The sequence below is a fragment of the Ruegeria sp. CDSB117 genome, assembly GCF_059611005.1.
Window position 1 is genome coordinate 1 of record NZ_JBXWOS010000002.1, and the last position, 226,206, is coordinate 226,206.

General features: G+C 57.8%; 220 protein-coding genes, 3 tRNA genes and 1 pseudogene (1 of these 224 only partly in view). 116 read left to right on the forward strand and 108 right to left on the reverse strand.

Translation table 11 applies throughout. The annotated features are described in order from the left end of the window. The first annotated feature begins 302 nt into the window (after positions 1-302). The 10 genes from AC2FJC_RS02820 (at position 303) to AC2FJC_RS02865 (ending at position 7,766) form a co-directional block, all read left to right on the forward strand. On the forward strand, positions 303-638 hold the full coding sequence (locus AC2FJC_RS02820) for a hypothetical protein (RefSeq protein WP_496738334.1): 336 nt from the start codon (positions 303-305) through the stop codon (positions 636-638). A gap of 58 nt (positions 639-696) precedes the next feature. Beyond that, positions 697-1,164: a DUF411 domain-containing protein gene (locus tag AC2FJC_RS02825; protein ID WP_496738335.1), complete on the forward strand. Its 468-nt coding sequence runs from the start codon at positions 697-699 to the stop codon at positions 1,162-1,164. Then, complete coding sequence (locus AC2FJC_RS02830) at positions 1,164-1,628, forward strand: c-type cytochrome (RefSeq protein WP_496738336.1); 465 nt, start codon at positions 1,164-1,166, stop codon at positions 1,626-1,628. Before AC2FJC_RS02825 ends, AC2FJC_RS02830 begins: the two co-directional genes overlap by 1 nt. 12 nt (positions 1,629-1,640) lie before the next feature. Continuing rightward, the gene (locus AC2FJC_RS02835; protein WP_496738337.1) at positions 1,641-1,985 is read left to right on the forward strand and encodes a copper resistance CopC family protein; all 345 of its coding nucleotides are present in this window, start codon (positions 1,641-1,643) and stop codon (positions 1,983-1,985) included. After that, positions 1,982-2,860: a CopD family protein gene (locus AC2FJC_RS02840; protein ID WP_496738338.1), complete on the forward strand. Its 879-nt coding sequence runs from the start codon at positions 1,982-1,984 to the stop codon at positions 2,858-2,860. The genes AC2FJC_RS02835 and AC2FJC_RS02840 overlap by 4 nt, the downstream gene beginning before the upstream one ends. 659 nt (positions 2,861-3,519) lie before the next feature. Beyond that, entirely contained in the window at positions 3,520-3,873 is a 354-nt protein-coding gene (locus AC2FJC_RS02845) for a hypothetical protein (RefSeq protein WP_085822381.1), read from the forward strand. A 912-nt stretch (positions 3,874-4,785) separates the two neighbouring features. Next, positions 4,786-5,985, forward strand: a complete 1,200-nt coding sequence (locus AC2FJC_RS02850) for an N-acetyltransferase DgcN family protein (protein WP_496738339.1) — start codon at positions 4,786-4,788, stop codon at positions 5,983-5,985. Then, on the forward strand, positions 5,982-7,103 hold the full coding sequence (locus AC2FJC_RS02855) for an alanine/ornithine racemase family PLP-dependent enzyme (protein ID WP_496738340.1): 1,122 nt from the start codon (positions 5,982-5,984) through the stop codon (positions 7,101-7,103). The genes AC2FJC_RS02850 and AC2FJC_RS02855 overlap by 4 nt, the downstream gene beginning before the upstream one ends. 49 nt (positions 7,104-7,152) lie before the next feature. Beyond that, positions 7,153-7,365, forward strand: a complete 213-nt coding sequence (locus tag AC2FJC_RS02860) for a hypothetical protein (RefSeq protein WP_496738341.1) — start codon at positions 7,153-7,155, stop codon at positions 7,363-7,365. Between the two features lie 119 nt (positions 7,366-7,484). Further along, complete coding sequence (locus AC2FJC_RS02865; protein ID WP_176865828.1) at positions 7,485-7,766, forward strand: hypothetical protein; 282 nt, start codon at positions 7,485-7,487, stop codon at positions 7,764-7,766. 80 nt (positions 7,767-7,846) lie between these two features. On the opposite strand, the gene AC2FJC_RS02870 is transcribed toward AC2FJC_RS02865, so the two are convergent. Together AC2FJC_RS02870 and AC2FJC_RS02875 are read right to left on the reverse strand one after the other, a co-directional pair. Then, entirely contained in the window at positions 7,847-8,113 is a 267-nt protein-coding gene (locus AC2FJC_RS02870) for a hypothetical protein (protein ID WP_496738342.1), read from the reverse strand. Next, complete coding sequence (locus tag AC2FJC_RS02875; RefSeq protein ID WP_496738343.1) at positions 8,110-9,561, reverse strand: tyrosine-type recombinase/integrase; 1,452 nt, start codon at positions 9,559-9,561, stop codon at positions 8,110-8,112. The genes AC2FJC_RS02870 and AC2FJC_RS02875 overlap by 4 nt, the downstream gene beginning before the upstream one ends. A 443-nt stretch (positions 9,562-10,004) precedes the next feature. Between AC2FJC_RS02875 and AC2FJC_RS02880 the strand changes: the two are divergent. Next, positions 10,005-10,118 (forward strand): annotated as a pseudogene (locus AC2FJC_RS02880) (ATP-binding protein); the annotation flags it as partial. A 455-nt stretch (positions 10,119-10,573) separates the two neighbouring features. On the opposite strand, the gene AC2FJC_RS02885 reads toward AC2FJC_RS02880, so the two are convergent. Next, positions 10,574-11,254 (reverse strand): ferritin-like domain-containing protein, encoded by a 681-nt coding sequence (locus tag AC2FJC_RS02885; RefSeq protein ID WP_496738592.1) that lies wholly within the window; start codon positions 11,252-11,254, stop codon positions 10,574-10,576. A gap of 85 nt (positions 11,255-11,339) precedes the next feature. Continuing rightward, a complete protein-coding gene (locus AC2FJC_RS02890) occupies positions 11,340-11,801 on the reverse strand; it encodes a peroxiredoxin (protein WP_496738344.1) in 462 nt (153 codons plus the stop codon). A gap of 80 nt (positions 11,802-11,881) precedes the next feature. Here AC2FJC_RS02890 and AC2FJC_RS02895 point away from each other — a divergent pair, with 80 nt between their 5' ends. The 4 genes from AC2FJC_RS02895 to AC2FJC_RS02910 all read left to right on the forward strand — a co-directional run bounded on the left by AC2FJC_RS02895 (position 11,882) and on the right by AC2FJC_RS02910 (position 18,420). Continuing rightward, a complete protein-coding gene (locus AC2FJC_RS02895) occupies positions 11,882-15,253 on the forward strand; it encodes a YhdP family protein (RefSeq protein WP_496738345.1) in 3,372 nt (1,123 codons plus the stop codon). A gap of 48 nt (positions 15,254-15,301) precedes the next feature. Continuing rightward, positions 15,302-16,348, forward strand: coding sequence for a tRNA preQ1(34) S-adenosylmethionine ribosyltransferase-isomerase QueA (gene queA, locus AC2FJC_RS02900; protein ID WP_496738346.1), 1,047 nt, complete (start codon positions 15,302-15,304; stop codon positions 16,346-16,348). Between the two features lie 112 nt (positions 16,349-16,460). Beyond that, positions 16,461-17,732, forward strand: coding sequence for an MFS transporter (locus AC2FJC_RS02905; protein ID WP_496738347.1), 1,272 nt, complete (start codon positions 16,461-16,463; stop codon positions 17,730-17,732). 109 nt (positions 17,733-17,841) lie between these two features. Further along, entirely contained in the window at positions 17,842-18,420 is a 579-nt protein-coding gene (locus AC2FJC_RS02910) for a DUF924 family protein (RefSeq protein WP_108860380.1), read from the forward strand. Here AC2FJC_RS02910 and AC2FJC_RS02915 read toward each other — a convergent pair. Then, the gene (locus tag AC2FJC_RS02915) at positions 18,417-18,851 is read right to left on the reverse strand and encodes a hypothetical protein (RefSeq protein ID WP_496738348.1); all 435 of its coding nucleotides are present in this window, start codon (positions 18,849-18,851) and stop codon (positions 18,417-18,419) included. The two genes, AC2FJC_RS02910 and AC2FJC_RS02915, sit on opposite strands and share 4 nt — an antisense overlap. 216 nt (positions 18,852-19,067) lie before the next feature. Here AC2FJC_RS02915 and lpdA point away from each other — a divergent pair, with 216 nt between their 5' ends. Beyond that, the gene (gene lpdA, locus AC2FJC_RS02920; RefSeq protein WP_496738349.1) at positions 19,068-20,462 is read left to right on the forward strand and encodes a dihydrolipoyl dehydrogenase; all 1,395 of its coding nucleotides are present in this window, start codon (positions 19,068-19,070) and stop codon (positions 20,460-20,462) included. Positions 20,463-20,594: 132 nt separating this feature from the next. Here the strand turns inward: lpdA and AC2FJC_RS02925 are convergent, their stop codons facing one another. Then, entirely contained in the window at positions 20,595-21,980 is a 1,386-nt protein-coding gene (locus AC2FJC_RS02925; protein ID WP_496738350.1) for a dipeptidase, read from the reverse strand. Positions 21,981-22,313: 333 nt separating this feature from the next. Between AC2FJC_RS02925 and hemA the strand changes: the two genes are divergently transcribed. The 3 genes from hemA (at position 22,314) to ispG (ending at position 26,074) form a co-directional block, all read left to right on the forward strand. Beyond that, complete coding sequence (hemA, locus tag AC2FJC_RS02930) at positions 22,314-23,537, forward strand: 5-aminolevulinate synthase (protein ID WP_496738351.1); 1,224 nt, start codon at positions 22,314-22,316, stop codon at positions 23,535-23,537. A 129-nt stretch (positions 23,538-23,666) separates the two neighbouring features. Continuing rightward, complete coding sequence (locus AC2FJC_RS02935) at positions 23,667-24,881, forward strand: helix-turn-helix domain-containing protein (protein WP_496738352.1); 1,215 nt, start codon at positions 23,667-23,669, stop codon at positions 24,879-24,881. Positions 24,882-24,952: 71 nt separating this feature from the next. Then, positions 24,953-26,074, forward strand: coding sequence for a flavodoxin-dependent (E)-4-hydroxy-3-methylbut-2-enyl-diphosphate synthase (gene ispG / locus AC2FJC_RS02940; protein ID WP_496738353.1), 1,122 nt, complete (start codon positions 24,953-24,955; stop codon positions 26,072-26,074). 26 nt (positions 26,075-26,100) lie between these two features. On the opposite strand, the gene AC2FJC_RS02945 is transcribed toward ispG, so the two are convergent. From AC2FJC_RS02945 to AC2FJC_RS02955, 3 genes are all read right to left on the reverse strand, one after another. After that, the gene (locus tag AC2FJC_RS02945) at positions 26,101-27,171 is read right to left on the reverse strand and encodes an agmatine deiminase family protein (protein WP_496738354.1); all 1,071 of its coding nucleotides are present in this window, start codon (positions 27,169-27,171) and stop codon (positions 26,101-26,103) included. A 61-nt stretch (positions 27,172-27,232) separates the two neighbouring features. Further along, positions 27,233-27,991, reverse strand: coding sequence for a DsbA family protein (locus AC2FJC_RS02950; RefSeq protein ID WP_496738355.1), 759 nt, complete (start codon positions 27,989-27,991; stop codon positions 27,233-27,235). Next, entirely contained in the window at positions 27,988-29,370 is a 1,383-nt protein-coding gene (locus tag AC2FJC_RS02955; RefSeq protein ID WP_496738356.1) for a M48 family metalloprotease, read from the reverse strand. The genes AC2FJC_RS02950 and AC2FJC_RS02955 overlap by 4 nt, the downstream gene beginning before the upstream one ends. Between AC2FJC_RS02955 and AC2FJC_RS02960 the strand changes: the two genes are divergently transcribed. The 3 genes from AC2FJC_RS02960 to AC2FJC_RS02970 all read left to right on the forward strand — a co-directional run bounded on the left by AC2FJC_RS02960 (position 29,369) and on the right by AC2FJC_RS02970 (position 34,401). Beyond that, a complete protein-coding gene (locus AC2FJC_RS02960) occupies positions 29,369-30,532 on the forward strand; it encodes a pyridoxal phosphate-dependent aminotransferase (protein ID WP_496738357.1) in 1,164 nt (387 codons plus the stop codon). The two genes, AC2FJC_RS02955 and AC2FJC_RS02960, sit on opposite strands and share 2 nt — an antisense overlap. A gap of 66 nt (positions 30,533-30,598) precedes the next feature. Then, complete coding sequence (locus AC2FJC_RS02965; RefSeq protein ID WP_496738358.1) at positions 30,599-31,819, forward strand: N-acetylmuramoyl-L-alanine amidase; 1,221 nt, start codon at positions 30,599-30,601, stop codon at positions 31,817-31,819. Positions 31,820-31,914: 95 nt separating this feature from the next. Further along, complete coding sequence (locus tag AC2FJC_RS02970; RefSeq protein ID WP_496738359.1) at positions 31,915-34,401, forward strand: penicillin-binding protein 1A; 2,487 nt, start codon at positions 31,915-31,917, stop codon at positions 34,399-34,401. Here AC2FJC_RS02970 and AC2FJC_RS02975 read toward each other — a convergent pair. Further along, complete coding sequence (locus tag AC2FJC_RS02975; RefSeq protein ID WP_496738360.1) at positions 34,395-35,228, reverse strand: aminoglycoside phosphotransferase family protein; 834 nt, start codon at positions 35,226-35,228, stop codon at positions 34,395-34,397. The genes AC2FJC_RS02970 and AC2FJC_RS02975 overlap by 7 nt on opposite strands. 76 nt (positions 35,229-35,304) lie before the next feature. On the opposite strand from AC2FJC_RS02975, the gene prfB reads away from it, so the two are divergent. The 3 genes from prfB to AC2FJC_RS02990 all read left to right on the forward strand — a co-directional run bounded on the left by prfB (position 35,305) and on the right by AC2FJC_RS02990 (position 38,832). Beyond that, positions 35,305-36,432, forward strand: a complete 1,128-nt coding sequence (prfB, locus tag AC2FJC_RS02980; RefSeq protein WP_282120492.1) for a peptide chain release factor 2 — start codon at positions 35,305-35,307, stop codon at positions 36,430-36,432. A 189-nt stretch (positions 36,433-36,621) separates the two neighbouring features. Then, entirely contained in the window at positions 36,622-38,016 is a 1,395-nt protein-coding gene (locus AC2FJC_RS02985) for an amidase (protein WP_496738361.1), read from the forward strand. A gap of 33 nt (positions 38,017-38,049) precedes the next feature. Next, positions 38,050-38,832 carry a DUF2189 domain-containing protein gene (locus AC2FJC_RS02990; RefSeq protein WP_496738362.1) on the forward strand — a complete coding sequence of 261 codons (783 nt, stop codon included), beginning with the start codon at positions 38,050-38,052 and terminating at the stop codon, positions 38,830-38,832. A gap of 5 nt (positions 38,833-38,837) precedes the next feature. On the opposite strand, the gene AC2FJC_RS02995 is transcribed toward AC2FJC_RS02990, so the two are convergent. From AC2FJC_RS02995 to AC2FJC_RS03005, 3 genes are all read right to left on the reverse strand, one after another. Next, positions 38,838-39,572: a helix-turn-helix domain-containing protein gene (locus AC2FJC_RS02995; protein WP_496738363.1), complete on the reverse strand. Its 735-nt coding sequence runs from the start codon at positions 39,570-39,572 to the stop codon at positions 38,838-38,840. Between the two features lie 289 nt (positions 39,573-39,861). Beyond that, the gene (gene ilvN, locus AC2FJC_RS03000; protein WP_108860398.1) at positions 39,862-40,422 is read right to left on the reverse strand and encodes an acetolactate synthase small subunit; all 561 of its coding nucleotides are present in this window, start codon (positions 40,420-40,422) and stop codon (positions 39,862-39,864) included. A gap of 67 nt (positions 40,423-40,489) precedes the next feature. After that, positions 40,490-42,241, reverse strand: a complete 1,752-nt coding sequence (locus AC2FJC_RS03005; RefSeq protein WP_496738364.1) for an acetolactate synthase 3 large subunit — start codon at positions 42,239-42,241, stop codon at positions 40,490-40,492. A gap of 422 nt (positions 42,242-42,663) precedes the next feature. Between AC2FJC_RS03005 and AC2FJC_RS03010 the strand changes: the two genes are divergently transcribed. Next, the gene (locus AC2FJC_RS03010; protein WP_496738365.1) at positions 42,664-43,509 is read left to right on the forward strand and encodes a HalD/BesD family halogenase; all 846 of its coding nucleotides are present in this window, start codon (positions 42,664-42,666) and stop codon (positions 43,507-43,509) included. A gap of 48 nt (positions 43,510-43,557) precedes the next feature. Continuing rightward, the gene (locus tag AC2FJC_RS03015; protein ID WP_282151453.1) at positions 43,558-43,941 is read left to right on the forward strand and encodes a bleomycin resistance protein; all 384 of its coding nucleotides are present in this window, start codon (positions 43,558-43,560) and stop codon (positions 43,939-43,941) included. A gap of 83 nt (positions 43,942-44,024) precedes the next feature. Here AC2FJC_RS03015 and AC2FJC_RS03020 read toward each other — a convergent pair whose 3' ends face one another. After that, on the reverse strand, positions 44,025-44,672 hold the full coding sequence (locus tag AC2FJC_RS03020) for a response regulator transcription factor (protein WP_058277545.1): 648 nt from the start codon (positions 44,670-44,672) through the stop codon (positions 44,025-44,027). Further along, the gene (locus AC2FJC_RS03025) at positions 44,669-46,102 is read right to left on the reverse strand and encodes a cache domain-containing protein (RefSeq protein ID WP_496738366.1); all 1,434 of its coding nucleotides are present in this window, start codon (positions 46,100-46,102) and stop codon (positions 44,669-44,671) included. Before AC2FJC_RS03025 ends, AC2FJC_RS03020 begins: the two co-directional genes overlap by 4 nt. 248 nt (positions 46,103-46,350) lie before the next feature. Here AC2FJC_RS03025 and AC2FJC_RS03030 point away from each other — a divergent pair, with 248 nt between their 5' ends. The 3 genes from AC2FJC_RS03030 (at position 46,351) to AC2FJC_RS03040 (ending at position 50,853) form a co-directional block, all read left to right on the forward strand. Further along, complete coding sequence (locus AC2FJC_RS03030) at positions 46,351-47,433, forward strand: TRAP transporter substrate-binding protein (protein WP_058273960.1); 1,083 nt, start codon at positions 46,351-46,353, stop codon at positions 47,431-47,433. Between the two features lie 121 nt (positions 47,434-47,554). Next, on the forward strand, positions 47,555-48,481 hold the full coding sequence (locus AC2FJC_RS03035; RefSeq protein ID WP_496738367.1) for a TRAP transporter small permease subunit: 927 nt from the start codon (positions 47,555-47,557) through the stop codon (positions 48,479-48,481). A gap of 17 nt (positions 48,482-48,498) precedes the next feature. Continuing rightward, the gene (locus tag AC2FJC_RS03040) at positions 48,499-50,853 is read left to right on the forward strand and encodes a TRAP transporter large permease subunit (protein WP_109311367.1); all 2,355 of its coding nucleotides are present in this window, start codon (positions 48,499-48,501) and stop codon (positions 50,851-50,853) included. A 135-nt stretch (positions 50,854-50,988) separates the two neighbouring features. On the opposite strand, the gene AC2FJC_RS03045 is transcribed toward AC2FJC_RS03040, so the two are convergent. The 4 genes from AC2FJC_RS03045 to AC2FJC_RS03060 form a co-directional block, all read right to left on the reverse strand. Further along, positions 50,989-51,378 (reverse strand): VOC family protein, encoded by a 390-nt coding sequence (locus AC2FJC_RS03045; protein ID WP_109311357.1) that lies wholly within the window; start codon positions 51,376-51,378, stop codon positions 50,989-50,991. A gap of 6 nt (positions 51,379-51,384) precedes the next feature. Further along, a complete protein-coding gene (locus tag AC2FJC_RS03050; protein WP_496738368.1) occupies positions 51,385-52,209 on the reverse strand; it encodes an arginyltransferase in 825 nt (274 codons plus the stop codon). A gap of 77 nt (positions 52,210-52,286) precedes the next feature. Continuing rightward, on the reverse strand, positions 52,287-52,718 hold the full coding sequence (locus tag AC2FJC_RS03055; protein ID WP_496738369.1) for an RDD family protein: 432 nt from the start codon (positions 52,716-52,718) through the stop codon (positions 52,287-52,289). A gap of 65 nt (positions 52,719-52,783) precedes the next feature. After that, entirely contained in the window at positions 52,784-53,206 is a 423-nt protein-coding gene (locus tag AC2FJC_RS03060; protein ID WP_496738370.1) for a DUF2852 domain-containing protein, read from the reverse strand. Between the two features lie 147 nt (positions 53,207-53,353). Between AC2FJC_RS03060 and AC2FJC_RS03065 the strand changes: the two genes are divergently transcribed. From AC2FJC_RS03065 to AC2FJC_RS03085, 5 genes are read left to right on the forward strand one after another with little or no spacing between them, the layout of a single operon-like run. Further along, on the forward strand, positions 53,354-53,743 hold the full coding sequence (locus tag AC2FJC_RS03065; protein WP_496738371.1) for a DUF4440 domain-containing protein: 390 nt from the start codon (positions 53,354-53,356) through the stop codon (positions 53,741-53,743). Then, positions 53,740-56,529, forward strand: coding sequence for a [protein-PII] uridylyltransferase family protein (locus AC2FJC_RS03070; RefSeq protein ID WP_496738372.1), 2,790 nt, complete (start codon positions 53,740-53,742; stop codon positions 56,527-56,529). The genes AC2FJC_RS03065 and AC2FJC_RS03070 overlap by 4 nt, the downstream gene beginning before the upstream one ends. After that, positions 56,516-56,788: a hypothetical protein gene (locus tag AC2FJC_RS03075; RefSeq protein ID WP_496738373.1), complete on the forward strand. Its 273-nt coding sequence runs from the start codon at positions 56,516-56,518 to the stop codon at positions 56,786-56,788. Before AC2FJC_RS03070 ends, AC2FJC_RS03075 begins: the two co-directional genes overlap by 14 nt. Positions 56,789-56,826: 38 nt before the next feature. After that, positions 56,827-58,029 carry an RSP_2647 family RNA methyltransferase gene (locus AC2FJC_RS03080; protein ID WP_496738374.1) on the forward strand — a complete coding sequence of 401 codons (1,203 nt, stop codon included), beginning with the start codon at positions 56,827-56,829 and terminating at the stop codon, positions 58,027-58,029. Next, the gene (locus tag AC2FJC_RS03085) at positions 58,026-58,568 is read left to right on the forward strand and encodes an RSP_2648 family PIN domain-containing protein (protein ID WP_496738375.1); all 543 of its coding nucleotides are present in this window, start codon (positions 58,026-58,028) and stop codon (positions 58,566-58,568) included. The genes AC2FJC_RS03080 and AC2FJC_RS03085 overlap by 4 nt, the downstream gene beginning before the upstream one ends. A 71-nt stretch (positions 58,569-58,639) precedes the next feature. Here the strand turns inward: AC2FJC_RS03085 and AC2FJC_RS03090 are convergent, their stop codons facing one another. Next, a complete protein-coding gene (locus AC2FJC_RS03090) occupies positions 58,640-59,326 on the reverse strand; it encodes a M48 family metallopeptidase (RefSeq protein WP_058274516.1) in 687 nt (228 codons plus the stop codon). Positions 59,327-59,545: 219 nt separating this feature from the next. Between AC2FJC_RS03090 and trhA the strand changes: the two genes are divergently transcribed. Continuing rightward, positions 59,546-60,214, forward strand: coding sequence for a PAQR family membrane homeostasis protein TrhA (gene trhA / locus AC2FJC_RS03095; protein ID WP_496735975.1), 669 nt, complete (start codon positions 59,546-59,548; stop codon positions 60,212-60,214). A 3-nt stretch (positions 60,215-60,217) separates the two neighbouring features. Here the strand turns inward: trhA and AC2FJC_RS03100 are convergent, their stop codons facing one another. The 5 genes from AC2FJC_RS03100 to AC2FJC_RS03120 all read right to left on the reverse strand — a co-directional run bounded on the left by AC2FJC_RS03100 (position 60,218) and on the right by AC2FJC_RS03120 (position 64,355). After that, positions 60,218-61,402, reverse strand: coding sequence for a vWA domain-containing protein (locus AC2FJC_RS03100; protein ID WP_058274514.1), 1,185 nt, complete (start codon positions 61,400-61,402; stop codon positions 60,218-60,220). A 3-nt stretch (positions 61,403-61,405) separates the two neighbouring features. After that, the gene (locus tag AC2FJC_RS03105; RefSeq protein WP_186437468.1) at positions 61,406-61,576 is read right to left on the reverse strand and encodes a hypothetical protein; all 171 of its coding nucleotides are present in this window, start codon (positions 61,574-61,576) and stop codon (positions 61,406-61,408) included. A gap of 3 nt (positions 61,577-61,579) precedes the next feature. Beyond that, positions 61,580-62,947, reverse strand: a complete 1,368-nt coding sequence (locus AC2FJC_RS03110; RefSeq protein WP_496738376.1) for a DUF2927 domain-containing protein — start codon at positions 62,945-62,947, stop codon at positions 61,580-61,582. After that, positions 62,944-63,393, reverse strand: a complete 450-nt coding sequence (locus AC2FJC_RS03115) for a GNAT family N-acetyltransferase (RefSeq protein ID WP_496735772.1) — start codon at positions 63,391-63,393, stop codon at positions 62,944-62,946. Before AC2FJC_RS03115 ends, AC2FJC_RS03110 begins: the two co-directional genes overlap by 4 nt. Positions 63,394-63,509: 116 nt before the next feature. Next, positions 63,510-64,355 (reverse strand): AAA family ATPase, encoded by an 846-nt coding sequence (locus tag AC2FJC_RS03120; RefSeq protein WP_109311345.1) that lies wholly within the window; start codon positions 64,353-64,355, stop codon positions 63,510-63,512. 372 nt (positions 64,356-64,727) lie between these two features. Here AC2FJC_RS03120 and dksA point away from each other — a divergent pair, with 372 nt between their 5' ends. Together dksA and AC2FJC_RS03130 are read left to right on the forward strand one after the other, a co-directional pair. Continuing rightward, positions 64,728-65,150, forward strand: a complete 423-nt coding sequence (gene dksA, locus AC2FJC_RS03125) for an RNA polymerase-binding protein DksA (protein WP_058274529.1) — start codon at positions 64,728-64,730, stop codon at positions 65,148-65,150. A 71-nt stretch (positions 65,151-65,221) separates the two neighbouring features. Then, positions 65,222-66,373 carry an FAD-dependent monooxygenase gene (locus tag AC2FJC_RS03130; protein ID WP_496738377.1) on the forward strand — a complete coding sequence of 384 codons (1,152 nt, stop codon included), beginning with the start codon at positions 65,222-65,224 and terminating at the stop codon, positions 66,371-66,373. Between the two features lie 4 nt (positions 66,374-66,377). Here AC2FJC_RS03130 and xth read toward each other — a convergent pair whose 3' ends face one another. Together xth and AC2FJC_RS03140 are read right to left on the reverse strand one after the other, a co-directional pair. Further along, positions 66,378-67,157, reverse strand: coding sequence for an exodeoxyribonuclease III (gene xth, locus AC2FJC_RS03135; RefSeq protein WP_496738378.1), 780 nt, complete (start codon positions 67,155-67,157; stop codon positions 66,378-66,380). A gap of 60 nt (positions 67,158-67,217) precedes the next feature. Then, complete coding sequence (locus AC2FJC_RS03140) at positions 67,218-67,541, reverse strand: HesB/IscA family protein (RefSeq protein WP_058277565.1); 324 nt, start codon at positions 67,539-67,541, stop codon at positions 67,218-67,220. 76 nt (positions 67,542-67,617) lie between these two features. Between AC2FJC_RS03140 and AC2FJC_RS03145 the strand changes: the two genes are divergently transcribed. Then, entirely contained in the window at positions 67,618-68,760 is a 1,143-nt protein-coding gene (locus AC2FJC_RS03145) for a deoxyguanosinetriphosphate triphosphohydrolase (RefSeq protein ID WP_496738379.1), read from the forward strand. Here the strand turns inward: AC2FJC_RS03145 and AC2FJC_RS03150 are convergent, their stop codons facing one another. Then, positions 68,761-69,312 carry a putative pterin-binding protein gene (locus tag AC2FJC_RS03150; protein ID WP_496738380.1) on the reverse strand — a complete coding sequence of 184 codons (552 nt, stop codon included), beginning with the start codon at positions 69,310-69,312 and terminating at the stop codon, positions 68,761-68,763. A 131-nt stretch (positions 69,313-69,443) separates the two neighbouring features. On the opposite strand from AC2FJC_RS03150, the gene argS reads away from it, so the two are divergent. The 6 genes from argS to AC2FJC_RS03180 all read left to right on the forward strand — a co-directional run bounded on the left by argS (position 69,444) and on the right by AC2FJC_RS03180 (position 75,012). Further along, the gene (argS, locus tag AC2FJC_RS03155) at positions 69,444-71,189 is read left to right on the forward strand and encodes an arginine--tRNA ligase (RefSeq protein ID WP_496738381.1); all 1,746 of its coding nucleotides are present in this window, start codon (positions 69,444-69,446) and stop codon (positions 71,187-71,189) included. A 39-nt stretch (positions 71,190-71,228) separates the two neighbouring features. Further along, positions 71,229-72,341, forward strand: coding sequence for an SPOR domain-containing protein (locus tag AC2FJC_RS03160; protein ID WP_496738382.1), 1,113 nt, complete (start codon positions 71,229-71,231; stop codon positions 72,339-72,341). After that, on the forward strand, positions 72,338-73,345 hold the full coding sequence (gene nagZ, locus AC2FJC_RS03165; protein WP_496738383.1) for a beta-N-acetylhexosaminidase: 1,008 nt from the start codon (positions 72,338-72,340) through the stop codon (positions 73,343-73,345). Before AC2FJC_RS03160 ends, nagZ begins: the two co-directional genes overlap by 4 nt. Next, positions 73,335-74,129 (forward strand): segregation and condensation protein A, encoded by a 795-nt coding sequence (locus AC2FJC_RS03170; protein WP_058274503.1) that lies wholly within the window; start codon positions 73,335-73,337, stop codon positions 74,127-74,129. The genes nagZ and AC2FJC_RS03170 overlap by 11 nt, the downstream gene beginning before the upstream one ends. Next, a complete protein-coding gene (gene scpB / locus AC2FJC_RS03175; protein ID WP_496723244.1) occupies positions 74,122-74,778 on the forward strand; it encodes an SMC-Scp complex subunit ScpB in 657 nt (218 codons plus the stop codon). Before AC2FJC_RS03170 ends, scpB begins: the two co-directional genes overlap by 8 nt. Before the next feature lie 63 nt (positions 74,779-74,841). After that, entirely contained in the window at positions 74,842-75,012 is a 171-nt protein-coding gene (locus AC2FJC_RS03180) for a hypothetical protein (RefSeq protein WP_159089934.1), read from the forward strand. A 52-nt stretch (positions 75,013-75,064) separates the two neighbouring features. Here AC2FJC_RS03180 and AC2FJC_RS03185 read toward each other — a convergent pair whose 3' ends face one another. From AC2FJC_RS03185 to AC2FJC_RS03220, 8 genes are all read right to left on the reverse strand, one after another. Further along, positions 75,065-76,141, reverse strand: a complete 1,077-nt coding sequence (locus tag AC2FJC_RS03185) for a 2'-deoxycytidine 5'-triphosphate deaminase (protein WP_496738384.1) — start codon at positions 76,139-76,141, stop codon at positions 75,065-75,067. A gap of 61 nt (positions 76,142-76,202) precedes the next feature. Then, positions 76,203-76,279, reverse strand: a tRNA-Pro gene (locus AC2FJC_RS03190). Between the two features lie 61 nt (positions 76,280-76,340). Further along, positions 76,341-76,982, reverse strand: coding sequence for a MerR family transcriptional regulator (locus AC2FJC_RS03195; protein ID WP_496738385.1), 642 nt, complete (start codon positions 76,980-76,982; stop codon positions 76,341-76,343). Positions 76,983-77,000: 18 nt separating this feature from the next. Next, entirely contained in the window at positions 77,001-77,303 is a 303-nt protein-coding gene (gene ihfA, locus AC2FJC_RS03200) for an integration host factor subunit alpha (protein ID WP_496723238.1), read from the reverse strand. A 96-nt stretch (positions 77,304-77,399) separates the two neighbouring features. Continuing rightward, a complete protein-coding gene (locus AC2FJC_RS03205; RefSeq protein ID WP_496738386.1) occupies positions 77,400-78,371 on the reverse strand; it encodes a beta-ketoacyl-ACP synthase III in 972 nt (323 codons plus the stop codon). 21 nt (positions 78,372-78,392) lie between these two features. Next, complete coding sequence (plsX, locus tag AC2FJC_RS03210) at positions 78,393-79,481, reverse strand: phosphate acyltransferase PlsX (protein WP_058277573.1); 1,089 nt, start codon at positions 79,479-79,481, stop codon at positions 78,393-78,395. Between the two features lie 24 nt (positions 79,482-79,505). Then, positions 79,506-79,712, reverse strand: a complete 207-nt coding sequence (rpmF, locus tag AC2FJC_RS03215) for a 50S ribosomal protein L32 (protein ID WP_037316137.1) — start codon at positions 79,710-79,712, stop codon at positions 79,506-79,508. A 206-nt stretch (positions 79,713-79,918) separates the two neighbouring features. After that, the gene (locus AC2FJC_RS03220) at positions 79,919-80,455 is read right to left on the reverse strand and encodes a YceD family protein (protein WP_058274498.1); all 537 of its coding nucleotides are present in this window, start codon (positions 80,453-80,455) and stop codon (positions 79,919-79,921) included. An 84-nt stretch (positions 80,456-80,539) separates the two neighbouring features. Between AC2FJC_RS03220 and AC2FJC_RS03225 the strand changes: the two genes are divergently transcribed. The 3 genes from AC2FJC_RS03225 to AC2FJC_RS03235 all read left to right on the forward strand — a co-directional run bounded on the left by AC2FJC_RS03225 (position 80,540) and on the right by AC2FJC_RS03235 (position 83,722). Continuing rightward, positions 80,540-81,013, forward strand: a complete 474-nt coding sequence (locus AC2FJC_RS03225) for an outer membrane protein assembly factor BamE (protein ID WP_496723232.1) — start codon at positions 80,540-80,542, stop codon at positions 81,011-81,013. Between the two features lie 98 nt (positions 81,014-81,111). Continuing rightward, complete coding sequence (locus tag AC2FJC_RS03230) at positions 81,112-81,846, forward strand: GNAT family N-acetyltransferase (protein WP_496738387.1); 735 nt, start codon at positions 81,112-81,114, stop codon at positions 81,844-81,846. 67 nt (positions 81,847-81,913) lie between these two features. Further along, a complete protein-coding gene (locus tag AC2FJC_RS03235) occupies positions 81,914-83,722 on the forward strand; it encodes an ABC-F family ATP-binding cassette domain-containing protein (protein ID WP_496738388.1) in 1,809 nt (602 codons plus the stop codon). Here AC2FJC_RS03235 and AC2FJC_RS03240 read toward each other — a convergent pair. Both AC2FJC_RS03240 and AC2FJC_RS03245 read right to left on the reverse strand, forming a co-directional pair. Then, positions 83,719-84,270 (reverse strand): sugar O-acetyltransferase, encoded by a 552-nt coding sequence (locus AC2FJC_RS03240; RefSeq protein WP_496738389.1) that lies wholly within the window; start codon positions 84,268-84,270, stop codon positions 83,719-83,721. The two genes, AC2FJC_RS03235 and AC2FJC_RS03240, sit on opposite strands and share 4 nt — an antisense overlap. A gap of 9 nt (positions 84,271-84,279) precedes the next feature. Then, on the reverse strand, positions 84,280-85,035 hold the full coding sequence (locus tag AC2FJC_RS03245) for a 3-hydroxyacyl-CoA dehydrogenase (protein ID WP_496738390.1): 756 nt from the start codon (positions 85,033-85,035) through the stop codon (positions 84,280-84,282). Positions 85,036-85,239: 204 nt separating this feature from the next. Between AC2FJC_RS03245 and AC2FJC_RS03250 the strand changes: the two genes are divergently transcribed. Continuing rightward, entirely contained in the window at positions 85,240-86,148 is a 909-nt protein-coding gene (locus AC2FJC_RS03250; protein WP_496738391.1) for a hypothetical protein, read from the forward strand. 84 nt (positions 86,149-86,232) lie between these two features. Here AC2FJC_RS03250 and tyrS read toward each other — a convergent pair whose 3' ends face one another. Then, entirely contained in the window at positions 86,233-87,486 is a 1,254-nt protein-coding gene (gene tyrS / locus AC2FJC_RS03255) for a tyrosine--tRNA ligase (protein ID WP_113790252.1), read from the reverse strand. A gap of 91 nt (positions 87,487-87,577) precedes the next feature. Beyond that, positions 87,578-88,846, reverse strand: coding sequence for an MFS transporter (locus AC2FJC_RS03260; RefSeq protein ID WP_496738392.1), 1,269 nt, complete (start codon positions 88,844-88,846; stop codon positions 87,578-87,580). A gap of 209 nt (positions 88,847-89,055) precedes the next feature. Here AC2FJC_RS03260 and AC2FJC_RS03265 point away from each other — a divergent pair, with 209 nt between their 5' ends. From AC2FJC_RS03265 to AC2FJC_RS03275, 3 genes are all read left to right on the forward strand, one after another. After that, a complete protein-coding gene (locus tag AC2FJC_RS03265) occupies positions 89,056-90,114 on the forward strand; it encodes an anhydro-N-acetylmuramic acid kinase (RefSeq protein WP_496738593.1) in 1,059 nt (352 codons plus the stop codon). Positions 90,115-90,311: 197 nt separating this feature from the next. Further along, a complete protein-coding gene (locus tag AC2FJC_RS03270) occupies positions 90,312-91,838 on the forward strand; it encodes a DUF1214 domain-containing protein (protein WP_496738393.1) in 1,527 nt (508 codons plus the stop codon). Between the two features lie 225 nt (positions 91,839-92,063). Further along, positions 92,064-93,095, forward strand: a complete 1,032-nt coding sequence (locus tag AC2FJC_RS03275; protein WP_496738394.1) for a GlxA family transcriptional regulator — start codon at positions 92,064-92,066, stop codon at positions 93,093-93,095. On the opposite strand, the gene AC2FJC_RS03280 is transcribed toward AC2FJC_RS03275, so the two are convergent. From AC2FJC_RS03280 to AC2FJC_RS03320, 9 genes are all read right to left on the reverse strand, one after another. Then, entirely contained in the window at positions 93,073-94,005 is a 933-nt protein-coding gene (locus tag AC2FJC_RS03280; RefSeq protein ID WP_496738395.1) for a 3-hydroxyacyl-CoA dehydrogenase NAD-binding domain-containing protein, read from the reverse strand. The genes AC2FJC_RS03275 and AC2FJC_RS03280 overlap by 23 nt on opposite strands. Next, the gene (locus tag AC2FJC_RS03285) at positions 94,005-94,745 is read right to left on the reverse strand and encodes an SDR family NAD(P)-dependent oxidoreductase (RefSeq protein ID WP_496738396.1); all 741 of its coding nucleotides are present in this window, start codon (positions 94,743-94,745) and stop codon (positions 94,005-94,007) included. The genes AC2FJC_RS03280 and AC2FJC_RS03285 overlap by 1 nt, the downstream gene beginning before the upstream one ends. Continuing rightward, positions 94,745-96,163 (reverse strand): gamma-aminobutyraldehyde dehydrogenase, encoded by a 1,419-nt coding sequence (locus AC2FJC_RS03290; RefSeq protein WP_496738397.1) that lies wholly within the window; start codon positions 96,161-96,163, stop codon positions 94,745-94,747. The genes AC2FJC_RS03285 and AC2FJC_RS03290 overlap by 1 nt, the downstream gene beginning before the upstream one ends. Before the next feature lie 10 nt (positions 96,164-96,173). After that, positions 96,174-97,106 (reverse strand): 3,5-dioxohexanoate:acetyl-CoA acetone transferase, encoded by a 933-nt coding sequence (gene kce, locus AC2FJC_RS03295; RefSeq protein ID WP_496723195.1) that lies wholly within the window; start codon positions 97,104-97,106, stop codon positions 96,174-96,176. Continuing rightward, on the reverse strand, positions 97,106-97,900 hold the full coding sequence (locus AC2FJC_RS03300; RefSeq protein ID WP_496738398.1) for an SDR family NAD(P)-dependent oxidoreductase: 795 nt from the start codon (positions 97,898-97,900) through the stop codon (positions 97,106-97,108). The genes kce and AC2FJC_RS03300 overlap by 1 nt, the downstream gene beginning before the upstream one ends. Positions 97,901-97,905: 5 nt before the next feature. Further along, positions 97,906-99,432 carry a choline-sulfatase gene (gene betC / locus AC2FJC_RS03305; protein WP_496738399.1) on the reverse strand — a complete coding sequence of 509 codons (1,527 nt, stop codon included), beginning with the start codon at positions 99,430-99,432 and terminating at the stop codon, positions 97,906-97,908. Beyond that, the gene (locus AC2FJC_RS03310) at positions 99,429-100,550 is read right to left on the reverse strand and encodes an aromatic ring-hydroxylating oxygenase subunit alpha (protein WP_496738400.1); all 1,122 of its coding nucleotides are present in this window, start codon (positions 100,548-100,550) and stop codon (positions 99,429-99,431) included. Before AC2FJC_RS03310 ends, betC begins: the two co-directional genes overlap by 4 nt. A gap of 241 nt (positions 100,551-100,791) precedes the next feature. Further along, a complete protein-coding gene (locus AC2FJC_RS03315) occupies positions 100,792-101,694 on the reverse strand; it encodes a fatty acid desaturase (protein ID WP_496738401.1) in 903 nt (300 codons plus the stop codon). A 3-nt stretch (positions 101,695-101,697) separates the two neighbouring features. Beyond that, positions 101,698-102,117 (reverse strand): cupin domain-containing protein, encoded by a 420-nt coding sequence (locus AC2FJC_RS03320; protein WP_496738402.1) that lies wholly within the window; start codon positions 102,115-102,117, stop codon positions 101,698-101,700. 85 nt (positions 102,118-102,202) lie between these two features. On the opposite strand from AC2FJC_RS03320, the gene AC2FJC_RS03325 reads away from it, so the two are divergent. Then, positions 102,203-103,621, forward strand: coding sequence for a protein adenylyltransferase SelO (locus AC2FJC_RS03325; RefSeq protein WP_496738594.1), 1,419 nt, complete (start codon positions 102,203-102,205; stop codon positions 103,619-103,621). An 11-nt stretch (positions 103,622-103,632) separates the two neighbouring features. Here the strand turns inward: AC2FJC_RS03325 and AC2FJC_RS03330 are convergent, their stop codons facing one another. Continuing rightward, positions 103,633-104,604 carry a cation efflux transmembrane domain-containing protein gene (locus AC2FJC_RS03330; RefSeq protein ID WP_496738403.1) on the reverse strand — a complete coding sequence of 324 codons (972 nt, stop codon included), beginning with the start codon at positions 104,602-104,604 and terminating at the stop codon, positions 103,633-103,635. Positions 104,605-104,689: 85 nt separating this feature from the next. Next, positions 104,690-105,577, reverse strand: coding sequence for a DMT family transporter (locus AC2FJC_RS03335; protein WP_496738404.1), 888 nt, complete (start codon positions 105,575-105,577; stop codon positions 104,690-104,692). A gap of 205 nt (positions 105,578-105,782) precedes the next feature. Between AC2FJC_RS03335 and AC2FJC_RS03340 the strand changes: the two genes are divergently transcribed. The 6 genes from AC2FJC_RS03340 (at position 105,783) to AC2FJC_RS03365 (ending at position 110,319) form a co-directional block, all read left to right on the forward strand. Next, complete coding sequence (locus tag AC2FJC_RS03340) at positions 105,783-106,487, forward strand: endonuclease/exonuclease/phosphatase family protein (RefSeq protein ID WP_496738405.1); 705 nt, start codon at positions 105,783-105,785, stop codon at positions 106,485-106,487. Positions 106,488-106,558: 71 nt separating this feature from the next. After that, a complete protein-coding gene (locus AC2FJC_RS03345) occupies positions 106,559-106,972 on the forward strand; it encodes a Fur family transcriptional regulator (protein ID WP_496738406.1) in 414 nt (137 codons plus the stop codon). A 136-nt stretch (positions 106,973-107,108) separates the two neighbouring features. Then, positions 107,109-107,990 carry a DMT family transporter gene (locus AC2FJC_RS03350; RefSeq protein WP_496738407.1) on the forward strand — a complete coding sequence of 294 codons (882 nt, stop codon included), beginning with the start codon at positions 107,109-107,111 and terminating at the stop codon, positions 107,988-107,990. Between the two features lie 145 nt (positions 107,991-108,135). Continuing rightward, the gene (gene eno / locus AC2FJC_RS03355; RefSeq protein ID WP_496738408.1) at positions 108,136-109,413 is read left to right on the forward strand and encodes a phosphopyruvate hydratase; all 1,278 of its coding nucleotides are present in this window, start codon (positions 108,136-108,138) and stop codon (positions 109,411-109,413) included. 46 nt (positions 109,414-109,459) lie between these two features. Beyond that, entirely contained in the window at positions 109,460-109,999 is a 540-nt protein-coding gene (locus AC2FJC_RS03360) for a GNAT family N-acetyltransferase (protein ID WP_496738409.1), read from the forward strand. Positions 110,000-110,151: 152 nt separating this feature from the next. Beyond that, positions 110,152-110,319 carry a hypothetical protein gene (locus AC2FJC_RS03365; RefSeq protein WP_496738410.1) on the forward strand — a complete coding sequence of 56 codons (168 nt, stop codon included), beginning with the start codon at positions 110,152-110,154 and terminating at the stop codon, positions 110,317-110,319. A gap of 48 nt (positions 110,320-110,367) precedes the next feature. On the opposite strand, the gene AC2FJC_RS03370 is transcribed toward AC2FJC_RS03365, so the two are convergent. The 3 genes from AC2FJC_RS03370 to mazG form a co-directional block, all read right to left on the reverse strand. Then, the gene (locus AC2FJC_RS03370; RefSeq protein WP_496738411.1) at positions 110,368-110,817 is read right to left on the reverse strand and encodes a GNAT family N-acetyltransferase; all 450 of its coding nucleotides are present in this window, start codon (positions 110,815-110,817) and stop codon (positions 110,368-110,370) included. Next, a complete protein-coding gene (locus AC2FJC_RS03375) occupies positions 110,814-111,755 on the reverse strand; it encodes a nucleoside hydrolase (protein WP_496738412.1) in 942 nt (313 codons plus the stop codon). Before AC2FJC_RS03375 ends, AC2FJC_RS03370 begins: the two co-directional genes overlap by 4 nt. 63 nt (positions 111,756-111,818) lie before the next feature. Further along, positions 111,819-112,676, reverse strand: a complete 858-nt coding sequence (mazG, locus tag AC2FJC_RS03380; protein WP_496738595.1) for a nucleoside triphosphate pyrophosphohydrolase — start codon at positions 112,674-112,676, stop codon at positions 111,819-111,821. A 66-nt stretch (positions 112,677-112,742) separates the two neighbouring features. Between mazG and AC2FJC_RS03385 the strand changes: the two genes are divergently transcribed. From AC2FJC_RS03385 to AC2FJC_RS03400, 4 genes are all read left to right on the forward strand, one after another. Then, positions 112,743-113,906 (forward strand): M20 aminoacylase family protein, encoded by a 1,164-nt coding sequence (locus tag AC2FJC_RS03385; protein WP_496738413.1) that lies wholly within the window; start codon positions 112,743-112,745, stop codon positions 113,904-113,906. Between the two features lie 12 nt (positions 113,907-113,918). After that, positions 113,919-114,887, forward strand: a complete 969-nt coding sequence (speB, locus tag AC2FJC_RS03390; protein WP_282118253.1) for an agmatinase — start codon at positions 113,919-113,921, stop codon at positions 114,885-114,887. 62 nt (positions 114,888-114,949) lie between these two features. Next, positions 114,950-115,897 carry an agmatinase gene (gene speB, locus AC2FJC_RS03395; protein WP_496738414.1) on the forward strand — a complete coding sequence of 316 codons (948 nt, stop codon included), beginning with the start codon at positions 114,950-114,952 and terminating at the stop codon, positions 115,895-115,897. 63 nt (positions 115,898-115,960) lie between these two features. Next, complete coding sequence (locus AC2FJC_RS03400) at positions 115,961-116,368, forward strand: DUF1499 domain-containing protein (RefSeq protein ID WP_058278155.1); 408 nt, start codon at positions 115,961-115,963, stop codon at positions 116,366-116,368. Here the strand turns inward: AC2FJC_RS03400 and AC2FJC_RS03405 are convergent. Next, positions 116,309-116,596 carry a hypothetical protein gene (locus AC2FJC_RS03405; protein ID WP_282168161.1) on the reverse strand — a complete coding sequence of 96 codons (288 nt, stop codon included), beginning with the start codon at positions 116,594-116,596 and terminating at the stop codon, positions 116,309-116,311. The genes AC2FJC_RS03400 and AC2FJC_RS03405 overlap by 60 nt on opposite strands. Before the next feature lie 63 nt (positions 116,597-116,659). On the opposite strand from AC2FJC_RS03405, the gene prfA reads away from it, so the two are divergent. The 3 genes from prfA to AC2FJC_RS03420 all read left to right on the forward strand — a co-directional run bounded on the left by prfA (position 116,660) and on the right by AC2FJC_RS03420 (position 119,385). Beyond that, a complete protein-coding gene (gene prfA, locus AC2FJC_RS03410) occupies positions 116,660-117,715 on the forward strand; it encodes a peptide chain release factor 1 (RefSeq protein ID WP_496733591.1) in 1,056 nt (351 codons plus the stop codon). Continuing rightward, positions 117,712-118,557, forward strand: coding sequence for a peptide chain release factor N(5)-glutamine methyltransferase (gene prmC / locus AC2FJC_RS03415; protein WP_496738415.1), 846 nt, complete (start codon positions 117,712-117,714; stop codon positions 118,555-118,557). The genes prfA and prmC overlap by 4 nt, the downstream gene beginning before the upstream one ends. Positions 118,558-118,794: 237 nt before the next feature. After that, positions 118,795-119,385, forward strand: a complete 591-nt coding sequence (locus tag AC2FJC_RS03420; RefSeq protein WP_496738416.1) for a DUF4167 domain-containing protein — start codon at positions 118,795-118,797, stop codon at positions 119,383-119,385. 58 nt (positions 119,386-119,443) lie between these two features. Here AC2FJC_RS03420 and rsmA read toward each other — a convergent pair whose 3' ends face one another. The 5 genes from rsmA to lptG all read right to left on the reverse strand — a co-directional run bounded on the left by rsmA (position 119,444) and on the right by lptG (position 125,839). After that, positions 119,444-120,286 carry a 16S rRNA (adenine(1518)-N(6)/adenine(1519)-N(6))-dimethyltransferase RsmA gene (gene rsmA, locus AC2FJC_RS03425; RefSeq protein ID WP_113790091.1) on the reverse strand — a complete coding sequence of 281 codons (843 nt, stop codon included), beginning with the start codon at positions 120,284-120,286 and terminating at the stop codon, positions 119,444-119,446. A gap of 84 nt (positions 120,287-120,370) precedes the next feature. Further along, positions 120,371-121,336: a 4-hydroxythreonine-4-phosphate dehydrogenase PdxA gene (pdxA, locus tag AC2FJC_RS03430; protein ID WP_496738418.1), complete on the reverse strand. Its 966-nt coding sequence runs from the start codon at positions 121,334-121,336 to the stop codon at positions 120,371-120,373. Next, positions 121,333-122,586: a peptidylprolyl isomerase gene (locus AC2FJC_RS03435; protein WP_496738419.1), complete on the reverse strand. Its 1,254-nt coding sequence runs from the start codon at positions 122,584-122,586 to the stop codon at positions 121,333-121,335. The genes pdxA and AC2FJC_RS03435 overlap by 4 nt, the downstream gene beginning before the upstream one ends. Beyond that, a complete protein-coding gene (locus AC2FJC_RS03440) occupies positions 122,577-124,739 on the reverse strand; it encodes an LPS-assembly protein LptD (RefSeq protein WP_496738420.1) in 2,163 nt (720 codons plus the stop codon). Before AC2FJC_RS03440 ends, AC2FJC_RS03435 begins: the two co-directional genes overlap by 10 nt. Beyond that, positions 124,739-125,839, reverse strand: coding sequence for an LPS export ABC transporter permease LptG (gene lptG / locus AC2FJC_RS03445; RefSeq protein WP_496738421.1), 1,101 nt, complete (start codon positions 125,837-125,839; stop codon positions 124,739-124,741). Before lptG ends, AC2FJC_RS03440 begins: the two co-directional genes overlap by 1 nt. Positions 125,840-126,079: 240 nt before the next feature. On the opposite strand from lptG, the gene AC2FJC_RS03450 reads away from it, so the two are divergent. The 3 genes from AC2FJC_RS03450 to AC2FJC_RS03460 all read left to right on the forward strand — a co-directional run bounded on the left by AC2FJC_RS03450 (position 126,080) and on the right by AC2FJC_RS03460 (position 129,357). Then, complete coding sequence (locus tag AC2FJC_RS03450; RefSeq protein WP_496738422.1) at positions 126,080-127,546, forward strand: leucyl aminopeptidase; 1,467 nt, start codon at positions 126,080-126,082, stop codon at positions 127,544-127,546. Positions 127,547-127,550: 4 nt separating this feature from the next. Then, positions 127,551-128,009 (forward strand): DNA polymerase III subunit chi, encoded by a 459-nt coding sequence (locus AC2FJC_RS03455; RefSeq protein ID WP_282118261.1) that lies wholly within the window; start codon positions 127,551-127,553, stop codon positions 128,007-128,009. 154 nt (positions 128,010-128,163) lie between these two features. Then, on the forward strand, positions 128,164-129,357 hold the full coding sequence (locus AC2FJC_RS03460) for an NADH:flavin oxidoreductase/NADH oxidase family protein (RefSeq protein ID WP_496738423.1): 1,194 nt from the start codon (positions 128,164-128,166) through the stop codon (positions 129,355-129,357). A gap of 15 nt (positions 129,358-129,372) precedes the next feature. Here the strand turns inward: AC2FJC_RS03460 and AC2FJC_RS03465 are convergent, their stop codons facing one another. Continuing rightward, the gene (locus AC2FJC_RS03465) at positions 129,373-129,546 is read right to left on the reverse strand and encodes a hypothetical protein (RefSeq protein WP_496733520.1); all 174 of its coding nucleotides are present in this window, start codon (positions 129,544-129,546) and stop codon (positions 129,373-129,375) included. 100 nt (positions 129,547-129,646) lie between these two features. On the opposite strand from AC2FJC_RS03465, the gene AC2FJC_RS03470 reads away from it, so the two are divergent. Further along, positions 129,647-130,693, forward strand: coding sequence for an aldo/keto reductase (locus tag AC2FJC_RS03470; RefSeq protein ID WP_496738424.1), 1,047 nt, complete (start codon positions 129,647-129,649; stop codon positions 130,691-130,693). Positions 130,694-130,763: 70 nt separating this feature from the next. Here AC2FJC_RS03470 and AC2FJC_RS03475 read toward each other — a convergent pair whose 3' ends face one another. Next, positions 130,764-131,750, reverse strand: coding sequence for a GlxA family transcriptional regulator (locus AC2FJC_RS03475; protein WP_496738425.1), 987 nt, complete (start codon positions 131,748-131,750; stop codon positions 130,764-130,766). 133 nt (positions 131,751-131,883) lie between these two features. Between AC2FJC_RS03475 and bcoG the strand changes: the two genes are divergently transcribed. Genes bcoG through AC2FJC_RS03495 form a run of 4 tightly spaced genes read left to right on the forward strand, consistent with a single transcriptional unit; the run spans position 131,884 to position 135,255 of the window. Continuing rightward, a complete protein-coding gene (gene bcoG / locus AC2FJC_RS03480) occupies positions 131,884-132,795 on the forward strand; it encodes a 3-dehydrocarnitine:acetyl-CoA trimethylamine transferase BcoG (RefSeq protein ID WP_496738426.1) in 912 nt (303 codons plus the stop codon). After that, positions 132,792-133,025 carry a hypothetical protein gene (locus AC2FJC_RS03485; protein ID WP_496738427.1) on the forward strand — a complete coding sequence of 78 codons (234 nt, stop codon included), beginning with the start codon at positions 132,792-132,794 and terminating at the stop codon, positions 133,023-133,025. The genes bcoG and AC2FJC_RS03485 overlap by 4 nt, the downstream gene beginning before the upstream one ends. 5 nt (positions 133,026-133,030) lie before the next feature. After that, complete coding sequence (locus tag AC2FJC_RS03490; protein WP_496738428.1) at positions 133,031-134,497, forward strand: carnitine 3-dehydrogenase; 1,467 nt, start codon at positions 133,031-133,033, stop codon at positions 134,495-134,497. After that, the gene (locus tag AC2FJC_RS03495) at positions 134,494-135,255 is read left to right on the forward strand and encodes an SDR family oxidoreductase (protein WP_496738429.1); all 762 of its coding nucleotides are present in this window, start codon (positions 134,494-134,496) and stop codon (positions 135,253-135,255) included. The genes AC2FJC_RS03490 and AC2FJC_RS03495 overlap by 4 nt, the downstream gene beginning before the upstream one ends. On the opposite strand, the gene AC2FJC_RS03500 is transcribed toward AC2FJC_RS03495, so the two are convergent. Next, complete coding sequence (locus AC2FJC_RS03500) at positions 135,252-135,434, reverse strand: hypothetical protein (protein WP_496738430.1); 183 nt, start codon at positions 135,432-135,434, stop codon at positions 135,252-135,254. The two genes, AC2FJC_RS03495 and AC2FJC_RS03500, sit on opposite strands and share 4 nt — an antisense overlap. Positions 135,435-135,528: 94 nt before the next feature. After that, a complete protein-coding gene (locus tag AC2FJC_RS03505) occupies positions 135,529-136,392 on the reverse strand; it encodes a helix-turn-helix domain-containing protein (RefSeq protein WP_496738431.1) in 864 nt (287 codons plus the stop codon). A 107-nt stretch (positions 136,393-136,499) separates the two neighbouring features. On the opposite strand from AC2FJC_RS03505, the gene AC2FJC_RS03510 reads away from it, so the two are divergent. Genes AC2FJC_RS03510 through AC2FJC_RS03520 form a run of 3 tightly spaced genes read left to right on the forward strand, consistent with a single transcriptional unit; the run spans position 136,500 to position 138,504 of the window. Continuing rightward, positions 136,500-136,703, forward strand: coding sequence for a DUF2061 domain-containing protein (locus AC2FJC_RS03510; protein WP_058278218.1), 204 nt, complete (start codon positions 136,500-136,502; stop codon positions 136,701-136,703). Then, positions 136,696-137,580 carry a fatty acid desaturase gene (locus tag AC2FJC_RS03515; RefSeq protein ID WP_496738432.1) on the forward strand — a complete coding sequence of 295 codons (885 nt, stop codon included), beginning with the start codon at positions 136,696-136,698 and terminating at the stop codon, positions 137,578-137,580. The genes AC2FJC_RS03510 and AC2FJC_RS03515 overlap by 8 nt, the downstream gene beginning before the upstream one ends. A 21-nt stretch (positions 137,581-137,601) precedes the next feature. Further along, positions 137,602-138,504 (forward strand): EamA family transporter, encoded by a 903-nt coding sequence (locus AC2FJC_RS03520; RefSeq protein ID WP_496738433.1) that lies wholly within the window; start codon positions 137,602-137,604, stop codon positions 138,502-138,504. Here the strand turns inward: AC2FJC_RS03520 and AC2FJC_RS03525 are convergent. The 3 genes from AC2FJC_RS03525 to AC2FJC_RS03535 form a co-directional block, all read right to left on the reverse strand. Further along, positions 138,501-139,868 carry a DEAD/DEAH box helicase gene (locus AC2FJC_RS03525; RefSeq protein WP_496738434.1) on the reverse strand — a complete coding sequence of 456 codons (1,368 nt, stop codon included), beginning with the start codon at positions 139,866-139,868 and terminating at the stop codon, positions 138,501-138,503. The two genes, AC2FJC_RS03520 and AC2FJC_RS03525, sit on opposite strands and share 4 nt — an antisense overlap. Before the next feature lie 184 nt (positions 139,869-140,052). Then, positions 140,053-140,982 (reverse strand): glycosyltransferase family 2 protein, encoded by a 930-nt coding sequence (locus AC2FJC_RS03530; protein ID WP_496738435.1) that lies wholly within the window; start codon positions 140,980-140,982, stop codon positions 140,053-140,055. Positions 140,983-141,171: 189 nt separating this feature from the next. Continuing rightward, positions 141,172-142,779 carry a peptide chain release factor 3 gene (locus AC2FJC_RS03535; protein ID WP_496738436.1) on the reverse strand — a complete coding sequence of 536 codons (1,608 nt, stop codon included), beginning with the start codon at positions 142,777-142,779 and terminating at the stop codon, positions 141,172-141,174. Positions 142,780-142,888: 109 nt separating this feature from the next. Here AC2FJC_RS03535 and AC2FJC_RS03540 point away from each other — a divergent pair, with 109 nt between their 5' ends. The 8 genes from AC2FJC_RS03540 (at position 142,889) to AC2FJC_RS03575 (ending at position 150,315) form a co-directional block, all read left to right on the forward strand. Beyond that, a complete protein-coding gene (locus AC2FJC_RS03540; RefSeq protein WP_496723112.1) occupies positions 142,889-143,251 on the forward strand; it encodes a SnoaL-like domain-containing protein in 363 nt (120 codons plus the stop codon). 68 nt (positions 143,252-143,319) lie between these two features. Further along, on the forward strand, positions 143,320-144,099 hold the full coding sequence (locus AC2FJC_RS03545) for an SDR family oxidoreductase (protein ID WP_496738437.1): 780 nt from the start codon (positions 143,320-143,322) through the stop codon (positions 144,097-144,099). A gap of 2 nt (positions 144,100-144,101) precedes the next feature. Beyond that, on the forward strand, positions 144,102-145,214 hold the full coding sequence (locus AC2FJC_RS03550; protein ID WP_496738438.1) for a YhaZ family DNA alkylation repair protein: 1,113 nt from the start codon (positions 144,102-144,104) through the stop codon (positions 145,212-145,214). Positions 145,215-145,319: 105 nt separating this feature from the next. After that, positions 145,320-146,366, forward strand: a complete 1,047-nt coding sequence (locus tag AC2FJC_RS03555; protein WP_496738439.1) for a methyltransferase domain-containing protein — start codon at positions 145,320-145,322, stop codon at positions 146,364-146,366. A gap of 80 nt (positions 146,367-146,446) precedes the next feature. Further along, positions 146,447-147,532, forward strand: a complete 1,086-nt coding sequence (locus AC2FJC_RS03560) for an ABC transporter ATP-binding protein (protein ID WP_496721671.1) — start codon at positions 146,447-146,449, stop codon at positions 147,530-147,532. Between the two features lie 120 nt (positions 147,533-147,652). Further along, positions 147,653-148,435, forward strand: coding sequence for a 5'/3'-nucleotidase SurE (gene surE / locus AC2FJC_RS03565; RefSeq protein WP_496738440.1), 783 nt, complete (start codon positions 147,653-147,655; stop codon positions 148,433-148,435). Continuing rightward, positions 148,432-149,082, forward strand: coding sequence for a protein-L-isoaspartate(D-aspartate) O-methyltransferase (locus tag AC2FJC_RS03570; protein WP_058271826.1), 651 nt, complete (start codon positions 148,432-148,434; stop codon positions 149,080-149,082). The genes surE and AC2FJC_RS03570 overlap by 4 nt, the downstream gene beginning before the upstream one ends. Positions 149,083-149,145: 63 nt before the next feature. Continuing rightward, positions 149,146-150,315 (forward strand): peptidoglycan DD-metalloendopeptidase family protein, encoded by a 1,170-nt coding sequence (locus AC2FJC_RS03575; RefSeq protein ID WP_496738441.1) that lies wholly within the window; start codon positions 149,146-149,148, stop codon positions 150,313-150,315. Positions 150,316-150,376: 61 nt separating this feature from the next. Here the strand turns inward: AC2FJC_RS03575 and AC2FJC_RS03580 are convergent, their stop codons facing one another. After that, a complete protein-coding gene (locus AC2FJC_RS03580; RefSeq protein ID WP_496738442.1) occupies positions 150,377-151,048 on the reverse strand; it encodes a helix-turn-helix transcriptional regulator in 672 nt (223 codons plus the stop codon). A gap of 15 nt (positions 151,049-151,063) precedes the next feature. Continuing rightward, positions 151,064-151,372, reverse strand: coding sequence for a hypothetical protein (locus AC2FJC_RS03585; RefSeq protein ID WP_058278112.1), 309 nt, complete (start codon positions 151,370-151,372; stop codon positions 151,064-151,066). A gap of 217 nt (positions 151,373-151,589) precedes the next feature. On the opposite strand from AC2FJC_RS03585, the gene AC2FJC_RS03590 reads away from it, so the two are divergent. The 4 genes from AC2FJC_RS03590 (at position 151,590) to AC2FJC_RS03605 (ending at position 154,102) form a co-directional block, all read left to right on the forward strand. Further along, positions 151,590-151,805 (forward strand): twin-arginine translocase TatA/TatE family subunit, encoded by a 216-nt coding sequence (locus AC2FJC_RS03590; protein ID WP_058271822.1) that lies wholly within the window; start codon positions 151,590-151,592, stop codon positions 151,803-151,805. 6 nt (positions 151,806-151,811) lie between these two features. Continuing rightward, the gene (tatB, locus tag AC2FJC_RS03595; protein WP_058271821.1) at positions 151,812-152,270 is read left to right on the forward strand and encodes a Sec-independent protein translocase protein TatB; all 459 of its coding nucleotides are present in this window, start codon (positions 151,812-151,814) and stop codon (positions 152,268-152,270) included. Continuing rightward, complete coding sequence (gene tatC / locus AC2FJC_RS03600; RefSeq protein ID WP_496738443.1) at positions 152,267-153,142, forward strand: twin-arginine translocase subunit TatC; 876 nt, start codon at positions 152,267-152,269, stop codon at positions 153,140-153,142. Before tatB ends, tatC begins: the two co-directional genes overlap by 4 nt. A gap of 117 nt (positions 153,143-153,259) precedes the next feature. Beyond that, positions 153,260-154,102: an ATP-binding protein gene (locus AC2FJC_RS03605; RefSeq protein WP_496738444.1), complete on the forward strand. Its 843-nt coding sequence runs from the start codon at positions 153,260-153,262 to the stop codon at positions 154,100-154,102. Positions 154,103-154,161: 59 nt separating this feature from the next. On the opposite strand, the gene AC2FJC_RS03610 is transcribed toward AC2FJC_RS03605, so the two are convergent. The 12 genes from AC2FJC_RS03610 to alr form a co-directional block, all read right to left on the reverse strand. Further along, positions 154,162-154,806 (reverse strand): SDR family NAD(P)-dependent oxidoreductase, encoded by a 645-nt coding sequence (locus AC2FJC_RS03610; protein WP_496738445.1) that lies wholly within the window; start codon positions 154,804-154,806, stop codon positions 154,162-154,164. 41 nt (positions 154,807-154,847) lie between these two features. Beyond that, positions 154,848-155,096: a hypothetical protein gene (locus AC2FJC_RS03615; protein ID WP_282118283.1), complete on the reverse strand. Its 249-nt coding sequence runs from the start codon at positions 155,094-155,096 to the stop codon at positions 154,848-154,850. A 269-nt stretch (positions 155,097-155,365) separates the two neighbouring features. After that, the gene (gene purF / locus AC2FJC_RS03620) at positions 155,366-156,889 is read right to left on the reverse strand and encodes an amidophosphoribosyltransferase (protein ID WP_496738446.1); all 1,524 of its coding nucleotides are present in this window, start codon (positions 156,887-156,889) and stop codon (positions 155,366-155,368) included. Positions 156,890-156,925: 36 nt separating this feature from the next. Further along, on the reverse strand, positions 156,926-157,066 hold the full coding sequence (locus AC2FJC_RS03625) for a hypothetical protein (protein ID WP_496738447.1): 141 nt from the start codon (positions 157,064-157,066) through the stop codon (positions 156,926-156,928). Positions 157,067-157,661: 595 nt separating this feature from the next. Continuing rightward, positions 157,662-158,207: an AAA family ATPase gene (locus tag AC2FJC_RS03630; protein ID WP_496738448.1), complete on the reverse strand. Its 546-nt coding sequence runs from the start codon at positions 158,205-158,207 to the stop codon at positions 157,662-157,664. A 250-nt stretch (positions 158,208-158,457) separates the two neighbouring features. Continuing rightward, the gene (locus AC2FJC_RS03635) at positions 158,458-159,057 is read right to left on the reverse strand and encodes a CvpA family protein (protein WP_496738449.1); all 600 of its coding nucleotides are present in this window, start codon (positions 159,055-159,057) and stop codon (positions 158,458-158,460) included. Between the two features lie 40 nt (positions 159,058-159,097). Continuing rightward, complete coding sequence (gene radA, locus AC2FJC_RS03640; RefSeq protein WP_496738450.1) at positions 159,098-160,459, reverse strand: DNA repair protein RadA; 1,362 nt, start codon at positions 160,457-160,459, stop codon at positions 159,098-159,100. Between the two features lie 120 nt (positions 160,460-160,579). Continuing rightward, positions 160,580-161,362 (reverse strand): DNA repair protein, encoded by a 783-nt coding sequence (locus tag AC2FJC_RS03645; RefSeq protein WP_496738451.1) that lies wholly within the window; start codon positions 161,360-161,362, stop codon positions 160,580-160,582. Between the two features lie 146 nt (positions 161,363-161,508). After that, positions 161,509-161,961, reverse strand: a complete 453-nt coding sequence (locus tag AC2FJC_RS03650; RefSeq protein WP_496738452.1) for a paraquat-inducible protein A — start codon at positions 161,959-161,961, stop codon at positions 161,509-161,511. A gap of 435 nt (positions 161,962-162,396) precedes the next feature. Beyond that, positions 162,397-163,143 carry an ABC transporter ATP-binding protein gene (locus AC2FJC_RS03655; protein ID WP_496723073.1) on the reverse strand — a complete coding sequence of 249 codons (747 nt, stop codon included), beginning with the start codon at positions 163,141-163,143 and terminating at the stop codon, positions 162,397-162,399. Then, the gene (locus tag AC2FJC_RS03660; RefSeq protein ID WP_496721682.1) at positions 163,140-163,922 is read right to left on the reverse strand and encodes an MlaE family ABC transporter permease; all 783 of its coding nucleotides are present in this window, start codon (positions 163,920-163,922) and stop codon (positions 163,140-163,142) included. Before AC2FJC_RS03660 ends, AC2FJC_RS03655 begins: the two co-directional genes overlap by 4 nt. Then, a complete protein-coding gene (gene alr, locus AC2FJC_RS03665; protein WP_496738453.1) occupies positions 163,919-164,953 on the reverse strand; it encodes an alanine racemase in 1,035 nt (344 codons plus the stop codon). Before alr ends, AC2FJC_RS03660 begins: the two co-directional genes overlap by 4 nt. A 229-nt stretch (positions 164,954-165,182) precedes the next feature. Between alr and AC2FJC_RS03670 the strand changes: the two genes are divergently transcribed. Then, entirely contained in the window at positions 165,183-165,725 is a 543-nt protein-coding gene (locus AC2FJC_RS03670; protein ID WP_496738454.1) for a GNAT family N-acetyltransferase, read from the forward strand. A gap of 3 nt (positions 165,726-165,728) precedes the next feature. Here the strand turns inward: AC2FJC_RS03670 and AC2FJC_RS03675 are convergent, their stop codons facing one another. The 6 genes from AC2FJC_RS03675 to AC2FJC_RS03700 all read right to left on the reverse strand — a co-directional run bounded on the left by AC2FJC_RS03675 (position 165,729) and on the right by AC2FJC_RS03700 (position 171,707). Further along, positions 165,729-167,219, reverse strand: a complete 1,491-nt coding sequence (locus AC2FJC_RS03675) for a replicative DNA helicase (protein ID WP_496723064.1) — start codon at positions 167,217-167,219, stop codon at positions 165,729-165,731. Between the two features lie 225 nt (positions 167,220-167,444). Then, the gene (locus tag AC2FJC_RS03680) at positions 167,445-168,125 is read right to left on the reverse strand and encodes an orotate phosphoribosyltransferase (protein ID WP_480508506.1); all 681 of its coding nucleotides are present in this window, start codon (positions 168,123-168,125) and stop codon (positions 167,445-167,447) included. Between the two features lie 142 nt (positions 168,126-168,267). Then, on the reverse strand, positions 168,268-169,449 hold the full coding sequence (locus AC2FJC_RS03685) for an ammonium transporter (protein ID WP_496738455.1): 1,182 nt from the start codon (positions 169,447-169,449) through the stop codon (positions 168,268-168,270). A gap of 160 nt (positions 169,450-169,609) precedes the next feature. Then, positions 169,610-170,086: a CinA family protein gene (locus tag AC2FJC_RS03690; protein WP_496738456.1), complete on the reverse strand. Its 477-nt coding sequence runs from the start codon at positions 170,084-170,086 to the stop codon at positions 169,610-169,612. Continuing rightward, positions 170,083-170,580: a phosphatidylglycerophosphatase A family protein gene (locus tag AC2FJC_RS03695; RefSeq protein ID WP_496738457.1), complete on the reverse strand. Its 498-nt coding sequence runs from the start codon at positions 170,578-170,580 to the stop codon at positions 170,083-170,085. Before AC2FJC_RS03695 ends, AC2FJC_RS03690 begins: the two co-directional genes overlap by 4 nt. After that, positions 170,577-171,707 (reverse strand): bifunctional 2-C-methyl-D-erythritol 4-phosphate cytidylyltransferase/2-C-methyl-D-erythritol 2,4-cyclodiphosphate synthase, encoded by a 1,131-nt coding sequence (locus AC2FJC_RS03700; RefSeq protein ID WP_496738458.1) that lies wholly within the window; start codon positions 171,705-171,707, stop codon positions 170,577-170,579. Before AC2FJC_RS03700 ends, AC2FJC_RS03695 begins: the two co-directional genes overlap by 4 nt. 184 nt (positions 171,708-171,891) lie before the next feature. On the opposite strand from AC2FJC_RS03700, the gene dusB reads away from it, so the two are divergent. From dusB to ntrX, 5 genes are all read left to right on the forward strand, one after another. Then, positions 171,892-172,875 carry a tRNA dihydrouridine synthase DusB gene (dusB, locus tag AC2FJC_RS03705; protein WP_496738459.1) on the forward strand — a complete coding sequence of 328 codons (984 nt, stop codon included), beginning with the start codon at positions 171,892-171,894 and terminating at the stop codon, positions 172,873-172,875. Next, complete coding sequence (locus AC2FJC_RS03710; RefSeq protein WP_496738460.1) at positions 172,872-173,936, forward strand: two-component system sensor histidine kinase NtrB; 1,065 nt, start codon at positions 172,872-172,874, stop codon at positions 173,934-173,936. Before dusB ends, AC2FJC_RS03710 begins: the two co-directional genes overlap by 4 nt. Positions 173,937-173,974: 38 nt before the next feature. After that, positions 173,975-175,342, forward strand: coding sequence for a response regulator (locus AC2FJC_RS03715; RefSeq protein ID WP_496723053.1), 1,368 nt, complete (start codon positions 173,975-173,977; stop codon positions 175,340-175,342). A gap of 99 nt (positions 175,343-175,441) precedes the next feature. After that, positions 175,442-177,730, forward strand: a complete 2,289-nt coding sequence (locus tag AC2FJC_RS03720; protein WP_496738461.1) for a sensor histidine kinase NtrY-like — start codon at positions 175,442-175,444, stop codon at positions 177,728-177,730. Further along, the gene (gene ntrX / locus AC2FJC_RS03725) at positions 177,727-179,136 is read left to right on the forward strand and encodes a nitrogen assimilation response regulator NtrX (protein WP_496738462.1); all 1,410 of its coding nucleotides are present in this window, start codon (positions 177,727-177,729) and stop codon (positions 179,134-179,136) included. The genes AC2FJC_RS03720 and ntrX overlap by 4 nt, the downstream gene beginning before the upstream one ends. 12 nt (positions 179,137-179,148) lie before the next feature. On the opposite strand, the gene AC2FJC_RS03730 is transcribed toward ntrX, so the two are convergent. Continuing rightward, positions 179,149-179,631, reverse strand: a complete 483-nt coding sequence (locus AC2FJC_RS03730; RefSeq protein WP_496721695.1) for a hypothetical protein — start codon at positions 179,629-179,631, stop codon at positions 179,149-179,151. A 96-nt stretch (positions 179,632-179,727) separates the two neighbouring features. Here AC2FJC_RS03730 and trkA point away from each other — a divergent pair, with 96 nt between their 5' ends. The 5 genes from trkA to AC2FJC_RS03755 all read left to right on the forward strand — a co-directional run bounded on the left by trkA (position 179,728) and on the right by AC2FJC_RS03755 (position 184,582). Next, positions 179,728-181,104: a Trk system potassium transporter TrkA gene (gene trkA, locus AC2FJC_RS03735; protein ID WP_108858467.1), complete on the forward strand. Its 1,377-nt coding sequence runs from the start codon at positions 179,728-179,730 to the stop codon at positions 181,102-181,104. Then, the gene (locus tag AC2FJC_RS03740; RefSeq protein ID WP_496738463.1) at positions 181,104-182,642 is read left to right on the forward strand and encodes a TrkH family potassium uptake protein; all 1,539 of its coding nucleotides are present in this window, start codon (positions 181,104-181,106) and stop codon (positions 182,640-182,642) included. The genes trkA and AC2FJC_RS03740 overlap by 1 nt, the downstream gene beginning before the upstream one ends. Positions 182,643-182,768: 126 nt before the next feature. Beyond that, positions 182,769-183,008, forward strand: coding sequence for an RNA chaperone Hfq (hfq, locus tag AC2FJC_RS03745; RefSeq protein ID WP_005982826.1), 240 nt, complete (start codon positions 182,769-182,771; stop codon positions 183,006-183,008). Next, positions 183,008-184,279, forward strand: a complete 1,272-nt coding sequence (gene hflX, locus AC2FJC_RS03750; protein ID WP_496738464.1) for a GTPase HflX — start codon at positions 183,008-183,010, stop codon at positions 184,277-184,279. The genes hfq and hflX overlap by 1 nt, the downstream gene beginning before the upstream one ends. 18 nt (positions 184,280-184,297) lie before the next feature. Continuing rightward, entirely contained in the window at positions 184,298-184,582 is a 285-nt protein-coding gene (locus tag AC2FJC_RS03755; protein WP_496705367.1) for a putative quinol monooxygenase, read from the forward strand. 12 nt (positions 184,583-184,594) lie between these two features. Here AC2FJC_RS03755 and AC2FJC_RS03760 read toward each other — a convergent pair whose 3' ends face one another. From AC2FJC_RS03760 to hemB, 4 genes are all read right to left on the reverse strand, one after another. After that, positions 184,595-184,990, reverse strand: a complete 396-nt coding sequence (locus AC2FJC_RS03760) for an SgcJ/EcaC family oxidoreductase (RefSeq protein WP_496738465.1) — start codon at positions 184,988-184,990, stop codon at positions 184,595-184,597. A gap of 108 nt (positions 184,991-185,098) precedes the next feature. Further along, a complete protein-coding gene (locus AC2FJC_RS03765) occupies positions 185,099-187,561 on the reverse strand; it encodes a penicillin acylase family protein (RefSeq protein ID WP_496738466.1) in 2,463 nt (820 codons plus the stop codon). Positions 187,562-187,734: 173 nt separating this feature from the next. Continuing rightward, positions 187,735-188,307, reverse strand: a complete 573-nt coding sequence (locus AC2FJC_RS03770; RefSeq protein ID WP_058271789.1) for a lipid-binding SYLF domain-containing protein — start codon at positions 188,305-188,307, stop codon at positions 187,735-187,737. Between the two features lie 142 nt (positions 188,308-188,449). Beyond that, positions 188,450-189,448 carry a porphobilinogen synthase gene (hemB, locus tag AC2FJC_RS03775; RefSeq protein WP_496738467.1) on the reverse strand — a complete coding sequence of 333 codons (999 nt, stop codon included), beginning with the start codon at positions 189,446-189,448 and terminating at the stop codon, positions 188,450-188,452. Between the two features lie 119 nt (positions 189,449-189,567). Between hemB and AC2FJC_RS03780 the strand changes: the two genes are divergently transcribed. Both AC2FJC_RS03780 and mfd read left to right on the forward strand, forming a co-directional pair. Further along, positions 189,568-190,095, forward strand: coding sequence for a component of SufBCD complex (locus tag AC2FJC_RS03780; RefSeq protein WP_109311775.1), 528 nt, complete (start codon positions 189,568-189,570; stop codon positions 190,093-190,095). 19 nt (positions 190,096-190,114) lie between these two features. Continuing rightward, the gene (mfd, locus tag AC2FJC_RS03785; RefSeq protein WP_496738468.1) at positions 190,115-193,573 is read left to right on the forward strand and encodes a transcription-repair coupling factor; all 3,459 of its coding nucleotides are present in this window, start codon (positions 190,115-190,117) and stop codon (positions 193,571-193,573) included. Here the strand turns inward: mfd and AC2FJC_RS03790 are convergent. The 5 genes from AC2FJC_RS03790 to AC2FJC_RS03810 all read right to left on the reverse strand — a co-directional run bounded on the left by AC2FJC_RS03790 (position 193,570) and on the right by AC2FJC_RS03810 (position 199,399). Next, positions 193,570-194,223: an SH3 domain-containing protein gene (locus AC2FJC_RS03790; protein WP_496738469.1), complete on the reverse strand. Its 654-nt coding sequence runs from the start codon at positions 194,221-194,223 to the stop codon at positions 193,570-193,572. The genes mfd and AC2FJC_RS03790 overlap by 4 nt on opposite strands. Beyond that, complete coding sequence (locus tag AC2FJC_RS03795; protein WP_496738470.1) at positions 194,220-195,884, reverse strand: tetratricopeptide repeat protein; 1,665 nt, start codon at positions 195,882-195,884, stop codon at positions 194,220-194,222. The genes AC2FJC_RS03790 and AC2FJC_RS03795 overlap by 4 nt, the downstream gene beginning before the upstream one ends. 57 nt (positions 195,885-195,941) lie before the next feature. Further along, positions 195,942-197,150, reverse strand: coding sequence for a multidrug effflux MFS transporter (locus tag AC2FJC_RS03800; protein ID WP_109311779.1), 1,209 nt, complete (start codon positions 197,148-197,150; stop codon positions 195,942-195,944). A gap of 75 nt (positions 197,151-197,225) precedes the next feature. Beyond that, positions 197,226-197,885: a DsbA family oxidoreductase gene (locus tag AC2FJC_RS03805; RefSeq protein WP_496738471.1), complete on the reverse strand. Its 660-nt coding sequence runs from the start codon at positions 197,883-197,885 to the stop codon at positions 197,226-197,228. Then, complete coding sequence (locus tag AC2FJC_RS03810) at positions 197,882-199,399, reverse strand: class I adenylate-forming enzyme family protein (protein ID WP_496738472.1); 1,518 nt, start codon at positions 199,397-199,399, stop codon at positions 197,882-197,884. The genes AC2FJC_RS03805 and AC2FJC_RS03810 overlap by 4 nt, the downstream gene beginning before the upstream one ends. A 65-nt stretch (positions 199,400-199,464) precedes the next feature. Here AC2FJC_RS03810 and AC2FJC_RS03815 point away from each other — a divergent pair, with 65 nt between their 5' ends. Then, positions 199,465-200,088 carry a helix-turn-helix domain-containing protein gene (locus tag AC2FJC_RS03815; protein WP_108858481.1) on the forward strand — a complete coding sequence of 208 codons (624 nt, stop codon included), beginning with the start codon at positions 199,465-199,467 and terminating at the stop codon, positions 200,086-200,088. Here the strand turns inward: AC2FJC_RS03815 and AC2FJC_RS03820 are convergent. Then, positions 200,077-200,313: a hypothetical protein gene (locus AC2FJC_RS03820; protein ID WP_496723024.1), complete on the reverse strand. Its 237-nt coding sequence runs from the start codon at positions 200,311-200,313 to the stop codon at positions 200,077-200,079. The genes AC2FJC_RS03815 and AC2FJC_RS03820 overlap by 12 nt on opposite strands. Positions 200,314-200,781: 468 nt before the next feature. Continuing rightward, positions 200,782-202,596, reverse strand: coding sequence for an extracellular solute-binding protein (locus tag AC2FJC_RS03825; RefSeq protein WP_496738473.1), 1,815 nt, complete (start codon positions 202,594-202,596; stop codon positions 200,782-200,784). Between the two features lie 293 nt (positions 202,597-202,889). Here AC2FJC_RS03825 and AC2FJC_RS03830 point away from each other — a divergent pair, with 293 nt between their 5' ends. Both AC2FJC_RS03830 and AC2FJC_RS03835 read left to right on the forward strand, forming a co-directional pair. Further along, positions 202,890-203,663, forward strand: a complete 774-nt coding sequence (locus AC2FJC_RS03830; RefSeq protein WP_496738474.1) for a 3-hydroxybutyrate dehydrogenase — start codon at positions 202,890-202,892, stop codon at positions 203,661-203,663. Positions 203,664-203,727: 64 nt separating this feature from the next. Next, entirely contained in the window at positions 203,728-204,753 is a 1,026-nt protein-coding gene (locus tag AC2FJC_RS03835; RefSeq protein ID WP_496738475.1) for a patatin-like phospholipase family protein, read from the forward strand. Here the strand turns inward: AC2FJC_RS03835 and AC2FJC_RS03840 are convergent, their stop codons facing one another. The 4 genes from AC2FJC_RS03840 to AC2FJC_RS03855 all read right to left on the reverse strand — a co-directional run bounded on the left by AC2FJC_RS03840 (position 204,754) and on the right by AC2FJC_RS03855 (position 207,978). Beyond that, positions 204,754-205,431 (reverse strand): DUF502 domain-containing protein, encoded by a 678-nt coding sequence (locus AC2FJC_RS03840; protein ID WP_058278068.1) that lies wholly within the window; start codon positions 205,429-205,431, stop codon positions 204,754-204,756. A gap of 67 nt (positions 205,432-205,498) precedes the next feature. Beyond that, positions 205,499-206,413 (reverse strand): pseudouridine-5'-phosphate glycosidase, encoded by a 915-nt coding sequence (locus AC2FJC_RS03845; RefSeq protein WP_496738476.1) that lies wholly within the window; start codon positions 206,411-206,413, stop codon positions 205,499-205,501. Continuing rightward, positions 206,410-207,303 (reverse strand): PfkB family carbohydrate kinase, encoded by an 894-nt coding sequence (locus AC2FJC_RS03850; protein WP_496738477.1) that lies wholly within the window; start codon positions 207,301-207,303, stop codon positions 206,410-206,412. The genes AC2FJC_RS03845 and AC2FJC_RS03850 overlap by 4 nt, the downstream gene beginning before the upstream one ends. 54 nt (positions 207,304-207,357) lie before the next feature. Further along, the gene (locus AC2FJC_RS03855) at positions 207,358-207,978 is read right to left on the reverse strand and encodes a thiamine phosphate synthase (protein ID WP_496738478.1); all 621 of its coding nucleotides are present in this window, start codon (positions 207,976-207,978) and stop codon (positions 207,358-207,360) included. 153 nt (positions 207,979-208,131) lie between these two features. On the opposite strand from AC2FJC_RS03855, the gene AC2FJC_RS03860 reads away from it, so the two are divergent. From AC2FJC_RS03860 to AC2FJC_RS03875, 4 genes are all read left to right on the forward strand, one after another. Continuing rightward, the gene (locus AC2FJC_RS03860) at positions 208,132-208,875 is read left to right on the forward strand and encodes an RNA methyltransferase (RefSeq protein ID WP_496738479.1); all 744 of its coding nucleotides are present in this window, start codon (positions 208,132-208,134) and stop codon (positions 208,873-208,875) included. A gap of 62 nt (positions 208,876-208,937) precedes the next feature. Next, positions 208,938-210,083: a heme A synthase gene (gene ctaA, locus AC2FJC_RS03865; protein ID WP_496738480.1), complete on the forward strand. Its 1,146-nt coding sequence runs from the start codon at positions 208,938-208,940 to the stop codon at positions 210,081-210,083. Between the two features lie 5 nt (positions 210,084-210,088). Then, entirely contained in the window at positions 210,089-211,558 is a 1,470-nt protein-coding gene (locus AC2FJC_RS03870; protein WP_496738481.1) for a carboxypeptidase M32, read from the forward strand. A gap of 159 nt (positions 211,559-211,717) precedes the next feature. Further along, entirely contained in the window at positions 211,718-212,905 is a 1,188-nt protein-coding gene (locus AC2FJC_RS03875) for a DsbA family protein (protein WP_496738482.1), read from the forward strand. A gap of 54 nt (positions 212,906-212,959) precedes the next feature. Here the strand turns inward: AC2FJC_RS03875 and gyrA are convergent, their stop codons facing one another. Beyond that, a complete protein-coding gene (gene gyrA, locus AC2FJC_RS03880) occupies positions 212,960-215,689 on the reverse strand; it encodes a DNA gyrase subunit A (RefSeq protein ID WP_496705394.1) in 2,730 nt (909 codons plus the stop codon). A gap of 193 nt (positions 215,690-215,882) precedes the next feature. Between gyrA and AC2FJC_RS03885 the strand changes: the two genes are divergently transcribed. Both AC2FJC_RS03885 and AC2FJC_RS03890 read left to right on the forward strand, forming a co-directional pair. Further along, positions 215,883-216,152 carry an usg protein gene (locus tag AC2FJC_RS03885; RefSeq protein ID WP_058271768.1) on the forward strand — a complete coding sequence of 90 codons (270 nt, stop codon included), beginning with the start codon at positions 215,883-215,885 and terminating at the stop codon, positions 216,150-216,152. 91 nt (positions 216,153-216,243) lie between these two features. Further along, a complete protein-coding gene (locus tag AC2FJC_RS03890) occupies positions 216,244-216,939 on the forward strand; it encodes a lipid-binding SYLF domain-containing protein (protein WP_496738483.1) in 696 nt (231 codons plus the stop codon). On the opposite strand, the gene AC2FJC_RS03895 is transcribed toward AC2FJC_RS03890, so the two are convergent. After that, the gene (locus tag AC2FJC_RS03895; RefSeq protein WP_496738484.1) at positions 216,940-217,893 is read right to left on the reverse strand and encodes a radical SAM protein; all 954 of its coding nucleotides are present in this window, start codon (positions 217,891-217,893) and stop codon (positions 216,940-216,942) included. It lies immediately after the preceding gene. A 161-nt stretch (positions 217,894-218,054) separates the two neighbouring features. Here AC2FJC_RS03895 and zwf point away from each other — a divergent pair, with 161 nt between their 5' ends. From zwf to AC2FJC_RS03915, 4 genes are all read left to right on the forward strand, one after another. Further along, positions 218,055-219,509: a glucose-6-phosphate dehydrogenase gene (gene zwf / locus AC2FJC_RS03900; RefSeq protein WP_496738485.1), complete on the forward strand. Its 1,455-nt coding sequence runs from the start codon at positions 218,055-218,057 to the stop codon at positions 219,507-219,509. Next, on the forward strand, positions 219,506-220,177 hold the full coding sequence (gene pgl, locus AC2FJC_RS03905; protein ID WP_496738486.1) for a 6-phosphogluconolactonase: 672 nt from the start codon (positions 219,506-219,508) through the stop codon (positions 220,175-220,177). Before zwf ends, pgl begins: the two co-directional genes overlap by 4 nt. A gap of 5 nt (positions 220,178-220,182) precedes the next feature. After that, positions 220,183-221,796 carry a glucose-6-phosphate isomerase gene (pgi, locus tag AC2FJC_RS03910; RefSeq protein ID WP_496738487.1) on the forward strand — a complete coding sequence of 538 codons (1,614 nt, stop codon included), beginning with the start codon at positions 220,183-220,185 and terminating at the stop codon, positions 221,794-221,796. A 184-nt stretch (positions 221,797-221,980) separates the two neighbouring features. Beyond that, positions 221,981-223,600 (forward strand): long-chain-fatty-acid--CoA ligase, encoded by a 1,620-nt coding sequence (locus AC2FJC_RS03915; RefSeq protein ID WP_496738488.1) that lies wholly within the window; start codon positions 221,981-221,983, stop codon positions 223,598-223,600. Between the two features lie 20 nt (positions 223,601-223,620). Here the strand turns inward: AC2FJC_RS03915 and AC2FJC_RS03920 are convergent. The 3 genes from AC2FJC_RS03920 to AC2FJC_RS03930 form a co-directional block, all read right to left on the reverse strand. After that, positions 223,621-223,695, reverse strand: a tRNA-Asn gene (locus AC2FJC_RS03920). 130 nt (positions 223,696-223,825) lie between these two features. Continuing rightward, positions 223,826-223,900: transfer RNA gene (locus AC2FJC_RS03925), tRNA-Asn, on the reverse strand. A 76-nt stretch (positions 223,901-223,976) separates the two neighbouring features. After that, a complete protein-coding gene (locus AC2FJC_RS03930; protein ID WP_496738489.1) occupies positions 223,977-224,891 on the reverse strand; it encodes an MBL fold metallo-hydrolase in 915 nt (304 codons plus the stop codon). Between the two features lie 44 nt (positions 224,892-224,935). On the opposite strand from AC2FJC_RS03930, the gene AC2FJC_RS03935 reads away from it, so the two are divergent. After that, on the forward strand, positions 224,936-226,206 hold the 5' portion of the coding sequence (locus AC2FJC_RS03935; protein WP_496738490.1) for an ATP-binding protein. Its footprint extends 49 nt past the window's final position; only the first 1,271 of its 1,320 coding nucleotides appear in the window; the start codon lies at positions 224,936-224,938; its stop codon lies off the right edge, out of view.

Here is a 226,206-nt window from a genome sequence, read left to right on the forward strand (position 1 = left end):
ATCTATACTCCAACCACACCCGAAGAGCTGGATGTCGTCATCGATCTGGTTGAAAGCTCGTACACCTTCATCACCGGCATCACTCTGGGCTAAACGCCCACCTGCTGACCTTGCCGTTGCTGACTAATACGCAGGTCAGTCAAAATTCAGTTTTACCGGAATTTCAGGTGATTCACGTACCACCGCTCTAGACGGGCCTGATCCAGAGATGTGGCGCAACTTCAATGGAGGCAACCAGGATCGTTTGCTTCGACACGTCCTCGTAACTTGTCAAAACTACATACCCCCAGTAGATATTTGGTATGTTTCGCTTGATCCTGTCGATACTTCTTGTTGTTGCATTGTCTGGTGCATCCGCAGCGTCCGTGAAGCATGGCTTGACCCATGGATCGGATCATTCTGGTCATCATGCTCAAATGGCGGACGACGATCCGTTGGCTAATGCCGAGAAAGCTGCTGCGGATTGTTGCGACACTACTAGCGGCATGGGTTCAGCATCCTGTTTCGGTGATCTTGTCGCCACGGCAGCGATTTCGCCGATTGCTCCATTGGCGATCTCAGAGGGTGGTGTGACGCATGCTGATTCCGATTTTTCGGGCCTCGCACTGGGTGTCCCCACCGGTCCTCCGAAAGCCTGAACGGCAACGCGCGCCCGCCCGCAATCCGTTCAAATTTCACATCAAAGGACCGACAGACATGATCACACGTCGTCACTTCACCAAACTGTCTGCAACTGCTCTCATCGCGACCGCTCTTCCCGTCCGTGCAGGCACCCCAATGCACGTGCTCAGTTCACCAGGTTGCGGATGTTGTCACGCATGGGCCGACTTGGCTCGCGCACGCGGCTACGCCGTCACCGTTGAGGAACTGACGGACCCCGAGGCACAGAAGTCAGTGCGGAGCATCCCGATGAACCTCGCGTCCTGTCACACTGTAGAAGCCGATGGTTATGTCTTTGAAGGCCATGTGCCGTTCGAAGCACTGGAGGCCGTATTGAAGGATCGGCCTGACATCACAGGGCTTGCTGTTCCTGGCATGCCAATGGGCTCCCCTGGTATGGGCGACGATCCGTCCGCCCGTTACGACGTCATTGCATTTGGGGGAGAGGCTGGGGCCGGTACGGTATACTACCGCGCGGGCACCGCGCAGCCGTTCGACACCTGATGCTAGGGCGCACAACACTCTTGGTCACCGGTGGGCTTGCGCTCGCCGGTTTTTCCGTAGCGTTCGTTTTGGCCCAAGCCTCTGAAGCGGTCGGTCTTTTAACACCTGATGACGCGGAAGTTGTCGCCATTGGCCAAGAAATATACGCGGACCAATGTGCTACCTGCCACGGTGAGAACCTTGAAGGACAGCCAAACTGGCGGATACGCGGCGAGGATGGTTTGCTACCAGCACCGCCGCATGACGCCACAGGGCATACGTGGCACCACGATGATGAAACGCTTTTCACCCTGACCAAATTTGGCCTGGCCGGACTGATGGAAAATGCGCCCCCAACCGGTATGCCGGCCTATGAAGGTGTGCTCAGCGATGACGAAATCATAGCGGTCCTATCTTTTATCAAGTCAACCTGGCCCAATGACCTTCGTGAGTACCACGACGAGTTGAATGCCCAATCCGAATAGAGGAAAACTCAGATGATCAAACAAACTCTTATCGGCTTGGTCGTAGCAATGGCTCCAATGCTTGCGGCCGCGCATTCAAAGCCCGAAGCAACGACACCGACAGACGGCGCGACTGTCACGGAAGTGTCGGAGCTTTCCATGCAGTTCGATGATCCGATGCGCGTCATCTCGGTCACGCTGAGCTCACCCGATGGCGACGTCGAAATTGAACGCGAAACGGGTATGGACCACGCCAAAGAATTCCGGGCCATGCCGTTGGAAAAGCTCACACCGGGAAGCTACCGCTTCGACTGGCGTGGTATGGCTTCCGACGGTCACCCGATGCAGGGAAGCTTCTCTTTCACAGTCGCTAAATGACCGGACTGGCCCCCATTGACGGTGTTGTCGTCTTGGCCATTTTGGCGAAAGCACTTGGCTACGGTGCGGCGCTGCTAGCGATGGGTGGCGTCCTGTTCACGGTCCTCTTTGCCAAGCGCGCTGAAGAGTCTGTTTTGCGCCTTGCAAGGCACCTCGCGGTCGGTGCAGTTATTGTCGGTCTTGCCGTGCTGGCTCTACGTTTCGGGATTAGAGCGGCGCGGATATCCGGGATGGGCTTTGAGGGCGCGACGGACCCAATGATGCTTGGCTTTGTTTGGGGCAGTCCGCTTGGCACCGCCGCGATTTGGCGAGGAGTGGGTGAACTCGCGATATTGGCAATCCTGCTTCCCCGCGTCGGGCAATGGATCGCTTTGGCGGGTAGCCTCGCCATTGCGATTTCATTTGCCCAGGTGGGACACTCGCTCGGAGAGCCTAGAGCGGCTCTCGCTGTCTTGCTGGTTCTTCATCTGCTGGCTGCCGCGTTTTGGGTCGGTGCTCTCCTGCCTTTGCGCAAAGCGGCGCTCACTCCCAATGGGGCCGATCTACTGCACCACTTTGGCAGTGTCGCTGCTTATGGAGTTGCCGTCCTGATTGTTGCAGGCGCAGCGCTCGCGTGGCTGCTTTCGGGCACTGTGGCCGCCTTGTTCGGAACGGCCTATGGATTGGGGCTTTTGGTCAAAGTCGTGATCGTTTCTGCCCTGCTTTGTATAGCGGCGCTGAACAAGCTGAGATTTGTTCCGGCTCTCAGGGCTGAGAAGCGTGGCGCTACACTTGCTCTACGACGGTCGATTTCAATAGAGATGTTGGCTGTTGTCCTGATCCTGCTTGCAACGGCGACCCTAACCAGTCTGACGACACCTCCCATCAATCTCTGACGGCTTATGGTCCGAAGCAGGAGCTGCAAGGCTTTGTTACGAATGTGCGCTTTGGGCTGCGACTAGCCAATTATGCAAACCGCAGAGTACGGCGGCACAGAGCCCAAACTACATGTTTTCTGTGATGCAGCGAATGTCGGCTTCAGAGTGGCATGCTAATGAAGCTCCATAAGTGGTCACGGATTTGCCGATACACAAGGCGAATACCGGGTTGAGCCTAGTGCTTTCATCAGTATCGGGTCTTGAAATAAGCGTTAGGCCCATGAACGTTGTAATACCGTCGCCAAGTGGCTATATAAGACCCACTAAAGTTCTGGTTTTCTGCGGCCTAGGCGTATCGCCTGCTAGAGTGAACTAAGTTCTTCCATCATGAAAATTCAGCTGTCACGTCCTCTACTTGGATCTGATGTTTGGGAAGGTTGCCGATGTTTTCGCGCACAACCACATCGCTTGTGACGGTTGTTGATCCGTTGTGGTGATCAGACGCACCGGTGGTTTGCCAAAGAACCACAACGCAACCGTTGATCAAACAAGCTTCCGGTAGGCCCGAACTGGACCTATCGGTCATCGCGACTTGGGAAGGACCCTAGCGCGAGAATAAGAATGCGCAAAAAGAAACAAAACAGCGCGGCGGCGCTTTCTCCGCCAGAGGATCCAAAATGACATTTCCAGAATGGACGAAACCAGGCATCTACGGTGCGTTGTGTGGTGCGATTGCGGTCTCAATCCTTGGCTTTACCTGGGGCGGTTGGACAACCAGCGGCAGCGCTCAAGAATTGGCGAAGGACCATGCAAGCGAAGAAGTGACGCTCGCGATGGTGCCGGTTTGCCTGAACAGGTCAGCGGCTGACCCCAGGCGCGAAGAAATAATCGTAACCCTCCAAGAGGCCTCTGGCTTCAGTCGCCGCAAGGCTATGATGGATACGGGTTGGGCTACGCTGCCGGGGTCGGAAACGCCAAGCCGCGACCTTGCAGATGCCTGTATCGCGGGGCTTGCGCTAGATGGATCATAACTCAGAGGTAATGCCGCAACTCTGTCGGGCGATCTGGGGAGCGCACCTGTCACCAGGCATTCAGATGATTGCGGCTCTGATTGTGCTCCCAATCTGTGCTCTGCTTCTGTTTTCGACGCCTGCATATGCTCAATCCACATCGCAACCTGTGCCTGAAAATGCCACTGCAAGGAGCTACGGCGAAGGTTGGAAATGTAACGCCGGGTACAGGCTGAGTGGCGACGTCTGCGCCGTTGTCATAGTGCCAGCAAATGCGTATCCGACCAACCGCACCTATGGTTCTGGTTGGGAATGTCTTCATGGTTTTCGCAAGAACGATGATACCGACTGTGTTGCGGTAACTGTACCCGATGGTGGATTTCTTGATCCATCAGGTGAGCGCTGGCATTGCTCTCGCGGTTTTCAAAAAATCGATGACACGTGTCAAGAAATTGTCGTGCCCGCAAACGCCTACCTGGCAGCTACGACCTATGGGCCCGCGTGGGAATGCAAACGTGGGTTTGAAGCATTGGACGACCTTTGCGTTGCCATTGTAGTCCCGACCAACGCGTATCTGAATTCATCAGGATACGGCCGACCCTGGACATGCGAACGTGGATACTTTGCACAGGATGGATTATGCGCGCCTGTTGTGATCCCTGAACATGCCTACTTCGACGATGCAACTTACGGCACGGGCTGGAAGTGCGAGCGGGGATACGCAGCCTCAGGTGTGAGCTGTGAAGTAATAGACCTTCCTGCGAATGCCCATCTCGACAGGTCCGGAAACCGCTGGGACTGCAACAAGAATTTCAAGTTGTCTAAAGGTCTGTGCGTTCTCGATAACTGAGCGCGCGGCACGATATTCTCGACTTCATTACCCGATGGTGACGTCAGCGTTGCCTTCGGCGTCGACCACATAAAGGAAACGTCATGAAAACCGACTATAACGCGGCAAACACTATCCGTCGTCCCGTCAGTGGTGCACAAGCGCCGCCATTGACCAGAGACGAACCCATAAGCTCAACCTCTGCCACTCAGATCGTCTTGCCACCAACTGCGATTGTCTATTGCCAAGGCAACTTCGCCAACATTGATGGCAAAACTGCAAACGGCCTTGTTCGTCATTCAGAGGCCTACAGGATCCTGTCTGTTATCGATAGCAACCACGACGGCGAAGACAGTGGGCAGGTTCTTGACGATGCAGTAAACCACATTCCGGTCTTCAGAAGTCTGGACGCCGCCGCCGTCCATGAAACCGTCATCCCGGATACCCTCATTTACGGGATGGCGCCTTCTACGGGGAGACTCTCCTCAACGGATCGCAGCGTCGTTATGGATGCGATATCACTAGGTATGAACATCGTCAGTGGATTGCATGAATATCTGAGCGATGACCCTGAAATCGCGTCTTTTGCGGTCGAACGCAAAGTCACCATCCGAGACATTCGAAAACCTAAACCCAGCAAGGATATGCGCCTGTTCGACGGGAGTATTGCAGGTGTGAAAGCTCTGCGAATAGCGGTTCTTGGTACCGATTGCGCCATTGGAAAACGGACAACAGCAACCGTATTGGCCCGCGCCTTGAACGCAAGGGGCATCAAGACTGTTCTTGTTGGTACGGGCCAGACGGGTTTGATGCAGGGCGCAAAATATGGAGTGGCAATGGATGCCGTACCGCCGCAGTTTTGTTGTGGTGAGCTTGAAGGCGCGATTGTTGACGCTTCCGAGGCTGAACAACCCGATGTCATATTGATCGAAGGTCAAGGAGCGTTGAGTCATCCGGCATTCTGCACATCCGCCTTTATCCTGCGGGGCAGCCAACCAGACGCCGTGATCCTTCAGCACGCTCCAAAGCGCGCACATCGCTGTGATTTTCCCAATATGCCAATGCCCAAGCCTGCAAGTGAGATTGCCCTTATCGAAGCTTTTGCTGACACAAAAGTCATCGGTGTCACGCTCAATCACGAGGGGATGTCTGAGGCCGAGATTACCGAAACTATCGCCGCACAGTCACGAAAACTCGGGCTGCCTGTAACGGATGTACTCAGCCGGCCAGTATCGCATTTGCTTGCAATGGTTGTCGCCGCCTATCCTGGGTTACATCAATCCACGCCTGTGGCTGCGATATGAGTACACCCCGCATTGAGGTGCATCTGAGCAAGATACGCCACAATGCAAAGACTGTGATCGGGCGCCTCAAGACTCGCGGCATCAGCGTCACCGGTGTGACCAAAGCAGTGTGCGGGCATCCAGCAATCGCTCGGGCCATGCTGGACGGTGGCGCTGTGGGACTTGCAGAAGCGCGTCTTAGCAACGTGCGGAAATTACGCAATGCGGGCATGACATGCCCGATCACCATGATCCGTACACCAACGCTGAGCCAGGTCGATCAGCTCGTCCAATACTGTGAGGCAAGCTACAACACAGAGAGCCTCGTGATTACCGCTCTGGCCGCCGCCGCGATCCGGAAGGACTGCATTCACGGCATTATCCTGATGGTTGAGATGGGCGATCTGCGCGAAGGGATCATGCCCAAATACCTCGGTTCAATTGCACGGCAAGTGGTGGATATGCCAGGTGTCGCGCTAAAAGGCATCGGAGCGAACTTCGCATGTCTGAGTGGAATTGCCCCGAATGCAGCAGACATGGATGCCTTGTCTGTCCTGGCGAATGACACAGAGGGACAGTTTGGTCCCTTCCTTCAGACGGTATCTGGCGGTAACTCGGCCAACCTTTCTTGGGCCTTCAGTGGACATCCAGCTGGGCGCATCAACGATTTAAGGCTGGGGGAGGCAATACTTCTGGGCGTTGATCCGGTATCCGGAGATCAGATAGGCGGGATGTATACTGATGCCTTTACGCTTGTCGCCGAGGTCATTGAAACAGGGTCCAAACCTGCAACTCACCCTCAGAGCATCTGCGACCCGGTATTCAAAAGACTTCACCTTGTCCCAAAAAGTGGACAGAGCACACAATTAGTTCTCGCCATTGGCCAGCAAGATACGGACGTTTTCGGGCTTGCTATGCCTCCTAGAAACAGACTCATCGGTGCAACAAGCGATCATCTTGTCGTCGGCACTTACAATTCGACGCAGAGCGTGGGATCGGAAATGAGATTCCAAATGAACTATAGCGCGTTGATGAAAGCCATGTCCGCTCCTGACGTTAAGACAAAGCTGCTCCATCGCAGTCCTTCACGTCACGTGCGTGTCTCTCAAGGACCAGGCAATCACCTGGCATCAATTTGAAATACTCAACTGATAAATGCGCCGTTGGAAACGGATAGGAGAATAGCCATTGGCAAAGCTGAAAAAAGCAACTCTCTTCAATGCACACGTTCCCAAGGCGGAAACGCCGATGGAAAAAACAACGCGGGTCGTTAGGGAAATGGTCAACGAAGAAGCAGAGCAAAGACAGATCAAGAACGCTCGGCTTCGCAAAACTCGGCTCGAAAGGGATGCGAAGACACCATCTGAAGCCAGTCCGCCGAAGCCCGTCAAAAAGCGGTGACAGGATCGTTGGCCCTTCTCTCCGCGCAACTTAATTGAGCGAAACACAAACAAAGCAGCTAGCGAGCCCTACTTTTCTCATGCATCAGTAGCGCCCGTACTCGTTTCAAGGATATTGCCATGACACTCTCAGATGAGAGCTCAGAAAAAGTTCACTACATCTGCCAAACATATGTGGAACAGAAGCCAGGACGCGGAGGGCAAGGAAGCCTGAAAATAGGCAAGCAATTTGAATACTCCACGGCAGCGGAGGCACAAAACAGAGCAGAAAGAGAAGCGCAATCCGACGATTGCGCTGGCGCCGACGCCTACATGGTCAGTGAGGATCCGAACAGTGGCGAAGTCGGGTCGCCAAGTTTCCTCATTCGGCTTGGCAATGTCCCGGAATTTGACGAGTTTTAGATATTTTGGACGTGGGTTTTGCAAAGAAACTGGGCCATGAATACCAGAAAAACCGGACATTGGTGCAAGCGCAGCGAAAGCTAATTTTGTCCGCATTTCGGAGTTTGCAAAGCCCGACGATGAAGGTCCGGTTTGGGCTGGTAAGCCACCACTTCCTTGAGCGCGTTCTTCATCAACGGCGACAATACCTCAGTACACCATTCAAAATTGAAGGTAGCTACGCTACCAGTTGCGCTCACTTCCCAATAATCAGAGGTGATATCGAAAGTTTCACCATTGGCAGCTCGGCGGATATTGGTTGGGCGCAGTGCTGGAATGCCGTGAGAGCACGGTTTGTGCTTGTTCATTTCTTATCTTTCTTCTTTGTCGCGGCTTCTTCGGCCAACTTTTCGCGGTGATCGAGCAGGCTAATGTACTCACTTGTTTCTGAGCCAATTATGTTGAGGAATTCCGTATCCTTGGCAGCGGCTCGAGCTTCCTGTTCCGCCCAGATCGTTCGGATGCTTTTCGCTGCGCCAATGTCGGACTCTCCTCCGAGATAGCGAGAGATCATGTGAGATGTTTCCGACCACCCAAAGTGATAGGTGAAGACCTTTCGAGCTTCTTCGCCGCTGGTTCCAAGTTCGTTTAGAAGCTTGGCCATTTCTCGAGCCTTCTTGTGTCGCATAGGGTGCGGCGTTAGTTTTCGAACGCCTGCCGCTCTGGAGGCGTCTCTGAACACATCGTCAATTGCGGTCTTGGACATGGGCTTGCCATACTCAATGGGATCACGAGCCAAGTTGACAAACATGAAGGAGTTTGAGTTTCTGCCGCTTTGAAAATCGATGTCGTCCCTCACATCCATCCATTCATCGAGGGTCTCGATCAGCAACGGCGACGCTTTCAAACTGATTTTCCGGTCGAAGGTCTTTGCGTTTGGCTGACGTTTCCTAGGGTCTTCTGGGTCATTGTGGCGGCGAACGACCTCGATCAAATCATCTTCGCTCTTATAATCTTCGGTCTTCAATTGACCCAACTCGCCAGCGCGCAAACCAAGTTCGGAAAACATCAGTAAAATCAGGTAGTTTCGTAGTGCTCGAATTCGGTTCTTGGGCCAAACATCATACGGATTGCAGATCGCTAACCACAGGGAAAAGCGGTCAGCAGCTTTCTCATGATCGTATGCCTTGATCCGGCTTTGTGGCATACCTTTGCGTACCTTTCGAAAGTAATTCGCATAACTCCCCGGCGCTGTGTGGTGGCCGCCGTCACTTAGCTTGATCGCTGGTTCCAAGAGTTGTTTGCGACGGCACAGTTGCCGTTCGGATTCTGGACTTGGCTTTTTTCGAAGCAAGCGATTGCCATATTCGCCGAGCCACTGGAGGTATTCTTCAATACCAATTTGCCGTTGGACTATTGTGCCAGCTTGAACGCTTCGCTCTTCCAGACACCTGGTAAGAAACTTCTGCTCATTCATGGGCAAAACCCACGCCAGCTTACGCAAATCCTGGATTTGAAAATTCAGGAAGTAGTTTAAGTCTGCTAATTGCTCTAAGCTCAGGCATTCTCCGTCTAGCATGATGGTGTAAAGGTCGACACCTCGGTGAATTGCCCAAAGTTCGAGAATGGCGATGTGAGATAGTCGGGTGGAAATAGTATCAGGGGTGTAGTTTCGCTGACGTGTCTCGCTGACAACCCAAGCCCAAGGCCAAAGAGCGATGCTGCCATCTTCCCGGTAAATCGAAAATCGGGTTTCGCCAGCTCGAGTTTGAGAGTGTTTCACAGGTTGCCGGCCTAGTGTTGAGATGGGCTTCAAGGGTTTCTCCGAGGCAGTGGATGGTCTCCAAACAATACCCGAATGGAGGCCAATCTTCAACTTTCTCGCGCTTGGTGCGGCCCTAAATATTTAGCAAGAACAAACACTTGCGCTATTCTTGGTCCCTAATGGATAGATGGGGGACTGTTCTTGGATTTCAAGGATAGAAGAAGAGTAGAGAGGCGATGGTGCTCTACGATTGGCTATTCTTGCCAATGAGAGCCCTAAGATTTTTTTCCGGTCTAACGCGTTTTTGAGCATTGTCGGTGCCAGTTTTGACCAGCGCTGCGAATCACCGGAGAGGCCCGCAACTGCAAATGATCGAAGGGAACAACCTCGACAGACAAACCAACTTGGAGGCAAGGATCCACGCAACCTCACCAGGCTGCACATTTGCAACGATCATCGGCAACAAGGCTTGTGCCTGTCACGGTTTGATATCGCTGACCGGAGCCTTTCTCAACAGGCTTACCCATCATGTCAGAATTCTTGAGATGAACGGTGACAACGATAGCCTGACGCAAAGCAGGGCAAAACAGCTCAAAGACAATTCTTGAAATGGAATTTCGATTGGTCCTGACGGACCAAGGCACCTCGGCACACGCCAGCTATTTGGAGAGCGCGCGTGCCAAGGTGCCAGTCACTCTGAAATGGCCGGGTATTGCGCCTCCCAGTGGTCGGAAAACATACCGCTGTTGGCATTTCAAAAATGAAAACGTCTGAAGTAGTTGAGACCATCTGAGTCTCCGTCCGTGACTGTAAGTCAAATCTAGTCAGCAACGTGCACCAAACTACGTGGCAAAGAGTGCTGTCGGTCATTTTTGTTCCCAGAACGCCCAATCTTTTAAAGCTTTGTGATAATTGGCTTTTTGTGGGTCTTGCGTGTGTGTGCGTGGGCACATTTCGAAAGTTCCGTCCAGAAAATACTTGTTCCGTAACTTCAAGTGATGACGCAAGTCTTTTGAAGGGGGAATCCGATCTGATGAAAAAATTTTTAATAATTTACAAATATTTAGGTGCTCGAGGCTTCCTCTGGAACGAAATGGTTGGCATATAAATGGAACCATTTTGAACCATAAGCCACGTGGGCCACTTCTTCGGCATAGATGACCTCGAGCGCGGCAATTGCCTGCTCGGCTTTGGCCTTGCGGAATATGTCGATCATGCCGGGTGTCACGTCCAACCCACGCGCCTCGAGCACCATGGGGACAACCGCCAGTCGCCCCATCAAATCTTCGGCAGTGTCTTCGGCCGCGCGCCACATTCCCGCATGCGCGGGCAGAGCGCCATAGTGGCTGCCCTTGCTTTCCAGACAATCGCAGACCATTTCGAAATGCCGCGATTCCTCTTCGGCGCATTTGACCCAGTCATCGTAGAACCCGATGGGCATCGGCACGTGGCCAAATCGCGCGATGATGTCCCAGTGTAGGTCGACGGCGTTCAGCTCGATATGCGCAACTGCGTGAAGCAGGGCGATACGCCCGGCCTCGGTTCCGGGCTTGCGCTTTGGAACCTCACGCGGCGATAGCAGCTCGGGCTTTTCCGGGCGGGCAGGGTTCAGCGGCGGAGTTGCGGTTCCCACCTCAATCTCAGGCGCGTCGCCCTTGCGCGATGCGAACCAGGCGGCGGCATAGCGCTTGGACAGGGCAGTCTTTTCCCGAACATTCGCTGTTGTCAGGACTTCGGTCGCCATCTGAGTCAGTGTTTTGGACACCGCGTTGTCTCCGTTGGTTGAGATGGACGGCTCATAGACCGGATGACGACCGTGGTCGAGAGGATTACAGGCTGCGCACAGCCTCTAGCACCTCGTCCACATGGCCGGGGACTTTGACTTTGCGCCAGACCTTGGCGATCTTGCCCTCGCCATCGATCAGAAAGGTCGAGCGTTGAATTCCCATGGATTTCTTGCCGTACATGTTCTTTTCAACCCAGACGCCATAGTCCTCGCAGACCGAAGACCCTTCATCCGACAAAAGCGGAGTCGTCAGGCTGTGTTTGGCAATAAACTTGTCGTGCTTGGCAACACTATCCCGCGAGATGCCAAAAACTTGAGCCCCCGCATCTGCAAAGGCCTGAAGTTGTTCCGAGAAACCGATGGATTCCTTGGTGCAGCCCGGCGTATCATCGCGGGGGTAAAAAAACAGAACGACGGCACCGCCGCGCAGGTCCGATAGGGTCACTTCGCCGCCGCCGTCGCGGGGTAATGTGAAATCAGGGGCGATGTCTGTTACGTCGGGCATTGGAAACTCCGCTAAAGGATTTTAAGTGCTGCCCGGCATAATAGGGCGACGCGAGCGGGTTGAAAGACTTGGATAAAAAATTGGCTCAGCACGAAGACGCAAGTGGCGACCGGCCCGAGACGCCTGTCCGCCGCCGGTCACGCCGTCGTATCGCCGCGCGCTGGAGCATCGGAACCTTGTTTTTAATGTGCCTGCTGGTCGGAGCGGGCTGGTTCTTTTTAATCGGAAAACAGCTGCACGCGCCGGAATGGGTCACACAGAAAGTAGAAGCGCGTCTGGAACGCAGTCTTGGCGGTTTGAAATTCACCTTTGGGGACGCCAGCTTTATCGTAAACGAAAAGTGGCGCCCGCGTATCCGATTGACGGATGTGACCATCAGCGATGCGGCGGGGCGTCAGATCGTTCAGATTTCGGATTTGCGAACACGCCTGTCGATGCGTGAATTGCTGCGCGGCAAGATCAGACCGCGGCGGATCACTATGCTGGGTGCGCAGATTGCTTTGACCCGTGGTGAGGATGGTGCGCTGTCGCTGACTGTTGGGTCGGGCAGTGCTCCGGTGCAAGAGGCCCCGACGCTGGCACAGCTTATCGAGGAATCGGATGATGTGTTCCTGTCCCCGTTTCTGTCAGGTTTGCGGGCGGTCGATCTGGAATCGTTGACGCTGGATTATCAGGATCTGCGGCTGGGGCGGGCCTGGGTGTTTGACGGCGGGCACATCTCGATCATCCGGGACGGCGATGAAATGCGACTGGCGACCGGGTTTTCGGTTCTGACCGGGCGCGATTACGCCAGCACGATCGAGGCGAACTATACCAGCGTGCTTGGTACCCCTCAGGCGAGTTTTGGGGTTTCGATCACCGATCTTCCCTCGGAAGACATTGCCACCCAGAGCGTTGCACTGGCTTGGTTGCAGGTGCTCAGTGCTCCGATTTCTGGCGCGTTACGGGGCAGTGTAGATGGGCAGGCTGCGCTGGGTCCGCTTTTTGCGACGTTGAACCTAGGCGAGGGTGTCCTGCAGCCCAGACCCGAGACGCGCCCGATCGGGTTCGAATCCGCGCGCGCCTATTTCACTTATGACCCCGCGCGTCATGTTTTGGAATTCAACGAGGCCTCGGTCGTGTCCGATGTGGGGGCCGTGCAGGCCGAAGGTAAAGCCTATTTGAGCGGGGTCGAAAATGGTGTTCTTGAAAGCCTGACATCACAGCTGACCCTGAACAGTATCGATATCTACCCCGGTGGTCTGTTCCCGGAATCGCTGGAAACGGCGCGGGCGGACGTGGATTTTCAACTCAAGCTTGCTCCGTTCGAGCTGCAGCTGGGGCAGTTGACTATCACCGATGCCCTACACGAGTTGCACGCAACGGGCAGTTTGATCGGCCAGCCGGACGGTTGGGATGCCGCGTTTGATGCGCAATTGGACAAGATGGGGTCCGAGAACCTGTTGCGATACTGGCCCGAAAGACTGGCGCCGAACCCACGGAAATGGGTGTCGGAAAACCTGTACGAGGGGCAGTTTTCGGATGTGGAATTTTCACTGCGCTTGCATCCTGGAAGTAAGCCGGACCTCTATCTGGGCCTTGGGTTCGATGAGGCCAAGATCAGGTTTGCCAAGACCTTGCCGCTGATCCAGGACGGGCAGGGCCGGCTTAGCCTGTTGAAAGACCGCCTTACCGTCACGGCTGAAAAAGGGGTTGTCATCGCCGATCAGGGTGGCGCGGTGGATGCCTCGGGAACCTCGTTCATTATCCCGGATACAACTGCCAAGGGCGGAACGCCTGCGATTGCTCGGATCGAGGCGCGCGGCAGCGTCGAGGCCGCTCTGTCGCTGCTGGACCGCCCACCATTAAGCCTGATGTCCAAAGCCAACTTGCCGGTCGATCTGGCGGCTGGTGACGTAAGCTTGTCAGGCACCTTGTCATTGCCGCTGAAAAAGGGGCTGAAGTTTCACGACACCGAGTTCCATTACACCGGTGAAATCGACAATGTGCAAAGCGATAAACTTGTGCCTGACTATTCCGTTAGCGCTGACCTTTTGAACCTGTCCGGCAATCAGACCGAGGTGAAGATCGACGGCTACGGCTTATTCGGCCAAGTGCCGATGCAGGTCGCGTGGCGTCAGCCCATTGGCGGGGATGGGCCGCAACGCAGCGAACTGACGGGCCAGATCGAACTGTCGCCTTTGTTGATGAGCGAACTGAAGGTGCCGCTGCCGCCGGGCATGCTGACTGGAAAAGGCACAGCGGATATCACCGTTGGAATCGGCGCGGATGAACCCGTCACACTCTCTGCGACCTCGGACCTCGCCGGGGTCGGAATGGCAATTCCTGAACTTGGCTGGCGCAAAGGGACGGGGGCGACCGGAAAGATGACACTGGACGCCACGCTGGGTGAAAAGCCCAAAGTGGATGATCTGACGCTTGATGTCGCGGGGCTGCGCACTAAAGCCTCGATCTTCTTCCGGGACGGGGGTGCCTTTGACCGGATACGGTTCAGTTCGTTTGATCTGGGCAACTGGCTGGCGGTGCCGGCCGAACTGATCAACACCGGCGGACCTGTCCCTAATATCGTCGTTCAGGGCGGTGTCATGAATCTGGGTCGCGCAACCTTCGGCGAGGGCGGTGGCGGAGGAGGGTCAGGCCCCGGTCCAAGGATCGATGTTCTGTTGGACCGCCTGCAGGTGACCGAAGACATTGCACTGACCGGGTTCCGGGGCGCGTTTCAAACCACAGGCGGGGTGAACGGCACCTTTACGGCCAATGTTAACGGCGGCACGGCGGTCAGCGGTCAGATGAGCCCGCGCGACAGCGGTAGCGCCGTGAACATAAAGTCGAAGGACGCAGGGGCCGTCCTGCGGTCAGCTGGTGTTATCACCCAGGCGCGTGGCGGCAGTTTGGATCTGCAACTGGAACCGGTCAGCGCGCCGGGGAATTATGATGTGATCCTCAAAATACTAAACACACGCATTACCGATGCACCGGCAATGGCCGCACTGTTGGACGCGATCAGTCTTGTTGGTCTTTTGGACGAGATGACCGGGCAGGGGATTTTTTTCGCGACCATCGATAGCCGCATGCGGATCACTCCGACCGAAATCAAAGTTCTCAGCGGCAGTGCCGTTGGCCCGTCTATCGGCTTGTCCTTTGACGGCACGATCGACACGGTTGCGGGCATGCTGAACCTGCGTGGCGCGATCTCTCCGATCTACCTGGTGAACGCAATCGGAAGTGTGTTTACGAAAAAAGGCGAGGGGGTCATCGGGTTCAACTACAGCCTGACCGGGCCGCTTACGAAGCCAAAGGTTTCCGTAAACCCGCTGTCTGGCCTTGCGCCACTGTTCCTACGCAATTTGCTGCGCGCACCGGCCCCGACTGTATCAGATGGCCCCAATGCGCTGCCGAGAAAGCCGGATGAGCCCAAAAAGACCTTTGGCTCTCCACCACGGGACAATTGACCCGGATGGGCTGTTGCTGATTCCGATGCGGAATTGTATGGCGCGACTATGAAACTCAGCGATTTTGATTTCCATCTGCCTGAAGACCGGATTGCCACACGTCCTGCCAGCCCGCGCTCATCCGCGCGCCTGTTGGTGGCCGATGGTGACGTGATCTCGGAGGCGCATGTTTTTGATCTAACCGACTGGTTGCAGCCGGGTGACAGATTGGTGCTAAACGACACGCGCGTCATCCCCGCGCGTCTGAACGGACGGCGCCATCGCAACAGTGTACAAGGACCGGTGTCTGCCGCAATCGAGGCGACTTTGCTGGACCCGCAGGCTGATGGCACATGGGCAGCCCTGATCAAACCGCTGAAGAAAGTGAAGCTGGGCGAGGACATTCAGTTCTCGGATCAACTGAGCGCCACGCCGGAGCGGGTTGAGGACGGGCAAGCCTATCTGCGGTTCAATCTGTCGGGCGATGATTTTGATGCTGCGTTGGAACAGGCCGGTGCAATGCCTCTGCCGCCTTACATCGCGGCCAAGCGGCCTGCGGATGAGCAGGATAAGACGGATTACCAGACAATCTGGGCCCGCAATTCCGGTGCAGTTGCCGCCCCGACGGCGTCGCTGCATTTTGATGAGGCGTTGATGCAGGCGCTGGGCGCGCGCGGTGTCGCAGTCACTCATGTCACGCTGCATGTGGGCGCGGGCACCTTTCTGCCGGTCAAGGTCGAGGACGTGACGACCCACAAGATGCACGCAGAGTGGGGCAATGTCAGCGCCGCCGCCGCGCAAGAGATCCGAGAGACCAAAGCCGAAGGGGGCAGGGTCATCCCGGTGGGCACCACCGCGCTGCGTCTGATCGAAAGCGCCAGCCGGTCGGGCCAGATCGAACCATGGGAAGGTGAAACGGATATCTTCATCTATCCCGGTTTCGAATTTCATGTGACCGACGCCTTGATGACCAATTTCCACCTGCCGAAATCCACCTTGTTGATGCTGGTGTCGGCCCTGATGGGGCAGGAGCGAATGCGGCAGGTGTACGCGCATGCGATTGAACAGAAATACCGGTTCTTCTCTTACGGGGATGCGTCGCTTTTGATCCCGTAAGGGACGTGTTGTCGGGATCGAATCTTTTCAATGTCGTAGACAAGCATGACCAAAGCCGTTTTTGATTGCAAAACGGTGTCACAGTCTAGGTCGGAATTTTTCGGAGGCCCCAATGATTCAGGTCCTTTCCAGCGCATGGGCGCTATTGCTTGGTATGGGCCTGTTGATGGTCGGAAACGGTCTTCAGGGGACAATTCTGGGTGTCCGGGGCGAGATTGAGGGGTTTTCGACCCTTCAGATGTCATTCGTGATGTCGGCCTATTTCGTTGGTTTCCTAGGTGGATCGCGCCTTGCGCCTGAAATGATCCGACGGGTTGGTCATGTGCGGGTCTTCGCGGCGCTGGCATCGTTCATTTCTGCCGTGATGATCATGTATCCGTTGATGACCGACCCGGTTATCTGGATTCTGGGTCGTGTCGTGATCGGGTTCTGTTTCTCCGGAGTGTACGTCACAGCGGAAAGCTGGCTCAACAATGCAGCCAGCAACGAAAATCGCGGCCAGGCACTGTCTCTTTACATGATCTTCCAGATGACAGGCATCATCAGCGCACAAGGATTGGTTCTGTTGGGCGATCCGGCCGGGTTCGATACCTTTGTAATCGCCTCCATTCTGGTTTCGGTCTCTTTTGCGCCCATTCTCTTGTCGATCTCACCGACACCTGCGTTTGACACAACCAAACCGATGACTTTGCGCGAATTGTTCGGATATTCGCCCTTGGGCTGTGTTGGCATGTTTCTTTTGGGTGGCGTGTTCTCTGCACAGTTCGGGATGGCGTCGGTATACGGTGCCCGCGCGGGCCTGACACTGGTCGAGATTTCGACTTTTATTGCCGCATTCTATATCGGTGCTCTGGTCTTGCAGTATCCATTGGGATGGATGTCCGACCGCATGGATCGCCGTTTCCTGATTATGCTTGTTGCAGGGGTCGGCAGCTGCGCGGCAGTTGTGGGCTTGGTGTTCGGGGTGACTTTTCCAATCCTGCTGAGCGCGGCCTTTGTGATCGGCGGCATGTCGAACCCGCTTTACTCATTGCTGATTGCGCACGCGAATGACTTTCTGGAACACGAAGACATGGCCGCAGCGTCAGGGGGTCTTTTGTTCATCAACGGCATGGGGGCCATTGCGGGCCCGTTGATCACCGGTTGGCTCATGGGGGATGCGGTCTTTGGTCCTCCGGGCTTTTTCCTTTTCATCGCAATCCTGCTGGTCGTTATGGCGGGCTATGCGCTCTACCGTATGACCCAGCGCGCGGCGATCCCGGTCGACGAAACGGGCACCATGTCGCCGCTTTATCCAACGGCGTCCCCAGTTGTGATGGAATTGGCGCAGGAGGTGGCCATTGAGGCCGCAGAAGCCGAGCAGGAAACGCAAGATGTCGCCTAGAACACGAATTTATGTCGCAAGTGTTGCAATAATTTACTGTTACAATTCTGTAAAACACACTTAAATGAATTTAAGTCCCTTGGGGGGGAAACACGACGGAGTTAAGGGCATGGCAAGTCCTGAAGATGTATTGAGTTTTTGGTTAGATGAGGTTGGTCCCAAGGGTTGGTATCTGCAGGATGACGCATTGGATGCAGAAATCCGCGAAAGGTTCCTGACCACATGGGAGGCTGCGAGTGAAGGCAAGTTCTCTCTCTGGCTGACCTATCCCAGCGGTGCATTGGCGTACATCATCCTTATGGATCAGTTTCCACGCAACATGTTCCGAGGAAGCGCTGAGGCCTTCGCCTCAGACCGCGCGGCGTTGTCAGCAGCGAAATGTGCGGTGGACAAAGGGTGGGATATGAAGATCGACGAACCGGCCCGCCAGTTCTTTTATCTTCCATTGATGCATTCGGAAAACCTGTGTGACCAGGAACGCTGTGTGCGCCTGATGTGTCAAAACATGACCGATGGCGACGACGGCAACCTGTTGCACGCAAGGGCGCATCGCGAAGTGATCCGCAAGTTCGGTCGGTTCCCATACCGCAACGACGCTCTCTCGCGCCCAATGACCGAGCACGAGGCCGCCTATGTCGACATGGGCGGATACGGCGCGACCGTGCGCGAGCTGCAGACAGCCGGCTAGGACGCCGGCTCGCAGCCTCGGATTGCAATGATCCGGTCGGCAACAATGTCGGCCGAATTTTCAATCGCAGTGTTGATTAACTGGTCCGGGGCCTCGGTCAACTCGGCTATTCTCGCCTGAGAAGCTTGCAGGTTATTCTCTAAATCATTCAGCTTTTCCAAAGCTTCAGACAGTTTTCGGGCGGTCGCGCTGTCGGCTGCTGTTCCGCTAAGCTGAAGGGATGACAGGTCGCTGCGCAATGCCGTCAGTTCACCGCGTATCCCTTGTACGTCTTCCTTCAGGGGCGCTACGATCTGGACCTTCTCAGCAAACTTGACGGTAATGTCGTCAACTGTAGAAGCCAGCTTCCACCCCAGAAACAGGCATAGTGCAATCAGGATAAGCGTCGCATTCAACAGTGCAAGCAACAGATCTTTAAGCGTTTTGGCCATGGTAAGCCTTTCGAATGACTTGGGTTTCACAAAGTCCGGGCAGGTCCGGTGCGTATCTTCTAGCCATAGGTTCGCGCGCGGTATAGGCTGAAAATTGCGCATTCCGCGCCGGTTTACCCTGCGTCCGTTTTGTCGCGGGAGCAATATGTTGATGCGTTCTTAAAATTAGTTTAATGGTGAACTAATTTCTGAATCGACCTGCGCCGAGAGGGAAACATGGCAGCACAATCTTTTGATCTGATCGTAATTGGCGCCGGTCCCGGTGGCTATGTGGCCGCTATCCGTGCCGCGCAACTGGGCCTGAAAACCGCCGTGGTCGAACGCGAACATTTAGGCGGTATCTGCCTGAACTGGGGCTGTATCCCGACCAAGGCGCTGCTGCGAACCTCCGAAGTGTTCCATCTGATGGAGCGGGCCAAGGATTTCGGCCTGAGCGCTGACAAGATCGGTTTTGATCTGGATGCGGTCGTCAAGCGTTCGCGCGGCGTTGCGGCGCAGCTGTCGGGTGGCATTGGCCATCTGTTGAAAAAGAACAAAGTGACCGTTTTCATGGGCGCGGCCACGATCCCTGCTAAAGGCAAGGTCACCGTCAAAACCGACAAGGGTACCGAGGAACTGACCGCCAAGAACATCGTTCTGGCCACCGGTGCGAGGGCGCGGGAACTGCCCGGATTGGAAGCGGATGGCGATCTGGTCTGGACCTACAAGCACGCGCTCCAGCCGCCGCGGATGCCAAAAAAATTGTTGGTGATCGGGTCCGGCGCAATTGGGATCGAATTCGCCAGCTTCTATAATACCTTGGGCGCAGACACGACCGTGGTCGAGGTTATGGACCGGGTCCTGCCGGTCGAGGACGCAGAAATCAGCGCGCTGGCCAAGAAGGCCTTTACCAAACAAGGCATGACCATCATGGAAAAGGCGATGGTCAAGCAACTGGACCGCGCCAAGGGTAAGGTCACGGCGCATATTGAGGTTAAGGGCAAGGTCGAAAAGCACGATTTTGACACCGTGATCTTGGCAGTAGGGATTGTCGGCAATGTCGAAAACCTTGGGCTCGAGGCCTTGGGCGTCAAGATTGACCGTACCCATGTCGTCACGGATGAATTCTGCCGTACGGGTGTCGACGGACTTTACGCAATTGGTGATATCGCAGGCGCGCCTTGGTTGGCGCACAAAGCCAGCCATGAAGGTGTCATGGTCGCGGAATTGATTGCCGGTAAACACGCTCATCCAGTGAAACCCGAAAGCATCGCCGGCTGCACCTATTGTCAGCCTCAGGTCGCATCGGTGGGGTACACCGAAGCCAAGGCGAAAGAGCTTGGCTATGACATCAAGGTAGGCAAGTTCCCGTTCATCGGCAACGGCAAAGCCATTGCGTTGGGTGAACCCGAGGGCCTGATCAAAACGATTTTCGACGCCAAGACAGGTGAATTGCTAGGGGCACATATGATCGGCGCGGAAGTTACTGAGTTGATTCAAGGCTACGTAGTGGGACGGCAATTGGAGACCACCGAGGAAGACCTGATGAACACTGTCTTCCCACACCCGACTCTGTCGGAAATGATGCACGAAAGCGTGTTGGATGCCTACGGGCGTGTGATCCACATGTGAGAATGGGGGCTCTGCCCCCACCGCCCGTGCCGGGCGTCTCCCCCGGGATATTTAAAGGCCAGATGAATGAAGGATCCTTCCTTCATCTGGCTAAAAATATCACGGAGCACGAGGCAGAGCCTCGCAAGTATCTTATTTATTCAATGCGTCCAGTATGCGCGCCCACGAACGAATGCCCTTGTGGAAACTTTTCACGTCATACTTTTCGTTCGGTGAGTGGATGGCATCGTCGTCATTGGCGTAGCCGACGAGCATCGAGTCCAGTCCGAGAACCGAATCAAAATAGCCAACCACCGGGATCGAACCGCCCATGCCGGTAAAGACAGCTTCGCGGTTCCACTCATCTGATAACGCGCCGCGCGCGGCCTCGAATTCGGGGCGATCTAGGTTCATCACCGATGCCGGAGCCCCTTCGAGATCGTTGTCCCAGACAACTTTCGCGTCGGGCGACAGGCGATCTTCGACATGTTTGCGGACTTTGTCGCGCAGGGCATCGGGGTCCATGTCGCCGACCAGCCGGCAGGTGATCTTGCAGTGCGCTTCGGACGGGATCACGGTTTTCGATCCTGCACCGTTATAGCCGCCCCACAAGCCGTTCACTTCCAGCGTTGGACGTGCCCATTGCTGTTCCAGTGTGGAATAGCCCTTTTCTCCATGCGGTTGCGAGTAACCGACAGAACTCAGGTATTCCGCCTCATCAAACCCGCAGTTTTCCCACTGGCGAAGTTGCTCGGCGGGTACTTCGTGCACACCTTCGTAGAACCCTTCTACGGCCACGCGACCGGTTTCGTCGTCGTAGAACGAGGCGACGATCTTCGACAACTCACGCAGCGGGTTGAGGCCCGGGCCGCCGTAGTGACCGGAGTGCAGATCGATGCGGGGACCGATGATAGTGAATTCATCCTTGAGCATACCGCGCAATTGCGAGGCGATGGATGGCACGCCACGCGAGACCATCGAGGTGTCGCAGACCAGTGCCAGATCGGCTTTCAATTCGTCCTTGTTGGCTTCCAGGAACGGAACCAGCGAGGGCGAGCCGGATTCCTCTTCTCCTTCGAAGAAAAACGTGATGCGGCAGGGCAGGGTGCCGTGGATCGCCTTCCATGCGCGGCAGGCCTCAACAAAGGTCATCAACTGGCCTTTGTCATCCGACGAGCCGCGACCGCGGATAACTTGACCGTTTTCAGTCTCTTCCAACGCTGGATCAAACGGGGGGCGGTTCCAAAGCTCTAATGGATCAACGGGTTGGACGTCGTAGTGACCGTAGAACAGAACATGTGGTCCGTCGCTGTCCTCGCCTACATGACCTACAACCATAGGGTGACCCGGGGTCTCGCGCTTTTCGGCTGCAATGCCAATGCTTTGCAGGTCGGCGACCAGCCAGTCAGCGGCCTGGTCGACCTGCTCTTTGTATGCGGGGTCGGTCGAGATCGACGGGATGCGCAGAAACTCCATCAAACGGTCGATGGACGTGGACAGATCGGTGTCGATCCTGCTCAGAACAGCGTCTAGTGACATGAGCCTCTCCTGAATGGCGTGAACTGGTGCGGAACCTATCAGCACCGGCGGTGCCGTCCAGTGCGTATCGACGGGATTTGGGGTATACTATCGGAAACGGGACATGTGAATTTGGAACGCCTGCGTCGTTTCCTCGCGTCTGATGGCCGTAACTTTACTTGTCCCATGGCAAGATCAGGGATAATTGATGCAAATCAATGTCGCGACTCCGACAATGCCGCTACTCAAGGCATTCAAGGGGAAGCAAACCGCAGAGACAGAATGTATGGTCATCTGGGGGAGTAACGGGTTCGGCAACCAGCAGGTCAATGCCGGGCACAGAAGGAGAAACCGGTGGACTATACTGCTCAGCTCGATTCAGCGATTGCCAGGCTGCATGACGAAGGTCGTTACCGGACCTTTATTGATATCGAACGCCAGAACGGTCATTTCCCGCATGCTGTACGGACGCGTCCGGACGGCTCGCAGCAGAATATCACGGTGTGGTGTGGAAACGACTATCTGGGTATGGGCCAGAACCCGGTTGTTCTGAATGCTATGCATGATGCCGTTGATGCTGCCGGTGCAGGTTCCGGCGGAACGCGTAACATCTCGGGTACCACGGTCTATCACAAGCAGCTTGAGGCTGAGCTGGCCGATCTGCACGGCAAAGAGGCAGCGTTGCTGTTCACCAGCGCCTATATCGCGAATGACGCGACGCTCAGCACTTTGCCGAAACTATTCCCCGGTCTGATCATTTATTCCGATGCACTGAACCATGCTTCAATGATCGAAGGCGTGCGCCGCAATGGCGGCGACAAGCGTATCTTCCGCCACAACGATGTCGCGCATCTGCGCGAACTGCTTGAGGCCGACGATCCGACCGCGCCCAAACTGATCGCGTTCGAATCGGTCTATTCGATGGACGGTGATTTCGGCCCGATCGAAGAGATTTGCGACCTGGCAGATGAATTTGGCGCGCTGACCTACATCGACGAGGTGCACGCGGTTGGCATGTACGGCCCGCGCGGTGGTGGCGTGACCGAGCGTGATCGTCTGGCGCATCGCATCGACATCATCAACGGAACATTGGCCAAGGCTTATGGCGTGATGGGGGGCTATATCGCCGCCAGTGAGAAAATGTGTGACGCTGTGCGCTCTTACGCGCCAGGCTTCATCTTCACGACGTCGCTGCCTCCGGCCGTTGCCGCCGGTGCTGCCGCTTCGGTGGCCTATCTGAAAGGTGCGTCAGAGTTGCGTGAGCAGCATCAGACACAGGCCAAGGTGCTTAAGCTGCGTCTGAAAGGGATGGGCCTACCGTTGATCGATCACGGCAGCCACATCGTACCTGTGATCGTCGGCAACCCGGTACACACCAAAATCCTGAGTGACCGGCTGCTGGATGACCATGGAATTTACGTCCAGCCGATCAACTTCCCGACCGTGCCGCGCGGCACGGAACGCCTGCGTTTTACCCCGTCACCGATCCACGGACCGGGTGAAATGAACCGATTGATCCATGCGATGGACGAACTTTGGTCACATTGTGCGCTAAATCGCGCCGAACTTGCAGGTTAACCTCACGCCAAAGTGTGCAATGCGTTTGTCGCGTGTTAAGCTTACGCTAACAAAAGAGACGCACGAATCGTTACGTAGGCGATTCGCCGTTGGCGTGTAACACGCGCAAGGCAGAATGGGGCAGCAGGGATGATTGGGCGCAGATCACAGCGCGATTCCGAAGAAAACACGGACGTCAGGCCGAAGGGCTTTGACGACTATGAGGTACGGCTTGGCGACAGGATGCGCGGCGAACGCGCGACCATGGGTAAGTCTCTTCTGGATGTTCAGCGCGAACTGCGGATCAAAGCCAACTACATTGCTGCAATCGAAGACGCTGATCCCGATGCGTTTGATACACCCGGCTTCATCGCCGGGTATGTGCGTTCTTATGCGCGTTATCTGGGTATGAACCCGGATGAGACCTTTGCCACGTTCTGCGCCGAAAGCGGGTTCGAAGTGGCCCATGGTATGTCAGCCGAGGCTTCGGTTGTGCGTAAACCATCCGGCGGGTTGCCCGCGCGGGGTCCGATGGGGCGCGATCCGTTCATCTCGCCGAATACACCTTACATCCCGGGCAGGGAATCTCTGGTCAGCCAGATTGAGCCCCGCGCCATTGGGTCGTCTCTGGTCCTGCTGGCTGTGATTGGTGGCATTGGCTATGGCGGTTGGGCTGTATTGAACAAAATCCAACAGGTTCAGGTGAGCCCGGTCGAACAGGCCCCGGTGGTTCTGTCCGATCTCGACCCGTTGGATGCAGCCCGCGCTCCGGTAGAACTTGCCGAAGCAGCAGAATCCACAGCACCGACCCCCGAGGCGCTGGATCGTCTTTATCGCCCACAGGCGCTGGATGTTCCGGTTCTTGTGGCACGTGACGCGCCGATTGCCACATTGGACCCTCGCACAGTCGGAACGTTCCGCCCGCCAGAGGCACCCCGGATCGAAGTGGCCGAAGTGCACACAGTTGAACGCCTCGCATTGCCGCAGGTTGTTGAACAGGTTGATACCGCACTGAAAATCGTGGCCGTTGCGCCATCGTGGATGCGTATTCGCGCCGCCGATGGAAGCGTTCTGTTTGAAGGCACATTGGGCACGGTCGAGCAGGGCAATACATTCGAAATTCCGCTGACCGAAGAACCACCGCAACTGCGTGCAGGGGCTTCGGGTTCCGTCTATTTTTCGATGAATGGCGAACATTTCGGGCCTGTTGGCGCGCCGGGCACGGTGACCAAAGGTGTTCTGCTGTCCAAGGACGCGGTTGCCGAACGCTATGAGATCGCCGATCTGGAATCCGAACAGAATAGCGCCCTCAAACAATTGGTGGCCGAACTTCAGGCGGAAGTACCTGAAACGCCGGCTGAGTGATCTGGCCATTGCGGTGGCCGGGTAGGCGGACTATCTAAAGACGCAACTCAGGCAGCTTTGGACCCGTCCTCATGTCCCTTAATCATGTCCGCCCGTGGCGCAATATCTACCGCCGCAAATCCCGCCAGATCATGGTTGGAAGTGTTCCGGTCGGGGGCGACGCACCCATTGCTGTCCAGACGATGACGAACACCCTCACAACGGATGTTGCAGGGACCATTGCGCAGGTTCAGGCCGCAGCAGAGGCAGGTGCCGATATCGTGCGCATTTCCGTCCCTGATGAGGCGTCATCGAAAGCATTGAAAGAGATCGTGCGCGAAAGCCCGGTTCCCATCGTGGCCGACATCCACTTTCACTATCGCCGCGGTATCGAAGCTGCCGAGGCGGGTGCCGCATGCCTGCGCATCAACCCGGGCAATATCGGCGATGAAAAGCGTGTGAAAGAGGTTATCAAGGCCGCGCAGGACCATAATTGCTCGATCCGGATCGGCGTGAACGCCGGTAGTCTGGAAAAGCACCTGCTTGAAAAATATGGCGAACCATGTCCCGAGGCGATGGTCGAAAGCGGGCTAGAGCATATTCGGATCCTACAGGACAACGACTTTCACGAGTTCAAGATCAGTGTGAAGGCCAGCGACGTCTTCCTGTCGGCCGCAGCCTATCAGGGCATTGCCGAGGCCACGGACGCACCGATCCACCTAGGCATCACCGAAGCTGGCGGACTGGTGTCTGGCACCATCAAATCGGCAATCGGGCTGGGTAATCTGCTGTGGATGGGTATTGGCGACACGATCCGTGTCAGCTTGTCCGCTGACCCGGTCGAAGAGGTAAAGGTGGGCTTTGAGATCCTGAAATCTCTGGGCCTGCGCCATCGCGGCGTGAACATAATCTCGTGCCCGTCTTGCGCGCGGCAGGGGTTCGACGTGATCAAAACGGTCGAGGCGCTGGAACAGCGGCTGGAACACATCAAAACTCCGATGAGCCTGTCGATCATCGGCTGCGTGGTGAACGGCCCCGGTGAGGCGCTGATGACCGATGTCGGTTTCACCGGAGGTGGCGCTGGATCGGGCATGGTTTATCTGGCGGGCAAGGCCAGCCACAAGATGTCGAACGACCAGATGATTGATCACATCGTCGATGAAGTCGAGAAGAAGGCGGCGGAACTGGACGCCGTGGCTGAGGCGGCGGAATAGTTGATGTCACTGACCCTCGGGTCAATTCAGACGGCGGGCATTTGTTGCGTTGCGCAGTGAATACCGCCACCAAGTTCGCCTAGAATATCGACGTTTAGTGCCACAACTTCGCGTCCCGGGTAATGCCGTGCTAGGGCGTCGCGCGCGATGGTGTCGGTTTCTTTGTCACCGAATTGGGCCATGATGACCGCGCCATTGCAAACATAGTAGTTTGCATAGGATGCCACGAAATCTGGATCTGTGACCCGCCTTCTGACTGGTTCCGGAATGACCTCTACTTGTAAACCTTCCGCGACCAATCGGTCATGGGTGTCCAATGCCGCAAGGTGGAAGGGGTCTTGAAAATCAGGTACGTCTGGAAGGTTGACCAGAACACGACCCGGGCCAGTAAAGCGTGCCAGACTGTCGATATGGTAGTCGGTGATGTCTTCGCCCCAGACACCCTCGGACCAAATCATGCGGTTTGCTCCGTAGGCGGCCAAAAGCTTGGCTTCGATCTCGTTGCGAGACTGGCCAGGGTTGCGATTGTCATTCACCCATGAACTTTCATGCGCAATGAGCAGGCCGTGCCCGTCTTGCTCAACACCACCACCTTCACCGATCAGGCCGGAGGGAAGGAGCGGCAGGCCCAGTCGTTCGGCAACGCGACCAGCGACACGAGCGTCCTGTTTATGGGCTTGCTTCTTACCCCAGCCATTGAACTGGATTTTGCGGATGGCCATGTTACCGGCGTCTGAAATCACAAAGATCGGTCCGGAATCCCGGCACCAAAGGTCTTCGGTTGGGACGTCCCACAATTCAACTTCCGTTGAAAGTTTTTCACGTGCTGCCGAATGGTGTTCGGCAGCAGCCAGCATCGTCACCGGTTCAAATGCCGATATCGCATTGGCAATATCGGCGATCGTTTGCTGCACCAGTTCACGCAAGTGGGCATCTGGATACACATTTCGGCTTACCGGCCACTGCAAAAAAGTGCGTTGGTGTCGCGTTTCTTCCGCGGGAACAAAATAGCTCAAGCCAGCTTGGGCAAAAGGTTGCTGTGTGGCACTCATTAACCCAATCGCCCCGCCAGACAGCAGAACTTCCCTACGCTTCATTGTGAAAACCCCAATAGGCTGTTGGGTGAAGAGTACCTCGGCGAGAGATACTCTTTGTTCATCAACCCTGTTCTGCGCGCACACCGTCCGCAATCTGCTTCATCTGCTCCGCTGGCAGGAACCCACGCAGCATTTCGGTGCCCAGAACAAATGAAGGTGTTCCTGAAATCTGCATACGCTGCGCCAGCGCACGGGTCTTACCGATTTCATCCGTAACCTGTTCGCTGTCCATGGCCGCAATGATCGCATCGCTGTCCAGGCCGAGGCCATCCGAGATCCGGCGCAGGGAGACTTCGGAAGGCTCTCCACCGAATTCCATCAGCGCGTCATGGACCTGTTTGTAGGCGTCAGCGCCAGCCACATGTTTGGTTGCGACCGCAAAACGCGAAGACAGGACCGAGGCGTCGCCCAGGATCGGGAATTCCTTGATTACAAGGCGGATGTTGCCATCTTCGGCCAACAGGCTCGCGACCTCGGGCACGGCGCGGCGGCAATAGCCGCAGCGGTAATCCATGAACTCGACCAGAGTGATGTCGCCATCGGGGTTGCCACCAACCCAGCTATAGCCGTCGTTGAACAGCTCGTCAGCGTTGGCCGCGACCAGATCCTTATCTGCGGCGGCTTCGGCAACGGCGTTGCGCTGTTCAAGGATGTTGATCGCTTCGATGATCACTTCGGGGTTTTCCAGAAGGTACTCGCGCACCTGCACGCCGAACTGCTCGCGTTCGGCATCGCTCAAGGTGCTCAGGTCCAGGGCCTGCGCGGGGCCGGTGATCAGGGAAAGCCCCAGAAGGGCGGGTGCAGCATGTCTGAGGATCATTTCCGGTTCCTTTTCTTTTTCTTCGCTCGTTCCGAGGCAATCAACACATCCTGTGCCCGTTGCCAACCAGGTGAACCTTCGGGCAATTGCCCGACGGCGCGTTTTGCGTGAATGCCGGCATCGACCAGGCGGCCTTGCAGGGCATAGCGTTCTGCGGTCACAGCCGAGGCCATGCCGTTATTTCCGACCTTGGCATAAGCCATTCCAAGATCCTGCATCAGTCGTGCATTGCGATAATCCCGCGCGCGCGCCTTTTCAAGCACCTTCAGGGCGTCGGTCGTCTGCCCATCTGCCAGCAAGGCGCGCCCGTACCCGGCCAGAAGCAATGGATCATTCGGAGACATCTCAACCGCCTGTCCGTAGGCTTTAATTGCGTCTGGCAACTTTCTGTTTTCCAGTAGAATTTGCCCTTTTAATTCATAAAAGAACGGATCATCGGGCCGGATTTCCAGCGCGCCGTCGATCGCTGCCCTTGCGCGGGCCAGATCGCGGTTCTGATGATGGGCGGCGGCTTCGCGCATCAGGCGGATGTCCTGTGCGCTTTCCTCTTTCAACCGGCGCAAGGTCCAGCCCGGCGAACGCAGGAAGGCCGATAGCTTGCCCTTGACCCGCGCGAACCAGTAGTCGGCGTTGGCGTTTGGTGAGGCATGATCGCTGAACTCGCCCACAAACGCCTCAGCGGCGCGCAGCCGTTCGCGGCTGGTGGGGTGGGATCGCATATAGGGGTCTTGGTTGGCGGTGTTCAGCAACTCCTGACCTGCAAACTTTTGGTGCAGAGCGACCATCCCGTTGGGTGAGATCCCCGCCGCGCGCAGGTAGCTGGCCGAACTGCGGTCGGCTGATGCCTCTTCTGCGCGTGTGTGCCCCAGGAAACTGCGCAGGGCAGACGCGGATGTGCCGGCGGCGATTCCAGCTGCGGCCTCGCCACCACCTGCGGCCGCGGCGATCAGGGCCAGCGCAGTGCCTAACTGGGCTTTGCGCTGTGCGGCGCGCATGTTTTCAACCCGTCTGGCCAGATGGCCGTTGGCGATATGGGCCGCCTCATGGGCGATCACAGCCTGCAGCATCTCGGGGCTTTCGACGGTCAGGATTAGCCCGTAGTTTACGTATATCGCGTTGTAATCAATTACAAATGCGTTGAATGTACTGTCATTGACGACCAGAATTTTCACCCGATTGGTGTTTAGCCCGGCGGCTCGCAGAATGGGAAAGGCCAGTTCGCGCAACCCGTGCTCGATATCGGGGTCGCGGATCAGGCTTTGAGCGCTGGACTGAAACGCACTGCCCATCCATGTCACTGCAATCAGCAACAGGGCCGGGATTGACGCCAGCCTGGATAAGCGTTCAAAAGCCATGGCTGCAACATGGGAGATGGGCATGAGAAACTCAACCCGATCCGGGGTCGATCCCTTTATCGTGATGGATGTGATGGAGGCCGCGCGCCGCGCTGAAGAGGCCGGGCGGCACATCATCCATATGGAGGTCGGCCAGCCGGGGACGGGCGCGCCCAAGGGGGCCGTTCAGGCCTTGGCCAGAGAAATGGATCAAGGCCCGCTGGGCTACACCGTGGCTTTGGGTCTACCCGCGCTGCGGCAACGGATCGCAAGCCTGTACGGTGAGTGGTATAACGTCGATCTCAACCCCGACCGCGTCGTGGTTACACCAGGGTCGTCCGGCGGGTTTCTGCTGGCTTTCACTGCCCTGTTCGATAGCGGTGACCGCGTGGGTATCGGCGCGCCGGGCTATCCGTCTTACCGGCAGATTCTGAAAGCGTTAGGTCTGGTCCCTGTCGATCTGCCCACCGCACTCGAAAACCGGCTGCAACCCGTGCCATCCGATTTCGCAGGGCTCGACCTGCAGGGCCTGATGGTTGCCTCGCCTGCGAACCCCACGGGCACGATGCTGGATCACAGAGCCATGGGTTCGCTGATAGACGCCGCACAGGGGCAGGGCGCTTCGTTCATCAGCGATGAGATTTACCATGGGCTGGAATATGAGGCCAAGGCCGTCACCGCGCTGGAGCTGACTGATGACTGCTATGTGATCAACTCGTTTTCCAAGTATTTCTCGATGACTGGGTGGCGCGTTGGCTGGATGGTGGTTCCCGAAGATCAGGTGAGGGTGGTTGAACGGATTGCCCAGAACATGTTCATCTGTGCGCCGCACGCCAGCCAGGTGGCTGCGCTGGCGGCAATGGACTGCAACGATGAATTGCAGGCCAATCTGGATGTTTATCGCCGCAACCGCCAATTGATGCTGGACGGGCTGCCCAAGGCCGGTTTCACCAATATCGCGCCGCCGGATGGGGCGTTTTATGTCTACGCCGATGTTTCGGACCTGACCGACGACAGCCGCGCCTTTGCAGCTGAAATTCTGGAAAAGGCCGGGGTAGCCGTCACGCCGGGGCTGGATTTCGACCCGCTGCGCGGTCATACGACGCTTCGGTTCTCATACGCGCGCTCGACGGCGGACATCGAAGAGGGTCTGCAGCGACTGCACCGCTTTATGGCGGATCGCGGTGCGATCACGGAACAGGCCTGAGCCGTTCACAACGAGCCCCGGATGCGATAGGGTGCCAGACAAACGATCTCGGGAAAACTTGAGGCCATGAGCAGGATCATTTACGCCATTGCGCTGTTTTGGGCGCTGTCTACTGCCGCAGTCGCGCATGACTTCAGCGCGCTTGCGCGCGTGTTGCCTGATGACAGTCGCATTGTGGACGAAGGTCGCGCAGGGGTGAGGGTCGATCTAGGCCTCAGCCAGGGCGTGCCTTACCGCGTGTTCACATTGCAAGATCCCTACCGCATGGTACTTGATTTTCAAGAGGTTGACTGGACCGGACTTGACCGCGAAGCGCTTCTGCAGACCGATCGTATCAGCGGTGTTCAATTCGGAGCATATGTTCCCGGCTGGTCTCGAATGGTTCTGGAGCTTGGCGCGCCATTGGCCGTCGACCGCGCCGAGATGAAAATTGATGAAACGGCTGGAGGGGCGCAACTGTCGCTGCTTCTGCAAGGAACCGATTTCGATTCATTCGCCGCCGGCGCAGGCGCACCCCGTCAACAAGGTTGGGATTTGCCCGAACCCGCAGTAACGCCGGCCCAGCCGCGCCGCGGCGGGGGAGGCGCGTTGCGGGTCATGCTTGACCCCGGTCATGGCGGCATCGACCCGGGGGCCGAGGTCGACGGGTTGGACGAAAAGACCCTGATGCTGACCTTCGCGCGCGAACTTCGCGAGCATTTGTTGCGGACCGGAGGGTTCGAAGTGGTGATGACGCGGGTTGATGACCAATTCGTCTCGCTCGAACGGCGCATCGCGCTGGCGCATAGGGCCGGTGCCGATGTGTTTATCTCACTGCATGCAGATATCCTGTCTGAAGGGCGGGCGCATGGTGCCGCAGTATATACTTTGTCGGACGAAGCATCAGATGTGGCCAGTGACAAGCTGGCGGAACGTCATGACCGCGGTGATCTGATCTCGGGGATTGATCTGAGCGGTGCGGATGACCAGGTGGCCGATATTCTGCTGGATATCGCGCGGCAGGAAACCAAGCCCCGAACTGATGCGCTGGCCCGTGCGCTGGCTGATGGCATGACACAACAGGGCGGCCCGATGAACAGCAGGCCGATCCGCACGGCCTCATTCTCGGTTCTCAAGGCAGCGGATATTCCTTCGGTTCTGGTCGAGCTTGGGTTTCTGTCCAGCCCTCGGGACCTGCAGAATATCAGGAACCCGGAATGGCGCGTTGGAATGGCGCAGGGCATTGTCGATGGTCTGCAGAAGTGGCGGCAGGACGACCTGATCAAAAGATCCCTGATTGGTCAGTGACCCTGCGACGTAAACCGGCTATTATTGGCCATCGTGTTTTGACCCTGCGCCGGGCCATCACTATATAGGCGTCACCGCGAGTAAAAGGCAGTAACGTGATCCGTTTCATTCTTTCGATTTTCGGGGCGATCTTCAGCCTCGTGACATTGGGTATCTTCATGGCCGCGCTGGTCGTCGGCGCGATCTTCTGGATGTATGGGCGCGACCTGCCCAGCCATGAATCGTTGGCGCAGTACAAACCGCCCACTATCAGCCGAATCTATTCGGGCGAAGGCCAGTTAATCGACGAGTTCGCGCAGGAACGCCGTTTGTTCACGCCATCCGAAGAGATTCCAGATCTGGTGAAGCAGGCGTTTATCTCGGCTGAGGACAAGAATTTCTACACCCACCAGGGTTACGATCCGCGCGGTATCATTGCCGCTGGTGTTGAGGCGGTGAAATCCAAGGGCGAAACCGTTCGCGGTGCATCGACCATTACACAGCAGGTGATGAAGAATTTCCTGCTGTCCGGCGACCGCCGCGCCGAGCGGAAAATCAAGGAAATCATCCTCGCCACCCGGCTTGAGGATACGCTGGACAAGGAACAGATCCTCGAACTTTACATGAACGAGATCTTTCTGGGTCAGAACTCCTATGGCGTGACCGCTGCTGCGCAGACCTATTTCAACAAGACTTTGCAGGAACTGGAGCCGCACGAGGCCGCAACTTTGGCCGCCATGCCCAAGGCACCGTCGGATTATCACCCGGTTCGGCAAAAGGACCGCCTGCTGGCGCGCCGCAACTACGTTTTGCGCGAGATGAACCAGAATGGGTATATCGATCAGGCGACCTATGAGGTCGAAGTCGAAATGCCCCTCCGATCGGTCCAGAACGGAGATTTCGAAAGCTTCCGTACGGCGTTGCCGCCGCGTGACTACTTCACCGACGAGATCCGCCGCCAACTGAGCGAGGATTTCGGCGAGGGCGAATTCTTTACTGGGGGTTTCGCGGTTCGCGCTTCGGTTGACGAGGAAATGCAGCTTGAGGCAGCCAAGGCCTTGCGCACTGCGTTGCAGAAGTACGACCGTTCACGTGGGAAGTGGCGTGGTACGGGCGAGGTGATCCCAGAAGAAAAACTGGCGGATGAGGCGCAATGGCGCGAAGCGTTGTCCATCATGGAGATCCCCCGTGATGTGGTACTTCCGACCCAGTGGTATCCGGCTGTGGTAATGAACGTCGGTGAGCAGCAATTGACAGTAGGGATCGAGGACGGTCCGGCAGACGGCATCGTCCCCCGTGCCGACATCAAATGGATGCAAGGTGATTTTGCGGCGAACTTCAAGCGCGGTGACGTCATTCTGGTCATGGCTGGAGAGGAAGGCCAGTGGTCCGCTCGTCAGGTGCCCGAAGTGCAGGGCGGCTTTGTTGCGATGGACGTGAACTCGGGCCGTGTTCTCGCGATGCAGGGCGGGTTCTCGTATCAGGATTCGGTGTTCAACCGCGCCACGCAGGCGCAGCGCCAGCCCGGCTCCAGCTTTAAACCCTTCGTCTATGCCGCTGCGCTGGACAGTGGTTACAGTCCAGCGACCATCGTTGTGGACGCCCCGATCGAAGTGAACACGCCGCAGGGGCTGTGGCGACCCAAGAACTCTTCGAACAAGTTCTATGGTCCGACGCCGCTGCGCACCGGGATCGAACAATCGCGGAACCTGATGACCATTCGTCTGGCGCAAGAGGTGACCATGCCGGTTGTCGCTGGCTACGCGGAACGGTTTGGCGTCTATGACCGTATGGGCGCGTTCCTGGCGAACTCGCTGGGGTCGGAAGAAACCACGCTGTACAAGATGGTCGCCGCGTACGCGATGTTCGCAAATGGCGGTGAGCGGGTCGAGCCCACTCTGGTCGACCGTATTCAGGATCGGTTCGGCAAGACGATCTACCGCCATGATGACCGTCAGTGCTTGGATTGTAACTCGGCCTGGCTTGAGCCGGACGAGTCGCCCACCATCGAGACCAATCGCTCTCAGGTCATGGATGCGATCACCGCCTATCAGTTGACGTCGATGATGAAAGGTGTGGTTGATCGCGGGACCGCGTCCAGTGTCGTCAATCTGCCGGTGCCGACTGCAGGTAAAACAGGTACGACGAATGAATCCAAGGATGCGTGGTTCATCGGCTTCACCTCGAACATCGTTGCTGGTTGCTATATCGGTTATGACCGCCCGCGTCCGATGGGGCGGGGGGCCTATGGGGGTACGTTGTGCGGGCCAGTGTTCCAGAGCTTCATGGAGAAAGCCGTCGAGAAATACGGCGGTGGTCCGTTTGATGTGCCCGAAGGCGGCCACTTCATCAAGATCGACCGCTTTAGTGGCGCGCGCCTGCCTGCCGATGCTTCCGGTGACTATGTCGTGGCCGAATATTTCCGCGATGGCGTCGACGGCTTTATCGACCGTGTCTACGACGGTGGCTTTGCGATGGGCTCCGACCTGCCTCTGTTCGAAGAGGCCAGCTCGGGCCGTCAGGTTACCACGTCGACCGGCAACACAATCACTGTTGGCCCCAACGCCAGCCAGGGTGATCTGCAGGGCGGCGGTCTTTACTGATCCGCTGCCTGCAGGAGAAGGTTCAACAGGTCTTCTTCCGGGTCATGTGTGACGGTGCCATCTGCGCGCCAGAAGATCGACAGAGCACATTTTGCGGCAGCCCATTGGGCAAGTAGTCCTTTTTTTACCCGCATGGCGGTCGCGTATAGCGCCAGGCCAGTTTCAATCTGTTCAGGTCGGCGAACCCACTCTGGCATGCCTTTGGGGTGGCGCAGTGCATTGGCCAGCTCGAATGCCGAGTCGCCGATGTACCCCTTGGCGTCAAAGACCCGAGGCCCGGCAGGTGTTGCGATTACGTTGTCATGATGCAGGTCCCCGTGCAGCGGAACAACCATATCCTGCGTGTCCAGAAGCCGACGGCCAATGCGGATCGCTTGCATCATGTCGTGCCGTAGCCGGATCGGGCAATCGTCCGGGAATTGACAGTCGAAAACTGGCGCGAAGACTTCCTGAAGCGGTTTCAGCCCGGTCGCGTTGATGGTCGGCCTTCGGTGCAGTCGGTCCGCTGCCGTCGCCAGACCGCGTACCGCATCATCCGGGCGGCCAGACCGCGCGATGTCCCCAAGCGATGGCCCTTCAAGCCATTCCGTCAAAACGGCGTTGGGCGCCTCGGCCATTATGTGCACAGCCCCCCGGTCACGCCACAGGTGCATCAGGTGCGGACCAGCTGTTTCATTGCCACGGTTTGGGCGGCGATAGATCTTGAGGGCGGCAAGCGTGTTGTCCAAAGTTCGGACCTTCCACACTTGTGCATGCCCGGTATTTGCGACGGGCTGTGCGTCTTCCAAATCCCATCTGGTCAGAAACTCGTTCAACGCGTTTTGCATTCCGTCTCGCCTGTCTTGTGGTGGCCCGCGCCTCTTGCTATCACGCAGGCCTGATTGAGCAAGTTGGGACAAGACCATGCGCGCCGAAACCCAGAACACCGTGGCGGAAATCGAAAAGTCGCTGGAGCTGCTGGCGCAGCGTATGGACTATGAGACCGCCCCTCATCGTCTTGAGGAATTCAACGCGCGCGTCGAGGATCCTAACCTATGGGACAACCCCGAGAACGCGCAGAAACTGATGCGCGAGCGTCAGATGTTGGTCGATGCCATTGAGACCTACGAATCCATCAAGACCGATCTAAGCGACAATATCGAGCTGATCGAACTTGGCGAGATGGAAGAGGATGAAGAGGTCGTCACCGACGCCGAAGACGCCATTCAGAAATTGGGGGCGAAGGCCGCCAAGAAAGAGCTTGAGGCGTTGCTGGATGGCGAAGCCGACGGCAATGACACGTTCCTTGAAATCAACTCGGGCGCCGGTGGCACCGAAAGCTGTGACTGGGCCTCGATGCTGGCGCGCATGTATGTCCGTTGGGCCGAGAAGAAGGGCTACACGGTCGAGCTGCAGTCCGAGACTGCGGGCGAAGAGGCGGGCATCAAATCCGCCGCCTACAAGATTTCGGGTCACAACGCCTATGGCTGGCTGAAATCCGAAAGCGGCGTGCATCGTCTGGTGCGCATTTCGCCATTTGACTCGGCGGCCAAGCGGCACACATCCTTCAGTTCGGTCTGGGTCTATCCGGTGGTCGACGACAATATCGAGATTGAGGTGAACCCGTCCGAAATTCGTATCGACACATATCGGTCTTCGGGCGCGGGTGGTCAGCACGTGAACACCACGGACTCGGCGGTTCGGATTACGCACATTCCAACCGGGATCGTCGTGACCAGTTCTGAGAAGTCGCAACACCAGAACCGCGATATTGCCATGAAGGCCCTGAAATCGCGCCTGTATCAACAGGAATTGGACCGTCGCAACGCGGACATTAACGCAGCACATGAGGCCAAAGGTGATGCGGGCTGGGGCAACCAGATCCGGTCTTATGTTTTGCAGCCTTACCAGATGGTAAAGGACCTGCGTACCAACCATGAGACCTCGGACACCAAGGGTGTTCTGGATGGCGATCTGGATGGGTTCATGGCAGCGACCCTTGCAATGGATGTTGCGGGAAAAAGCCGGTCCGAGGCTCAAGGCGACAGCTGATTGGAGTAGGGGAGCGCTGCCGCCCTCTTCGCAAGCGTAGTTTCCCCCGGGATATTTTCAGCCAGATGAAAGGGATCCGCGCGCCGCTGCGCGCGTGTAAAAAGGTATATGTAAAACACGGGTTTAATTGATGTTGTGGCCCCGCTAGGCTGATCGCGACTTAGGAACACTGAATGCGATGGGTGCCGAATGGATTTAAGCCAGACAACCGCAACGGCTTTGCTGGCTGAGCTTTCGGCCCGACGCCTTTCTGCCACTGATCTGATGCGTGCAACTTTGGATCGTATCAGATCGGTCAACGGGTCCCTGAATGCGATTGTTGCGTTGCGCGATGAAGAGGCGCTGATGGCCGAGGCGCGTACGTTGGATGCGGGGCCAGTAACAGGCCCGTTGCATGGGCTGCCGATCGCGGTCAAGGATCTGGTGAATGTCGCCGGAGTGGTGTCGTCGCAGGGATCACCGCTGCATCGCGATCATGTGCCCGAACAGGACGATCTGATAGCGGCACGAATGCGGGCAGCCGGTGCGATCCTGATCGGCAAAACGAATACGCCAGAGTTCGGTTTGGGCTCGCACACATTCAATCCCGTTTATGGTGCCACACGTAACCCGTATGATCACTCTAAGACATGCGGTGGATCATCGGGTGGGGCAGCCGTTGCTCTGGCCACCGGGATGGTTGCGCTGGCGGATGGCTCTGACATGATGGGCAGTCTGCGAAATCCAGCGGCCTGGAACAATGTCTATGGGTTTCGCCCTAGTTGGGGACGCGTGCCGCCTGAACCGGTTGGCGACATATTCCTTCACCAGTTGTCCACGTTTGGTCCGATGGCCCGAACACCTGAAGACCTGGGCGTCCTATTGGACGTGATATCAGGACCGGACCCGCGTCATCCTGCAACCCCGCACTACCAGCCAGTGTCCCCGGTACAGGCGACCGATCTGTCCGGTATGCGGATCGGTTGGCTGGGCGACTGGGGCGGAGCGTACCCGTTTGAGGATGGTATTCTGGACCTGTGCCAGGATGCACTGTCCGTTTTCGTACAGCAGGGGGCGCAGGTTGAAGCTGTTGCGCCGCCCTTTGATGCGGAGCGCATGTTCGAAAGCTGGTCGACCTTACGATCCTGGAGCGTGGCGGCAAGTCTGGCCCCGCAGTCTGAACAGCGGGCGCAGTTGAAGGACACGGCGCTATGGGAGCTTGACCAGGGGCAAGCCTTGACGGCGATGCAGGTGCATCAGGCGAGTGTTGTACGATCGGATTGGTTTCGGCGCGCGGCTGAACTGTTCGAAGGGTTTGATGCGTTGATCCTGCCGTCTACTCAAGTCTGGCCGTTTGAACTTGAGCTTCCGTATCCCACCGAGATTGCCGGTAAAAGCATGGATACCTATCACCGCTGGATGCAGGTCATGATTCCAGTCAGTCTGATTGGCTTGCCGTGTCTGTCGGTGCCGGTGGGGTTTGGGGCAGGCGGGTTGCCGATGGGCATGCAGGTCTTTGGCCCGCGCGGCGCGGATGCGGATATATTGTCAATCGGGGCCGCGTATCACGACGCGACCGGGTGGCCACAAAACCGACCGGCTTGAGGAGAGCGCCGGAAACAGGAGGAGAAACAGAGCATGGAAAAACCCTTTGGGGTTCCGGATATGGGACCTGTGGATACCGGAATGCTGCGCGAGGCGTTGCGCCGTGCCTGGGCTGATTTTCGTCGGGCACCAGTTTTTGGCCTGTTGTTCGGTGGGTTCTATGTTTTGGCTGGCTTGGCCATGGCGTGGGTCACGGTGCAGACGCAGACGTCATACTGGCTGGTGCTGGCCACCATCGGCTTTCCACTACTCGGCCCCTTTGCGGCGGTGGGGTTGTACGAGGTGTCACACCGGCTGGAACAGGGTGACCCATTGAATTTCAAAGAGGTTTTCGGCGTGATCCTGCAGCAGAGCCGTCGTCAATTGCCATCCATCTGTGCGATTATCGTGGTGATTTTCCTGTTCTGGTTTTTCCTGGGTCACATGATCTTTGCGTTGTTCATGGGGCTGTCGACCATGACCAACGTCTCCAGTTCGCTAGAGGTCTTTATGACGCCCAATGGCCTGACTATGCTGGCCGTCGGCAGCGTCGTGGGGGCCATTTTTGCGCTTATTCTATACATGATCACCGTCCTTTCGATTCCGATGTTGCTGGACCGGGAACTGGACTTCGTGACTGCGATGATCGCCAGTTTCAGCTATGTCCGGTCGAACCCGAAGATCATGCTGGGGTGGGGTGTGTTCGTGGCTGTCGTGACGTTTGTGGCCATGATCCCGTGGTTTTTGGGGTTGTTGATCGTCTTGCCTTTGCTCGGGCATGCCAGTTGGCACCTGTACCGCCTGATCACTCTGGCAGGGACCGCGATAGACGCCTGAAGAGCCTATGCAGCGCTTTGCTTGAGCCGCTTGGCAGCGCGCGCCGCTGGCAAGGCGGCTTTTGCCTGAGTGCCCAGATAATTCAGCGAAATCCGGCGCATTGTGGTCGCCTGAGCGTTGGTTTTGGACAGGCAAATTGCAATGCCACGCCATCGCTCGGAGTTTTCTTCAGCGCCGCGCGTTACAAGGTAGATACGGCTGTTTTGGGCAGCGCGGCTGGACATAAGGATAAAAATCTGCCGCCCGGCGCAGGCCGCGATGCCCTGTACTTCACGTCTGGTGGTGTCGGCCGGTATCCCCTCATTTTCGGGCTCATAGCTGCGCACCAGTGTACATTGCGGCAAACGGCGCGTGTGGATCAGCCGGTGTCTGGTCATGGGAGATCCGTCCAGTCCCGTTTCCGTCGCATAATAAAAGCCCGCCGGCAGCAGGTTTTCGGTCAGCGTTGAGGGGCCGGACCCCAGGAATTCAGTCAGGGCCGAAGCAGCCGGATGTTCCGGAGGTGTTTCAATTTCCTCCAGAGGCCGCAACAGGATACGGGCGTCGACCTCGAAAAACCGGCACATGCGATCCAGAACATCGGGGCGGGGAAAGCTTTCACCCGCCAGATATCTGTTGAATTGGGTCCTGTTGATGCCCAGTTGACGGCACAGCTCGGACACGGACGAATATTGCCGCGACAATTGTCGCAGATTGTCGCCGAACATCTGGCGCAATTCATCAGGACTGCGGATACTCATGGTCATTTCTGTCCCAGGTTCCAGAGTGTCATTTCAAAAAGCGCGACGCACCCGACCTTTTTGGCCGTGCATGCATTCACAATCGTACTGGTGACCCCAGCTGGCGCATCCCAACACCACGCTACGCCTCCGAAGTTAACGTCGGGGCAGGCAAACGCAATAGGCTTTACGTCAATTTGTATGATCTTTTTGGGTGGTCATGCTCATAGGCAACATACAGCGGTATTGTTTGAACATGTCCTGGGACTGCGCCTCGCCCCGGTATCCAAAGGGGGGCGAGGCGAAAAAGTCAGTCGCCGCGCAGCAGGGCGGCCACGCCGGTGCGTGCAATCTCGACAAGGCCCAGCGGACGCATCAGATCGGCAAAGGCGTCAATTTTGTCCGGGGCACCGGTGAGTTCAAATATGAACGAATTCAACGTGCTATCGACGACGCTGGCGCGAAAGATATCGGCCAGACGCAGCGCCTCGACCCGCTTGTCGCCCGCGCCGACAACTTTGATGATCGCCAGTTCCCGCTCGACCGAGGGGCCTTCGACGGTCAGGTCGTGAACCTCGTGTACCGGAACGATACGGCCTAATTGGGCTTTGATCTGTTCGATCACCTGAGGGGTGCCGGTGGTGACGATGGTAATCCGGCTCAGGTGGCCAGTGTGATCCACCTCGGCGACGGTCAGGCTTTCGATGTTGTAACCCCGACCCGAGAACAACCCGATCACCCGGGCCAGTACACCCGGTTCGTTTTCGACCAAGACAGCAATCGTATGGCGTTCCTGCACGTCCGAAAACGTGGGGCGTAGGTTATAGGCGGAATGGCGCGTTGCACCTTTTTTGATATGTAGGGCAGACATTTATGTCCCTTTCATAATCCTGTGATGGTCGGGTGCCGGTGCACCCGACAAAATCTGTCGAATTGTGTCAGACCAGAACCGAACCTTTGGAATCGATTACGCCCTGTGTCTCGGCCTCGCCCAACAGCATTTCGTTATGTGCCTTGCCCGACGGGATCATGGGGAAGCAGTTCTCGTGCTTTTCCACCAGACAGTCAAAGATCACCGGACCGTCATAGTTGATCATCTCCATGATGGCGTCATCCAGATCGGCCGGATCGGAACACAGGATGCCCTTGGCCCCGAAGGCCTCGGCGAGTTTGACGAAATCGGGCAGGGCCTCGGACCAGGAATGCGAGTACCGCTCGCCATGCAGCAGTTCCTGCCACTGACGCACCATGCCAAGGCGTTCGTTGTTCAGAATGAACTGTTTCACCGGCAGGCGATACTGTGCCGCGGTGCCCATTTCCTGCATGTTCATCAGCCACGAGGCCTCGCCCGCGACGTTGATGACCAGCGCGTCAGGGTGCGCCATCTGCACACCGATGGAGGCCGGGAAGCCATAGCCCATCGTGCCCAATCCGCCCGACGTCATCCAGCGGTTCGGATCTTCGAAGCCCAGATACTGCGCGGCCCACATCTGGTGCTGACCGACCTCGGTGGTGATGTAACGGTCGTGCTTTTTGGTCAGATCTTCCAGCCGTTCAAGCGCGTATTGCGGTTTGATCGTCTTTTCGCTGTTGGTGTAGGCCAGACAATTGACCTTGCGCCATTCGGTGATCTGATCCTGCCACTTGGCAACCGACGCCTCATCTGTCTTGCGGCCACGCGCTTTCCAAACCTTCAGGATGTCCTCCAGCACATGTGCAACATCACCAACAATCGGGATGTCCACGCGGATCACCTTGTTGATCGAGGAAGGGTCGATGTCGATATGGGCCTTTTTCGAGTTGGGCGAGAACGCGTCAATCCGCCCGGTGATCCGGTCATCGAACCGCGCACCGATGTTAATCATCAGGTCGCAGTCATGCATCGCCAGATTGGCCTCATACAGACCATGCATGCCCAGCATGCCCAGCCAGTTTTTGCCCGACGCCGGGTATGCGCCAAGGCCCATCAGGGTCGAGGTGATCGGGAAGCCGGTTGCATCGACCAGTTCGCGCAGCAACTGGCTGGCCGCTGTGCCGGAATTAATGACGCCGCCGCCGGTGTAAAAGACGGGCTTCTTGGCGGTCTCAATTGCGGCGACCAGTTCGGTGATCTCCTCCAAATCGCCCTTCACTATCGGTTGGTAGTGCGAGGTCGAGGGCTTTGGAGCGCTATAGTCACCGGTTGCGAACTGAACGTCCTTGGGGATATCGACAAGAACCGGACCAGGGCGGCCCGAGGTGGCGACATGGAATGCCTCGTGCATCGTGTCGGACAGCGAGTCCGTATCCTTGACCAGCCAGTTATGCTTGGTGCAGGGGCGGGTGATGCCAACGGTATCGGCCTCTTGGAACGCGTCCGAGCCGATCATGAAGGTTGGAACCTGTCCGGTCAGAACCACAATCGGGATCGAATCCAGCAGCGCATCCGTCAGGCCGGTCACGGCATTTGTCGCGCCGGGGCCAGAGGTCACAAGGGCAACGCCGGGCTTGCCTGTCGAGCGGGCATAACCTTCGGCTGCGTGAACCGCGCCTTGTTCATGCCGCACCAGAATGTGACGAATATCGTTTTGCAGAAAAATCTCATCATAGATCGGTAGCACAGCACCGCCGGGGTATCCGAATACCGTGTCCACGCCCTGATCCTTGAGGGCCTGAACTACCATCTTTGCGCCGGTCATCTCACGTGTCATCTGCTTTGCTCCGTTCGCGACATGTGTCTTGCGTTTGACAAAAAAAAGCCCCCGAGATTTTCGGAGGCGCATGGGTTCGATTATGGTTTACCGTTACCGGCCCATGCGCGTGGTTCCTACGATTACGACTAGCGTTCTCATCGCCAGAGGCTCCTTCTTTGCGTGCAGGGACATTATGAGCCGGGGGAAGGGGCGTCAACAGGCTTTTGCACCAATTTTCTAACTCTGAGGGTGAATTTTGCGACATTTTATTGCGCAGATTGACGCATGCAGGGAATATTCAGGAAAAATACCCCCTTTTACCTCCAAATTCCTGCCTTGAGGGTAGTCAAAAAGCGGCATCGCGATGTCCGAAACAAGCATGATGAGCAGTTTTGACTGCGGCACGCTGAGATTGACCGAACAAGGAAGGGAGGCGGAGGATGATCCATGATCTGGTTGATCTGGGGCGGTATCCGATCGATTGCCCGGACTCGCGCGCTTATGAACGACTGATCGGTGATCTGCGCCGCGAGTTGAATCAGGACGGCTGCGCCGTTTTGCCCGGTTTTGTCCACCCCGAAGGTTTGGCGCAGCTAATGAAAGAGGCGGATGCCGTGGCCGACCGGGCGCACCGCTCTTTCAACCGCACCAACGCTTATTTCTCAAAGGACGATCCCCGGTTGGACCTGAATCACCCAATACGCAGATTCTATGACCGGTCGAACGCCTTCGTTCCGGCGGATAACTTTCCCAAATCGGGTCCGCTGCGCCGAATCTATGAATTCGAGGGCTTTTTGCCGTTCATACGCGATGGGCTGGATGAGCCGGAGGATCGGTTCTTTCGCTATGACGACCCGCTGGCGGATGTGATTGTCAACGTGGTCGAGGAAGGGCAGGGCTTTCCCTGGCATTTTGATACCAACAACTACACCGTGACACTGGCCATCCAGAATGGCGAGGCGGGTGGGGCCTTTGAATACGTGCCGAACCTGCGCGGCATCGAGGACGAAAATTTCTCATCCGTGGCTTCGGTGCTGGACGGAAACCGGGCACTGGTCAGGACGTTGGAGCTGCAGCCCGGGGATCTGCAGATCTTCAAGGGCAGATACGCATTGCACCGGGTCGCCCCGGTACAAGGAACGCGCTGCCGATATGTCGGCATCTTTTCCTTTGTCGAAGCCGAAGGCATGTGTGGCGGGGTTGAGCGTACCCAACAGCTGTATGGGCGGGTTCTGCCGCATCATCACCAGCGTGCTGGATTGCGCAAGGATCAGTTGTTGGATTGACCGGTCGCGGGTTACAATCGAGAGCAGGGGCTACCGTCGGAGGGGCACATGCCGGAATTGCTACAGCTCACGCCATTTGTTCTGTGTTCGTCACTGCAAAAGCAGATTGATTTTTATTGCGATCGGTTGGGATTTTCCTGCGGTTTCAGGCAGGATAATTACGCCTTCCTGTCGCGTGGCAAGGTTGCCATCCGATTGCTTGAATGCCCACCACGCGATGATGGGCGTGCCTTGGGGGATGATCAGTCCTTTTACATCGATGTGGCCGGGATTGATGATCTGTATGAAACCCTCAAGGCAGGGTTGGCTGATTTACCAGAGGGGCGCGTGCGTCCGCCGTTTGATCAGCCGTATCAACAACGCGAGTTTCACGTCCTGGATGAGGACGGAACACTGGTGTTTTTTGGCGAAGGTTTGCGAGCAAAGTCTTGAGTTAAAAAGCTCCCGCCCGTCGTCGATGCGCCTTCGGCGCACGTCCTCCGGTTGGGCCAGGCAGCGCATTCCGCGCTGCGGGGTCAGAAGCCAGGGCTTGTGCCTTGTAGTACGCCATGTTCAAGCGCATAGCGGGTCAGGCCAGCGGTGGATGAAATCCCAAGTTTGCGCCGGATGTTCTTGCGGTGCGTTTCAACGGTTCGAACCGAGATATCCAATGCTGCGGCGACTTCCTTGTTGGATTTGCCCTGCGCCAATTCCAGCAGAATTGTCTGTTCGCGCCCGGTCAATGCCTCGCGGGCGCTATCGCCTTTGGGCTGAAGCGATCCACTGGCTCCGGTGCACAAGTACTGCTCACCACGCATCACTGCGTCGATGGCCTGTTTGATCTCGTCCGTCGGCACGTCCTTGAGCACGTATCCGCTGGCGCCGTGGCTCAGCGCGGTCGAGATGTATTCGGGGCTGTCATGCATGGACAGGATCAGGATGCGTGTCCGGGGCAGGCGTTCCAGAATGATCTCGGTCGCGCTAAGGCCGCCTAAACCGGGCATGTTCAGGTCCATCAGGATCACGTCGGGCGCAAGATCGGTCGCCTGATCCACAGCCTCTTGTCCGCTGCCCAAGGTCCCGACCACCTCGATCTCATCATAGCTTTCAAGGATCGACTGAATCCCTTCGGCGACCATGGGGTGGTCGTCAACGATAAGAACCCGGATTGTCTGATCGCTCATGTACCAGCCTTTCGGTTAGGCGTTGCGTCCTCTTGCGGCGGCAGCATATGGCTCAGAGGCAGGCTGACCTCGATCACTGTGCCGCTGCGTGGGGCGCGTGATGACAGAATGCGCAGCGATCCGTCAAGCTGTTCGATGCGTTCCTGCATGTTGCGCAGGCCGATACCGGGGTTGGCGGGGTCAGGTGTGGTGCGTAACCCACGGCCATTGTCGGTGATCCGCATTGTCGCGCCTTTCTTGTGGCCGCGCAGGTCGATTGTAACACGTGTCGCCCCGGAATGACGCTCGATATTGGTCAGCGCTTCTTGGGCGATGCGATACAGAGCGATCTTGCTGTCCTGGTCCAGCCGGTTGCGGAACACCACGGTCGAGAATTCGGTTTCGATCCCGGTGCGTTCGCAGAAATCGTCGGTCAGCGCCTTGAGGGCAGGGCCAAGGCCCAGATCATCCAGCACGCCGGGCCGCAGGTCGCGGCTGATGCGGCGGACTTCGGTAATGGCGGAGCCTAGATTGTCGATGCCCTTTTCCAGAGGTGCCTGCGCCCCGGCATCGTCACCGCGAGACAGGCGGCGGCGGGCATTGTCCAGCGCATAGCGGACACCGACGAGGATCTGACTGATACCGTCATGCAATTCGCGCGCCACGCGCCCACGCTCTTCCTCTTGCGCATCAAAAACCCGCTGCGTCAGTTCCTTGAGTTTGGCATCTGCCAAGCGGCGCTCGCGGACGTTCAGCAACATGCCCGAGGTGAAGACAACCAACACCGCGGCAAGAACAATTGCGCCTATATACGAGAAAGTCCGTTGCACTCGGGCCTCGACCTCGGCCCGTGCGTTGGCGACTGTCGCGACGATGTCGTCGATGAAAACTCCTGTGCCGACAGCCCACCGCCAATCCTGCAGGCCGACCACATAGGCGATCATTTGCGCTTCTTCCCCGGTCGAGGGTTTCTGCCACATGAAACTGTGCCAGCCCGCACCTTGACGGGCCAGGCTGATGAATTCGTCCACAACAGGAGTGCCGTCGCTATCGGTCAGCCCCTCCCAGTTCCGGTTGATAAATTCGGTCTGGCGCGGGCTGACGAGATTGTTGCCGTCATAGTCATAGACAAAAAAGAACCCGTCCTTGCCGTAGATCATCGCTGACAGGATTTGCGTCACAAGGTTCTGCGCGACCTTATCCTCTGTAGATGCCCGTCCGTAGATATAGGCAAACCCGTTGCGAGCCTGCGTGACATAGTTCTTAAGTTCTTCTTTCTTGGCTTCAATCAGTCGCCGCTCAAGCGCTTCAATTTCACGTTCGGCGGTGGCCCGGGATTCATGAACCACGAAGAACGCAATCGCCGCCACTGCGACGACCAGAGGGATCGCCGCCACAAGCGACAATTTCTGGCCGTAGGTCAGTGAAATCAGATTACGGAATCCCCTCATAGGCGAATCGATACGCAAGCAGGCGGCAAATTGCAAAATTTTTGGTGAATTGGCGCATTTGAGAGGGCCGGCGCGCAGAATTATTTTGCATTTGTCACGGTTTGCACTCGGGAAAACATCAAAAACACGATCCCCTACGTAGTACTAGGTATTCACATTCACATCGTGGTCATTAGGCTGACGCGCACTGAAAACGACTACGCCCGGCAATCGCTCGGGTTTTGAATATGTAGGGGAGGAACACTCATATGGATCGTCGTTCATTTCTAAAAACATCTGCTCTGGGCGGCTCGGCAGCTGCAGCCACCACGCTGGCGGCACCGGCATATGCGCAGGGTAAGCGCACGCTGACCATGGTAACCTCGTGGGGTCGCGGCCTGGCGGGTGTTTTCGACAGCGCACAGCGTTGCGCCGACAGCATCACTGCGATGTCGGACGGCAACCTGACCGTGGACATCAAGGCTGCCGGTGAATTGGTTGGCGCATTCGAAGTCTTTGACGCGGTTTCGTCGGGTCAGGCCGACATGTATCACGCGGCGGACTACTACTTTGTTGGCCAGCACCCGGGCTATGCCTTCTTCACCGCTGTTCCGTTCGGCATGACCGCTCAGGAAATGGTGAACTGGTACTATCAGGACGGCGGCATGGAGCTGCATGACGAGCTGGGCCAGATCTTTGGTCTGAAGTCGTTCCTGGCAGGTAACACGGGCGCGCAGGCGGGTGGCTGGTACTCGAAAGAGATCAACGGTCCAGAAGACTTCCAAGGTCTGAAATTCCGTATGCCCGGTCTGGGTGGCCAAGCTCTGGGTAAACTGGGCGCGTCCGTGCAAAACATTCCGGGCTCTGAAGTATATCAGGCGCTGTCGTCCGGTGCGATCGACGGTACCGAGTGGATTGGTCCGTGGGCTGACGAAAAAGCCGGTTTCCAGGAAATCACCAAGGTTTACTACACCGCCGGTTTCCACGAGCCCAATGCAGGCCTGTCGCTGGCAACCAACCGCGACGTGTTCGAAAGCCTGACACCTGCGCAGCAGAAGATCATTGAGATCGCGGCGGCTGAATGCCACCAGTGGAACTTGGCACAATTCCTGGCCAATAACGGTGCGGCCCTGCAGCGTCTGCAATCAGGTGGCGTCAAGGTCATGGAATTCCCCGACAGCGTTTGGGATGCGTTCGGTCAAGCCAGCCAAGAAGTGCTGGACGAAAACATGGGCGACGAGCTGTTCAAGAAAATCCACGACAGCCACATGGCGTCGTCGGCATCGTCGGCCGGCTGGCAGGACCTGTCGTCGGGTGTTTACACAACACAGCGTAACCGCGTCCGCGGCTAAACGTTTTCCAAACGATCAATTGGTTTTCCCGCCTTCGCGGGGAAACCTTTCTCTGTTGCGTATGCGCGGACCCATCAAACCGCTATAATCAGCAGTGCAACTGATACGACCTGGGGACAACATGCAGGACGAAAACGGTATCTCGTTCTTCGGCGCCCTGTGGAACGGACTTGTGTGGTTCGTTCAAAACATTGCCGAAGCCTTCTATAATTTCGGATACGCCATCACGCATCCGCAACTCTGGCTGAACTGGTCGGACAAAGAAGCGATCATGCGCTTTGTCTACTACGGTGGATCAGTCGAGTTCTTCTTTGTGGTTTTCACACTCTTTCTGGTTCTGACGGTCATCGGGCTGTACTACCGGAATTTCATGTGGGGCATGGTGCGAGGCCTGGAAGGGTTCGCCAACACCACCGGGCGTTTCTTTGCCTGGGCCGGTCTGTTGATGGTCATTCAGCAGATCGTCATCGTGTTCATGCAACGCGTGTTTACCCGCCCGGATATGTCGTTTGGACTGGGTATTCCGTTTCAGATGGATATCAGCTGGTTCGCAGAAGAGCTGAAACTCTATAACGCGATGGTCGTCTGCCTGTGCTGCACATATACATTCGTGCAAGGCGGTCACGTACGTGTTGACCTTATCTATGCAGGTATCAGTCACCGCGCCAAACGCGTGGTCGACATGTTGGGTGCGGTTTTCTTCATGATGCCAATGGCGGTGCTGACCTGGATGTATGGCTGGTACTTCATGTGGCGGCACCTGATCGTGCCGAAACCGTCGGCCAGTGACACGCTGGATCGTTTGGTGATGAAATCCCGCGCGCTGCGCTGGAACATTGAAACCATCGGTTTCAGCCCAAATGGGTTCAACGGATACTTCTTGTTCAAGATACTGCTGGTGGCTTTTGCGGCCATGGTGTTCTTGCACGCGATCGCATTCCTGTACCGCTCGTATCTGGAATACGTGGAAGGGCCGGACAGCGTTGGAAAATATCTCGACAAGGACAGCCTTGGCGAGGGTGAAGAAGCCTACGAAGGCGCACATTAGGGACGGAGACCCAGACTATGTTATTCGGACTTGATGGCGTCGAGATAGGCCTCATTATCGTATTCTTCTGCCTCTTCGGGGGCATCCTTTCCGGGTTCCCGGTGGCTTTTGCCATCGGTGGGGCCGGTATCATCTCATTCGGGATCATCGCCGCGCTGGACAGTGCCGGTCTGTTAATACACCAGGCAATTGATACCAGTTCCCAAGCATACCGAGACCTTGTGAATTCGGGCGTCAAACCGGACACGGTGTCGGTGTTCCGCTTCCCGGACTTACCAAGGATCGCCGAGCCGGTCTTTGTGCAAGGCTGGGAAACCGCGCTGGACCGCAATGTCTCGTTCATCGTGAACCGCATGAACGAACGCGTTCTGGCGGGGCAGTCTATTGAGACCCTGCTGGCCGTCCTGATGTTCGTTTTGATGGGCATCACGCTGGAACGCTCAAAGATCGCGAACGATCTGCTGACCACAATGGCGCGCGTCTTTGGACCGCTGCCGGGTGGTCTGGCCGTGTCGATCGTGGTCGTGGGTGCATTCCTGGCGGCCTCGACCGGTATTGTTGGTGCGACCGTGGTAACCATGGGCCTGCTGGCGCTGCCGACCATGTTGCGCAACAACTACTCGCCTGAACTGGCGACGGGTGTGATTGCGGCATCGGGCACGTTGGGGCAGATCATTCCGCCGTCCATCGTGATCGTTTTGTTGGGCACCTTGGCGGGTGATCTCTATTCAACCGCGCAGGAAACGCGCGCTCAGGACGCAGGCTGTACCGATGCGCTGACCTATCTGGGGGAACCGGCTGTGGTTTCGGTCGGAACGCTGTTCCAGGCCGCCTTGTTGCCGGGGATCATGTTAGCGTTGCTCTATGCGCTTTATGCCTTTGGCTATGCACTGTTGAACCCTGAGAAAGCCCCGGCAGTTCCAATGTCCGGCGGAAGTGGTGAGCCGATCACGCGCAGTGAAGGCCTGACTTGGTTGCTTGGAGCACCTGTCGCCCTGATCGTTGGCGCAGTCCTGCTGGGCAGCTCGGGGGTCATTGGCAGCCAGAACATCAACGTCTCGGCGTTTTCAGACATCGGTGCGGGCGCGTCGCTGCGCACCAATGTTTCCGAGCAGTGCAAGGTGTCGATGATCGAGCTGCACGGACAATCCGCCTGGGATCAGGCCGTATCCGAGCAGGAAACGATTGACGCCGCTGGTGGTGTCGCCAACGCCGAACGACTGAGCGAAGAGGCGCTGGTCGAGGCGCGCGAGGCCAAGATCGCCGCTGCGGCGCCGATTGGTACTGGTGTTGCGGTGATTGTGGTTCTGCTGGGTCTGACACTGGTCATGGGCCGCGGCATTGCGCCGTCCAAACCGACGCAGCCGTTGATTTTGGGCGCTATCGGTCTGCTGTTGATGTTGCTGGTTGATGTTCTGCTGATTGCACCAACAACGTCTTCGGGATTGACCTTCGTCCTTCTGGCTTTGCCCTTTGCCTTGGCAATGTACGGCTGCAAGGAGGCGGCAGCCCGGTGTGCCACGAATGATTTGATCCGGGTGGTCTTTCCGCCATTGGTTCTGATTATCGCGGTGCTAGGATCAATTCTGGGCGGTGTGACCAACCCGACACCAGCGGCCGCGTTGGGAGCGGGCGGAGCGATCATGCTGGCAGCCTATCGCAAGCTGCAGGATCAGGAGCGTTCCGGCAAGGTGATCATCTGGGCCACTTTTGCCGTGATCATTGCGCTGCTGATGGGCGTGAACTTTGATCTGCGCATCAATCAGAGCAATGTGAACTTTGAGACCTGGGTCGCCTTCATAATTGCTTACGGTGCTTATCTGTATGCCCTATTCGGTCTGTTGTTTGGGTGCTGGGTTCTGTTCACCAGCGGTGTTCTGACGCCGGTGGTGCGCGAGACGGCCAAGGTGACCTCGATGGTGTTCACCATCCTGATCGGATCGCAACTGCTGAACCTGGTGGTGATCTCGTTCGGGGGTGAGCACTATATTCAGCAGTTCCTGCGCAGCTTTGACAACGAGTTCACGGTCTTCCTGATCGTGATGTTGGTGCTGTTCATTCTGGGCTTCGTGCTGGATTTCCTTGAGATCATCTACATCGTGATCCCCATCGTGGGACCGGTGATTTATGGTGGCTCGTTCGATCCGAAATGGGTGACGATCATGGTGGCGGTGAACCTTCAGACGTCGTTCCTTACGCCGCCGTTTGGGTTTGCGCTATTCTACTTACGAGGCGTCGCGCCCAAAGAAGTCACAACAGGCCACATCTACCGTGGGATCATTCCGTTCGTGATCATTCAGGTGGTCGGGATTGCGATCCTGTGGTTCTTCCCGTCGATCGTGACCATTGTTCCGGATCTGATCCCGAATTGATGCGACGTTCATAACCAAATTGAAAAGGGGGCCTTTGGGCCCCCTTTGCTTTGGTGTTTGGGGGAAGGGGCGCTGCCCCTTCTTGGTATGCGACCAATTCAACCCCGGGATATTTTTTGCCAGATGAAGTGCAGATCAGGTGAACTGGATCAGATCCCAGCGATTGCCGAACGGGTCGCGCCAGACGGCGACGATGCCATAGGGCTCATTGCGTGGGTCTTCCTCGAAATGGACGCCTGCAGTGATCATTGCGTTGTGGTCACGTTGGAAATCATCGGTTTGAAGGAAAAAGCCGACGCGCCCGCCGGTTTGGTTTCCAACGGCAGCGGTCTGGCTTGGGCTATCTGCCTTGGCCAGCAGCAGGGATGCGTCGCCCGAACCCGGCGGGGCAACCCGGACCCAGCGTTTGCCACCGCCGAGATCAATATCCTGCTGCAGGGTGAAACTGAGTGTTTGGGTATAGAAGGCGATCGCGTCATCGTAGTCCGGCACCACGAGGGTGACGGCGAAAAGACTTTGGGGCATGGGATATCAGCCTTTGGTAGGGTGGCGGTCGGGCAGTTGGATGCTGGCAACCTGTTCCGCGATTGGCGCGGTGGACAAAGGGTGGCGGCTGGAATCCGTCAGTTCAGATGGGTTGTTTACGCTGATCCATTCGCCCTGGTAATAGGCCTCAAGCCCTGAGAAGCGCGCTTTGTAACCCATCTTGGGGCTGCCCGGCACCCAGTATCCGAGGTAGACATATGGCAACCCGGCTTCGCGCGCGATGTCGATGTGATCGAGGATCATATACGTGCCCAGCGAGTTTTGCGGTTGCTGGGGGGTGTAGAACGAGTAGACCATGCTGAGGCCGTCATCCAGGACATCCGTCAGGCTAACGCCGATCAGATCTCCGGTACTTGGGTCGGCATATTCCACGACCCGGCTGCGGATCGGGGTTTCTTCGATCATCGCGGCGAACTCGAAAACGTCCATATCGGCCATTCCACCATCCGCGTGGCGGGTATCCAGGTAGCGGCGGAAGAGTTCGTATTGCTCATCCGTGGCCCAGGGAGAATTTGCCCTGCGTTGCAGGTACGCGTTGCGTTTGGCCGCGCGTTTCTGACTTTTGCTTGGGCGGAAGACCGTCACGTCGATCCGGGCCGACAAACAGGCTGCACAATCGGAGCAGGACGGGCGGTACAACACATTTTGCGATCGGCGAAACCCTTGTTGGGACAATGAGTTATTCAGCTGATCCGCACCTTCCCCCTGAAGGGCAGTGAACAATTTACGCTCCATCCTGCCCTCAAGGTAAGGGCAAGGCTGTGGGGCCGTCACATAGAATTGTGGCGCGATTGGCAGCGTGTGTCGCATGAACGTTCCGTGTTTCCTTGGACCGGATGATAACAACCGATCCTAAAACCGCCAAGTGATTCACGTCGTTGAATTTTTTACGCGCGCTGGTTGATCATGACAGTTCCAAGGAACGCATCAGTAAGTCCCTGGCCACGTGCGCTGGTCAGCATCATGATGACCGAGATGATTTGTATGACCGGAAAGGCCATGCTGACAAAATAACCGGCCGTGTGGGCCACCGCTTTGCCAAAATCCATCCGGGATCCGAATGAATCGCGCAGTTCGATCCCCATAAAGCGCATGCCCAGTGTGGCCGAGCCATTGGCGATGGTAATCACGCGGTAGACGAAACTGACGACGGCATAGATCAAGGCCAGAACGAAAAAGCCCAGACCAAAGGTCAGCAGGATGGCCACCGTACACAACAGCGAGATAAAGGCGATGTCGAAAAGCCAGGCGATAAAACGCTTGGTCGCGACAGACTGGTAAAACTCCGGCTGTCGGTCTGGGTCGGGCAGGTGGGTCATATTTTGATTTCCGGCTGAGAATTTAGGACACCCTGTCCCGAATGTCGGGACAGGGCAAGGTCGGCTTAGGCGCGTTCGCCGTTTTCAGCCTCATCACTGTTTTCACGGGCGCGTTCGTCCATGAACTGGTCAAACTCAGCCTTGTCTTTGGCGTCACGCAGGCGGCGCAGGAAGGATTCGAATTCCTGTTGTTCGCGCTCGAGCCGGGCCAGGGTGTCGGACTTGTAGGCGTCAAACGCGCTATTGCCGGATGGCTTCATCGCACTCATGTGGCTGTGCCAGGATTTGCGACGGCTGCAGGATTTGCTGAACATGCGTTTGCTCCAGATCATATAGGCAAGAAGCGCCAGGCCAACGGGCCAGAAAAAGATGAAACCAAGGACCATGGCGGCGATCCAGGCCCCTTTGCCCTTGTCATCCATCCAAGCTTCGGCACGAGAGAGCCACCCCGGATTTTGTGGGACGGCGTGGTCGGACAATGCGGTCATTTGGGTTCTCCGGGTTTGATGTAAATTGCTTTCACATTGTCTAGATGGGGGCTGAAGTGCGGGTTGCAAGGGGTCGATGTAAAAATGATTTACATTTTGTAATTTGCGGTGGTTGACCTTGCTGTGGAACGGGCGCACTTTCCGCCTATGCAACATATTGAAAATACGACACCTCCGACGCTGGATGAAATTCTGAACCTGGAAAAGCAGGTTTGGACCGCCCTAATGGAAGGCAATGCAGCCGCAGACCGGGCCTTGCTGAGCTCGGATTTCCTTGGGGTTTATCCGACGGGATTTGCGAACCGGAATGATCATGTGGGGCAGTTTGCCGACGCGCCGACGATGGCGCGCTATGAGCTAAGCGACACCCGGTTGCGGGTTTTGACCTTGGACATTGTTCTGCTGTCATACCGGGCCGACTATCAGCGACCCAAGGCCAAGGGTCGGGAGGCAATGCTAATCTCGTCGCTTTGGGAACGGCGGCATGACGTCTGGGTCAACAGTTTCAGTCAGGATACGCCTCTGGAGGGGAAATGACCGCGCCTCTTTCCATTCAGCGCTTGCCACGAGCATTCGATCAGTCGCTTGGCGATGATGCGCGCGCAGCGGTCAGCGGCATTACATCCGAACAGGGCGAGTTGATCGCAGGGGCAGCTGGGTCCAGCCCCTATCTGAAAAACTTGATTGATCACGAAAACGATTGGTTGGCCTCAGCGTTGCAACACCCCGATGACGCGCTGGCCGACGTTTTGCAGGCTGCGCGAATGCTACAACCGGATCAGTTGAAACCGGGGCTGCGGCTGGCCAAGCGACGGATGGCGTTGCTGACCGCACTGGCTGATCTGGCGGGCGCGTGGCCGTTGGAAAAGGTGACCGCGGCGCTAACCGATTTTGGCGCGTTGGCGGCGGATGTGGCGGCCAAGGCCGAGATCGCCAACCTGATCCGACGCGGCAAACTGCCGGGGATGGGCCCGGACGATATCGAGACCGCCGCAGGGATGATTATTCTGGCGATGGGCAAGATGGGCGCATACGAGTTGAATTACAGCTCGGACATCGACTTGATCGTCCTGTTCGATGAGACGCGGTTTGATCCCGATGACTTCTACGAAGCGCGGCAGGGCATGGTGCGGGCGACACGCAATTTCTGCGCCACGCTCAGCGATAAGACGGCGGATGGGTATGTGTTCCGCACCGATCTGCGGTTGCGCCCGGATCCGGCTGTGACGCCGGTCTGTATGGCGGCCGAGGCAGCCGAGCGGTACTATGAAAGCTTGGGCCGGACATGGGAGCGCGCGGCCTATATCAAGGCGCGCCCTTGCGCGGGCGATATTGCGGCCGGACAACGGTTTCTGGATACGCTGCGCCCCTTTGTCTGGCGGCGACATCTGGACTTCGCCGCGATTCAGGACGCTCACGACATGCGCCTGCGCATACGTGAAAATAAGGGAACCGGCGGTGCTCTGACTATTCCGGGTCATGACATGAAACTGGGGCAGGGCGGTATTCGCGAGATCGAATTCTTTACCCAGACCCGCCAGTTGATCGCTGGGGGTCGCGACCCTGACCTGCGTGTGCGCGGTACGGTGCCCGGATTGGCGGCGCTTGCCGAAAAGGATTGGGTCCCGCAGGACGTGGCTGACAAGCTGACCGATCACTACCGCGCCCATCGTGAGGTCGAACACCGTATCCAGATGGTCCATGACGCTCAGACCCACAAGGTGCCGCAATCGCCGGACGGGATAGAACGCGTCGCTTGCCTGATGGGGATCGACGTCGACGAACTGACCCGTGACCTGACCCACAGGCTGACCGAAGTGCACGACCTGACCGAAGGCTTTTTTGCGCCCGGTTCCTCGACGCGCGCGCCAATTGGCGAGGTGGATTTTGACCAGAACGTTCTGGCCCGCTGGACGACATATCCCGCACTGCGATCGCAACGCGGCGCGCGGATTTTCGAACGCCTCAAGCCCGAGCTGCTATCGCGTTTGGCAAAAACAGCGCAACCAGACGAGGCGCTGCGGGCACTTGATGGTTTTCTGTCAGGCCTGCCCGCCGGCGTTCAACTGTTTTCACTGTTCGAGGCCAACCCCCAACTGATCGACCTGCTGATTGATATTGTCGGGACATCCCACGCGCTTGCGGCGCATCTGTCGCGCAATGCATCGGTGTTTGATGCGGTGATCGGCGGCAGTTTCTTTAGCGACTGGCCGGGGCAGGCTACGCTGCAGGCGGATCTGGATCAGGCCCTTTCAGAGGAATCAGATTACGAAAGCCAGTTGGATCTGGCCCGCCGCTGGTGCAAGGAATGGCACTTCCGCGTTGGCGTTCATTACCTGCGCGGGCTGATTGATGGTGAACAGGCGGGGCAGCAATACACTCAGCTTGCAAGCGCGGTGATTGCCGCGATCCTGCCGCGCGTATCGGATCATTTTGCCCGTAAACACGGCCCTGCACCGGGGCGCGGTGCAACCGTGCTGGGCATGGGGTCACTTGGGGCTGGGCGGATCAACTCGCAATCCGATCTGGATATGATCGTGATCTATGACCCTCTGGATCAAGATATGTCCGAGGGACCGCGTCCATTAGCGACCCGCACCTATTATGCCCGGTTCACGCAGGCGCTGATTACGGCGCTGTCCGCGCCGATGTCACAGGGGCGATTGTATGAGGTCGATATGCGCTTGCGCCCGTCGGGCAATCAGGGGCCGGTGGCGACAAGTTGGGCCAGCTTTACCAACTATCAGCAGAACGAAGCGTGGGTTTGGGAACATCTCGCCCTGACACGGGCCCACGTGATCGCCGGAGACGAAGGTCTGGCCGAAGATATCGAGACGTTCCGCACAAACCTGCTGTCGCAACCGCGTGACCAGCAGAAGGCCCTGCGCGAAGTGGCCGAGATGCGCGCCCGCTTGGCCGCTGCCAAATCACCAGCAGGGGTCTGGGACGCCAAAAACGGCCCCGGCCGGATGATGGATATCGAACTGATGGCTGAAACTGGGGCGATGTTGTCAGGCGTGGAACAGCGCGATGTGCATTCCGGTTTGGACGGCGCCGTCGCTGCTGGTTTGTTGGACGTCGCTCAGGCGCAAACGCTGAAGGACTGCTACGACCTATGCTGGTCCGTACAATGCGCGGCGCGCTTGTTGTCCGGCAAGGTCATCGAAGCTGACAATGTCGGCGAAGGGGGGGCTGCCTTCCTGTGCCGCGCGACTGGATTTGAACAGGTTGAACAGCTGCAAAGCGCGCTGCAAGACAACTACAGCACGGCCGCTGAGATTATTGGCGGCGTGATCAGGGACGAAGATGATGGTGCAGAGTAAAGATCCAAATGATCACAAAGGGTTGATCCGCGAGGCGTATCGGATCGAAGGCATCACATTGCCTGAATGCCGCAGCATTTTTCTGGACTGGGCGCTGAGCCTGCCCGCTGAACGGGACCAATCCCAGGCGCTGATCGATCTGCATGCCTCCTATTCCCAACAGGACGCCGATCACCCGATGACACAGGTGTTGGCCGAGGGGTTGCAATCTGCCAAAACCCCCAAGCGGCGCGGCGGTTGGCGATCGCGCGACCGCTAGGGCTTTTCCCTCGGGGTATTCGCGACTATGAGGGCGTCATGACCCAAACTGCCGATCACCCCCGTATCCGCCTGAAACCCAAAGCCAACGCACGTGGCCTGCGCCACGGTTTTCCGTGGGTGTATGCCAATGACATTGTGACGGATCGCCGGACGCGTAAAATCCCGGCAGGGGCGCTGGCAGTGCTTGAGGATGACAAACGCGCGCCCATCGCGCTGGTTGCGGTGAACCCCGACTCCAAAATCATGTGCCGCGTTCTGGACCGCGATCTGGACGGGCAACTGGACGCAGCTTGGTTCGAAACCCGCCTGCGCCGCGCGCTTGAGATGCGCGAACGCCTGTTCGACGCGCCCTATTATCGCCTGATCCACGCCGAAGCGGACGGCTTTCCCGGCGTCATTATCGACCGGTTCGGCGATGCCTGTGTGATCCAGCCCAATGCCGCGTGGGCCGAGGCGCATCTGGAAACTCTGACCGAGGCTCTGGTCACTGTCACCGGCGTGACAACCGTGCTCAAAAACGCCTCGGGGCGAACCCGAGGGCTGGAAGGTCTGGACGATGTGAACCTCACCCTGCGTGGCACTGCGCCCGATGCGCCGCTGCCGGTGCCGATGAACGGCGCGACCTACATGGCCGATCTGACCGGCGGTCAGAAAACCGGTCTATTCTATGACCAACGCCCGAACCATGCCTTCGCGGCGCGACTGGTCCAACCCGGCGCGCAGGTATTGGACGTCTTCAGCCACGTGGGTGGCTTCGGACTGGCCATGCTGGCCGGTGGCGCGGGGCAGGCGCTGTCTGTGGATGGATCTGCAGCCGCGCTGGATCTCGCGACCAAAGGGGCCGAGGCCTCTGGTTTTGCGGACACATTCCAAACCCGTCAAGGCGACGCCTTCGAGGTCCTGACCCAATTGGGTGAAGAGGGCGCACAGTTCGACGTCGTCATCTGTGATCCGCCAGCCTTTGCACCTTCCAGACAAGCGCTGGACGCGGGCCTGCGCGCCTATGAACGTGTGGCCCGCTTGGCGGCAGCTCTGGTCAAACCCGGCGGCTATCTGGGCCTGTGCTCGTGCTCGCACGCGGCTGATCTGGGGCGGTTCCGTGACGCGTCGTCTCGGGGGATTGGTCGGGCGGGGCGACAGGCGCAACTGATCCATACGGGATTTGCGGGACCCGACCATCCGCAACTGCCGCAACTGGCGGAAAGCGGCTATCTCAAAGCCGTGTTCTACCGGCTGTGAAGGCGGTTCTGGATACCTGCGTCATCTACCCCACGGTGATGCGAGAGATGTTGCTCGGCGCTGCCAAACTAGGCCATTTCACCCCCGTGTGGTCGGCGCGCATCCTCGAGGAATGGGCGCGCGCGGCCCGCAAGCTGGGCCCTACAGGCGAGGCTCAGGCTCGTGCTGAAATTGCACTGGCGCAAGCCAATTGGCCGAAAGCCGAGTTTCCTGCAGCAACCAATGTCGAACAGCGGCTCTGGCTGCCGGACAGCGCGGATATCCACGTTCTGGCAACGGCCGTTGCATCGTCGGCGGACGTGATCGTTACCGTCAACGCCAAAGACTTTCCCCGAAACATCCTGTCCGAGGAAGGGCTGGACCGCCGCGATCCGGACAGTCTGCTGCACGGATTCTGGCAATCCGATCCCGGGGGCATAAGCGACACAGCCAACCGTGTCCTGGCCGAGGCCAACCGCCTGTCGGGCGACCAATGGACCTTGCGCCCGTTGATGAAAAAAGCCCGTCTCCCACGTCTGGGCAAAGCGCTCGCCGCGTAACCGGGATTCAGCTTCATCCGGCTAAAAATATCCCGGAGAGCGCGAGAGGCTGGCCTCTCGCTGCCTTTAAATCAGCCACGGGTCCAACGCTGCTCTAATGCCTCCAGGGCCGCGATCCGTTCGTCTGTTTTTGGATGGCTCATCAACCAGGCGGGCACAACGCCAGCACGCTGCTGCGTCAGGTCTTCCAGCTTGTGAAACAACGACTTCTGCGGCCCGATCCCGATCCCGGCTTTGGTCAGCAATGCGGCGGCATACTCATCAGCCTCATACTCATCACTGCGCGACAGGCGCGACGCCAACAGGTGTGTCAGCATATTGGCAATCCACGCGCCGATGAACGGGATAAAGCGGTTCAGCAGCATCATCAAAGCGGCCCGCAGCGCATTCTGCCCGGAAAAATCGATCATCCGGCGGCGCGCATGCCCCAGTGCCACATGACCCAATTCATGCGCGATGACGCTGGCCATTTCCTCGGCGGAAACCTCGCCACTGCGAAATTTGCGGTAGAATCCACGCGTGATGAAAATCCGCCCGTCAGGTGCTGCCAAACCGTTCACCGGGTCAATCTCATAGATGTAGACCGGCACCCGGTCGATCTCTAACGCTGCAGCCAGCCGGTCGGTCATGCGTTTCAGGGCTGGGTCGGCCAGCTCAGTCGACTTTGCATCCAAATCCTTATGGGTGCGCCAGACGGAAATCCGGTACATCACAATGGCATAGGCGATCGCCAGCAGGATCGGGGTAAGACGTAGCATCTTACAAATATGGTTCTGGGCAGGGGAATAGGCAACTAGCCCAGTGTCATAAACTCCGCGTTAACAACAAGATTGTTGTCCATTGCTTCCAACGGCCCACTGCGCAAAAGAAAATCGCCGCCGGTAACCCTTTTGAGGGCAATCAAACTGAGGTGAACAGGTGAAATACCGCGGCTGCCAGACTTGTCGCAGGGCAGGTTGCGCCATAACTTTGAAATTATGTGGTCATTTGCCGATATCCGCCCGGCTTATAGCAGGGCTGAACGTTTCAGTGATGGCGTTGTTCATATCCTTGGCGTTGCAGCGGCTATTGTTGCCGTTCCGGCGCTGATCGCGTTGACCGCCTTATACCGGACCGAGCCTGCCGCGGTTCTTGGGGTCTCGGTCTACGGCTTCACGCTCATCCTGATGCTGTCGTTTTCGGCTTTGTACAATATGGTTCAGTCTGACCGATGGGGCGAGCTGCTACGCCGCCTCGATCACTCGGGGATTTATGTCAAGATTGCTGGTACTTACACACCATTCATCTTGCTTTCCGGTGCCCCAATGACTGGGCTCATGATCGGTCTTTGGTCATCTGCGACCCTTGGATCAATCCTGAAAATGATCGACCCGCACCGGTTCCGTTGGTTCGGTTTGGCGCTGTATGTGTTGATGGGATGGGCGTCCGTTTGGGCAGGTCAATCACTTCTCGCCGACTTGTCGCAACCAGTTGTGGCGCTGATGATCACCGGAGGCATCGTCTATACCGCGGGCATCGCCTTTTATCTTCTGGATTGGTTGCCGTTCCACAACACAATCTGGCATGTCTTCGTTCTGACAGGCAGCGTGTTGTTTTTCCTTGCGGTTTCGTTCCGTATTGCCTGGGCGCCGGTCCTGCAGATATGACGGTCAGCGGGTCAGTTCCCGCATCCCCTGTTCCAAACCGGCCAGCGTCATCGGCACCATGCGGTCCTCGAAAACCTCGCGGATCATGCCGATGGAATGGGTGTATTCCCAGTACTTTTCCGGCACCGGATTGATCCACAGATTTGATGTCCACTGCTCGCGCGCACGTTGCAGCCAGACTTGGCCGGCTTCTTTGTTCCAGTGCTCGTTCGCGCCACCGGGATAGGCAATCTCATAAGGGCTCATCGAGGCGTCGCCGACGAAGATGCACTTGTAGTCTGAACCATAGGTGCGCAGTACTTCGTGGGTCGGGGTCTGCTGATCCCATCGGCGGTGATTGTCACGCCAGACGCCTTCATACAGGCAGTTGTGAAAGTAGTAATATTCCAGATGCTTGAACTCGGTTCTTGCAGCGGAAAACAGCTCTTCGACAACTTTGATATGTGGATCCATCGAGCCGCCCACATCCAGAAACAGCAGCACTTTGACTGCGTTGTGACGCTCGGGGCGGGTTTTGACGTCCAGATAGCCATGTTCCGCGGTGGCGCGGATGGTGCCGTCCAGATCCAGTTCCTCGGCCGCACCTTCGCGGGCCCAACGACGCAGGCGTTTCAGCGCGACCTTGATATTGCGGGTGCCCAGTTCAACCGTGTCGTCCAGGTTCTTGAATTCGCGCTTGTCCCACACTTTTACGGCGCGCTGATGACGGCTTTCCTTCTGGCCGATCCGCACACCTTCGGGGTTATAGCCATAAGCCCCGAACGGCGACGTCCCGGCGGTGCCGATCCACTTGTTGCCACCCTGGTGGCGGCCTTCTTGATCCTTGAGACGCTCACGCAACGTCTCCATCAGTTTTTCAAAGCCGCCCATGGCCTCGATCTCGGCTTTTTCTTCGTCTGACAGGTGTTTCTCGGCCATCTTGGCCAGCCATTCGGCTGGGATATCGACAGCTTCGAGCACCTGATCAAAGCTGATCTCTTCCAGACCTTTGAAGCTGGCGGCAAAAGCTTGATCGAACTTGTCGATATTGCGCTCGTCCTTCACCATCGAAACGCGAGCGAGGTAATAGAACGCCTCGACATCATAGGTCGCCAGACCCTTTTTCATGCCTTCCAGAAAAGTCAGATACTCGCGCAGTGATACGGGAATGCCAGCTTTGCGGAGGTTTTCGAAAAAGGGCAGAAACATGCGTTAACCCACCAAACGAACCAGGATCAGGGAAAGCACCAGACCTACAATGGCAAATGCGATGCCGTAACCGGCCGCATATTGGGCGATATCCGCGCCGCTGCCATTGCGTTTGCGGGCCTTCATCGCGCCAAGGATCGCCCCTAATAACGCCATTCCCAAAACTACGACCATGCGTTAACCGCCTCTGTTGTTGGTGGGCGGACCTTCGGCAACTTCCTGCATCAGCGACCGGACCACGACTTCCGAGCCAAAGCCGTATCGCGCCCATGCAAGACTGTCCAGTCTGACGGTACGTGCCTGATTTGGTCGTCCGGCCTGATTGAGCGCTTCTGATTTCAACAAAAGTAGAGTAGCCAACTGAGCGGCGTTTTCGGCCCGCGACATGACAGCTATTGCCTTGTCTAATTCAGGCAGGACCTCCGGTCCCTTGCCCTGCGCAAGTGCGAAGGCAGCAGTTTGCGTAGTCACATAGGCTTGATGGATTTCAGTTCCCGGCGTCCCGCGCAGATACCGCATGGCGATGTCGTATTGTTTGATCGCTTCGCGGGAATCGTCGAATTGTGCCATGCGGCCGAGGATATAGTGCGGATATGCCCGCCGGTGATCGGTCCAACCCTGTTCACGTCCGATCTGGACCGCTCTTTCAGCAGCTTTCACTCGGTTGCGGGTGCTTGGCCTTGATCCAAGCGATTTTTGGACGGCGTTGATCCACTCGCGCGGGGTGTCCGAAACGGGTTGCGCGGGTAAAGTGTCGCCGCGCGGGTTCAGTCGGCGAAGGATGCCGGGCAGGACGGCCTGGACTTGTTCGCGAGTCATGCCGCTGCGCAGTTGGGGCGAGTAAGCCGTGCGCAGGATCAGCATGTCAAAGCCGGTCAGAATGGTGTGGATATTGTCGTCGTTGAACACAGAATCCGGCAGGTGGTACAGATCATTCAGCGGCCCCAGAGCCTGCGCCAGTTCCTCGTGCAGGCAGTCGCGTTTTTCCTGCGGGCTGACGTCATAGGGAATGAAAATGCCCAGCCGTTCACGGCTGCGCAGCGCGGTCCAACTGCTTTTGCGTTTGCGCCGGTCCTGTCGGTATTCCTCAAAGCTTGAGGCGTTGGGAACCACGAAACAGGCGGCTTGGGGCAGGATGCGTTGGATCTGCTCCTGGCTGACGGCCTCAATGGTGATATTGGCCTGGCCCTCCGTTATCTGGCGAATGTCGATCCCGGCCTCGCGTTGTAGACGCGTCAACAACCGGGTCAGATCGCGCTGCATTGACGGTGTGGGTGATCCCGTAAGTCGAACGGTGACGGGGCCCTCGAACCGGGTGAAGACGGGCAGGGTGGCGCCGCCTTCGAGCGCGAAGTGCAAAGAAAGGAAATCGGCTGCAATATTAGCGTTCGACCGGGCGGGTGGTCTGGGTCGGGTTGACGTGAACGCTTTGGCGGGCGGCAGGTTTGCCTCGATCGCCTTAACGCGTGTTGGCGGTTCAGGGGTGGTGACCGCGGTGCATCCGGCGACGGCAAAGCCAAACAGGATCGCAGCGACCCTGATCATGGGCGTTGATACCGGATAAAGGGCGTTTGCTTGCCGATCCGGTCATAGAGCTTGCGCGCTGTGTGATTGAACTCTTGTGTCAGCCAATAGACAGAAGGCGCGCCTTGCCGGTCGGCCTCGTCATAGACTGCCTGTATCAAGGCGCGGCCAACGCCGGTTCCGCGCGCCTCGGGCCGGGCGAACAGGTCTTGCAGATAGCAAACGCTTTCCTCTTTCCACGCATGGCGGTGAAATAGGTAATGGGTCAGGCCAACAAGATGACCATCCGCTTCGGCCACGAAACAGGAAAAATCATTGGGATCATCCCCAAGCAGCCGTGCGAAGGTGCTGTCATATGTCTGCTCTGGCACGGTCGTTTCGTAGAACGCCAGATAGTCGCGCCACATCTCGGCCCATTCGGCGCGATCTTCGGGCTGCAGCGCCCGGATATTGAGGGTGTCAGACAAGCATTGGCTCCTATGTCGTCAGGCCGGACTGCCCGACGACGCCGGACGGCCTTTTGGCCAATGCTGACACCCGGCCCCCCGCAAGGCAAGCGGGGATCACCAAGTGTTCAATATTCTCAGCGTTTGCTGCGTGCCATGAAGGCGAGACGTTCAAACAGGTGAACGTCCTGTTCGTTTTTCAGCAGCGCGCCGTGCAACTTGGGCAACGCATTGGCCCCGTCGCGTTTGAGGTCCTCGGCGGTCAGGTCTTCAGCCAGCAACAGCTTGAGCCAGTCCAACACTTCCGAGGTTGATGGTTTCTTTTTTAGCCCCTGCGTTTCACGGATTTCGTAAAACTGGGTCAGCGCTGTGGTCAGCAATGCATCCTTGATGCCCGGGTGGTGCACGTCGACGATCCGGCGCATGGTCGCCTCATCCGGGAAGCGAATGTAGTGGAAGAAACAGCGCCGCAGGAACGCGTCGGGCAGTTCCTTTTCGTTGTTCGAGGTGATGATCACTATGGGGCGGTTTTTGGCTTTGATGGTGTCCCCGGTTTCGTAGACATGAAACTCCATCTTATCGAGCTCTTGCAACAGATCATTGGGAAATTCGATATCGGCCTTGTCGATCTCATCGATCAGCAGCACGACCTTTTCATCGGTCTCAAAGGCCTGCCACAGTTTGCCCTTGCGAATATAGTTCGACACGTCATGTACGCGCTCGTCACCCAATTGGCTGTCGCGCAGGCGGCTGACCGCGTCATATTCGTACAGGCCTTGCTGCGCGCGGGTGGTGGATTTCACGTTCCACTCAATCATCTTCAGCCCCAGCGCGCCCGCTACCTGTCTGGCCAGTTCGGTCTTGCCGGTTCCGGGTTCACCCTTGACCAGCAGGGGACGTTCCAGCGTAACGGCGGCATTCACTGCAATTGTCAGGTCATCGGTGGCAACATATTCGGCTGTACCTTGGAAACGTGCGGTCATGGGCCCCTCATTCAATATCGCGCGGCATGTGTCTTTGGGGTTATAGTGGGGTGAAAAATTTGACAAGACAGGTCGCAACGTCGCGCAGCGCGAAATTGACGTGCGACTCCAATGCCTTTGGTTGATTCGGGTGCTAACATCGGGCTCGACAATTTTGGGAACGCCCAAAAAATGCCTGTCAATTTTCACAGAAAAACAAGGATTTGTTGTTTTAAGTCTCATATTTAGACGACCTGAAACAGCACGCAGCCGGGCTAAGTTTCCATAGTGACATTCCCCCCGCTGTCGGATAAACGCTCCGCAGAAGGGGATTGCCGCATGTCAGGTGAAGCAAAGGTGACCGGCGTTGCAGGCCACACCGAGGGAGCAAAAATGAAGCAGGAAGTATTTCTGCCAGAGGATTATCGTCCAGCCGAAGACGAACCATTCATGAACGACAAGCAGTTAGAGTATTTTCGTCGTAAGCTGCTGGATTGGAAAACTGAACTTTTGGCAGGCAGCCGCGATACGATCGAAGGGCTGCAGGACAACACTCGCAACATTCCGGACGTCGCAGACCGCGCAAGCGAGGAAACTGACCGTGCGCTGGAACTGCGGACACGTGATCGCCAGCGTAAGCTGGTGGCCAAGATTGACTCGGCCCTGCGTCGGATCGACGAAGGCGAATACGGATATTGCGAAAAGACGGGCGACCCGATTTCGCTGAAACGTCTGGATGCGCGCCCGATTGCGACCATGACGCTTGAGGCGCAGGAACGCCACGAGCGCCGCGAAAAGGTCCACCGCGACGATTGATCGCTGCGAAAAATCAGAATTCTCAAACGCCGGGGTCTTTTGCTCCGGCGTTTTTGCTTTAAGCCGGTGATATGAATATCAACGGTCTGAAATTTGGCATCATCGGCGGTGGTATAGGTGGGATCGCCGCCGCTCTGGCGTTGCGGCAACGCGGCGCTCAGGTCGTGGTTTTTGAACAGGCAGCTGAATTGACCGAGGTCGGCGCCGGCTTGCAGATCAGCGCCAACGGAATGGTCGTACTGCGTGCCCTAAACGTTGTCGGTGAAACACTCGAGGGGGGGCAGCGGTCCCACGGAACGGTGCTGCGCGATTACTGGGCAGGGCGGTCTGTTAGCGAGATACCGGCACCGGCCGCTGGACCGACCTACTACTACCATCGTGCTGACCTGCTGGGATTGCTGCACAAAGCAGCGGTTCGGGACGGTGTCGAGTTTCGCCTGGGCGCACGAGTTGCGCAGGTGCGCAAACATCCCTCCGAAGCCGAGATTATTCTGGAAGATGGTACAGACCGGCGCGTTGATTGTGCGATTGCCGCCGACGGTGGGCGAAGCACGATCCGCGCAGGCCTGAACGGGCCCGAAGCACCAAAATTCACTCATCAGGTGGCCTGGCGCGCGACGATTCCTTGGGCGCGTCGCGATCCCAAACCGCGCGCCGTTCTGACGATGGGGCCGGGCCGACATGTTGTCACGTATCCTCTGCGCGATCACACTTTGATGAACGTTGTCGCGATCGAGGAACGATCCGATTGGCAGGAAGAAGGCTGGCGCCGACGCGGCGACCCCGAGGAACTGCGTGCTCGATTTTCCGACTTTGGCGGCGTGGTCGGGGAAATTCTGGGGCAGGTACAGGAACCTCACATCTGGGCGTTGTTTCTGCGACCCGTCGCAGAACGCTGGCAGAACGGGCGCATTGCATTGTTAGGGGATGCGGCTCACCCGACACTCCCATTTTTGGCGCAGGGTGCCTGTCTTGCGCTTGAAGATGCGTGGGTCCTGGCCCGATCTTTTGACGACCAATCCGGGATAGAGCGGGCGCTGTCCACTTATGAAACCCGCCGTCACCGAAGGGCGCAACGTGTGGTTTCTGCGGCCGGCGCCAATGCCCGAAATTTCCACCTGCGCGGCCCGATGCGGCTGGCCGCACAGGCGGCTCTGATGGCGGTAGGGCCACGATTGTCCCGTAAATACGACTGGATATACAGCTACGACGCGACGGCCTGAGGTTTCACAGGTCCAAGTCGACCCAGACCGGGACATGGTCCGAGGGCTTTTCATGCCCGCGAATCTCGGCATCAATCCTACAATCGCGCAACAGATCGGCGGCCTGCGGCGTAAGAAGGAAATGGTCGATACGAATCCCGTCATTGCGGTTCCAGGCACCGGCTTGGTAGTCCCAGAACGAATAGTGCTCAGGGCCTTGGGTGACGGCGCGGAACGCTTCCGTGAACCCCAGATTCAGGATCTTGCGAAACGCCGCGCGGCTTTCCGGCCGGAATAGAGCATCCTCACGCCATGCATCTGGACGTTTGGCGTCTTCGGCCTGCGGGATGATGTTGTAATCGCCAGCCATCAGCGCGGGCTCTTCGCTCGCCAGCAAATCGCGCGCGCGGTTATATAGCCGCTCCATCCAGGACAGCTTGTATTCGTATTTCGGACCCGGCACCGGGTTACCGTTCGGCAGATACAGACCACAGATCCGAAGGGCTTTTTTGCCGATGACGGTCGCCTCAATCCAACGGGCCTGTTCGTCCTCGTCGTCACCAGGAAGGCCCCGAGACACATCTTCGAGTGGCAGTTTGGACAGGATCGCCACGCCGTTGAAGCTCTTTTGCCCGTGGGTTTCGACGTTGTAACCGCGCTCTTCAAACAGCTCGCGGGGAAAATTCTCGTCGATCGACTTGATCTCTTGCAGCAAAACGACGTCCGGCTGCGCGTCATCCAGCCAACGGGGCAGGGCTTCGGCTCGCGCTTTGATGCCGTTGATGTTGAACGTGGCGATTTTCATGCGCGATCCTCCGGCTGGCTGCCGGTTGATCTATCCCTCAACCGCGCTGGCAGGGCAAGGTCACATTGAAAATGAAGTGCCGCAGCCGCAGGAAGAGGTAGCGTTGGGGTTCTCGATCACAAACCGCGCGCCGATCAGTTCCTGCGTAAAATCGATCACCGCGTTTTCCAGAAACGGCAACGAAATCGCGTCGACGATCACTTTCTGGCCTTTGCCTTCCAGCACAAGGTCGTCTTCTTTCGGTTCGTCCAGTGCGATTTCGTATTGAAATCCGGAACATCCGCCGCCTTCCACAGCGACGCGCAGGGCTTGTCCCTGATCGGCTGCACCGATCTCGGCGAGACGTTCAAAGGCGCGTTCTGTAACTGTGGGGGGCAGATTCATGCCAAACTCCAAAGGTTTATTTCCTTTACGCCTTACAATATAGAAAGTGCAAGGACAGGCGACAAGGACAAGGCCTTTGAACATAGCGGGTTTTGCCTCGAACCCAGGCCGCGCCAGGGGGCGGCTTGTGCCAGAGGAGGAAAGCAGTTTCCGGTCATGCTTTCAACGCGACAGGGACCGGATCATTCACGCCAGCGCGTTTCGGCGGCTTAAGCACAAGACACAAGTGTTTGTAGAGCACGAGGGCGACAGCTATCGCACGCGCCTGACCCATTCCATCGAAGTCGCACAGGTCGCGCGAACAATCGCCGGGGCTTTGGGTTTGAACGGTGAACTGACTGAGGCCGTGGCATTGGCGCATGATCTGGGACACACACCGTTCGGACATACGGGCGAAGATGCCCTTCATGCACTTATGGAGCCTTACGGCGGATTTGACCACAACGCACAGGCCATTCGCATCGTGACCCAACTGGAACGCCACTATGCCGAGTTCGACGGATGCAACCTGACATGGGAGTGCCTAGAGGGGATCGCCAAGCATAACGGGCCGGTCACCGGTGAATTGCCGTGGGCGCTGGCCGAGTGCAACGCGGGTTTCGATCTGGAGCTGTACACTCATGCCAGTGCCGAAGCACAAGTTGCCGCCCTTTCGGATGACATAGCCTATAACAACCATGACCTGTTGGACGGGTTGAGGGCGGGTCTGTTCACGGATGATGAAATCGGGCAATTGCCTATCGTCGGTGACTGCTATGCCGAGGTGGATCGGAGATATCCGGGTTTGGATTCTTATCGGCGCCGGCATGAGGCGCTGCGCCGCGTTTTCGGCGTCATGGTTTCCGATGTGATTGTCACGTCGCGTGGGCTGATCACGAGTTCGGGCGCGGAGACCGTCGAGGAAATTCGCAATCTTGGTTATCCGGTCATCCAGTTCTCGGGCGGTTTGTGGGCGCAACTCAGGGAAATCCGCGCCTTTTTGTTCAAGCAGATGTACCGCGCGCCCAGCGTCATGGATGTGCGCGCCGAGGTTGGTAAAGTTGTCGAAGATCTGTTCCCCATCTATCTGAACGATCCAAAACAGATGCCTGCCCGGTGGCATGACGATATTGAGGCGGCCAGCGATGAAACCGCGCTGGCGCGGATCGTCTCGGATTACATCGCGGGTATGACCGACCGATTTGCCCTGCAGGATCACGCAAGGCTGGCTGGTGCCTGATCACTCGACCCCGATGTAAGCCAACGCCCAGACCTGCTGGCCCGACTGTTCGGCGGCTAGGTCGGGGTCATCGGTTGGGGGGAAGACAATCATAGTCGGGCCGTAGCCGCCAACGCCCATCGGTGAGCCGTCGGCATGGGTCGCGACGATGGGTTGATGGGCGGTGATGCTGTCCCAAGGAATTTCAGACTGATAGCCATCCATAGCCATTGGCTTGGCGGTTTTTCCTTCGGCCCCGGCCATGATCAACAGGTCCGACAGGCGTGGCCCGGAAAAGGCGATGTCTCTCTGATTGTCTTCCGGGCCGTAAGGAATAGTGATTTCAACCTGATCCAGTCCTTCCAACATGGCCGCATCAAAGCCGGCGGCTCCGTCGTGCTGAACCTCCAAGTATCCCAGCAATCCTCCGTCATTTTCGCTGCGGGCAGACAGGTTGGTTTCCGTGATTGCTCCGCCAAGGGTCAAAAGTACATGGCCTTGCGGTTCAGGCATGTCGGCCCAAAGCGGCAGGGCAGAGGTCAGAACGAAGGCGATGGGCAGGGCAAGGCGCATAGGGGTGTCTCCGGCTTGAATTTCCACCGACGTTAGCTGAGTCTACCGCTAATCCAAGCCCAAACTGATCGCTTCCATTGACCTTGCCGCTTTGCGTGGTAAACCGCCGGGCAAGCAAAAGGACATCCGAAATGAACCTGTTTTCCGAGATCCGCGGCCTCGTGCTGGACGCGCTGGCACAGATGCAGTCCGAAGGCGCATTGCCCGAGGGGCTGAGTTTTGACAACGTGGCGGTCGAACCGCCGCGTGATGCAGCGCATGGCGATATGGCAACCAACGCCGCGATGGTGCTGGCGAAACCGGCCAAGATGAAGCCGCGCGACATTGCCGACGTGTTAGCCGGAAAGCTGGCGGCGGATGACCGGATCACCAGTGCCGAAGTTGCCGGACCGGGTTTTTTGAACCTGCGGCTTGCGGCATCGGTGTGGCAGGGTGTGTTGGCAGCGGTGTTGGAACAGGGCACTGATTATGGCCGCTCATCCATGGGGCACGGGCAGAAGGTCAACGTCGAGTATGTCTCGGCCAACCCCACTGGGCCACTTCATGTCGGCCATACACGTGGTGCCGTGTTCGGCGACGCCCTGGCGAGCCTGTTGGCGTATTCGGGCCATGACGTGACCCGTGAATACTACATCAACGACGGGGGCGCGCAGGTAGATGTACTGGCGCGGTCCGCGTATGAGCGCTATCGCGAGGCCAACGGGCTGAGCCCCGAGATCGCCGAGGGGCTGTACCCTGGTGACTATCTGATCCCGATCGGCGAGGCGCTGAAAGAGAAATACGGCGACAGCCTGATCGACAAGCCGGAAAGCGAGTGGCTGGAAGAGCTGCGCGAGTTTTCGACCGACGCAATGATGGATCTGATCCGGGCCGACCTGAAGGCGCTGGGTGTTGAGATGGATGTGTTCTTCTCGGAGAAATCCCTCTATGGCACAGGCCGGATTGAGGCTGCGCTTAAGTCCCTGACCGATAAGGGCTTGATCTACGAAGGCGTGCTGGAACCACCCAAAGGCAAAAAGCCCGAGGATTGGGAGCCACGAGAGCAGACCCTGTTCAAGTCCACCGAGCATGGCGATGACGTCGACCGCCCGGTCAAGAAATCGGACGGTAGCTGGACCTATTTCGCCCCGGATATCGCTTATCACTATGACAAGGTGACCCGTGGCTTTGATGCACTGATCGACGTGTTTGGTGCAGACCACGGAGGCTATGTAAAACGGATGAAGGCGGCTGTTTCCGCGCTGTCCGATGGCAAGGTGCCGCTAGATATCAAGCTGACGCAGCTGGTAAAGCTGTGGAAGAATGGCGAGCCGTTCAAGATGTCCAAGCGGGCAGGGAACTTTGTCACTCTGCGCGATGTGGTCGATCAGGTTGGCCCGGACGTGACCCGTTTCGTGATGCTGACCCGCAAGAACGACGCGCCGCTGGACTTCGACTTTGACAAAGTGCTGGAACAGAGCCGCGAGAATCCTGTGTTCTACGTGCAATACGCCCATGCCCGTGTCATGAGCGTGCTGCGCCGGGCCGCCGAGGCAGAAATCGCTACGGATGACGCGACCCTCAAGAGTGCTGACTTGGGCAAGATCGACCATGCCTCGGAACTGACTGTCGCTAAAAAGCTGGCCGAATGGCCGCGTTTGATCGAAATTGCCGCACGCACCAACGAACCGCATCGGGTTGCCTTTTACCTGTATGAGCTGGCGGGTGACTTCCACGCGCTTTGGAATAAGGGCAACGATGAAACGCAACTGCGATTCATTCAGGATGGCGATGTTGCCACAAGCCAATCAAAAATCGCATTGGCCCGGGCCGTTTCTGTTGTGATTTCAGCGGGCTTGGGTATTCTTGGCGTCACTCCGGCGCAGGAGATGCGGTAACTAACACCGCCCGACGCGCCGGTGCGAGGTAGGCAAGAAATGACCCGCGCGCCACTTTTTAAGGCGCAATCGGGCGGTGAGGCGGACATGGCAAGTTACGATTACTCGGGGCAGATGCGCCCTGAGGAGATGCATTACACGAATCAGCCAGATCCTGAGGATGGGTATGAGTATCCCGACGACTCCTATGGCTATGAACAGGCTCCGCGAGGGGCAGGGCTGGGCCGTATCGTCAATGTCATGGGCGCAGTAGCGTCGCTGGCATTGGTCGCCGGGATCGGTGTCTGGGGCTTCAAACTGGTGATGCGCGACGTTAGTGGCGTGCCTGTTGTTCGCGCCATCGAAGGGCCAATGCGCATTCAGCCGGAAAACCCCGGCGGCACCCCGGCCGATCACCAGGGTCTGGCCGTCAATGCCGTGGCAGCCGTTGGAACGGCAGCGCCGCCAGCAGATCGCTTGATCCTTGCGCCGCGCCCGGTTTCGCTGACAGACGAAGATACGCCTGTTGAACCGCTGAAGCCGACGCAGGCCGTGCATGTCGTCGAAGAAGAGATCTCGGATCAAGAGGCTGCGCAGCTGCGCCAGAATACAGTCGATGCCCTGGTTGCCGAATTGGCCGGTGGGGCGGCGAAAGCGAATGAACCGGCAGAGCAGGGCGTACAACTCGCCTCGTTGGCACTGCCCGAGGAAGAGCCGGCCATTGATCCTGCTGATCTGGCCGCACAATTACCGGACCCGGAACTGGCGGCACTGCCCGGTGTCCGCCGGTCCCTGCGTCCGTCCACGCGCCCAGCCCGAGCGACGCCAAGCGGGATTTCATCCAACAGCAGTACCGAAGCTGCGATCAACGCCGCTGTCAAAGCCGCCGTTGGCGTGGACGTGGATCCGAATACCCTTTCCAAAGGCACGCGCATGGCCCAGCTCGGTGCGTATGAAAGCTCGGATGTGGCCCGTGCGGAATGGGATCGCATGAATGGCCACTTTGGCGAGTATATGGCTGGAAAACAACGTGTTATCCAGAAGACCTCAAGTGGCGGTCGGACATTCTATCGTCTGCGTGTTCTTGGGTTTGATGACCTGAGCGACTCGCGTCAGTTCTGTGCCGCTCTGGTCGCACAAGGTGCAGACTGTATCCCGGTTGCCGTTCGGTGACATTCGGTGCTGCGATCACCGATGCCGAAGGGCTGCGCCTGACGTCAGAGGAAAAGAGACTATTCCAGCAGATGAACCCATTCGGGTTCATTTTGTTTGCGCGCAACATTGATACAGCTGAACAAGTTCGCGCCCTATGCGATGACTTTCGTGATGCCGTAGGGCGCAATTGCCTTATCACCATCGATCAGGAAGGTGGCCGTGTGCAGCGTCTGCGCGCGCCATTGGCACGCGAATGGATGCCGCCCCTGGATCATGTGGGCCGCGCAGGGGATCAGGCGGAACGCGCCATGTACCTGCGGTATCGACTGATCGCAAAAGAGCTATTCGAGCTTGGCATTGACAGCAACTGCGCCCCGATGGTCGATTTGGCGCGCGACGATACCCATGCGTTTTTGAAGAACCGCTGTTATGGCTCTGATCCCAAACGGGTTTCAGCTCTTGGGCGCGCGGTTGCCAAAGGCCATCTGGATGGGGGTGTGTTGCCAGTTCTCAAGCACATGCCGGGGCATGGATTGGCAACGCTGGACAGCCACCATGACCTGCCGCATGTGGACCTGACACAGGACCAGCTGGAGCAAGCGGATTTCGAACCGTTTCGGGCGCTGAACGATCTGCCGATGGGGATGACGGCGCATCTGGTTTACGATCGGATTGATCCGCAACCGGCCACAATTTCGTCTGCGATGATCGGGCTGATCCGCGACAATATCGGTTTTGACGGTCTGATCATGACTGACGATATCTCGATGAAAGCGCTGAGTGGCGCGCCCGAAGACATTGCGCGTCAGTCACTGGCCGCAGGGTGCGACGTGGTTCTGCACTGTAACGGAACGTTGGACGCGCGCGCCAAGGTGCTGGAAGCCGCCGGGGAAATGACCGCGCAGGCACAAAAGCGCGCGGAAAAGGCGTTGTCGATGCGACAGAAGCCTGTGGAACTTGACATCCAAGCGACTGAGGCTGAACTATCTGCCCTAATGGGCAGGCAGGTATATGAACGATAATCTCTTTAGCGAAGACCCGGCCTCGGTCGCGGATCGTCTTGCGGCAGAGGCGTTGATTGTTGATGTCGACGGGTTCGAAGGCCCTTTGGATGTATTGTTGACCCTGTCGCGAACCCAAAAGGTCGACCTTCGGAAAATCTCGGTTCTCGCGCTTGCGCAGCAGTATCTGTCCTTTGTGGAAAAGGCGCGCGCGCTGCGGATTGAACTGGCGGCAGACTATCTGGTCATGGCCGCATGGCTGGCTTTCCTTAAATCCCGGCTTTTGTTGCCACCGGATCCGGATGACGAAGGCCCCTCTGGCGAGGAACTGGCCGCTCACCTGGCGTTCCAGTTGGAACGCCTGCAGGCCATGCGCGACTCTGCCGCGCGTCTCATGGCCCGTGATCAACTGGGGCGCGATTTCTTCAAACGCGGGCAGGGTGAGGATATCACCCGTATCCGCACCGTGACTTACTCTGCCACGCTGTTGGATCTGATGCAGGGATACGCCCGTATCCGAACTCGTGACGAGTTCCGCCCCTTTGTTATGGACCGCGATTCAGTGTTCACAATGGAACAAGCGCTAGAGCGGATGCGCCCGCTGATCGGGTTTGCCGGGGCTTGGACAGATATGGAATCCTATCTGCCCGAGGGCTGGGACGCTGACCCGGTGCGTCGCCGTTCGGCCACGGCAGCGACCTTTGCCGCCTCGCTGGAGCTGGTGAAAGAAGGACATATGGAGATGAAGCAAACCGAGACGTTTGCTCCGATCCATTTGCGCAAAAGGACTGACACACGTGACTGACGAACCGCAAGACGAAGGCACCGGTACCCTGTTCGAAGCGCCACCCTTGGCGGAACAGGAACGCATGGTCGAAGCCGTGCTTTTTGCCAGTGCCGAGCCGGTAACGGTCGCCGATCTTGAGGCGCGGATGCCCCATGGAAGCGATGCGGCGCAAGCGGTTGAAATTCTTCAGAAACGGTATGAGGGCCGGGGTGTCCGTGTTGTGCGCGTGGGTGAGGCCTGGGCCATTCGCACTGCGCCCGATCTGGGTTTTCTGATGCAAAAGGAAACGGTCGAAACCCGCAAGCTGAGCCGAGCTGCCATCGAAACGCTGGCCATCGTCGCCTATCATCAGCCCTGTACGAGGGCTGAAATCGAAGAGATCCGGGGCGTCTCGGTCTCGCGCGGTACAATCGACCAACTATTGGAAATGGAGTGGATCCGTCTGGGCCGTCGCCGGATGACACCCGGCCGGCCGGTCACCTTTGTTGTGACGCCACAGTTTCTGGACCATTTCGGTCTGGAAAATGCCCGCGACCTTCCGGGGCTCAAAGAATTGCGGGCTGCTGGGTTGCTGGAAAACCGGCCGCCCCCGGGCACGATGCCATTGGGCGAGGGGCGTGATGACAGCGAAGATGAGGACCAGACCGAGCTGTTCGAGGAAGAGTGATAACTTGGCCCTTTTGTTGCCGTTGGAATCACCTATGTTGTGGCAAAGCTGGGGAGTTGAGCAATGAATATGAATCGCATCATCGACATGATCATTCGGCAGATCATGCGGCGGGTCGTCAACAAAGGCATCGACAAGGGCTTTGATGTGGCGGGCCGGATGGGAAAGCCGAAACAAAGATCGGCTGTGCCACATGACTCGGGCGCAAATGACGACAGCAACCGTCAAGCCTAGCAGATAACCCCGGCGCAGCGCGTGATACGCATATGCGCCGGTTCCAGAGGTATCAAACAGCCTTGAAGTGTTTGGACAGTTTCAGCCCCTGTCCCTGATAGTTTGACGCAATACCGGCGCCATAAAGCTGGGTGGGCATTTCAGCCATTTTCTCATAGACGAGTCGTCCGACGACCTGCCCGTTTTCCAGAACAAACGGCGCTTCGTGGCAGCGTACTTCCAGCACGCCACGTGATCCCGCTCCGCCCGCTGCGGCGTGACCGAAACCGGGGTCGAAGAATCCGGCATAATGCACCCGGAATTCACCTACCATTGCAAGATAGGGGGCCATTTCAGCCGCATACATGGGCGGGATGTGGACTGCTTCGCGGCTGACCAGGATGTAGAATGCGCCGGGGTCAAGGATGATGCGACCGTCGGTGGTGCGTACCTCTTCCCAGTATTCCTGCGGATCATATTCGCCAATCCGGTCCAGATCGATCACACCGGTATGCGGCTTGGCTCGATATCCGACCAGATCAGTGTCGGGCAATTGCAGGTCGACCGAGAACCCCAGCCCATCCTGAATGACTGCCGGTCCGTCGACCAGTGGCGAGTCGTTATGCAGCGCGGTCAGTTCCGCGTCGCTGAGCACTGCCTGACCCTGACGAAAGCGAATCTGGTTCAGCCGCATGCCCGGTCTCACCAGAACCGAGAATGAGCGTGGACAGATCTCGGCAAAAAGCGGCCCGGTATAGCCTGCTGGTACGCGGTCAAACTCGGTGCCACCATCGGTGATTGTACGTGTCAGAAGATCCAACCGCCCTGTCGAGCTTTTGGCATTTGCCACCGCGCTGGTATCGGCGGGCAGGGCCAGTGATTCCATCAGCGGCACCAGATAGACGCAGCCTTTTTCCAGCACTGCGCCGTCGGTAATGTCGATGCGGTGCATCTCAAACTCGGCCAAACGATCCGCGACCGTGCGTCCTTCACCGGATAGAAATGAGGCGCGAACCCGGTAAGCAACTGTACCTAAACGTAAATCAAGGCTAGCGGGTTGGATTTGTGCCGGGATAACTTCGGGGCTTGCGGTGATCTCACTGCGGCCGATCATCGCCTCGATCTGTTGGTTTGGGCATACACCTGTCATTCCGATCCCCTCTGTTGCCAGAGCGGGATCTGGCCTGTCTGCCATAAACGTCGGTGTGATTTGGTCGGGCTAGCAGGACTCGAACCTGCGACCTTCCGTCCCCCAGACGGACGCGCTACCAGGCTGCGCCATAGCCCGACGTTGAGGTGTTCATAAAGACTTTCCCGGCAGGGGCAAGAGGAAATCATCGCCTTTTTTCTTATCCTGCCGACCGGTTCTCAATTCGGTTGATGACAGCGCGCAAGTCCTTGGCGATAGGCGCGATCCGACGCAGGAGGTCGTCGTCAAAATCGGTCCGTTCCCACGCTTGTGTGGCGATTCCGCCTATCAAGGGGGCTTCATCCAGATACTCGGGCGCGGGCTGAGGTGGCTCTGCTTTTGATTGCTGCAGAGCAGGTGGGGGCGTCTCAGCTTGAGGGGCTTGTTCAGCCGGCGCAGTCGTCTTGGCCATCGGGGTCGGTTCGCCCAGGTCCAGATCGATCTGATCGCTGGGCGTGGCAGGCTTGGCGGAAAAGGGCACGACAACAGTGTCGTCTGCCGGGGCGCTTTCAGGCGCAGCGGGCTCATCCAGGCTGGGCGACAGCGAGGACACATAGGCCACGCCTTGTTCGCGCAGGATGCGCTGGACACCTTTGATGGTGATCCCGTCCTCGTGCAGCAGTTTCTTGATACCGCCCAAAAGGCGCATATCGTTTGGCCGGTAATACCTGCGGCCACCCGCGCGTTTGACGGGTTTTACCTGGCTGAAACGGCTTTCCCAGAAGCGCAGGACATGAGCTTGAACGCCCAACCAGTCCGCAACTTCACTTATTGTGCGAAAGGCGTCGGGGGACTTGCTCATGACCGTTCTGTCCCAAATTTACTTGCGATTCCCTGCGGCGACGCGATCCTTCATCAGGTGCGACGGGCGGAACGTCAGGACGCGGCGAGGCTGAATTGGCACCTCTTCGCCGGTTTTTGGATTACGGCCGATGCGGGCGGTTTTGTCCCGAACACTGAACGTGCCAAACGATGAAATCTTGACCTGTTCACCTTGGACCAGTGCGTCCGACATGTGGTTTAAGACGCTTTCGACAAGCTGCGCACTTTCATTACGTGAAAGGCCAACCTCGCGGAAAACAGCCTCGCTCAGATCCATTCGCGTCAGTGTTTTATCGCCCATACTATTTCCCCTGTTGATATAAGAGAATATGGTGATGGCAAATTCGCTGTCAATATCAATGAATTGCACGAGGCTGTGTAAGCCGTTTTGCGCCGGTTACCAGCGCAGAACCACCGCGCCCCAGGCCAGGCCGCCACCGATAGCCTCGGTCACGATCAGATCGCCGGTCTTGATCTGGCCACGTTGTTTGCCCACTGACAGGGCCAAGGGAATCGATGCGGCAGACGTGTTGCCGTGATCCTGGACCGTTACGACAACGTTAGCCATCGGCAGGCCCATTTTCTTGGCAGTGCCCTGAATGATGCGAATGTTGGCCTGATGCGGCACGATCCAATCGACGTCCGCGTTGGTCAGACCGGCACGCCCCAGGGCGGTTTCTGCAGTTTTCGCCAGCTTTTCGACCGCGTGGCGGAACACCTGATTGCCCTGCATCCGCAGATGCCCAGTCGATTGGGTCGACACACCGCCGTCGACATAGAGCAAATCCTTGTAGCGTCCGTCAGAATTCAGGTCGGTCGAAAGAATGCCGCGATCCTGCGCGGTTCCTTCGCTGTCCTGCAGCTCAAGAATCAACGCGCCGGCACCGTCGCCAAACAGCACACAGGTGGATCGATCTGTCCAATCCATGATGCGCGAAAACGTCTCGGCGCCGATGACCAGCACACGTTTGGCCTGACCGGACACGATCAAAGCGTTGGCGTTGCTGAGGGCAAAGACAAAGCCTGCACAGACGGCTTGCACGTCAAACGCGAATCCATGGGTCATGCCCAGGCGCGCTTGGACCATCGTCGCGGCAGAGGGGAAAGTCAGGTCAGCTGTAGATGTCGCCAGAATGATGGCGTCGATATCCTCGGCCTTAAGGCCAGCATCGGCCAGGGCGGCCAAGGCCGCCTTGGTCGCCAGATCGGACGTGGTTTCACCATCAGCGGCAAAGTGGCGGCGTTCGATTCCCGAGCGAGCTTTGATCCACTCGTCCGACGTATCTAGCGTCTTTTCAAATTCGGAATTCGGAACGATGCGCTCTGGCAAATAGTGTCCGACACCTACAACAACTGAACGGCCTGCCATTTGGGGGTACTGCCTTTATTGTTATTCGCCCGCCTTTGGCGGTACGTGCGCGGCATCTTGTGCAAGCTGGGCTGTCGATGCAACCCGTGCCGCCAATTTTTCGGCGAAACCGGACTCGGCCAGGGTAAAGGCCAGTTTGATCGCTGCCGAAACTCCGGTGGCATCTGCGCCACCATGTGATTTGACCACGGTTCCGTTGAGGCCAAGAAAGACACCGCCATTCACTTGGCGTGGGTCGATGCGTTTCTTCAACCGTTGCAGCGAGGTGATGGCCAGAACCGATGCGAGCCGGGACAGGGGGGAATATTTGAAGGCCTCGCGCAGCAGGTCACCGATCAGGCTGGCCGTGCCTTCGCCGGTTTTGATTGCGACGTTTCCGGTAAAGCCATCGGTAACAATGACATCCGCCTTGTCACCGGGAATGTCGCTGCCCTCCACGAAGCCTGCGAAGTCAAAATTCGCCTGCTCTGCGAATTCCGAGATCATCGCGTGGGCTTCTTTCAGTTCGGCCCGGCCTTTGTGTTCTTCGGTGCCAACATTCAGCAAACCGATCCGGGGCCGATCCAGTGCCATGCCGTTGCGGGCATAAGACGCCCCCATAAGCGCATATTGCAGCAGATCCTTGGCGTCGGCCCGCACATCGGCGCCGACATCCAGCATCACGTTAAAGCCCTGAGGGTTGCGCGACGGCCACAGAATCGCAATGGCCGGACGGTTCACGCCCGGCAATTTGCGCAAACGCATCATCGACAGCGCCATCAGCGCGCCGGTATTGCCGCAGGAAACAGCGCCGTGGGCTTCGCCTTTGCGCACTGTTTCCAGCGTCGACCACATCGATGTCTGCTTGCCGCTGCGGACGACCTGACTAGGTTTGTCCTCCATCGTGACCACGTCGGGGCAATCACGAAAAACGACGCGTCCCTGCAGGACACGCCGTTTGGCGACAAGTTTGCGCAACTTTTGCTCGGGCCCGTGCAGAACGAAGGCGATATCGGGGTTCTTGTTTGCCGATTTGGCAATGCCCGCAACAACAGTCGCGGGCCCCGAATCTCCGCCCATAGCGTCAACCGAGATGGTAATCCGTCCGGCTTGCGTGGGCTGTTCCGTCATGCCTTGGCCTACGAGTTATGAGGCTTAGGCCGCGTCTTCGTCCAGGTCGATTTCGTCGGCCTGAGCGACGACTTCACGGTCATCATAATGGCCGCAGGACGCGCAGACGTGGTGCGGGCGCTTCAGTTCGCCACAGTTTGCGCATTCGTTCGGGTTTGCAGCAACCAGAGCGTCATGTGCGCGGCGATTGTTGCGGCGCGACTTGGAAACTTTGTTCTGTTGGACAGCCATGGTCTCAACCTTTGTCTATTAAGGGTCAGCAGATTCGCTGCTGGCCGGGTTTCATTCTTCGTTTTTCTAGTGGTTTGACGCGCGTTTAGGGGACGGGCCCCGCAATGTCCAACCCAAATTCCGTTGAGCGCGCGAAAATACTGCGATTCTCGGCATGTTCAAGCGATTTTTCTGGAGGCCTGCTATGACAGGAAAACAGACCTATGTCACTCGTCTTTTTTCAAAGCATCGCGCAAATTCGCCAGTCCGGCAAACGGCTTTGCGTCTTCGTCCGTCATCGCCTGTTTGCCCGGCTCAGTATAGCCGGCCTGTTCCAATTCTGCGCCGTCCTTACGTGGGTATTGGGGCAGGGCAAGCGACAGCGCCTCAATCATCACCGATGCGGGGTCGATTTCCGCGCCCAGCGCTTCGGTCTCATCGCCTTCGGGGATTTCGAATTCAGGCTCGTCGGGGTTTTGCCAGTCTTTCAGATAGACCCGTGATACAGGGATATCGATGCGCGTGGTTACGGGTTCAAGCGTCACGACACAGGGTTGAATCACCGTCGCCCCCAGTTTTCCGGCAAGAATCCAATCGCGTTTACCTTGTGCCCTTACGTCACCCACAAAGCTGAGCTTGCGCAGGCCCAACAATCCCAGTTCGGTTTTGATCGCGTCCAGGCCCTTGCTATCGGGGCGCAGATCAAACGGCGTGGGCGCGTTTTGGGGCAGGTCGGCCACCCGCAGAGATGTATTAGTCGTCATTCGTGACCCTTTCGTGTGTTGAACCGGGGCTGCGGTTTATGTAATCGGATAGGGTCCGCAAGGTCCCAAGGCAAGAGGATGTAAATGTTGAAGGTTGTGAACAGGTTGAAACCGGCGTCCAAAAGGCTTGTCTTTGCGGCCTGTTTGGTTGCGGCTGGCGCTTGCACGCCAATCTTCAAGAATCACGGATACGTCCCGCCGGCTGACCAACTGGCTGAGATCAAAGTGGGCGTCGATACACGCGACAGCGTTGTTGAAACAATCGGAGCGCCCACCTCTGCCGGGCTGGTGAAGGATTCGGGTTTTTACTATGTCCGCTCTCGCGTGCGCCACTACGGTCCGAAGCGCCCCGAAGTGGTGTCGCGCGAACTGGTTGCGATCAGCTTTGACCAGCGTGGCGTTGTGCGGAATATCGAACGTTTTGGTCTTGAGGATGGATATGTGGTGGTACTGGACCGCCGCGTGACCGAATCCAGCGTTCAGAACCGTGGCTTCCTGCGCCAGCTGTTGGGCAACATCGGCAACTTCAACCCTGCGAACATTCCGGGCGCGAATTAAGTCTGCACTGCCTCTTGCGACGGTCACAGAACAGTCACATGTTCTGTGGTAGAACCGTTGCAACATGAAGCAGGTCAGCAACCGCGGAGGATGCGACCATGGCATTATTGCTGGGCAAGGGCAGATACCGGGCTCGTTTGGCGCAGTCCCCACAGGATGTGGCGGCGGCGCAGAAACTGCGAACCCTGGCATTCGGGACGGATCAGATTGACCGGGATGAATTTGATCCGGTCTGCGCGCATATCCTTGTTGAAGATTCGCGCTCCGATGGACGGCTGGTGTGTTGTTTCAGAATGCTGACAATGGAGCACGGGACCGAGGTTGACCGCAGTTATTCTGCCCAGTTCTATGACCTGTCTTCCCTCAAAGGGTTCGACGGCCGCATGGTCGAAATGGGCCGTTTCTGCATTCACCCGGAATGGACAGACCCGGATATCCTGCGGGTCGCCTGGGGTGCGATGACCAATTACGTGGACCAGAACAACGTCAAGATGTTGTTCGGCTGTTCATCCTTTGCAGGAACCGAAACGGTCGAGTATCTGGACGCCTTTGCTATGTTGAAGCAACGGCATCTGGCACCAAAGCGTTGGTTGCCGCGGGTCAAGGCCCCCGATGTATTCAAGTTTGCCTCTCGCCTGCGACGCAGGCCCGATGTGAAAAAGGCGATGTTGCGGATGCCTCCATTGTTGCGCACCTATCTGATGATGGGCGGCTGGGTCAGTGACCATGCGGTGGTTGATCGGCATATGAATACGCTGCACGTATTCACCGGGCTTGAGATCGGAGCGATCCCCCCGGCCCGTAAACGGTTGCTGCGCGCAGTGGTCCGCTAGATTGAGTATTTTCGAAAAGGTGAAACAGGGACGTTGACGCCTTGTGCCCACCGGTTTAGCTGGCGGCATGGCGAGAATTCCTTTGTTGCAGATGTCCGGCATATCCCTGACTTTCGGGGGCGACCCGGTGTTTTCGGGGCTGGACCTGGTGGTTCAGCCGGGCGACCGCGTGGCCTTGGTTGGGAGAAACGGGTCGGGAAAGTCGACCCTGATGAAAGTCATGGCAGGTCTGGTCGAGCCTGATCAGGGTGACATCGTGGTTTCGCCCGGAAAATCTGTTGGCTACATGGAGCAGGACCCCGGCATGGAAGGGTTCGCGACATTGGGCGATTACGCGTCCAGCGGATTGGAACCGGGTGAGCTGTACAAGGTCGAACGCGCGGGCGAGGGGCTGAAGTTCGAGCCCTCCCGCCCGGTTGAAACCGCTTCGGGTGGCGAGCGTCGCCGGGCGGCATTGGCCAAGCTGATGGCCGAAGCGCCAGACCTGATGCTGCTGGACGAGCCGACGAACCATCTGGATATCGAAGCAATTGCCTGGCTCGAACGCGAACTGGGATCGACCCGAGCAGCCTTTGTTCTGATTTCACATGACCGTGCGTTTTTACGCGCTTTGACCCGCGCGACGTTGTGGATCGACCGCGGCGTGGTACGGCGGCAGGAGCAAGGGTTCGAGGCTTTTGAAACCTGGCGCGACAAGATTTGGGAAGAAGAGGATCAGCAGCGTCACAAGCTGAATCGTCTGATCAAGTCCGAGGCCAAATGGGCTGTCGAAGGTATCAGTGCACGGCGCAAGCGAAATCAGGGCCGGGTGCGGGCTTTGCAGGCTTTGCGCGCTGAAAAGGCTGCGCAGATCAAGCGTCAGGGATCAGCGGCAATGTCGCTGGAAGGCGGACCAAAGTCTGGGCGAAAAGTGATTGAAGCCAAGGGTTTGTCCAAGACCTTTGGCACGCAGCAGATCGTTAGAAACTTTGATCTTCTGGCACAACGTGGGGATCGCGTGGCTTTTGTCGGGCCCAACGGTGTGGGCAAGACGACGTTGCTTAAGATGTTGCTCGGACAGGAACAGCCCGATGAGGGGACGGTGACGCTGGGCACCAACCTTGAGATTGCGGTGTTCGATCAGGCCCGCGCGCAGTTGGACCCCGAAATGACCCTGTGGGACAGCCTGACCGGGGACCCCGAAATGCGGGTATCAGGCAAAGCGGATCAAGTGATGGTTGGGGGCCAGCCCAAGCATGTGGTCGGCTACCTCAAGGAATTCCTGTTTGATGATGCGCAGGCAAGAGCGGCGGTTAAGTCATTGTCAGGTGGGGAAAAAGCGCGTTTGCTGTTGGCGAAACTGATGGCCAAATCCTCGAACCTGTTGGTGCTGGACGAACCGACCAACGATCTGGATGTCGAAACGCTGGACCTGTTGCAGGAACTGCTCGACGACTATGACGGCACCGTCCTTCTGGTCAGCCACGACCGTGATTTTTTGGACAGGGTTGCCACCACGACGATTGCGATGGAGGGCAATGGCCGCGCGACCGTCTATGCGGGCGGATGGTCGGACTACATCGCGCAACGGGGTGACGTTGCCGAAAAGAAAGCTGAAAAAGCAAAGACTTCCAAGTTAAAGCAAAAGCAAGAAGCGCAGCCGAAATCAGGACTATCTTTCTCGGAAAAGCATCGGCTTGAGAAATTGCCTGCCGAGATTGCCCGCCTGGAAGCTGAAATCGGCAAGCTGGAAGAGCTTATGTCAGATCCCCAGCTGTTCACTCGTGAACCGGTCAAGTTCCAGAAGGCGACCGAGGCGCTAGTTGAACGACAAGAGAAACTGGCCGCCGCCGAAGAAGAGTGGCTGGTTCTTGAGGAAAAGGCCGAGGGCGCTTAGGGACGCGTCAACGGTCGTGCAGGATTGCCGACAACGGTTTCACCGGCCGCTACGTCTTTGGTTACAACGCTGCCAGCGCCAATGATGGCGTTGTCGCCGATGGTGACGCCGGGCATCACGATGGCACCTCCGCCAACCCAGACGTTTCGGCCAATGGTCACCGGTATCCCGATTTCCAAACCTTGTGCGCGTTCTGCCGGGTCTTTGGCGTGCTGAGCACAGTAGATCTGGGCATGCGGGCCGAACATCGTGTCATCACCGATCCGAACCTGTGCGGTGTCTAGAACGACGCAGCCGGCGTTGAAATAGACCCGCGCGCTGAGGTGGATATTTAGCCCGTAGGCGCAATGAAACGGAGCCTCAAGTAAGCAATCCGGCCCGACGCGAGCGAACAACGCCTGCAACTCGGGTGCCATGGCACCCCGGGCATCAGGCGGGCAGGTGTTATGTGTGTGGACTGCGTTCCGGGCACGGGTGCGCAGCGCCTCAAGTTCCGAGTCCAGGCAGTTATACCACTGCCCGGACAGCATCTTTTCCCGCTCTGTCATGGGACAGGCTTAACGCATACGAAGGGCGCCGTCGATGCGGATGACTTCTCCGTTCAAGTAGCCCATCTCGACAATGAAACCGGCCAACCGCCCGTATTCGCCCGGATCGCCGAGGCGGGCAGGGTTAGGGACATCTGCCGCCAGTTGTTGTTGAACCTCTTCGGGCAGACCGGTCAGCATCGGTGTCATGAAAATCCCCGGAGCGATGGTCATCACGCGAACGCCGGTTGAGGCCAGATCGCGCGCCATCGGCAGCGTCATCCCCACGACACCGCCTTTTGAGGCTGCGTATGCCGCTTGTCCTTTTTGTCCGTCGAAGGCCGCGATTGAAGCGGTGTTGATGATCACCCCGCGCGCGCCGTCCGGTTCGGGTTCGTTCTTTGCCATTTCAGCCGCGGCCAGGCGCGAGACATTGAACGTGCCCACGAGGTTGATGTCGATCGTACGCTGAAAGGCGTCCAGCGGGTGGGGGCCGTCCTTGCCAACCGTCTTGATCCCATAGGCGATCCCGGCGCAATTCACAGCGGCCGTGATGCGACCCATCTTGCCCTTCGCGTGCTCGATTGCCGCTGCCACAGAGTTTTCATCTGTCACATCTGTCTGAGCGAAATGCCCGCCGATGTCTTCGGCAACCTTAGGGCCACGCGCGGCGTCGCGATCCAGGATGGTGACCTGCGCGCCGTGTTCGGCGAAATGACGGGCAGTGGCTTCGCCCAGACCCGAAGCGCCACCTGTGATGACTGCGGCGGTGGTCGACAATTGCATTGTGGTCTCCTTCGTTCGGATATGAACATTTGTTCATTTAATCCGATGGAGCCTGACCTGTCTACAGATTTGAAGGGGTTAGGGGCAATTCTCAAAACATCCTCAGAAGACATTTAACTGAGCTTAATGCGCAGGTCTCACATCGATACGCAATGGCGTGAGGCGTCGAGGGGGCGCCGCTTAGCGAGTAAGGAGAGCTATATTATGAAGACCAGGACAAAATCCGGGCTGGCGGTATTGGTCGCAGCCCCGTTTATGGGGGCTTTGGTGGCAAGCAGCGCAAGCGCGTCCACCGAGGCGTGCGATTGGAGAACGGCGCGGGATGCTGCCAACAAGGGCGACTATACGACGATGTGTGACTGCACACATGTAACTCCGAGTTTCTTGAAGCGCCTGCAGAACCGGTCGGATTTTGCAACAACTCTGCGTAACACCAGCGCGCAATGCCCCGGGCTGGCGTCATTGCTGACCGATCTGCCGACCAGTTCGGTCGCTGGGTTCTTTAGCCGCGGAGAAGACCGGAGCGGCGATCAGTTTGCCGAGGTTGACACGGGCAACAGAGGCGAAAACGGCGAAGGCGGCGGCAATGATAGCCCTGGTGGCGGTGGTGGCAATGACGGCCCGGGCAACGGCGGCGGCGGTGACGGCCCCGGTGATGGCGGTGGCGGCGACGGCCCCGGTAATGGCGGCGGCGATGGCCCTGGTGATGGCGGTGGAGTTGATGGCCCCGGCGATGGAGGCGGCGGCGACGGCCCCGGTGACGGTGGCAACAACGGCGGCGGTCACGGCGGCGGCAATGGCAACGGCGGCAACAACGGTGGTGGCCATGGCGGCGGTAACGGAAACGGTGGCAACAATGGTGGTGGCCATGGTGGCGGTCACGGAAACGGTGGCAATAACGGCGGCGGCCATGGCGGCGGTAACGGAAACGGCGGCAACAACGGCGGACCTGGCAATGGCAATGGAAACGCCGGAAACTCTGGCAATGGCGGCGGCAACAACGGCGGCTCTGGTCCTGGCACCGGCAACGGTGGCAGCAACAATGGCCAAGGAAAGGGCGGCGGCGGTCATGGGAACGGCGGCAGCAATGGCGGAGGCAAGGAAGAGCGCTAGAAGCGGCCTTTACAGCACGCGTCCAAAGCAAAAAAAGGCCACCCAGTTGGGTGGCCTTTATCTCTTTTTTGAACGATTGTCCGGTTAACCCAGCTGAACCAGTGCATGGCGCTTCTTGCCCGCGCTCAGCTTGATCGGGGAAGACAGCGCGCCCGCATCGATCATCAGCCCGGCATCGGTTAACGGCGCGTCGTCCAGCTTGGCACCATTCTCGGCGATCAAACGCTTGGCTTCTTTGCCGGACTTTGCCAGACCCGATTTCACGATGACCTGCACGATGGACATGCCGTCGCCCAATTCATCCGCGCTGAGAGTCAGGGTCGGAAGATCGTCCCCAACGCCGCCCTTTTCGAACACTTCCCGCGCCGTTGCCTCGGCGTTGGCCGCAGCTTCGGCACCGTGCAGCAGGGCGGTGACTTCGTTGGCGAGGCGGATTTTGGCCTCGTTGATCTCGGACCCTTGCAGCGCGCCCAGTCGGTCACACTCATCCACCGGCATTTCGGTGTAAAGCTTCAGGAACCGGCCAACATCCGCGTCGGTTGTATTGCGCCAGAACTGCCAGAATTCGTAAGGCGAGCGCATTTCTGCGTTCAGCCAGACCGCACCGTCCTGAGACTTGCCCATCTTCTTGCCGTCGCTGGTGGTCAGCAGGGGCGAAGTCAGGCCGTAGATCTCGTGATCCAGCACCCGACGCGTGAGGTCGATCCCGTTGACGATGTTGCCCCACTGGTCCGAGCCGCCCATCTGCAGCACGCAGCCATAGCGGCGGTTCAGTTCGAGGAAGTCATAGGCCTGCAGGATCATGTAGTTGAACTCAAGGAAGCTCAACGATTGCTCGCGATCCAACCGTGATTTCACCGATTCAAACGCCAGCATCCGGTTGACCGAGAAATGCCGCCCGATATCGCGCAGGAAATCGAGGTAGTTCAGGCCATCCAGCCATTCGGCATTGTTCAGCATCAGCGCCTTGTTTTCGGCATCGCTGTCATAGTCGATATAGGCCGAAAACACCTTTTTGATGCCGGCAATGTTTTCGTCGATCTGTTCGGGGCCCAGCAGGGGGCGTTCATCCGCACGGAACGACGGGTCGCCTACCTTGGTGGTGCCGCCGCCCATAAGGGTGATTGGCTGGTGGCCAGTTTTCTGGAACCAGCGCAGCATCATGATCTGGATCAGGCTGCCCACATGCAACGACTTGGCCGTCGCATCAAAGCCGATATAGGCCGGTTTGCACCCACTGATCAGCGCCTCGTCAAGGCCCTGATAATCGGTGCAGTCGGCGAGAAAGCCGCGCTCGATCATCGTGGCGATGAAATCCGATTTGGGGTGGTAGGTCATATCGTGCCCTTTGGGTTTATGTTGCGGGGCACTGTATAGGCGGCGCGTCAGCCAAGGAAAAGCCACCATTTCCAAGAAAACGCGGGCTGTGTCAGCTTTTGACCGGGGGCAAGCGGAAGGCATAGAGCATTGCGATAATGTTCAACACCACAAGGACAACAATCGGTGCGATCGGATCATGCAAATGTGCGACTGCGCCAAGGATCGCAGCAAAGACAATTCCAACGAGGCCAGCGCTGACATCCCCTAGTGCAACCAGGTAGGGGCGCTCTTTTTCGACGCTCATCTGAATGAGATACAGGTAGCGCCCATAGATCACCCCATTCCCGCCCAGCGATAGCAGCAGGATCACCAGCGCGTGGACCCAGACGTTCTGAGCGTAGCCGAAGAATGTAAAGCCAAGCGCCATCAGGGCCGAAATCACGGCGATCAGGCATCCCAACCACATCACAGGTTTGACCGAGACACGATCACTGAGCCACCCCCACAAAAGCGAGCCGATCACCATTCCAAGGCTGGCCCCTATGACAAAATAGCTGAGCGAATGCTTGGTCCCCATATGCAGGGTCGCCGCATGGATCGTGTAGAAGGGCATCGCCAGCTCGACCGATACAAAGATCAGCCGCGCCGAAAGAAATTTGCGATACCAGGGATAGGCCATGCCGGTTTTGAATCCGGTCGCCAGCTCGGCCAAGGGCTTGGGTTTTTTCTTCGGCTCCGGCAAAGGGGCGCGCTGTTCTTCCTCAAACAATCGCACCCCTGCAAAGGCAACACCCGCGGCGAACATGGCGATCACACCGCACCACAGGACGACGATATGGCGCTGCATCGGCTGATCCCCGGACAGCAGGTCCCGCGTGACCAGAACGACGATGATGGCCAAAATGCCCGAGATGGTGGCCTGCGCAAACACCATCCGGTTCCGTTTCGCTTCGGGGACAGAGATGCCGTAGATCTGGCTGGTTCCAAGGCTGGTGATCCCCTGACACAAACCCAGAACCATCGCAGTGGTCAGGAACAGCAGCACGATCATCACACCGGGCAGTTTTGTTGAAAACAGGGCCACCGCCGCCAATACTGCGGCCGTCAACAGGTTCGGTGCGTAAACGGCAAGCTTGGCGCGGGTCGCCCGATTGATGAAGGGCGAGACAAAGATCTCGGCAATCAGGCGCGACCCGGTGACAAAAGGCAGAAGCAACCCCGCAAAGAACGTTGGCGCACCCAAAGCCAGATATAGGAACGGAAGCACCAGATTGGGGTTGATCAGCTGCCCTCCGATCGTGGCCAGAGCGCCGGACCAGAAGATCAGGAAATAGTTCCGGCTTTCGGATGGTTGTTTCTGTGAGTATGTGTCTGACATATGCACCTAAAACCGATTTGTGTTCCTTATACCAAATTGTCGGGAAAAAGCGCGACACTCGTGTGATCTGGCTTGCCTTGGCTTCAGCGGTAGGGGCAGGTTGAACGGGCTGTGCCGATCAACCATGACGGTACAAACAGAATTCGGCAGGAGAGATTAAAGTGGGGCGGGCCATCAAACGAACAGGTGCGATCAGGGTTTTGGGCGCGATGTCCGGCACTTCGATGGATGGGGTGGATGCTGCGGTCGTCGAAACGGACGGGCACCGGATTTTGGGATTTGGTCCAAGTGGGTATCGTGCCTACTCCGATGACGAGCGCGCGGTTCTGCGCGCCGCTTTAGGGCAATGGCACGGGCCTGACGTGGATGCCGCGGCAGAGCTTGTTACCCTGGCCCATGCCGAGGCGCTGTCTGAATTTGATGAGGTCGATCTGATCGGTGTGCACGGCCAAACTCTTGCGCATGAACCAAGTGGGCGCGGGACGTTGCAGGTGGGCGACGGGAAAGGGCTGGCTCAGGCATTGGGGGTGCCAGTCGTCTGGGATTTTCGCAGCGACGATGTGGCGATGGGCGGCGAAGGCGCCCCGTTGGCGCCGTTCTTTCACTTTGCCTGCGCCAAGTGGATCGAGGCAACCCAGCCGCTGTGCTTTCTGAACCTCGGTGGTGTCGGGAACCTGACGTATGTGGACCCCAGTTACGATGGCCCCGAAGCCCCCGGCGCGTTGCTGGCTTTCGACACTGGTCCCGCGAATGCACCGGTCGACGATCTGATGCAGGCGCGTCTGGGCCAGCCGATGGATCGCGACGGAGCCGTCGCGCGCGGCGGAACCGTCGAGATGGGCGCACTCGAGCTGTTTTTGTCCGAGCCTTACTTTATACGCATGCCGCCAAAATCACTGGACCGGAACGACTTTTCCGAGATGATCAAACTGGTGCAGGAACTCAGCGATGCGGACGCGGTGGCCACGCTGACCGGCATGTGTGCCGTGGGCGTGGTGCAGGGGATGGAACATTGCCCCAAACCACCCTCGCGCATGTTGGTCACCGGCGGCGGGCGGCACAATCCAGTATTGATGGAGATGCTGCGCGTTGCATTGGACTGCCCGGTCGAACCAGTCGAGGCCGTGGGTCTGGACGGAGATATGCTTGAGGCGCAGGCCTTCGCCTATCTCGCGGCACGCGTCGCCCGCAGGCTGCCGACGTCGTGTCCGGGGACGACAGGTGTGAAAGCGCTGGTCGGTGGTGGGGTTGTGAGTTCGGTTGCGTAATGGGGTGGTGGGTTAAAAGCCAATTGCCCGGTTTCTGCTTTGCGGGACATAGCAGTCTTCTAAAGCGTGGCTCTGGATTTCTTCTTGATACAGATGTTTAGTGTGAAAATATTGCTGCCACGCTACCGGTCGATGTGGAAATCAGAAGTCTAAACAGGCATGTTCCAGGCTGCCTTTCTCAAAGGAAACTGAACACGATGAAAAGAATTCTCGGCTCAACTGCCCTCGCATTGTCTCTCACTTTTACTACTGCTTTCGCGGTAACGCCGACCGATTCAAACTTCAATGATACAGGTGATATTCTTGAGCGTTCAAAGAAGTACACCGACATCGAATACGACATCATGGTGCAGCGTGCGGCGCAGGCAGCGATCTACTACATGCCGGCAGTTGCTCAAGTCGATTTCATCAAAGCTACGGTGCGTGCGGGCGGAAACTATGACACCGTCAACTTTGTCACCGAACCATTCGGTTCCGACAAAGGTTTCCTTACTGCGAACGACACTACAGCCTATGCATGGGGCTCTATTTCGCTCAAGGATGGCCCAATGATCGTCGAAGTCCCGCCAATGACTGACAAGGTGGACTACTTCGGGTCCTTTATCTCGGCATGGCATGTTCCGGTCATCGACGTAGGCTCAAAAGGCGCTGACGAAGGCAACGGTGGCAAATACCTGTTTCTTCCCGCCGAGTATAACGACGAGTTTGGCACAGCAGCAGAGCTAGAAACGCAGGGCTATATCATCGTGCCCAAGATCGATACACACGACTTCTCTTTTTCGTTCCGCCCGACGCTTTTAAACGGGGCCACGCACGCAGAAGCCGGAGAGCACGCCAAGGGCATCAAGATATATTCGCTGGCCGAAGAAGTGAGCGGGGATATTCAGCCCACTGATTACATCGACATGACGGATAATCCTTACGACTGTCTGCCTTACTACAACATGACGTTCATCGAAGACATCAATGACGTGGTGCAAAACAACCCAATCCGCGAGAAAGACCGCGCGATCTACTCTATGTTGGAAAGTATCGGCATCAAAAAAGGAGAAGATTTCGCCCCAACGCCAATGCAGCAGAAAGCTGCGCTTGAAGGTTTAGAGTATGCTTACGCGCATATGCAGAACAAGTTCATAACGGAGGGCGAAACTGTTGCTCCATTGTGGGTCAAAGGTGGAGAGAAGATATCTGAGTGGTCGTTCTGGAACTTCGGGCCGCAGGCTGAGATGGGTTTTCCATTTGAGGACGGTGACGAGATCCTCATTGATAAACGCGCAGCGACCTACTTCTACGTAACATTCCTGCCAAGCCAACTGGGCGGCGCGACGTTCTACCTGACAGGCTTACGTGACTCCGATGGGAACATGTTGAACGGTACCGACACATATAAACTCAACGTGCCGTCTGATGTGCCCGCCAAGGACTTTTGGTCGGCTATTGTCTACAACATGGAGACCAAGAACTTTAGCCGCGGCGTTGACCGCGTCGGTGCTTCAACAAAAGATTTAGATGATATGGTGAAGAACGAGGATGGGTCAGTTGACGTGTACTACGCGCCTAACTTGGACGAAGTACCGGAAGGATACGAGGCCAATTGGGTGACAACCGAGAGTGCTACAAATGCAGATGATTGGTTCTTCCTTTTTCGCCTGTACCGTCCTGAGTCTCCGGACTGGTTCAAAAACTGGACGCTCAACGACGTCGTGAACATCTCAAAACAGTAACCATCCGGCCTATCTGACGACTGATCGAATGGCCGCTAAGGGCTCAAAGTGAACTTTCGCTGCGGTGGAGCGAATGTCGGCTTTCTAGCTTCAGAAACTGATTGAGATCTGATCTCCTCGGCCTAGCCTTCGCACTTAGGCAGTGCTTGGCTCAGTACATTGGTGTTTTTTGCGTAATTCCGAAACATAATTGACAATTTTGGACGCTGTTTTACAAAATCGGCCATGACGCAGCCAATAGATCGCAAGCTAGACATAGTTGTTTTGGTGAGTTCGCATTTTAATGTTTCGGCGACAACGTCTTTCGTGGATCCATTCAGAGTAGCAAATTACCTGACAGGTTCGGCTCGATTTTCTTGGACCTATGTCTCAGACCCTGGTGGTCCAATTGAAACCAGCAGCGGCTTGGTCGTTGACACTGCCCCATTGGCGGAGGTGGTGGCGCGCAAGCCTTGGATGGTTCTGGTGAGTACAAGTTGGACACCTGAGCGTCACGGGACACCTCAGTTCAAGGTAGCCCTACAGAAATGGGAATCGGGTGGAGCGATCCTCGGTGGTTTGGATACCGGCGCAATTGTTCTTGCGACGGCTGGACTACTCAAAGGAAAGACCGCAACGGTTCACTATGAACACATCGACGCCTTTGCCGAAACGGCCCATGACACCACCGTGTCGGAGAACATGATTGTTATGGATGGAAAGATTTTCACTTGTTGCGGGGGTTCTGCAGCAACAGATCTGGGATTGCGGTTTATACATTCTGTCGCTGGTGAGAGTATCGCCAATGCATCTGCTCGATACCTTTTTCATCACAATGTGCGCGGAGAAGGCCAATCACAGAACCCCAAAGACGTAGAGCCGCTGGGGTACGTCACCTCTGGAGTGGTAAGGGACGCGATCGATTTGATGGAGGCGCACTTGGAAGCCACTTTGTCGATCCCTGAAATATCAGCGAGGTTGAAGATTTCGCAACGGCAACTTAGCCGATTGTTTCAGCAATATGTCCATAAGTCACCGATCGAGTATTACCGCGACATACGCCTTGATCGCGCGCGCGGATTAGTGACGCAAACTGAGCTTAAGTTCAGCGAGATTGCGGAAGCATCAGGGTTTAATGGACAGGTTCATTTCAGCCGGGCATACCGCAAACGATTTGGATTGACCCCCAGTGCGGATCGCATTGAAGGCCGCACCCCGTTCGAGTTTCGCGCTTGGCCAATGTTCAAGCCTGACATCAAGTCCGAAGGTGTTGGGTAGCTTTTTGCATCGCCGTAAGCATCTTGTCGCGTTGCGCTGATAACTCTTCGGTACTTTGCCCCTGTGTTTGATCCTTTATGCCGTCGACCAGTTTATTGATGACATCCTCATCAAGACGAGGGTCGCCCAGGTCGTCCCACCAGCCATTGAATGTGTCTTTGAAATGGTCACAGAAGGCCTGCAGGCCACCATCGCCTGCACCCAAGTGAAAAAGCGTTGTGGGACCCATCGCGGCCCATCGGAGTCCCGGACCAGCCCACATCGCTTTATCGATGTCTTCGACACTGGCGACACCTTCGACCGCCATATGAACGGCCTCGCGCCAAACTGCGGCTTGCAAACGGTTCGCGACATGCCCTGGCATGCCTTTCTTGATCCGGATCGTGATTTTACCAATGTCTTTGTAGAAAGCTTCTGTGCGGTCCAAAACATCTGAACCGGTGGAATCGTTGACGGTCAATTCGACCAGTGGGATGAGATGCGGTGGGTTAAATGGATGACCTAGGATCAATTTGCTAGGATCGCGCCATCCCTCTTGCAAAGCTTCGAGCGTCAGGCCGGAAGTTGAGCTTGAAACTATTGCGTTAGGGTTCAACTCTGGCTCAAGCCCGGCATAGGTCGAATGCTTAATTGGCAGTCTTTCTGGCACGTTCTCCTGAACGAATTGTGCGCCCTGGACAGCCGCCTCGGCGGTTGAAACGAAAGTGATAGCGTCAGGTGTGGCCCTATCTGTGAGATCCAATTCGTCCAATGTCGGCCAGGCTTTTTCGATATAAGAGCGAACGGATGCTTCGGTATTCGGATCGGGGTCAAAGACCGTCACGCGACGGCCCGAGGCGAGAAACAAAGCTGCCCAGCTTGCCCCGATGACACCGGCTCCAAGAATGGCGGTTCTTTCAATTTCTGACATCATAACAGTCCCGGATTAAGGGGGGAGGCCGCCGTCAGGCCACCGTCCACCGTGAACAACTGGCCGGTTGCAAAAGACGAGTCGTCAGAGGCCAGCCACACAGCCATCGCTGCAATATCGGCAGGTTTGCCAAAGCGTTTGACCGCGTGGCGAGCCAGCGCGTCGGATTTAGCTTTTTCCGGGTCATGAGCGAGGTCGAACGCTGCGTCCAGCATGCCCGTTTCAATCCACCCCGGGCAGATCGCATTGCAGCGCACCGCTGGTCCGTGGTCCACTGCGATAGAGCGTGTCAGCCCATGCACAAACGCCTTTGACGCATTGTAGAGCGCCATCGATGGGTCCGCGGCATTGCCCGAGATCGACCCGATGTTGATGATCGAGCCACCTTGCGACATTTCTGGAATGAAGGCGCGACAACAGTTAAAAACGCCTCGCGCATTTACGCCCATCACTAAGTCCCAATCCGCGTCTGTGCTTTCGGTCACTGTTTTTTCGACCTGAACACCGGCGTTGTTTACAAGGATATCAGTCCCACAGACTGTCCTGGCGATCTCTGCAACTGCGTTGGCTTCGGACACATCCAGCGTGTACCAAATTACGTTTTCCGGCAGATCATCGGGTTGAGGGCCACGCCCGCAGGTAGTGACAGCGGCCCCTTCAGCCACGAACGCCTCAACGATGCCCCGCCCAATGCCCTGCTTGCCGCCTGTGACAAAGGCACATTTTCCAGCCAACCGCATCAGTGTGCCACCATAACGTGACGGACTGCGGTGTAAGCATCCAGCGCATAGACCGACATATCGCTACCCGTACCGGACCCCTTCATAGCGGCCCATGGCATCTCGGGTGTCGCGACCCCATGCGTGTTTACCCACGTAAACCCATAGCGCAGCTTGGATGTCATTTGCATCGCGCGTCCAACATCTCGTGTCCAGACCGATGAGGCCAACCCGTAAGGCCCGTTGTTGGCAATCTTCAACGCCTCTTCTGCGTCAGAAAAACGGGAGACTGTTACAACAGGTCCAAACACCTCGTTGCAAGCTATCTCCGCAGTATTGTCCACGTCAGCGATGACTGTCGGCTGGTAGAAAAAGCCGTCTTCTTCGCCAGACGCCCCACCGGAAACGATTTCAGAGCTGCAGCGTGCGCGATCAACAAAACCCGCTACTCGATCCCGCTGAACTGCAGAGACAAGCGGGCCCATTTCCGTTCCTTCAGCTTTCGGTGCACCTGTCTGGATCTGGCCTACCTGATCGGCAATCGCAGCCACAAGTTTGTCGTAAACACTGTCTGCAACCATCACTCGGCATGGCTGTGCGCAGTCCTGACCGGCATTGAAGTAGCTGCCATATCGGATCGTCTCGGCCACAGCATCGAGATCAGCATCATCAAAGACTATGACCGGTGCCTTGCCGCCCAATTCCAGATGAACGTGTTTAATTTTCTGGGAAGCAGCCCGCATTGCAGCCATGCCTGTCGCCGGAGAACCCGTTACACTGATCCCTTCCATCTGTGGGCTGTTCATCAGGGCATTCCCCACGCCGAGCCCGCGACCATGGATCACGTTTAGCACGCCTTTTGGCAGAACATCTTGTAACAATTCTGCAAGTCGCAGAGTAGATAGGGGCGTTATCTCCGACGGTTTCAACACAATGGAACATCCTGCCGCAATTGGTGCGGCAATCTTCCAGGACGCCATCATCAGCGGATAGTTCCAAGGCGCTATGGCCGCTACGGGACCAATTGGATCACGCCGGATCATCGAGGTATTACCCGCAACATATTCGCCAGCAGCAGATCCCATCATGGTTCGCGCAGCACCAGCGAAAAAGCGAAAGACATCAATCGTCAGCGGCATCTCGTCATCATGAGCGGATGGCCAAGGCTTTCCCACATCCAGGCTTTCAAGTTCTGCCAACTCCTGGCTGTTCGCCTCGATAACATCAGCTATGTGAAGCAACATCGCGGCTCGTTCTGCAGGGGGCGAGGTTGAAAAAGCTTCAAATGCCTCTGTCGAGCCGCGCACGGCCGCCTCGATCTGTGCATCGCTAGCCTCTTTTACTTCGCCTATAGTCTCGCCTGTTGCAGGGTTCAGGATGCGCAAGGCTTCCCCGGTACCTTCCACCATTTCACCGTTGATCAACATTTTCGTCTGCATATGCGTCTCCTTAGAACCCAACCTGATCGCCGCCCTTAAGTGCAAGCCGCACGCGCGCCTCAGCTGGGGTCGCGACCGTTAGGCCAAGGTTTTCAATAATTGATCGGATGCGCGTGACCTGCTCCGCGTTAGATCTGGCCAACTCACCTTTGCCGATGAACAGGCTGTCTTCGAGACCCACCCGAAGGTTTCCGCCGCGCAATGCACTTTGGGTTGCAAAAGGCATTTGGTGACGGCCAGCGGCAAGGACAGACCATTCGTAGTTCTCTGCCCCGAACAGCTTGTCCGCTGTGTTGTGCATGTGGGTTAGATGGTCTGCATCCGCGCCAACTCCACCCAAGATGCCGAACACCATCTGAATGAAAAAAGGCGGTTTGATCAGGCCTTGATCCACGAACCATTTGACGTTGTAGAGATGGCCAAGATCATAGCATTCGAACTCGAACTTGGTGCCATGATCACCACCAAGTTTTTCAATGGCGTAACGAATTGTTTTGAAGGTGTTGGGAAAGATGAAGTCCTCTGTCATCTCCAGGAATGGCTGTTCCCAATCGTGCTGAAACTCAGTGTATTTCTGCAGCATCGGAAAGATGCCAAAGTTCATGGAACCCATGTTGAGAGATGCCATCTCTGGGCTAGTCGAGGTCGCCGCCAGCAGGCGCTCATCCATCGACATACCCAAACCGCCGCCGGTAGAGACATTCATCACCACATCAGTGGACTGTTTGATCACAGGTAAAAATTGCTGAAACAGCTCGGGTCGGGGGTCGGGTTTGCCGGTCTCTGGATGCCGTGCGTGCAAGTGAATAATCGACGCGCCGGCTTGGGCCGCTTCAATACTTGCTGTCGCGATCTCGGCGGGCGTAATCGGCAGATGTGGTGACATCGACGGCGTATGGATGCCCCCTGTGGGTGCGCAGGTGATGATGACGGATTTGGGCATCAGAGTTTCATCTGCTGCACTTGTGCAGACAGCCCCCCGTCCAGAACCCACAACTGGCCAGAGGCATACCGTGCTTCGTCGGAAGCAAGCCAGTTAACCAGGTTTGCAATGTCCTGTGGCGTCCCGTAGGTGCGCGTCGGATGAACATCGCGCACGGCCTGTTGCAGCGTTTCAATATTGCCGCCGCCGCCACCAGATCCATCTCCGTTGAAGAAGCTCTGCAGCATTGGGGTATCGATATAGCCGGGGCAGATGGCGTTTACGCGGATACCTTCGGGGCCATGATCGCAAGCCATTGCGCGGGTCAAAGCGTGTACTGCACCTTTGGTTGCGCAATAGGCCGCAAGACCCGGATCAGCAATGAACCCATCGTAGGAGCCAAAATTGATGAGGCTTGCGCTGTTGCCTGATTTCGCCGCTTCGCGCATCAACGGGATGGCATATTTCGAGGTCAGGAACGTGCCTGTGGAATTAACCGCAAAGCTTTGGTTCCATTCCTCAAGAGTCGTTTCCTCAACCGTTTTTTCGATCTCGATCCCCGCCGCGTTCACAAGGATGTCCAACTTTCCCTGTGCGGCGCGCACATGATCCATCGCTGCAATCGCATCTGCCTCTCGCGTGACATCCAGTTTAACAAAATGACTGCCATCTTCGTCGTGCTGGTTTAACGACCCTTCCGGTGTAAGGTCTGCGGCAAATACTGTTGCGCCTTCTTTTAGAAACCGCGCGACAATCGCGCGACCGATACCGCCGCGCGCGCCGGTCACAAGGGCAATTTTTCCGTTCAGCATCATTGGCTTCAATCCTTCGAAGGCGGATAGCGGTAGCGACTAGCGGCCACCGTCCAATCCAAGTTGTTACGGACATACTGCTGACTTGCATCAGATGGTGGGTTGTAATCCCATGGCGCGCTGGCACCTGCTTCCATTGCGGCATGTAACGCGCGGCGTGATTTCTGCGTGGCAATAATCTTCTTTCGCAATTCACTACCGTCCCACCGTTCCGCGACTTCGGCTGCAAAGCGGGCTGCCGGGTCAGCATAGTCAGGGTCTGTGGCGACATTTTTTGTTTCCAGTGGGTCAGCGTTTAGGTCGTAGAGCTGCGGCGGATCGCTGTCGCAATGAATGTATTTTAAAGGGCCGCGCCGGATCATGATTACGGGATAGCCCGTCATCTCGGCACAATACTCACCGATGGCTTCATCAACTGGGTCGTATTCGCCACGGGCCAAAGGCATTAGACTGCGGCCGTCGATCGGTTCTCCGATCATCGTCTCATTACCGCCGCCAATATCGATAAAGGTTGGCAGCAAATCGACCAGCGACACTGCATTCTGCGTTGTCCCCGCTACAACGCCCGGCCCGGCCATGACCAGTGGAACGCGCGCAGAGTGTTCAAAGAAATTCATTTTATACCACAGCCCACGTTCGCCCAGCATGTCACCGTGATCCGCAGTTACAAACACTATGGTATTGTCCAACTCGCCCGTCTCTTCGAGGGTCTGAATCAGCTCCCCGATCTTGCTGTCGAAGTAGCTGACATTGGCCAGATAAGCATGACGCGCGCGACGGATTTCTTCGTCGCTGAGCGGCACATATGATGCTTCGATCCCATCCATCAATCGACGCGAGAACGGGTCCTGATCCTCCGTCGCGGGTGTAAAGGACGGCATGTCGATCTCATCGTCCAAATAGAGATTCCACCATTCGGGCCTCGCAACGTAAGGATCATGCGGGTGAATGAAGCTTACCACCATCGCAAAGGGCGCATCGTTCCCACGTGCTTTGTCTCGGGCAACATCGAAGAGCCAGCGATTGGCGGCAAAGCCAACTTCATTGTCATAGTCGATCTGGAAGGTCGCATGGGCCAAACCGCTTTCCTTGACGGTTTGCATGTTATGATACCACTTATCGATCCGCTCATCAGGCGCTTCCCAATCCGGGGTCCATGCGAAATCTGCGGGGTAGATATCGGTTGTTACCCTGTCTTCGAACCCATGCATCTGATCTGGGCCAACGAAATGCATCTTGCCTGAAAGACAGGTCCGGTAGCCTAGCGATTTAAGGTAATGCGCAAATGTTGGCACCGATGCTCTGAACTCGGATGCATTGTCGTAAGCTGCAATGCGGCTGATGTGCTGGCCCGACATAAAGGCAAACCGTGAAGGTGCACAGAGTGGAGAATTGCAGTAAGCCGCACCAAAGCGCATGCCGCGCGCGGCTAACGCATCAAGGTGGGGTGTCTTGGCAACCTTGTGCCCGTATGCCCCAGTGAAGTGCGGTGCCAATTGGTCCGCCATGATCACAAGGATGTTTGGCCGTGTCACGCAGCACCTTTTGCGTAAGCATCCAGGACTAGGCCATGGAAGTGATGTACGGCGTGCTCGGACTTGCCGGAACCATCCGGGTCATTGACGATCCGACCTTGGGTGAACGCAGGTGTGTTCATCCCACGCTGCACACTTTCGACAAGGCTGATATCTTCGACCTGAAGAACTTCGTCCAGGTAACGAATTGCGTCCAACTCCATCGCGTCGGGTTCCGGCGTCTCAAGGAAAAAGTCGTAAGTTTCAAGCGTCCGATCTGGCCCAACAGGGATGATGTTCAACACGATCATGCTTGACCGCCCCGGATACCGCATCAGGCAGGTCGTCGGATAGAGCCACCAAACCGCATGGGTTTTCACGGTGGCATTCGACACGTCATATGCGGAATTCGGACTTGTGCCCGCGTCAGCCATATGGCTGGAGTAAATGCCGTAGGTCGTAACCTTGTAGGTATCCATATCCACGAGGTCACAAAAATCTTTGTGCGCTGTAGGACAGTGATAGCACTCTAGGAAGTTGTCCACGACGTTCTTCCAGTTGGATTTGATGTCATAGGTCAGACGATGGCCAAAAGTGAGTTGATCCACATCCGGTGCCCAATGGCGAACTTCGGTTTCCAAGTTGCCGGATTGTTCTGACAAAGAAGCTGCCATCGGATCCAAATTGACGAAAACAAAGCCGCAAAATTCCTCGACCTGCACTGCATCGAGACAAATCTCGTCTTTCCTGAAATCTTCGAGGTTTTCGGTATGTGGTGCGCGGGCCAATTGCCCGTCAAGTTTATAGACCCAAGCATGATAGGGGCACATGATCCGCGTTGTATTGCCTTCGCCCGACAGCAATTCATGCGCACGGTGCTTGCAGACATTATAAAAGGCGCGAAGCTTTCCCTCTTTATCACGCACAACTGCAATGGGTTGGCCGGCAATATCCACTGTTACATAAGATCCCGGCTCACGTGTTTTCTCAACATGACATACCCATTGCCAAGTTTTGGAGAGGATGGCGCGAAGGTCTGCGTCAAACCACTTGCGCTCGGTGTAGGCAGCAGCCTGCAATGAGCTGGAGCGCGAAGGATCAGCATGATAGCCAAAGAAAATTGTATCTGAATCAGTCATGATTGCGTCTCCGATGTTAGGTTAAATCTATTTCAAGTTGGATTCGGAGCTATGTTTAATCAGCCGCCAGTTTGATTATTTTCGCCAAGTATTTGGCATTCGGGGACACCGTAGTAATCCATCAAGCATTGCATTTAGTTGACAAGCGAATGTTGGGTCCTTGCCTGCACCTGTTCAGCGGTCATTCGTGCACATTGCAGCAATCGGCAAAATGGGCTCAAAGCAGCCAATTCGTAACCAACTAGCTGAATGATTGCCGCTTCACACTGCGTACATAATCAATCGTAAACTCCGAGTATCCGTCCGAAGTCGATTTAAGATGTTCCCGTGTCCAGTGATGCAACGCGGGTAGCTGGTGGAAGGGCACATTCGGAAAGGCGTGGTGTTCGGCGTGATAGGGCATGTTCCAGGCCACAAAACGCACGATCCGGTTGGTGAACGTGGTGCGCGAGTTCTCGAGCATGTTGGCGACTGGCGGACACAGGCCGTGTTCCGCCAGTAGATAGAGGCGCAGGAATGGTTGCCCCAGCAGAACGGGTAAAATCCAAAGCCAGAGGAGCAGCGGCGACAGGAGCAGGCTTAGGGCTGCGACCGCGTAGAGTATCAGCAGCAGACGTGCCTCAGCCCGCATGGCGGCGTGTTGGCGCGCCGGTAGGTACGGGGCGTCGATGTTACCAAAGGCGTTTTGGAACAGGACAAGTGCCATGCCTTTCCAGTAAGGCCAGCCCGACAGATAGATCAGCAGGCTCAGCCGGTCTTGCGGTCGTGGCTTACCGCCAAGCTCGGGGTCTTTTTCCGGGTGGTTCGTCCATTTGTGGTGCGCAAGGTGAAAATATCGAAACCACGTGAAGGGCAGGGCGATCGGTACTGAAACAAGATGCCCGACAGCGTCGTTCAGCCAGCCGGTCTTGAACGGGGTCTTATGGGTGCATTCATGGCTAAGCGTGAACAGAAACACCAACAAGACACCCTGTGGCAGGATCAGGACCGGCCAGAGAGGGACCCGCCACGCGATACCCGCACTGGTGGCGGACAGTAACACCAGGTAGCCCAGTAGATGCCGCAGACCTGCTGTGTCCGAGCGCCGTTGTAGCTGATCTTTGGCCTCAGGTGGCAGCGACGCTATGAGGGCGCGGTGATCCATGCATCATCCACGCGCTATGTCGAACCCTGGCTCGGCCAGTTCGAAACCGTCAAACTGGAACCCGGGCGAAACAGTGCAACTGACCAACGTATAGTCTCCGGTGGTGCGCGCCGCCTGCCAGTGTTTTTCGGGCACGATTAGTTGCGGTGCGCCCTTTGAAAGGTCTGGGCCCAGGATGTGATCGGTGGCTGGACCGTCATCCGTAGCGCTCAGCGACAGGATCAGCGGAGCACCAGAGTGGTAGAGCCAGATTTCGGTGGCGTCCACGCGGTGCCAGTGGCTGCTTTCACCAGCGGCCAATAGGAAATAGATGCAGGTCCCGGTGGCGCGGCCTGCGTTATCCGCGCGCCAGGTTTCGCGAAACCAACCGCCCTCCGGGTGTTGTTCCAGTCTCAGGTGGTCGATGATCTCTTGTGCGGTCATGGGGCCTCGTGTCTTTTGCGATGATTATGCACGGGAAGGTGCGATCCGCTATGGTATTCGTGTACGCAAGGAATATGTTTGCCGCATGACCCTGACCATCCCGTTTGATAACAGCTACGCCCGCCTTCCCAACAGCTTTTATGCGCGGCAGGCACCTATACCTGTGCGTGCCCCACGCCTGATCGCATTCAACTCGGAATTGGCGAAGGTATTGAAGGTCACACCGGGGGAGGTAGAGGAGATGGCTGAAGCCTTCGCTGGCAACACGCTGCCCGAAGGCGCAGAGCCGATTGCGCAGCTTTATTCGGGACATCAGTTCGGCAATTATAACCCGCAGCTTGGGGACGGCCGCGCTGTACTGCTGGGCGAAACGATCGGGACAGATGGCCTCCGCCGGGATATCCAGCTCAAAGGGTCCGGTCCAACCCCGTTCAGCCGTCAGGGGGATGGCCGCGCATGGCTTGGGCCTGTGCTGCGGGAATACGTGGTGTCCGAGGCAATGCATGCGCTGGGTATCCCGACGACCCGCGCGCTGGCGGCGGTTGAGACCGGAGAGGTCGTTCTGCGCGAGGGGCCGATGCCCGGTGCGGTTCTGACCCGTGTGGCGCAAAGCCATCTACGGGTCGGGACATTTCAGGTTTTCGCCGCGCGTGGACAGCTGGACAGCCTGCGCCGCCTGACGGAATACGCAATAGACCGCCACTATCCTGACGCGAATTGTCCGATGGGCCTGCTGCGCGCGGTGGTGGAGGCGCAATCGCAATTGATCGCAGCATGGATGAGTGTTGGCTTTATCCATGGGGTGATGAACACCGACAATTGCTCAATCGCGGGTGAGACCATCGATTATGGACCTTGCGCCTTTATGGACAGCTATCATCCGAACACGGTCTACAGCTCGATTGACCGGATGGGGCGCTATGCTTTTTCCAACCAGCCCGACATTGCCGTTTGGAACGTGGCACAACTGGCGACGGCACTGATTCAGCAGATGGAAGACAAGGACGCTGCCGTTGAAGAGGCGACCGAGATCGTACACGCCATGCCTGCGCAGCTACAGGAGAGCTGGTTGAAGCGGTTCCGCGCCAAGATCGGGTTGATGACCGAAGAAGAGGGCGATCTGGAACTGATCTCGGATCTGCTGACGCGCATGGCGCAGAACCAAGCGGATTTCACCAACACCTTCAGGGCGCTGGGCAGTGATGCCGCACGTGATCAGTTCACCAATCCTGCGGCGTACGACACCTGGTCCGACGGGTGGGCCGCGCGTCTGGGGCGTGAGCAGGACCCATCCGCCGTAGTGTCCGCCGCAAACCCGGCTTTCATTCCGCGCAATCACCGGGTTGAACAAATGATACAGTCGGCCGTTCAGGGCGATTACGAGCCGTTCCAAAGGCTGAACACTGTTCTGGCGCGACCTTATGAGGATCAGTCCGATACGGATGATCTGAAACGCCCGCCATCAGAGACCGAAGTTGTCCATGCGACGTTCTGTGGAACCTGAAGTTCTGGCGCTCAGACCTCATCACGATAGGGATTGACCTCATCCGGCCAACGGCGGGCGTATTGCGAGATCATCAGGTAGACATCCGCCCCGTCGATTGCCCTGCGCGCATCGCGGACCATGCGCAGGTTCAGGGTGTCGACGTCTTCGGCGGTAATCGCGCGCAGCGGGTTGTAGTAGACGGTGATCAGAATGGTCCGACCTTGCTTGGTTACTGACATGTCCCGCAATGCGCCACCGTCCTCTGCGATCGCCGGGCGCAAAGCCCGACGCGCAGCAGCAAGAAGGTCGGGGCTTGCGGTGGCGTTTGCCAGCTCACCCAACCCACCACGGAAGTCGCGTAGGTATGATCCGATGGCCAGAACGCACAGGAACAGTACGATGATCGAGTCGCCGACGGGTGCGATCGCCGATAGGGCCCCATCCCGGAACAGGTAGATTGCCCCAAGGCCAATTGCTGCGGCGGCCGTGAACAGACCATCGAACAGCGCTGCCTTGGATTCCAGCCGTAGGATTGCACTGGCCTTCCCGGTCTGCCTCCAAGTGAAATAGTGAAACGCCCATAACAGCACGCAGGTAAGGCCGATGGCAGCGAAGTAGATGAACATCGGCCCAAATATCAGCGGTTCAGGCATCATGCCGTTGTAGTAGCTGTAGATGTTTTTAGTCGCGTTCGAGATGGCGAACAGCACCAGTCCTAACAGAGACAAAGAGCGGAAGGTGGAAAAGATCGCCTCATCCGCTGCATAGCCAAACGGGCGGCGCTTGTCGGGGCCTGCATCAATCTTCAAACTGATACGGCGGCCAAGGAATGCCGATCCAAAGCCGACCAGCGAATACAGGCCGTCCATCATGATCGCGTTAGAGTTTGACAGGATCCCGGCCAGAATACCCGCCCCACCCATGAACAGGTTGCCGCCCATGGCAACGATGAGAGCGCGCCCCTCAAGCTGCTTTCTGCGTTCTGCATTTGGCATCGACATCTGGTAACGTCCTGATAGGGCATCAAACTCCGCAACAGATACCTGTTCGAAGAGGATAGGCCAACACCTGCGATGGCGTGCCGTCCTAGTCCCGCACGATTTCAAGCACAGCGGCACTGACAATCAGGATAGCGCCCAACAACTCACGCAACCCGAACGGCTCGCCCGAGAATGCGGCGGCCGAGGCCAGGCCGACGACCACCTCGCTCATCAACAAGATACCGACGCGGGCAGGGGACAGTTTGGTCGCGGGCCAAATGGTCATGAACACCATGGGTAAGGTGTAGAAGGCCGACAGCAGTACAAACTGAAGGGTCCAAAGAATATCCGCCTGCACAATTGTCGGCAACACGGGTTCGGGCAGGACCGTGAGGCTGACCAGGGAAAGGATCAGCGCGCCTGCGACAAAGGCAAAGACCTGACCCGAGGCTGAGATCGTACTGGTTCGGTACAGCCCCAACGTACCCAGCGCCCAGCACATGCCCGAGGCCAACGCCATCCAGTCGCCGCTGTTTTGGGGCAGTGGAATACCACCTTTGTCGCCCAGCACGACGAACAGACCACCGACGCCGCAGGCAAGTCCCGCAAGCCGCCCCAGAGTCAGGCGTTCACCCAGAAACACCCGGCCCAGAATCGTGCCCCAGATCGGCGTGAGGTAGAATAACAGGATCGACCGCACCACATCCGTATAGACAAGGCTGATGGAATAAAGACTGAAGGCCGCGCCGGTGAACACACCGCTGAACACGAGGTCGCGCCATTGCAGGGCCAGCGTTCCTCGCTCTTTCCAGATGAAGGGAACCAGGCCCAGCAGCGCAACGCTATACATCGCAATACCCGGCCAGGGCCCGGTCAGGCCTAGGTCAAAGAGAAACCGAACGGGGATCCAATAGAGACCCCACATCATGCCACCGATCACCAGGACAATGCTTGCCCAGGTGCGGTTGTTCGAGAGTGTGTTGCTGGAAACCACTGCAGGCCTCAATTGGACGCGTTCCACGGGGATAGAGTATCGGCACCCCGTTGATCAAGCGCAGCATTCCTGACCGCGCCGTCTGCCAGAATATTGCGCACTTTGGCAGCGCGAAAAGCTCTTATTTGCCGCTCCTGCAGAAGACTAGGGTTGCGCCCCGCCACCAGCGTGGCACTTTGGGGTTCGTCCATTTGATCGGAACCTTATGTCGCCTCAATCAACCCTGCGGATTGCAAGCTATAACATCCAGAAATGCGTGGGCTTGGATTTTCGCCGCCAACCGCAGCGCATCATGCAGGTCATCGACAGCATGCAAGCCGATATCGTGGTGCTGCAGGAGGCCGACAAACGTTTGCCGCCACGACCCGCGGCCTTACCGCATTTCATGTTGGATGAAGCCGGTTGGCAGATTGTCGATCTGGGGGGCGCAGGCAGCTTGGGCTGGCACGGCAACGCCGTCATCTGGCGCGGAGACAAAATCGACGTGCGCAAGACCGGTCACCATGATTTGCCTGGGTTGGAACCCCGCGGTGCCGTGCGGGTAGAGTTCGATACCCAGATCGGGCCACTTCGGGTGATGGGGATGCATCTGGGTCTTTTGCCCGCATCTCGGCGGCAACAGATTCATCAACTCCGGCGCTGCGATGAGGATCTGGATCAGATGCCTACCGTATGGGCCGGAGATTTCAACGAGTGGTCGCGCCAGCCAGTGCTCGATCATCTTGCACCCGACATGCGATTTTTACCCCCGGTTCCCAGTTTCCCGGCTGCACAGCCTCTGGGCGCACTGGATCGGATCGCGCTGGGCGCTGGGCTTGAAGCCGTTGTGCATGGCGTCCACAAAGCGCGGCCTGCGCATATCGCATCAGATCACCTGCCGATATGGGCTGATCTTCGCCGGGTTGCTTAGGCGCAATTCCCCTGTGGCGCCAGCGGCGCAGACGTATTAAGACAGAAACCCGAACTACTCTGAGGGTCACTATGTCCGACACGATCATCGCCCGCTGCGAAGCCAAAGGTTTGCGCATGACGGGTCAGCGCCGCACGATTGCTCAGGTCTTGCAGCAAAGCGATGACCATCCGGATGTAGAAGAGCTGTATGCGCGCGCCTCAAAAGTGGATTCGGGTATCTCGATTGCCACGGTCTATCGCACCGTAAAGCTGTTCGAAGAGGCAGGGATTCTGGAGCGGTTGGAATTCGGTGATGGACGCGCCCGCTATGAAGATGCCGAGAGAGACCACCACGACCACCTGATCGACATGCAGTCGGGGGAAGTGATCGAATTTGTCGACCCCGAGATCGAGGCCCTGCAGGAAAAGATCGCAGCCAAGCTTGGGTACAAGCTGAAAGGGCACCGGCTGGAACTGTACGGCGTGCCGCTGGAACAAGATTGATTCATCACGAAACGCGATTGGTTGCCGCACGGCAATTCATCAATCATGTCGCAATATGGCTTGCGGCGTCGCCGATGTTACGGTTTTGCTGACTTAAGGTCGCGGAATTTCCCGCGCCATCTCAACGGACACGCGTATGAACAACGTACACGGCATCTTGCTGATCATCGGATCGATGGCGGCCTTCGCGCTTGAGGACATGTTCATCAAGCATTTGTCGATCACTGTCCCTACGGGCCAGATCATGATCGCATTGGGGTTGGTATGTGGACTGGTCTTCGTCGCGATGTCGTTGACCACGCGCAAACGCATCCTAGATCCGGTGGCGTGGCAAGGCCTGCCGCTGGCGCGGGCAGCGACAGAAGCGGTTGGTGCCCTGACCTTTGTCACTGCGCTGTCTCTGGTCGAGTTGTCTACGGTTGCCGCCGTATTTCAGGCCATGCCGCTGGCCGTGACCATGGGCGCCGCGCTATTTCTGGGCGAGCAAGTCGGTTGGCGACGTTGGAGCGCCATCGGGATCGGCTTTATCGGTGTCCTGATGATTATTCGTCCGGGTCTGGAGGGGTTCCAGCCCGAGTCGCTGTTCGTGGTGGCGACCGTTATTGCGATCGCCGCACGTGATCTGATCACACGCAAGCTGGACGTCCGTGTGGCCTCGTCCGTTGTTGCCATGCAGGCGTATATCGCCGTTGCCCTTGCCGGGGTGGTTCTGATGGTATTTTTGGCTCAGCCCATTGTCCCGCTGCAGAACGCCCAGATTGGTCCGTATCTGGGGGCAATCGGCTTTGGCGTCCTGGGATATTACGGCATCGTGACGGCCATGCGGATCGGTGAGGCCTCGGCCCTGACACCTTTCCGGTACAGCCGGCTCGTGTTTTCCATCGCGGCAGGGATGTTGATGTTTGGCGAACGGCCTGATTTGATGACTGTGGCCGGTGCCGCGTTGATCCTCGGCTCTGGCATGTACACCTTTGTTCGCGAACGCAGGTTGGCGTGTGACATGGTGGTTGCAGCCTGACGGATCGTCGCACGTTGGCGCAAACACGTGGCTGTTAGCCCTAAACGCCCATGAATATGCCCGTTAGCGATAACATCGCTGGTTTACTTTTGGCCCGGTAATGTTATGAGGCATGCAACCAAATGCAGCCATAGGGACGGGCCTCATGAGCACCATCATCGACATCCACGCACGCGAAATCCTGGACAGCCGGGGCAACCCAACCGTCGAAGTGGACGTGATTCTGGAAGACGGCACCTTGGGCCGCGCTGCTGTGCCTTCGGGTGCGTCAACCGGTGCGTATGAGGCGGTGGAAAAGCGTGACGGTGATAAATCCCGTTATATGGGCAAGGGTGTGCTTGAAGCTGTCGCCGCTGTGAACGGCGAGATCGCCGAAGAGCTGGTCGGCTATGATGCGACCGAGCAGGTCGCCATCGACGGTGCGATGATCGAACTAGACGGGACCGAAAACAAGAGCCGTCTGGGCGCAAACGCTATTCTGGGTGTGTCGCTGGCGACCGCCAAAGCAGCGGCGGATTTCACGACGCAGCCTTTGTACCGTTATGTCGGCGGCACCTCGGCCCGTGTATTGCCGGTTCCGATGATGAACATCATCAACGGTGGTGAGCATGCCGACAACCCGATCGACATTCAGGAATTCATGATCATGCCGACCTCGGCCGCGAATATCCGCGAAGCTGTGCGCATGGGCTCCGAGGTGTTCCACACGCTGAAACGTGAGTTGTCGGCGGCTGGTCTGGCCACCGGTGTTGGCGACGAGGGCGGCTTTGCGCCCAATATCGCCTCGACCCGCGAAGCGCTGGATTTCATCCTCCAGTCCATCGAAAAGGCTGGCTACAAGCCAGGTGAGGAAATCCATCTGGCGTTGGATTGTGCAGCAACCGAGTACTACAAGGACGGCAAATACGTCCTGTCGGGCGAGAAAATTTCGCTGACGTCCGAGGAAAACGCCGAGTATCTGGCGGCTCTGGTCAAAGACTATCCGATCATATCGATCGAAGACGGCATGTCCGAAGATGACTGGGACGGCTGGAAGGCCCTAACTGACGCCATCGGCGATAAAGTCCAACTGGTGGGGGACGACTTGTTCGTAACCAATCCGGCGCGTCTGGCCGAAGGGATCGAGCGTGGCTGCGCCAACTCGATGCTGGTCAAGGTGAACCAGATCGGCTCGTTGACCGAAACCCTGCGCGCGGTCGATATGGCCCACCGCGCAGGCTATACCAACGTGATGTCGCACCGCTCGGGCGAGACTGAGGACGCGACCATCGCCGATCTGGCGGTTGCGACTAACTGTGGTCAGATCAAAACCGGCTCGCTGGCGCGGTCGGACCGGCTGGCCAAGTACAACCAACTGATCCGTATCGAGGAATCGCTGGGTGAAGTCGCGGAATACGCAGGCGCGTCAATCCTTCGCAACTGAGATCAATAATGCTAGACTGATCCTCGTGTTTTTCGAGGATCGTGTTTTGCTTAAAGTAATCGAAGCTGAAACGCTGGACCACTTTGATGAGGTTCGGCGTTTGTGTTGGGAATATCGCGACTTCCTGCTGACGTTGGACGCCAAGTCCGTGCGCGTCGTAAAAACCTTTTATCCCCGCGACGTTTATGCCCGGCTGATGGACGAGATCGAAGTCGAACACGCCCCACCGGGCGGTGGTGTACGGCTGGTATTAAAGGATGGACATGCCGTTGGGTGCGGAATGTTCCGGACAATCGGGCCGGGCATTGCCGAAATTAAACGGGTGTTTGTAAATGACGCCGCCCGAGGGACAGGGGCAGGATATGCGGTCATGATGTCCTTGATTGAACAGTGCCGAAAACAGGGGTTCGACTGTATTCGCATGGACACGGGCAAACCATTGGAATCGGCAACGCGTCTGTACCTGTCGATGGGCTTCCAACTGCGCGACGCATATTCCGAGATTCCGGAGATCGCGAAAGACACATTATTGTTTTTTGAGATGCCTTTGTCCGGTGCTCAGGCAGAAAACTCGCAAATTGAGTGATTTTTTTTTCAAAGCCTTACGTGCTGTTTTCGCTTGTAAAAATCAAACTTGTTAGAAATATACCTACATAAATTCAATTTTGTGTGAACTTTTACCTATTTGTCCGATCCCGGTGTCTCGTAATGTGCCTGCATTACAGAAAGGGGAACGACATGACTGGTTCGAAAATCCTTCTCGTAGCTTTAGTGATCAGCACTGTATTTTTGGCGGCCTGTGCGGGGCCGGGCACTTATCCGATCACCGGGGAGGCGGTGTCCGCAAGTGACCCGGTTTTGGCAATGGAATCGCCGACCTACATGTATCGCGGTGAAGCCCGCTAGGGCTTTCATGGGGGGACGGGCGGCGACGCCCGTAAGTATCTGACCGATTTAGAGCTTTCGGCTCATCAAAACATAGCGATCGCGCGGTTTGAAGCCGGTGCGCAAGTACAGTTTATGCGCGGCCTCGTTTGTGCGATCGACTTCTAGGTGAAGGGCGGTCAGACCGGCCTCGGCCAGAGCTTTTGGCAGGTCAAGCAACACTTCGGTGGCGATGCCACGGCCGCGTACGGCCGGGCGGATGTAGATTTCGTCTATGAAGCCGTCCATGCCGCCAAATTCGACCGACCAGCCGAAAGTCAGGATGACATAGCCCAGCGGCGCGCGCCCTGGGCCGATCAGATAGACGCAGCCGTGGGGAATACCCTCTAGCAAGGGGGTCAGCGCATTGAGGGTCTGGTCCATGTCCTGCGCAATCCCGGCTTCGGTGTGGAACGCGGTCACCAAGCCCATCAGGCGGTCCAGATCTTCGGGGCGCGCAAGGCGAAGTGCAGCGCTCATAGCCGGGCCAGCCGTTCGGTCAGCAGGGCGAAAAAGCCGTCTGCGTCGACTTCTCCCATGAACATCGCGTTGGGCGGATGGTCGGTCACGCGCCACCAATCGGCGACGGTCATACCCATCGTCAGTTCGGACTGCGTTTCGATCTGTACGTTAATGTGCCGGCCCGAGAACAGCTCGGGCTGGATCAGATAGGCGGTCACGCAGGGGTCGTGCAGCGGCGCGCCTTCTGAGCCGTATTTCTCTATATCGAATCGTTCGAAGAAATCCGTCATCTCGGCCACGGCATGCCCGACCTTACTGTCGAGCGCGCGGAAGGCGTCATTGCGATGTTTCGTGACCAGCGCATCATGGGTCACGTCTAGCGGCATAACGACGACATGAACGCCGGATTTAAACACGATATCAGCAGCTTCGGGGTCGACATAGATGTTGAACTCCGCTGCCGGGGTGATGTTTCCGACCTCAAAATACGCACCGCCCATCAGAACGATTTCCTGTACCCGATCAACAATATCAGGCGCTTTTTGAAAGGCGGATGCGATGTTCGTCAACGGGCCAAGCGGGCAAAGTGTGACGGTTCCCGGCTCATGTGCGCGCAGGGTGTCGATGATGAAGTCGACCGCGTGCCCGTCGGCCAGCGGCATTTCCGGATCAGGCAGGACGGGGCCGTCGAGGCCGGTCTTGCCGTGCACATGTTCTGCGGTGACCAGAGGGCGGTTCAACGGGCGGTCACATCCGGCATAAACAGGAATATGCGTGTGGCCGGCCAGTTCACAGACGATCCGCGCATTTTTGGCCGTCAGTTCCAACGGCACATTCCCGGCGACAGCGGTGATGCCCAGAACCTCGATCTCTTCCGGGCTGGCCAACGCAAGCAGGATGGCGACGGCGTCGTCTTGCCCGGGGTCGGTGTCGATGATGATCTTGCGCGGTGCCATGCTTTGCCTCCGGGGTCTTGAAGCGCGGACACTCGCAAGTGTCACCACGCTTGTCCAGCGGTTTCAGCCTTGCGTTGTCGCATCCACCGGCGGGAGTTTGCCATTGGCGCGGTGCTCTTCGATTTTGACTTCGTCCCAAAGCGCATCCATTTCTTCGAGATCGCTTTGAGATGGTGTTTTCCCGCGCGTAGCCAGCCGGGCTTCGACTTGCTCGAACCGTCGCGTGAACTTGGCGTTGGTGCGGCGCAGGGCGGCCTCAGGCTCGATGCCCAGATGACGGCCCAGATTGACCATCACGAACAGAAGATCACCGAATTCATCCTCCAGCGCGTCTGCGTCCTTAGCATTACGCGCTTCCTCCAGCTCTGCAGCCTCTTCGGTGATCTTGGCCAACACATGGCTGGCATCGGGCCAGTCAAACCCTACGCGGGCCGCGCGTTTCTGAAGTTTGTGCGCGCGCAACAGGGCAGGCAGGTTGGCCGCGACACCGTCCAGCGCCCCTTTCTGTTCCTTGCCCGCGCGCTCTGCCGCCTTGATGGTTTCCCAATCCAAGGTCTGCTGGTCCGCTGATTTATCGCGGGATTCATCGCCAAATACATGCGGGTGACGGTCGACCATCTTGTCCGACATGGTCCGCACCACGTCCTGAAAGGTGAAATGCCCGGCTTCCTCGGCCATTTGTGCGTGAAAGACCGACTGGAATAGCAAATCGCCCAGCTCGCCTTTCAGCTCATCATAGGCTTCGCGCTCGATGGCGTCCGCGACCTCATATGCCTCTTCGATCGTGTAGGGGGCGATGGTTGCAAAATCCTGTTCGATATCCCAAGGACAGCCCGTTTCCGGGTCGCGCAGGCGGCGCATTATTTCCAGCAGGCGCTCGATACCCGCTTCGCTGTCTTGGATCAGAGGATTTTCGGCCATTGCGAACCCTTTCGTTCCGGTGTCAGATGCATCCATTCCGCAGTCCCGATCAGGAGTCCAGCCCAGATGCCCGTCGTCAACCGAATTGCCGATTACTCAGCCGACATGGCCGCATGGCGCAAACACTTGCATTCAATCCCCGAGCTTGAGTTCGAATGCTATGAAACGGCGGCATTTGTTGCGGACCGTCTGCGCGAATTCGGAGTGGACGAGTTGCACGAAGGTATTGCCAAGACCGGGATCGTCGCGATCATTAACGGGCGGGGTGACGGGCCGACGATCGGTCTGCGTGCTGACATGGACGCGCTGCCGATCCCTGAAGAGACGGGGGTCGAGTACGCCTCGACCAAGCCGGGCAAGATGCACGCCTGCGGCCATGACGGGCATACCACGATGTTGCTGGGTGCTGCGCGCTATCTGGCCGAGACACGGAACTTTCGTGGCCGCGTGGCGCTGATCTTTCAGCCAGCCGAAGAGGAAGGCGGCGGTGCGGGCGTGATGGTCGAAGAAGGCATCATGGACCGGTTCGACATCTCTCAGGTCTATGCGCTGCACAATGCGCCAAACCTGCCCGTTGGCGCGTTTCACACCACTCCGGGGCCGATCATGGCGGCTGTGGATACGTTTGAGATACATATTCAAGGCGTTGGCGGCCATGGCGCCATGCCACATGAAACCAGAGATCCGGTAATGGCGGCCTGTGGCATCGCGCAGGCGATTCAAACCATCGTCAGCCGCAACCACTATGCGCTGGACGATCTGGTTGTCTCGGTGACACAGATTCACACCGGGACAGTGAACAACGTGATCCCCGATACCGCTTTCATCAACGGCACTGTCCGAACCTTCGATCCAAACGTTCAGCAGATGGTGATCGAGCGTATGCAGCAAATCGTGCAGGGGCAGGCAACCTCATACGGGGTCGAGGCGCGGCTGGACTATGAAAAGAACTATCCGGCCACGATCAATGATGGCGAAAAGGCCGGATTTGCCGCCGAGGTGGCTCGCGATGTGTCGGGGGCCGAGCGTGTGGTGGGCAACATGGGACGCGAGATGGGGGCCGAGGATTTCTCGTACATGCTGCAATCGCGCCCCGGCGCCTATCTGTTTCTAGGGCAGGGCGAGAGCGCGGGGCTGCACCATCCGAAATACAATTTCAATGACGAGATCGCGCCGATCGGCGCTTCGTTCTTTGCGCGGATCGTCGAAAAGGCACAGCCGCTGGGCTGATGGGGGAAAGACATGGCACTGGAAGACGCAAAAAATCAGGTTGATGAGGCATTTACCAATCCTGATCTCAAGGGGTTGTCCTACGAGAACACCTTTGGCGGCGCGACTTCATTCCTGCGTCGCCTCTACACCAAGGACCTAAAAGGCGTGGATATCGCCGTCACAGGTGTGCCCTTTGATCAGGCGGTGACGAACCGACCCGGCACCCGACTTGGCCCCCGCGCGATCCGTGAGGCCAGCGCGCTGCAATCGCCGGATGCGCCCTATGGCTGGCCGTTCGATGCGCTCAGCGAGCTGGCGATCGTGGATTATGGCGACATGGCCTATGATTACGCCAATATCCCGGCCTTTCCCGACACACTGACCGACCACATCCGCACCATTCTGGCCGCTGATGTGTCTTCGGTCACGTTAGGCGGTGATCACTATATCAGCTTCCCGATCCTCAAGGCCTATGCCGAGAAACACGGGCCGATGTCTCTGCTGCAATTCGATGCGCATACCGACACTTGGGCCGATGACGACATGTCCCGCGTGGATCACGGGACGATGTTCTACAAGGCGGTGAAATCCGGCATCGTGGACCCGAAACGCTCGGTTCAGGTTGGTATCCGCACGACCAACGAGGATACTCTGGGCGTCAACATCATCGACGCGCGCGAAGTCTACGAATCCGGCCCCGCCGCAGTGGCGAAAAAAATCAAAGGTATTTTGGGCGACAGCCCGGTCTATCTGAGCTTTGACATCGACGGCCTGGACCCGGCCTTTGCCCCCGGCACCGGCACGCCCGTTTGGGGCGGACTGAGTTCCATTCAGGCGCAGATCATCCTGCGCGACATTGCCGGGATTAACATCAAAGGCGGGGACGTGGTCGAAGTGTCGCCGCCCTACGACACGTCAGGTGCCACGGCCATTGCAGGTGCTCATGTGGCGACTCAGATCATTTGCCTGCTGGGGTGGAACAAGCTGGTGCAGGATTAACCTTTGGTTAGCCATCTTTCCGGTATCTGATTAACCAAAAGCCGGACGGGAGAAATACGGGCATGACAGACTTTAACCAACCGATCAGCGGCAATGATCTGGCGCGGTTTTCTGGGCCGAATACATTCATGCGGTTGCCGCAGGCTGACTCGCTGGCCGGGTTGGATGTGGCCGTGCTGGGCATCCCGATGGATATCGGCACCTCTTGGAGGTCAGGTACACGGTTCGGGCCGAAACAGATCCGCAGCGAAAGCGCGATGATCCGGCCTTATAACATGGCCAATTCCGCAGCTCCGTTCGATAGCTTACAGATTGCGGATATCGGCGATCTGGCGATCAATACCTTTTCGCTGGCCGAAAGCCTGAAGATCATCAAGGAAAGCTATGTTTCCATTCTCGATCAGGCGGTTATCCCGGTTGCGATGGGAGGTGATCATTCGATCACGTTGCCGATCCTGCGCGCCATTGCCGCCAAGCACGGACCGGTGGCGCTGGTCCACGTGGATGCCCATGCCGATGTAAATGATGAGATGTTTGGTGAGCGTGAGACCCACGGCACCGTCTTCCGGCGGGCTTATGAGGAAGGGCTCATTGTTCCGGACAAGACATTCCAGATTGGCATTCGCGGTTCTGGTTACGCCGCCAGTGACTTCACCGAAGCCAGGGACTGGGGTTTTCGCCAATTCCCGGCGTGGGAGCTGTGGCAACAAAACCTTACGGAGATAGGCTCGCAAATCCGTAAAACGATTGGAGATCATCCGGTCTACATCACCTATGACATTGACAGCCTGGACCCAGCATATGCCCCCGGCACCGGAACACCGGAAATTGGTGGGCTGACCACGCCGCAAGCCCTGCAGCTGATCCATGCGCTGGCAGGCGTGAACGTGGTCGGATGCGATCTGGTCGAAGTGTCCCCACCTTATGATCCCAGCGGCAACACGGCGCTGACCGCAGCAAACCTGTTGTTTGAACTGCTGTGCATATTGCCAGGCGTGACGTCACGGTAAAAGAGTTCGCACCTTGTCTGCCAAAGCGATCCGAATATGGTCGGCGAAAGGGCTGGTCCGGGGATGAAAAAAATGGTGCTGTGGCTGATTGTTGTTCTGGTAATTTTGCTTGGAGCATACATTCGTTTTGCACCATCAGACCCGGCAAAATGGCATGTGGCACCGATAGGTGATCAGGACCGTGATCTTGATGGAGGTGTCGTCCGTGTGGTCGAAACGGGGCCGGATGGCCTGCTGCGGCTGGATGCGTTCGCACGCGTTTCAGACCGAACATCAGTTCTGGCCGGGTCTGTTGATGAAGGTATGATTACCTACATCACGCGTACGAAAGTGATCGGCTTTCCGGACTACACGACAGTGCAACAGGACGGAGACACGCTTCGCATCTATGCTCGTCTCAGGTTTGGCCGGTCAGATTTTGGGGTAAACCGCGCTCGTGTTGATGAGTGGCTTGCTCTGTTGCAGCCCTGAGGACAAGCACCCCTCCTGAACCTCGCGCCACATCGGTACGTTCAGAGACATCTGGCATTGGGCCATGAACATGCGGCCGTCGACCTGCAGGCAGATCATCTCGCCCAGTTCGACGCGGGTTCCCGATTTGTCGGTGCAATAGCAGTCCTGAACCTTGCCGCCGGGGCCGACCACATCGGCTAGGGCGGGTGTTACGATCAGTGTAAAAACAAATATCAACCGTTTCATGTGCATTAGCCTAGCATAGTGAGGGGCCTTGACCAAAGGGCCGGATTGATAGACACCGCCGTGATGATCCCCGAAGAACGACTTGAACAGATAACCCAGCGATTCCAGTACCTCGAAGCGGCCATGGCAGATGGTGCCTCGGGTGGGGATATTGCGGCCTTGGCCAAAGAATATTCCGACCTCAAACCGGTTGTGGATCAGATCATGGCGTGGCGTCAGCTGGTCGCCGATCTGGCCGAGGCCGAGGCGATGCTGGCCGACCCGGACATGAAAGAACTAGCGGAAGAAGAAATTCCCGCGTTGAAGACCCATATTCCCGAAGCCGAGCACGCCTTGCAGCTTGCGCTGTTGCCGCGTGATGCGGCGGATGCGCGTCCGGCGATGCTGGAGATTCGTCCCGGAACCGGCGGAGATGAGGCCGCATTGTTCGCCGGGGACCTTCTTCGAATGTACCAGCGATATTCCGAGGCGCGCGGTTGGAAGTTTGAGATTATCGAAGAACAGGCTTCGGATTTGGGCGGGATCAAAGAGGTCGTGGCCCACATCAAGGGCGAGAACGTGTTTGCCCGGATGAAGTACGAATCCGGTGTGCACCGGGTACAGCGCGTGCCGGAAACCGAAAGCGGTGGGCGCATTCATACTTCGGCTGCAACGGTCGCGGTTTTGCCCGAGGCCGAGGACGTGGATATCCAGATCGACGCCAATGATATCCGTATCGACACCATGCGCAGTTCAGGCGCGGGGGGGCAGCACGTGAACACCACAGACTCGGCGGTGCGGATCACTCACCTGCCAACCGGGATCGTGGTGACAAGCTCGGAGAAATCGCAGCACCGCAACCGCGAGATTGCGATGCAAGTGCTTAAAACCCGGCTGTATGATCAGGAGCGTCAGCGGATCGACAGTGAACGGTCTGCGGACCGGGCCAGTCAGGTGGGATCGGGGGATCGGTCCGAGCGGATCAGAACCTACAATTTCCCGCAAGGCCGCATGACAGACCACCGCATCAACCTGACACTTTATAAGCTGGATCAGGTGATGCAGGGCGATCTGGACGAGGTGATCGACGCGCTAACTGCCGACGATCAGGCGCGGCTGCTGGCCGATATGGCGCAATGATCGCCGCACTGACAGCAGCACAAGCGATGGTCTCGGCCACGGCGCGACTGCGGGCGGCGGGTGTGGCCGACCCGGCGCGAGACGCCCGGGTTTTGTTGGCCCACGCGGCACGGATCGAAGCCAGCCGGGTCACTCTGATCGCACCCGAAGAGCTGTCTCCAGAGATTGCAGAGCGTTATGATCAGCTGATTTCGTTGCGTGCGGTGCGTGTGCCGGTGTCGCATCTGTTGGGTGAGCGCGAGTTTTATGGCCGACGGTTCCGTGTCAGTCGCGATGTGCTGGACCCACGGCCGGAAACCGAAGCGCTGATCGAAGCCGCGCTCAGCGAACCGTTCGATCATGTTCTGGATCTGGGGGTCGGATCAGGTTGTATCCTGATCACGTTGCTGGCCGAACGGGCCAGCGCTTCGGGTGTTGGCGCGGACCTGAGCGAGGCCGCCTGTCTACAGGCCAGCGCAAATGCAGTGCAGCATCAGGTACAGAGCCGGGTGGAAATTCTGCAATCGGACTGGTTTCAGAATATTGACGGCCAGTTTGATCTGATCGTTTCGAACCCCCCCTACATTTCACTGCAAGAAATGGCCGACCTTTCGCCAGAAGTGCGCGTGCATGAACCGCGCATGGCGCTGACGGACGAAGGGGACGGGCTGGGTGCCTATCGCCGCATCGCCGCGGGTGCGCCGGACTTTCTATTGCCCGGCGGTCGTCTGCTGGTGGAAATCGGGCCAACGCAGGGGCAAAGCGTCGCGGCTTTGTTCGAGTCGGCGGGTTTGACAGCCACAAGGATCATTCCCGATCTGGACGGCCGCGATCGCGTCGTTTTTGCCAAAATGCCGCTTTAATGCGGCAACCTGAGGCCGAAATACGCCGATTAATGTAAAAAAGCTGCGATTTTTGGGACAACCCCCTTGTCTGTACGCACAGGACGTGTTTACTCAACACCAGTCGGAGGGCTGACGCTGGTTCAGCGGGCCCCGGACGCCAAGCCCAAAATAGTCGACATCGCGTCACAGCTAAGCTTTTGAGCAGTGCAGGATGCGAGATGATCGACAGCGAATGACAAGGCTGACGTAAAGTAAATGAGATCTTCCAAATCCCGCTCTCGGGTCAAGAATAACCGCAACCGTCCTTCTGGGGGCAATGTCGTCAACCGGGTTTTTGACAGCTCGGGTCCCGAAGGCAAGGTGCGCGGTACGCCCCAGCAGATTATCGACAAATACAATCAGTTGACGCGCGACGCCCAACTGTCCAATGACCGTGTGGCCGCCGAGAACTTTCAGCAGCACGCAGAACACTATCTGCGCCTGTTGAGTGAGGCACAGCGCGAAATGGAAGCGCGCCGCGAAGAGCAAGATCGCCAGAACCGTGAGCGTCAGGCCGAGCGGGATCGCGAACGCGCCGAGCGCCAGGAGCGCGAAGCTGCTGCCCGTCAGTCGGACCCGGCCGAAGCGCCGCAACCGGACGTGATGGATTTCACACCCGAGGCAGCCACCCCGGAATCCGGTTTGGTCGAGACCCCGGAAAGCAAGGATCCCGCTGCGGCCGCCGAAGCACCGGCGAAAAAAGAAAAAGCACCGCGTCGCCCGCGGACGCGTAAGCCAAAGCCCGCGCCAGAGGGGGCAGAGGACGCACCGACAAGCAACGGTGATGCACCGGAAGCGGCTGAGTAATTTCTGCCATAGAGTTCAAAAAGCCCCGGAGTTCACTCCGGGGCTTTTTCTTTGCGCATTAGCTTTTTTGAACTTCCCGGGCCAGCGCACAGAACGCTTCGAGCGGGACTTGTTCGGCGCGCTCTGTGGGTTGGATACCAGCCGCGAGCAGGCGGTCCTCGATATCCGGCGCCACGCCTTTTAGCGATGCGCGCAGCATCTTGCGGCGCTGGTTGAAGGCTGCGGCCACGACGCGCGACAGAACCCGGGCATCCGCCGGATAACGCGGTTCGGGCAGGGCCGTCAGATGCACAACAGCGCTTGAGACCTTTGGCGGAGGCGTAAAAGCCCCGGGCGGCAGGGACATGGCGATGCGCGCCTCGGCCCGCCATTGGGCAAGGATCGCAAGGCGGCCATAGGCTTTGCCCCCGGGTTGGGCAACGATGCGTTCGGCGACTTCGCGTTGGAACATCAGCGTCAGGCTTTGCCAGAACGGCGGCCATTCGGGTGGGGTCAGCCAGCGCACCAGTAATTCGGTGCCAACGTTATACGGCAGGTTTGCGGCAATGCGGATAGGTGGGGTCAGATGCGCCAGCGGGTCGATTTCCAGTGCGTCGCCGTTGATGACCTCAAGACGACCCGGGTAAGCAGCAGCGATGTCGTTCAGGGCAGCGATACAGCGGGTGTCCTTTTCGACCGCAACGACCTTGCGCGCACCTTCGGACAACAGACCGCGGGTCAGACCACCGGGGCCGGGCCCGATTTCCAGCACGTCGCATTCCGTCAGATCCCCTGCCTGCCGCGCGATCTTGGCTGTCAGGTTGAGGTCCAGTAGAAAGTTCTGCCCCAGCGATTTACGCGCCGAGAGCTGATGCGTCGCGATAACCTCGCGCAGAGGGGGAAGGGTGTCGATTGAACTCATGATCCGATTACCGTGGCGCGTGTCCGGGGGGGAACGCCAGTGATTTTTTGCCTCCGGCGGGGATATTTTCAGCCAGGTGAAGGATCAAGCGCTTTGTGCCATCCGTTGGGCCAGTTTCAGTGCCTCGATCAGGCTGGTCGGGTTTGCTATGCCCTGTCCGGCGATATCCAATGCGGTGCCGTGATCGGGCGAGGTGCGAATGAAGGGCAGGCCGAGGGTCACGTTCACGCCACGGTCGAAGTCGAGTGTCTTGATCGGGATCAGTGCCTGATCGTGATACATGGCGATTGCGGCGTCATATCGGGCGCGGGCGGCGGCGTGGAACATCGTGTCCGCCGGGTGTGGGCCGGTAACCGTGCAGGTATCGCCCGGCAAATCAGATATCAGAGGGGCGATCCAGTCCAGTTCTTCATGCCCCATTTTACCGCCTTCGCCCGCATGCGGGTTGAGGCCTGCAATGGCGATGTGGGGATGGGGGATACCAAACTGTCTGCGCAGGCCTTCAGCGGTAATGGCGATGGTTTCGCGCAGCAGATCGGGGGTAAGCTCGGACGGGACGCGCGACAGCGGGATGTGGATCGTTGCGGGCACCACGCGAAGCTGATCGCTGGCGAGCATCATAACGACACGCTTGCGCCCGGCCAGAGCGGCGAGAAATTCGGTATGGCCGGGATAGGCGAACCCGGCCCCGTCGATCAGGGCTTTTTTGTGGATCGGTGCAGTGCACAGCGCCGACGCCGCGCCGGATTGCACCAGAGAAACACCGGTTTCGATGGCGTCAATCACACTGGGCGCATTGGACGGATCTGGTTGGCCTGCTGTGTTTGTGGCGGGAAAGCTCAATTGCAGAACAGGCAGGGCATTCGCGCAGATATCAATGGCCTGTGCCGGATCGCTGATCCGCTGCGTGGGCGTGCCTGCCGGCAGATGCGCCGCATCGCCGATATAGAAAAACGGGCAGCTCGCGCGCAGTTTTGACCATGCTTTGGCGGCGATTTCGGGGCCTATTCCAGCAGGATCGCCACAGCTAAGCGCGATGGGCGCGGTCATTGCTCGATAATCGTCGCGTCGGCGCGGAGCTGTTCAACCAGACTTTCGGCAAAGGCCTGCAGGCGCTGTTGCGTGAGGGCGTTGGCCACATCCACACGCGTCGTGTCTTCGCCCCGGTCCAATGTGCGTGTGCACAGCATCAGGAACTTCAGAGTCTGGCCATTGTTCCCCGTCAGCGTCGTGGAAACTTCGTTCAGGTCCAGCTTGGACAGCTCAAGCGCTACGTCGCGGGGGATCTCGGAGGGGCTGGCTTCAACACGTTGCAGCACTGCGGCAGGTTGATCCTTGGCGATGCCATAGAGGTCGTCGCAGGTATCGATCTGTTCGCGCAGCTGGGCAGCGCTGGCCAGAGTTTCGGCACTGCGACCGCCGGCCATGTTGTAAATCGCGTAGTCGATCTTGGAGTATCGCGGCGCGCTGGTGCTGACTTCGCGCAATCCGCGCAGCTGGAACAGGGCGATGGCATTGGGCAACGACAAAGGCTGCGTGATGTCGCCTGATTTGAGACCCAGAATCACAGGTTGCAGGGCAGGGGGCAAGTCGGTTAGGTTCAGCCATTCCAAACGCCCGCCGTCATCGCGTGTGCCAGCAGCTGAATACTGCGTGGCAGCAGAAGAAAACGCATCGAAACCTTCAACCTGAGCAATCTCTTCGGCCAGCAATTCGGCCTGTGCAAGGGTCTGCGGAGTGACCGGAATGATTATCTCCGACAACAGAACCTGAAGCCCGCCGCTCCCGGCCTGTCCTAAAGCCCGGTTGATCTCGTCGTCGCTCGGCCTGGCTTGGGACAGAAAGCGCGAACTGACGTAATCGCGCCACGAAAGCTGATCAGCGACGAAATCCCGTACGGTTTCGGGGGAAACGCCGGCTTCGCCCAGCAATTGCAGGAATTCATCGGTCGAAAGGCGACCACGGGCTGCAAATTCATCAATGCCCACCTGAATGTCTTCTGGTGCAACCTCGATTCCTGCGTCGCGCATGGCCTGCTTGCGCAGTCGTTCGTCGATCAACGCGTCGCGGACTTCGTCCTCGGTTGCGCCAGGGGCACCCAGAACGGTCAGGAATTGCTGGCGTTGCTGAAGTTCGTACCAGGTGACAATGTCCTGATTCACCTTGATCGCAGGTGAAAACAGGCTCTGAGCCTGGCTGTGACCAGTGGACAGGGCCAGCAAAGCAGCAGCCAGTGCCGGTGCAACCGGCTTTAACCAACCGGAACGGACTATTCGCGAGAAACGTGAAATCAACTGCATCTTCTCTTGTACTGTTGGCCGCCACCCTCAACGGAGTAACCTGTCAGGGCAACGGTAAACCCGAATTCTGTCGAAGGCTCAATACTTGATGATGAGGTAAATCGTCTGCTGACGGTCATGTTAACCTTTACACACTCATTCTGGTACGTAATGCCCAGCCCATAGCGGATCGGTTCGGATTCGCTGAGGTCATAACGCGCATAAGCCTGTGTCAGCCAGTTTTGGTCAACAAGGTAACGCCCATTCATCCAAATTTCTGATATCTCGTCATTCGCATTTTCTGCCGGATCCTTTTCCTGCCACACATAGCTGCCGGTTAGGCCGACATTTGGCTTGTTCCAGCCTGCGCGTACCTCGGCCTTGGCAAAGCTGAAATCACCATTCAACAGGCCACGACCCGCCAAGGACCAGCCATTTGCGGTTTGCAACTGACCGGCCAGCAACACGTCGGAGGCGGTGCCCTGAAGGCCCGATGTCAGGTTGAAGTTGGGGTCAGCGGTCGAGCGGAAGACCTGTCCGACAGTGGCAAGCGCGCGCCAGCCATTTGCGGCATAACGCGCCCAATTGACCCCGAACACAGCCGTCGCGCCATCTTCGCGACGATCCGGGGCCGGAAAGCGGGACAGGGACAACAGGTTCCCCTGGTCGAATTCCTGAAACGTGCTTTCGTCATTGGGAACGTCCTGATCTGTCACGTTCGTCCAACCGACTTGCGCGATGGGTTCAAGCACCTGCGTGGCGCCTGACTTTTCCCGCCGGGTCATCGGGTAACGCAAGGTGAGTGCAGCGCGGGGGGCCGCGCGGGTCACCTGGTCAGGAAACTGGCTGTCATCTCGGATGTCAAAGATATCCACCGATGTCCCGAACCGGGCATCAGCCCTGAGGCCCGATGCGAAAATCCAGCTGCGCATCCAATCCGCATCGAATGTGGCGCGCGCGACATCGCGGCCAACGATGTCCTGATCGCTGGTGCGTGTGTGATTGTGGGCCACAAAGCCCAAGCGTACTTCGCCGCCGACAGAGGTTGGGAAGTAACGTTTCTGGAAATACAGGTCGAAGATCCGAGATGGGATCACTTCCTCATTTTCACTGTCTCGCAGGGATTTGTAATGGATGAAACTGGTGCGGAAGGCGGTATCGCGTTTGATCCGCTCAAGCGCGATTTCGCTGCGCAACCGGTCAAAATCAGGCAGACCATAGTCGGCGAGATACGCGTTATCCGAGGTCGTCTTCACATCAAACAAAAGGCGGAAGTCGTTGTTCAGGAAGAAATAACCGTTGGCAAATAGATAGCCCCGATCCTCATTTTCTTGCAGGTCGTCGCGGGTGAAAGCACCGTTCAGCTCAATCCGGCCGCGTTTGAATGCCTGGCGATAGCGATAGCCCAGTGTTCTAGTTTTCCCCGAGATATAGGGGGTCAGCGTCAGGTCCCTGTGGTCGCCAAGCTTAAAGAAATACGGCACCTGCACGCCGGTTCCCAACTGCGATGTGGTGCGAATCGACGGAACAAGAAAGCCCGTCGCGCGGTCCAGTGTCGGGTCGGGCAGGCGCAGATAGGGGAAGTAGAAAACCGGGAAATCCAGTATTCGGAACTGTGCCCCTTCGAAATACAATTGGCGTTCCAACTGGTCATGCGTGACCTTGCGGGCGCGGATTTGCCACAGCGGCGGTTTACCATTGGCGCAGACATGGCAGGACGTGGCCGAGACTTTGCTGAACTGTGTATAACGCCCCCCCGCGCGCGCAGCCTGGACCGAGGCGATCTGAACCTGCTGATCGAACACCATGCGGGCTCCGATCAACAGACCGTTCATGATTCCGTCATCCAGTTCGGCGGAATCCGCCAGCAACGTGGTTGCGCCGCCCTGATCAATGCGCACCGGGCCTTCCAGCGACAGATTGCCGGTTTCGCGGTCATAGGTGATGCGCTTGGCAGTGACCTTGATGTCGCCCTGAAAGGCTTCAACATTCCCTTCGGCCACCAGATTGCGTTCGGGCGTGATAAAGATCCGGTCAGCCACCAGCAGGGCAGGCTGATCCTCTTGCGTGGTACCCTGTGCAGCGTTGGCAGCGGGTTGAGATTGCGCGAATGCGCCCGCTGGCATGGTCAGTGCGACCGCACCGGACAGCAACAAACTGGCAATAAGCCGCATCAGCCGTCCTCCGCATGCAGCAAAAGGCCGAGGGACAGAAGAATGGCTGCAAAGGGCGGGGCCCAGGCCGCGACTAAGATAGGCAATTGACCGTTTTCCCCCAGAATTTGGGCAAAGTTGCGAATAAAGTAGATGCCAAAGCCCAGCAGGACGGCGGTCAGAACCGCGATACCGGTGCCGCCAAATCGCACGTGGCGCATGGTGAAGGCCGCGCCGATCAGAACCATCGACATAAGAAACAAGGGGCGGGCAAGTTGGACCTGCAACCAGACCTCATATTGCTTGGTCGAAAACCCGGCTTCGCGCAGGTCACGGATCAGTTCCGGCAGGTCATAGACCGATACGGAATCTTGATCGCCTAGCGTGTCCAGAATCCGTTGCCGTGTCAGCGATGTGGGAACCTCAAGCCGCGCGTGTTCAGTGGCGTGGGTTTCTGGATTCACACCGCCTTCCAGCGCCCAGATCTTGGCATTGGTCAGAACCCACGTACCGTTCTCCAAATCGGCTTGGTCGGCCACGATCTGCTGGGTCGGTGTGCCGTCCGGGGCGAAGGTAATGATCGTCACCTGATTAAGGGTGAACTTGTCGCCGTTGGATGTATCCTGGGCGTGAATCACGGATTGGCCATTGGCCGATCCCTGCCGCAACCAAAGACCATCTGCGCTGATCGACAGCGTTGATCCGCCGTTGTTTTTGTAAGATTCGGCAAGCTGTTTGTACTCTTCCGACGTGGCGGCTGCGATGGGGTTCAGCATGCCCACTGCCAGTGCACCTATGATCAGGGCGATCACCACTGGGGCCAACAGGGCGCGGATGCCTGAACGGCCAGTGGCGCGGGTCACGACCAGTTCCGAGCTGCGGGCAAGACCGATAAACAACGCGATCGTGGACAGGATGACCAGCAGCGGCAGCATTTCGCTGATTGCGGCAGGCGTATTCAGCAACGTCAACTGCAACAGCTGACCAAAGGACAGGTTCGCATCGTCAAAGCGGCGCACCTGTTCGATCAGGTCGATCAGAATCATCAGCGTCAGGAAAATGCTGCCGATGACCAGGAAACTCTGAATGAATCGGCGGGCGAAGTAGCGGTCGAGGATCACGAAGGAACTCCTGCCGAAGAGACGCGCAAACAGCCCGTGGTCGGGTGCAGACCAGAATCACCGCTGCACGCAATTGTGCGCGACGGCCTATGCCTGCTCTGTCTTGCCAAAACCTTCTCCCCCGAGCCTGTCGGATTTTTTCCGGGACTGTAATCCAAATGCGGGCCGGGGAAAACTGCTATCTGGTCAAGCCGCGCGGCGCGGGCTAGGTCTTGGGGAACTGATTTTGAGGAGTTCGCAATGAGCAGTCTTGTACCGATCCGTTTCCAGGACCCCGACATGGATGCGATGGCGCAGGCCGAAGGGCGCGTGGCCATTATCATCCCGTCCGACGGCAAAATGAACCCTGCCGCCCGCCGCGCCAACCGTCTGACCCGCGGGGCTGTGACACGGCTGGTCGAAAGCGAGCGGTTCGAAAAAGTGAAAACCGGTGACGTGATCTCGATGGCGTGGCCATCCGGCATGGCAGCCGAGGCGCTGGACGTTCTGGTTCTGCCGCGCCGTCCCGAACCCGCCGAGGCCCGCAAGGCCGGTGCCGCGCTGGCCAAGCTGGCGGGCAGCAAGGACCTGCTGGTGATGTCGGGCAATCAGGTTAAGGCCGAGGATCTGGCCATGGGCATCGCGCTGCGCAGCTATGATTTTGATGCGCACAAGACCAAGGAATCGGATGAAGCTGGTTCGGTCATCATAACCCACCAGAAGGCGGATGAGATCGAGGCTGCGTTTGCACCGCTCTACGCGGTCGCCGACGGTGTCCGTATGACCCGCGATTTGACCAACGAGCCTGCCAATATCCTGACCACCACGGAATTCGCCGACCGTCTGGACGAGATGAAGGCACTGGGGCTTGAGGTCGAAGTGCTGGAAGAAGACAAGCTGGCCGAGCTGGGCATGCGTACGCTGCTAAGCGTCGGGCAGGGGTCGGACAGCCCTTCGAAGGTTGTGGTGATGCAATGGAATGGCGGCGACAAAGATGACGCGCCGCTGGCATTGGTCGGTAAGGGTGTGGTGTTCGACACCGGTGGTATTTCGCTGAAACCTGCGGGTGGCATGGAAGACATGACCATGGACATGGGCGGCGCTGGCGTAGTGGCCGGTACCATGCGCGCGCTGGCCAAACGCAACGCCAAGGCCAACGTTGTCGGACTGGTTGGTCTAGTAGAGAACATGCCTTCGGGCAACGCTACCCGTCCGGGCGATGTGGTCAAATCCATGAAGGGTGACACGGTCGAGATCATCAACACCGATGCCGAGGGCCGTTTGGTTCTGTGCGACGTGATGTGGTACGCGCAAGAGCGGTTCAAGCCTGTGGGAATGGTCGATCTGGCCACCCTAACCGGAGCGGTCATCATCGGCCTCGGGCATGAAAACGCGGGCGTATTTTCGAACAACGACACGTTCTGCAATGCCTTCCTGAAGGCGGCGGGGGCCGAGGATGAAGGCGCATGGCGCATGCCGTTGGGCGAAGCCTATGACAAGCAACTGAAGTCGCGCATTGCCGATATGAAGAACGTGGGCGGACGCCCTGCGGGTTCGATCACTGCGGCGCAGTTCCTGCAGCGGTTCGTCAAGGAAGACATGCCGTGGATTCACCTGGATATCGCCGGTGTGGCTTCGGTCTCTGCCGAGACATCCTACGCCCCGAAGGGCGCAACCGGCTGGGGCGTACGCGCGTTGAGCCGTTTCGTTCAGGACAATTTCGAGTAAGCCGATGGGGGCCGTCTATTTCTATCACCTGACCCGCCAACCGTTGGAGCATACCTTGCCGGTGCTGCTGGACAAGGCGCGGCAGGCCGGGTGGAAGATTGCCGTGCGAGGCAGCGATCCCGCGCGGATGGACTGGCTGGACGAAAAGCTGTGGCAGGGGCCCGAAGAAGGGTTCCTGCCACATGGCCGCGCAGGCGGTCCGCACGATGCCGCGCAGCCGATCTTGCTGACGACCGAGGCGCAGGCTGCCAATGACCCGTCTTGTGTCATGGCGGTAGATGGCGCGGCGGTCGACCCCGATGAGATCAAGAAACTGGACCGCGTATGTATCCTGTTCGATGGCAATGACGCAGAGGCCGTTCAACACGCGCGCGGACAGTGGAAGGCTTTGACCGGTGCGGGATGTTCCGCCCAATACTGGTCCGAAGAATCCGGGCGCTGGGAAAAGAAAGCTGAGGCTTAGAGCCGGAGCCGCTTTCCGGAAGGCGTGGTGGTCATCGCGCAAAGATGTGCGATCAGAAATGCCTCAATGACCGGATTGAAGCCCAAATTGCCGGATGCTGTACACAGCAAAAATAACTGCTTTCAATTGTTAAGGCCTAAGTTTGAGGAGCCAAATGTCCAACAAACCTCAGTCTCTCTTGCGCCAACCGCTAATTTTGCCCTGCGGCGTAACTCTTAAAAACCGAATTGCTAAATCGGCGATGTCTGACTCGCTTGGTGATGGCAGAGGCAATCCAAGTGATGATCAAATCAAGCTCTACGAGCGTTGGGCAACTGGCGGCCTCGCCCTGTCGATCATCGGCGAAGTGCAAGGCACACCTCATTTCGCAGAGAAGCCCGGCAATTTGGTTTTGAACGATCAATCCGATTTCGCAATCCTAAGAAAACTTGCACAGGCAGGGGCAACCAACGACGCTCATTTGTGGCCGCAACTTGGACATGCGGGGGCGATGGCGGATGCTCCGATCAGCTCGCCGAAAGGTCCGAGTCGCCTTGATTTGCCCGGTCTGAAATGCGGCGCGCTGTCCTTGGATGAAATCCACGCGCTGCCGGCCGAATTTGCACGCACGGCAGACCTTGCCAAGCAGCTTGGGTTCGGTGGCGTTGAGTTGCATGCGGCCCATGGATTCTTGCTCAACCAGTTTCTGTCTCCGCTATTCAACAAACGCGAAGATGCCTATGGCGGTTCTTCGCAAAACCGGATGAGACTGCTGCTGGAAGTGATCAGCGCCGTGCGCGATGCCGTTGGCCCGGATTTCCCTGTGGGCATCAAGTTGAACGCGACAGATCAACTTGAAGGCGGCTTCGCTGAAGATGAATCCCTTGAGGTCATTGCGGCATTAGACAAAACATCGATTGATCTGATCGATGTCAGCGGTGGCACATATTTTCCGGGTGCTGCGTCATCATCGGATCGTGCGGGTTCCGGCGCCTATTTCCTGGATTTTGCTGCGCGTGCGCGGGCGAAAACAAGTATCCCCCTTATGGTGACGGGCGGTTTCAAGACGCTTGCACAGGCCAAAAGCGCCATTGCGGAAGGCAAAGCCGATCTCGTTGGATTGGCCCGCGCATTGGTCGTTGATCCAGAATTGCCGTCATTTTGGCTTTCCGATCAACGCGACGAGCCGCAATTCCCGCGTTTCAAAAACCCTCCGGAAGGCGGTGTGACTGCATGGTACACGATGCAAGTCACGCGGATCGCCAGGGGTGAGGGTGCGCTTGAACCAGATGATCTAGACGAAGCAATAGCGGCATACGAGGCCAGGGATGAGATTCGACGAGAGATTTGGAATTCTCATTTCGGCTGAACTTCACGAGCAACCTCAAGCCGACATTGGTGCAGCCGCAGTGATTTGCAGCATTGGTTCGTATAGCCACTCAAAACCTTGAAATGAAAGCGCATTTACTGGAATCTGCGTGGATACCCGTATGGTTGCGGCAGAAACGCCATGCGCTGCGTTTGGCTTTATGCCGCTTTTTTGCAGCGAGGTTTGCATAAGCCCAATCCCTTGCTGCACGGGAATTGATCGCCTGGACCCTTGCCCTACCTGTTCTCTGCATTAGGGTGCGCCACGTTGCGAGCAGAAGGATTTTGAGATGAAAAAGAACCCATTGGGGCGCACTGGTATTGAAGTGACGGATCTGTGCCTTGGAACCATGACGTTTGGCGCGCAGACCTCTGAGGCCGATGCACATACCCAGATCGATATGGCGCTGGAGGCGGGGATCAATTTCGTTGACGCTGCTGAAATGTACCCGGTGAACCCGGTCTTGAAAGAGACCGTGGGGCGGACCGAGGAAATCCTGGGCAACTGGAACGCGGTGAACCCCGCGCGGCGGGCAGAGTATATTCTGGCGACCAAACATTCCGGCGCAGGTTTCGCCCATGCCCGCGACGGGGCACCGATTTCTGCTCAAACGATCCCCGAAGCGATCGAGGGGTCTCTGCGTCGTTTGCAGACAGATTGCATCGATCTGTATCAGTTTCACTGGCCCAATCGCGGCAGTTACATGTTTCGACAGAATTGGGACTATGCGCCGTCCGGTCACAACACCGATGAGGTGTTGGCGAATATGCAGGAGTGTCTTGAAGCCCTGCAACAGCAAGTCGACAAGGGCAATATCCGCGCATTCGGCCTGTCGAATGAAAGCGCATGGGGCACCGCGCAATGGCTGCGGCTGGCCGAACAGTTGGGCGCGCCACGGGTTGCTTCGGTCCAGAATGAGTATTCTCTGCTGTGCCGCCACTTCGACACCGATATGGCCGAGCTAAGCGTGCACGAAGATGTCGGCCTGATGGCGTTTTCTCCGTTGGCGGCAGGGTTTCTGACGGGCAAATATCAGGGCGGAGCGGTGCCTAAGGGCTCGCGCATGGATCTTGTTCCGACCATGGGTGGGCGAAAGTACGAGCGTGTGTTTGGGGCCGTCGATGCCTATCTGGAGATAGCGCAGCGGCATGGCCTGGATCCGGTGCATATGGCGCTGGCATGGTGCCGGACACGCCCGTTCATGATGTCTGCTATTTTTGGCGCGACCACAATTTCGCAGCTGGCCCATATTCTGGGGGGCACGGAGGTGGTGTTGGCGGATGATGTCCTGGCGGATATCAGTGCCGCGCATCGCGCGCATCCGATGCCGTTCTAAGGGGGCTCTGCATCCGCCGCGCTTTGCGCGACTCCCCCGGGAAATTTTTAGCCAGATGAAGCGGATCCGGTCAGTGATGTGTGGGCTGGATCCGGTCCTGACGGAGGTCTCTGGCCGACAGGCCGTGCGCGGTGCGGAAAGCACGGGCAAAGCTGGATTGTGAGGCAAAGCCTGTGGCGAGTGCCACGTCCATCAGTGGCATATCCGTGTCGGTGACCAGACGCCGGGCTTCGGCCAGGCGCAGTTGCAGATAGTGATCCTGGGGCGTCGTGTTCAGGCGCAGGCGGAACTGCTGTTGCAGGGTACGCGGGCTGGTGCCCAAGGTGTCGGCGATGTCGGTCAGGGGAAGCGGGTCCTCTAGAGACCTTTCCATGAGCGAATTCGCCTTTGCCGTCAGAGCAGTATGGCGATGCGGCGCGCCTGTACGGCTTTGTGGCTTGGACGGCTCGGGTGCGCCCTCGTATAGGAACAGGCCGGACACGCGGGCGGCAAAACCTGCGCCGTGACGGGCGGCGATGATGTGCAGCATCATCTCAACCGCTGGGATTGCGCCACCAGAGGTCAGGCGGTTGTCGGAAATAGTGAACCGGTCGGGGCGCACATCAACGTCGGGGAAGCGGGTCGCGAAATTGTCCAGATCCTCCCAGTGCGTTGTGGCGGAGTGGCCGTTCAGCAGGCCGGCTTCGGCCAGTAGCCAGGGGCCGCCGTCGATGCCGGCCATGGTGGCCCCGGTGCCAGCGATACGGCGCAATCCGGCGAGCAGGCTGGGTGTGGCGTGACGGACCAGCTGGAATCCCGCGATGACGATCATCAGGTCGCAGCCCTGCAACCGAGCCAGCGGTGTGCCTGGAACATTCAGGGCGCTGGTCAGCATCGCCGGTTCCGCTGTGGCCGTCACATAATCCCAGTCAAAGGCCGGGCGGTCCGCCAGACGGTTGGCGGCGCGCATGGGATCAACGGCCGAGGCAAAGCTGAGCGTGTTGCATTCGTCCAGAACCAGCACGGCCGTTTTCAGGGCGCGATGTTCGGGCTGCAATATGTTTTTTGCGGATTTCATCAAGTTCGATTCGCATTCTGGCAAGTTGTTTCCATAAAGCTGCGCCAGAGTCGGGGATGAACGCAAATCGGAATCCGGGGAGAAGCCTGAGGATAACTTAGGTCAAAACCGGGTATAAGTTGGGGAAAACACCATGCCACTGGAAATGAACCGCGAAGTCTTCATCACCTGCGCTGTCACCGGCTCGGGCGGAACACAGGATCGCAGCCCGCATGTGCCGCGTTCGCCAAAGCAAATCGCCGAAAGTGCGATCGCCGCGGCCAAGGCCGGCGCGGCCATTGTTCACTGCCATGTGCGTGATCCGGAAACCGGTGCACCCAGCCGTCGTTTGGACCTGTACCGCGAGGTGACTGATCGCATTCGTGAAGCCGAGGTCGACGTTGTGCTGAACCTCACCGCCGGGATGGGCGGTGACATGATCTTTGGCCCGACGGAAGCTCCGCTGCCGTTGAACGAGGACGGCACCGACATGATCGGCGCGGCGGCTCGGGTGGAGCATGTGGCCGAGTGTCTTCCCGAAATCTGTACTCTGGATTGCGGCACCATGAATTTTGCCGAGGCCGACTATGTCATGACTAACACGCCGGGCATGCTGCAGGCGATGGGCCGGATGATGACGCATCTGGGCGTGAAGCCCGAGATCGAAGCCTTTGACACCGGTCACTTGTGGTACGCAAAGCAGCTGGTGAAGGACGGCGTTCTGGACAGCCCGGCACTGGTTCAACTGTGCATGGGCGTGCCGTGGGGCGCGCCGGATGATCTGAATACCTTCATGGCTATGGTGAACAACGTGCCTGATGACTGGACATTCAGCGCATTTGCGCTGGGACGGAACCAGATGGCATACGCGTCAGCTTCGGTGCTGGCGGGCGGTAATGTGCGCGTTGGGCTTGAAGACAACCTGTGGCTGGATAAGGGCGTTCTGGCCGAAAACTGGCAGTTGGTTGAGCGGGCGAACACCATCGTCTCAAACATGGGTGCGCGGGTGATCGGCGCGCAGGAAGTGCGTGAGAAGTTGGGGCTGGTCAAACGAGCGCCTAAGTGAGTCGTGTTTTGGTTTCAGGTCTCTTTGTGACCGTGGCAGCTTGCTCGACATCTACAATTCAAGAGGCAGATGTCGAGTTTGATGGCGCTCACGCCCTGAACGAGACTTGCGAGAACATTGCAGGTGACTATCGCGCAGACCGAAACGCAAACCCCCAACTTTGCGTCGGCTATGATGAGAATGGCTGGCTCATAGATGGTGCAGAAATCAAACTGCCAGACAATTGGTGAAACTAATGACAAAAATAGCAGCTATCATCGGTGGTGGTGTCATCGGCGGCGGGTGGGCCGCGCGGTTCTTGCTTAACGGTTGGGATGTCCGTGTGTTCGATCCGGACCCGGAGGCCGAGCGCAAGATTGGTGAGGTACTCGACAACGCGCGCCGGTCTCTGCCGGGGTTGAGTGATGTGCTTTTGCCGTCTGAGGGGGCACTTACCTTTCACGATGATCTGGCGGACGCCGTGCAAGGCGCCACCTGGATTCAGGAAAGCGTGCCCGAACGGTTGGATCTGAAGCTGAAGGTTTACAAAAGCTTGCAACAGGCCTGCGATCCGGAGGCGATCATCGGGTCGTCAACCAGCGGGTTCAAACCGTCCGAGCTGCAGGAAGGAGCGCTGCGCCCAGAACAGATTGTTGTGACGCACCCGTTCAACCCGGTGTATCTGCTGCCGCTGATCGAATTGGTGCCGACCGACAAGAACCCGCCCGAAATGGTCGACCGCGCGAAGGACCTGTTGAAATCGGTGGGCTTCTTCCCTCTGCATGTCAAAAAAGAGATCGACGCGCATATTGCTGACCGGTTCCTCGAAGCCGTCTGGCGCGAGGCGCTGTGGCTGGTCAAAGACGGTATCGCGACAACCGAAGAAATCGACGATGCAATTCGCATGGGCTTTGGCATTCGCTGGGCACAGATGGGTCTGTTCGAAACCTATCGTGTAGCCGGTGGTGAGGCGGGGATGAGGCACTTCATGGCGCAGTTCGGCCCGGCGTTGCAATGGCCTTGGACCAAGCTGATGGATGTGCCCGAATTCACTGATGAGCTGGTCGACATGATCGCGGATCAGTCTGACGCGCAATCGGGCATGCACTCGATCCGCGAACTAGAGCGCATCCGCGACAATAACCTCGTTGGTATGATGCGGGCGCTCAAGGCGCAGAACTATGGGGCCGGTGCTGTTCTGAACCAGCATGACGCGGCGCTGAAACCGGGCGCACTTCCGACGATGGATCAGGCCGATCTGAGCCAGCCAATTCTGACCTTGTCGCGCGCAGTGCCGTTGGACTGGACCGACTATAACGGTCACATGAACGAGGCGCGTTACCTTGAGGCCTTCGCCGCGGCGACCGACCGGTTCATGGAGATCATGGGGTGTGATGCGGATTACATCGCCTCGGGCGGCAGTTACTTCACCGCAGAAAACCATATCCGTTATATCGACGAAGTCCACGCAGGTGCAAAGATCGAAGTGCGCACGCAGATGCTATTGGGGCAGGGCAAGAAGCTGCACGTGTTCCATTCCATGTATGAAGGCGACAAGCTTTTGGCCACAGGCGAAAGCTTCCTGCTGCATGTCAGTCTGGAAACCCGTCGCCCGAGCGCACCTTCTGTCGAAATCGAAGCGGCTATGGCCCGGATCGCTGAAGCTCAGGCAAGCTTGCCTTATCCGGAAGGTGCGGGTGCGGCGATCCGCAAACCGGCATGAGTGGGCGTGTTCTGATCACGGCTGGCGCGTCGGGCGTTGGCCGCGCCATGGCCGAGGCCTTTGATACAGCCGGTGCGCAGGTTTGGGTGGCTGATGTTGACCCGAATGCCCTGTCTGATTGTCCGGCCCATTGGCAGCGGTCCGAGGCGAATGTCGCGGATGAGGATGCCGTGGCCACCTTGTTCAATGACATCGAGGCGGAATGGGGTGGTTTGGATACCCTGTGCGCAAACGCAGGAATCGCGGGACCAACCGCTTTGGTCGAAGACGTTGCATTGGACGATTGGCGCATGTGCCTGGCAGTGAATCTGGAGGGTGCGTTTCTGTCCGCCAAATACGCGGCTCCAATCCTGAAACGACAAGGCAGCGGCGCGGTGGTCATAACGTCTTCGACTGCGGGACAATATGGTTATCCCAATCGTGCGCCCTATGCGGCGGCGAAATGGGGGATGATCGGGCTGGCCAAAACTCTGGCGATGGAGCTTGGTGCACACGGAGTGCGGTGCAATGTCATTTGCCCTGGCTCGGTTGAGGGTCCGCGGATGGAAGGCGTCCTGCAGCGCGAGGCCGATGCCAAGGGCATGACACGCGATCAGGTCTATGAGGGTTATGCCTCGGGCACTTCAATGGGTCGCTTCGTCGAAGGGCACGACATCGCCAATATGGCCGTGTTCCTTGCATCAGATGCGGCGCGGTTGGTGTCGGGGCAGGTGATTGCGGTCGATGGGCACACCGTCAACCCCGACCCCAAGGTTTAAGCCTGATTGGGTCCGCGAATCTGGCGGATGCTCTGGCGAACTGCCTGCCAGTCGCGGGCTTGCTGCATGTTCCCGGCGTCTTTGCATTCGCGCATCTTCTGCGCGGCCTCGGCCTCGGCCTGATCTCCGTGGGCGGAATAAAGCGCCCGTGCGTATTGAGCGGTTTTTAGTGCGTCCATTCCTATGGTCCTCCGTCTGTGATCGGATCGCTCGAAAGTTCGCGCCAAGTGACGATATCACACCTTGGTCGCTTCTGCATCTATCGGACTGCGATCAGGCGGATATTGCTGATCGCAGCTGCCTGAGGTGTTCGGGGAAATCCCGCGCCGTCACATCCGCTTCGCGCACCAACGTATCGAAATGACGGGAAAAAACCTCGATTCTGTCGCGGTCCCGAAAGGCCATATAGTGACTGCCCGCGTAGAACACACACAGCAGCGGGCCGAAAATGGTGACAGGCGCGGAGTAGAGGCGTTTAGCGTCAAACAGATAGATGCGCATGCGGGGATAAAGCTGGTCGCTCAGCTCTAACAGGTGGTCGATCTGGTCCATCCGGATTTTTGGACACAGGCCTTCGTAGTAGCCGGTCGCGCGGGCAAAACTGTCGATCTCATACAGTGGCATGGCGATTTCATAGTCGGATTGCGCGCTGCGCATCCAAGTCAGCCTGTCTGCCGACGCGCCGATGGCCTGATCTGCTGTGCGTCCCAAATGCGGGGCGTATTCCCATTCCAGCACGGTGCGGGTTTTCAACATGTCAGGCAGGGTGGCTGGAACATAGCGTACTTTGTAGCCAGCGGCCTCCTTGTGCCATTCGAAAATACGCTCATCGACCAATGCGCGCGGCGCTTTTGTCATACTTAGAGAGCTTGCCAAAAGCTCGGCCGCGCTTTCGGGCCGATCCGAAAGGCTCAGCAACCAATCCGCAGAAACCCCAAGCGCCGATGCGCAACTGCCCACAACATGCGCGTTCGGCAGGCGGGCGCCTTCGCCGGTCAAAAGCTGGGATACGGTTGACCGGTCCACACCAATGTTTCGGGCCAGTGCACTTTGCGTGACGTGCTGCTCTTCCATGGCGCGCGCAAGGCGTAGTCGAAACTGCGCAGCTCGGTCTCGTTTGTCGATCTTATCCTGCATATGATGATAAATATCACATATGATGAGTTTTGTTAATCATATTCAGAATTTTCAATCCTGCCTGTGGTCCGTAATTCTTAAAGCATAACAATAATATGGGTGACGGAATGGAAACGCGACGAAGATCGGTCGTGAAGGCTGTAGTGTGGAACGCGATGGGCCTGGTCATGATGACGCTGGTGGGTCTTATCGCGACAGGCTCTGCTGCAGTTGGCGGGACGTTGGCGATTGTGAACACGGGCATCGGCCTGACGATGTACGTGATCTACGAGCGCGTCTGGGCAGGCATCACATGGGGCCGAAATGTCTGAGCGGCCAGGTCCCGAGTGGGGCACCTTTGCCCTTATAATCGCATGCTACGCAGCTTGGCTTGCTGTGATCTTTATGTTCCCGGTTTGGCTGGCCATTCCCGCAATGGGATTGGTCGCGGCGTTGCACTCATCGCTGACACATGAGGCGCTGCATGGACATCCTTTTCGCACCCGTTGGTTGAACGAGGCACTGTTGGCGCTGCCGTTGACTTTGTTCATCCCATATAACCGGTTCCGCGATCTGCATCTGGCGCATCACAGGGATTCGACCCTGACTGATCCGTATGACGACCCTGAGTCGAACTATCTGGACCCGAAGGTTTGGAATACGCTCAAAGGCTGGCAAAAGCGACTGCTGAGAGCGAATAACACGCTGCTTGGACGCATGGTGCTGGGCCCGGCGATTGGTCAATTCACCTTCATTCGGGATGAGCTGCGCGGCGCAAAACGCGGAGACAAAGACATATTACTGGCCTGGGGGCTGCACCTGATCGGAGCCGCTGTGGTTTTGTGGATAGTCGCGCAATCGCCAATGCCGCTGTGGGCCTTTGTTCTGTCAGCTTACATTGGGTTGGGTTTGGTCAAAATCCGAACGTTTCTTGAACACAGAGCGCATGAAGACTCGGGAGCCCGTACCGTCATAGTCGAAGATCGCGGACTATTGGCTTTCTTGTTTCTAAACAACAACCTGCACGTCGTACATCACATGAATCCCGGTGCGCCGTGGTACCGATTGCCCGCTCTGTATCGGGCTGGAAGAGATCGGTATCAGTCAACGAACGAGGCCTATGTCTATCGGTCCTATGGTCAGATCTTCCGCTCGTACCTTTGGCGCGCGAAGGACCCCGTGGCGCATCCGCTCTGGCCAAAGGGTTGATTTGACGACACAAGGGAATTCATGAGTTTGTGGATTCCCGTCACCATCGCCGCCGCGGCATTTCAGACCGTGCGGTTCATGCTGCAAAAATTGCTGAGCACCGTGAAACTCACGGCTGCCGGTGCGACTTTTGCTCGATTTGCTTATTCCATGCCTTTGGCCGTTCTCGGGTTGGTCGTGGCAATGAAGGTAACCGGTTACAGCCTGCCAGTCCTGACCGGAAGATTCTGGCTGTTTGCAGTGATCGGTGGGACAACGCAGATATTGGCGACCATTTGTGTGGTGTCCCTGTTCAAACAGCGTAATTTCGCCGTCGGCATTACATTCAAGAAGACCGAGGTTATCCAGACTGCCATCGTCGGATTTCTTGTCTTGGGTGATCAGGTGTCCTCGGGCGCATTGTTTGCGATAATTCTGGGACTGGTGGCCGTCCTGCTATTGTCGAAAAATCCCGGCGGGGAAGGGGTTTGGTGGGCACATCTCACCAACCGGGCATCGCGCCTTGGGTTGGGTTCTGGCGTTCTGTTCGCCTTCTCATCCGTCAGTTATCGCGGAGCATCTTTGGAGTTGGGAGACATTGACCCGTGGTATCGGGCGCTGATCACATTGGCTGTGGTCGTGTCGTACCAATTCCTGAGCATGGGATTGTGGTTGTTATGGCGCGACCGGGCTGAGTTGCGCGCAGTTTGGGACACACGTCGAACCGGCGTTTTCGTCGGCCTCACCAGCCTGTGCGGTTCGTTCTGCTGGTTTTTTGCCTTCACGCTGCAAAACGCGGCCTATGTCAAAGCACTGGGCCAGGTTGAACTGATCTTCAGCCTATTCGCCTCGATCTTGTTTTTCCGCGAAAAAATCACCCGGCGCGAAATCGCCGGGATGACCTTGCTTGGTGCCTCGATACTGGCACTGGTACTTACGATTTAGCCTGCGCGGCGCTCGTCAAAGCTGAGGGCGATGAAGCTGGGCATGTGATCGCCCATGCCGACAACAGCAGGGCCTTTGTCGTCTCTGCGGCCACGGCCCTTGGGTTCTTTGTCCTTCTTCCGGTCGCTCTTCCTGCTTTCGCTTTTCTTGGCGTCAGTCGGTTTGGCTTTCCGCTCAGGCTTTGGCGCTTCTTCTTTGGCTTTGGGCTCTTCAGCCTGAACCGGGTTGTCGAGCCTGGGAATTTCTTTTTGGATCAGCTTTTCAATTGCGGCCAGGGCTTTTTCATCTCGCCCTGAACAGATCGTAATTGCTTTGCCATCGCGTCCGGCGCGACCTGTACGGCCAATTCGGTGCACGTAGTCTTCAGGGTGTCCGGGAACGTCGAAATTGAACACATGGCTCACCGACGGCACATCAAGGCCGCGCGCGGCCACGTCTGAGGCGACCAGCAGGCGCAAGGAGCCGTCGCGGAAACCATCAAGAGTTTTCATCCGCTGTGATTGGTCCAGATCACCGTGGATCGCTGCAGCGTCATATCCGTATTTTTTCAACGACTTCGCGCAGATATCTACATCGGTTTTGCGATTGCAGAAGATGATTGCGTTGGTGCATTTTTCACCTTCGGCATCGATCAGCGCACGCAGAACCTTGCGCTTGGCACTGGCTTCGCGATCGCGGCGACCGCCTTTGAACATGACAACACCCTGTTCGATGGTCTCGGACGCGGTGGCCTGACGGGCGACCTCGACGCGGGTGGGCGCGGACAGGAACGTGTCGGTGATACGTTCAATCTCGGGTGCCATAGTGGCCGAGAAGAACAGGGTTTGGCGCGTGAACGGCGTCAGCGAGAAGATGCGTTCGATATCGGGGATGAATCCCATGTCGAGCATTCTGTCTGCTTCATCTACAACCATGATCTGAACGCCGGTCAACAACAGCTTGCCGCGCTCGAAATGGTCCAGCAGGCGACCCGGTGTGGCGATCAGAACGTCCACGCCGCGGTCGATCAACGCGTCCTGCTCTTTAAAGCTGACGCCGCCAATCAACAGCGCTTTGGTCAGTTTCAAATGTTTGGCGTAGGTGTCGAAATTCTCAGCCACCTGCGCGGCCAGTTCCCGTGTGGGGCACAGCACCAGCGAACGCGGCATACGCGCACGCGCGCGCCCACGGGCCAGCAAGGTGATCATCGGCAGCGTGAAACTTGCAGTCTTGCCGGTCCCTGTCTGAGCAATGCCCAGAACATCGCGCCCTTCCAGGGCCGCGGGTATCGCGCCTTCCTGAATTGGGGTAGGGGATTCGTATCCGGCTTCCTCAATGGCTTTGAGGACCTTCGGGTTCAGGTTCAGTTCGTTAAATTTTGTCATGTATGTCCGGTTCATGCGGACACTAGACCTGGCCCGCGCGTCAATGGAATGCCGGGCCCGGATGGCCATGCGCTGTCAGGCACATTTCGGCTTTGCGCGGACATAACAAAATCATGAGGCAGGGTCAAATGAAGAGGTTTTAACCTGGCGTCGCTAGCGCCCACTGCTGGTTTTCCGCAACAATTCAGCAGCTTCCGGGGAAGTGTTTCGCAACTTTCGCGTCCAGATCCAGCGGTCTGTGCCGGATCAACCCATATTCTTCGAGACGAGCGCGTACGCCGGGATCGGCACCGCTAATTTCGTCAAAGAACGCGCGCAAGCCGTCCTGGCCTTGTTCTGTCTCGATCCAGTTGAACAACTCATTCTTGTTCAGACCGCCCAGTTCGCGCGGAACATTAGGGGACATGCCGGGTTGATAGGACCCACGCGCCATCCGAAACTGATAATGCGCCGCCCAGTGGTCCCAGCCAGGGGCGTGGCGATGACACAGCTCCAACCCCGGAAGTTCGAATTTGCAGGGCAGAAGCTTTTTGTTTTGAAACAGGTTGTGGATGCGAAAGTTCAGCTTTTCCATGCCTGTGCGGACGAACAGCTTACCCTGAACGTGGCTGAGGAACCCGCCGAGTACAAAGCCGCCATAGTTGGGATAGATGGACTGCACCATGGCTGAGCGGTCCGGGCCGCTGGGGATATGCGCCTTGAACAGATCCTCGCCGCTTGCCATTGCCTCCATTGGCCGGACACGGACGGCTGGGATGTCGGCGGGGACGGATTGCAACTGCTCCCGGATGGGTTTTGAAGACCACAGGAACTCGTCCACGTCGATATGGGCCAGCCAGTCCAGATCGGTGTTGCGATAGGCGAATGTGGCATGCAGCGTCTGACGAACCTGATGGCGTTCCGGTCGGTCGCGTTTGCGTTTCTCCCAAAAAGCATCGTCGCAGATTCGGGCTCTGATTTTCGGGTGTTTCCTGAGGGCCCGGTGCGCCTCACGGTTGGGTTCGTCCAGGTAGATGTACAGATAATCCGCACCTAGGTCGAGGTGATGGGCCGCGAACCTGAGTATGTCGCGGGTCGATCCGCGAACCATTGAAACGATGCCCCAGGTCGTCATGCCCAGACCTGTTGTGTGACGCCATATTCACGCGCAATGCAGGAATCAGGATCGGGCGATTCCACGCTGAATTCAAAAAGTTTTTTCTGGGCACCGAACCCGTGTAGTGCGCCTGTGGGCGTCTGGAAGTCGTCATTCATGCGGGTAAAATTGCACAGGCCATGTTGCCTGTGCAATCAGCCTGACGCATCACACCATCATTTCTTTCGTGGCCGTCAGGTTCAGTTCGGGATAGTCGCGGATGACCCGGTCGATGTCCCACTGAAGACGCGTCAGATAGACGATGTCGCCATCATGATCGTGAGCGATGTGCTGCTTGTTGGCGTTGACGAACTTTTCGACCTCGGCCTTGTCACCGCTGACCCAGCGGGCCGAGGTGAACTGAGATGCTTCGAACCGAACGGGCAGGCCGTATTCCATCTCGATACGGCTGGCGAGCACTTCAAATTGCAGCGCGCCAACGACGCCAACGATAAAGCCCGATCCGATTGAGGGTTTGAACACCTTGGCCGCGCCTTCCTCGGCAAATTGCATCAGCGCCTTTTCCAAATGTTTGGCTTTCATCGGGTCGCCGGGCCGCACGGTCTGCAGCAGTTCAGGCGCGAATGAGGGGATGCCAGTAACCCGGATCGCTTCGCCTTCGGTCAGCGTGTCGCCGATGCGCAATTGGCCGTGGTTGGGGATGCCGATGATATCACCAGCCCAAGCCTCTTCGGCCAGTTCCCGGTCCGATGCGAGGAACAGCACAGGGTTCGAAATTGCCATCGGTTTTTTCGACCGCACATGGGTCAGCTTCATGCCACGCTTGAAATGGCCCGATGCCATACGAACAAACGCCACGCGGTCGCGGTGCTTTGGGTCCATATTGGCTTGAACCTTGAAGACAAAACCCGCGACTTTCTTTTCGTCGGGTGCAATCTGACGCGGTTCGGCAGACTGGATCTGCGGCTGGGGGCCGTAGGCACCAATGCCTTCCATCAGTTCCTTCACACCGAACGAGTTGATCGCCGAGCCGAACCAGATCGGGGTCATATGCCCCTCAAGCACCGCCTGCGGGTCCATGGCGGGCAGCAGCTCGCGCGCCATCTCAACCTCTTCCAGGAACTTTTCCAACAGGTGCTCGGGCACGTGTTCGGCCAGTTTCGGGTCATCCAACCCGTTGATTTCGATACTTTCGGCCACTTTGTTACGATCGGCGCGGTCCATCAGTTCCAGCCGGTCGCGCAGCATGTCGTAGCAGCCGATGAAATCGCGACCTACGCCGATAGGCCATGCGGCAGGGGTAACGTCGATCGCCAGCATTTCCTGGATTTCGTCGATGATCTCGAACGTATCGCGGCTTTCGCGGTCCATCTTGTTACAGAAGGTCAGGATCGGCAGATCGCGCAGGCGGCAGACCTCGAACAATTTCTGCGTCTGGCTTTCCACACCTTTCGCGCCGTCGATCACCATCACGGCGGCGTCCACAGCGGTCAGCGTGCGATAGGTGTCTTCCGAGAAATCACTGTGACCGGGCGTATCCACCAGATTGAACCTGAAGGTGTCATAGTCAAAGGACATTGCCGATGCGGAAACCGAGATGCCCCGATCCTTCTCCATCTGCATAAAGTCCGAACGCGTCCGCCGGGCTTCGCCCTTGGCGCGCACCTGACCGGCCATCTGAATAGCGCCCCCGTACAACAGGAACTTTTCAGTCAGCGTCGTTTTGCCCGCATCCGGGTGCGAGATGATGGCGAATGTCCGGCGCCGGGCGATCTCGGGCGGCAAAACGGGTTGGTTCGAGGCGATATCAAGCATGAACGCGCGTATATGCGGGGAATTCTGCCGAGGCAAGACAAAGGGGGTGTTCAGAATCGCCTGATAATGGCAAAAAGAACATATAGTGAACAAATGATGGAGAGGTGTGATGAATTTAAAAGAAATCGCAAACGAACTGGTCGCTGGTTGCCGAGAAGGCCGGGCCAAAGCGAATTTGGATAAGCTCTATGCGGACGATGCCGTTTCCGTCGAAGCCGTGGATTACTCGGGCATGGGGCGCGAAGTCGCCGGCCGCGACGCGATCCGTGGCAAACAAGAATGGTGGGAAGGCGCACATGATGTGACAAAAACTTCGGTAAGTGACCCATTTGTGCATGGTGAGGACCGCTTTGCCGTAATTTTCGAAGTAAAGGGCACAGTGAAGGAAAGCGGTGACAGCTTTGATATGCGTGAAGTCGCCATTTACCACGTGGCGGATGGTAAGATCGTGCGCGAAGAGTTCTTTTACTAACGTGTTTTGGTTTCTGGTCTTCCCTAAAAGGCTGGTGCTAGATGTGCGGCAAAGACAGGGAGGATCAGATGGATCTTGGGATCAAAGGTAAACGTGCGCTGGTCTGCGCCAGTAGCAAAGGTTTGGGTCTGGGTTGTGCTGAGGCACTGGCCGCAGCGGGTGTTAATCTGGTGATGAACGCGCGCGGGCCCGAGGCTTTGGAGGCATCGGCTGACCGCATTCGCGCTGAACATGGCGTACAGGTTCAGACTATTGCCTGCGATGTGACTTCGATTGAAGGACAGGTGCAGGTAGTCGAAGCCGCGCAGGGTGTTGATATTCTTGTGACAAATGCCGGTGGTCCGCCGCCCGGTTTGTGGTCGGACTGGGATCGTGACGATTTTATTAAGGCGCTGGACTCTAACATGCTGACGCCGATTGCCTTCATGAAGGCACTGTTGCCGGGGATGATGGACAAGGGCTGGGGCCGGGTGGTGAATATCACCTCGCAATCTGTGCGCGCACCGATCCCTGCGCTGGGTCTGTCGAATGCAGCCCGCACCGGCTTGACAGGCTATGTTGCCGGAACTGCGCGTCAGGTTGCACCAAAAGGTGTGACGATCAACAACTTGCTGCCGGGAATTCACGCCACTGACCGGGCGGACTCATTGGATGGTGGTGTCGCCGCGCAAAAAGGAATTTCGATGGACGAGGCGCGCGCTGAACGCGCGGCAACCATCCCGGCGCGCCGGTATGGAACGCGTGAAGAATTTGGTGCAGCCTGTGCGTTCCTGTGTTCGCAGAATGCCGGTTTCATTGTCGGGCAGAACATACTGCTGGATGGTGGCGCCACCAACCTGACGATGTGATCATGGCTCAAAACTTCTCGCTTAAAGATCAACTGTTTAATGTCGAAAAGACCCGCTATTTGGCGGGGCTTTTCGCGGGCGCGGACCCGTCCTTTGATGCCGAGGCGTTCGAGGCACAGGTCATGTCACGCCTGCTGGATCTGGAGCTGAAAGAGAGGATGGCCTGGATCGCCGAATGTCTGCAACAGGCGGTGCCGGGCGACTTGCCTCAGATCGCACCTACGCTGCTGCGCGCCTTGCCGCCGCCTTTGGATCCCGGCAAAACGGATGATGATTTTGGTGATTTCATCTTTGCGCCGCTGGGTGACTGGGTTGTTGCCGTGGGGCTGGATCATCCGAGGCAGTCATTGGATGTGCTTGAGGAATTGACCCAAAGGTTTTCAATGGAATGGGCCATACGTCCGTTCCTCAACACCCATCAGGAACAGGTGCTGGCGCGGATGCAGGAGTGGTGTGCACATGACAGCTATCACGTGCGCCGACTTGTAAGCGAAGGCACAAGGCCGCGTCTGCCTTGGGGGCAGGCGGTGGGGCTGGACCTGACCGATCCGCTGCCTTTACTGGATCGGCTGCATGCCGATGGGACGCGATATGTCACGCGGTCGGTGGCCAACCACCTGAACGACATCACCAAGAAAGACCCGGATCTGGTTTTGGACCGGTTGCAGGACTGGACTAGGAACGGACAGCAGGATCAGGCCGAGATGGGTTGGATGACCTCGCACACCTTGCGCGGGCTTGTGAAAGCAGGCCATCCGCGCGCCATGAAAATGCTGGGCTTCGACCCGGATGCGAAAGTTTCGGCCGATGTCACCATCAAGGGTGATGCCCAGATCGGCGGTGCGCTGGAATTCGATGTAATGCTGAGTGGTAACGGTGACCAACCTGTTTTGGTGGATTACGTTGTTCATTTTCAAAGGCCTGGTGGTAAAACCTCAGCCAAAGTGCACAAGCTGAAACAGTCCGCGTTAGCAGATGGTGCTCTTACCCTGACCAAAAAGCACAAGCTTAAAGGTGATGCGACCACGTTCAAACTGATCCCGGGTACGCATCGGCTTGAGATACAGGTGAACGGCAAACTGCGCGCGGGTGTTGATTTCGAACTGTTAGCATAACCCCTACAACCCCTCACGCTTTCGTCAGATTTTAAAGGCCCGGATTGCGCCAAGCCCCGCGCTGCATTAGCTGCTATGCAGCCATCAGACAGAAGGATAACCGCAATGAAGCATGAGTCAGTGCAGAATTACTATGGCGAAGTATTGCAGGGCAGCTCGGACTTGCAGACAAACGCGTGTTGTACGCCTGATGACATGCCGGATCATGTCAAAAAGATCCTGTCGAAAATTCATGATGAAGTTCTGACGCGCTACTATGGCTGCGGTCTGATCGCTCCGCACGACCTTGAGGGGATGAGCATTCTGGATCTTGGCTGTGGTGCGGGACGTGATGTTTATGCTTTGTCTGCCATGGTAGGTGAAAAGGGGCGCGTTGTCGGTGTGGACATGACGCCGGAGCAATTGGACGTAGCGCGCGCGCATCAGGATTATCACGCGCAAGCCTTTGGGCATTCTGACAGCAATGTGGAATTCCACCATGGCTATATCGAAAAGCTGGATGAGCTTGACCTGGAACCCGGTTCTTTTGACATTATCGTCTCGAACTGCGTGATCAATCTGGCCACTGATAAAGAGGCTGTTTTGCGTGGGGCGCATCGGTTGCTGAAAGACGGGGGCGAGATGTATTTCTCGGACGTCTACGCCGACCGCCGAGTGCCTAAAGAGATGGCCGAGGATGAGGTCTTGTACGGTGAATGCCTGTCCGGCGCGTTGTATTGGAACGATTTCCTGTCGATGTCGCGTAAGGCTGGCTTTGGCGACCCGCGCCGGGTCACGCATCGTCCGCTGACTATTGAAAACGTGGTGCTCGAAGAGCGTGTTGCGCCTCTCAAATTCCTTTCCGCCACCTACCGTCTGTTCAAGCTACCCGAGTTGGAACCAGACTGTGAGGATTATGGCCAGGCCGTGATCTACAAGGGCACCATCCCGAACGCCCCGCATCTGTTCGAACTGGATGATCACCACGCGATCCAGGCAGGCAAGGTCTTTCCTGTCTGCGGCAACACGTGGATGATGTTGAAAGACACCCGTTTTGCCCGGCATTTCGACTTCATTGGCGATTTCTCGACCCATTACGGGATATTCGAAGGCTGCGGTGGTGAAAGCCCGTTTGAAGCAACGGGCGAGGCCCCATCCGGCGGCTGTTGCTGATCTCTTGCACCTGAGGTGCGGGGTTGTTATCCCCGCCTAAGCCCGATGGAATTGATCGGGAAAGGCAACGGGGCCCATCGGTGACAGAAAACGCTACTCCTCCTCGGTTGGAAATCCGAAATCTGATCGCCCGGTATGAGGGGCGGGTTGTCGTGGATGACGTCTCACTGACGGTGCGGGCGGGGCAGGTGACCTGTTTGTTGGGGCCTTCGGGCTGCGGCAAGTCCACGACGCTGCGCATGATCGCGGGCGTCGAGATGCAGGAATCCGGTGAAATCTACGTCGATGGCAAGCTGATCTGTGACACGGTGTTTCGTGTACCGCCCGAGCGGCGCGAAATAGGGCTGATGTTTCAGGACTTTGCCCTGTTTCCGCATCTCAGCGTTGCCGACAATGTGGCCTTTGGCCTGAAGGGGCATAGGGACGAAAAACGCGCCCGCGTCGAAGCGCTGCTGCGCAAAGTCGACCTGATGCGTTTCGTCGATGACTACCCGCATCATCTGTCAGGTGGCGAGCAGCAACGTGTGGCACTGGCCCGCGCATTGGCTCCGCGTCCGCGGATCATGTTGATGGACGAGCCTTTCTCGGGCCTCGATAACCGGTTGCGGGACGGCATTCGGGATGAAACGCTTGCGATCCTCAAGGAAGAGGACGCCGCTGTTGTTCTAGTCACGCATGAGCCGGAAGAAGCGATGCGCATGGCGGATGAAATCGCCCTGATGCGGCGGGGAAAAGTCGTGCAACAAGGCGCGCCCTACAACGTCTTTACCCGCCCGGCGGACAAGGCGGCGGTGGCGTTTTTTAGTGATATCAATGTTTTGCCATCCAAAGTGAATGGCGCCTTGGCCGAAACGCCATTCGGGCAATTTCTGGCACCCGGCGTTCCGGACAATACGGATGTCGAGATCGTGTTCCGCCCGCAGCACGTGCGGCTGGACTTTGACCGAAACGGCAAGGGGCCGCTGCCGACACCGACCGACGGCGTTGCCGCGCGAGGCGTGGTCGAGCGGGCACGGTTTTTGGGCAACGAAAGCCTTGTTGAATTTCGGATGGACCATGATGGCTCGATCCTGAGGGCGACGGTGCCCAATGTCTTTGTTCCCAGCCCGGGACGGGTCATGTGGCTGACCATCCGCCGTGACAGGTGTTTCGTTTTCCCGGTTTAGGCTGGAAAGCCACAGTTTAGCGCCAAGTGGTGCGCGAAAGCATCAGATTGGACGCGCGCTTTGCTTGCCGCGACGCGGGGGCGGGTCTATCAAGGGCAAAACGCCGGGTGGATGGGGCTTATGCGTATACTTCTGACCAATGATGACGGGATCAATGCCCCGGGGCTGATCGCACTTGAGGCGATTGCCTCCGATCTGGCAGGCCCGGATGGTGAAGTTTGGGTCGTCGCGCCTGCATTCGAACAATCAGGTGTGGGCCACTGCATCAGTTATACCCACCCGATGATGGTCGCCAAGCTGGGCGAACGCCGCTTTGCCGCCGAAGGCTCGCCCGCTGACTGTGTGTTGGCTGGGCTGCACGACGTCATGAAGGACACGCCGCCCGATCTGGTGTTGTCCGGTGTGAACCGGGGCAACAATTCGGCCGAGAACACGCTGTATTCCGGCACGGTGGGTGGGGCGATGGAAGCCGCCCTGCAGGGTATTCCTGCAATTGCCTTGTCGCAGTATTTTGGCCCTCGTAACCTTGGGTTGGGCGATCCATTTGAGGCTGCAACGCGTTACGGGGCCGACCTCGTGCGGCGAATTCTGAAAGCAACGCCTGAAGAGCAAGTCGATTACCGCCTGTTTTACAACGTGAATTTCCCACCCGTGCCGGCGGATGAGGTTCTGGGGACGCGCATCGCGCCGCAGGGTTTTCGCCGGGATACCAATTTCTCGGTTGAACCGCACAGTTCGCCCTCGGGTCGGCGGTTCCTGTGGATCAAGGGCGGCTATCAGCACAATCCGACAGCACCCGGAACCGATGCGGCAGTTAACCTTGGGGGCTACATTTCGGTCACACCGATGCGTGCGGACTTGACGGCTCATGACGTTCTGGAACAACTGAAGTCGGTCGAATGAGCGGGCTTGATCCAGAAACAACCATGCAGTTCCTATTTGCTCTGCGGTCGCGCGGCGTAACGGATGCGCGCGTTCTCGCCGCGATGGAACAGGTCGACCGGGGCCGTTTCGTCAAGGGTCTGTTTGCCGAGCGCGCTTATGAGGATACACCGCTGCCGATTGCCTGTGGCCAGACGATCAGCCAGCCTTCGGTGGTGGGGCTGATGACACAGGCTTTGGATGTGCGCCCCCGTGATACGGTGCTGGAGGTTGGTACAGGCTCGGGCTATCAGGCCGCGGTTCTGTCCAAGCTGGCGCGCCGGGTCTATACCGTCGAACGTCATAAACGTCTGGTGCGCGAAACTGGCGAGCTATTTCGCGAATTGGGGATGACCAATGTGACGGCGATGCTGTCGGATGGGTCGTTCGGTTTGTCGGAACAAGCCCCGTTTGATCGTATCATTGTGACAGCCGCCGCCGAGGACCCGCCTGGGCCGCTCTTGGCGCAGCTCAAAATCGGCGGTATCATGGTTTTGCCGGTGGGACAGTCGGATGCGGTTCAGACCCTGATCCGGGTCAGACGCACCGAGACCGGCCTGGACTATGATGAATTGTTGCCCGTTCGGTTCGTGCCCCTGCTAGAAGGGCTTGGCAAAGACGGAGCGTAAAGAAATATTTTGCGATAAGCGCTGGAACCCCGGACAACAGGGGCAGGCGGTGAGGACAGTAAAATGAGAGCAGTTTCCAAATCAGCAGTCGCAGCAGGTGTTGCGTCTTTGGCGTTCCTCGCGGGATGCGAAGGCCCCATAGATTATGATCTGCGCGGTAATGTCGGCGGGTTTTCCACGGCCGATGCGGCGCAGGCGGCCACTGCCAACCGGCCGGCACCGGATGCGCGTGGCGTGATCACCTATCCCAATTATCAAGTGGCCGTTGCGCGCCGGGGCGACACGGTTGGCGATGTCGCCGCCCGGGTCGGATTACCGGCAGCGGAAGTCGCGCGTTTTAACGGATTGCAAGCTGCGGACCAACTGCGTGATGGCGAAGTGGTGGCCTTGCCGCGTACCGTCAGCGCGGCCAGCTCTGTTGATATCGCGACAATTGCAGGCACTGCGATTGACGCAGCTCCGGCGGATGGGTCGGTGCGCACATCGACGCTGGAACCGGCACAACCAACCGCCGCGCCTGCATCGGCCCCTGCGCCGACGGGACCCGAGCCCATTCGCCACAAGGTCAAGCGCGGCGAAACCGCGTATACGATCGCGCGCCTGTATAACGTGCCGGTAGATGCCTTGGCCGAGTGGAACGGGCTGGGGTCGGACTTTACCGTGCGTGAAGGACAGTTTCTGCTGATTCCTATCAAGAACCAGCCTGCGCCCCGTCAGGAGGCGGCCGCCGTGACAACAGTCCCTGCGACTACGATCACCCAACCTGGGCAGGGATCGCCGACACCGACGCCGCCCAGCGCGACGCAACCTCTGCCGGATGAAGTCATCAAGCCCGCCGAGCCCGCACCTGACGTGACCGCCGAAGCGCCAACTACGCAAAGCAATTCTGCGCTTGGACTGCCTGTCACAGGTACGATCATCCGCACCTATAAAAAGGGCTCGAACGAAGGCATCGACATTGCGGCCTCGCCGGGTAGCCCGGTTAACGCTGCCGCTGCGGGTACTGTTGCCGCAATCACGGCGGACGCGGATCAGGTGCCGATCATTGTGGTAAAGCACAACAGCGATCTGTTGACCGTCTACGCGAATGTCGAGAACATCACTGTGAAAAAGGGTGCTCGCGTCAAGCGCGGCCAAAAGATCGCCTCCTTGCGCGGCGGCGACAATGCCTACGTTCATTTCGAGGTGCGTAAAGGGTTCGAATCTGTCGATCCGGAACCCTATCTGCGGTGAGGGTTATGGCCCCGAGCGAGATGTGCCTTCTGCCAGAGTATTCGAGAGAAGACGAGACCTGTCAGGCGTGCGGGTCATAATCGCTAAGGCTCTTGCCGGGCTCGTCTGCGAAGACCTCGGGCAGGGGCAAGATTGTTTCGATCAGGTCTATGCGAAAAACACGGAACCCCTGACGTAACTCGCACCATGCCGTCAGGGTCCAGACGCGCCCCCAGTATTCCATGTGCAGCGGGCGTATGACCCGATCAGTCAGAACGCCGTCGATCCGACGGTAAGACAGCCGGAGTTTTTGGCGGGATTTGATGGCGGCGCGGATCGGGGCCATATGCGCCAGCCCTCGAGCCGCATCGGCAAAGGGATAGACCGCAAATTTCCAACTGTCAGCCTCGGCCACGACCTGCGTGGGCAACACGGCATCGACCTTGTCGGCCAGCGACGTGGCTGCGGCCTTGAGTTCGGGGTCTGCGGCTTCGGCCACGATGGCCATACCGAGGTTCAACGCCTCAAGCTCGGCAGGGGTCAGGTTCAGCGGGGGCAGGGTGATCTGCTCATGCACCATGTAGCCCACGCCGCGTTCGCCCTCGACCGGGACGCCCGAGGCAACCAGCGTATCCATGTCGCGATAGATGGTGCGGACCGACACCTCAAGCCGGTCCGCGATGTCCTGCGCACGGTGCAGTTTGCCGTCGCGCAGGATCTGGATGATATCGAACAGCCGGTCAGAGCGGCGCATGGGATGTCCTGTGTGTCATGACGCTCCGATGGTCCAATGGATTGCATCGTGGCGCATAGTCACCGTGTCCGGCGCGATTGCGGCCATCACCGCAGGAGCGAAATCCTGCTTTGGAAAAGCTGCGGCGGCGGATTGAGCGCAATCCATGTCGGCCCAGATGACGGTGTCGGTCCAAAGCCCATCATCCCCTGCGCTGAGGCGCCGAAAGACAAAGCCATCTGCGTTCCGAACAAAGGATTCGGTGCCTTTCATGATGTTCACGAAATCCTCTTTTGTTACATCGGCTGCGAGTTTGAAGGTTACGGTTTCTGCGATTTGTGTCACGTCATGCTCCTGATTTGATGAGACAGGGCCGTTCTACGCGCTCTCAACTGACATAAACCTGTCAGTTGAGAATTGCGAGTCCTCAAAAATCGCGTGATCCGTTCATTTTTGGGCACAGAACCGGGCCGACACGCTTTTGCGATGGACCGCCCGCGCGTAAACACAGTGCCAGATCATATTCCCGGCGCGCTTGCGCCGACTTCAAAGGAGAAGAGACATGCTTAACAATATCGGACTTCCCGGTCTTCTGCTGATTGCCGTTGTGGTGCTGGTGCTGTTTGGCCGCGGCAAAATCAGCTCGCTTATGGGCGAAGTGGGCAAAGGCATCACCTCGTTCAAGAAGGGCGTCAAAGAAGGTGCGGACGAGTTGGAGCAGGACGCGTCCGAGGTGGCCAAAGACGTCACGCCCGAGACAGACAAAGACAAGGTCTAAGCGCAGATGTTTGATCTGGGCTGGACCGAGCTTCTGGTCATCGGCGTTGTTGCCCTGATCGTTGTGGGGCCAAAGGACCTGCCAGTGTTGTTCCGCAATGTCGGCCGCTGGGTTGGCAAGGCCCGTGGCATGGCGCGCGAGTTCAGCAGCGCCATGAACGAGGCAGCAGATCAGGCGGGCGTGAACGAGATCAAGAAGGGTCTGAATGCGGCCACCAATCCTGTGAACACCGCCATGGACGGCGTCAAAGAAGCCGCACAGGAAATGGCCAAGAGCATGGACCCGACCAAGTTCGACCCCGACAGCGAGACAGGCAAGCTGGCTGCTGAACGTGCCGAGCAGGCCAAGAAGATTCAGGCCTCGACCGCGCGTGCCGCTGCCGAGCGTAAGGCCAAAGAAGCTGCGGATGCGCTAGCCAAGGCTGAAGAGGCCGAAGCCGCGCTGAATACTGAAAGCAAGACATGAGCAATACCGACGAGATCGAAGACAGCTCGGCCCCATTGATCGAGCATCTGGCAGAACTGCGCACGCGGTTGATTCACTGCGTCGTGGCGTTCCTGATCGGGATGATAATCTGTTTCACGGTCGCTACGCCGCTGTTTAACTTCCTGACAAACCCATTGTGCGAGGTGTTGTCCGAGCGCGGGCAGGATTGTGATTTGATCTTCATTTCACCGCAGGAAGGGTTCTTTGTCGCCATCAAGGTCTCGCTTCTGGGCGGCTTCATTCTGGCGTTCCCCTATATCGGGATGCAGATGTGGCGGTTCGTGGCACCGGGCCTGTACCGGTCGGAAAAGAACGCGTTTCTGCCGTTCATGCTGGCATCGCCATTCATGTTCCTGCTGGGGGCGAGCTTTGCCTTCTACGTGGTCACGCCGCTGGCTTATGACTTCTTCCTTGGCTTCCAGCAATTCGGAGCAGAAGGCGAAGCAGTAGTTGACGGAACTGCTACTGCGCCGCTGAGTGTCGTGTTCCAGGGCTCGGCACAGGAATACCTGAACCTGACCATCAAGTTCATCGTGGCTTTTGGCCTTTGCTTCCAACTGCCCGTTCTACTGACGCTGATGGGCAAAGCCGGGCTGGTAACTGCTGAAGGTCTGGGGGCCGTGCGTAAGTACGCGGTGGTCGCCATTCTGGTACTGGCCGCGCTGGTGACACCGCCTGACGTGATCACTCAGGTCATTCTGTTTGTGGTTGTCTACGGGCTGTACGAAATTTCGATCTTCCTGGTCGCACGTGTTGAGAAGAAGCGCGAGGAACAACTGCGCGCCGATGGATACTATGACGACGAAGAAGAAGCGGATGAAGAGATCATTCAGGAAGAAGAAGGCAAGTAATCCTGATGATCGGTAACAATCAGGCGCGCCCGTTGGGGGCGCGCCTTTTTTGTGCGCGGCTCTTGTTGCGCCCGGCGGAACATGGTTTGAACCCAGCAAAACCGACCGGAGGCGCCTATGAACGACCAAGCCCTGAACCGTATCGCTGACGCCTTGGAACGCATGGCACCGGCGCCTTTGGCCGCGCCTGACTTCGCGGCAGCCCCGGCTTTTGTCTGGCAAGTCGAGCCGGACCAGCTTGAGCCGGTCAAACAGGTCAACCGTGTCGATCTGGACCTGCTGGTGGGTATCAACCGCTCACGCGATACGTTGCTGGACAACACGCGCCGCTTTGCGGCCGGGTGCAAGGCCAACAACGCGCTGTTGTGGGGCGCACGGGGTATGGGCAAATCCAGCCTCGTCAAAGCTGTCCACGGTACGTTGCAGGCGGAATTTCCTGACCTCAAACTGGTCGAACTTCAGCGTGAAGACATGGGCTCGGTCGCGCGTCTTCTCAACCATCTGCGCGCGGCTCCACACCGGTTCATCCTGTTCTGTGATGACCTGTCCTTCAGCCACGATGACCAGCATTACAAGTCCCTCAAGGCGGTGCTGGACGGAGGCATCGAGGGCCGCCCCGAAAACGTTGTTTTCTATGCGACGTCGAACCGCCGTCACCTGATGCCGCGGGACATGATCGAAAACGAACGCTCCAGCGCAATCAACCCGTCAGAGGCGGTCGAAGAAAAAGTCTCGCTCTCTGACCGGTTCGGCCTGTGGCTGGGTTTCCATCCCTGCGATCAGGATGAATACCTTGCGATGATTGACCGGTATTGCGCGGCTCATGGTGTGTCCATCGACGCCGATATCCTGCGCGCCGAGGCCATCGAATGGCAAGCCACCCGGGGCGGACGCTCGGGTCGCGTGGCATGGCAGTTCTTTGTCGATCTGGCTGGGCGCAACGGCGTACATATCGCGTAGACCGCCCGCTACATCAGGCCAAAATACCCCCACTGGAGGCATGGCCTAAAGGGCAATTCCTACAACAATGCCAAAATTCTGGCAGCCTCATCCGCCGGGTTTATCAACGCATTGCGGTCTTCGCCGGGATGGAACCTGGCGCGTACGGCCGTCGGCATCGGTGCGGGTTCCACGATCGAAACGCGTGGTCCTGTACGTTCTGTCTCTACCGCCCAGCTGCGGGCAAGCGCCAGTTGCGCGGCTTTGGTTGCGCCATAGATGCCATAGAACTTCTCACCCGCCTTGGGATCGTCAAAAAACACCGCATGGCCGCTGTCGCCCAACAGGGGCGCGATATACGGGATCAAAACCGACGTGGCTGTTGCGTTGATGTTGACCGCCTTCGTCCATTCCTTGGGATCCACGAAATGCGCAGGCGTCAGGGCCGAGGTGTGGACTGCAGTGTGCATCCACAGATCAACTTTGCCCCATCGGTCATGAATCCCCCGGCACAGGGTCGCCATGGCGTTCGGGTCCGCGATGTCCATCGGCGCAAGCGTGGCCGCACCACCTTTGGATTTGATACGGTCATCCAGCTCTTCCAACCCACCAGTGGTGCGGGCGACGGCGACGATGTGATACTCGGGTGCCAGAGCTTCGGCCAGGGCAGCACCCAAACCGCGCGAGGCCCCGGTGATGAGGGCAATTTTAGTCTGATCGGTCATAAGGGCGGTTTGAACCCATGCGCGCAGGGCGTCAAGGCAGATTAACTTCCGGGGATGACGATCCGCTTGGTCTGGCCGCTTTGTCGCAGCATGACGCCTTCGTCATCAATGGCAATCACAGTGCCCGACGACACCCGGCTGCCGGGCTTGACCTCTTTGACCCGGCCTGACGACAGGCGCACCAACGCACGCATGTCAGCTTTTGGGCCAAAGATGCCCAGGACAGCGACTGAGTTCTTCTTTAGCGCGCCTGTCTGTGTGGCCGCGTTTTTGACGTTGGCGTTTGACATGATTTCCGGCCCCGGCCGCGTTGGCCTGACCCCTTGCTTTTTGAGTGGTTCGGCAGATGCGCTATCAAACGAAGGACCGGAACTAAAGGGGCGGGGATTGCGCGATTGCGCGGTTGAATAGCTGCGCCGCCGAAGCCCCTGCAATTGCGGTTTCTTCATCGAAAAGTTGTGCGCGAAAACCAACCGATCAGGCGCAGCCAATACGTGAAAAGGCCCGCATAGCAATTGCGAAACGGGCCATCACTGCAATCTGATTCGGGGGCGTATTCTTAGCCGGACGCCAGTTTGGCCGCATTCCAGGACCCGCCGGGCACCTGCATGTCCTGCTTTTTCTTGCTGACCCGGCTGCTGTTTTCGAGGCTGTCCAGATAGTCTTCGCTGACGCTGCCGGTAATGTAATTCCCGTCAAAGCACGAGCAATCGAAGGATTCGATATCCGGGTTACCTTCCTTGGCGGACCAAATCAGGTCATCGAGATCCTGATAGAACAGGGCGTCTGCGCCCAGCTCCTGACGGATATCCTCAATGTTCTTACCGTTTGCGATCAACTCGTGCTTGGTGGGCATGTCGATACCATAAACGTTGGGGAATTTTACCGGTGGCGAGGCGCTGGCGATGAACACCTTCTTGGCCCCGGCTTCGCGGCACATCTGAACTATTTTTTTGATCGTGTTGCCGCGCACGATGGAATCGTCGATCAGCAATACGTTATGGCCTTTGAACTCCAACGGAACGGCGTTCAGCTTGCGGCGTACGGATTTCTGACGCTCTTCCTGACCGGGCATGATGAATGTGCGGCCTACATAGCGGTTCTTGACCAGACCTTCACGGTAAGGAATGCCCGTGGCTTTCGCGACCTCAAGTGCCACAGGTCGCGCGCTGTCCGGCACAGGGATGATGCGGTCGATCTCTAGGCCTGCAGCCTCAATCTGGCGCGCCAGCGTCTGGCCCATACGCATCTGGGTTTTGTAGACCGAAACACCATCCAACAGCGAATCCGGACGGGCCAGGTAGACGTATTCAAAGATACAGGGGGTCAGCTGGCCCTCGACTGCCTGGAACGTGTGCATGTTACCGTCAAGGTCAATCAGGATGGCCTCACCCGGTTTCACATCGCGCAGCTTTTCAAATCCGTTGATGCCGAATGCCACGTCTTCGGACGCAAAGGCATAATCGTCGCCGTCCCCATCCACATCGCGCTTGGCAACCGACAGGGGGCGAATGCCGTAAGGATCGCGGAACGCCAGCATACCAACACCGGCCACCAGACAGATCACTGAATAAGCACCCTGAACGCGTTCCATTGTCATCTTTACACCGGCAAAGATATTGCGGATGGGTTCGGCATTGCCGTTGACCTTGATTGCGTCGGCCACTTTGTCCGCCAGAACATTCAGCAGAATCTCTGAATCCGAAGTGGTGCGTAGATGGCGGCTGTATTTGGCGGTGACTTTCTCGCGCTGCTCGGCGGTGTTAGTGATGTTGCCGTTATGGACCAAATAGATGCCATAGGGAGCGTTGACGAAGAACGGCTGCGCCTCGGCCGCGCTGAGCGATCCGGCGGTCGGATAGCGCACATGCCCCATACCGACCTGTCCTAGCAGGGTCTCGGCGTCATTGGCGTTAAAGACGTCCTTGACCAACCCGTTGGCTTTCTTCTCACGGAAGAACTCACCAGTATAAGTCACGATCCCCGAGGCATCCTGACCCCGGTGCTGCAACATCAGCAGCCCGTCATAGATTTCCGCAAAGACATCATGTGTCCTGCTTGCGATCCCTAAAATGCCACACATATACGGGCTCCAATTTCCATGACGTGTTTATGTTGATTAGGTGTGCGGGTCGGACCGTCTGGACAGCGGTATCTGTACGCATTTTCGCCCGGCTGGTTGGCGGCGCGCACACGCCAGCGTCGCAACGGTAAGCGCGTAAGAAAACAGATACAGCAAGATCGGCAGCTCCGATTCCATGTCAGTTCGCCACTCACATAATGCCTAAGCGCGCCTGTGTCATCAAAGGATCACATTCGCGATTTGACGCATGCGGATTCTGCCAAAAACAAATTGAAAAGGTGACAGCGGCCGCGGGCATGTGGTGTCATGGTCGACATAGTGAGTTTTCGGCAATGATACAGGTTCGATCGGATACCCGGCATGTGGCAGCACAAACAAGGAAACAAAAAAGAAGAACCGGTAAAGCGCCGGTGTCACCGATGCAGGGGCATGGGGCGGGCACCCTGCCAGATCTGTAATGGATCGGGAGAGGTTATCAAAAGCCGCGACATTCACGGGAAGCCGATTTTCAATCGCTGCGACGGCTGTTTCGGTTTAAAGACGATTAGATGCACGGTTTGTGCAGGCGAAGGGTTCGTCTGAGCCCGAATGCGATCTGGAAAATTCCCGGCTACATTCCAGTTCATCAGGACAAGTATTGCAGCTTGTTCGGTATTGCTGTCGTCATCATTTGATGTCGACGATCTGTTCCCAAATTCGTTGGGACGCCTGCGGTGGTTCAGTTTGTGGTCGGCGGATTTTCTTACTTTCGCTGTGGCAGCGCGGATGGCTGCTATCCACCAGATGACAACGACTTTCGAACATCCACCATCAACCTCTCAAAGTTCACTTCAGCGTCAGTTCGAACTTCTAACAACGTGCCCATTCGAAGAGGAAAGCGATTGGTCCAAGAATCTAAGCGCTTTGCCAGTTCTTTGGTGTCACGTTGCTTATCTAGGTGTCCTGGATGTCTCGTTCTCGACAAAAATCGCCTGAGGGCCTCTTCTGGGGAGCACAAGCAACACACCTCAACCAATGAATCGTATTCCTCAACTAACCAATCCGACGGCGTTCCGCTATCTGCGGTACTTCGTAGCGGCCGCCAATGTGACACGAGGACGGCGGAACCTGACTTTTTAGCTGCTTTTTGGAATGCGTCATCGCTTTGCCTGCTGAGGCTTTTTCGATGGTTCCATGAAGAGACACTCTCACGCTCGTATAGGTCATCGAGGAAATCGTCTTTGTCTAGAAACTCAAAGCCCAAGGGTTTAGAGATTTCACGAGCGACTGTCGTTTTTCCACTTGCTGGAAGACCCGTTACGATCACTGCGTGTCTCATGAAAACACCCTTCCATAGGACCCGGGGAAACAGGCTCGCCTGTATATCGTGACCTTCATTCGACGGCGCGTCCGGAGTAGATCCTACGAATTGACTGCCCAGAAACAGCGGCGGACATTGGTGGAGATTGTTGTATGCGATGCGTTGGGCTCAATACTGCCATTGACCGCTCGTAAATATGATCGCTGCAGACCACCGTTCGATGATCTGCAGCATTTGTTCAAAGGCCATGCCCACAGCAAGGGAAACTTTATTCCGTAGTCGTGGGGGCTGTCAGATCCTCGGCCGGTGCGGAACCTTCCGCACAGCTGGCGACCAGTTCTTCATATTGGCGGGTGACCCAGCCAAGGGCCGCTTCGGGGTTCTGTTCTTCGATCTTATCGCTGAACTGTTCGAACACTTTGGCCGAGCGGCTTTCGTCAACGATCGTATAGGACTGACCTGTCATCACAGTGTCATAGACAAAGAACGCGATGGCAACCAACAGGATGCCGCGGGCGATGCCGAAGAAGAAACCAAGCGCCTGATCGAGACCGCCCAACGCAGATCGCTGGACGATCGACGAAAACAGGGGCGTAAAGATGCTGACAATAATAAGTGCAACTGCGAATACCGCAGCAAAGCCCGTGATGACGGACAATTCGCAGCTGTCGCGCAGGAAATCCCCAACAACCGGAATCTCTTTGACCAGTGGCACCGCTTGGGGCGCGAAAATAAAGGCCAGCACTGCGGCTGCGACCCAGCCTGCGATGGCCAGAACCTCACGTAAGAAGCCGCGCGAATAGGCAAGAATGCCTGAAACGACGATGATCAGGGCAACGACCCCGTCAATTATTGTAAAACCTTCCATGGCCCTCGCCTGTTCTTTTTCTGCCCCTCAGGGGGCGACCTTAACCTGCTCCGAAGGTTTCGCCAACAAACCCAACCAAATCAGAGGGTCGGGTGAGTGTCAGACCTGCCACAGTACCGGTTTTGCCGCCCGCCGGAGCGATTGCCGATGTGAAACCAAGTTTTTGGGCTTCTTTCAACCTGTTTTCTGTCTGCGGGGCCGGTCTAAGTGCCCCAGATAACGAGATTTCTCCGAAAACAACGGTATCTGCGGGCAGGGCTGTGTCTTCTCGGGCACTCAGCAGGGCTGCAGCGACCGCCAGGTCCGCGGCGGGCTCACCGATTTTCAAGCCACCAGCGACGTTAAGGTACACATCGAGACCCGCAAAAGGTATGCCGCAACGCGCTTCGAGCACGGCGAGGATCATTGCCAGACGCCCACTGTCCCATCCAACAACCGTACGGCGCGGTTGTGAATGTGGGGACGGGGCCACAAGCGCTTGTAATTCAACCAAAACGGGGCGTGTGCCTTCGATCCCGGCAAAGACTGCTGACCCAGGGCTGGGTGTTCCGCGCTCGGACAGAAACAAGGCCGATGGGTTGGTCACCTGTGCCAGGCCTTTGCCTGTCATTTCGAACACGCCGATCTCGTCTGCAGGGCCAAAGCGGTTCTTGACCGCCCGCAGAATGCGGAACTGATGGCCGCGCTCGCCTTCGAAGTAAAGGACAGTGTCGACCATATGTTCGACGACGCGAGGACCTGCAATTTGACCGTCTTTGGTGACGTGGCCGACCATGATGATTGAAACACCGTGTCGTTTCGCAAACGTGGTCAATTCATGCGCCGCGGCCCGGACTTGTGACACCGAGCCCGGTGCGCTGTCCACATTGTCGGCCCACATGGTCTGAATCGAGTCGATGATGGCCAGACCGGGTTTCTCAGCCTCAAGCGTCGTCAGAATGTTCCGCAGGTTGGTTTCGGCGGCCAGTTGAACCGGTGCGTCCTCTAAACCCAGACGGCGCGCGCGCATGCGCACCTGAGCGCTGGCTTCTTCGCCAGACACGTAAATCGTCTTGACGCCCGCACGTGCAAACCGCGCTGCGGCCTGCAACAGCAACGTCGACTTGCCAATCCCCGGGTCGCCCCCAACCAGCAGGGCCGAGGCCGGGACCAGACCGCCACCCAAAACGCGGTCCAGTTCTTCTACGCCGCACAAGGTGCGCGGCGGCGGTGTTTCCTCGGTCGACAGGTCCGTGAGTGTAATGGACTGGCCACGTTTGCCGCCGAGGGATTTCTTTGCAGGGCCAGCCGAAAGAGGCACGTCTTGCGTGATTGTGTTCCATTCACCGCAGCCGTCGCACCGCCCGGACCACCGGGAATGCGTTGCGCCACAGGCCGAGCAGGAGAAAGTTGTCTTTGCCATTCGGCCTTGGTGCCCGAGCGCGGGCGGTTCTTCAAGCCCTTGTAGGGCTTTCATCTCTGCCGGTGGTGGGCCGCGTCCTCAGGCCCTATGGGCCATCGTCCCCGGCGGGCGCTGTCGCGCCTATTCCGCGGCGCGGGGCGGCGACATCGCTATGACGCTCGATTTCTTGGGATCGCGGTCGTCCACGGGCGATTGAAGCTGTGCCGACAATTCGGGCAGCAGTTCAAACAGTTCGTCCCGCAAACGTGCCAGCTGCGATTTGGCAATGGATTCTTCCATTTCTATATCGTGGGTCCATTGGCGCAGCTCATGCTGGATGACCTGCGCTTCTTCGATCCGCTTCTGGAACGTTTCGATCTCTTCCTGACGTTGCTGCAGGAACGTGCGGGCGCGGCTGACGCGGGCATCGCCATAGGTTTCTGCCAGCTCTTGGCTGATTTGGCTCATCTGTGCGGCCAGCTCCAGGATTTCGGGTTCGAGCGATTGCAGGTCGGGGTGGTGGCGCAGGAAGGCCATCCTTTCCTTAACTGCGTCGAATTCTGAGGACAGCAGAAACGTTTCGCCGCGATCCGCTGAATGGGCCAAGTGGTAGGCCTGAGCCACGTCATACATGTTCAATGAGAACTTACGATGTGACGTTTCAAGCGCCATCATCCGGGCGTTTGCGGGAAGATAAAACGCCAACATGAGAATCAGCACCGTCAGGCCTATCTGGACATACATACCTGCGTCGACAGCTGGACCTGTGCCGAAACCGGCTTGCATAGATAGCCAGGGCAGTACCCCCAAAGCGGACAGAAAACACGCGCCAACCGAGAACAGGGCCGCAATGCATATGAGGAAAAAAGTCAATCTCAAAAAGGCATTCTGAAATTGCAATGTGATGTTGTGGAGGGCAGTCATCTTAGACGAACTCCTTTTGAAACCGGAACACACCAGCCCAAAGCGGGGACATCTAACGCACACAGAATGATCCGCTCAGGACCGAAACTACAAAAATTTTCTGCTCGAAATATAAAGATGATACTCAGATAAGCGTTTTCAATCAATTACGTCTGAGAATTTCGTGATCTGCGTGTCATTTCGGTAATGTGGCCCAATGCGAGTGAGGCCAGAATGCACGCCGTGAACAGATAAAGACCCCATGCGGTTTCGATGGTCGCGTAGGAGATTCCCTTCGCCAGCGTGATATAGAGCGCGATCAGGAAGATGTCCGCCATCGCGAGTTTCCCGAGTAGGTTGAGCGCAGGTTGGACGCGCGGGTCCAGCAGGTCCCATTGGATCAATGCGGTGCCGATGGTTTTGACGTAGGGCGCGAAGAGGGCGAAGATGCTGACGATCAGCGCCAGAAAGATGTCCGACTTCCATAAGGATTGCAGGCCGGTGATGACGCTGATTTCACTGAGACCGAAGATCGGCAACAGCCCCGCACGCATCAGTGGGGCGAACCACGCGATGGGGTAGAGGATCAGGAGGGAGAGGGTGGCGAGGCGGAGGGTCATTGGCTCCATCAAAGTTCACATGAGCACATAACTATTGGGCTTAAGTGTCCCTTGCTGAAGTTCCTTTCTTCGAATTTCTTCGTTTGAGTTTGAAGAAATCTCAAAACATGTAAATGATAACAAATGGTAGGACCACTACCAAGGCAAAATCGGCTTGCGTAGAATATGAAGATTCATAGTACCATTCGGGAAAAAGAAACTTCCAGACTACAACTGGCAAGGCACAGGCGATCAAACGAAGTGGGCCCGAATAGCGAGCTTCAAACTCTTTTGCCAATGATAGAAACTTTTTCAAGTTCTTGATCTTTCGAAAATTCTTGTTCCGTATTTTTACAGGAGACGAAAGTCTACAGCGAATGAATTGCGAGACTCGCAGTTTACATGACAAATTCTAGTAGAAAACGGATCACAATCTTTTTTGCGCAGTTTGCACTATCACCGCACCGCCTCAATCGGCCCTTCCGCACTCCCGCTGATGAACTGTTCCACATAAGGATCGCCCGAGGCATCCATCTGGCTGACCGGGCCGGTCCATTGGATGACGCCTCCGTGCAGCATGGCCACGTTGTCCGCAATCGCGCGGACAGAGCTCATGTCGTGGGTGATGGTCATCGCGGTGGCGCCCATCTCGGTCACAATCTCGCGGATCAGGTCGTTGATGACGCCGGACATGATCGGGTCCAACCCTGTGGTGGGCTCGTCGAAGAAAATGATCTCGGGCTCGGCGGCGATGGCGCGGGCAAGGCCCACGCGTTTTTGCATCCCGCCCGACAGTTCGGAGGGGAAGCGGTCCGCGACGTCAGATTTCAGGCCCACGCGGCGCAGCTTCTCAATGGCGATTTCACGCGCGTATTCGGCGGGGCGCTTCAACGGTCCGCGCAGCAGGCGGAATGAGACATTCTGCCAGACGGGCAGGGAATCGAACAGGGCCGCGCCCTGAAACAGCATCCCGAAGCGGGCCAGGAATTTGTCGCGGTCGCCTTTCGCAGCGTCCTTACCGTTTACGTAGATCATCCCACTATCGGGTTTGATCAGGCCCAGAATGCACTTCAGCGCCACGGACTTGCCGGTGCCTGAACCACCGATGATGACCATCGAGGTGCCCTTGGGGATCTCAAGGCTCATGCCTTGCAGAACCTGATTGTCGCCAAAGGCTTTTGCTACGTTCTCCATCCTGATCATACCGAGAAGAACACCCCTGTGAGAATGAAGTTGGCAGCGAGGATCATAATAGCGGCGGATTCGACCGAGGATTTGGTGGCCCGGCCCACACCTTGCGCGCCGCGGCCCGAATTCATGCCGTAGTAGCAACCCATGATGGCCGCGATCAGGCCGAAGGCGGCCCCTTTGACAAGCGATGATACGATGTCTTTGGTTTCAAGGAAGTTGACGGTGTTTTGCAGATAAGTGGCTGCGTTGAAACCCAGATTTTGGGTCGCGACCACATAACCGCCTGCAATGCCGATGATATCTCCGATACCGACCAGCAGGGGCACCGTAATCAAGGCGGCCAAAACACGTGGCGCCGTCAGGTATTTCATCGGGTGGGTCGACAGGGTGACCAGCGCGTCGATCTGCTCGGTCACTTTCATCGTAGCGATTTCTGCTGCAATGGATGACGTCACGCGCGCGGCGATCATCAGGCCGACCAGAACAGGACCGAGTTCACGCACCATGCCGATGGCGACGATCTGGGGCACCACAGCCTCGGCGTTGAAACGCGCGCCGCCTGCGTAGATTTGTAAGGCAAGGGCACCGCCGGTGAAGATGGCAGTCAGGCCAACAACCGGCAGCGACAGCCAGCCGACATTCATCAGGGCAACGGCAAACTCGCGCGGATAATAGGGCGGCCGAAAGATATGTGAGATCGCGTCCAGCGCAAAAATTCCCACCTTGCCAAAATTGGCAAGCATGGACAGGACAGCACGGCCCAACCCACCCAGCGCAGCCAAGGGGTTCATTCCACGTATCCCCGGGAATAACGTGCGCCCAGCGACGTCAGGATTTCATAGCCGATGGTGCCGGCGGCTTCGGCCAAGTCGTCGACTGTTTGATGTCCGTTCAGGATGCGCAGGCGTTCGGGATCTTCGGGCAGATCGGTGACGTCGACCGTGATCAGATCCATCGAGATGCGTCCAACAACGGGGCAGGGCTGGTTGCCAAAAAACACGTCGATCCCACCACCGATGGCGCGGTGCAATCCATCAGCGTAACCGGCGGCAACGGTTGCAATGCGAGAGGGACGACGCGCAATCCAGCTGTTGCCGTATCCGACCGTTTCACCGACGTCGACAGGGCGGACTTGGATAACAGGCAGGTCGATCGCGACAACAGGTTTCGCGTCGGCAAAGGGCATGCCGCCGTACAGGCCGATGCCGGGGCGGCAGAAGTCAAAGTGGAACTCGGACCCCAACATCGTACCACCCGTAGCAGCCAGAGAACGGGGGGCAGTCACGCCATCTGTCATCTCGCGGAAGGATTTCAACTGCTGTTGGTTCATCGGGTTATCAGGCTCATCCGCGCAGGCCAGATGTGACATAACTACCACCGGGTTATTGGCCTCCATCTCGGGCCGCAGTTCAGCCCAGTCTGCGGGCTCAAGCCCAAGGCGGTTCATGCCACTGTTCAATTGGACCCCAAAAGGGCGATCCGGCATTGCCTGCCGGAGCCTCTTATACTGTTCCGGCGAATTGATCAAAGGTATCAGATTATCTGCATAATGTAGCCCATTGTCCCCTTCCATGAAACCAGAGAACACGAAAATCTGCGGCTTGGGGCCTACCGCCTCGCGCACAGCGGCGCCTTCTTCGGCGGCGGCGACAAAAAAATGGCGAACCCCTTCTTCAGCCAAGGTCGCAGACACCGGCCCAGCTCCAAGCCCATAAGCATCAGCTTTGACAACTGCTCCGGTTTCGACTTTTGTTTTTGCGTCCAATGCCCGCCAATTGCTGGCGAGCGCATGAAGATTGATCGTTAAGTGTGCGGTACCCATGGAGTGTTCATGACATTGGATTGCGGCAGGTCAAGGGGGTAAACAGCAATTCTTGAGGAGATTTTGCGAGTGCTGGGCGGCTTCTAGCTGCTATCGCAGGGACAATGGCGGTTTGCCTGACTTTTAGGAGTATTACAGTTGCCTCGACATTGTATCCGCCACGTATTCAACGAACGTTGTATAAGTAAATCGTTTACTCAGAGCCGGACGATGAAGTGAGAGGAATTCCATGCTGAAAATGACCTGGGACTACAATGCGTATGCGACCGAACTGCCTGAACTGTTTCGCGACGTATTCACGGCATCTGAGAGTAAAGAGGAGGGAGCAGTGATCAGTGCGCTGGTCAGCGATCTGTTGGCGACGACGGACAGAGATGACCTGCACGCCGCCATTGCCGATGATGGCCCTCAAGTGCTGGGTTGCATCCTGTTTTCGCGGCTGCGCTTTGACCAAGACCCGCGACAGGTGTTCCTGATGTCACCGGTTGCCGTGCGTACGGATCGCCAGAAAGCGGGGATTGGGCAGCGACTGATCGCGTTTGGGTTGGATGGGTTGCGCCGCGACAACGTCGATTTTGTGGTGACCTACGGCGATCCGAACTACTACGGCAAAACCGGGTTTTTGCCGATTTCAGAAAAAGTCGCCCAAGCTCCTTTGCCGTTAAGCCATCCGCATGGGTGGTTGGGGAAATCTTTGACGGGGGCTGAGATGGCGCCGTTCAAGGGGCCATCTCACTGTGTCAGTGCATTCAATAAACCCGAACTGTGGTAAGGGTTAATACCCCTCAATTTGCCCGTCCTGTTGCCAGGGTTTGACCAGATTTCCAAAACGGGTGAACTGTGCTTCGAACGAAAGGTCGACCGTGCCGATGGGACCGTGGCGCTGTTTGCCGACAATGACCTCGGCCTTGCCGTGCAGACGTTCCATGGCCTGCTTCCACTCTTCCATCTTTTCCAGTTCGTGATCGCCGGGCTTTTCGCGTTCCTTGTAGTACTCCTCGCGGTACACGAACATCACCACGTCGGCGTCCTGTTCGATCGAGCCTGATTCCCGCAGGTCAGACAGTTGCGGGCGCTTGTCGTCGCGATTTTCTACCTGACGCGAAAGCTGGGACAGGGCGATCACCGGAATTTGCAATTCCTTGGCGATGGCTTTCATGCCCATCGAAATCTCGGCAATTTCGTTGACGCGGTTTTCGGCCATTCCCCGGCACAGCTGCAGGTAGTCGATAACGAGCAGGTCCAAACCATGTGTCCGCTTCAAACGGCGTGCCCGAGCCGCCAACTGCGAGATCGGCAGGGCAGGCGTGTCATCGATGAAGAGCGGGCAGGCTTCCAGTTCCTTGGCCGCGTCGACAAAGCGGCGGAACTCGGACTCGGTCATGTCACCCTGGCGGATTTTATGGGATGAAATTTCGGAGGCTTCAGCCAGAACCCGGCCAGCCAGCTGTTCCGCACTCATTTCCAATGAGAAAAAGCCAACAACACCGCCGTCAATCGCGCCCTCGGAGCCGTCTGGTTTCAGCCCACGTTTGTACGCCTTGGCCACATTGAATGCCACGTTGGTCGCCAAAGAGGTCTTTCCCATCGACGGACGACCGGCAAGAATGATCAGGTCAGACGGGTGCAGGCCACCCAGTTGTTTGTCCAAGTCGGCCAGACCGGTGGAAATACCCGCCATGCCGCCACCGCGCTGGTATGCTTCGTTGGTGACGTTGACGGCTTCTGTGACCGCCTTGAGGAAGGATTGAAATCCCTGTTCGGTCTGGCCCTGCTCGGATAACTGATAAAGCTGTTGCTCGGCCTCGACGATTTGTTCTTTCGGCTCGCTTGAGACATCAACCCGCGCCGCCTTGTCCGAGATATCCCGACCCAGCCGGATCAGCTCGCGCCGGATGGCAAGATCATAAATCATCTGGGCATAGTCATGCACCGCAAAGGCGCTGATCGATGCGCCCGCCAGTTTGACCAGATAGGCCGGGCCACCCAGTTCCTGCAGGCCCTCATCCTCGGCCATGAAGGATTTCAACGTCACGGGCGAGGCCAGCGCATTCTTAGCTATCCGGGTCGAGGCGACCTCATAAATCCGGGAGTGAACCGGGTCATAGAAATGCTCGGCCCCGATGATCGAGGCGACCCGATCATAAAGATCGTTATTGGTCAGGATCGCACCCAGAAGCTGCTGTTCGGCCTCAATGGAATGCGGCATGGTTTCGGCGTTCTGAATCCGAGCTGCTGCCTGCTCGATGCTGCTGATCTCGTTCATTTTGTCCCCGCTGCCCTGCGGCGCTTTCTACACGCTATTTCGGCGTGTCGGCTATCTGGAAATACCTGTGGCTAACTATGGATAAAGCCTTGGGATAACTTTCCTGACAGTTTGGATACCTGTGTATGCGTAGCTTATTATGTAGGAATTGGGGAAAAAGTCACCAGATATCGTGGCCGGTCGACCGATTCTTCCGGGCTTATCCCCAATCTGTCCACAAGAGGTTTACGTGGATTTATTTGCTTCCTGCCAGCCACGCGGGTCTTTCAGGAAGGCTTCGACACCGTCAAGTGTTTCCTGATCAAAGGCTTTCTGCGCTTTGGCCTCGGCCAGAACATCCCACCATGTGCACAGGTGATGCAGTTGGATGCCGTGGTCGCCCAACGTTTTTTCGGTCTCGGGGAAGATGCCATAGTAGAAGATGACCGCCGTGTGCCCACAAGTGGCACCTGTTTCGCGGATCGCATCCACGAAGGACAGCTTGGACCCGCCATCGGTGGTCAGATCCTCGACCAGCAGCACGCGTTCACCTTCGCTCATCGCGCCTTCGATACGGGCGTTGCGGCCATAACCCTTTGGCTTTTTGCGCACGTAGGTCATCGGCAGCGCCAATCGCTCGGCAACCATGGCGGCGAAGGGAATGCCCGCGGTCTCACCGCCGGCGATATTGTCGAATGCCTCAAACCCGGCATCCCGCATCACGGTGACGGTCAGGAAATCCATCAGGGTCGACCGGATGCGCGGGTACGAGATCAGCTTGCGGCAGTCGATATAGGTCGGGCTGGGCAAGCCGCTGGCCAGTGTGAACGGCTCACGCGAATTGAAATGGACGGCTTTGATCTCCAGCAACATCCTCGCGGTCAGGCGAGCGATTTCGGTGCTGTCGGGGAATGAACTGGGGATCATAACGGTACCTCTGGGCTGAATGGCATTGCGGGCTGATAGCCCGTCCCGCGGCCCAGAGTCGAGAGGGTGCAGGCAAAAGAAAAGCGGACCTCACGAAGAGGCCCGCTTTGGCCCTTGCGGGCAAGAGGCAGCCAAGGTGGGCTTAGCTGCTCATGTCATAGGCACGCTCGCCGTGTACCGAAAGATCGAGCCCGTTTGTCTCAGTTTCTGCATCTACGCGAAGCGGGGTGATCAGCGCAACCACCTTGATCAACACAAATGTGACAACTGCCGTAAAGACACCCACGATGACCAGCCCGCCCAACTGCGCGGTCCAGGCACCCAGGCCGAACACTGCGATCATAATGGTACCAAAGATGCCACCTACGCCGTGTACCGCGAACACGTCCAGAGTGTCGTCGATGTTCAGCTTGTTACGGATGATATTTACGGCCTCCTGACACAGCACACCTGCTACGGCACCGATGATCAGCGCCTGAACCGGCTCGACGTATCCCGAGGCCGGAGTGATCGAGGCCAGACCGGCAATCGTGCCGGTGACCAGGCCCACCATAGAGGCTTTGCCATACTTGATACGTTCATACAGCGCCCATGTCAGCGATGCGGTTGCGGCCGAGATATGCGTGACAGTTATCGCCATTGCGGCACCGCCATCTGCCGCCAATTGTGAACCGCCGTTGAAGCCAAACCAGCCAACCCACAGCATCGCAGCACCGATCATGACATAGCCCGGATTGTGCGGCGGGGTCGTGTGGTTGCGGCGCGGGCCAAGCGCCACGGCGATGATCAGCGCGGCCAGACCTGCGGTTTCGTGCACCACGATGCCACCGGCAAAGTCACGCACGCCGATCTCGCCCAGAATGCCGCCATCGGTCAGAATGCCACCGCCCCAGATCCAGTGAACGACGGGTGCGTAGCACAGCAGCATCCACAGGCCTGAGAATATCATGACAAACCCGTAACCCACACGCTCGACATATGCGCCGATGATCAGGGCGGGGGTGATGATTGCGAATGTCATCTGGAAGGCAAAGAACAGTACCTCGGGCAGGGTGCCCGACAGGCTGTCGACGTCAACTCCGTTCAGGAAGGCTTTGCCGAGACCGCCCCACAGACCCGACCCGCCGTCACCAAATGCGATCGAGTATCCGGCGACCAACCACAGGATGCTCATCAAACAGGCGATTGAGAAGCAGTGCATGAAAACGCTCAGCACGTTGCGGGCGCGCACGAGGCCGCCATAAAACAGGGCGAGGCCCGGCAATGTCATGAATAGGACCAGTGCAGTTGCAACTATGATCCAGGCGGTATCGGCTCCGTTCATCAGCCGGTCTCCTCTGTGGCGTCTTCAGCTTGCGTAGCTGGCGTTGAAGCGGAGAGAAGGCGGGGAAAAAAGAGGCAGAGGTGGTTTTTGACGCCTGTTTTAAGGGCCTTTTGTGAACCGGTGATTAAATGAGCGCCAAAATGAGTGGGGTGCTAGATTATTAAGCAATTAACGAAAGGCCGCGTGACAGCAGGTCCAAGGCATGATCACGGGCGGCCAGCCGGACCTTGTCACGCCCCAACGCGCCAAATTCCACGGTTTGGGTTGTCGTCGATTGCCCGTCCACCGCCAATCCAAAACACACGCGGCCTTCGGGTTTGAATTCGGATCCGCCAGGGCCTGCGATGCCGGTGATGGACACTGCAAGTTGCGCTTTTGAATTTCTTAACGCGCCATCAGCCATCTGCTGTGCCACTTCTTCGGACACCGCACCATGGGCGTCTAGCGTTTCGGCCTGTACACCCAGCATCTGCTGCTTGGCGTCATTGGTGTAGGTGACAAACCCGCGATCCACCACGGCCGAGCTGCCCGGGATATCCGTCAGCGCAGCAGCGACCATGCCGCCGGTACAGCTTTCGGCTGTCGCGATCATCACGCCTTGCGACTTGGCGCGGTCAAGCAAAGCGGCGACACTCATAGGCCCAGAACACCGTGCGAGATGCCGGCAAGAACCAGAACGCCGATCCCGGCAAAGACGCCGGCGATCACATCGTCCAGCATCACACCCATCGCGTCACCTTTGCGATCCGCCCAACCCACCGGGCCGAGTTTCGTGATGTCGAACAGGCGAAACAGAAGGAAACCTGCGATCCAGCCGGGCCAAAGGGCTGTGATATCGATTCCATGCGCCCAGGATGGGTAGGAAATGGCCCAAAGCGCGATGAACTGCCCGGCAACTTCGTCGATGACGATTTCAGACGGGTCGTGATCTTCCTGACCAGCAGTCATCACTTTGGTGGCCCACAGGCCGCCGACGAAAACAGCGACAGTGGCGAGGACCAGCAATGGAAAGCCGCCCAGCGTATGAAGGACCCAAGCCAGGGGCAAGGCGGCCAGAGATCCCCATGTTCCGGGTGCAGGGCGCATATATCCGACGCCGCAAACAGTCCCGATCAATCGCGCGGCGTTCATGACTTCACCAGACAAGCTGTCGCCAATGATGCGATGCCTTCGCTGCGTCCGGTAAAGCCCAGACGCTCGGACGTGGTCGCCTTGACCGAGATCTGATCGACGTGCAGCCCCATAATGCGCGCCATTTCTTCACGCATCGCGGGTGCGTGCGGACCGATCTTGGGGTATTCACAGACCAGCGTGCAATCGACATTTGAGATGCTGTAACCCATCTGCTCGACCAGCTCGACCGCGTGGCGCAGGAAGATCTCGCTTGCCGCGTCTTTCCATTGGGGGTCCGAGGGTGGAAAGTGCTGGCCAATATCGCCCTGCGCCAGCGCGCCATAGATTGCGTCAGTAACCGCATGCATGCCAACATCCGCATCAGAATGGCCCTGTAGCCCCCGGTCATGCGGAATTTTGACGCCGCATAGGATCACGTGATCCCCGTCGCCAAAGCGATGCACGTCATAGCCGTTGCCCAGTCTCACATCCATGTCGGTCCCCAATACGCGTTCCGCCCGGGCAAAATCCTCGGGTCTTGTGATTTTGATGTTATCGGCATCGCCTGGCACGATCACCACGTTCATGCCAGCGGCGCGGGCGACCTCGACATCGTCCGCCGCGCCGCCAGAATGGGCCGCGTGCGCCGCGACAATCGCGTCATAGCGAAAACCCTGTGGGGTCTGCGCCGCAAAAAGACCCGTCCGGTCCTGCGTTCCGGTCACAGCGGCTTCGTCACCGGTCCAGAGCGCATCTGTAACGGCCAGACCGGGTGCCGCAGCCTCATTCGTGGCTAGGGCGGTCAGGACGTCCGCAATAGTCTGGCTGCTTACGCAGGGGCGGGCGACGTCGTGAATCAGGACATGTTTGATCCCCAGCCCATCTAATGAATCCAGCCCGTTCCGTACCGACCCGGCACGATCGCTGCCACCTTTTGCCAGCAGCAGATCAGAGCCTAAAAACTCGTCCCAAGTGGTCTGATCATCCTCGGACAGCACCAAAACAATATGATCGACCTGATGGCGAAAGCGGTCGATGGTCCAGTCTGCAACTCTGCGTCCGGCCAATGGTCGCCATTGCTTGGGAATGCCGCCTCCGGCGCGCAATCCGCGTCCTGCGGCGACGATGATGGCGGCGGTGGTCATTGGGCGAATTCTCCGGTGATTTGAGCGCAGTGTTTAAGCTGCGGTGAATGTAGAGGCAATCACCCGCGTCAAGTTGCTTAAAAAATAGGCAAGTGGTGATTTTGCAAGCTTGTTTCCTGCCGTTTTGTTGTTCATATGCGCGGAATTCGATATCTAGGTCGCAACTGCCCAAGGATTAAGCACTTTGACCCTGCACCTCGCCGACAAAACCTTGAATCCGCCGGTCATGCTGGCGCCGATGGCCGGGATCACTGATCGGCCGTTCCGTGATCTGGTGATGCGCTTTGGCGCGGGCATGGTCGTCAGCGAAATGGTCGCTAGTCAGGAAATGGTGCAGGCCAAACCGGGCGTGCGGGAACGGGCCGAGTTGTCTGCTGACGTTGAAAACACCGCTGTTCAACTTGCCGGGCGCGAGGCGCATTGGATGGCCGAGGCTGCGCGTCAGGTGGCCGATCGCGGGGCGCGGGTGATCGATATCAATATGGGCTGCCCGGCAAAGAAGGTGACGAATGGCTATTCCGGTTCGGCGCTGCTTAAGACGCCGGATCACGCGCTGACGCTGATTGAGGCCGTGGTCGAGGCTGTCGACATTCCGGTCACTCTGAAAACTCGTCTGGGTTGGGACGACAACTTGCTGAACGCACCGGATGTGGCGCGCCGGGCGCAAGGTGCGGGCATCCAACTGGTCACAATCCACGGGCGTACGCGGTGCCAGTTCTACAAGGGACGCGCGGACTGGCAAGCGATCCGAGCGGTGAAAGAGTCGGTGTCGATCCCTGTCATCGCGAACGGGGATATCGTGAATTCTGACGCTGCGCGCACTGCTTTGGACCAGTCAGGCGCTGATGGCGTCATGGTTGGACGCGGGGCGCAGGGTAAGCCATGGCTGCTGGCCCAGATGTGCCACGACTTGTATGGCGCGCCGGTGCCGGTCATCCCCGCCAATGGCGACCTGATCGAAATGGTGCGCGGTCATTATGAGGCGATGCTGGACTTTTATGGCATCGATCTGGGTCTGCGCGTGGCGCGTAAACATCTGGGCTGGTACATGGATGAGGCCGCGACCCCGGCGAACTTGCGCCGTGCGGTTTTGACCTCGCGGGATACCTCCGAGGTGCTGCACCTGTTGGGCGATGCCCTGCACGGCGACGCAGAGGCAGCAGCATGACCTCGGACCAAAACATCTGGGCCTCGCTGCCGGTTCCGGCTTTCATCATTGATGCCGATGACCGGATCACAGATGTGAATTCCGCCGGGGAGGGGTTCCTGAATGCGTCCCGCAATGCAGTCATCGGTCACCCGGTCTGGGACCAGATCGCCGTGGATGCCCCACTGGAAGAAGCGTTTTTGCGCGCACGCCAACAGGGCACACCGCTTTTCGTGAACGATGTGGATGTGGGGTCAGGCAATCGGGCGCCGCTGCAATGCGCTTTGCAAATTGCGCCGCTGCTTGGGCATCCGGGGTCGATGATCATGACCATGTCCCCACGAGAACTGGCGGGGCGGATGACACGGGGCAACACGGTAAAATCTGCGGCGCAATCGGCGATTGGCATGGCGGAAATGCTGGCACATGAAATCAAGAACCCATTGGCGGGGATCACCGGGGCTGCGCAACTTCTGAGCATGAATATCAGTCAGCAAGACCTTGAACTTACAGATCTTATCGTTGCTGAAAGCCGCCGAATAGTGAAGCTTTTGGAGCAGGTCGAGCAATTTGGGAACCTGACCCAGCCAGATTTCAAACCAGTCAATATCCATGACGTTCTGGACCGTGCGCGGCGCTCGGCACTGTTGGGTTTTGGCGCGCATATGACGATTATCGAGGATTACGACCCCTCGCTGCCGCTGGCCTATGGAGACCCGGATCAACTTTTGCAGGTCGTACTGAACCTGCTCAAGAATGCATCCGAGGCGTCCCCCAAAGGCGGGACAATCCGCCTGCGGACGTATTTCGAACATTCCTTCCGCCTGCGCCGCAGCGACGGTTCGGGGCATTCTTTGCCCCTGCAGATCGAAATCATCGATGACGGCCCGGGGCTGCCGGACAAGATCCGAAGCGACATTTTCGATCCGTTCGTGTCGGGCAGGGAAAACGGCACCGGTCTTGGGCTGGCGCTGGTCAGTAAAATCATCTCGGACCACGACGGCTGGATTTTGGCCGAGTCGGTTCCGGGACACACCGTATTCCGCCTGTCCCTCAGACGCGCGCCGCGCGACGAGACCTGAGATGGACAACCGGGCAGAGATAGTAAGGAGAGCACCTGATGGATGGCACAGTACTGGTCGCAGATGACGATCGCACAATCCGAACCGTACTGACTCAGGCCCTGACGCGGGCCGGGTGCAAGGTGCATGCGACATCCTCGCTGACCACTCTGATGCGCTGGGTCGGCGAGGGCAAAGGAGACGTTGTAATCTCTGACGTGGTCATGCCGGACGGCAACGGGCTCGAGATGTTGCCCAAGATCGCGCAGGATCGTCCGGGGTTGCCGGTCATCGTGATCTCGGCGCAGAACACGATTATGACCGCCATTCAAGCGGCCGAGGCGGATGCATATGACTATCTGCCCAAACCCTTTGATCTGCCAGACCTGATGAAGAGGACCGCACGGGCCTTGGAGCAAAAGCAACGCGTGCAGGCGGATGCGGTCGTACCTGCCGAAGACCGTCCTGAGGAGCTGCCGCTGGTTGGGCGCACTCCGGGGATGCAGGCGCTGTATCGCCTTGTGGCACGTGTGATGAATACCGATCTTTCTGTCATGATTTCCGGTGAAAGTGGCACCGGCAAGTCCTTGATAGCGCGAGCTATTCATGATTTTTCGGACCGGCGCACGCTGCCCTTCGTCACTGCGACCGCTGGTGATCTGCGTGACCTCGAGGGACCTGCGCGCATTATGGCCAGGGTGCGGGGCGGCACCCTGTTGATCGACGAGATCGCTGATATCGAAGATGAGGTCCAGGCACGTATTGTCCGGATGATGGACACGCCCGGCGATCATCTTCCGCGTTTTATGGCGACCAGCCAATCGGACCTGACCGAAGCGATGGAAAGCGGGCGGGTGCGTCAGGATCTGTATTATCGACTGTGCGGTGCGACGATCCACGTGCCAGCGCTGCGCGAGCGGGTGGACGATATCACCCTGCTGGTTGATCACTTCCTTGCCCGCGAAGAACGGGAGCATGGCACAAAGCGCTGGCTCAGCTCCGAGGCCGTAGAACTGGTCCGAAGGTATTCCTGGCCCGGTAATGTACGACAGTTGGAAAACGCGATCCGACGTTTAAGCCTGACCAGCCGGGCCGAAGAAATATCGAAAGCCGAGGTTGAGATGGTTTTGGGCAGTCAGCCCGAAGCGGAACCGATTCTTGGTGACGGCGAAAGGGAGAAACTCTCGGCCTCTGTGGCCCGTCATTTGCGTCGCTATTTCGATCTGCACGGCAATTTGTTGCCACCTCCGGGCCTGTATCAGCGCATCCTGCGCGAGGTTGAGGGCCCCTTGATCGAGCAGGCACTGGACGCAACCGGCGGAAATCAGGCGAAATGTGCGGATTTGCTGGGGATCAACAGGAATACGCTGCGCAAAAAAATCACCGATCTCGATATTCAGGTGACACGCCGACGCAAACTGATGTAATATCGCCACACAAAGCGTGGCATCCGGGTACAAGCCCGGCAACGACCACGAGATATGGCGGTACGCCGCGTATGCGGCACATCAGGATGAGGGCAGACGGTGGCAACCCGAGCACAGAGCGGGCTGATCCTATCGATTGATCGGTGGCGGAAATCCCGAAAACTGCGCAATTTTAGCACCCTAGGGCTGGTCCTTTTGGGGCCGCTTCTGGCGTTGGCCACATATCTGGTCATCGGTCCGTTTGATTTGGGTTCGGCAGCGCCCACGCTGCGGCTGATTCTGTTGGCGGATCTGGTCTATGTGCTGGTCGTTGCAGCACTTGTTCTGGGGCAGGTGTTCAGCCTGATCGCTGCACGGCGGGCGAAATCTGCCGGGTCTCGTCTGCACCTGCGGCTGATCGGTGCGTTCACCTTGCTGGCCCTGGTGCCGACAGTGACCGTCGCGATCTTTGCCGGCCTTACGGTGAATATCGGGCTTGAGGGATGGTTTTCGGATCGGGTACGTCAGGTTGTCGGATCATCCCTGTCGGCGGCCGAGGCCTATGAGCTTGAACACCGCAGCGGCCTGACACAGGACGCTATCGTTCTTTCCCGATTCCTCGACAATGCGCGAACGCTGGACTTCTACATCTCGGACGCAGAACTGCGCGAGGTTCTGGCACAGGGACAATCGCAGATTCAGCGGGGCTTGCGCGAGGCCTATGTCATTGATGGCAGTGGAGAAATCAAATCCCGTGGCGACCGGTCCTACCTGTTCAACTATGAACCGCCGACACCGGAGCAGATGGTTGAAGCAACCGACAGCGGCCTTCTGATCATTGCCGATTGGCAAAACAACGAGTTCCGCGCGCTGGCACCGTTGCAGGCCTATCTGGACCGGTATCTCTATGTTAGCCGCGAGGTGGATGGCGAACTGCTGAAATTACTGGATGACACCAAGGAAACGGTTCAGTTCTACCAACAGCTTGAAAGTGAAAGGGGCCGGGTTCTTTTCGAGTTCGGGCTCCTGTACCTGGGCTTTGCGGTCATCCTGATCCTTGCCGCGATGTCGTTGGGGATGTGGTTCGCTGAACGCCTGTCGCGCCCGGTTGGCCGTCTGACTACAGCCGCACAAAGGGTCGGCGCCGGGGATCTGAGCGTTCAGGTCATCGAAGAGGCCAGCGATGACGAAATCGCCATGTTAGGTCGTTATTTCAATCAGATGACACGGCAACTTAAAGGGCAGCGCGAAACGTTGTTGGAAAACACGCGTCAAATCGAACGCCGCCGCCGCCTGTTTGATTCCGTGCTCAGCTCGGTGACTTCGGGCGTGGTTGGCGTCGACTCGGATGGATGTGTCACTTTCGTAAACCGCTCGGCCGAGCGTCTTCTGGACTGGTCGCGTGGTGAAGAACAATTGGCTATCGGCATCGCGGTTCCCGAATTTCTTCCCTTGTTCGAAAATCTAAAAGCCAGCGGTCAAGAGGCCGTACAGGGTGAGGTTAAGGTCACGCGCAAGGGGCGGTTGGAAAACTTGCTCGTGCGCATGGCGATCCGGCGCGGTGAGGATGGCGGTTTGGAAGGCTACGTGGTGGCCTTTGATGACGTGACCGATCTGGTCAGTGCACAGCGCATGGCGGCCTGGGGCGATGTGGCCCGCCGTATTGCCCATGAGATCAAGAACCCGCTAACGCCGATCCAGCTCAGCGCGGAACGGATCAAGCGCAAATTCTCGCGCAAACTGAACGAAGAGGATTGTGACAGCCTTGAATCCATGACCGATGTGATCGTGCGGCAGACCAACGATCTGCGACGGATCGTGGACGAGTTTTCGAAATTCGCGCGGATGCCCGAACCGGTTCGGCGTGAGGAAGACGTTGTTAACTTGGTGCGCGAAGCCGTGTTGTTGCAGCAAGCCGGACAGCCGGACGTTCAGATCGACGCGACGTTGCCAGACAACCCCATCCTGGCAGATGTCGATGCGACGATGTTGAACCAGGCGTTGACGAACTTGATAAAGAACGCGGGTGAGGCCATTGAAACACTTAAGAAAAAAGGCCCGCCAGAAAATTTGAAGCCACAGATCAAAGTGGACATCTCCAACGATGATACGGGTACGATCATTACAATAGCGGACAATGGCATTGGGTTGCCCGAAGATCGGGCGCGGTTATTTGAACCCTATGTCACCACGCGCGACGAAGGCACGGGGCTGGGCCTGCCCATCGTCAAGAAAATCATAGAAGAACATGGCGGAGCGCTGACTTTGGAAGACGCGCCCGTTTTCGACGGACAGGACCATTTCGGTGCGATGGCCGTGATCCGTTTGCCAGGGGGCAATATTTCCCAGACCGCAGCGCCACAAAAGCAGGCAATTCATACTAACAAACTGAAAGCAGGCCAAAGATGAGCGACATTCTGATCGTAGATGACGAACGCGATATTCGCGAACTGGTGTCCGACATTCTGGAGGACGAAGGCTATTCCACCCGGCTGGCGGCAAACTCGGACGAGTGTATGTCGTCGATCAATTCTGAGCCGCCGGGTCTGTTGATCCTTGATATCTGGCTGAAAGACAGCCGCATGGACGGGATCGATATCCTGAAGTCGGTGAAACGCGACAACCCTGACGTGCCGGTGGTGATCATTTCCGGTCACGGAAATATCGAAATTGCTGTGGCGGCGATCAAGCAGGGCGCTTACGACTTTATCGAAAAGCCGTTCAACATAGACCAGTTGATGGTCGTGATCCGCCGCGCCATGGAGACCTCGCGCTTGCGCCGCGAGAATGCCTCGCTCAAGCGCCGCGAGGTCACAAACTCGGACATGATCGGCAAATCGGCCTCGTTCCGGGCGATGCAGAGCCAGCTGGACAAGGTCACCAAGTCGAACGGCCGCGTGATGTTGAGCGGGCCAGCCGGGTCAGGCAAAGAGATTGCCGCGCGTTATATCCACGCCCATTCCAACCGCGCCAACGCCCCTTTCGTCATCGTTAACTGCGCAGGGGTCGAACCTGAGCGCGTCGAAGAGGTGCTATTCGGGCGCGAGTCAACGGAACGCGGGATCGAATCCGGCTTGTTGGAAGAGGCCCACGGAGGCGTGATCTACTTTGACGAAGTGGCCGACATGCCCTTAGGGACGCAATCCAAGATTCTGCGGGTTCTGGTCGACCAGCAATTCCAGCGGGTAGGCGGGTCTGACAAGGTGCGAGTGGATCTGAGGGTCATCTCGTCGACAAATCGCGATCTTGATGCCGAAATCGAAGCTGACCGGTTCCGCGAAGAGCTGTATCACCGCCTGAACGTCGTTCCGATCGCGGTGCCTTCGATGGAGGACCGTCGCGAGGATATTCCGGTTCTGGCGCAGCATTTCATCGAAATGTGTAACGAAACCCAAGGCTTACCGATTCGCGAAATCTCGGAAGAGGCGGTGGCATTGTTGCAGACCATGACCTGGCCCGGCAATGTGCGTCAGCTGAAGAACCTGATCGAGCGTGTCCTGATCCTGGGCGATGGAACAGGCCCGATCGAAGCCCGCGAATTGCCAACCGAAGAAGAGAAAACCGACGACTCGGGCCGCGTGGTTTTGTCCGGTGCGCTGGCAACGCTGCCGCTGCGGGAAGCGCGGGAGGCGTTCGAACGTGAGTACCTGCTGACCCAGATCAACCGTTTCGGTGGCAATATCAGCCGAACCGCCAGCTTTGTGGGCATGGAACGCAGCGCGCTGCACCGCAAGCTGAAATCGCTTGGTGTTGTGACCTCGAACAAATCCGGGGCGCGGGTGGCGCAGATCGACGAACCAGAACCGGCGGAGTAATCCGCCGGGGCTTTACCCTGCCTGACCCGGGGTGATGATCTGAAACGAGCCGTCGTCGAATTTCACATAGCAGGATTGGGTTCCCAGCGGCGGCAGTTTCGTTGTGCGCGCGGGTGGAACCTGAGACTTTACGCTCTGTTTGCAGGGCGGCAGGCTGATCGGACGAAAGCCTTTTTTGGCCATGCATTGGGCCTCGACCTGATTGCGCAGTCCGGCATTCACGTCGACCGTATACACGCGCCCGGGTTCCCACCAACCAGGCGAGCGATAGCAGTGCCCCCGGTTGTCGCAATAAGTGCGTCCCGGCCAGTATGTGGGCGGGCTTTGCCGCACCTGATTAGCCACGGGAACGTCATTTACCGCCTTAACCTGACATTGCGTGGTCTCGGACTGCGCGCGCGACACGCTTTCACCTTCGCGGTAGTACAGCGAAAGTGGGCCGCTGCATGCGGACAGGACGGTCAGAGGAATTAGTAAGTGAAGCACTGATTTCATAGGGTTATCTTGCCCCAGCTTCGCCCGAATGACAATTCAATTGACCGCTTTGGGGGCATCTGTCATTCAAGGATTTCAGGCAGAAGGGCCAGAAACATGAAGGTCATCATTTGCGGTGCCGGTCAGGTCGGCTGGCAGATCGCACGTCACTTGTCGGGCGAACTGAATGACGTAACGGTGGTGGACAACAATCCCGATCTGGTGCGCCGGGCGACGGAAACGCTGGATGTTCAGGGGATTGCCGGATTTGCCAGCTATCCTGACGTGCTGGAACGGGCAGGCGCGCGGGATGCCGATATGATCATCGCAGCGACCCATTCGGACGAGGTGAATATGGTCACCTGTCAGATGGCGCATTCGATCTTTTCCATCCAGCGCAAGATCGCGCGGTTGCGGGCTAAATCGTATTTGCAGGCGATCCATTCAGATCTGTTCCGTCGTGACCACTTGCCCATCGACGTCGTGATCAGCCCTGAACGCGAAGTCGCAGCTGCTGCCATGCGCCGCCTTTCGGCCCCGTCCGCCTTTGATACTGAGATGTTCATGGATGGGCAGGCGCAGCTGTTGGGCATCCGTATCGACGAAGATTGCCCCATCGTGAACACGCCATTGCGGCAGCTCACGGACCTGTTTTCGACGCTCAGCTCAATCGTTGTCGGTGTTCGGCGGGATGGAACGCTGTTTGCGCCTGAATCCGAAGATCAGCTATTTGTCGGCGACGAATGCTATGTCTTTACCAATGTCAAAGACGTGGACCGCACAATGGAGGTTTTCGGAAAGGCCCAAAAGAAGCAGGACCGCGTCGTGATCGTTGGTGGCGGCAATGTCGGGTTGGAAGTGGCCCGGACGTTGGAAGAGCGTGAAAGCCGCGTGCGCGCCAAGGTGATCGAGCGTGATCGCCAAAGCGCTGAAATAGCTGCAGAAACACTGGAACGGACGATTGTCCTGAATGGCGACGGGCTGGATGCCGCACTGCTGCGCGAGGCCGGGATCGAACGTGCCGACGCGATGTTGGCGGTCACCGATGACGACCGAGCCAACATGCTGGCTGCAGTGCGGGCCAAGGCCGAAGGTTGTGCCCTGGCAATTGCCTTGATCAATGATCCCAGCATGGTGGCCCTGATGGGGCCGCTGGGGATCGACGCCTACATTAACCCGCGTGCGACCACAGTCAGCTCGATCCTGCGTCATATCCGCCACGGGCGGGTGCGGCAGGTCTATTCTATCGGGGACGCCGAGGCTGAAGTGATCGAGGCCGAGGTGCTGTCGACCTCGCCCATGGCAGGACAGAAGCTGCGGGATATTGATTTTCCCGAAGGCGTTCTGGTGGGCGCTGTCCGAAAGGGTGATGAGCTTTTGCGCCCGACAGGCAGCCTGCGGATTGATGAAAAGGATGTGGTGGCGATCTTTGCCATGGCCAAGGACGTTCCCGAGGTCGAGCGCCTGATGCAGGTTTCAATCGATTTCTTCTGATGGCGCGCGCTCTGAGACAACAGATCACTTTGATACAGCGATTGCCGCTGTTTCTGTTGATCTCGGGAATCGCTGCGTTGTCGATGTGGATTCCAGCGATTTACGCGCTGGCCTTGGATGATCACGACACGTCGCGATCGTTTTTCTACTCCGGCCTTCTGGGACTGTTCGTGGTATCCACGATCGCTGTGGCAGCATCAAACCGGGTGCCGCGACGTGGGACGCTGGGGCAACTGGCCGTGTTGCTGGGGTGTTTTACCGTCCTGCCGCTGTTTCTGGCGATTCCGCTGCATGATGCCTTGGGCACCACCACCTTTTTGAATGCGTATTTTGATATGGTCAGTGCTGTGACCACCACCGGTGCAGATCTGTTTCCGGACCCGGATCGCCTGACCTCACCGCTGCACCTGTGGCGTGCTTTGGTCGGCTGGATGGGCGGCTTGCTGATGTGGATTGCTGCGGCTGCAATTCTGGCGCCCTTGTCGCTAGGCGGGTTCGAGATTACGGCGCGCGGCCAGCCCGGTCGCCCGGTGTCGGGCGTCGCACAAAGCGAAGAGGTCGACCCCCGCGGCCGTCTGATCCGTGTGACCCGGACCTTGACACCAGTCTATACCGGTCTGACCGCAACCATATGGATCCTGCTGCTGATCGCCGGAGAAAACGGCCTGACTGCCGTGTGTCACGCCATGTCAACCATGGCCACGTCGGGGATCTCACCTGTCGGTGGGCTGGAGGGGGCGCAGGCCGGAATAACAGGCGAAGCGATCCTGTTTCTGTTCTTGTTCTTCGCCTTGTCGCGGCTGACGTTTTCGACCGATACGGCGACCACAGGCTATTCCCGGCTGGACCAAGACCCCGAATTCCGGATTGGCTTGATGATTGTGGGTGTCGTCGCGGCACTGTTGTTCGCGCGCGTCTGGGCCGGCGTTCTGGAAATCGGCAATCAGCTGGAACCGCTTCAGGCACTCAGCGTGATCTGGGGTATGATCTTTACGGCGTTGTCTTTCCTGACCACAGCCGGTTTCGAAAGCGCAAACTGGAATGATGCCCAGCAATTGTCCGGCCTTGGCACCCCCGGGCTGATCCTGATGGGTCTCGCCCTGATCGGAGGGGGGGTGGCCACAACGGCGGGCGGGGTCAAACTGCTGCGGGTCTTTGCCCTGTACCTCAATGGCGCGCGCGAGATTGATCGGTTGATCTATCCCTCATCCGTTAGTGGCATTGGCGGCGGTAACCGTCGCATTCAAAGCGACGGGGCCTTTATCGCCTGGATCTTCCTGATGATGTTCGCCTTGACCGCAGCACTGTTCAATCTGCTGCTGGCCGCGATGGGGTCGGGGTTTGAACAGGCGATGGTCCTCAGCGTTGCGGCACTCAGCACCACCGGGCCGCTGATCGAACTGGCCACCGATGTTCCCATCCGTCTGGTCGATTTGCCCTGGGGCGCAAAGCTGACCATGTGTGCGGCGATGGTGATCGGGCGATTGGAAACTTTGGCGATCATTGCGCTGATTACGCCAACCCTCTGGCGAGACTAAGAATCCTCACCTTTGCCGACACCTTATTTTTCATCTGGAATATCGGTTAACGACACTCCATACTCTGCCAGAGGGAGCGCGTTGGTCCGCAGCGCGTAGCAAGAACAATGGCGAGATTATAATAATATGGCTTCGGACAGACAGAATCTGCAGGACGCGTTCCTGAATAATGTACGGAAAGCAAAGGTCCCGGTCACAATTTTCCTGATCAACGGTGTGAAATTGCAGGGTGTCATCACCTGGTTCGACAATTTCTGCGTATTGTTGCGCCGCGACGGACAGTCGCAGCTGGTCTACAAACACGCAATTTCTACGATCATGCCGTCGCAGCCGATCAACCTTTATGAGGGCGAAGACGCCTCTTGATGGAACATGACAGGACGCGCACCCGGGCTTGGGTGCTGCATCCGGAAATCAAATCAGATGAACAGCGCCGTGTTCCTGGACCGGCGCTGGAAGAGGCGGTGGCACTGGCTGCCGCTTTGCCCGATCTAGATGTGATCGGGTCCGATATTGTGCGTCTACCACGTGCCCAGCCAGGGCTGTTGTTCGGGACCGGCAAGATCGAGGAGCTGGGCGAACGATTTCATGACGCCGAGGTCGAGCTGGTTCTGATTGATGGTCCCGTGACTCCAGTTCAGCAGCGCAATCTGGAAAAGGCGTGGAAGGTAAAGATCCTCGACCGGACCGGATTGATCCTTGAGATTTTCAGCGACCGCGCCCGTACCCGTGAAGGTGTGCTGCAGGTCGAGATGGCCGCGCTCAGCTATCAGCGTACGCGTCTGGTTCGCGCCTGGACCCACCTTGAACGCCAGCGGGGTGGATTGGGGTTTGTCGGTGGTCCCGGTGAAACCCAGATCGAGGCTGACCGAAGGGCGATCGACGATCAGCTTGTGCGCCTGCGCCGTCAATTACAGAAGGTGATCAAGACCCGGACCTTGCACCGTGCTGCTCGGGCAAAGGTGCCGTATCCGATTGTTGCGCTGGTGGGCTATACGAACGCCGGTAAGTCAACCTTGTTCAATCGCTTGACCGGTGCCGAGGTGATGGCCAAGGACATGCTGTTCGCAACGCTGGACCCCACGATGAGGCGGGTTGAGTTACCAGATGGCCCCGAGGTGATTCTGTCGGACACGGTGGGGTTCATTTCGAACTTGCCAACCGAACTGGTCGCGGCCTTCCGCGCCACACTCGAAGAGGTTCTGGGCGCAGATATCGTCGTGCATGTGCGCGACATCAGCCATGAGGATACCGAGGCGCAAGCGCAGGATGTCGAGACCATTTTGACCTCGTTGGGCGTTGATGACGAACGGCCCCGGCTTGAGGTCTGGAACAAGATCGACCTGTTGAACGAAGATGAGCGCGAGGCCACGTTTGCCCGGGCCGACCGCGACCCGTCGATCTTTGCCATTTCTGCCGTGACGGGCGAGGGCATCGAACCTTTGTTGGCCGAGATCGCGGTTAATTTGCAAGGGGTTCGGCACGAAACGGTTTTGACGCTGGCGTTTGCCGAAGGCAACAAGCGTGCGTGGCTGTTCCGTCAGGATGTCGTTCAATCCGAAGAGCAGACGGATGACGGATTTCAGATCGCCGTATTGTGGACCGACAAGCAAGCGGCGCAGTTCGCCGCGCTTTGATCGACAAGCGAGGTCACGATGGCAAAAGTTAAGGTGGTTCTGCGTGGTCATATTTCGGTGCCTGCCGACCGTGTCACACAGGTGCGGGAGGCGTTGCCGGACCACATCGCCCTGACTCGGGCCGAACCGGGTTGCATCACATTCGACGTCACAGAAGACGCGGATATTCCCGGTCGGTTCAACGTACACGAAATTTTTGAAAACCAAGCGGCCTTTGACGCCCATCAGGCGCGAACCAAAGCCTCGACCTGGTTCAAGGTGACAGAAGGCATTCCGCGCGACTATCAGATCACGCGCGTTTAGGCGGGGCGTCCGCTACTGCCCGTCTATCTGGCGCTGATAGTCGTCTGCATCGAACCAGAAAAGCGAAGATTGGACTTCGTTGTCTTCGGTCAGCTCCCATTCTTCCCAACCACGTGTGACCACGTGGTTGCCGGTCTCGGAATGATGACCTTCCAGTGTCCAGACAAAAATCGCGTGTGATCCGGCCCATCGCAGCATGTCGCAGCGCACTTCCAGATCCGGGAAGTCGGCGTAGAATCCGCGCGCCATGTCTGCGACGGCGGCACGGCCGACAATTGGTTCACCCCGGTTGATCGTGATCTGCCCGTCGGGGGCAAAAAAGCTGGCAACCGCATTTGGGTCGCCTGAGCTCCACGCGATTGCGTAATCGCGTGCGAGATTGTTCAACATATCCCGAAAACTGGCCATCTGTACCCCCAAGGTCCCGAATTGTCGGCTTGCAGATCGTAGGCGAAAACACCTGCGCGCGTCCACGGCAGCTTGCAAAAGGGGCAAGGTCCTGCCGAAGCAGTGAAATCAGCGCGGGGTCAGGTTGGTTACGCCGACTGCTGCCGCGCGGGCCAGATCCATGTCCAGTGACATGGGGATATACTCACCTCGCCGCCAAAGCTGGGCCTGATCGTCGTAGTAGCGCGACAGGAAATGCCCCGACTGACCCGTTGCCGTGATAAAGACCGAACTGTTGGGATCGGCAAAATCATAGACGCCGCGATATCCCGCACCGTGCACGTTTTGGAAAGGGTTGGGCCCTTCGCCTGATGTCCGTCCGCGCAGTAGGGTGTTGTCGCCGCCGCTGGTGGATTGGCGGATGTTGACGAAGAACCGCAGAACGGGAACCGTGCCCAGAACCGGGTGGTCATGCGTGGCCTGATGGGCGTCTCCCCAGCGCAGCGATTCCAGCGAACCACCGTATTTCTCGCTGATCCAGATCAGCGCGTCGTCCAGCGCCAACCGGGCCATGTCGGTGCAGGTTTCCACTGGCGCGCTCTGACGCACGTCGCACCAGACCGACGCGCCGTCGATATCGCGGTACACCCGTTCGATGAACAGCGGCTCAACATGTTTGTATTCGGCCGCCAGCGGCCCCAGCTCGTCCGAGATCAGCCGGATTTGCAGCGCGCGCAACCATGCGGCATAGATCAGCGGTTCAGGCAGGTGCTCGTTCATCTCACCGTTCCACTCGGCCAGCAGGGCCAGCGCGACCTGACGCTGGCGTTCCGGTGTGCCCTCGGGCGCAGAGGCTCCGGTAAACCAAAGATCGGCGCCGATTAGCGGCAGAAGTGAACGGGCGGTAAAGCTGACGGTATCAAGTTGCGCCTCGATAAAACTGTCGCGGGTGTGAACCTCGCGCGATTGCATTAGGCGCTCCCAACGGTGCACCCTTTGGGTGTCACCCCATTCATATGAGACGTGGTTGGGAAAGGGGCGGTCGATGATCTTGTTGTTTGTATTGCCCAAAATCCCGCCTGCTGGCGTCACGAATTCGGGGTTGTTTGCATAAGGCAAGCGGCCTTGCCACAGGTTCTCGGCCAACCAACCGGGCGTTGGGATACGGCCGCGGCTTTGGTTGCGAAGGTCTCGGCTTGGCATTGCGCCGATCAGCTTCATGCCGATCGTGTCCTTGTCGACCAGCGACAGGTTTTGCGAGGGCGCAAGGAACAGCTCGGCCACATCGATGGCTTCGCGCACACTGTCCGAATTCATCAAGGCCATCGACGCTGTCATCGACGTGTCGCGCGGGCTGAGCGCCGTCCAGGACAACGACGCGACGTGTCCGGGCGGGGTGATCGTTTCCAGATCGTAGTGGCTGCCGGGCAAGACGGGTCCGTTCTCGGTCCAGCGCAGGGTCAGTGTGATTGGGGCTTCATCTTTAATCTCGATGATTGAGGGGCGCGAGCGGAACTGTTTATAACCTTCGGGCGACAGGTATTCTTCTGAGTTTTCAGGGTTCAGCTGTTCGATGTGAACATCCTGATCGTCCAGGTAAGACGACGTCAGACCCCAGCCCAGCCGGTCACTGCGGCCCGTCATGATCGCGGGAACGCCCGGAATGGTCGCACCGATGACACCGCCTTTGACAAGCTCCAGCCGTGCCAGGTACCAAATGCCCGGTGCGGTCAGGCCCAGATGAGGGTCGTTGGCCAGCAGGGTGCCCCCGATCGCCGAACGCGAAGGCGCGGCGGACCACGCGTTCGACGCCCCGGCCAAGCCGCGTTTAGGGAATGGTGACAGCGGCGAGTATGGCATCGGCGTGCCTTCGGCATAGCGCGGTAGTTCTGGGAACAAAGATGCATATTCCGGCAGCGCCGCGATGCCCGTGCCCGGTACGTCTGGCAGGATATCGGCAAGCCGCTGAGGATCGTTCAGCATCAGGGAAGTGCGGGCGCGCAGGACCTCATCTTTCAAATGGTCGGACAGTTGCAAGCTCATCAGTTTGATGATCGCAATGCTGTCGCCGGGCTGCCACGGCGAAACAGGTGCGTTGAACAGAAACATCTCGGGCGCGCCGCGTCCCAATGCGTTCTCATTTATCTCGTCCAGCCGGGCATTTACGCCCGCAGAATAAGCGCGCAGCGCAGCTTTGGTGTAATCGTCCTGCACCTCGACCGAGCGGTGGGCAAGACTGTACAAGTCAAAACGGCGCAAGAGCTTGTCGATGGGGACAGTGCGCTTGCCGAACACTTCGGATAAACGGCCCTGCGCCGTGCGACGCATCACGGTCATCTGCCACAGGCGATCCTGCGCGTGGGCATAGCCCAGGCCAAAGAACACGTCCGGGTCGCTTTCGGCAAGGATATGCGGAACATTGGCGGTGTCGCGCACGATCTCGACCGGGTCGCCCAGCCCGCTGACTTCGACGGTCTGGTCATAGTCCGGCAGGGACTGGCTGGCCAGAAAGTAGACAAGGCCCACAGCCGCAACGGCCAACAGGATCAGGCCCGTAGCAATCCGTACCAGCCAGCGAAAGACAAGACCCATGAACGCCCCATATCCCCATAAGAAATTATTGGCTGAACCCTACTGGAACGACCGGGCAACCGAAAGAGGAACGCCGCGCGAACGTTGAGTTAACATGTTGAGATGAATAACCCCGCCACATGGTTTTGAACATGTGGCGGGGTTCGTGGCAAAGGGGGGGGTGGTATTCGGTATCAGGGGATGATGCGCGTGTACTTGGTGCCTTCGACGGTCGCGCCGAATTTCAGGCCGGCCTGTCCGAAAACGGCGGCCAATACGGGCTTACGCAATTGGGTTGTGTCGGTTGACAGCGAGTCGCCGGTGGCGTCGACGACATAGCCGATATCCGCACCTGCGGTCCAACCGCTGGAACGGCGGAAGTCATCTAGCGCGTCCTGGGTCATGAAGAACAGGACGTGCGCATATTGTTGCGCGCCGATCTGCAGACCAGCACTGCCGGATAGGGCCGAGTAATAGTCGACCGTTGCACCGTTAATGCGCAGCGCGCCCTGGCCATATGCGCCGCCAAAGATGAACCCGGCCTCGGTGATCAGTGGCATCACCAGCATGCCGTCGGCTTTGTTGGCGATCTCGACGGTGTTGGGGTATTTGCTGAACATTTCGTTCAGCGTCACGTTCACACGGGCGTCGATCTGGGCCGCATTGGAATTGCCTACACCATTTCCGCATGCTGCTGTCAGCGTAAGACCGGCCATGCCAAGCGCAAAGCCACGACGGTTTAGTCGGGGAGAGTTGGAACTGCTCATGTTTTTTTCTCTGTATAAACTGCCTGAAGTGTCGGGTGTTCCCGATCTTGTGTGCAAGAATACGCCGATTGCGTCCGTGTGTCACGGGAAAGCTGGTCCAACGGCGTTCACAATCGGCGAAAAGTCGCGACCGTCCGGGGTTTTAGCCTTGAAGAATGCGTGCAACCTGCGGTGCAAAGTAGGTCAGGATTCCGTCGCAACCCGCACGTTTGAAGGCCAGCAGGCTTTCCAGCATGACCTTCTCACCATCAATCCAGCCGTTCTGCGCAGCTGCCTGTATCATCGCGTATTCACCGGACACCTGATAGGCATAGGTTGGCGCGCCAAACGTGTCTTTCACGCGGCGACAGATATCCAGATAGGGCATGCCTGGCTTGATCATCACCATGTCGGCGCCTTCTGTCAGGTCACGTTCGATCAGGCGCAGGGCCTCGTTCGAATTGGCCGGGTCCATCTGGTAGGTCTTCTTGTCTCCGGTCAGCGCACCGGACGCGCCCACAGCATCGCGGAAGGGGCCGTAGAATGCGCTGGCATATTTAGCGGCATAGCTGAGGATCATCACATTGTGGTGCCCGGCACCCTCAAGCGCGCGGCGCATTGCGCCGATGCGGCCATCCATCATGTCTGAAGGTCCAATGATGTCGGCCCCGGCCTCAGCCTGCGCAAGTGTCATTTTGACCAGCGCCTCGACGGTCTGATCATTCACGATCTCGCCATCAACGACATAGCCGTCATGGCCATTGATGTTATATGGATCCAGCGCCACGTCGGTCATCACGGCGATATCGGGGGCCGCAGATTTGATCGCCCGAATGGCCCGGTTGGACAGATTGTCTGGGTTCCACGCCTCGGCGCAATCTTCGGTTTTCAGGCTGGGATCAGTATAGGGAAAGATGCAGATCGCCGGGATGTCCATAGCCTGTGCCTCGACTGCGGCTTTGGCAATCAGATCGACCGAGCGCCGCAGAACGCCGGGCATTGAAGGAACGGGTTCTTCAATGCCTTCGCCATCGCGCACAAAAACCGGCCAGATCAGATCGTCTGTCGTCAGCGCGTTTTCCCGCACCAACCCACGAATGGCGTTGGATTGGCGCGCCCGGCGAAATCGCGTAAGGGGGTAGGGGGCGATGGTCGGTTTCATGTCGCGCTCTCCTTGAATAATCGTGCATTGGGTGGCATGAATTCCCGATGGTCTCAAGGGTAACATTGGACGCGCCTGCGCGAAGAACGCCCCAAGGACAATGAACAAAGGGCTGATGCGTGGATTTGCACTCTTCGATTTTCGAACTCATCGACATGCGCAGCTTTTCGAATCTGTGGTACTGGATTGTGTTGGCGGTGCTCTGGTCGTCGGCCAGCCACTGGGCGATGGGGGTTCCCTACGATCTGCTTGTGCGTGCCCGTCGTGTTGGCGGTCAGTCCGAGCAGGACCTGCTGGATATCGTAAGGATCAACCGTAACAGGATGCTGTACATCGTTGATATGTCAGGCCTGGTTATTCTTGCCTTGAGCTGTTTCTTTTTTACCGGGCTTGCGATGCTGGGTTTCTATTATGGCGTTGAATTTGCACAGGCCGTGTTTTTGTTGCTGTTCCCGGTGAGTTTAGTAATGCTGATCAACATTCGCGCCGCGCGCAAGTTGCAAGGCATCGAGCCGGTGCTTGGAAGCGTGTCCAAGATCCTTGTGCGCTGCAGGATTTACACCCAGATCATCGGCATGATCTCAATTGTCATCACGTCACTTTGGGGTATGTACCAGAACGTCTCGATCGGCGTTCTCGGGGGATGAAAATCAGAAAGGCAAGGCGATGACAGCTCCGAACCATGTGACGGTTGGCGGCGCTCCCGAAGGGTTTGACGCACAGCTTGTTCTGAATGAGATCACGCGCGTTGGCGGGCCGGTCTGCCACGTTGCGCGTGACGATAAACGGATGGAGGCGATGCGGGCCGCACTGGCTTTCTTCGCCCCCGAAATGCCGGTCTTTGTGTTTCCGGGGTGGGATTGTCTGCCATATGACCGGGTGTCGCCCAACGCCGACATAGCAGCGGCGCGTGTGGCGACTTTGGCGGCACTGGTGCATCAGATGCCGGATCGGTTTGTCCTGCTGACCACCCTGAACGCCGCGACCCAGCGCGTGCCTGAGCGGGATGTACTGCGCGAGGCTGCTTTTACCGCCCGCGTGAACCATCGCGTCGACGAAACGGCGTTGCGGAACTTCCTTGTACGCATGGGGTTCACGCAAAGTCCGACAGTGATGGAGCCGGGCGACTATGCCGTTCGCGGCGGTATCATCGACATTTTTCCCCCGGGCGAATCCGGTCCCGTACGTCTGGATCTGTTCGGAGACGTGCTGGACGGCGCGCGCCGGTTCGATCCGGTTTCGCAACGCACGACCGAAAAGCTGGATGTTGTCGAATTGGCCCCGGTTTCCGAGGTCATTCTGGATGACGCCGCCATCACGCGGTTCCGCCAAAACTATCGCATCGAATTTGGCGCGGCGGGCACCGATGATCCGCTATATGAGGCGATCAGCGCGGGCCGCAAGCATCAGGGCATCGAACACTGGCTGCCATTCTTCCACGAAAAGCTGGAAACCCTGTTTGATTATCTGCCGGATGCGACGATCACAGTGGATGATCAGGTGACACCCACGCGGCTTGCCCGCTGGGATACAATTGCCGATCAGTATGAAACGCGGCGTCTGGCGCTGGAAAATCGTTCGCGCATGGATACGGTGTATAAGCCTACACCACCTGGATTGCTCTATCTGGACGATGCCGCATGGGAGCAGGCGGTCGGGGACCGGCGGGTGATGCAGTTCAGCCCGCTGCCTCAGGCCAGCGGTCCCGGTGTGATCGATGCAGGCGGGCGGATTGGCCGCAATTTCGCACCAGAGCGGCAGCAGGAAAACATCAGCCTGTTTGGTGCTTTGGCAAGCCATATCACCGACAAGATGGCCAAGGGCCCCGTCTTGATTGCGTCGTATTCTGAAGGGGCGCGAGAGCGTCTAACAGGCTTGATCGAGGATGAAGGCCTGGCCGAAGCCGTCCCTGTCACCGATGGCACCCGGATTGGCAAACGCGGATTGCATCTGGCTGTCTGGGCGCTTGAGCACGGGTTTGAAACGCCCGGTCTGACCGTGATCGCCGAACAGGACGTGCTGGGTGACCGCCTCATCCGCCAGCCCAAGAAGCGCCGCAAGGCCGAGAATTTCCTGACCGAAACCCAGTCGCTCAGCCCAGGCGATCTGGTGGTTCACGTCGACCACGGGATCGGGCGGTACATGGGGATGGAGGTGGTCACGGCCGCCGGTGCCGCGCATGAATGCCTGCTGTTGGAATATGCAGAACAGTCCAAGCTGTATCTGCCGGTCGAGAACATCGAGTTGCTGTCGAAATACGGCCATGACGAAGGCCTGCTGGACCGCTTGGGTGGAGGTGCGTGGCAAGCTAAGAAAGCCAAGCTGAAAGAACGCATTCGCGAGATGGCGGACAAGCTGATCCGTATCGCCGCTGAACGCGCTTTGCGCAAAGCTCCGGTCATGGATCCACCGCCCCACGCGTGGGAGGAGTTCAGCGCCCGCTTTCCATATCAGGAAACCGACGACCAGCTGCGCGCGATTTCCGAGGTGATGGAGGACATCCATTCCGGCGCACCGATGGATCGGTTGATCTGTGGTGACGTGGGCTTTGGCAAAACCGAGGTTGCCATGCGCGCGGCCTTTGTCGCCGCGATGTCCGGTGTTCAGGTGGCCGTGATTGCACCGACCACATTGCTGGCGCGTCAGCACGCGGCCAGTTTCAAGGAACGGTTCCGGGGCTTTCCGCTGGAAGTGCGGCAGCTGTCGCGGTTTGTGTCCGCGAAAGATGCACAGCAGACCCGTGATGGTATGGCGCGCGGGACCGTCGACATCGTGATCGGCACCCATGCGTTGCTGGCCAAGGGTATCCGGTTCAACAATCTGGGCCTGTTGATCATCGACGAAGAACAGCATTTTGGCGTCGGTCACAAGGAACGCCTGAAACAGCTGCGCAGCGACATTCACGTTCTGACCCTTACCGCCACACCGATCCCTCGGACACTGCAACTGTCACTGACCGGGGTGCGCGATCTGTCGATCATCGGCACACCGCCTATCGATCGTCTTGCCATTCGCACGTATGTCAGCGAATTCGACGCCGTGACCATACGCGAAGCCCTGCTGCGCGAACACTATCGAGGCGGGCAGAGCTTTTACGTTGTTCCCCGTATCTCCGACCTGCCAGAGATCGAGGAGTTCCTGAAAGAACAGCTGCCCGAGCTGACTTTTATGGTGGCACATGGGCAAATGGCGGCGGGCGAACTCGATGATCGTATGAACGCCTTTTATGACGGAAAATACGACGTGTTGTTGGCGACGACGATTGTCGAAAGCGGGCTTGATATTCCCACCGCGAACACGATGGTCGTGCACCGGGCGGATATGTTCGGGCTGGCGCAGCTTTATCAGATCCGTGGTCGGGTAGGGCGGTCTAAAACCCGTGCCTATGCGTACCTGACCACCAAGCCGCGTCAGAATCTGACGGCGACAGCCGAAAAGCGCCTGCGGGTTCTGGGCTCGCTGGATACTCTGGGGGCCGGGTTCACGCTGGCATCACAGGACCTGGACATTCGCGGTGCGGGCAACTTGCTGGGCGAGGAACAATCAGGTCAGATGCGCGATGTCGGCTATGAGCTGTATCAATCGATGCTGGAAGAGGCGATTGCCAAAATCAAAGCCGGTGAGATGGAAGGGCTGTCGGAAGCCGACGACCAATGGGCGCCACAGATTAATCTGGGCGTGCCGGTTCTGATCCCCGAAGATTACGTGCCCGATCTGGATGTGCGTCTGGGGCTTTATCGTCGCCTGTCATCGCTTTCGACCAAGGTCGAGCTGGAAGGTTTTGCCGCAGAACTGATTGACCGGTTCGGCACGCTGCCGAAAGAGGTGAACACCCTGATGCTGGTCGTGCGTATCAAGGCGATGTGCAAGCGGGCAGGGATCGCCAAGCTGGATGGCGGGCCGAAAGGCGCGACAATCCAGTTCCACAACGACAAGTTCGCCTCGCCGGAGGGTTTGGTAGAGTTCATTCAGAACCAGCGCGGTTTGGCCAAGGTCAAGGACAACAAGATCGTCGTCAGACGCGATTGGAAGAAGGACAGCGACAAGATTAAAGGCGCATTCGCCATCGCCCGTGATCTGGCGGAAAAGGTCATGGCAGCGAAGAAGAAAAAGGCGAAAGCCTAGTCTCCGCTGACGAAAGTGCACAATTGCCATTCGCCCGCGTCTGATTTCACAAGCGCGGCGCGGTGACCTGTCATGGGCCATAGAAAGTCGCCGTGCATGAATCCCCGCGTGCCGTCAGTCAGCATCACCGGTTGATAGTCGGCACCGTCTCGATGGGTCGGGACGATGACGATCTCGTAGCTGATGAGGCTCAGCGCTGGGGAGCCTGGTTCGGCGGCTTGCCGAAGACTGACGTTCTCACCGGTGACAAAGTAGGCCACGTAAGGGTCCAATGAGGCAGGCAAGGTGATCTGCCATTGATGCGGCATCCAAAACTCGCCCTCGTCGTCGAAATAGCCCGGTTGGGACAGGGTGGTTTCCAGATCGCTCCAATAGGCTTCGCGGCTCTGGTCTTCTAGAGAGCTGTTTTCCGGGCCGAGGTATTCAAGGAATTCCCCGGGCCCACCGCTTCCGCCATGGCTGAGGTAGATGTCCGGGCAAGCAGCTGCGATAACGGTTTCGGTATCACGTGCGGCCACGCTCGCCAACAAACTCTCCCGAAAGGCCACGAGGGTAGGATCGCGTTCTGCTTCATCGACCGGCGGAAAGGATTGGCGGTCAGCCAGGGTTGGGCTACAAAAAAGTAGCGACAACATAACTGCGCGGATCATTCTGCGGCCTTCATTGCTGCCTGAGCGCAAAAACACGAGGCCCCGACGGCCCGGTCAGCGCGGGCAAGCGCCAGATCAAGACGCTGTTTGATCAGTTTGATCTCGCCCCCTTCACCGCGTGCTTTCAGACAATCGTGCAGGCCCTTCAGGCTCCAAACATTGTCGGGGTGGATTGAGGCGCGGCTGAGGGTGCCGCCAAGCCCAAGGTCCTCACGATACACCGCTTCGGCTTCGGCCACGTGGCCTTGCTCAAACAACAGCGCACCAAGCGCGTGACGCGCGGGTTGCATCCACCCCCATGGCTCGTCGTAGGGTAGCGTGTCGTCCAATTCGACCGAGCGCCTAAGATGCGCGAATGCGGCGTCATAGTTGCCTTTGCGATACTCAATCTCGCCCCGCAGCATTTCGCGGGCGATGTCCAGCAAGTCGATCACGCGGTTGTTGTGTAGCAGCCGGGTTTCCGGAACCCGCTCCTTGGCGGCAAGGAACAGTTGCTCTTCGGCCTCTGCTTCGGCGACCTGATCTGTGGCGGCAAAAGCGATTGCACGGGCGTAATGGGTGGTCGCGGTGACGGTGCGGTAGAGGTCCTGATCCTCGGGCAAGGGCAGGGCCTTTGCTTCTTCCCACCGGCCAAATCGGATCAGGATGTGCGGCCCCATCGACATGTAGCTTTCGAAGAAATCCGCCATGGGCGGGCTTTCCGTGCGCAGCATCTCTTCGGGGGTGGTGTCCCATATGCCCTGATTGGCGCGCAGGGCAGGTTCCATCTGACCCAGAAACAGCGCGCCGTAGATAGCAAAGTGATAGTCGTGCTGGCGATAACCTGTGTAGATGTTGAACGCACCTTCGCGCTCATAATACTTCAGATCAGCTTCGGTCGCCTTTTCGTTCCAATGGACGACGTTCTGATAATGCCCGCACAGGACATCGATATGGGTGGGCATGTGCACCAAATGCCCCGCATCCGGGACCAATGTGCGCAAGATATCCCCGGCCTTCAGGGCCTTTTCTGGTGTCGGCGACATCTCCATCAGATGAACATAGAGGTGCAGCAAGCCCGGGTGCGACATGGCTGCCGGGTCGCTTGCCATTGCGTCTTCCAGGGTTTTTTCCGCCTCCAACGTGGCTGCGCCTTCAGCGGGCTCACCGGTTCTCAAGTTCCACATCTGCCAAGGAGTCAGGTTGAGTAACGCCTCGACATATATAGTGCGCAGATCGAGGTGGTCCGACTGCTCTGCAAAGGCCACGCGCATCGCATCGGCGAAGTCATGGTCCCAGCTATGCATGTCGTCGACGGGATCGCGTTGAGGATACCGCGCGGGTAGGGCGCGGATCAGCGCCTGTTCCGTCGGGCTGCACCCTTCGGCCAAAGCCACGGCTTTCTGCGTGGCATCATAGGCCAGTGCCAGCGCCTTTCGTTGCCCGCGGTCATCCAGCAAGTTCCAAGGAAGGTTGTAGTTTGGCCCTGCAGCATAAGCCACGCCCCAGTGGGCCATCGCGCAGTCAGGGTCAAACTCAAGCGCGCGCTGAAAACACACAACCGCTTCGTCGTGGTTATGGCCGTAGGTCCAATTCAGCCCTCGGTCGAACCAAAGCTGTGCGTCTGCTGAGGCCGTCGTTATCGGACAGGAATATGCGCCAAGATCGTAGTAGTCGCTCACTGAAAAACTCCACTCATATTGAGCAGATGTTAGCCTGATTCACCGTTCCTGCACAGATCAGGCTGGCAGCCTGTTTTCGATCCGCCCCATATGCAGCATCAGGCCGAAGCCCGCGGCGCTCATGGCCAGGATGCCGACAGCCAGCGGGGTGATAGACCCGTCGAACATCTGCCCGATAGGCGCTGCAATCGCGGCAGCAAACACGGTCGAGATCGCCCCGATCACCGAGGCTGCCATGCCCGCAATATGGCCCATCGGCTCCATCGCGATGGCGTTCAGGTTGCCCATAGTCATGCCTGCCATAAAGAAAACCGCCGTTTGCCAGCTTACGAAAACTGCGAAGGACAGCGTGGGCGATAGGTCTGCTGCATTCAGGGCGATGACAGCTGTGGTAAAGAGGACTTGCGCGCCCAACGCCCATGTCACGATCCGGCGCATGCCCAATTTGATAACAAGGGCTGCGTTTAACAAGCTGGCTGAGCCCGCCATCAACGCCACGAACCCGAACCAGAACGGAAAACTGTCGGCACTGTCGTGGATGACATCGTAGACCGGTTGAACCATCGTCAGCATGGTGAACAACATGCCCAGACACAGTGTCTGGACCAAAATTGACAGCCGCACCGTTGGATGTGTGAACATCTGGCGTGCGGCGTCCAGTATAAGGGGCAGGCGCAACGGGCGCCGGTTCTCGACCGACAAAGGTTCCGGAAGGCGCAGGCCCATCCAGACGATGGTGATCAGTGAGAACAGGATGAATGAGGCAAAGATACCTCGCCATCCGGTCAGTGCGATCACGCCGGCACCAAGCATTGGCGCAATCGCCGGTACCAGGGTGAAGATCATCATTGCAATCGATACAATCCGCGCCATCTCGCGGCCCGAATACAGGTCGCGAATAATTGCCATGGCCACCACGCGCGGGGCCGCACATCCGATCCCCTGGAAGACACGGGCGACCAATAGCATTTCGAGTGATGAACTGGCCCAGGCAGCTGCCGCAGCGATGATATACAGTGCCGATCCGACGTAAATCACTGGTTTGCGGCCAAAGGCGTCCGACAGCGGACCGGTGAAAAACGTGCCAATCCCCATGCCCAACACAAACGAAGTCAGGATCAGCTGGGCTTTGTTGACGTCGTTGGGGCTGAGTTGCGCGCCGATATTTGGCAGTGCAGGCAACATGGAATCGATCGAAAACGCGATTGTCGCAAACATCATTGCGACAAGTGCTACGAACTCACCCCGTGACATGCGATTGGCCATAGCGCCCTCCTGATCTGTTCGCGCTATCACGGCAAATCAGTTGACGCTAGGTGTCAAATTGCACAGAGGTCTGTGCTAATTTGCAGGAGAAGCCTCAAGTTGAGACATGATTTCAGCAATCACTTTTTCCCACATTTCAGGGGGTTGCGCCCCGGGGACGGCATGTTGATTGGCAACGATGAACGTCGGGACAGAGCTGACGCCCATTTGCCTGGAATGGCTGTCACGGTTGCTGATATCCTCGCGATCGGCATCGGATTTCAGCAGTTTTAGAACGACTGCGGCGTCCATGCCCGCATTGTCGGCAATATCCGCCAGAACCTCATGATCGCCGATATCGCGGGCCTGTACGAAATAGGCATCGAACAACGCATCGACCACGGCGTTCTGTTTGCCTTCAATCCCTGCCCAATGGATCAGGCGGTGCGCGTCCAGAGTGTTGGGCGTGCGCTTCATACCTTCGAAGTCGATCTTAAGACCTGCATTCTCAGCATGATCAACGACCGGAGCATAGGCACGCACCGCGCCTTCCTTGCCCCCGAACTTGCGTTCGAGATACTCGCGGCGATCCATCCCGGCATCCGGCATGTCGGGGTTCAACTGGAATGGATGCCATTCGATCAAAAACGGATGGTCCGGGATCGCCGCCAGCGCCTTGTCCAGATGGGTCTTGCCGATATAGCACCACGGGCAGATCGGGTCGGACATGATATCAAGCTTGACGGTCTCGGTCATGGGTTGGTCGCCTTGAAATAGGCCGGCAGCGCCCGGCGCAGAAGTTTCCCGTTCCCGCCGGTGGGCAGTTCAGGCAGATGGATAAAGGCGCGCGGTTGCTTATAGCGCGCCAGATTTGCCTCGACATAGGTGCGCAGGGCGTTGTCGTCCAGCTTTTCCGGTCCTGTATAGAAGGCTGCTATCACAAATGTGTCCTGTTTAACCTCGACTGCCGCAGCCCCGACCTGCGCGATGCCGGGATATCGGGACAGCGCCGCCTCGACCTCAACCGGTGACACCCTATAGCCGCCCGCATTCATCATATCGTCATCGCGACCCAGATAGGTGATCTGGCCATCCACGGCCATGGCCCCTTGATCGCCGGTCAGGAACCAGTCGCCCTGCATCCGGGCTTCGGCCTCGTCCGGGGCGTTGAGATAGGTCAGCATCAGACCGGGGTCGGACCTGTGTATGGCAATGGTGCCTTCCTGACCCTGAGGTACGGGACCGTCAGGTCCCAGGATAGCCACACGGCGGCCAGGCTGCGGTTGGCCCAATGCATCGGACCGTGCTGGATCCGCCGGGCTGGACGAAATGAAAGTCGAACACTCGGACATGCCATAAGCTTCGTAGAGTTCAGTGCCGGTCGCCTGCGTCCACTGTTCATGCAGATGCCGTGACAGTTTTTCTCCGGCGCATAACCCATGCCGCAATTCCGGCAGGTCCAGGTCGTCTGTTGAGCTCACCACCTTACGGAATACGCCCGGTGCTGCAGCAAAGATGGTGGCCTGATGACGGCGTAGCAGGGTAGGTAGAGCGTCCAGATCGGTGCCCGGCGCAGGGATAAGAGCCGTTGCGCCAATGGTCCAAGGATCCATCAGACCGGTGCCCAAGGTATAGGTCCAGTTGAACGCGCCTGCGTGACACAGGCGATCGGTTTCACGCAGCCCGTACCAGCCATCCACCATCATCTGACGCGCCCAGATGGCACGATGGGCGTGGGCCACAGCCCTTGGTTTTCCCGACGTGCCCGAAGTATAGACGACATAGGCCATCCGTTCCGGGTCACCCATTTGATATTCTGCAGCAGGCAGATCACGCATTCCGGCCAAATCGGACAGGTCAATCTGAACCGGGTGCGCGGCGCACGCAACCTGTGGGTCACGCAGAATGGCGGCAGGTCTGAGATCGTTGATCATGCGCTCTGTTTCCGGCTCGGTCAGCTGCGATGACGTTGGGACCGGGACGATGCCGACAGCAATCGCTCCGAGATAGGCAATCGGGAAATCGACCGTGTTTCCAAGCCGCATCAACGCGATATCGCCGGGCTTCAAACCGGCATTCAACAACCCTGTGCCAGTTCCCAGAATGGCCTGCTGCAACTCGCTATACGTCCAATGCTCGGTATCCGAGGACCCTAGAACAGACAGGGCGGTCTTGTCCGAAAGCCTGTCCGCACAGCGCAGTACATGCGCTGCCAGATTGAACGGAGACGGGCAGGCCGGCGGCGGCCCCTGATCAAAAATAGAAAGCATGGCAACTGGCTAGCGCGACCACTGCTGCGTTGCAAGCACGGCGGGCTGCGCCTATAGAATGACGCATGAGCACCCAAGACCAGACATCTCTGATCCGCATTGCCCGGGACTCGGGCGAACATACGGAAGTTGAACCATTGGACCTCGGCGCGCGTGTGCGCGAGCTGCGGAAAGCGCGGAAATGGACGCTTGAACAGGCGGCCACGCAGGCTGGTCTGGCGCGTTCAACGCTCAGCAAGATCGAAAATGGTCAGATGTCGCCCACCTATGACGCGCTGAAAAAGCTTGCGACCGGTCTTGAGATCTCGGTGCCGCAGCTGTTTACGCCGCCGCAGAGGGACCAGGTGATCGGCCGGATGGCCGTGACGCGCATGGGCGAAGGGTCTGCCCATCCCACAACCACCTATGAACATGAACTGCTGGCCGAAACGCTGACCAAAAAGCAGATGTTGCCTTATCGGGCCCGTGTCCGCGCGCGGTCAATGGATGAGTTCGACGGCTGGGTCCGCCACGACGGCGAAGAGTTCTTGTATGTCTTGACGGGTGTTGTGCGCCTTTATACCGAGTTTTATGAACCAGTCGAAATGCGCCGCGGCGACAGCGCCTATTACGACGGGAGCATGGGGCACAATGTAATCTCGGTCAGCGACGAAGATGCAATGATCCTGTGGGTAACATCACTTACTTAACGACCGGCTGAATTCGCGGTTCAAACCTTCCGTGAACAAAAAGTCCTCAAGCTCTTCGTGGGCTTCGTTCATAGTCAGTTGATGGCGTTCGGCCAGATACGCTTCGAAACATTTGCGGTCTTGGCTTAACCGCACCATGTCCTGATCCCGCAGGTTCGGAAATCTCCGTTTGGCGCGCGTATACATTGCGTCCAGGTCTTGCGTCAGATCGGTCCATTTCAACATTAGACAGCTTTCCGTTTTCATGGTTTCAAACCGCTCGTCCCAAGAACCAGCGTACGAAGGTGGTGGGGGCGTTTGGGTATGACAAAATGTCGCACCCGAGGACGGGAGGCGGTTTGATTTTTGACGGGGTCGAAAGTGCCCGTTGCAGCCTATCCGCAACGGGCAGACGGACCTGATTTTGAGTGAGTGGAGGCCGGTCCGTAAATTCGATGTGCTGCGCACCGGACGAAGAGTTACGTTTTGAAATTCAAAGCAATAATCAATTCGTGCAGCGTACTGCAGTTTATGCACAAGCTATATCGCTAAACCCTGTTCAGTAAAGCTTTTTGTGTGAGTTTTTTAGGGGAGCACTTGACGTTGGAGCAATTGCAACATGTTGGAGCAGCAAAAACTCGACCCGCAATATCCGGTGCTAATAGGCTGTGCGCCGATTTCCGCCCACGTCCCTTTGGTGCTGCGCGTGACCCGTTACTGTTCGTACCACCAAACTTGCGGCATGTACTCTGGCCCATCGCCATAGATCGGCAAGTTTTCCGGCTGCTTGAGTTCCTTGGCGTGGGCGATCCTGCCCACATCAAAGTTCCAGATCGGAATGACATAGCGCCCAGCGGTCAATACACGATCAAGCGCGCGCGTTGCAGCAACGAAATCCTCATGACTTTCCGAGGCCAGCATGGCGTCAATCATTCCGTCCACAGCGGGTGAAGCCACCCCCATCAAATTGCGCGTGCCCGGAGTATTCGCGTTTTCGCTGCCCCAGTAGAGGCGCTGCTCGTTGCCGGGTGACAGGGACAACGCACGACGGAAATAGGTCATGTCGAAATCCAACTCGGATGTACGGCTGGTGAACTGGGCGCTGTCGACCTGCTCGGTGCTCACCGCGATGCCAAGACGTTCCAGTGCGCGCGTGTAGATCTCGATTGCCGTTTCGCTTTCGGTGTCGCCCTGTTGCAGCAACACGGTCAAGGTAAAGGCATCGCCGTTTTCGTTACGCAGCACGCCGTCCTGGATGGTCCAGCCAGCCTCGGCCAACAGTTTGGTGGCGGCGCGGATGTTCGAACGATTGCGGGCCGATCCGTCACTTTCAGGCAATGTATAGCCTTCAAGCGTTCCGGGAGGCAGGTCGTCCTTGAACTCCATCAGCAGCTCTTCGACGCGACCACTTGCCGGGCCGGGCTGCACCGAAAGGTCCGAGCCTGAGAAATAGGATGTGATACGCGGCTGCGCGTTCCCGGTAATTGTGTCGTTGATGAACTCGAAATTGAACGCCAGCGTCAACGCCTCGCGGACACGCCAGTCGTCAAACGGCGCTTTGCGGGTGTTCATGACAAACCCGGTCATGCCCGAGGGCTTGCCGTGCGGGATCTCGGTCTTGACCACATCCCCACGCTGGACGGCCGGGAAACTGTATTGGTTGGCCCATTTGTCGGCATTGAATTCACGTACCGCAGTCAGTTCACCGGCTTTGAAGGCCTCGAACAGAACAGTGCCGTCGCCGTAGAACTCGATCCGCATTTCGTCCAAATTCATGGTGCCATTACGGAAGGGGATGTCGGTGCCCCAATAATCCGGGTTCCGCTTGAGGTTCACGTATCTACCGGCCTCATAGCTGTCGACAACATAGGGGCCTGTGCCGATAGGGATGTCATGCAGCCCGGCATTGGCAAATTCTTTACCTTCCCACTGGGCTTTCTGCAGGATCGGGCGCAGGCCTGCGATCAGGGCAAGCTCTCGGTCAGGTTCGTTAAAGGTGATGCGCACCGAGCGGGGCCCGGTCTGTTCAATACTGTCAATCTTGCTCCACAGCCCGCGATAACGCAGGTGGCCTTCGGTTCCCAAAGTCTCATACGACCAGATGACATCGTCCACTGTTACTGGTGTACCATCCGAGAATTCTGCGTTCTCACGCAGGGTGAATTCGACCCAGGACCGGTCCGGCGCTGTCTCAACTGATTCGGCTAACAGCCCGTAAAGAGTGAAAGGTTCGTCCCAGGATCGGCCCAACAGGCCCTCGTGGGTCCAAAATCGCAATTGCCAGGGCGAGCTGCCTTTTTGCACGAACGGGTTCAAACTGTTATAGCCGCCCGTATTTCCGAACACGACTTTCCCGCCTTTGGGCGCGTCTGGATTTGCGTAGGGCAGGGACACAAAATCCGGTGGTAGGGCCGGGTCACCATACATAGCTATGCCATGGGTCGATTCTGCATAAGCAATTGACGTGCTCAAAAGTGCAGTGATTCCCGCGATCAATGGACGTACGGGGCGTAGAAAATCGGGGCTCATTTTGGAAACAATCCTGCTCTGGCCTTATTTTGTTGGGATTCATCGTAGCTATGATTTTTCTTGTTTTCAAACTTTTAGCTTGGACGAACACAAGAAATTGCTTATAAAGGACGCACTGCTCGATAGGTTTCTTGCCTGTATGAAACCTGCCTCAATAACTTAACGCCCGCTTCGTGCGGGCGTTTTTTTTGTTCGGATCTGTCGTAGGATGCGTCGCCCGAATGTTTCCCCGTTTTCTTTGCAGCTGCAGCATGGCACTGTGCCGCCAAAGTTGATTTTGTGGGAGTTCGGCCATGAGCCTTTCGGGAAAAACAGCAATTATCACCGGATCGAATTCAGGGATCGGATTGGGCGTCGCGCGTGAGCTGGCGAAGGCCGGGGCCAACGTGGTGCTGAATTCATTTACCGACCGCGACGAAGATCATGCGCTGGCCGCCGAGATTTCGAAAGAGACCGGGACCAGCGCACGCTATATCAAGGCAGACATGTCTAAAGGTGAAGAATGCCGCGCGCTGATCGAAAAGGCGGGGGCATGTGATATTCTGGTGAACAACGCGGGCATTCAGCATGTTGCACCGGTTGATCAGTTTCCGGTCGAAAAGTGGGATGCGATCATCGCGATCAACATGAACTCGACTTTTCATACGATGGCCGGCGCGCTGCCAATGATGCGAGAGGCCGGGTGGGGTCGTATTGTGAATATCGCCTCGGCACACGGGTTAACGGCGTCTCCGTTCAAGGCGGCCTATGTCGCGGCAAAGCACGGCGTGGTTGGCATGACCAAAACCGTGGCGCTGGAAACCGCGCAGGAGCCGATCACATGCAATGCGATCTGCCCGGGATACGTCCTGACACCATTGGTCGAGGCACAGATCCCAGGCACCATGAAGGAATACGGCATGAGCCGTGAGGACGTGATCAAGAACGTGATGCTTGAACGGCAACCTTCGAAAGAATTCGCCACGGTCGAGCAATTGGGTGGCACCGCGATCTTCCTGTGCTCGGATGCGGCAGCGCAGATCACCGGGACCACGATCTCGGTCGATGGCGGTTGGACAGCGTTGTGAGGTTTCACGGGGGCGTTGCCCCCGCACCCCCGGAGTATTTTGGAAAAGATGAAGGGGCAGGACAGTGAAACGGATCAATCTGGCTTTGCAGGGTGGCGGAGCGCACGGTGCCTTTACCTGGGGCGTTCTGGATCGAATTCTGGACGAAGAAGATATCGAGGTTGCGGCGATCACTGGGACCTCGGCCGGGGCGCTGAATGGCGCTGCGTTCAAATCCGGGATGGTGCACAACGGACGCGACGGCGCGCGGGCTTGTCTGGACGGGCTATGGGCACGGATGGGTGCGGTAGGGGATATGCGCCTGGCTAACTGGATGCAGGCGCTGGAGCCTGCGCAGATTGCCCAGTCGATGGAGTATTCACTGCCATTCTCAGTTGGTGATGCCTGGTCGCGGATGGTGTCGCCTTATGCCTATGGTCCTTTTTACCGCAATCCCCTGGAACCGGTTGTGGATCGGTTCAACTTTGATGAGATTTGCACGGATCAAGGACCCCAGTTGTTTGTCTGCGCGACCTGTGTGCGCAGCGGCAAGATCCGGGTGTTCACCGGGGAAGAGATTTCCACGGATGCCATTTTGGCCTCGGCCTGCCTGCCGAGCCTGTTTCAGGCCGTCGAGATATTTGACCCCAGCTCGGGCCGGACCGAGGCATATTGGGATGGTGGTTACACTGGAAACCCGGCGCTTTATCCCCTGTTTAACAATGATTTGCCTGAAGATGTCGTGGTCGTGAACATCAACCCGCTTGAACGTGATGAGGTGCCGAAAACTCCGCAGCAGATCCAGAATCGGATCAACGAGATCAGCTTTAACTCATCCCTGTTTCGCGAGCTGCGGGCGATCAATTTTGTTCAGCGTCTGTTGGCGGACGGTAAGCTGACGGCCGGAGAGATGAGCCGCGTGTTTGTTCACATGATCGCGGATGACGAATTGATGAACGATTTGTCCGTGGCAACCAAGACGGTTCCCAACCCAGTGATCCTGCATAAGCTGAAGGAAGCGGGGCGCGCCGCGGCGCACCGGTTCATTGGTGATCACAAAGCCGATCTCGGCGCACGCAGCACTGTCGACCTGCCCGAGATGTTTGGCTGATCACTCGGGTGGCTGCGTGGGGTCTTTTTCGTTGGGGTAAACAAGGCCTGCGGAAATCACCAGCTTTGCGGCGTCCTCGATTGTCATATCCAGCAGGATCACGTCCTCGGCCGGGAAGAACAATAGGAAGCCAGAGGTCGGGTTGGGCGTGGTCGGAACAAAAACGCCCAGCAGTTCGCCCCCGGTTTCAGCCCGCTCGCTGACTTCGCCTTTTGCCGCGGTGGACACGAAACCAATCGCCCAGATGCCGCGGCGGGGGTATTGGATCAGGCATGCTTTTTCGAATGACCGTTCAGTCTGGGCAAACACCGTTTCCGAGATCTGTTTGATCCCGGAATAGACGGATCGAACAACGGGCATCCGGCTGACAAGGCTTTCGGCAATTTGGATCAGGGACCGGCCCAGAATACCTTTGGCGATCCATCCAACCAGAACTGTGAAGATCAGAAAGATGACAACGCCGACGCCGCGCAGGTTGATGCCCACGTATTCCTGCGGCTGGAACCGCTGTGGAATTATGGGCAGCACCGCGCTGTCGATCCAGCCGACCACGGACCAGATCAGCCAGATGGTCAGCCAAACCGGCGCAATCACAACGATGCCCGTCAGGAAAGACGCGCGCAGTCGCGAAAACAGGCCCGGGCGGCGATGCGGTTCTTCGTCAAATGGCGTGTTCATTGCGGTCCTGAGCGGTTTTCTGCCGAGTTAGTTAAGCAGTCGGGTGCCTTGGTACAATAGGCTTAAGTCAATCGGTCTTCGCGGCCAGAGCACGGGCAATCCCGGCTGCCAGTCGCGCGTTGTTGCGGACCAGAGCGATATTGGCGGTCAGCGAACGCCCTTCGGTCTGTTCGTAGATCCGCTGCAGCAGGTACGGCGTGACACCCTTGCCGCTGATCCGGTGCGTATCTGCGTCGGCCTGTGCCGATGCAATGATGGGTGCCAGTTCTTCAGCTGGGATCTGATCGGCGGCTGGGATCGGGTTGGCGACCAACTGACCGCCGGGCAAGCCAAGCGCGCGGCGCGTGGCGTGGGCTGTGGCGATGTCCGCGGCGCTGTCCATGCGCAGGGGCGCGGCATAAGGGGATTTGGCCGACCAGAAGGCCGGGAATTCGTCCTGCCCGTATGCGATGACAGGAACGCCCAGTGTTTCCAGAACCTCGAGCGTTTTTGCCAGATCGAGGATGGCCTTTGCGCCTGCAGCGACAACCGTAACCGGGGATTGCGCCAGCTCATGCAGATCGGCTGAGATATCAAAGGTCGTCTCGGCACCCTGATGTACCCCGCCGATGCCGCCGGTGGCAAACAACTCAATCCCGGCATAGTGGGCGGCAATCATCGTCGCAGCGACTGTGGTTGCGCCAGTGCCGCCGGTTGCCATGCAGGCTGCCATATCAGCGCGCGACAGCTTGGCGACGCCCTGCGCCTGACCCAGTGCTTTCAGCTCATCAGCCTCAAGCCCCACATGCAGTTTGCCTTTGATCACGGCCATGGTTGCCGGAATTGCGCCCGCGTCGCGGATGTCCTGTTCAACCTGAGCCGCAACCTCGATGTTCTGAGGGTAGGGCATCCCGTGGGTGATGATGGTGCTTTCCAGCGCAACGATGGGTTGGCCTGCGTCCTTGGCGGTGCGGACCTCGGCGGAATATTGAATGTCGATCACAGTGGGGTCTCTCCGGATACGTAAGTTGCGGCGGCGTTCAGGGCACGGGTCAGGGCCTCGGCACTGGATGCTCCACCGGATTCTGAGGCGATGTGGGCCGCCATAAATGTGTCGCCTGCGCCGGTTACGCGGGTAACCAGAACGGACGGGGGTGTTTGGGTTAGGATTTCATCCGCATTACCAACCGTGGCCGAGCTTCCGCCGTCGGTGACCAACACCCGCAGCGCGCCACGATCCAGCAGGCCTTTGGCGGCGCTTTCGGAATCCTTGAATTCGCGCTGGCACAGGATGCCGGCTTCTTCGAGGTTCACATACAGCGTGGCCCGCGCATGCTTCAGGAACGGCAGCAAGCGTTCGGCTTTACCGGGCGAGGCCGGTGCCACACGCAGATCGGCGCGCGCAAAGGCGGGGCTTTGGGCGATTTCCTCAAGCAAGTTCAGTGTCAGATTGCCGTCCAGTGCGATAGGTCCTTCAAACGGCTCGTTTTCGTACCCTAGCGGCCCGTGCATTAGCGCGCGCAGGATTTTGGCACCCGCGGCCTCAAGCGAATGCGCATCGGCAATGGCTGCGATCAGGCCGTTGGCCCCTTCGACTGCCATGTACCGGTCGGTCGGCAAATCCTGCGAACGGTAAATGTGATCCGTCACCATGCCCAATCGGGAACAGGCGTTTGCCAGCTCATCACCCTCAGGATCGCGCCCGATGGCAGTCAGCAGAGTGGGGGTCATGCCAAAGCGCACAAGCGTCATGGCGATGTTCATGGCCACGCCGCCGGGCAGGCGGGTGATCCGCCCTGGAACGTCCGAGCCCTGCCGCATGGCGCTGGCGGACCGGCCAATCACGTCCCAAAGAACCGAGCCGATACAAAGGATGTCGCTGTTCTGAGTCATGTCGTCGTCATGCCGCAGCCCCGGCGAAGGTGCAAGCGTTAACGCTCGCACTGATCAGCGCATCGCGTCAGTCAGATCCTTCAGCGCGGCCAGATGGTCATCTTGTGACCAGATCTCGTCCCCGATTCCGAAAAAATCGGTGCAGGGGGCTAGGTCGCGAACCAAGTCGGGATTCAGGCCACCCTCGGCAACGACTGGAACTTCAATCGTCTCAGACCACCATTGGAACAGATCCATTTCGGCCATCGTGCCATCACCCAGCGTTGACGCGCCCACCGGTCCAAAGGCGACATAGTCCGCACCCGCCTCACCCGCGGTCATCCCATCATGGCTGGACGCACCGCAAAAGCTGCCAACGATGGCTTCCGCACCCAATTCCTTTCTTGCAAACCGAACCGAGCGCGCGGCGTCATCCAGATGCACCCCGTCCAACCCCAATCGCTGCGCCAGCAGAACATGGTTCGAGATCACCAGCGCCACATCGCGCGCATGGGCAACCTCACGGCAGGCGTCCGCCGCGCGGGCGATGGTGTCTTCATCGCCACCAGCCAATGCCAGACGGATACAGGCGATCTCTGCCCCGTCCAGCACGCTGGCCAAGCGGTCGGGAAAGCTGCTCAGTTCGATGGTCGGTGGCGTAATCAGGTAAATCTGCGGCTGCTCGGGGGTGTCCATTGGCGCGTCCTTCGCTTTCAGTCTTTTGCGCGGTTTAGCGGATTGCGGCGGGGAAGCAAACTTTTATGCTGGTTTCCGGCCCAAATGAAGCCGCGGATGGCTTGCCCTGCCTTTGCGCGCAGATTAGAGCAGGCGGAACTTTCGGAGACAGCCATGCCCAGCGATAAATCCCAACCCTCATTCGTGCTTGTGCGCCCGCAGATGGGTGAAAACATCGGTGCCGCCGCGCGGGCGATGTGGAATTTCGGGCTGGATCGGATGCGGATCGTGGCACCTCGGGACGGGTGGCCGAACCCCAAGGCTGTGGCGATGTCCAGCGGCGCCGGGCGTCTGTTGGATGAGGCGCAGCTCTTTGACGATCTGGCCGGTGCGCTATCCGACAGCACTTTTGTTTTTGCGACCACGGCGCGACAGCGTGGATTGACCAAGCCGGTCTACAGCCCGGAACGCGCAATGCAGCTGGCTGCCGAAAGGGTTGCTGCTGGTGAAAAGGTCTGTGTTCTGTTTGGCCCGGAACGCGCAGGGCTTGAAAACGAAGACATCGCCAAGGCAAACGCCATCATTTCGGTTCCGGTGAATCCGGAATACGCTTCGCTGAATCTTGGCCAATGCGTGCTTCTGACCGCCTATGAGTGGATGCGCCAAACCGGCGATGTGGTTCATGAGGCCACCGATCTGGGCAAGGGCGACTGGGCCACGGGCATCGAGGTCGAGAAACTGGTCGAACACTATGAAGACCGGCTGGAAGAGGCGGGGTTCTTTTATCCGCCCGAAAAGGCCGACAGTATGAAGACTAACCTGCGCAACCTTTGGTCGCGGATGCGCATGACGCGGGCCGACGTGCAGATGTTGCATGGGGTCATGCGGCAGATGGTCCGCTGGAAAGACAAAGGCTGAGGCTGGACCTATGTTCCGCTTCACCCTAGCTTGCGACGAAATCCAAGGCACAAGAGGACAGCATGAGCGGTAAGCGCAGCATCTTCGAAGACGTCTCAGACACTGAAAAACAACAAGCCGTTCAACCGGGTATGATCGATCGTGGCCGCGGGGGTGCGCGTAAGGCCATTCGCGCCTGGCTGATGATCCTGTTTGCCCTTGTGGTCATCATGATCGCTGTGGGTGGGCTGACACGCCTGACCGATAGCGGATTGTCGATCACCGAGTGGCGGCCGATTACTGGGGCCATCCCGCCGATGAATGAGGCGGACTGGCAGGCCGAGTTCGACAAATACAAGCAGATCGACCAGTGGCGCATCCAGAACCAATGGATGGAGCTGGGCGATTTCAAATCCATCTACTGGTGGGAATGGGGCCATCGTCAGCTGGGGCGCGTGATTGGGCTGGTCTGGGCTCTTGGCTTCTTTGGCTTCCTTGTGGCGCGGAAAATACCAACCGGCTGGACCGGTAAGTTGTTGATTCCGGGCCTTTTGGGCGGTGTTCAGGGCGCAGTCGGCTGGTGGATGGTTGCCTCGGGCGTGACGCAGGGCGAGGGGATGATCGCCGTGGCCAGCTATCGCCTGGCGATTCATCTGGGGCTGGCCTTTGTAATTCTCGGCTTCCTTGCCTGGTACATCTTTGAGCTGGGCCGTGAGGAGCGTGACCTGATGCAGGCCCGTCGCGCGAAAGAGGCGCGTCTGTTCTCGTTGTCCACCGGCCTGATGCATTTCGCCTTTTTGCAAATACTCATTGGCGCGCTTGTCGCCGGGATCGACGCCGGGCGGTCTTATACCGACTGGCCGCTGATCGGCGGGCAGTTGCTGCCGCCTGATATGACGATGCTCGAACCGATGTGGCGCAACATTTTCGAAAGCCCCGGGCTGGTTCAATTCATCCACCGTTGTTTGGGCTATCTGCTATTCATCTTCGCTATCATCGTTTGGCGACGCGGCAACAGCAGCGCCCACCCGCAAACGCGTTTTGCCTTCAACGCGGCCTTCGCGGCGCTTTCGCTGCAGGTGGTCATCGGCATATTGACAGTAATCTACGCCGCGCCGTGGCAGATCGCCATATTCCACCAATTCATGGCCGTCGTCGTCTGGACGCTGATCCTACGGGCGCGTTTCCTGACCGCTTACCCAATAGCAACCTCTCTGCGCGGAGCCTGATTTCCATGAGTGCTTATGACGATTTGATGGCGTTCCAACGCGAAACTTCGGCTTTGGGAGAGATTGCCGGACGCTTGGGTTGGGATCAGGAAACGGTGATGCCTCGGGGGGCCGCGTCGCAGCGGGCCGAGGAAATGGCAGCGATTGAAGCGGTATTGCACGCGCGCCGATCCGATCCCCGTGTGGCTGAATGGCTGGAGCAAGCCGAGCCTCAGGATCAGGTGGGGCAGGCGCAGTTGCGAGAAATCCGCAGATCCTATGAACGGACCGTCAAGGTGCCTGCCGATCTGGCAACGGCCATTGCACGCGTGACGTCAGCAGCACAAGGAACCTGGGCGCAGGCCCGCGCAGACGAAGATGTCGCCGCTTTCTTGCCCGTACTGGATGAAGTCGTGGCGCTAAAGCGTGAAGAAGGTGCCGCACTGGCGCAGGGTGGCAATATCTACGACGCGATGGTTGAGGATTATGAGCCTTACACGACCGGATCGCAGATCGCCGAAATCTTTGACCAGATGCGCCCGCGTCTGGTAGCTCTGCGCGCCGCTGTTCTGGATAAACCTGCACCTCAGGCTTTGACGGGGAGTTTCGATGAGCTGAAACAGATGCAATTGTCCGAGAAACTGGCCACCACTTTCGGGTATGACCTGAATACAGGCCGTATCGACAAGGCCGTTCACCCGTTCAGCTCGGGCAGCGGCTCGGATGTTCGGATCACCACCCGGACCAGTGAAAACGATCCGTTCAACTGCTTCTATTCGACAATCCACGAGGTCGGCCATGCCGCTTATGAACAGGGGATTGATCCGGCTTATGCCCTGACGCCGCTGGGGCGGGGTGTGTCGATGGGTGTGCATGAAAGCCAAAGCCGGATCTACGAGAACCAACTGGGCCGATCCCGTACCTTTACCGGTTGGTTGTTTGGCCAAATGAAAGACGCGTTTGGCGATTTTGGCATCACCGACGCGGATACGTTCTATGCAACGGTCAACGGTGTTCACAACGGTTATATCCGCACCGAGGCGGATGAGGTGCAATACAACCTCCACATCATGCTGCGCTTTGATCTGGAACGCGCGCTGATGGCCGGTGACCTCCAAGTGGATGATCTTGAGGCCGCGTGGAACGACCGTTTCAAGGCGGATTTCGGATATGCGATCGACAAACCTTCGAACGGATGTCTGCAGGATGTGCACTGGTCAGTGGGTCTGTTTGGTTATTTCCCGACCTATTCGCTGGGCAATGTCTATGCAGGATGCCTTTACCAAGCGTTGCGGAACGCTGTGCCGGAACTGGATGCGCAACTGGCAGCAGGAGACACATCTGGCGCGACAGGTTGGCTGCGTGAGAATGTGCAGCAACATGGTGGGCTTTACGCTCCACGCGAGACCATTCAGCGTGCAAGCGGTATGGAACCCGGACCCGACCCGTTACTTGGGTATCTGGAACAGAAATTTGGCGGGTTATACGGGCTCTGAGGTCAGAAAACGTTTCGTCAAGTTGCCGTGTAGGTGCATTGGTTTTGACCTGAATGAGGGTAGGGTGGTTCGAACGGTTTTACCAAAGGAACCACCTTGTTCTTTGCAACACATGTCAAACCACACTTAGCGTCAATTCTGACCAGCAACACGCGCCTGATGGCGCGTAGGCGCGTGCTGGAGGCAAAGCATCACGTGCTGAACCGCCCGCGCGTTGTCCATTATTTCCATGATGTTTCCGACCCATACTGTCACCTCACCGCACAGGTCTTACAGCAGTTTCGAGACACCTATGATATCGAGCTACGCCCACATCTGATTTCGGGCCCTCCGGCCGAGGCTTTGCCGGACCCGGCAGCACATCTTCAAAATGCTATCAAAGATGCGGCAAGGCTGGCCCGAAAGCTTGGTCTCAGCCCTCCTGAAGGCGCAGTTCCTGACGAGGCTTTCATTGCAGTTGCGAAAAAACAGATGGCAGCCGAACTGACGAATGAGAGCTTTGTTCAAAATGTCCGAGGTATCAGCGAAGATCTTTGGTCGGGAAAGGGCTTTTCGTCTTCGGATCACCCCTTACCGGCTGCGCTGATCGAGGATGGTGACCAACAACTTTCCGCTTTGGGTCACTATCTCGGCGGAACATTTCACTACGATGGTGAATGGTATTGGGGCGTTGATCGTCTTCATTACCTCGAAAATCGGTTGCTGCACGTGGGTCTGGGAAGCGGATCGTCACCGATAGTGTCTTTGCCTTCAGTGCAACTGGAACAAGAGAAGTCTAAAGATCAGCAGATTGAGTTCTTCTTTTCTTTCCGCAGCCCTTATTCGTATCTGGCATTTGACCGAGCTGTCGATTTGGCACGCCATTACAACGCACGGCTGGTTCTGAAGCCGGTTTTGCCTATGTTGATGCGAGGCTTACCCGTCCCTCCACCCAAGTCCTCCTACATCCTTTATGATTGCGTGCGCGAAGCGCGGCGGTTGGGGATCCCATTTGGGCGTATCTGTGATCCTTTAGGCAAAGGAGTCGAGCGTGGCTATGCCGTACTGGATCATGCCGAAGCGCAGGAAAAATTGCCTGAGTTCTGTTCCGCCTTCCTGCGCGGAGTTTGGTCCGAGGGTCTGAATGCCGCAACCGATCGAGGGCTTCGGACTATCATCGAAAACGCGGGGTTGGATTGGCAGAGTGCGAAACCGCACGTTAGCTCGGATCATTGGAGAGATCGGGTAGCGGTCAATCAGGACCGCCTGCAAGAGATCGGGCTATGGGGGGTCCCAAGTTTCCGCGTCGCCGGGGAAAGTGTCTGGGGACAGGATCGTCTTTGGGCAGTCGAAGACCTTTTGATTTGAAAAAGGCGCCACACCCGAAAGTGTAGCGCCTGAATAATTTTATGGATCAGCCGGTTACTCTTCCGCTTCGTCCTCGTCGCCCTGATCGGCGATCCAGGCAACACTTACGACCACTTCGCCTTTGCCGGTGTTGAAGACCTTCACGCCACCGGCCGAGCGGGAACGGAACGAAATCCCATCAACCGGCACCCGTATCGATTGGCCTTTGGACGTCGCCAGCATGATCTGATCTTCCATATCGACCGGGAACGAGGCGACGAGTTCGCCACCCCGCATCGCCTTGTCCATGGCGGCCACGCCCATCCCGCCGCGTCCGCGGACTGGGTAGTCGTGGCTAGAGCTCAGCTTGCCCGCGCCGCCTGCTGTGATCGTCAGGATCAGGTTTTCGGCTGCCGACATCTCGGCATACTTTTCCTGGTTGAAATCACTGCTTGCCGCGGCTTCCTCTTCGTCACCAGCGTCATCTTCGGTAAGCCCTGCAACCGCACGGCGCATTTTGAGGTAAGCCACACGATCTTCGGGGGTCGCTTCGAAATGGCGGATCACCGACATCGAAACCACGCGGTCGCCATTGGACAGCCTGATACCGCGCACACCGGTGGATTCGCGCGAGTTGAACACCCGTACATCGGTGGTGCGGAAGCGGATTGCACGACCCGAATTGGTGACCAGCATCACATCTTCATCTTCCGAGCAGATGCGGGCGTTCACCAGCTCAACATCTTCGGGCAGTTTCATTGCGATCTTGCCGTTGCGTCGGACATTGGTGAAGTCTGACAAGCGGTTACGACGCACGTCGCCCGCGCTGGTGGCGAAGATGATTTGAAGGTTTTCCCATTCTTCATCGGGTACATCTACGGGCATGATCGCGGCGATGGAAACACCGGTTGGGATCGGCAGGATGTTGACGATTGCCTTGCCCTTGCCTGTGCGCCCCGACTGCGGCAGACGCCAGGTCTTGAGCTTGTAGACCATGCCATCCGTCGTGAAGAACAGCAGCTGCGTGTGTGTGTTGGCCACGAAGAGGTTGGTGACAACATCCTCTTCCTTGGTCTGCATCCCCGACAGGCCCTTGCCGCCGCGCTTTTGAGCGCGGAAATCGGCCAGCGGAGTACGCTTGATGTAGCCGCCCGACGTGACGGTCACGACCATGTCCTCACGCTCGATCAGGTCCTCATCTTCCATGTCGCCGGACCAATCGACGATCTCGGTGCGACGGGGCACGGCAAACTGTTCACGAACGCTGCGCAGCTCATCTCCGATGATCGACATGATGCGCTCTCGCGAGGACAGAATATCGAGGTATTCCTGGATCTTACCTGCCAGTTCTTCCAGCTCGTCCGTAACCTCTTTGACACCGATCTGAGTCAGTCGCTGCAGACGCAGGTCGAGGATGGCGCGGGCCTGAACTTCGGTCAGGTTATAGGTGCCGTCGTCGTTCATCTTGGACAGAGGATCGTCGATCAGGCGCAGATAGCTTTCGATCTCAGCCGCAGGCCAGCGGCGGGTCATCAGCTTTTCACGCGCTTGCGCCGCGTCAGCGGATGACCGGATTGTGGCGACCACCTCATCCACGTTCGATACAGCCACGGCCAGGCCACACAGGATGTGGCTGCGTTCGCGGGCTTTGCGCAGGTCGTACGCAGTGCGACGGGCTACGACATCTTCACGGAAGTCAATGAAGGAGGTCAGGAACCGGCGCAGGGTCAACTGCTCGGGCCGGCCACCATTCAGCGCCAGCATGTTGCAGCCAAACGAGGTCTGCATCGGCGAGAAACGGAAAAGCTGGTTCAAAACAACTTCGGGCGTCGCATCACGTTTGAGTTCGACCACGACACGCACCCCATTGCGGTCGGATTCGTCCTGAACGTGGCTGACGCCTTCGATGCGTTTTTCGCGAACGGCTTCGGCAATTTTCTCGATCATCGAGGCCTTGTTCACCTGATAGGGGATCTCGTCCACGACGATGGCGTAGCGGTCCTTGCGGATTTCCTCGACGCGGGTCTTGGAGCGGATTATGACGCTGCCGCGCCCTTCGAGATAAGCTTTGCGCGCGCCGGAACGGCCCAACATCACACCTCCGGTTGGGAAATCAGGGCCGGGGATATATTCGATCAGCTGTTCAGATGTCAGATCCGGTTCATCGATCAGCGCCAGCGTTGCGTCGATGACTTCGCCAAGGTTATGCGGCGGGATGTTGGTCGCCATGCCGACGGCGATACCACCGGCACCGTTGACCAGCATGTTCGGGAAACGGGCGGGCAGAACCGTCGGTTCACGGTCCTTGCCGTCATAGTTGTCCTGAAAATCGACTGTCTCTTTTTCGATATCGGCCAACAGAGATGCGGCGGGCTTGTCCATCCGCACTTCGGTATAACGCATGGCAGCTGGGTTATCGCCGTCCATCGAGCCAAAGTTGCCCTGACCATCCAGCAGCGGCAGCGACATCGAAAAATCCTGCGCCATCCGCACCAGCGCGTCGTAGATCGCGCTGTCACCATGCGGGTGGTATTTACCCATGACATCGCCAACCGGACGCGCCGATTTGCGGTATGACTTGTCGTGCGTATTGCCCGTCTCGTGCATGGCATAGAGGATGCGCCGGTGCACCGGTTTCAGGCCATCGCGAAGATCGGGGATCGCGCGGGACACGATGACCGACATCGCATAGTCCAGATAGGACGTGCGCATCTCGGATTCGATGGATACCGTCGGGCCGTCATATACGGGACGCTGGGGCGGTGTTTCATCCATGTTTTCTGGGGTTTCTGGCGTATCGCTCACGTAACCTGCCCGTTTATTGTGCTGGGTCTATATCTTGTGGATGTACCTTATCAGACCCGGCACATAAGGTGCAAGCAAGCAGCGCATTCTGTGCAAAAAACACCCGTAACACTGGGGTAACATATTGTTAACCAAGGGTTAGGTGGTTTCTGTGTTATGCTGAAGAGACCTTGCAACAATTTTGGAGGTCTGCATGGAGCAAAGCGAAACAGAACTGATGCTCAAGGGGTATGGGCTGACGACGGCCGAATTTTTTTATCACATGCCCGACTATATTCACGTGCTAAATACATTTATCTGGCAGGAATACGACCTTGCGCCGGATCATCCCAAACTATTCGATTTTATTGAATTCTGGCAGCGAGAGATCGAAGGACCGCTGCATTCCGTGCGGTTTACACATCGAAAAATGATCGCGCCCGGGGAATGGCGCAACGTGGTAGGCGAATTCCGAGTGAATTGACGCCCGGGCGCATCAGGCCCAAACCCATATACATTTCCGGTGCATCCGGTATCGTGGCGGCGAAGTCATTGGCCACAAGCGGAAACACGGAATGCCCAGAGTTTTATTGATTGCAGTTGCCATCTGCCTAGCCGGGCCAGTGTCGGCCGAAGGTGTCCTTGATAAAATCAAGAAGGGCGCTGAAAATACGGCTAATGCTGTCGGACGCGGGGCAGAAACCGTCGGGCAGACACTCGAAAAAGGGGCGAACGCGGTTGACGAAACCATCACGTCCACCTCTGATTTGCTGTCCAACGAGGCGACGCCCCAAGAGACCCGCGCCAAGCTGGATGTCATGGCCGTCGATGTGTTGGCGCAGTTGCTTGCCGAAAATCCCGAAGCACAAGCGCTATATGATGTCAGTGCGGGATATGCTGCGTTCGATTCCCGCAAAGTGACGGTGTTCCCGGTGTCCGCAGGGTACGGGCGCGGTGTTGTCGTGAACAAAGAGACTGGTCAGCACACCTATATGAATATGGGAACCGGCGGCGTGGGCGCGGCGATCGGTATCGGCGGGTTCGAAACCAAATTCGTGATCCTGTTTGAAACCCAAGCAGATTTGGACAGTTTTATCACGCAAGGTTACGACGCGACTGCGGAATCCGGCGCGATGTACGGCGAAGAGCGCACCGATGAAACGCTCAGGTTCACAGATGGGCGGTCGTTTTTCGTACTCAGCAAAAAGGGCTGGCGCGTCTCGGCTGGGGCGTCCGGCACGAAATACTGGAAATCGCCCGAGCTGAATTGATCAGCCCGAGCAGCTGGCGCCGCCCAGAACGCAGAACTTTGCGCAATGCGGGTGGTTGAGGTGCACGTCGGCCTCGGCCTCGGCCAGTGTGGTGCCCATTTCAAACTCAGGCTCGTACGGCAGTAGGGTACAGGCCAGAACGGCAGGCCGTTCTGCGCCTTTGCGTTTGACCACCATGCGGGCATTCGAACACATTACAGCCTGGGGTGTTTTGTTCAGAATGCCCCAGCAAGCGGTTGTGATTTCCGGGACTTCGACGGTTTCGTCCATCTCGGGGAACAAAACGGTCTGGCCAGGATTCTGTGCGTCGATGTCAAAGCTGTGCCGCTTGAAGAACGCCTCATACCCGGCGCGGCTGTCGGCGTCGCTGTCACCCCAGACCGTGCGGCCTGCGATGGCGATATTGAACCCGTTGTCGCGCAACCACTCCATGCCAGTGATGGTCTTGTCAAAGCTGCCTTTACCGCGTTCCTCGTCATGCAGTTCGGGGCGATAGTGGTCCACGGAAACTCGAAGTGTAAGCTTGTTTCCATAGTTGCGCTTCAGATCCAGCAACCCTTCGCGCATCTTGCGGCGCATCATCGGCAGCATTGCATTCGTCAGAATCAGGACCTCATAGCCGCGCTCCAGCGCGGCGCGGGTCATGTCGATCATCTCGGGGTTCATAAAGGGCTCACCCCCGGTGAACCCAATCTCACGCACCGGCCAGTTGCGTTCTTCGATCTGGTCCAAGTAGTCGCGCACCTCTTCGGTGGTGATATAGACCAGCGCGTCGTTGGTTGGACTGCTGGCGATATAGCAGTTGACGCATTCGATGTTGCAAAGGGTGCCGGTATTGAACCACAACGTCTCGGGGTTTCTCAGCGCTACGGAAGCGCGGGTTTGCCCATCTGCTGTCACCAATTTGTTCTGAAACTTGCCGATATTGGCGGTCTGAGGCGCGTTGTCTTTCATTCCGGTATCCGGTTCTTTGAAGTTACTTCTGATGTAGCTGCTCGACTCGGATTAGTTAAGTCAGGCAAGTGCGACCTGACAGAGTTTTGATGATGGGGGATTTACGCTGACCGATTGCGCTAACATTGGACATGCCCGGCGGGGCAAGATAAGGAAAAACCATGGTTTCTCGCGTCATACCTGTTGATCCGTTCGATCTCGTCATTTTTGGCGGGACCGGTGACTTGGCGCAACGCAAGATTTTACCGGCCCTGTTTCGGCGCTTTTGCTCGGGGCAGTTGGCCGAAGGTGTGCAAATCATAGGCGCGGCGCGCACGGTCCACGACCGCGCGGGGTTTCAGGCAATGGTCGCCGAATCGCTGCGAACCCATGCGGCTGCACAATGCCAGGACGAGGGCGCATTGCGCGCGTTTCTGGACCGCGTCGATTACGTGACCCTCGACGGATACTCGAACGAAGGCTGGGATCAACTTTCTGACAAGCTGAACCAAGATCGGGTGCGTGCGTTCTATTTTTCGGTTGGTCCGCGCCTGTTCGGGCCTTTGGCCGAAAGGATCAAAGCGCATGATCTTGCAACGCCAAGCACGCGGATTGTCGTTGAAAAACCCTTTGGCCACGATTTGGAGAGCGCACGGGCGTTAAACGCGACCTTGGCAGAGCATTTTCGGGAGAGCCAGATCTACCGGATCGACCACTATCTGGGTAAGGAAACCGTCCAGAACCTAATGGCCGTCCGCTTTGGCAATATGCTGTTCGAACCGCTGTGGAATAGCCAGTATGTTGATCACATCCAGATCACGGTGGCCGAATCCGTAGGTATCGACGGGCGGGAAGAGTACTATGAGCGCGCAGGTGCCATGCGCGACATGATGCAAAATCACCTGATGCAGTTGTTGTGCCTGATCGCGATGGAGCCGCCGGCAAAGTTTGATCCGGACGCAGTGCGGGATGAAAAGCTAAAGGTCATTCGCGCCCTCGATCAGGTCGAACCACATCATATCGTGCGCGGGCAGTTCGATGGAGGCGGCAGCGGGAACGGATACCGCGAAACCGTAGGCAATCCGCGCTCGACCACCGAAAGCTATGTGGCGCTGCGGGCGCATATCAGCAACTGGCGATGGGCGGGTACGCCGTTCTATCTGCGCACGGGCAAGCGTCTGGTGGCGCGGTCTTCGGTGATCAATGTGATGTTCAAAGACGCGCCGCATTCAATTTTCGGCGAAGAGGCTGGACGCCACGCGAATGTCCTGTCGATCCGGCTGCAACCGAACGAAGGTATTACGCTGAAGGTGACGATCAAGGAACCGGGGCCGGGCGGTATGCGCCTGGTCGATGTACCCTTGGACATGAGCTTCGCCGAGGCGCTGGGGTCGGGAAACCAAGACCCGCCGGATGCATATGAACGGCTGGTGATGGACGTGATCCGTGGCAACCAGACGCTGTTCATGCGCGGGGATGAGGTTGAGGCCGCATGGGCCTGGACCGACCCGATCATCGCGGGCTGGCACGCGCGCGGTGACGTTCCAAAACCTTATGAAAGCGGCAGCACAGGCCCGGGCGACGCTGAGCTGCTGATGAAACGAGATGGTCGCCGCTGGCAAGGAATAAACCCATGAAGATTCAGGAATATGCTGATCGCGACATGCTGGCAATTGATGTCGCAAACGCCTTGGCCGGAGAGTTGGAGGCTGCCTTGCTGCATCACGACATGGTTTCGTTGGCCGTGCCGGGCGGCACGACCCCCGGGCCGGTATTCGATGGCCTGTGCGCGGCTGATCTGGAATGGGACCGTGTGCGGGTTTTGCCCACGGACGAACGCTGTGTCCCGGGTGATAGCGACCGTTCGAACGAACGGCTGATCCGGCAGCGCTTGCTGACAAACCGTGCTTCGGCTGCGCAATACGTGCCCCTGTATGTTGAAGGTAAAGAACCGGACGATGTCCTGCCGGAAATCGAATCCTTGATTACACCAGTCTTGCCGCTTTCGGTTCTGGTTCTTGGAATGGGCGAGGATATGCACACAGCTTCTCTGTTTCCGGGGATGGAGGGGCTTGAAGACGCGCTGGATAGTCACGCGCCACCGCTTGCAGTCGCCCGTCCCGAAACCCAACCCGAGGCGCGGATCACGCTGACTGGCCCCGTGTTGGATGGAGCGCTATCCAAACACCTGATTATTTTTGGCGCCGCTAAGCGCGATGCGTTGGACAAAGCCATGTCTCTGCCACCGGAAGAAGCCCCGATTGCCGCCGCGCTGACCGGCATGACAGTTCATTGGGCGGAGTGACACAGATGCAGTTGGACCCGCTCAAAAATCTAGCATCCGAAGTGCAGAACGAGGCCATCCTCGGGCTGTTTGAAAGCGATCCGAACCGGGCTCAGAGTTTTTCCGCGTCCACCGGAGATCTGCTGTTTGATTATTCCAAAACCCAGATCACAGATGACGTCCGAAAGGCTTTGATCGCGTTGTGTGATGAGTCAGGTCTGGCTTCGCGCCGCGCGGCGATGTTCGATGGTGAAAAGATCAACGAAACCGAAGGCCGTGCCGTTCTGCACACAGCGCTGCGTAATCTGGATGGTGGCCCGGTTGAGGTCGATGGTCTGGACGTCATGCCCGATGTTCTGGACACTCTGCAACGGATGCGTGTCTTCGCAGAAGAGGTTCGCGGCGGGGCGGTCACTGGGGCAGGGGGCGGCTTTACCGATGTGGTCAACATCGGCATCGGTGGTTCGGACTTGGGTCCTGTGATGGCGACGCATGCGCTGTCCCCGTATCATGATGGTCCAAGACTGCACTATGTCTCGAATGTGGACGGCGCACATATCGCCGATACGCTGCGCCAGCTTGATCCGACGCGGACGCTGGTGATTGTTGCCTCAAAAACCTTCACAACCATCGAGACGATGACCAATGCCCGAACCGCACGGGCATGGATGGAAGATGGCGGCGTCAACCCGGCCAGACAGTTTGCCGCCGTGTCCAGCGCGCTGGACAAGACCCAAGCCTTTGGCATCCCCAAAGAGCGTGTGTTCGGTTTTGCCGATTGGGTCGGCGGGCGCTATTCGGTCTGGGGCCCGGTGGGCCTGCCGGTAATGATCGCTGTAGGATCGAATGCCTTTGACGCGTTCCTGCGTGGTGGAGAGGCGATGGACGTCCACTTCCGCGCCGCCGACTGGATCGAAAACATGCCGGTCATGCTGGCTTTGGTCGGCATCTGGCATCGCCAGGTTCTGGGTCATGCCAGCCGGGCCGTGCTGCCATACGATCAAAGGTTGCTACGTCTTCCCGCGTATTTTCAACAGCTTGAGATGGAATCGAACGGCAAGTCTGTTGCCATGGACGGCAGTACTCTGACCGTGCCTTCGGGTCCCGTGGTTTGGGGAGAGCCGGGAACTAACGGGCAACATGCGTTCTATCAGTTGATCCATCAGGGCACCGACGTGATCCCGTGTGAATTCATGGTCGCGGCCGAAGGGCACGAACCTGAACTGACCCACCATCACCGCCTGTTGCTGGCCAATTGCCTTGCACAGTCCGAGGCGCTGATGCGCGGACGGTCGCTGGGTGAAGCACGGCAACGGATGGCGGAGAAGGGGTTGGAAGGGGACGAGCTGGAACGGCAAGCCCGTCACCGCGTTTTTCCGGGCAACCGTCCATCCACAACGTTGATGTACCCAAAGCTCACTCCGTTTGTTCTGGGCCAGATCATCGCGCTGTACGAACATCGTGTGTTTGTCGAGGGCGTGCTATTGGGCATCAACTCGTTTGACCAGTGGGGCGTTGAGTTGGGCAAGGAACTTGCGACATCTCTCGGCCCGATCGTTGATGGTGAAGAAAGCGCATCCGGCAAGGACGGCTCAACTGCTGCTCTGGTTGCCTATACAATGCGCCACCGCGATCAGTAACGTGATTTTTGGCAGCCTGCCGTAAAGGCAGACTGCATTCTTTTATTGTCAGACAATTAAATGATTGGCAGGGTCAGTTCTTAGGGAACGCCCTGAACTCTCTGCTTTGCGCACGCGGATAAGAGACTTCGGGCAAGCAAACAGCACTGCCCAACAGAGCGGTGCTGACAACGGGAGGATGTCCATGCTGGGACAGATGATGACGCAGCCTTTGCTGATTTCGTCGCTGATTGATCACGCCGAACGCTATCACGGCCAGACCGAGATCTACTCGGTCGAAACCGATGGGTCGGTCACAGAAACCAATTGGGCGCAAGTGGCACAAAATGCGCGTAAGCTGGCTTCGGCGCTTTCCAAGCTGGGACTGGAACCCCAGGACCGCATCGGCACGTTGGCCTGGAATAACCGACGACATCTGGAGATCTACTATGCCACGTCCGGCGCGGGTTTCGTGTGCCACACGGTGAACCCCCGGTTATTCCCTGAGCAACTGACTTACATCATCAACCACGCAAAAGACCGGGTTCTGTTCTTTGATGAAACATTCATCCCTCTGGTCGCCGCCCTGCACGAACACTTGGCCGAGGTACGCCACTTCGTTTTGATGGGGCCACGGAATGAGGATGCCATTGCCCAAATCCCGGGCGTGGTTTTCTATGATGAACTGATCGAAACCGGCGATGACGATTTCCAATGGCCCAGTTTTGATGAAAACACGGCGTCCAGCCTTTGCTATACCTCGGGTACGACGGGCAATCCCAAAGGCGTTCTGTATTCCCATCGTTCCACAGTTCTGCACAGTTTCGGATCGAATACGCGTGATGTCATCGGCTTTTCAGCTATGGATGTCGTGATGCCAGTGGTTCCGATGTTCCACGTCAACGCCTGGGGGTCGCCCTATGCCTGCGCCATGTCCGGCTCGCGCATGGTGCTGCCGGGGCCGGGCCTGCATGGCGAAGCCTTGGTGACTTTGGTCGATAAATATGGCGTGACGCTTGCAATGGGCGTTCCGACGATCTGGCAGGGCTTGCTGGCACATGCCGAAAAATCAGGAAGCAAACTGGCCAGCTTGAACCGCACCGTGATTGGTGGTGCTGCGTGTCCGCCCTCGATGATTGAGACCTTCCGCGAAACTTATGGCGTTGATACGGTTCACGCGTGGGGTATGAGTGAGATGAGCCCGTTGGGTACAACGAACAATCCGTTGGCCAAGCATTTTGACCTGCCGCTTGAAGAACAACACAAGCTGCGCGAAAGCCAGGGCAGACCGCCTTATGGCGTCGAGTTGAAGATCGTCGATGATGACGGCAAGGATCTGCCTCACGATGGCGTCACGCAGGGCGATCTGCTGGTGCGCGGGCATTGGGTGTTGGACAGCTATTTCCAGATGCAGGATGAAGACCTGCTGCAGGGCGGCTGGTTCGCGACCGGAGATGTCGCAACGTTGGACCCGGACGGATACATGACAATCCGGGACCGGTCCAAGGACATCATCAAATCCGGGGGTGAATGGATCAGCTCGGTCGAGTTGGAAAACATCGCCGTCGCCCACCCACAGCTCGCCACGGCAGCCGTTGTTGGTGTGCCTCATCCCAAATGGGACGAACGCCCCTTGTTGGTGGCCGTCAAAGCCGAAGGTTCCAACCCCAGCGAAGAAGAGTTGCTGGCCTTCTTTGACGGCAAAATTGCCAAATGGCAGGTTCCCGACAAGGTTGTCTTTGTGGACGCGCTTCCATTGAACGCGACCGGCAAGGTCCTAAAGCGCAACCTGCGCGCGGACTTCGAGGATGCCTTGATGGGCTAAGCGCCTGATATTTTTGAAAATGGCTCCGGCGGTAGGGATCGAACCTACGACCAATTGATTAACAGTCAACTGCTCTACCGCTGAGCTACGCCGGAACGGTCCGCGCCGTATAGCAACCTGTTTCTACGGCGTCCAGTGGGGGGCAGAATTTTTTTCGCTAAAATGACATCAATCCAAACAGTGCCAAATTTGGCGTCGTATGAGGGTCTTGATATCAGGGGATTTTGGCTCCGGCGGTAGGGATCGAACCTACGACCAATTGATTAACAGTCAACTGCTCTACCGCTGAGCTACGCCGGAACTGAGGGGCGTATAACAACCCGTTTTTTGCCCGTCCAGAGGAGAACTGCATCAATCGGAAAAAAAATTGAACAAGTCATGCGGTTCTGAAAAAATTGGCATTTCCCGATAGCGCATCAGGTGTGGAGACTTTTGATTTACCATATAGATCAATTAGATGCGCAAACACGTTGCGCTCGGCGGCTGGCAGCAGCGCGATAGGCGTATCGGTGTAAATGCGCTCGGCAAGCTGGCGGGCGGTTCCGGGCTGATCCTCGAGCGCCGCCAGTATCTGAGCTTCGCGCGTGAGGCGGTGATTGATCAGCCAGTCCAAACGTTCGCCAGGATCGGTGATCGGTGCACCATGGCCGGCGTGAAACACGGACCAGTCCCGGGCGCGCAACCTTTGGCAGGCTTGCATGAAATCCGTCAGATCCCCGTCCGGAGGGGAGACCAGCGAACTGGCCCAGCCCATGACGTGATCGGCTGTAAAGCAGACATTGCCCCATCCCAGGGCGATATGGTTTCCCAGATGACCGGGTGTATGGATGATCTCAAGTTGCCAGTCTTCACCCTCGACCATCTCGCCGTCCGCCAGTTCGATATCCGGACGAAATGCGGTGTCTATCCCTTCACCTCCGCCGACCAGACCTTGTTGCGCCAGTTCGGTCATCACTGCACTGCGCCCGGCCTGTGGCCCGCCAAAGGCCAAAATCGGCGCACCGGTCCGTTCTGCCAATGGTGCCGCAAGTGGCGAGTGGTCGAGATGGCTGTGGGTGACGATGATGTGGCTTATCCGTTGACCAGGCTGCATGGCGTTCAGAATCGCCTCAAGATGCGCGTCGCTCAGAGGGCCGGGATCGATGACCGCCAGATCGCGCTCTCCCAATAGATACGTATTCGTACCGCGATAAGTCATCGGAGACGGGTTTGGTGCCAGAATCCTCCGCAGGCCAGTTTGTAATTCGGTTGCCTGACATGGTGGCGGGTTGAAATCGTCGGGCACCTGCATTCTGAGCTCTTTCTCTTGGCGGATCAGCCCGTTAGGTTTAGCGCATGTTCAGTCGATGGCTCAAACACTATATGCCGCGCAGCCTTTATGCCCGAGCAGCACTGATTCTGGTTCTTCCGGTTATCGTTCTGCTGTTGGTGGTTGGAATTGCCTTTTTGCAAAAGCATCTTGAGGACGTCACCGCACAGATGACCCGATCCGCGGCGCGCGAAGTGACTCTGGTGCTTGAAACGATGCAGGAGGCCGAGACCCGGCAGCAGGCATTGGCAGCCATTCGCCCGGATTTGGTTGCGCTTGAGATGAAAGCACGCTTTGTCGACCCCGATCAGGATCCTTTGACCGACAAGCGGCGGTGGTACGACTTCATCGCACCTCAGGTCGAGGCAAACTTGCAGATGCGATTGCCCGATCTGGTTTCTGTGGCCTTGCCTTCGGGTGACGAGGCACGGTTGTATCTGGAAACCGATCTGGGGCTTCTGCAGCTGACGATAGATCGCCGCCGCTTGTCACCCACGGCGCCGCATCAGTTGATTGTGACTATGGTGTTTTTTGCCGTGGTCATGACCACGATCTCATTCCTCTATATGCGCAATCAGCTGCGGCCCATCACCCGGCTTGCTGACGCCGCGCAGGCTTTTGGCCGGGGCAGGGTGGTACCCTATTCGCCAGGCGGTGCGATAGAAGTGCGCGCAGCCGGTAGTGCGTTTCTGGAAATGCGGGCAAGAATCGAGCGCCAGATGGAACAGCGCACGATGATGCTGTCGGGGGTCAGTCACGACCTGAGAACACCGCTGACGCGCCTGAAACTGGGCCTGTCCATGTTGCCCGAGGATGAGGCGGCACCGCTGAAACAGGACGTGGACGAAATGCAATTGCTGCTGGATGCGTTCCTTGATTTCTCACGCGGTGTCGCCGAGGGGCCAGCCGAGGCGATCGAACCTGCAGTGTTGTTGCATCAGATCGTCGAAGACGCGCGCCGGGCAGGTCATCAGGCCGAATTGGTCTCAGTCGAAGGTGACGGCACGGCGATGCTGCGCCCCATGGCCATTCGCCGCGCGGTCGAAAATTTGATTGGCAATGCGGTGCGATATGGCAACCGGGCCGAGGTCAGCCTGTCCCTGACGCCCAAAACCACGCGCATCCGGGTCGAAGATGACGGACCAGGCATTCCGGTAGAGCAGCGCACTGAGGCTGTAAAACCGTTCTCGCGTCTTGATCCCGCACGCAACCAGAACCAGGGCAGTGGCGTTGGTCTTGGGTTGGCGATTGTCGCGGATATTGCCCGCGCACATGGCGGTGTTCTGCGGCTTGGTAA

Coding starts and splice junctions, on each gene's coding strand:
- AC2FJC_RS03250 (WP_496738391.1), top strand. CDS start 85,240: ATGAAGACCAGGACAAAATCCGGGCTGGCGGTATTGGTCGCAGCCCCG.
- radA (WP_496738450.1), bottom strand. CDS start 160,459: ATGGCAAAGACAACTTTCTCCTGCTCGGCCTGTGGCGCAACGCATTCC.
- AC2FJC_RS02890 (WP_496738344.1), bottom strand. CDS start 11,801: ATGCCCGACGTAACAGACATCGCCCCTGATTTCACATTACCCCGCGAC.
- speB (WP_496738414.1), top strand. CDS start 114,950: ATGACAGACTTTAACCAACCGATCAGCGGCAATGATCTGGCGCGGTTT.
- AC2FJC_RS03915 (WP_496738488.1), top strand. CDS start 221,981: ATGCTGGGACAGATGATGACGCAGCCTTTGCTGATTTCGTCGCTGATT.
- AC2FJC_RS03860 (WP_496738479.1), top strand. CDS start 208,132: ATGCCCAGCGATAAATCCCAACCCTCATTCGTGCTTGTGCGCCCGCAG.
- AC2FJC_RS03080 (WP_496738374.1), top strand. CDS start 56,827: ATGACCCAAACTGCCGATCACCCCCGTATCCGCCTGAAACCCAAAGCC.
- xth (WP_496738378.1), bottom strand. CDS start 67,157: ATGAAAATCGCCACGTTCAACATCAACGGCATCAAAGCGCGAGCCGAA.
- AC2FJC_RS03365 (WP_496738410.1), top strand. CDS start 110,152: ATGACTGGTTCGAAAATCCTTCTCGTAGCTTTAGTGATCAGCACTGTA.
- AC2FJC_RS03065 (WP_496738371.1), top strand. CDS start 53,354: ATGCAACATATTGAAAATACGACACCTCCGACGCTGGATGAAATTCTG.
- mfd (WP_496738468.1), top strand. CDS start 190,115: ATGACAGCTCCGAACCATGTGACGGTTGGCGGCGCTCCCGAAGGGTTT.
- ntrX (WP_496738462.1), top strand. CDS start 177,727: ATGAGCGACATTCTGATCGTAGATGACGAACGCGATATTCGCGAACTG.
- AC2FJC_RS03885 (WP_058271768.1), top strand. CDS start 215,883: ATGGAGCAAAGCGAAACAGAACTGATGCTCAAGGGGTATGGGCTGACG.
- AC2FJC_RS03060 (WP_496738370.1), bottom strand. CDS start 53,206: ATGACCGCATTGTCCGACCACGCCGTCCCACAAAATCCGGGGTGGCTC.
- AC2FJC_RS02910 (WP_108860380.1), top strand. CDS start 17,842: ATGGCAAGTCCTGAAGATGTATTGAGTTTTTGGTTAGATGAGGTTGGT.
- AC2FJC_RS03400 (WP_058278155.1), top strand. CDS start 115,961: ATGAAAAAAATGGTGCTGTGGCTGATTGTTGTTCTGGTAATTTTGCTT.
- AC2FJC_RS02845 (WP_085822381.1), top strand. CDS start 3,520: ATGACATTTCCAGAATGGACGAAACCAGGCATCTACGGTGCGTTGTGT.
- AC2FJC_RS03100 (WP_058274514.1), bottom strand. CDS start 61,402: ATGTTTCTGCCCTTTTTCGAAAACCTCCGCAAAGCTGGCATTCCCGTA.
- AC2FJC_RS03170 (WP_058274503.1), top strand. CDS start 73,335: ATGAACGATAATCTCTTTAGCGAAGACCCGGCCTCGGTCGCGGATCGT.
- AC2FJC_RS03685 (WP_496738455.1), bottom strand. CDS start 169,449: ATGAACGGAGCCGATACCGCCTGGATCATAGTTGCAACTGCACTGGTC.
- bcoG (WP_496738426.1), top strand. CDS start 131,884: ATGCCACTGGAAATGAACCGCGAAGTCTTCATCACCTGCGCTGTCACC.
- AC2FJC_RS03830 (WP_496738474.1), top strand. CDS start 202,890: ATGAGCCTTTCGGGAAAAACAGCAATTATCACCGGATCGAATTCAGGG.
- AC2FJC_RS03185 (WP_496738384.1), bottom strand. CDS start 76,141: ATGACAGGTGTATGCCCAAACCAACAGATCGAGGCGATGATCGGCCGC.
- AC2FJC_RS03895 (WP_496738484.1), bottom strand. CDS start 217,893: ATGAAAGACAACGCGCCTCAGACCGCCAATATCGGCAAGTTTCAGAAC.
- AC2FJC_RS03615 (WP_282118283.1), bottom strand. CDS start 155,096: ATGTCAAACGCCAACGTCAAAAACGCGGCCACACAGACAGGCGCGCTA.
- AC2FJC_RS03290 (WP_496738397.1), bottom strand. CDS start 96,163: ATGCAGACGAAAATGTTGATCAACGGTGAAATGGTGGAAGGTACCGGG.
- AC2FJC_RS02935 (WP_496738352.1), top strand. CDS start 23,667: ATGATTGGGCGCAGATCACAGCGCGATTCCGAAGAAAACACGGACGTC.
- AC2FJC_RS02945 (WP_496738354.1), bottom strand. CDS start 27,171: ATGAAGCGTAGGGAAGTTCTGCTGTCTGGCGGGGCGATTGGGTTAATG.
- pdxA (WP_496738418.1), bottom strand. CDS start 121,336: ATGACCGCGCCCATCGCGCTTAGCTGTGGCGATCCTGCTGGAATAGGC.
- AC2FJC_RS03205 (WP_496738386.1), bottom strand. CDS start 78,371: ATGGCAGGCCGTTCAGTTGTTGTAGGTGTCGGACACTATTTGCCAGAG.
- AC2FJC_RS02990 (WP_496738362.1), top strand. CDS start 38,050: ATGGAAAAACCCTTTGGGGTTCCGGATATGGGACCTGTGGATACCGGA.
- purF (WP_496738446.1), bottom strand. CDS start 156,889: ATGTGTGGCATTTTAGGGATCGCAAGCAGGACACATGATGTCTTTGCG.
- hemB (WP_496738467.1), bottom strand. CDS start 189,448: ATGAAACCGACCATCGCCCCCTACCCCCTTACGCGATTTCGCCGGGCG.
- AC2FJC_RS03675 (WP_496723064.1), bottom strand. CDS start 167,219: ATGAACGAGATCAGCAGCATCGAGCAGGCAGCAGCTCGGATTCAGAAC.
- AC2FJC_RS03265 (WP_496738593.1), top strand. CDS start 89,056: ATGTCCGGCACTTCGATGGATGGGGTGGATGCTGCGGTCGTCGAAACG.
- AC2FJC_RS03855 (WP_496738478.1), bottom strand. CDS start 207,978: ATGGACACCCCCGAGCAGCCGCAGATTTACCTGATTACGCCACCGACC.
- AC2FJC_RS03630 (WP_496738448.1), bottom strand. CDS start 158,207: ATGAGACACGCAGTGATCGTAACGGGTCTTCCAGCAAGTGGAAAAACG.
- AC2FJC_RS03075 (WP_496738373.1), top strand. CDS start 56,516: ATGGTGCAGAGTAAAGATCCAAATGATCACAAAGGGTTGATCCGCGAG.
- AC2FJC_RS02825 (WP_496738335.1), top strand. CDS start 697: ATGATCACACGTCGTCACTTCACCAAACTGTCTGCAACTGCTCTCATC.
- AC2FJC_RS03260 (WP_496738392.1), bottom strand. CDS start 88,846: ATGTCAGACACATACTCACAGAAACAACCATCCGAAAGCCGGAACTAT.
- AC2FJC_RS03765 (WP_496738466.1), bottom strand. CDS start 187,561: ATGGGTCTTGTCTTTCGCTGGCTGGTACGGATTGCTACGGGCCTGATC.
- rpmF (WP_037316137.1), bottom strand. CDS start 79,712: ATGGCTGTCCAACAGAACAAAGTTTCCAAGTCGCGCCGCAACAATCGC.
- AC2FJC_RS03525 (WP_496738434.1), bottom strand. CDS start 139,868: ATGACAAAATTTAACGAACTGAACCTGAACCCGAAGGTCCTCAAAGCC.
- AC2FJC_RS03510 (WP_058278218.1), top strand. CDS start 136,500: ATGGAAACGCGACGAAGATCGGTCGTGAAGGCTGTAGTGTGGAACGCG.
- lpdA (WP_496738349.1), top strand. CDS start 19,068: ATGGCAGCACAATCTTTTGATCTGATCGTAATTGGCGCCGGTCCCGGT.
- prfB (WP_282120492.1), top strand. CDS start 35,305: ATGCGCGCCGAAACCCAGAACACCGTGGCGGAAATCGAAAAGTCGCTG.
- ilvN (WP_108860398.1), bottom strand. CDS start 40,422: ATGTCTGCCCTACATATCAAAAAAGGTGCAACGCGCCATTCCGCCTAT.
- AC2FJC_RS03715 (WP_496723053.1), top strand. CDS start 173,975: ATGGATGGCACAGTACTGGTCGCAGATGACGATCGCACAATCCGAACC.
- AC2FJC_RS02985 (WP_496738361.1), top strand. CDS start 36,622: ATGGATTTAAGCCAGACAACCGCAACGGCTTTGCTGGCTGAGCTTTCG.
- AC2FJC_RS03710 (WP_496738460.1), top strand. CDS start 172,872: ATGACCTCGGACCAAAACATCTGGGCCTCGCTGCCGGTTCCGGCTTTC.
- AC2FJC_RS03545 (WP_496738437.1), top strand. CDS start 143,320: ATGGATCTTGGGATCAAAGGTAAACGTGCGCTGGTCTGCGCCAGTAGC.
- AC2FJC_RS03805 (WP_496738471.1), bottom strand. CDS start 197,885: ATGACCGAGACCGTCAAGCTTGATATCATGTCCGACCCGATCTGCCCG.
- AC2FJC_RS03555 (WP_496738439.1), top strand. CDS start 145,320: ATGAAGCATGAGTCAGTGCAGAATTACTATGGCGAAGTATTGCAGGGC.
- AC2FJC_RS03370 (WP_496738411.1), bottom strand. CDS start 110,817: ATGAGCGCTGCACTTCGCCTTGCGCGCCCCGAAGATCTGGACCGCCTG.
- pgi (WP_496738487.1), top strand. CDS start 220,183: ATGCAGTTGGACCCGCTCAAAAATCTAGCATCCGAAGTGCAGAACGAG.
- AC2FJC_RS03330 (WP_496738403.1), bottom strand. CDS start 104,604: ATGTCGATGCCAAATGCAGAACGCAGAAAGCAGCTTGAGGGGCGCGCT.
- AC2FJC_RS03105 (WP_186437468.1), bottom strand. CDS start 61,576: ATGGTCGTAGTTTTGGGAATGGCGTTATTAGGGGCGATCCTTGGCGCG.
- AC2FJC_RS02865 (WP_176865828.1), top strand. CDS start 7,485: ATGACACTCTCAGATGAGAGCTCAGAAAAAGTTCACTACATCTGCCAA.
- AC2FJC_RS03890 (WP_496738483.1), top strand. CDS start 216,244: ATGCCCAGAGTTTTATTGATTGCAGTTGCCATCTGCCTAGCCGGGCCA.
- ihfA (WP_496723238.1), bottom strand. CDS start 77,303: ATGGGCGATAAAACACTGACGCGAATGGATCTGAGCGAGGCTGTTTTC.
- eno (WP_496738408.1), top strand. CDS start 108,136: ATGAGCACCATCATCGACATCCACGCACGCGAAATCCTGGACAGCCGG.
- AC2FJC_RS03875 (WP_496738482.1), top strand. CDS start 211,718: ATGGCGCGTAGGCGCGTGCTGGAGGCAAAGCATCACGTGCTGAACCGC.
- speB (WP_282118253.1), top strand. CDS start 113,919: ATGGCACTGGAAGACGCAAAAAATCAGGTTGATGAGGCATTTACCAAT.
- AC2FJC_RS03140 (WP_058277565.1), bottom strand. CDS start 67,541: ATGAATCTGCCCCCCACAGTTACAGAACGCGCCTTTGAACGTCTCGCC.
- AC2FJC_RS02975 (WP_496738360.1), bottom strand. CDS start 35,228: ATGCAAAACGCGTTGAACGAGTTTCTGACCAGATGGGATTTGGAAGAC.
- AC2FJC_RS03350 (WP_496738407.1), top strand. CDS start 107,109: ATGAACAACGTACACGGCATCTTGCTGATCATCGGATCGATGGCGGCC.
- tyrS (WP_113790252.1), bottom strand. CDS start 87,486: ATGACCTACCACCCCAAATCGGATTTCATCGCCACGATGATCGAGCGC.
- AC2FJC_RS03235 (WP_496738388.1), top strand. CDS start 81,914: ATGGCGAGAATTCCTTTGTTGCAGATGTCCGGCATATCCCTGACTTTC.
- mazG (WP_496738595.1), bottom strand. CDS start 112,676: ATGGCCGAAAATCCTCTGATCCAAGACAGCGAAGCGGGTATCGAGCGC.
- AC2FJC_RS03635 (WP_496738449.1), bottom strand. CDS start 159,057: ATGGAAGGTTTTACAATAATTGACGGGGTCGTTGCCCTGATCATCGTC.
- AC2FJC_RS03730 (WP_496721695.1), bottom strand. CDS start 179,631: ATGAAATCAGTGCTTCACTTACTAATTCCTCTGACCGTCCTGTCCGCA.
- AC2FJC_RS03760 (WP_496738465.1), bottom strand. CDS start 184,990: ATGGCCAGTTTTCGGGATATGTTGAACAATCTCGCACGCGATTACGCA.
- AC2FJC_RS03300 (WP_496738398.1), bottom strand. CDS start 97,900: ATGATGCTGAACGGAAAAATTGCCCTTGTGACCGGCGCGCGCGGCGGT.
- AC2FJC_RS03575 (WP_496738441.1), top strand. CDS start 149,146: ATGAGAGCAGTTTCCAAATCAGCAGTCGCAGCAGGTGTTGCGTCTTTG.
- tatB (WP_058271821.1), top strand. CDS start 151,812: ATGTTTGATCTGGGCTGGACCGAGCTTCTGGTCATCGGCGTTGTTGCC.
- AC2FJC_RS03180 (WP_159089934.1), top strand. CDS start 74,842: ATGAATATGAATCGCATCATCGACATGATCATTCGGCAGATCATGCGG.
- AC2FJC_RS02855 (WP_496738340.1), top strand. CDS start 5,982: ATGAGTACACCCCGCATTGAGGTGCATCTGAGCAAGATACGCCACAAT.
- AC2FJC_RS03650 (WP_496738452.1), bottom strand. CDS start 161,961: ATGACCCTCCGCCTCGCCACCCTCTCCCTCCTGATCCTCTACCCCATC.
- AC2FJC_RS03045 (WP_109311357.1), bottom strand. CDS start 51,378: ATGCCCCAAAGTCTTTTCGCCGTCACCCTCGTGGTGCCGGACTACGAT.
- ispG (WP_496738353.1), top strand. CDS start 24,953: ATGTCCCTTAATCATGTCCGCCCGTGGCGCAATATCTACCGCCGCAAA.
- AC2FJC_RS03610 (WP_496738445.1), bottom strand. CDS start 154,806: ATGACCGATCAGACTAAAATTGCCCTCATCACCGGGGCCTCGCGCGGT.
- AC2FJC_RS03755 (WP_496705367.1), top strand. CDS start 184,298: ATGGCAAAAGTTAAGGTGGTTCTGCGTGGTCATATTTCGGTGCCTGCC.
- AC2FJC_RS03325 (WP_496738594.1), top strand. CDS start 102,203: ATGACCCTGACCATCCCGTTTGATAACAGCTACGCCCGCCTTCCCAAC.
- AC2FJC_RS03660 (WP_496721682.1), bottom strand. CDS start 163,922: ATGAACCCCTTGGCTGCGCTGGGTGGGTTGGGCCGTGCTGTCCTGTCC.
- AC2FJC_RS03625 (WP_496738447.1), bottom strand. CDS start 157,066: ATGGAATCGGAGCTGCCGATCTTGCTGTATCTGTTTTCTTACGCGCTT.
- AC2FJC_RS03590 (WP_058271822.1), top strand. CDS start 151,590: ATGCTTAACAATATCGGACTTCCCGGTCTTCTGCTGATTGCCGTTGTG.
- AC2FJC_RS03240 (WP_496738389.1), bottom strand. CDS start 84,270: ATGACAGAGCGGGAAAAGATGCTGTCCGGGCAGTGGTATAACTGCCTG.
- AC2FJC_RS03740 (WP_496738463.1), top strand. CDS start 181,104: ATGGCGCGCGCTCTGAGACAACAGATCACTTTGATACAGCGATTGCCG.
- AC2FJC_RS03850 (WP_496738477.1), bottom strand. CDS start 207,303: ATGACTCAGAACAGCGACATCCTTTGTATCGGCTCGGTTCTTTGGGAC.
- AC2FJC_RS03020 (WP_058277545.1), bottom strand. CDS start 44,672: ATGAGCGATCAGACAATCCGGGTTCTTATCGTTGACGACCACCCCATG.
- plsX (WP_058277573.1), bottom strand. CDS start 79,481: ATGACGGAACAGCCCACGCAAGCCGGACGGATTACCATCTCGGTTGAC.
- AC2FJC_RS03570 (WP_058271826.1), top strand. CDS start 148,432: ATGAGCGGGCTTGATCCAGAAACAACCATGCAGTTCCTATTTGCTCTG.
- AC2FJC_RS03695 (WP_496738457.1), bottom strand. CDS start 170,580: ATGAACGCCGCGCGATTGATCGGGACTGTTTGCGGCGTCGGATATATG.
- AC2FJC_RS03340 (WP_496738405.1), top strand. CDS start 105,783: ATGTCGCCTCAATCAACCCTGCGGATTGCAAGCTATAACATCCAGAAA.
- AC2FJC_RS03530 (WP_496738435.1), bottom strand. CDS start 140,982: ATGACGACCTGGGGCATCGTTTCAATGGTTCGCGGATCGACCCGCGAC.
- AC2FJC_RS03035 (WP_496738367.1), top strand. CDS start 47,555: ATGCAGGACGAAAACGGTATCTCGTTCTTCGGCGCCCTGTGGAACGGA.
- argS (WP_496738381.1), top strand. CDS start 69,444: ATGAACCTGTTTTCCGAGATCCGCGGCCTCGTGCTGGACGCGCTGGCA.
- AC2FJC_RS03580 (WP_496738442.1), bottom strand. CDS start 151,048: ATGCGCCGCTCTGACCGGCTGTTCGATATCATCCAGATCCTGCGCGAC.
- AC2FJC_RS03450 (WP_496738422.1), top strand. CDS start 126,080: ATGAGCAGTCTTGTACCGATCCGTTTCCAGGACCCCGACATGGATGCG.
- AC2FJC_RS03815 (WP_108858481.1), top strand. CDS start 199,465: ATGAGCACCCAAGACCAGACATCTCTGATCCGCATTGCCCGGGACTCG.
- AC2FJC_RS03320 (WP_496738402.1), bottom strand. CDS start 102,117: ATGACCGCACAAGAGATCATCGACCACCTGAGACTGGAACAACACCCG.
- AC2FJC_RS03130 (WP_496738377.1), top strand. CDS start 65,222: ATGAATATCAACGGTCTGAAATTTGGCATCATCGGCGGTGGTATAGGT.
- AC2FJC_RS03005 (WP_496738364.1), bottom strand. CDS start 42,241: ATGACACGTGAGATGACCGGCGCAAAGATGGTAGTTCAGGCCCTCAAG.
- AC2FJC_RS02835 (WP_496738337.1), top strand. CDS start 1,641: ATGATCAAACAAACTCTTATCGGCTTGGTCGTAGCAATGGCTCCAATG.
- AC2FJC_RS03150 (WP_496738380.1), bottom strand. CDS start 69,312: ATGCGCCTTGCCCTGCCCATCGCCTTCGTTCTGACCTCTGCCCTGCCG.
- AC2FJC_RS03280 (WP_496738395.1), bottom strand. CDS start 94,005: ATGTCAGAAATTGAAAGAACCGCCATTCTTGGAGCCGGTGTCATCGGG.
- AC2FJC_RS03645 (WP_496738451.1), bottom strand. CDS start 161,362: ATGACTGCCCTCCACAACATCACATTGCAATTTCAGAATGCCTTTTTG.
- AC2FJC_RS03680 (WP_480508506.1), bottom strand. CDS start 168,125: ATGATCCCCAGTTCATTCCCCGACAGCACCGAAATCGCTCGCCTGACC.
- AC2FJC_RS03690 (WP_496738456.1), bottom strand. CDS start 170,086: ATGAGTGTCGCCGCTTTGCTTGACCGCGCCAAGTCGCAAGGCGTGATG.
- trhA (WP_496735975.1), top strand. CDS start 59,546: ATGTGGTCATTTGCCGATATCCGCCCGGCTTATAGCAGGGCTGAACGT.
- AC2FJC_RS03055 (WP_496738369.1), bottom strand. CDS start 52,718: ATGACCCACCTGCCCGACCCAGACCGACAGCCGGAGTTTTACCAGTCT.
- AC2FJC_RS03225 (WP_496723232.1), top strand. CDS start 80,540: ATGTTGAAGGTTGTGAACAGGTTGAAACCGGCGTCCAAAAGGCTTGTC.
- AC2FJC_RS02960 (WP_496738357.1), top strand. CDS start 29,369: ATGAGAAACTCAACCCGATCCGGGGTCGATCCCTTTATCGTGATGGAT.
- zwf (WP_496738485.1), top strand. CDS start 218,055: ATGGTTTCTCGCGTCATACCTGTTGATCCGTTCGATCTCGTCATTTTT.
- AC2FJC_RS02830 (WP_496738336.1), top strand. CDS start 1,164: ATGCTAGGGCGCACAACACTCTTGGTCACCGGTGGGCTTGCGCTCGCC.
- AC2FJC_RS02965 (WP_496738358.1), top strand. CDS start 30,599: ATGAGCAGGATCATTTACGCCATTGCGCTGTTTTGGGCGCTGTCTACT.
- AC2FJC_RS02820 (WP_496738334.1), top strand. CDS start 303: ATGTTTCGCTTGATCCTGTCGATACTTCTTGTTGTTGCATTGTCTGGT.
- AC2FJC_RS03070 (WP_496738372.1), top strand. CDS start 53,740: ATGACCGCGCCTCTTTCCATTCAGCGCTTGCCACGAGCATTCGATCAG.
- AC2FJC_RS03230 (WP_496738387.1), top strand. CDS start 81,112: ATGGCATTATTGCTGGGCAAGGGCAGATACCGGGCTCGTTTGGCGCAG.
- AC2FJC_RS03110 (WP_496738376.1), bottom strand. CDS start 62,947: ATGATCAGGGTCGCTGCGATCCTGTTTGGCTTTGCCGTCGCCGGATGC.
- AC2FJC_RS03470 (WP_496738424.1), top strand. CDS start 129,647: ATGAAAAAGAACCCATTGGGGCGCACTGGTATTGAAGTGACGGATCTG.
- AC2FJC_RS03495 (WP_496738429.1), top strand. CDS start 134,494: ATGAGTGGGCGTGTTCTGATCACGGCTGGCGCGTCGGGCGTTGGCCGC.
- AC2FJC_RS02955 (WP_496738356.1), bottom strand. CDS start 29,370: ATGCCCATCTCCCATGTTGCAGCCATGGCTTTTGAACGCTTATCCAGG.
- trkA (WP_108858467.1), top strand. CDS start 179,728: ATGAAGGTCATCATTTGCGGTGCCGGTCAGGTCGGCTGGCAGATCGCA.
- AC2FJC_RS03090 (WP_058274516.1), bottom strand. CDS start 59,326: ATGCTACGTCTTACCCCGATCCTGCTGGCGATCGCCTATGCCATTGTG.
- AC2FJC_RS03375 (WP_496738412.1), bottom strand. CDS start 111,755: ATGGCACCGCGCAAGATCATCATCGACACCGACCCCGGGCAAGACGAC.
- queA (WP_496738346.1), top strand. CDS start 15,302: ATGAAACTCAGCGATTTTGATTTCCATCTGCCTGAAGACCGGATTGCC.
- AC2FJC_RS03010 (WP_496738365.1), top strand. CDS start 42,664: ATGATCCATGATCTGGTTGATCTGGGGCGGTATCCGATCGATTGCCCG.
- AC2FJC_RS03490 (WP_496738428.1), top strand. CDS start 133,031: ATGACAAAAATAGCAGCTATCATCGGTGGTGGTGTCATCGGCGGCGGG.
- AC2FJC_RS03655 (WP_496723073.1), bottom strand. CDS start 163,143: ATGATCAGGATGGAGAACGTAGCAAAAGCCTTTGGCGACAATCAGGTT.
- AC2FJC_RS03385 (WP_496738413.1), top strand. CDS start 112,743: ATGCCCGTCGTCAACCGAATTGCCGATTACTCAGCCGACATGGCCGCA.
- AC2FJC_RS03435 (WP_496738419.1), bottom strand. CDS start 122,586: ATGCAGTTGATTTCACGTTTCTCGCGAATAGTCCGTTCCGGTTGGTTA.
- kce (WP_496723195.1), bottom strand. CDS start 97,106: ATGCCCAAATCCGTCATCATCACCTGCGCACCCACAGGGGGCATCCAT.
- AC2FJC_RS02925 (WP_496738350.1), bottom strand. CDS start 21,980: ATGTCACTAGACGCTGTTCTGAGCAGGATCGACACCGATCTGTCCACG.
- AC2FJC_RS03220 (WP_058274498.1), bottom strand. CDS start 80,455: ATGACGACTAATACATCTCTGCGGGTGGCCGACCTGCCCCAAAACGCG.
- AC2FJC_RS02915 (WP_496738348.1), bottom strand. CDS start 18,851: ATGGCCAAAACGCTTAAAGATCTGTTGCTTGCACTGTTGAATGCGACG.
- AC2FJC_RS03050 (WP_496738368.1), bottom strand. CDS start 52,209: ATGCGACACACGCTGCCAATCGCGCCACAATTCTATGTGACGGCCCCA.
- AC2FJC_RS03160 (WP_496738382.1), top strand. CDS start 71,229: ATGACCCGCGCGCCACTTTTTAAGGCGCAATCGGGCGGTGAGGCGGAC.
- AC2FJC_RS03505 (WP_496738431.1), bottom strand. CDS start 136,392: ATGCAGGATAAGATCGACAAACGAGACCGAGCTGCGCAGTTTCGACTA.
- AC2FJC_RS03770 (WP_058271789.1), bottom strand. CDS start 188,307: ATGAGCAGTTCCAACTCTCCCCGACTAAACCGTCGTGGCTTTGCGCTT.
- AC2FJC_RS03700 (WP_496738458.1), bottom strand. CDS start 171,707: ATGACCACCGCCGCCATCATCGTCGCCGCAGGACGCGGATTGCGCGCC.
- hflX (WP_496738464.1), top strand. CDS start 183,008: ATGGAACATGACAGGACGCGCACCCGGGCTTGGGTGCTGCATCCGGAA.
- AC2FJC_RS03025 (WP_496738366.1), bottom strand. CDS start 46,102: ATGAGGGGATTCCGTAATCTGATTTCACTGACCTACGGCCAGAAATTG.
- AC2FJC_RS03120 (WP_109311345.1), bottom strand. CDS start 64,355: ATGACCGCACGTTTCCAAGGTACAGCCGAATATGTTGCCACCGATGAC.
- AC2FJC_RS02950 (WP_496738355.1), bottom strand. CDS start 27,991: ATGATCCTCAGACATGCTGCACCCGCCCTTCTGGGGCTTTCCCTGATC.
- AC2FJC_RS03440 (WP_496738420.1), bottom strand. CDS start 124,739: ATGCGGCTTATTGCCAGTTTGTTGCTGTCCGGTGCGGTCGCACTGACC.
- AC2FJC_RS03790 (WP_496738469.1), bottom strand. CDS start 194,223: ATGATCCGCGCAGTTATGTTGTCGCTACTTTTTTGTAGCCCAACCCTG.
- AC2FJC_RS03460 (WP_496738423.1), top strand. CDS start 128,164: ATGTCCAACAAACCTCAGTCTCTCTTGCGCCAACCGCTAATTTTGCCC.
- AC2FJC_RS02905 (WP_496738347.1), top strand. CDS start 16,461: ATGATTCAGGTCCTTTCCAGCGCATGGGCGCTATTGCTTGGTATGGGC.
- AC2FJC_RS03540 (WP_496723112.1), top strand. CDS start 142,889: ATGAATTTAAAAGAAATCGCAAACGAACTGGTCGCTGGTTGCCGAGAA.
- AC2FJC_RS03345 (WP_496738406.1), top strand. CDS start 106,559: ATGTCCGACACGATCATCGCCCGCTGCGAAGCCAAAGGTTTGCGCATG.
- AC2FJC_RS03605 (WP_496738444.1), top strand. CDS start 153,260: ATGAACGACCAAGCCCTGAACCGTATCGCTGACGCCTTGGAACGCATG.
- AC2FJC_RS03420 (WP_496738416.1), top strand. CDS start 118,795: ATGAGATCTTCCAAATCCCGCTCTCGGGTCAAGAATAACCGCAACCGT.
- AC2FJC_RS02870 (WP_496738342.1), bottom strand. CDS start 8,113: ATGAACAAGCACAAACCGTGCTCTCACGGCATTCCAGCACTGCGCCCA.
- alr (WP_496738453.1), bottom strand. CDS start 164,953: ATGGGTACCGCACACTTAACGATCAATCTTCATGCGCTCGCCAGCAAT.
- ctaA (WP_496738480.1), top strand. CDS start 208,938: ATGAGCGGTAAGCGCAGCATCTTCGAAGACGTCTCAGACACTGAAAAA.
- AC2FJC_RS02850 (WP_496738339.1), top strand. CDS start 4,786: ATGAAAACCGACTATAACGCGGCAAACACTATCCGTCGTCCCGTCAGT.
- AC2FJC_RS02995 (WP_496738363.1), bottom strand. CDS start 39,572: ATGAGTATCCGCAGTCCTGATGAATTGCGCCAGATGTTCGGCGACAAT.
- AC2FJC_RS03285 (WP_496738396.1), bottom strand. CDS start 94,745: ATGCGGTTGGCTGGAAAATGTGCCTTTGTCACAGGCGGCAAGCAGGGC.
- AC2FJC_RS03820 (WP_496723024.1), bottom strand. CDS start 200,313: ATGTTGAAATGGACCGATCTGACGCAAGACCTGGACGCAATGTATACG.
- AC2FJC_RS03040 (WP_109311367.1), top strand. CDS start 48,499: ATGTTATTCGGACTTGATGGCGTCGAGATAGGCCTCATTATCGTATTC.
- hfq (WP_005982826.1), top strand. CDS start 182,769: ATGGCTTCGGACAGACAGAATCTGCAGGACGCGTTCCTGAATAATGTA.
- prfA (WP_496733591.1), top strand. CDS start 116,660: ATGATCCCCGAAGAACGACTTGAACAGATAACCCAGCGATTCCAGTAC.
- AC2FJC_RS03670 (WP_496738454.1), top strand. CDS start 165,183: ATGCTGAAAATGACCTGGGACTACAATGCGTATGCGACCGAACTGCCT.
- AC2FJC_RS03465 (WP_496733520.1), bottom strand. CDS start 129,546: ATGCAAACCTCGCTGCAAAAAAGCGGCATAAAGCCAAACGCAGCGCAT.
- dksA (WP_058274529.1), top strand. CDS start 64,728: ATGAAGCAGGAAGTATTTCTGCCAGAGGATTATCGTCCAGCCGAAGAC.
- AC2FJC_RS02840 (WP_496738338.1), top strand. CDS start 1,982: ATGACCGGACTGGCCCCCATTGACGGTGTTGTCGTCTTGGCCATTTTG.
- AC2FJC_RS03455 (WP_282118261.1), top strand. CDS start 127,551: ATGGGGGCCGTCTATTTCTATCACCTGACCCGCCAACCGTTGGAGCAT.
- AC2FJC_RS03030 (WP_058273960.1), top strand. CDS start 46,351: ATGGATCGTCGTTCATTTCTAAAAACATCTGCTCTGGGCGGCTCGGCA.
- tatC (WP_496738443.1), top strand. CDS start 152,267: ATGAGCAATACCGACGAGATCGAAGACAGCTCGGCCCCATTGATCGAG.
- AC2FJC_RS03535 (WP_496738436.1), bottom strand. CDS start 142,779: ATGCTTGATATCGCCTCGAACCAACCCGTTTTGCCGCCCGAGATCGCC.
- AC2FJC_RS03195 (WP_496738385.1), bottom strand. CDS start 76,982: ATGAGCAAGTCCCCCGACGCCTTTCGCACAATAAGTGAAGTTGCGGAC.
- AC2FJC_RS03840 (WP_058278068.1), bottom strand. CDS start 205,431: ATGAACACGCCATTTGACGAAGAACCGCATCGCCGCCCGGGCCTGTTT.
- AC2FJC_RS03245 (WP_496738390.1), bottom strand. CDS start 85,035: ATGCAATTGTCGACCACCGCCGCAGTCATCACAGGTGGCGCTTCGGGT.
- AC2FJC_RS03475 (WP_496738425.1), bottom strand. CDS start 131,750: ATGAAATCCGCAAAAAACATATTGCAGCCCGAACATCGCGCCCTGAAA.
- AC2FJC_RS03870 (WP_496738481.1), top strand. CDS start 210,089: ATGAGTGCTTATGACGATTTGATGGCGTTCCAACGCGAAACTTCGGCT.
- AC2FJC_RS03825 (WP_496738473.1), bottom strand. CDS start 202,596: ATGAGCCCCGATTTTCTACGCCCCGTACGTCCATTGATCGCGGGAATC.
- AC2FJC_RS03315 (WP_496738401.1), bottom strand. CDS start 101,694: ATGGATCACCGCGCCCTCATAGCGTCGCTGCCACCTGAGGCCAAAGAT.
- surE (WP_496738440.1), top strand. CDS start 147,653: ATGCGTATACTTCTGACCAATGATGACGGGATCAATGCCCCGGGGCTG.
- AC2FJC_RS03270 (WP_496738393.1), top strand. CDS start 90,312: ATGAAAAGAATTCTCGGCTCAACTGCCCTCGCATTGTCTCTCACTTTT.
- AC2FJC_RS03515 (WP_496738432.1), top strand. CDS start 136,696: ATGTCTGAGCGGCCAGGTCCCGAGTGGGGCACCTTTGCCCTTATAATC.
- AC2FJC_RS03550 (WP_496738438.1), top strand. CDS start 144,102: ATGGCTCAAAACTTCTCGCTTAAAGATCAACTGTTTAATGTCGAAAAG.
- AC2FJC_RS03275 (WP_496738394.1), top strand. CDS start 92,064: ATGACGCAGCCAATAGATCGCAAGCTAGACATAGTTGTTTTGGTGAGT.
- pgl (WP_496738486.1), top strand. CDS start 219,506: ATGAAGATTCAGGAATATGCTGATCGCGACATGCTGGCAATTGATGTC.
- AC2FJC_RS03405 (WP_282168161.1), bottom strand. CDS start 116,596: ATGAAACGGTTGATATTTGTTTTTACACTGATCGTAACACCCGCCCTA.
- AC2FJC_RS03930 (WP_496738489.1), bottom strand. CDS start 224,891: ATGCAGGTGCCCGACGATTTCAACCCGCCACCATGTCAGGCAACCGAA.
- AC2FJC_RS03810 (WP_496738472.1), bottom strand. CDS start 199,399: ATGCTTTCTATTTTTGATCAGGGGCCGCCGCCGGCCTGCCCGTCTCCG.
- AC2FJC_RS03800 (WP_109311779.1), bottom strand. CDS start 197,150: ATGGCCAATCGCATGTCACGGGGTGAGTTCGTAGCACTTGTCGCAATG.
- AC2FJC_RS03520 (WP_496738433.1), top strand. CDS start 137,602: ATGAGTTTGTGGATTCCCGTCACCATCGCCGCCGCGGCATTTCAGACC.
- AC2FJC_RS03015 (WP_282151453.1), top strand. CDS start 43,558: ATGCCGGAATTGCTACAGCTCACGCCATTTGTTCTGTGTTCGTCACTG.
- prmC (WP_496738415.1), top strand. CDS start 117,712: ATGATCGCCGCACTGACAGCAGCACAAGCGATGGTCTCGGCCACGGCG.
- AC2FJC_RS03500 (WP_496738430.1), bottom strand. CDS start 135,434: ATGGACGCACTAAAAACCGCTCAATACGCACGGGCGCTTTATTCCGCC.
- rsmA (WP_113790091.1), bottom strand. CDS start 120,286: ATGAGTTCAATCGACACCCTTCCCCCTCTGCGCGAGGTTATCGCGACG.
- AC2FJC_RS02885 (WP_496738592.1), bottom strand. CDS start 11,254: ATGGCGACCGAAGTCCTGACAACAGCGAATGTTCGGGAAAAGACTGCC.
- AC2FJC_RS03310 (WP_496738400.1), bottom strand. CDS start 100,550: ATGACTGATTCAGATACAATTTTCTTTGGCTATCATGCTGATCCTTCG.